Below are 225,281 nucleotides of genomic sequence, written 5' to 3'. Positions count from 1 at the left end.
GCCGAGCGCGTCCTACGGGAGCGCGGCGTGGACCAGTTGTCGCTGCGCGAGCTGGCCAAGGAGACGGGCGTCAGTCACGCCGCGCCGCGCCGGCACTTCCCGGATCGCCAGGCACTGCTGGACGCGCTCGCCGAGGCCGGATTCGCCCAGCTCGACACCGCGTTGCGTAGCGCGCTGGCGAACGCCGGCGACGACTTCCCGGCTCGTGCGCGGGCCGCCGCGACGGCCTACACCCGCTTCGCCACCGAGAACGCCGCGCTCCTGGAGCTGATGTACACCAGCAAGCACCGGCCGGGTGCGACACGGATCGTCAAGGCGGCCGAAGCGCCATTCGGGCTGTTGAACGCGCTGATCGTGCAGGGGCAGGAGCGAGGGGAGCTCCAGGCGGGCGACCCCGAGCGGATCGGGATCGTCCTGTTCGCGACCCTTCAGGGCATCGCCTCGATCATCAACGGCAATATCGTCAAACCGGAACTGCGCGACGGACTCGTGGAGGCCGCGGTCGACCAGTTCTTGCGGGGCACCCGCCCGCTTCCGTAGAACCCGCCCGCGCAGTGCCGCGGCCGGGCGTCGTCAGGGCGAGGGCCCTAGCGCGCGCTCCGCCACCGTTGTCCCGCGGGCCGCCGCCCACGCGCGCCGTTGGAGCTACTCTCCCCCGGCGCCGTTTCGGCGTGCCGGTTTCCCGTTGGGGGTCCGGGAGGCCGGGACGGAGACGTCGACGCCGTGGTTCCACCGGGTGGGGCCGGTGGCGACCTCGGCGGGCCTCCGCGTCACCACCGGCCGGCCCCCTGCGGGTAAGGAGGGCTCAAGGCGTCACGGGCCGGCAGGCGATACCGGATCTCCCGGGAGGAACGGGAGATCTTCACCGGGACACCCGTGACCGGCCGCGCCCCCGGGCGGGCGCGAGCGGGTCGTCGAGCAGCACGGGAGAGGAGTCCACGCCCCGAGCGTACGGAGAACGGTCCTGGTCACGTTGTCGTACGCCTGGCCTTCTCGACACTCCAGCCCCTGCCCAGGCCCCTTCCAGGGCGGTCGAGGGGGAGTGTTCAACGAATGATCGACATTCGGACACGCACAGGGCTTCGCGCTCAGTCACTGACATCACGGAGGGCGTTACCGGCACAACCCTGACCGGCCCCTCGGGGGCGACGGCGGTCCTCCCGATCTCGGCCCCGGTCCAGGTGAGAGGTTCCGCTGTCTGACTGTGTCCCACGCCACTGACTGACCATCTGGGCATTTTGGTCAGTTGGTTCTACTGTGGGATGGGCAGACTCCGAGGAAGGGACGCAAGACATGACGGGCACGAGTGGCAAACCGCGGGCGCTGGTAGTCGGGCTGGGTATCGCCGGGGCCGCTGCGGCGCTGCGGCTGCACCAGATCGGCTGGGAGCCGGTCGTGGTCGAACGCGCCCCAGGGCGGCGGTCGGGCGGCTACTTCGTCGGTGTGTTCGGCACCGGCGTCGCCACGGCCCGGCGCCTGGGGGTCCTGGAGCAGATCGGTGACCGCACCGCCCCTGACACCGTCGGCTACGAGGTCGACCGCGCCGGCAGACGCAGCAGGGGGATGTCGTACGACGAACTGCCCGGACACCCGCGGCTGGTACTGCGCGGCGACATCGAGAGCGCCCTGTTCGAGGCCCTGCCCCAGGACGTGCAGATCCGCTATGCCACCGTGCCCGTGCACATCCGCCAGGACACCGCGGCCGCGCACGTGACCCTGCACGACACCGCTGCGGGCACCGAGACCACCGAGGCATTCGACCTGGTCGTGGGCGCAGACGGGATGCGCTCGACCGTGCGCCGCCTGGTCTTCGGCCCTGACGCCAACCACCTGCACGCCCTGAACTACATGATCGCTGCCACACTCATGCGCGGACCGTTGGAGGGCTTCCGCGCCCAGGACGCCGTGGTGCTGGCCGAACCGGGCCGCTCCGCCTGGACCTTCGCCTTCGGCGACCACGCCCCGGGCCTGCTCTTCTCCTGGCGCACTGGCGACGTGGACGCCGAGTTCGCCCGTCCGGCCGTGGAATCGGTGCGCGCCGCCTTCGGCCCCGAGCCCCCCGGCCCGATCCTGGGCCAGTTGATGGAGGAGCTCGAGCAGGCCGACGACTTCCTCTTCGACTCCGTCCACCAGGTGCGGATGAGGCAGTGGCACCACGGCCGCGTCGTGCTGCTGGGCGATGCCGCCTGGTGCCTGACCCTGTACTCGGGCATGGGAGCCTCCACCGCCATGGCCGGGGCCGAACTGCTGGGCACCATGCTCGACCGCCACCCCGACGACCTGGGCCGGGCCCTGGACTCCTGGCACAAGCGCCTGTCGCCCTTCATCGCCTACCAGCTCAAGAGCGGTATGCAGATGCGCCAGCTCTTCACCCCCGGCGACCGGTCCCAGCAGCGTCGGCGGGCTGCGATGATGCGACTGAGGAACGCGCCGCTGATCGGCACGGTCCTGCAGAAACAGATGTCCAGGAGCGAGGACTTCCGGATGAAGGCCCTGGACATCGCCGCACCCTGACAGCTCTTCGGGCCCTGCCCGCGGTCCAGGAAGGACGATCCCCATGCCCCAGCCGGTCGAGCACGACTCACCCAAGGCCGCCCGGATCCTCAGCGCCACCCGCGAGCTGGTGTTCGACCATGGGATCCGCAAGGTCACCATCGCCGAGATCGCTCGTGCCGCCGGGGTGGGCAAGGGCACCGTGTACCTGTACTGGGCCACTAAGGAGGACCTGCTGCTGGACCTGGTAGGCCGCGAGCTGGTGGAGGGCCTGAACCAGGTCCGTCGAGCCCTGGAGGCCGATCCCGGCCTGGTGCGGCCCGGACGCCTGACAGCTCTGCTGCTGCACACCATGCTCGTCCCGCTGTTGAACCAGCGCCTGCAGGCCGGCGACGAGGACGCCCTGCGGTTGATGGCTTACCACACCGACAGCAGGGACGTCTTCGCCCGGGCCGCGCCCGAAGCCCTGTGCACAGCGGTGCTCGATGTCCTGCGCCAGCACGGTCTTGTCCGCAAGGACCGGGCCCTGAGCGACCAGGCCTACGCGCTGCACGCGCTGCTGAAAGGGTTCTTCGCGGTGCAGACCACCGCCGTTTTCACCGGACCGCCCCTCGACCGCGACCCCGGTCTGGTCCTGGCCGAGACGGTCACCACGCTGTTGGAGGGCGACTCCGAGCCCGGGGAGGCGGTGCTGGGCGCGGCCGCCGAGGAGGTCCTGGCCGTCTTCGACCGGGTGTGCGCCGACATCGTCGAGCACCTGCGGTCGCTGGCCGTGGGAGCGCCCCGGGGTTGATCACGCCCACGCCTCCTGGGTTCAGGTCTGTCTAGAGGGCCCTGTTCTCCCGAAGCTGCCACGGAGTGACGAGTAACATTGTGCAATCAGAGTGAGGCTCAGGCAGGAGTGGCGAGGCGGGGCCCGGGGACCTCCTCGGCCTGAAGGGCGGCGAAGTCGGCGTGCGCGGCCTCGATGGCTTCCGGGTACGCCACCCGCTTCTCGTGCTCGGCGAGTGCCCGGTAGATGCTGGCGAGCTGGACGAACAGCTCCACCGGCGAGTCGGTGATCTCCGTCTCCCGCACATGGCACAACGTGGCCAGCAGCGTGTACCGCACCGGACCTGCCACCGCCCGCAGGTCCGAGGGGTACTCCTTCGCCGTCCGTGCCCGCCAGGCCGCGACCAGCTTCTCCGACATGTCCCCGAACAGCTCCGGCGGCAACTCCAGCGCCCGCACCCGCTGGAGCTTGTTCACCTCCGCCAGGAGGCTGTCCAGCCCCAGCGCGCCCGGGTCTGCCTTCAGCTCAGCGAAGAAGGTGCCCCCGCCGCCCGCGCTCTCCTCGCCCGCGCCGGTGTCCTCAGCGATCAGATCGTCCAGCCGGGACCGGGTCGCCGCCGACAGCCGCCCCACGGTGGCCGCGCAGAACCGTTCCTCGAAGGTGCTGACCGCCGACCCCACCAGCCGGGCGATACGCCCCGGCGTCGGCGGCTCCAGCCGGTTCTTGCGGCAGCGGGCGACCATCGCTTCCGCCAGCCGGTCCCGGTTCAGCTCCACCCCGCACAGCTCGACCGCCGGCCAATCGGCGAGCTGGGCCTGGTCCTCCTCGCTGCACTCACGGAAGCCGAACGCGCCCCGGATCTCCATCCGGTGCCGCTTGATCGCCCGCCCTGCCCAGTCGTACGCGGCCCACTCCTCCACGGGCACCTTCACCTGCTGGGCGACGTAGGACACCGCCGGCACCGGGATCTCCCCGGCGTCCTCCGGAAACCGGGCCTCCACCTCGAAGAACTTCAGTAACAGCGCGAACCCCGACCGGTTCGTCCCCGACTTGTTCCGCAGCCGCTCCTGGTCCTCCTCCAGCAGCGTCCAGGCCTCGATCAGGTCCTCCGGCTCCCACTCCTGCCGCACTCCGGTCTCCTTCCGGTCGTCATGACCGGACCAACCTCTCCGAGCACGACCCCCCGACAGGCCCAGAAGATCCAAACCCCTGACAAGCCCACCCCTGATCCGCTACAGAGAGCTCCTTGTCACTTCGCGGCAGCTTCGGGAGAAGAGGGCCGAGACCGGTTCGACGTGGTCATCGACACCATCTCCGCCCCCCACGACCTGGCCCCACCCACGCGTGGTCGCCGTGGCCGGCACCCTCAGCCACCTCGGCCACCTGGGGCCGGGTGAACACCACCGACCTGCTCATCGGCCGCAAGAGGCTCGGCTCCGCCGGCAGTGGCGGCCGCCCGTCCACCGCCGCCATGTTGCGCTTCTGCCCCGAGCACGGCATCACCGCCGACATCGAACTGCTGCCATCGTCCCAGGTGAACACGGCCCTTGACCGCCTGGGGCGCAACGACGTCCGCTATCGCTTCGTGCTCGACATGTCCGACCTGGACTGACCGGCCCGCATTCGAAGCAGGCCGGACACCGGCGTCCCCCTCACGTCCCGCGCGGTGATCTCCGGGTCTTTCCGAAGACCACCGCGCTGGGACGCCCGGGATCTCCGTCGGACCTCACTCCCCGAGGCGGCGCAACGTCCGCATGGCCTCCCGTTCCAGGCGCGAAACGTCACGCAGGACCGTGCCGGCCTCTTCGAGGCACCGCGCGTCACCCGTTCCACCGGCCCGCGCGATCAGCGCCGCGACCTCGGTCCACAGGGACGCGGCCTCGGCGTAGAGCCCGTGGCCGGTGCGCAGGCGGCTGTCGTCGAGGAGTTCGGCGCACTCGGCGAGGAAGTCGCGGTAGAGGTTGCGGAACAGGGCGCCACCGGTGCCGCCCTCCTCCATCAGGAAGGCGACCTGCGACAGGTCCCGCCGCGGGTCGTCGGTCCGCTGGAACCACGTGGGCACCAGCCTGGCGGCCTTCTCGATGCCCCGGTAGCCGAGGTTGGCGATGGGCGGGTCGAGGAAGGCGGCGGCACAGGCCGTGATGGCGGGGACGACGTGCTCCCGGGGGCGGGGCGGTTTCCCCGCAACGGTGAGGGTGAAGGAACGATGCCGGGCGGTCATCGGGCCGCGCGCGGCCCTGGCCCGGGCGAGGCTGACCCGACTCGTGGACACCGGTTCACCCTGCCGTCCGGTGTCCACCAGGTGGGCGTCGTGGTCGTCGTAACCGCACATGGCGACGATATGGCCGCCGAAGTGCACCTTCGCCGTGAAGTACTCCAGGTGGTAGCTGTCGAGTTGCAGCCCGACGGGGCGTCCGGCGTCGATGGGGGCCGTCACGTTCTCCCAGGCCCTGCGGGGAGAGGTGGTCTCCTTGACCGCGAGCTCCAGTCCCAGCCTGGTCGCCAGGTTCCTGGTGAGCTCGAAGGGCTTGACCCGACCTCCGAGGAAGGGGAAGCCCATGTTCCTGCTGTCCCAGTAGAGGAAGGACAGACCCGAGCCGAGGCCGAAGAGCATGGGCTCGGACAGGTCGATCCCTTCGTGCCGCAACAGCACCCCCAGGGTGTTCGTCTCGCAATGGCGCGCGCCTCGGGCGACGACGCCCCTCACCCTCGTCATGTCATGTCCTCTCGGACGGGGATGACCACCCGGGTCACCTGTTCCTCGTGTAGCGTCTTCGCCGGCCCGACGACATAGGCCTCGCGCGCGGGGGCCCACGGGCGCAGACCGCGTTCGTGGATGGCGGTGAAGAGCGCGTTGTAGGCCAGGGGCAGCCGGGCGTAGGACCCGATGTGCACGGTCTCGACCACGGGTCCACCGGGAAGCACCTCGAACTCCAGACCGGGCGCCTCCCACCCCGGCGGCGTCTGCGCCGCGAGGGCGATCTCCATCGGCTCGCCCACGTCCAGCGGGTACAGCCCCCACAGTGGCTGCTCCCAGGCAACTCCCGCCCGGCCGAGGGCGGGCAGCAGCCGGCCCGCGCACTCCTCGACCCCCGCGCCGATCCCCGAGGGTGAGCAGACGGTCCGCGCCACCGCCAGCCGCCGCCGCGGTTCCCTGCCCATCTTCACCTCGTAGCCGGACAGGCCGTCCTCGGCCAACCGTTCCAGCATCTCCAGTCGGGCCTGATCCCTGCGGATCCGCTCGGCCAGCCGGTCCCGCTCGGCAAGCAGGATCCGCGCCCTGTCCCCGGGGTCGGCGGCCAGTGTCCGGGCGATCACGGCGAGGGGAAGGTCCATCTCCCGGAGCAGGGCGATGGTCAGGGCGTCGCCGGCCTGCGCGGGGGCGTAGTAGCGGTAGCCGGAGTCGACGTCCACGTGGATCGGGGCCAACAGCCCGATCTCGTCATAGTGCCGCAGCTGTTTGACGCTGAGCCGGCACAGGCGGGCGAAGCGCCCGATGGTGAGGAGTCCATCTCGCACCCCACCATGGTGGACCCTCCCACGATGGGAGAGTCCACCCGCGGTGTCGGCGGTTGCGGAGCGGCGCCGCTCTCCCGCTCCGTCGCCCTCGCTTGACGTGTTCGGACCGGGCGGCGGGCACGGTCGGCGGGCCGACCGTTCGGGGAGGTCGGTACCGCGATGCCGACGGTGCGCGGCCCGCCGGACACCGTCGTGACGGCCCGCCCCGAAAGGGGCCGCGAAATCGTTCGGAAAAATCTCGGAGAGGATGTCGATCCGGCCGTATCCCGTTCGTCGTCATGGTGCGCGACGCTTCACCGCACCCAGATCACGAAGCCGACAGGAGCCCAGAACATGAAGTACATGCTGCTGATCAACGCCGGAAGCGCGGACGCCGACGGCACGGCCGTCGGATGCACCGTCCAGGACTGGATGGACTACGACGCGTCGGTCCGCGACGCGGGGATCCTGGTGTCGGCGGAATCCCTCGCCGACCTGGTCACCGCCACCACCGTCCAGGTCGGTCCCGACGGGGAGCGAACGGTGGTGGACGGCCCCTTCGCGGAGAGCCGCGAACTCCTCGGGGGCTTCTATGTCATCGACGTCCCCGACCTGGACGCCGCGCTGGACTGGGCCGCACGCTGCCCGGGGGCGCGCGGCGGGGGAGCGGTGGTGGTGCGGCCGGTCGCCGACTTCGGCGCCTGACCGCCGTGGAGGGACGGGCGATCGACACGGGGGCGGCGATGGAGGCGCTGTTCCGCGAGGAGCGCGGGCGGCTCCTCGCCTCCCTCACCCGGGGGTTCGGCGACCTCGACCTGGCCGAGGAGGCCGCTTCCGAGGCGATCGAGGCGGCCCTGGCCCACTGGCCCGCGCACGGGGTCCCGTCCCGGCCCGGCGCCTGGTTGCTGACGACGGCCCGCCGTAAGGCCGTCGACCGGTTACGCCGGGACCAGGCGTATGCCGCCCGGCTCGCCGTCATGTACGTGGAGGCGGGCCGGGCCGCCTCCACCCCGGCCGAGGGCACCGGAGCGGAGTTCCCCGACGAGCGGCTGCAACTGTTCTTCACCTGCGCTCATCCGGCCCTGCCCGCGCCGGCGCGTGGGGCACTGACCCTGCGTTACCTGGCCGGGTTGACCACGGCCGAGGTCGCGCGGGCCTTCCTCGTCCCCACGGCGACGATGGCCCAGCGGATCGTGCGGGCGAAGCGGAAGATCCGGGAGGCCCGCATCCCCTTCCGGGTGCCCGATGCCGACGAGCTGCCCCGGCGCCTTCCCGACGTCCTCCAGGTCCTCTACTCGCTCTTCACCGAGGGGTACGCGGCCAGTTCGGGGGAGGAGCTCCAGCGGCCGGACCTGGCCGAGGAGTCCATCCGGCTCACGCGGATCCTGCGCCGCCTCCTGCCCTCCGAGCATGAGGTGGCGGGGTTGCTGGCCTTGATGCTGCTGGTCCACGCGCGTCGCGCGGCCCGCACCGGGCCGGACGGGGAACTCGTCCTGCTGGAGGCGCAGGACCGCGGGCTGTGGGACCGGGATCTCATCGAGGAGGGCCGTGTCCTGGTGACCGAGGCCCTGACCGAAGGACGCGCGGGCGTCTACGGGGTGCAGGCGGCGATCGCCGCGCTGCACGACGAGGCGGTGGACGTGGCGAGCACCGACTGGGCGCAGATCGTGGCCCTCTATGACGTGCTGCTGGCGCTGGCGCCGTCCCCGGTGGTCCGCCTCAACCGGGCCGTGGCCGTGGCGATGCGCGACGGCCCCGAGGCCGGTCTGGTCCTGTTGGACGAGCTGGCCGATGAGGAACGGTTGCGCCACCACCATCCCTACGCGGCGGCGAGGGCGGAGCTGTTGCACCGGCTCGGCCGTCTGCCCGAGGCCGCCGCGGCCTACCAGCGGGCGCTGGAACTGGTGGGCACCGAGCCCGAGCGCAGGTATCTGTGGCGCAGGTTGCGCGCCACCGGGCAGGCCAGTGGGGACGCCGCGGGCGCTCCCGAGGATTCGGGCTCCGAACAGGGAGGATGAGCGACGAGCGCGGAGATCGGGGAGGTCCGTGGAGAGCGGGTGGCCCTGTTCTCATGTGGCGAGAAGGGCCGATTCGACCCGATTGGCTCACCTGATGGTCGGGGCCCGCGAAGCGGTTCCGCCGCTGGAATCCGTCCGGTGGGACGACCGTCATGTACCCGGAGCGGGACGGCCGTACCCGGGATCGCCGGTCCTTTCCGGGGGAGGGCCGGACTTTCTTGCGGGACCGCTGTCTCCTCGCGCCCTCGACGGCCGGGACGCCGCCTCGGTGGCGTCCCGGCCGAGGGGCAGAACCGTTCCGGTTCGAGGCGCAACGCGGTGACGCCGCACTCGAACGGCCGGGCCGTGACGAGCCGGAGACGCCGGTAGGCGTCGAGACGGGGGAACACCGGCACGCCCGCGCCGAGCGCGACGAGGTTGACGAACAGGTGGAGTTCGTCGAGCAGGTCCTGGGTGATGAGGCTCGGCACGGGCGTCCCACCCCCGTAGGGGATGACGTCCCACCGGACTCGTCCTTGAGCCGCCGCACGGCCGCGGCGAGATCGCCGGCGACGACCACCCGCTCACCGGCCGCGAGGTCGACGTGCTGCGGGAGACGAGCGAGGGGTATTCGATCGCCGAGATCGCCGCCCGGTTCCACCTGGCGGAGGGGACCGTCCACAACCACCTGTCCGATGCCACGCAGAAGACGCGGACGCGGACGCGGATCCGGCACCAGCCGGCGCGGTACGCGCGGGAGCACGACCGGTTGTGGGCGGCGGTGGCGGCCCCGCGGCGATCCGGCGACCGCCGGGGCGCTGCCGCCGCGGGCGGACCTGACGGCCCCTCACCGGTCCGGCCGGGCACACCCGCGCGCGGGTGTGCCCGGCCGCGAGGGGAGCCCCTTCGGAGCCGGACCGGGCCGCCGGCCGGTCAGTGGTTGCCGGTGAGTTCCCCGGTGAGGGTGGTGTGGATGCGGGCGCTGTGCTCGTTGAGGCCCACGATCTCCACGGTCTTGCGCCGGGCCGCGTACTTGGTGGTGATCGCGTCCAGGGCGGCGACGGTGGAGGCGTCCCAGATGTGGGCGCGGGTCAGGTCGATGACGACGTGGTCGGGGTCGCCGGCGTAGTCGAAGTGGTGGACCAGGTCGTTGCTGGAGGCGAAGAACAATTCACCGGTGACGACGTAGACGACCTGGCCGCCGTCGGGGTCGACCACCGAGGACACCTCGACCAGGTGGGCGACCCGGCGGGCGAAGATCACCATCGCCGTGATGACGCCGACGATGACACCGATGGCCAGGTTGTGGGTGGCGACCACCACGGCGACGGTGACGACCATGACCACGGTCTCGCCCAGCGGCATGCGCCTGAGCGTGGCCGGCGCGACCGAGTGCCAGTCGAAGGTCGACACCGACACGATGATCATGACGGCGACCAGGGCGGCCATGGGGATCTGGGAGACCCATGGTCCGAACACGATGCACAGGACCATCAGGAACACCCCGGCCAGGAAGGTCGACAGCCGGGTGCGCGCGCCCGAGGTCTTGACGTTGATCATGGTCTGGCCGATCATCGCGCAGCCGCCCATGCCGCCGAAGAGGCCGGTGACGATGTTGGCGACGCCCTGGCCGATGGACTCGCGCGTCTTGTTGGAGAGGGTGTCGGTGATGTCGTCGACGAGCTTGGCCGTCATCAGCGACTCCATCAGCCCCACCAGCGCGAAGGCCAGCGCGTAGGGAGCGACGAGGGTGAGGGTGTCCAGGGTGAACGGCACATCGGGGATGCCGGGCACCGGTAGGGAGGAGGGCAGTTCGCCCTTGTCGCCCACGGTGGGCACCGCGAGCCCGGCACCGATGGTCAGCGCGGTCAGCGCGACGATGGACACCAGCGGGGCGGGCACCACCCGGGTCAGCCTCGGGAACAGGACCATGATGACCAGCGCCGCCACGACCAGCGGGTAGACGATCCAGGGAACGTCGCGCAGCTCGGGCACCTGGGCCATGAAGATGAGGATGGCCAGGGCGTTGACGAAGCCCACCATCACCGACCGGGGGACGAACCGCATCAGCCGGGCCACCCCCAGCGCGCCCAGCACCACCTGGAAGACGCCGCCCAGGATGACGGCGGCGACGAGATGGCCCAGGCCGTGGTTGATGGACAACGGCGCCACGACCAGCGCGATCGCGCCGGTGGCCGCCGAGATCATCGCCCTTCGCCCGCCGACGACGGAGATGACCACGGCCATGGTGAAGGAGGCGAACAGCCCCACGCTCGGGTCGACCCCGGCGATGATCGAGAAGGAGATCGCCTCGGGGATCAGGGCGAGGGCCACCACCAGGCCGGCCAGCACCTCGGTGCGCAGCGTCGCCGGGGAGGGGAGGGGCGGGAGGGAGAAACGTCGGCGTGTGGGCGCCGCGGGTGAGCTCATGGGTCCGATCTCATGCCGGGCGGCCCGCTCTTTCGGACCGCGAAACGTCGGGGACGAGGGCCGGTGGGCACCGTCCTGTGAGGTGGAGCGGCGGGCGTGGACCTCCCGGTGGTGCGGCGACGCTGCCGCGGCCCTGATCCCGGAGGGGGCGTTCAGGAGGGGAGCACCGGAGAGGCGCCGTGGCGCTTCCACGGGCCATCGACCCGCAACTCTACTCTTACGTAAGGGTAGAGTTGCGGCCGGAGTCGTGAGACGGTCGTCACGGTCGCGCTGGCGGGTCCGGCCGGGCCGCAGCGGCGGCCCCCGACGGCCGGGGGAGCCCCTCAGCCGGACGGGTGCTCGTACTTGGCGCGCTGGGCCTGCAACCGACCGCCGAACTCCTCGGCCATCGCGATCCGCTCGCGCAGCACCCGGCACCGCTCCTCGGTGGCCTGGGCGAACACGTCCAGCCGGGCCAGCAACTCGGCGTGCCGGGACTCGTCGACGTCTCCCGCCGCCAGCTCGTCGAGGGTGGCCAGCAGGTCGCGCATCTCCTCCAGGCTGAACTCCAGGGGCTTCATGCGCTTGATGAGCAGCAGCCGCTCGACATCGGAGGTGGTGTAGAGACGGAACCCGCCCTTGGAGCGGGCGGACGGTTCCACCAGTCCCACCTCGCCGTAGTAGCGGATCGTCCGCAGCGACAGCCCGGTCCGTTCGGCGACCTCGCCGATCTGCATGCGCTCCTCACCCACTGGGGCACCTCCATGACACCCATCCCCGTCACCGGGGAGGCCCCTCGGCCGGCGGCGTCCGTCCGGGGCCGTCCCGGAGGAACAGGAACAAGGGTGCCATGCCCGGCGCCCCGCCTCGCGCGGGCCGCGCTCCTCCCGTCCGAGGCCGTATCCCCGGACGAGTCCGTCCCGGTGACGACAGAGGCACCGCCGCCTTCGCGGAAGCGGTCGGGTCGAGCCGGTGACGCGTCCGACCGTGTGGCGGTCCGGGAGGATCTCCCCGAGGCCAACGTTTTCTCCCCCCGTTTCGATACCGAACACACCGATGTCTTTCACCACACCGGTTTTTCGGGACAGGAGGACTTTCATGTGTTAGGTTCGAGGAAGTTGCAGTCGTGATACCCGCTGAATTTCCATCTCTTCGGGCGATCACCGCGGTGACCGGAAAATCGTCATCCGCGGTTTTCTTTATGTTCCGAACGAGAGGCATCCATATGGCGACCGGTACGGTCAAGTGGTTCAACGGCAGCAAGGGCTTCGGCTTCATCGAGCAGGACGGCGGCGGCCCCGACGTCTTCGCCCACTACTCGAACATCCAGGCCACGGGCTATCGCGAGCTGGCCGAGGGCCAGGCCGTGCAGTTCGACGCCGTCGCGGGGGCCAAGGGGCCCCAGGCCGAGAACATCACCCTGATCTAGGGGAGCCGACGCTCCTCCAGCGGCAGGGGCCCGCCCTCTGGGCGCCGGCCCCGCCGCTTTTCTCTTTTTCTCCGCCGGATTCTGCAGCCGTCGTTCTCCGGCCGGCACCGGCGTCCACCACTCCCGGGATTTCTCGCGTCGAAACGCGGTCACCCCATCACTTTTTCGGCGTACCCGGTTCTCTCCGCGAGGTCGCACGGCCTCACGCCCGGCGAACGCCGTTGGCGAAAGGCCCCACATGAGTCATCCACACCGCACTGGCACGAGCCGTGGCCGGCCCTCCCGAGGGGACGGCCGGCAGCGCCCCCGCACCCCGGAGCGTCCCCGAGGCGGGGCGGGTCCCTCCGGTGAGTTCGCCCTCCCGGACACCGCCACCCCGGCGCTTCCGCCGGTGGACTCCTTCGAGGCGCTGGACATGCCCGCGCCGTTGAAGCGGACCCTGGCCCGCCACGGCCTGACCGTCCCGTCCGCGATCCAGGCGGCGACCCTGCCCAACTCCCTGGCCGGGCGCGACGTGCTGGGCCGCAGTCGAACCGGGTCGGGCAAGACCCTGGCCTTCGGGCTGGCCCTGCTCGCCCGGCTGGAGGGGCGCGACGCCCAGCCCCGACGGCCCTTGGCCCTGGTACTCGCCCCCACCCGGGAGCTGGCCCAGCAGGTGACCGAGTCGTTGGCTCCCTACGCGCGCTCGGTGGGGGCGCGCACGGCGACGGTCGTGGGTGGCATGCCCATCGGCCGTCAAGCGCGCGTCCTGAGCGAAGGCGTCCACCTGGTCGTGGCCACCCCGGGACGCCTGCGCGACCTGATGGAACGCGGCGACTGCGTCGTGGACCGGGTGGAGTGCGCCGTCCTGGACGAGGCCGACCAGATGACCGACATGGGATTCATGCCGCAGGTGACCGCGATCCTCCGGCAGATTCCGGCCGGCGGCCGGCGCATGCTGTTCTCGGCGACCCTCGACCGCAACGTCGACGCGTTGGTCCGCCGCTTCCTGAGCGACCCGGTGGTCCACTCGGTCGACCGGTCCGAGGGCGCGGTCTCCACCATGGAACACCATGTCGTCCACGTGACGCAGACGCACAAGAGGGACGTCGCGACCCGGATCGCGGCCCGTGACGGCCGGGTGATCATGTTCCTCGACACCAAGCGCGCCGTGGACCGCATGGCCGAGCACCTGCTGGCCAACGGTGTCCTCGCCGCGCCCCTGCACGGCGGCCGAAGCCAACCGCAGCGCACGCGCACTCTCGACCAGTTCAAGCGGGGGGACGTCACCGCGCTGATCGCCACCAACGTGGCGGCGCGCGGCATCCACGTGGACGGCCTGGACCTGGTGGTCAACATCGATCCGCCCACCGACCACAAGGACTACCTGCATCGGGGCGGGCGCACCGCCCGGGCCGGGGAGTCCGGAAGCGTGGTCACCCTCGTGCTGCCCACCCAGCGGCGCGACATGACCCGGCTGATGAGCCGGGCCCGGATCGAACCGCACACGCTGAGGGCCGATGACGAGGATCCGGAGCTGAGCAGGGTGACCGGGGCACGCGAACCCTCGGGCGTACCGGTCCGCCTGCCCGTCGCGGCCCCGCGGGCGGGGCGGCGCCGTGGCGCCGTCGCGCGTCGACCGCGCCGCTGACCGAACGCGCCGGGGGCCGAGAGCGGAACGCTCTCGGCCCCCGGCCGTCCGTCCGCCGACGCGCGGGACCTCTCCCGTCCGGGTGCCGAATACGGGATTCACCGACGGGACCTCGCCCTTTCCCCAGAGGGAGCCCTCACGAGAGGACCACGGGCACCATCACGTGCCCGGTGCGGGGCTCGGGGGACGGCAGCGTCAGCGGAAGCCGGCCGCCGGGTCCGTCCCCAGACGGATTCCGGCCACGCCGGGAACGACGCGAGAGTGTCCGTGGCGCACCCGTTGTCCGCGGGACCCGCAAGGTGGCGTCCGGCTTCCCCGAAGGCGGAACCGGTAGGCCCTTGGCGGAGGACGTCTCGCCATATTCCCAGGTCGAGGATGTCAGGCTGTGGCCATCACCGGCACTCCTCCGACCACATCGCCGTTGAGCGCGCCCTCGCCTGGAGGGGGCACCGTAGGCGGGCCGAAGATCTGCGGCCGCCCCCATGTCGTGAAGCGCCGGCGGCGATGGTCCCGGTCACGCCCGTAGCGCGTCGATCGCGGTGTCGATCGCGGCCAGAGCCGCCGTCCTGTCGAGACCGGCCCTGGAGCCGGGTGAGAGGCCTTGGACGAGGTAGAGCAGGAGCCGGGCCTGAGCCTCGGGGGTGGCGGTGTCGGTGACTTCTCCAGCGGCCTGGGCGCGGCGAAGGGCGTCGGCGACGATGTCGGTGAAGCGCCGGTAGGAGCGGGTGACGATCTCCGTCGCCTCGCTGTCATGGGGGACGAGCTCGGCGGTGGTGTTGCCGACCAGGCAACCGTGCGGGATGCCCACGTCGGAGACCAGCTCGTCCAGGCGGGCCGGGTGGGTCGGGATCTCCCGGAGGGCCGGCAGAAGGGGAAACGCCGGGCGAGCCGCTACCGCGGGCCGACTGGACCTCTTCGTCCTCGACGACGCCGACAGGGAGCTGATCGCCCCAAGCACCGCGACGCGAATCGGCCGCGCTTCGCGCTCCAGCCGCGCACCGCGGTCCCCGAGGAGGCGGTCGGCTCCCTCGCCGAGCAGCTCGGTGCCGCCGATCCGGCCCGCCCGGCCGAGTACGCCTCTTCCTGTCGTTTTCCTGGTCTGTACGGCGAACCTTTCTGGTCGGCCGCGAGGAGCTGTCAGCTGAGCTGCTCGGCCAGCGCGACGATGATCCCCTCGGGGCCGCGGACGTAGCAGAGCCGGTAGCTGTCCTCGTACTGGGCCAGCTCACCGACGAGTTCGGCGCCGTGAGTGCGCAGGCGGGCAACGACGTCCTCGATGTCGTGGACGGCGAACATGACGCGATGCATGCCCAGCGTGTTGTGGGGCGGGTTATGCGAACCGGCGCCGATCGCCGCGGGGGCGAGGTATTTCGCCAGTTCGATTCGGCCGTGTCCGTCCGGGGTCCGCAACATCGCGATGTCACAGCGGACGCCGTCGAGTCCGACGGTGCGGTCCGCCCAGAGGCCCTCGATCCGCGCTTCGCCCTCCAGTTCCATGCCGAGTTCCACGAAGAACGCGATAGCAGCCTCAAGGTCGGCGACGACAATGCCGACGTTGTCCATCCGTTGAATCGTCATGGTGGTGCTCCTTCCCCGTCGAGCGGCCTGTCGTGGCCGCTGGTGTCCCTGGGGCGGAGCCGGCGCCACGTTCTCGGCATCCGGAACGTGCCGAGTTCCAGGGACCCGCATCCGGCCGCCACCGCGCTGGGGCGCCCCCGCCTGGGACGGCGACCCGGCGGCGGGAGGGAGCGTGCTCGGCGGTGATGCGCGCCGCGGTCTCCTCGCCCAGGCGGACGTGCCTGCCCAAGGCGACAGACGGACGTGGCGCGACGTCGCCGGGGCCCGGCCGCTGCGAGGCGGGTGAGCGCGGAATGGCGCAGCCGGTGCAGCGTCCATCTGTCCGTGTGCGGGTCGTGGGCGATGCCGACCTGCTTGAACACCACTCCGCCGGGGGGAGGACGACCGGCCCCGCCCGCTCGCCGGGGCGGCGCCGGCCAGCACGCGGTCCCTCTGCCCGACGCCGGTCGGACGGAAGCACCAGACCCGGGGCGCGCCCGGACAGCAGCCGGGACGGCGGGCGGTGGCTCAGTGCACGTACTCCACCGCCCCGCCCATGGACCCGGTGCAGTAGGTCCGGCGGCAAAGCGGTCTCGTGTGCCACCGCCCATCGTGAGCCCTGTGCCACAGCGCCGGGCTGCTGAAAGGAACGGGCCCGACCCGGAGGCCGGTGCGGGCCGCGGGTGCGGCCGCCGCGCCGAACCTCCGGACCGCCCACCGGTGGGAGAGCGATCGGCCGGAGGCCCGGTCGGGCGCGGTCAGGGGGATCAGTCGACGAGCACGACGGTCTTGCCGGGCAGCCGCCCGGCGGCGGCCTCCTCGTGCACGGCGGCCAGCTCGCCCAATGGGCGGTGAGCGGCGACGTGGAGCCGGATCCTGCCGGCATCCACCTTGGCGACGAGATCGGTCAGCTGGGCTCCGTCACTGCGGACCCACAGGCTCGCGCTGCGCACCTTCCGGTCGGGGTTCTCGGGAATCGGGCCGGCCGTGCTGGCGGCGACCCCGCCGTCGGCGACGTAGTTCGTCAGCTGGGCGAGTTCCTCCGGGGAGAGGCGCACATGGTTCACCACGACCTGGAACGGACCGCCCACGGCGGCCGGGCCCGCGGCGAGGTCGAGGGGGCCGACGACCCGGTCCGCGCCGTAGCCCCGAAGGCGGTCGGCGTGCTGCGGCGCGTCCACCGCGGTCACATGCGCTCCCGCGTCGACCGCGAGCTGCACCACGAGGCTGCCCACCGCACCCCCCGCCCCGTTGACCAGGACGGTCTGACCGGGCTTCAGCTCGGCGAGTTCGAAGGCCGTCTGCCAGGCCGCCAGGCCGGTCAGCGGCAGTGCCGCGGCGTCGACCAGCTCGATCGTCTGAGGTGCCGGGGCCAGGGACTCGGCCGGGGCGAGTGCGTACTCGGCGGCCCCGCCGGCGGAGTCGAGGGGCAGCATCGCCACGACTCGGTCGCCGACGTCCAGGCCCGTCACCTCCGCGCCGAGTTCAACGACGGTGCCCGCCAGGTCGATCCCCGTCACGTACGGAAGAGTGATCGGCATCATCTCGGCCAGGGCGCCGGCGCGGATGTGGTCGTCGACCGGATTGAACGACGTGGCCGCCACCCGCACCAGCACCTGCCCGGTGCCGGGGACCGGACGGTCGACGTCCTCGTAGCGCAGGACCTCGCTGCCGCCGAACTCGTGGAAACGGATTGCCTTCATGAACTTTCCTCCAGGGTGTATTGATGTCGTCGCCGAGGGATGGGCGAACAGGCGCGAAGCTGAAGCGCGTCGAGGCGCTCAGGTCAGTTGCACCGACCGGATGGAGTTGCCCATCACCATGCGGTCGATGGCGCTCACGGCGCTGCCGGGGTCATCGGCGGCGCCGACGGTGAACAGCAGCGGGACGAAATGGTCGGCCGTCGGATGGGCGACCGCGGCGTCGGGTGCCTTGGTGCGGTAGTCGATGAGGGCATCGGCGTCGCCCCGGGAGAGGGCGTCAACGGCCCATTCGTCGAAGGCCGCGGTGGCGGCGGCGAGCTCCGGCCTGCGGAAGACGGTGAAGCTGTGCGTCATGAAGCCCGAGCCGAGGACGAGGATGCCTTCTTCGCGCAGGGGCCGCAGGCGTGTTCCGAGCCCGAGCAGAGCGCTGGGGTCCAGGCTGGGCATCGATAACTGCACGACCGGGACGTCGGCGGCGGGATACATGGCCATGAGCGGGATGAAGGCCCCGTGGTCGAGGCCGCGGTCGGCGAACTCGTGCACCGGTGTCGGGCCCAGCAGGCCCGTGAGTCGCCGAGCCAGGTCGGTGGCGTCCGGGGTCGCGTAGGGAAGGGTCTTGTAGCGGGGGTGGAAGCCGCTGAAGTCGTAGTAGAGCGGGACGCCGGCCGCGGCTCCGGATATCGCGACCGGCGCCTGTTCCCAGTGGGCCGAGACGACGACGATGGCCCGGGGTTTGGGCATCGACCGGGCCCAGTCGAAGAGGTCGCCGAGCCACTGCGGATCGTCGAGGGTGAACGGCGCGCCGTGGCTGACGAAGAGGCTGGGCAGGGGCCCGTCGGAGGGGTCCCACACCCGCTGCTCGCGCGCCTGTGGCAGGACCCGGGCAAGGAGGTCGTCGTAGGCCGCGGCTGGTGCGCGCGCCGGAAAGGGGGAATTCGGACTGCTCGTGGTGGTCGTCAAAACCAGCTCCTTCACTTGCCTCAGCAAGTATTTTTACTTGCCGAGGCAAGTGAAAGGTAGCCCATTAAGAGTTGCCTGGGCAAGTGATGCGAGTTGCCCGGGCAAGTATGATGAAGCTCATGGACACTCAACCCTGGCTCGACGACGACCAGCAGGAGCTGTGGCAGGCGCTGCTCACGGTCGTCATCGCCCTCCCAGCGGCCCTCGACCGCCAGCTGCAGCGAGAGGCAGGTATCTCCAACTTCGAGTACGGGGTCTTGGCGCGGTTGTCCATGGCCGACGAGGCCACCATGCGGCTCAGCGACCTGGCCCGGGTCTGCGACAGCACCCTGCCCCGCCTGTCGAAGGTGATGGACCGGTTCGAAGCCCGTGACTGGGTCGTCCGCCGCCCCGACCCCGGCGACGGTCGATACACCCTCGCCACCCTGACCGGCGCCGGCCGGCAGAAGCTCGCCGAGAGCGCACCGGAACACGTCGCGCAGGTGAAGCGGCTCGTGTTCGATCCGCTCAGCGCCGCTCAGCGCCGCCACCTCGGGACCGCACTCACCCGCATCGCCGCTACCGTGCGCCGGGAACTCGAAGGAGGCTGAGCGCCGTCCTCAGGCGAGTTCTTCCGTCGGCTCTGCGGCGCCAGTGATGCGGTACATGGGGAAGATACGGCCGTCTGGAGCAGGGCGAGGGGCACGGCGGGGGTGCGGGACAGCGCACCGGGGGCGGGCCGCCTGCCGGACGCACGGGGCGGCGCGCCAGGGGGAGCACCGCCCCGGCGACGGCGGTGGGCCAGGGAGCTGGAGTGCAGCACCCTCCGGACGATGACCCCGACCTCCTCCGGCGGCCTGCCGTCCGGCCTCCACTGGAACGGACCGGAAGCAGGTCTGAGCCCACTCCCTCGTCCGCGCGCCACCGCTCAAGCAGCACATCCACGTGGCGCCGGGAGATCCGCGGTTTCGCGGCGCCTCCGCCGTTCCGCCCGGACGCCGCGACAGCGGGACGACGACTACGCCGAACCGTCGGTCGGATCGGCTTCAGGCGGATGCGGCGGTCCTCGGCCTGGGCGAGGACCGCCGCCGGCCTCCCTCCCGCTAGCCCTCGGCCAGCACGGTGAAGGCGAACCCCACGCTCGTCGGACGGCGCAGCGAGACGTCGCACTTGATCCGGCGCAGCACCTCGTTCCTGCTGAGGCCGAGTCCCTGCGCGATGAGCCGCTCCGGACGCACCGGCACCGGATCCGCGAAGACGACCTTTATCCGGACCGGCCACGCCTCGTCGAGCCGCACCGACGGGGTGTCCAGCCGCCAGGCCCCCTTCCAGTCCAGGGTGAAGCGGTTGCGCCGGGCGAGCAGCGGATCCACCAGCCTGGACGCCACCAATTCCGGATCGTTGGCCCGGTAGCCGTCGAGCTCGGCCGGGTCGACGGACCTGACCGGCGCTCGCTCGTACACGGTGAGCTTGCTCGTCCGATCACAGGACACGCAGCGAACCAGCAGCCACACGTCCAGCCGTCTGCCGTTGGCGTTGACGCGGAACCTGCCCGCGCCGGTGGTGGCCGTCTCCGAGCGGCAGTCCAGGCACCGCATCGACAGCAGGGGCAGCCTGGTCCGGCGGATGACCCAGGGCAGCACAGTATGAGGTTGTGAGGACATGATCTCTCTAGACCTGACACGAAGCCGATCGAGCGCGGCCTCAAACGCTGTGGGACCGGGCGCGTATGGGCGGCCCGGCGGCGCCGACGGAAGAAAGGTCGGCTTGAAGTGAGCGAGAGAAGGTGTCAGATCCGAAGAGCAGGCGGGGTCACGCGGTTGGTCCTCTGTTCTCACTGCGACGGGGTCTTGGGCAACCTACGGGAACGCGGAGGAAGGGCTCAACCGTTTTTTGCGGCGCTGGCCCCTGTCGCCTGAACCCACACCCCGGTGCGACCGCGGCCATAGTCGTGAGCCCGGGGTAAGGGGTGGCGGACAGGTCTGAGCGGCGGGGCCGCCGGTCCCACCGGGCCTCTCGCCGAGCTTGTGCCAGGGGCGTGTGGACGCCGCCGAGACGGCCCGCGATTGCGGCGGCACGGCCGGACTCCCCGCCCTGACGGCGGGCGGGGCGTGGCGGCGATCCTCCGGCGAGGCCGGGCCGGAGAGCAGGGGGCGCGCCCCCAGCACCCTGACAGCGGCGCCGTGGCGGAACACCGCCCTCGGAAGCGCCCGATGTTCTGACATCATCCCGCGGGACCGGGGCGCGTCGCCCGGCTCCGTGCGCGCCGGCCGCCGCCGGGGGAGCGGAAGGTCCTACCTCTTCGGGGGGCCGGTCCTGGACCGGTCCTCTCCGTCGGGGAACGCGTTCCCGTCCTCCTGGGAGCGTGCCTGGCGCACCACCGTACACAGGTCACGGAGCGGGTCGCGGGTCTGCGCCTCACAGGCGAGCCGCCGCAGCGACGAGCGGAACGCCGTGGCGTTCGCGGGGTCGAGCGGGCCGAGCAGGTGCGCCTCGACGTGCCGGAGCTCCTCCCGGCACCGCCGCCACACCGCTGCGCCCTCGTCGGTGGCGACGATCAGCCGGCTACGCCGATCGGCCGGATCGGGGCGGCGGGTCACCAGGCCGCGCTCCGCGAGATCGTCGATGAGGTAGGTGAGGACGGTCCGGTCGACCCCCAGTTCCTCGGAGATGGCCCCCTGGTTGCGGGGAGGTTCGGCGACGGCGGCGGTGAGGACCTGGTAGCCGCGGGGGCCGCCCGGCAGATCGTGGAGGGCGTGCTCGGCGGCCTTGGCGTAGGCGCGGAAAAGGACGCCCAGCATCCACCCGAGGTCGTCGTCGAGTCGCCCGGGGTGGCCGCCGTCCCTGTGCCCGTCCGTCATGCCCCAATGCTAGGCCATGTCACAGATATTGGAGGCGGCAGATATTCTGTCAAACAGAACATATTGGAGCCGGCGGTTCCCACGATGAGGCCCGCCCGGACCGATCACAGGAGACGACGATGACCGCGCACACGCCCAGGAGCGACCGGCGATGACGGACTACGGCCACCCGCTGTCCTTCGGGGCCTTCATCACCCCGGCCAACGCCGACCCCGCACGGACGGTCGACCTCGCCGTCCTCTCCGAACAGGTCGGACTGGACCTGGTGAGTTTCCAGGACCACCCCTACCAGCCGGCCTTCCTCGACACCTGGACCCTGTTGAGCTACGTCGCGGCCCGCACCCAGCGTGTGCGCCTGGCCGCCAACGTCACCAACCTGCCGCTGCGGCCACCGGCGGTGCTGGCCCGCAGCGTGGCCAGCCTGGACCTGCTCAGCGGCGGCCGGGTGGAACTCGGCCTGGGCGCCGGAGGGTTCTGGGACGCGATCGAGGCCATGGGCGGACGCCGGCTCACCGGCGGGCAGGCCGTGCGTTCCCTGGAGGAGGCCATCGACGTCATCCGACAGATGTGGGACGTCCAGGCGCGCGGCGGCGTCCGCGTCGACGGCGAGTTCCACCGGGTGTGGGGCGCCAAGCGCGGCCCGGCGCCGGCCCACCGCGCCGAGATCTGGCTCGGCGCCTACAAGCCGCGCATGCTGGCCCTGACCGGGCGCGCGGCCGACGGCTGGCTGCCGTCGATGCCCTACCTGAAACCCGGCGACCTCACCGCCGGCAACACGATCGTCGACGAGGCCGCGCAGGAGGCGGGCCGGTCCCCCTCGCGGGTGCGCCGGCTGCTCAACATCACCGGCCGCTTCGACCCGGCCTCGCGCGGCCCGCTGGACGGCCCGGTCGGGCAGTGGGTCGAGGAGCTCGCCGAACTGGCCCTGGACGAGGGCGTGAGCGTGTTCATCCTCGGCAGCGATGACCCGGACGACCTGCGCCGCTTCGCCGCCGAGGTGGCCCCGGCCGTACGCGAGCTGGTGACCGCCGAACGCTCCCCCTCCGCCCCCGCGGCCGCCTCCCGGCCCAGGGCCGCGTCGGTCACCCGGACCGGCGAGGCGCGCGGCCCCTTCGCCGTCCTCCCCACGCCGGACGACGGCGTCCGCCGCAGTGACAGGCGGGTGTGGGACGAGTCGACCCGGCCCACCGGGCCGGCGCCGGACCCCGAGCGCACCTACACCGCGCGCGAGCAGGCCGCCGGACAGCACCTGGTCGACGTCCACGACGCGCTGCGCGCCGAACTCGCCCAGATCCACGACCTCATCGACCAGGTGGCCGCCGGGGCGATGGACGTCGGCACCGCGCGTTCGCACATCAACACGATGACCATGCGCCAGAACAACTGGACGCTGGGCACCTACTGCGAGTCCTACTGCCGGGTCGTCACCACCCACCACACGATCGAGGACCAGTCGATGTTCCCCCACCTGCGGCGTCGCGACCCCCGCCTCGCCCCGGTGATCGACCGGCTGGAGGAGGAGCACCGGGCCATCCACGACGTGCTCGAAGGGGTCGACCGGGCGCTGGTGGCCTTCGTGTCCAGGCCGGACGGCATGGCCGAACTCCGCGCCGCGGTGGACCTGCTCACCGACACCCTGCTGTCGCACCTGGCCTACGAGGAGCGGGAGCTCGTCGAGCCGATCGCCCGGCTCGGGATGCACTGAGCGTTGTGCCTCCCCTTTCCGTCCGATGGGTCGTCCCGCCGGGCGGAGAGGGGACGGCACCGACCGCGGGGTCCTCACCGGGGTGTTCCCCGGACCCGCGCGGAACCGGACGGGCACGGCTCAGGCCCCGTCCAGGTAGTCCTCCGCCCCTCCGTCCCGGACGGTGTCGAGGGTGACGCAGTGGAATCCCCCGCCCAGGACACGCGCGTGCCGCAGCCGGTGCGGCAGGACGTCGATCCCATGCCGTTCCAGGGCCGCGATCAGCTCGGTCTGGTCGGCGTCGACCACGGCGGCCCGCGGATCGACCATGAGCAGGTTCATCCCGACCCACGGGGTGCTCAGGGTGTGCGGCAGCGCCGTCGGCCCGGTGCGCATCGGCGGACACCAGATGACGTCCCAGCCGCGCAGCGGGGCCGGAACGGTCTCGGGGGTGACCCGTTCGGGGGTTGAGGAGGACCAGCCCGGGACGCAGCAGCGCGATCGTGCTGTCGATGTGGGTCCCCTCGTAGAGGCCCACCAGCGGGTGCAGCCGGATCTCGCCCAGCAGGCGCAACGTGGACTCCAGCCAGCGGAACCCCATCCGGTTGCCGCTGCGCGAGACCTGGTAGAAGACGTCACGCCCCAGCCGCAGACAGTTGGCCGCCTCGAAGGCCGGCTCGGCCTCGCCCAGCACGGGCCTTCCCCGCTCGTCGTACTCGTAAAGCTCGTCACGGAGCCGGGGCTTGGGCGCCGCCAGCCAGTGCGCTCCGCGCAGCAGGTAGTCCTGGAACAGGTCGCGGAGCCCGAACAGCTCGTTGTAGCGGGCCCGCATGGGGCTGGGGGTCTCGATGATGGTCGTCCCCACGACCAGGGCGAGGTCGCGGGGACAGTAGGAGCTGCGCCCGCGCGAGCGCCACCCCGGCGCGCCGTACTCGTCCGCGTGGTCGACCGCCGGTGGCCGGTGCACGGTGACCCCGAGCCCGCGCAGCGCCGCCGCCAGCTCCTCCAGGTCCTCGTTGGACTCCTCGATGACCCGTGCCGGGAACAGGCCGGTCTCGATGCGTTCCAGCTCGGCGGGGCCGAGGTCGGGATAGCAGTTGAGCCAGGCCGAGGGGTCGCGCTGGTCGGGGATGCGCGAATGGGTGGCGTCACCGACGATCACCTCGCGCAACGTGGTGAACTCGTCCCACGAGTGGACCGCGGGACGTGGGGCCGCGGCGGCGGCCGGAGGTCGTGGGGAGGAGAGGGAACCTGGGGCGGACATGCTGCTTCCCGTCGTGACGTGCCGGCTGGGATGGGGTCAGGGGGACAGGGCGGAGACGCGCTTCTCGTAGGCCCGGGCGGTTTCCAGGTCCTTGGCCACGACACAGTAGGTGACCCGGCCGCGACTGGCCGCGTAGTCGGCGGTGATCAGCACCCCCGTCCGCGAGGAGGGGTCGTAGGCGATCCCTTCCTCGGCGAGCGCCGCGAGCGCGGCGGGCAGGGAGGTCACCTCCCAGTGGGCGGCGCGTTCCAGGAAGATCCGACGTCGGCGGTGGTATTCGCCGACGACGCGGCCGATCACGTTCACGTGGATCTGGGTGGACGCGGTGACCCTGCCGTTGACCTCGCTGAAGAACAGCTCCCCGGCGGGGGTGCGGATGGCGTCGGCGCACAGGTTGCTGCGGTAGCCCATGGCCCGGAAGGCGTCGCACAGCCGGCGGGCCTGCTCGACCAGGCGCGCCTCCTCGTCCCGGGTGATCGAGACGGGCGGGATCACCTCGCCGGCGGCGACGGGCTCCATCAGGATCTCGCCGGTGCCCCGCAGTTCGCAGCCATTGTCGTCGACCTCGAACTCGGCGTAGACGGTCACCGCGTCGGTGAGGTAGCGCTCGATGACGACCCGGTGACCCCGGTGGCCGGTCAGCCACTCCCAGCGGCGGTCCAGGTAGTCGCGCAGGGACTCGTCGTCGGGCAGCGTGACGACCTCCAGGGCCCCGGCCGCCCGGACCCGGCCGTCGCGGCTGAGGATCTCGTTGCCCAGGCCACCGGCCGCCACCTGCTGTTTCACCATGACGGGGTGGCCGGAGTCCAGGAGCGTCCTGATCGCCGTCTCCGCGCGTTCGCGCCGGTCGGTGGAGACGCCGGGGGCCACGGGGACCCCCGCCGCGGCGGCGACCGCGCGGAACACCGCCTTGTTGTTGGCCAGCGCGTCGCCCTCGTGGGAGCTGAAGGCGTGGCCGGGGACTGCGGCCTCGAAACCCAGCGCCGAGGCCAGGTCGGTGACGGCCAGGTCGGTGTAGAAGCACACCACCCGCCGCGCCGGACGGTCGGCGAGCACCGAGGCGAGTTCCGCCCGGAAGGAGGGCGCGTACAGGCGGTCGGCGCTGAGTACGTCGGGGCCGAGCGAGCCGGGCGGGGGGACCAGGACGCGCAGTGTCTCCGGGTCGGTGTCGGTCACCGTGGTCACGTAGTCGAGGTAGACCGGATCGGGCCGTGAGGGCAGGACGAGGACGTCGCCGGTGCGCGCGTACCACAGCAGGCGGTGGGCACCCTGCCCGAAGGCCCGCAGGCGTTCCGGCGACACCCGGGTGAGGTCGCCGACGATCTCCTCGGGGAAGTTGGCGATGAGCAGCGTTGTCACGACGGCGCCTCCACGGTCGGGACGGGGATGGGACTCGGGGCGGGGCCGAGGGGTCAGCGTTCCCGGCGGGCCGGATCGGTGGAGGGGGCGCGTCCGGTCCGGGTCAGGGCCGCCCACGTGAGCGCCGTGACCCCCAGGCCGAGGAGCGTCAGACCGGAGACGAGCAGTACCCCTTGGGCGCCGAGGGCGATGAGCAGCGGCGTCGCGGCCATGGCCCCCAGCGGAGAGGCCATCCCGGTGAGCGCACCCCGCGCGGCGAGGACCTGCGGCAGCGAACCGGGATCCGCCGAACGCTGGAACAGGGCGGTCGTCGTCGCGGGGAACGGCCCCCAGAAGAGACCGCACAGACCGAAGCAGACCCAGGACACGATGACCGGCGGTCCCAGGCCGATCCCCGCCAGCGCGCCGCCGAAGCCGAGGATGATCACCGTGGTGGCGGGCAGCAGGGGCACCCGGCGCAGGTAGCCCGCGAGGAGGGCGCCGGCCACCGCGCCGACGCCGAAGGCGGTGTAGAACCCGGCGAGGACGGAGGCGGGGGCGCCCAGGTCCTCCACCACGTGGATCGGGATGGCCACGGTGGAGGGGCCGAAGAACAGGAAGAAACCGAAGGAGAGCAGGAGGAGACCGAGCAGGGCGGGGTCCCGGACGATCGCGCGCAGCCCCTCGCTCCTGGACGCTCCCGCCTCCACCCTGCTCGTCCGGTGGTCGGCGGGGACGGCGAACCGGTAGGTCGCGGCGAGGACCGCGAAGGACAGGGCGACCAGGCCCAGGACGTGTTCGGGGCCGCCGTGCTCGATGACCAGGGCGGCCAGGAGCGGCCCGACCACGGTGGACAGTTCCAGCATGACGTTGACGACCGCGTTGCCCGCGAGATGGTGTTCCCGTGGCAGCAGCTCGGAGAGCATCGTGTAGCGGCCGGCCTTGCCCCAGGCGCTGAACAGAGAGGAGACCCCGAGCAGGACCACGTACAGCAGGACGTCCAGCGCCCCCGCCATGTGCAGCAGGGGGATCGCCGCGAGCGCGACGGCCCGCAGGATCGCGTCCCAGCCGGCGAGCTGGGCGCCGCTGCGTCCGTTGAGGAGACGCCCGAAGACGAGCACGCCGAGCGTTCCGGGAAGGACGTAGGCGGTGACCGCCGCGGTGACCCAGACGGCCCGTTGGTCGGCGGGGGCCAGGGAGATGGCCAGCCAGCTCACCGCGACGGAGCTCATCCCGCCGCCGAGGGCGGACACGCCGATGCCGGGCAGGATCCGCCGGAGCAGGGGGTGGGTGAGGACCGGCCAGTACGGTGTTCGTTCGGCGGCTCGCGCCAGCGCCGAATTCCTGAGCATCGCGTGAACGCTTTCCGTGGAGGGGAGCCTGCGCCCTGTGTGCTTATGGGAGAGCCGGGGGCTCCCTGAAAGGCCGGCGCGGGACCGGAGGGTCGCCGTTTCCGGCCCCGCTCTCCGTCATGCGATGGGTTAGAAGGGCATCTTCATCGTGTCCACCTCCAAGAGGCCCGACCAGGGCGACGATCAACCGACGCCCCCCGAACGTTAACCTCGGATTCCCGAAAAAGACAAGGACTTTTTCGGCGATAGGCGGAAATGTCCGGGAGGTCGGCCGCGTTGTGGCAGCTCATCGCCCTGACGTGGCCGGGACCGGAGAACAGGGAGCGGCTTGTCCGGTCGAGAGAAAGGGAATTGATCGCGCTGCTCCCAGGGGGCGAAGTTCATGGCGGGGACGGGGATAAATCAGTTCCCTTTTGTTGCTGGAGTGAATTCCGGGGCGGAAGTATGGAGGTGCCGTCATTCCCTCCGTCCTTGATACCGGAATGCGGGATGTTCCCCGTCTCATCGGATCCGGCGCTTCGTGACACCGGGGGGAGGGGACGCCACGACCGGCGGCCCGGGCGGGGGCCCTCGAGGTGTCCGGTGTCCGGGCGCGCCCCGACGCGCCGATCCGACGGGCGGGGCGGGGTTCGTCGAAGAGGTCCCGGACGTGCCGCGCGTCAGCGCCCGCCCCGCACGCCGGCGTTTCGCGGGACGCCGGGCCGTCTACGCGGCGGCGTCCTTTCGGCGTGCGATCATTCCCTCATCATGACAACGGACATCGATTTCGTCGACGTGGCCCCCGCGGACGGACGTCTCACGACCGATCTCCTGCCGGTCCTCCGGCAACTACGACCGCACCTGACCGGCGACCTGCTCGTCGGGGTCTACTCCGAGGGGTACGGCCAGGAGCTACGGTTCACCGGCGCCTACCTGGACGGCGTCTGTGTCGGGGTCGCGGGCTGGCGGGTCATGGACACCACTGCCGCCCTGCGCAAGCTCTACGTCGACGATCTGGTGACCGCGGACACGGCGCGTTCGACCGGTGTGGGACACCGTCTGCTGGCCCATCTGGAGGAGCGCGCCCGCGACCTCGGCTGCCGCGTTCTCGACCTGGACTCCGGCGTCCAACGTCACCAGGCCCACCGCTTCTACCTGCGCGAACGCATGGACATCACCGCGCACCACTTCGCCAAGGACCTCTCCTGACTCTCCGCCGCCCGCTCCTCATCGGCCGGCCGGGGCCGTCCACCACCTCCCAGGGAAGACGCGCGGCGACCATTCGGTCACCCTATGCTGCTGACCGGTCGGGCGACCCCGCCCGACCGGACGGCTGCGAGGGAGCAGGCATGCGCGCGAACGTCGGCGACACCATTCACGTGCCCACTCGGGTGGCGGGAGGCCGGGACGCGGAGGGCGAGATCGTCGAGGTCTGGGGCGAGGAGGGGACGCCACCCTACGTGGTGTGGTTCGGTGACGGCCGCGAGGCCCTCCTCTACCCGGACCCCGACTGCCGGATCGAGCCGGGGGACGAGCGGGGGGAGTGACCGGTTTCCTCGCCGGGGCCGCGCCCGCCGTGGACCGGACACGCCCCCTTCGGGCACGCCCCGGCGCACGGCCTCCCCGCGCTGTGGCCCGGCCGCACGTCTCCTGACGCAAGGAGCCCAGTCGGTTCCTGACCGAGGCCGGGGGCGCGTGACCTTCCTCCCCGCAGACCCGCCGGTGCCGCCGGGCGGGACAGGACGGTACGCGCGTGGACCGGCCACCAGGCGGATGGCGCGCGGACGCGCCACCGTGTCCGCGCCCGGAGGACATCCTGCCGGCGGCCGGATATCCGGCGAAAGGGACGGACAGCCCCCTCGCGGGCTGGTCAGTGCGGCGGGCGCGGGTGCCGCGTTCACGCGCCCGCCGGGGAGGTCGCGGATCGTCCGGGACCGGGCCAGGAGGGCTCGCCTCTCGTTCGGCCGGGTTCCGCGGTAGTGGTGCCCTCCACCGAGGAGCGGTCCCGCTCCGCCGGCCGGTGACGGTCGAGGCCGTCCGACAGGCTTACGCCACCCTGGAGGCGAAGTCGAGGAGGACCCTCGTGTACTCCTCCGGCCTCTCGAAGTGCACGAGGTGTCCCGAGTCGATCTCGACGACCTCCACGCCGTCGAGGAGGGAACGTACCCGGGCCAGGTCCTCACCGTCGGTCGCCGCCATCAGCACGCCCTCCTCGTTGTAGTAGGAGCCGTGGTGCTCGTACCAGTAGTCGGCGTGGATGAGCACCGTCGGGACCGTGATGGCCGCGAGGTTCTCCTCGGTGTCGAATCCCTCGTACCAGGAGTTGTCGTACCAGGCGGCGCCGAACCTGGGGTCGTAGACGGCCAGCCCCTGGAAATAGATGTTCACGTTCGGCGGGAGAAAGAAGATCTCCAGCGGTTCGCGCGGGTGGTCCTCGATGTAACCGATCGAGTAGTCGACGATGGCCTGTTCAAGACCGCCGAAGAACGAGAAGTAGTTGCTCCGCTGGACGTAGTACCGCTGGAAGTCCGACTCCTCCTCCTGCGAGACGAAATCGTGGGTGATCCTCGCGAGATCGCCGCCCGCCGTCTTTTCGGCCCGGGGCATGATCGACGAGAAGAACGGCGGATCCTCCAGAACCAGGCCCCGGACGAGTTCCGGCCGGTTCGCGGCGATCCATGTGGCGATCAGCCCGCCGGACGAGTGCCCGGACACGACCGCGGGCTCTCCGATCGCCTCCTCCATGAACCGCGCGATCAGCGTCCCGATACGGACGTTGGTGTAATCCTCGGCGGGGATGCTCGCCGAATTCCCGTGCCCGTAGACGTCGACGGCGTACACGTGGTAGGTGGTCGCGAGGTCGGGCAGGACCCGCATGTAGTCCTGCCACTTGGCCCCCTGTCCGTGGATGAGGAGCAGGGGGACGCCGTTGTCCGGCCCTTCCGCGTAATTCGCCCAGTGCCCCTCGACCTCGATCTGTTTCTCGACGAATCCGGCTTCGGTCACCTCCTCCATCCCCTTCTCGTAGTACGTCAGGTTCTGGTTGACATATCCGACGGCGAGGAAGGAGATGACGGCGAGAAACACGGCCAGGGACCACACCGCGATTCTTCGCGCTCTCCCTCTCCTCGGGAATCCCGGCGCTTCCTGCTGTGACATCGAGATCACCGGCCCTTTTCTCCAGGCGGCCCCACCGGTCCCAATCCTTCAGCATGGGCGAGTGGGCGGCGCACGCGGTCGACCACCATTCTCCAATGGAAATCCGTCCCTGCCGGTAACGACCACCGCACCGGTACGCGGCGCTTCGGGGACGGCGGGGGAGAATCCATGGTCGGATGAAACGGAACGCCGTTTCATCACGTCCACCGAGAAACCATGCGAACGGCGCGGGGAACCGGTGGGGAGTGTTTCCCGGTTCTGCCCGGGTCCTGGGGGAAGGGGCGGGCGCCGGTCGGGTCGGCCTCTGATGAGCGGTCGGCGGCGCCCATGCGACCGGGCCGGCCCGGTAGGTGGCGGCGGTCAGTCCGCCGGTTGCGTCGTCTCGTCGGCCGACCCGTCGCCGAACACCTCCTCGACGAGCCTTCGCGTCGTCTTCTGGAACGTCTCCGCCAGGGACATCGCGGCGTCGTCCACATAGTTCAGCGAGGCGGTCAGGATCGTGCTCCCGTCGGGCGTGCCGTACATCAGCGTCGCGTAGCCCGCAACACCGCCGTTGTGGGTGATGAGGGTGCCGCCGTTCGAGCCCATCTCCTGCACGAACACCCCCAGGCCGTAGCCCATCTCCGGGATCCCCGTCGAGCGCGGCGCGCACATCTCGGCCACCAGATCGGCCGGCAGGAGCCGGCCGGCCGTCAGCGCGGAGACGAACGTGGCCAGGTCCTGGGTGGTCGAGATCATGTCCCCGCCGCTGGAGATCCAGGAGGGGTTGTGCCGGGTGACGTCCACCGTCTTCTCCTGGCCGGCGTCCTCGTACCGGTAGTAGGCGTGGGCGTGCGGTCCAGGGATCTCTGGTGAGGCGTCCGGCACCACGGTGCCCGACAGCCCGAGCGGGTCCAGGATCCGCCGTCCCATCTCCTGGGCGAGCGGGCGGCCGGTGACCTTCTCGATCAGCAGCCGGGCCAGCACGTAGTTGGTGTTGGAGTAGCTCCAGCGCGTTCCCGGTTCGAACCGCGCCGGCTTGGACAGTGCCAGCCGCACCAGTTCCTCCGGCCGGTAGGTCGCGAACCGGTTGTCCACCCACTCCCGGCCCGCCCAGGGGACCCCCGGCGTGACCGTTCCGTCCTCGTCGACCTCACCGGTCAGGTTGAACACCCCGCTGGTGTGCTGGAGCAGCATCCGCACCGTGATCCGCCCGTCCAGCCCGAACCCGGGCAGGCGCTCCGCCACCGGGGTGTCCAACCCGATCTCGCCCTCGGCCACCAGTTGCAGTATCAGGACCGCGATGAAGGTCTTGGTGCTGCTGCCGATCCGGAACCGCCCGTCCGTCGGCGGTCTGGCGGTCCCGCCCAGCTCTGCGGCCCCGGCGCTGCCGGTCCACGTGCCCCGCTCGTCGTGCACGCGCATCTGTATCCCGACGAAACCGGATTCGGCGATCTCCTGGAGGGTCTTGTGCAACCGCGGGCGTTCCTGCGTGGTCAGGGTGGCGGACATGGCCGTGTGCTCCTTTGGAACCGGTGGGGGCAATCGGTCGGGTGGGGGCCTGTGTCGCGGGTCAGATGCTGCGGGCGGTGATGTCGCCGTAGACGGTGGTCGCGTGGATGTTCAGACCGGCGTCCGCGCCCTCGGCGTTGGTGAGCGCGTTGTGGATGCGCCCGTGGCCGGTGCCCGCGTCCAGGGAGGCGGAGACCCCGCGGGCGGCGCCGACCGAGATCTGGCCGGACTCGGTGCGCAGCTCGACCGTGCCGCGCGTGGCCTCGGTGACGGTGATGTCGCCCTTTTGGGTGCTGATCCGGGCGGGGCCGCCCAGGCGTCCGACCAGGATGTCACCGTCCTGGAGGCTCAGGCGGGCGTCAGCGGTCTCGTCGAGCTTGACCGTGCCCTGAGCGCCCTCGAACGCGACGTCGCCGAGCCGCCCCACGCCCCGCAGCTCGGCGGCGGACGCCTTGGCCTCGACGCGCGAGCCGGCGGGCAGCTGGACGGTGACCTCGACGGCCCCGGAGGGGCCGAAGAGCTGGTTCTTGGGCTCGGCGGTGTGGATGTGCAGGACGCCGTCGGCGTAGGCGACGGTGGTCTGCTCGGCGGCCTTGACGTCGCGGCCCTTGGCGGCGCCGGCGGGCAGGACCTCGACCGTGGTGTCGGTCCGGTCGGCGGCGATGAACTGGATGCGTCCGGCGGGGATGTCCAGGACGGCCGAGATGGGGGCGGGGGTGTCGAACGTGTGCATCGTGGGCTCCTTCTGTGTCCCGGGCCTTTTCGGCCCGATGTTTCCGACGAGAGAAACGCTACGTTGCTTTTACATATAGCGCAACGCCTTCGTTGCGATTGAACCGTGTTTACCCAGCTAAATAGGCAACAATCGTTGCGATGAGCGGAAATCTAACGCAACAGCCTTGATGTCATTCGTTGCAATGAATGGAAAACGAACGCTATGCTGACCCCACCGCACACCACGAAGGAGACCGCGATGCCGGGAGGCAGGCTCACCCAGCAGGAACGTCAGCAGATCGCCTCGGGGCTGGCCGAAGGGCTGGCCTACGCGGAGATCGCCAGACGTCTGGACCGTCCCACCTCGACGGTCACGCGCGAGGTGATGCGCAACGGCGGCCCCACCGCCTACCGCCCCGACATCGCCCACCGCGCCACCGAACACCGCGCCCGCCGCCGCAGGCGGACCGCGCCCCGGGGCCACGAGGCGTCTTCGCAGGTCCAGGGGCGCGACGCCGAGGCGGTACGCGAGTACGAGGAGGTCCTCACCACCGTCTTCATGCAGTCGGGCCTGCCCAAGATGACGGCCCGGGTGCTGGTGTCGCTCTACACCACCGACGCGGGCAGCCTGACCGCCGGCGAACTCGTCCGGCACCTCCAGGTCAGCCCGGCGACCATCTCCAAGGCGATCGCGTTCCTCGAAAGCCAGGGCCTGGTCCGCAGGGAGCGCGCCGAAGGCCGCCGCGAGCGCTACGCCGTCGACAACGAGGTCTGGTACCAGTCGATGCTCGCCAGCGTCCGCGCCCACGCCCAGCTCGTGGAGACCGCGCGGCAGGGCGTCAACATCCTGGGCCCGGGTACCCCGGCCGCCGCACGGCTGGAGGGCATCGCCCGGTTCGTCGATTTCGTCCGTGAGAGCATGGCTCGCGCGGCCGAGCAGGCCCGCGAAATCCTCTCCACGGAACCCGGGCCGACCTCGGGTGATACCGCCGGTCCTGCCCCGGACCGTGGATAGCCGGCCGTCCCGACGGTCGCGGCCCCGGACCGACCGCCATCCGACCGGGCTCCGCCGGTCCGTGCCGCCGAGGCGTTTCCCCGGGACATCCCCGGTGGCCGGACGAGACGGCACCGGACACGCGCCCGACCGGTGTGCGCGCGCTCGGGATGCGTCACCCGGGCGACGTCCACGGTTTCAAGTTCCGTGGCGAAGTAGCCTGTTGAGGATTTTCCCCCAGTCGGGGGAACAGCCCGGGAGTAACGTACGGTGAAACCTCAAATCCGCGAAGGTGAGGAGCTGCGCCCCGTCGACCTGGCGCGGCTGGCCGGGGTCTCGTCCCAGCAGATCCGCAACTACGAGGACGCCGGCGTCCTGCCGCCCGCCCGGCGAACCCCCGGCGACCACCGCCGCTACACCTGCCGGCACCGCGACGCGCTGCTCGCCTACCGGGGACTGGTCACGGGGTACGGGCCGATCGTCGCCGGGGAGGTGATGCGGGCGGTCCACGCCGGGGACGTCGCCGGGGCGGTGGAACGGGTGGACGCCGCCCACGCCGCCCTGCACGAGCAGCGGCGCTCGCTACGGGCCGCGGGTGAGGCGCTGGAGGTGATGGCGCGGCAGGCGCTCCCCGATCCGCCCCCTCCGTCACGGCGGGACATGCGGGTGGGGGAGGTCGCCAGGCTGCTCGGGGTGCGGCCGTCGGCGCTGCGCGTCTGGGAGGAGGCCGGCCTGCTGCACCCCGAGCGTGACGCCGCCACGGGGTATCGCAGGTACGGTCCCGCCGACATCCGCGACGCGCGGATGATCGCCGTGCTGCGGCAGAGCCGCTACCTGCTGGACCAGATCAGGCCCGTGCTCGACGGTCTGCGCCGTACCGGCGACAGCGACGCCCTGCGCGCGGCGATCGCCCGGCGCCTGGACGGGATCACGCGACGGGCGGTGGCGATGTTGGAGGGGGCCGGCCTGCTGCACCGCTACCTCGCGTTGCACGGGCCTGCTCCGCACACGCGGACAGAGGTCGGGGCGGCGGAGGGCTGAATCCGGATCGCGGGGCCGGTCGGCGCGCCGCCGGAGCGCTGACGGCGGTGAGCCGGCGTCCCGGCCCGGATCCGTGGCCGGACTGCGCGACCGCCCCCATCCACGAGCGGGCCGGCCTCGCCCCGGTTCGGGACGGCTGTCCCGATGTGGCCGTCTCCGTATCGGGTGCCGTTAACGACCGTGTCACCAGCCCCAAATCGGGTGGATCTTCAGCCGTTCGGCGGTTGTGACCTGGGAGTCTCCGGCATGATGTGCGGTCATGAGTCGGCGGCCGGTGGGCATGGACGAGTTGGTCGAGCACTGGACGGTGCTCGATGACGAGCTGGAGCTGGTGGCGGGGAAGCGGGGCGGGACGCGGCTGGGCTTCGCGCTGCCGCTGAAGCACTACACGCGGCACGGGCGGTTTCCTCGGGGCCGGGCGGAGTTCCCGGACGAGGTGGTCGCCTTCGTCGCCCGGCAGATGAAGGTGCCGGCGGCCGAGTTCGATTCCTACCAGTGGACCGGTAGCACGATCGAGTACCACCGCACCCGGATACGCGAGCACTTAGGCTTCCGGGGGTGCTCGGCGCAGGACGCCGAGAAGCTGACGGCCTGACCGGTCACGAAGGTCGCACACGCGCAGCGGAGCGCCGACCGGGTGCGCGAGGAGTTGCTGAAGCACCGCCGCGAGGAGTTCATCGAGCCGCCGACGCCGGACCGGATCGCGCGCATCGCCGCCCGGCTGGCGCCGGAGGTGCTCGCCGAGCGGCTGATGCCCGCCGTCCATGCCTACGGGACGAACTCGGGAATCCGGTCGACGCCGGTTCGCCGGTGAGCATCCATCCCCACGCCGCGGGGGAGATCCGGCAGACCCGGGCGGAGGACTTCGCGATGCCCGCGCCGGTGAGGTAGCGCTCGACCGCCGCGGTGTACGACGCGCTCGGGGCGGGCAGAGGTACGCCCCGAGCGCGCGGCAACCGAAGTGCGCCCCTGTTCTTGAGACCGGTCACTGGTTCGATCGTCATGACTGTCCCGGCCCCTCCGGCTCTGCCGCAATGCGGCGTTTACTGCGGCATCATCCTGACGCACCATCAGGCAACGGAAGTCCGATAAGCCGGCCTCGAATCGGAACCGCCGCTACGCCGACCGCTGCACCGCCGACCTTCACGGCGGACGCAGACCCGATCCTCACCTGTCCCTTCGTCGCAGCTGTACGAGAACAGGGCCTACGATCGGGAGCGGCCGAGGAAGCGCAGCAACTCCTCCGTGACGAATTCAGGGTTCTCCTCGACCAGCCAGTGGCCCGCCCGGGGCACATCCACTGCCCGCACGATGTCGGTCATGTGCGGCTCCACGGTGGAGCGCACCCCCTCGAGCTGCCCCTGCGCCGTCATGATCAGGGTCGGGACCTCCACCGGAGCTGCCGCCTCGGTGTCGGCGGCGTCCTTGTCGAGACTGCGGTAGAGCTCGAAGCCGCCCTTCAGCACCTCGGGCCGGCTGTAGGTGCGCGCGTATTCGTCGATCTCCTCGTCGCTGAATGGGGACCGTTGCGCGGTGCCGCCGAACGACGATCCCTCGAAGGCGACCTGCGGGTAGAACAGTTCCAGGTAGTCGCGGACGTCGTTCCCGACGACCGCCTCGGGGACGCGGGGCTGGGAGTGGAAGGCGATGTGCCAGCTCAGTGAGCGGTACGCGGCGCCGTCCATCGCGGGTCCGGGCAGCGGCAGGTCGAGGTAGCCGAGGAGTTCGGTGTCCTCGGGGAACTGGGCGGCGTACTGGAAGGCGACCGCGGCGCCCAGGTCGTGTCCCACGACCCGGGCGTCACGCACGCCAAGCTGCTCGGCGATCAGAGTGTGGACGTATCGTGCCAGGGTGGCCTTGTCGTAGCCGGTCGGCGAGCCAGTGCTGTCGCCGAGCCCGGGGAGGTCGACGGCGTAGACGGTGTGGTGCTCGGCGAGCTCCGGCATGATCTCCCACCAGCTGTACCAGGTCTGCGGCCAGCCGTGCAGCAGTACCACCGGCGAGCCGCTGCCGCCCTTGACGTAGTGCATGCGGACGCCTTCGACGTCGGCGAACTCGTGCTGGAAGGTGCCGGTGAACTCCGAGTCGTCGTGGGTGATGGTGGTGTGCGCGGGTACTTCGGGGGCCTGTGCGGCGCAGGCGGTGGCACCGGTCGTCAGGGCGAAGGCGAGCGCGGTGGCGGCCAAGGGGCGTGTGAGGCGGGATGAGCGGCGGTCGAAGCGTCGTTTTGCGATTGTCATGTGTCCTGTGTCTCTGGTGCGGTGGTGGGGTCAGCGTCCGGTGGTGCCGTCGATCAGTTCGCGCAGGATGTCCGCGTGCCCGGCGTGGCGGCCGGTCTCCTCGATCATGTGCGCGAGGGCCCAGCGGATGCTGGGAGCGGGTTCGCCCGTCCGCGGGCGGGGCACGGGTGCGCCGAGGCCGGTGCATCCGTCCAGGACGGCGTCGGCGCGCGCGACGGTCTCCCGGTAGCGGGCGACGACGCCGGCCACGCTGTCCGCGGGCGAGGCGTCGAAGGTCGCCTGCCAGTCGGCGACCTCCTCCCCGAGGAAGGTGGCCCGCTCGACGGCGGTGAGATGGTGGAGCAGGCCGAGCAGATTCGTACCCGAAGGCGTTCTGTACGTGCGGACCTGCGGTTCGGGGGTGCCCTCGACCTTTGCGGCGATCGATTCGCGCAGGTAGCCGAGAAATCCGCGCAGGACCTCGGTCTCACTGCTTCCGGTACGGGGCGGCGGGCATCGTGTCTTCTCTCGGTGGGCCGGGCGGGTTCAGCCGGCGCGGTGGATGACCAGTACGTGGTCGGTGACCTCGGCCGTACGCCCTCCCGGACCGGTAGCGGTCCGGCGGGGTGCGGCGGCACGCTCGACCACCCACGTCCCCGCGTCCAGGGCGATGTCGGCGGCGACCTCCTGCGGGGACGGGAAGTGGGCGTCCTGCTCCCATGACCAGGGAGCGGCCGAACCGTGGTCGACGACCAGCAGCCGCCCGCCCGGGCGCAGGGCGTGCGCGGCCGCACGCAGCACGGCCGTCCGGTCCAGGTCGAAGGGGGTGTGCAGATAGTGGGCGCAGACGAGGTCGAACGCGCCGCCGGGGAAGGTCTCGCGCAGGTCGTGCCGCTCGGCCGCGATGCGCCCGGCCAGGCCGTACGAGGCGGCGAGTCCGGCAAGGCGCCTGACCGCCACGGCCGACACGTCGACGGCGGTGACCTGCCACCCCTGACGGGCGAGCCAGAGCGCGTCACCGCCATCGCCGCACCCCAGGTCCAGCGCGGTGCCGGGCGGCAGGCCCGCTACCGTCTCGGTGAGCGTCGCGTTCGGCTGCGGATCGGCGGGTGCCGGGCGGTTCGCGTACAGGTCGTTCCAGAACGCGGCCGCATCAGTGGTGCTCATCGATGACCCTCCTTGTTCTTGCCGTTGCCGGGGGACGCGGCCCACTCTTGCCCGGACCGTCGCGAATTGCACGCCGTCTTGCAGTTCCTGCAAGATGGCGTGGTGAACGGTGAACCGAAGGACGCGCTCGGCTCCGTGGGGCCCCGGCTGCGGGCGCTGCGCCGCGAACGCGGCATCACCCTGGCCGCGCTCGCGGCGGTGACCGGGGTCTCGGAGAGCACGCTGTCCCGGCTGGAGAGCGGACGACGCCGGGTGACCCTGGAGCTGCTGCTCCCGCTGGCCCGTACCTACGGCGTCCCCCTGGACGACCTCGTCGGCGCCCCGCGTACCGGTGATCCCCGTATCCACCTGAAGCCGATCCGGCGGTTCGGTATGGTGTTCGTGCCTCTGTCCCGCCGGCCGGGAGGCACCCAGGCCTTCAAGATGATCATTCCGGCGAGCCCGGAACCGCTGGTGCCGACGCCGCAGACCCACGAGGGCTCCGAATGGCTGTACGTGCTCAACGGGCGGCTGCGGCTGCTGGTCGGTGAGCGCGACCTGGTCCTGTCGTCCGGTGAGGCGGCTGAATTCGACACGGCGCTGCCCCACTGGCTGGGCAGCGCGGACGGCGGCGCGGTCGAACTCCTTGTCCTGTTCGGTCCGCAGGGGACGCGTGCGCACCTGCGCGCCGGTCCCGGCCGGGCACCGCAGAGGGATTGAACCAGGGGCCGGCGCCGCCGCGCTCCCGTGCGACAGCCGGCGGTGAGCTCGGACCTGGGTCGACCGACCGGTCGATCCAAGAAGGCGCGTGATCGGTCAAGCGGCCTGACCGAGACCGGCGGCGGTCAGGCCCTGCTCGCGCAGCGGGGTGAAGTCGACGTCGATTCTCGGGTCGTACGCGCCGGGCTGAATACCGGGTTCGTGGGTGCTGTACTCGCCGAACCGGTTGATGTGCTCGGTCAGGTACGGCGAGATGCGCGCCAGGTCTTCCGGGACGATCTCCCATCCCTCCTCCAGCAGCTGCCGCCCGACCTCCGCGGTGTCCAGGGCGTTGTGGAAGATCACCGTGTTGAACTTCATCGCCTTGCTCTCCTGCTCCAGCCGCTTCGCCGGCGGCCAGGGCGGCGCCCCGGCGGTCCCGGCACAGCGCAAGGCCCGCCGCGAGTACGAAAACCGCGTCACCGCCCTCGCGCCTGGCGCCGACCGGCGCTGATCAGCGCGTCCGTCCCCGTCCGGGGCTGGTGACACGGTCGTTGCTGGCACCCGCGTATGGGCGGTGACCTGGAACGTCACCGACGGGCCGCACCATGACCGTGTGGGGCCGCCGGATGGCCGCTGATACGGAGTGTTCGACGACGCGGATGTGCCGGCGCGCCTCAGCGGTAGTCGGCCAGGCCGTCCGCGAGCTCTTCCTCGTCGCCGTCACGGATGGCGGAGAGGGCCTGCTGCAGGGCGAATGTGCCACGGATCGCGGTGATGCGGGCGGGGAGTCCGTGGTCTGACCAGTCTCCCAGGGCGAGCAGCCGCCCCAGCAGCTCACGACCGTAGCCGGCACCGATGGCCGCGAGGTCCTCGGCCGGGTCCCCGAGCGCGACCTCGTCCCAGTCGAGTACTCCGGAAAGGCGCGGCAGGCCGTGCGTCCACTCCCACAGGACGTTCTCGGCGCCGAGATCGCCATGCACCACCGCTCGGGTGACATGGGGCAGCCCGTCGAGCGCCGCGAGTTCCCGCTCGGCCCGTAGGCGCCCGCTGTCGGACATGAGCTGGAACAGTTCCGCGCGCACGTCCTCGGCGAACCGCCGCCACCGGTCTTCCGGTGCCTGGGGGAGAACCGCTCGTACCGTCTCGTCGGTGCCGGCACGGGCCAGGCTGCACAGCAGCGTGGCGTACTGCGCCGCCACGGTGTCGAGCACCCGTTCATCGTCGAGCGCGTCGGTTTCCAGTGGTTCCCCGGGGATGCGATCGAGTACCAGGAACGGTGTCCCGTCGATGTCGTGGGCGCCGCTCTGGGACAGCGGCTCGGGTGTGCGGAAGCCGAGGTCGAGGCGGGCGAGGGTGCGCAGTGCGGCCACCCGCTCGGGCAACCGGGCGGCCGCTGCCCGGGTGCGGGGCAGGCACACGACGCGGTCTGAGCCGATGACCACGATGTGGAACTGCCCCTGACGTACGACGAGACCGTCGGTTTCGTCATCGGGCAGCAGACGGCTCAGCAGAGCGCGATGCGTCGTACGGATGCTCACGGGGGCGGCCTCTGGATCCTTCGGTGGGGCGGAGACGATGTGCGCGACGCGCTGGTGGACCGCGTCGGCGAATGGACGTCCGCTGGGCGGACGCCCTTCTCACGGTGGGCGGGCCCGTTCCCGGCGTCGAGCGGCCAGGGTATCGGGGAGGCGGGCGGCGGCGCGGACACCGGTGCGGGGCTCGGGGCCGCGGGACGGCCTGAGGAACGCCACGGCCGACCGACGTGCGCCTTGGCCGGGCCGGCCCGGGAGGGGGGCCGAGGTGAAGCGCAGCTCGCCCTCGGCCCCCCTCCACCCGTGCGCCCGGTCTTGCGGTACCAGACGGCTAAGCGGTCATGGCCCGCCTGGCCTCGGAGAGGCGTTCGGCCTGGCGCCGCCAGTCACCGCCGTCGAGTCCGAGTCCGATCGATTCGGCCCCGGCCTCGGCGTAGGCGGCGAGCCGTTCGGCGACCCGCGCCGGGCTTCCGGTGACCGGAATGTTCGCCGCCGCGTCCGGGGCCATCCCGTGCACATCGACCAGGGACCTGACAAAGGAGGCGACGGCGGCCGGATCGTCCGTGAGGAACGCGTGGCCGCCCACGGAGACACGGGGCACGGGGCGCCCCAGCTCGTCGGCGATCTCGCGTAGCCGGACGGCCTTGGCGGCCAGATCCTCCGGACTGATGAGGGAGGGCGCCCAGCCGTCTCCGTACAGTACGGCGCGGCGCATCGCGGCCTCGGAGTTACCGCCGATCAGGATGGGCGGCACCGGCGCGCCCGGCGCCAGCGTGATCTCCGCCCCCTCGACCACGACGCGCTCGCCCCTGATGAGGCCGGGCAGAACATCGAGCGCGGCGTCGGTCCTGCGGCCGCGGGCCTGGACCGGCACGCCCACGGCGCGCCAGAACGGCGCGTCGGGGAAGCCGCCGATCCCGACGCCGAGGACGACGCGGCCACCCGACAGGTGCTGGAGTGTCTGTACCTGCGTGGCGACCCAGGCCGTCGGCCGCGTCGGCAGGCTGAGCACGCCGAATTCGAGCCCGATCCGGTCGGTGGCCGCCGCGGCGGCGGCCAGGACGAGCGTGGCGTCGAACGCCGGCGTGCCGTCACCGGCGACGACGTCGGGCATCGACACGGCGTCGTAGCCCAGCTCCTCAAGGTGTCGTGCCATGGCGACATCGGGGACGCCCGCCTCGTTCGTGGGAAGCGTGGTGCTGATCCTCATGGCCACGACGCTAGAACCTCAACTTAGATTGAGGTCAATCCGGGAATCGGGGGGAACGAAGCGGGGCCGGGCGCCGAGGAGCACCCCGGTCACGGGCCTCCCGGAAGAGCCGGGGCGGGCCGCGTTCGGGAAGCCGGGGGGCATGGGGCGCCCGGCGGGCCGTCGAGCCACGCCTCCGCCCGCGTGCCCGGCGGCACGCCTTCAGGGCGTCGCCCCCATCGCCGGTACGCCCCTGCTGGGCCGCGCCGACAGCACCCACGGCCGTGCCCCGCCCACCGACGCCGACGGTTCCGCGCCTTGGAAGGACGCGCCATCGACCGGCGGGCGAGGGAGCGTCGCCGAATTCCACGGTGCTCCTCGTCCTTCGACGTCCACGCGCCTCACCGTGGTCGTTCGCGGCCCGGCCCTAGGCGGCGCAGAACTCGTTGCCCTCGGGGTCGAGCATGATCCACCAGTGCCCAGCGGGGCCGTTGTCGACCTCGCGGACGCGGGTGGCCCCCAGTGACTCCAGCCGGGCCACCAGATCGTCGAGGCCGCCGGAGCCCGCGTGCACGTCGATGTGCAGGCGGTTCTTGCCGGGCTTGTCCTCGGGCACCTCCTGGAAGAGCAGGCGCCGGCCGTGCCCGACGCCGCTGATCTCGTCATAGGGGTCGTCGGGGTGACGGACGGCGGCGTAGCCGCGGAAGATCCGACGCCCGTTGTGCTCGGCCACCGCCTCCGCGTCGATGTGGCCGGCGGCCAGCAGCCGCTCGATGAGCGCGCCAGGGTCCTCGACCTCGTACTCCAGCGCCGCGGCCCAGAAGTCCGCGAGAGCGGGAGCGTTGTGGGCGTCGATGACGAGCTTCCAGTGCAATGCCATGGAGCCACTCATACTGGTTACCTGAGTCCGGTCGCAAACCACGGCATACCGACGCTCCCGTGGCCGTCTACCGCTTCGCCCCGGGCGCCCTCTGCCTGGAATCGCCGACCACGGGCGATCCCGACGTCGTTTCCTGGCGGGGCATGCCTGTCGGGTTTCAGGGGCTTTCCCGTCCCACACGCCCCCGCGGCCGCGCGGTGGTCACCAGAGGGCCGCCCTGGTCTCATCGTCCATGTAGTCCTCGATGTCCATGTTGCTGAGGGCCAGGTTGACCACCAGGGACCCGACCTCTTCGGGAACCAGCCTGAAATTCCACCCGATGCGATCCAGCAGCGGCACGATCAGGGCACAGTGGTCGGGGCCGCGCATGGCGTCCGCGTCCGCGATCACCACGGTGTCCAGACTCGACTGGTCGGTGTGGTGGTGGACCGACGCCATCACCTGTTCCGGCGTGGCTCCCTCGAACGCCGGGTCGTCCACGATGTCGATGTAGTGGCCGAAGTCGTCGATGACGTCGTCGTGCTCCGCCGGGTGGCGTACGGCGCTCAGGAACGACGTCCAGGCGGCGTCATCGCTGAAGTCCGTGCGCACGAGCAGGCCGTCCTTGTCCGGCGTGAGCAGAGGCAGCGGCCTGGTCGGGCGCTCATAGCGCGGTGGAGAGGACCGTGTCTCCAGATAGGCGCCCACGGGGCCGGAAGGCCCCGCCTCCCACTCCTCCTCGGCGGTCTCATCGCCTTCGATCTCCCCCTCGGGGTCGGCGGGAGCCCACTGCTCGAAGTCCTCCAGGGTGAGGTGGAGGTAGGGGTGATGCAGCACCAGGTGGGTGAGGGCGGCTTGCCGGGGCGTGATCCAGAACAGGTCTCCATCGGTGCCGCGGAACGCCAGCAACGGACGCAGGCGGGGATCGGCCTCGGTCCCGCCGGTGGCGAGCAGGACCAGATCGGGAACCCATCTCCCCTCTCCGCCGAGGGCGTCACGCACCTCATCGGGGGTGGCACCCCGCCACGCGGGGTCGTCCACCACGAGCAGGCGTCGGGGGATGGGCTCCTGTGAAGCCGTGACGTGGTCCTGGCGGGCGCGGCCCGGTGTGACCAGGCCGGGCAGGTCGCCCATGCGGGAGAGCACGTCCTGCCAGGCCTCGTCGTCGTGGCCGGCGCGGACCAGCAGCATGCCGGGAACGCGCGGGCCGTCGTCGGCCGAGGGCAGGGGCAGAGCGGAACGGGACATCGGGAACACCTCGTCATCGCCGTGGAACGCAGGTCTCCCCGTTGTATCCGTGGGGACGGACAGAATTCCGCCGGCCGCGTCCGCTCCTTGGGCACGGCCGTGGCCTCGTCGCCCGGATCGCCTGGTCATCGGGTCGGGGTCGGTGGCCGTCCGGGGCGGCCACCGGCGCGGCGACGTCGCCCCCCGGGACCGTCCGCCGCTTCCACCGCCGGCAACCGCCTGTTCGCGCGGCGAAGGTCCTCGGCCGCCCCGGTCGGGAGCCGCGAGCACCGCCCGCGGGAGCCGCGTGGCCGGATCAGGCGTGGGCGCCGGTCTCGACGAGCAGGACACCCCCGATGATGGCCACGATGCCCAGACCCATCCGCCAGGTCAGCGGGTCCTTGAACAGCAGCCGGGCGAGGAGGGCCGTCAACGCCACCCCGACGGCGGCCCAGATGCCGTAGGCCACCCCCACCGGCATGCCCGTCCGCAGGGAGAGGGAGAGCAGGGTGAAGGCCAGCAGGTAGGCCGCCAGCATCGGCGCGATCCAGACCTTGGCGCGAAACCCGTCGGTCAGGCGCAGCGCCATGGTCCCGGCGACCTCGCTGAGAATGGCCCCGAACAGGTAGGCCCACCCCATCACACGGTCTCCTTCTCGGCGGTGTGGGATCCGGTCTCCACCAGCAGCACGCCTCCGATGATCAGGGCGATGCCGGCGGCCATGGGCCAGGTGAAGGGATCGTCGAACAGCAGGGTGGCCAGGAGCGCGGTCAACGCCACGCCGGCCGCCGCCCAGATGCCGTAGGCCACCCCCACGGGCATGCCACGTGCCAGGACCAGCGCCAGCAGGGTGAACGCGGCGCCGTAGCCCACGACGACCACGGCGTACCACCAGGGGGCGTCGATGGCCGCGCGCAGGGAGAGGGTGGCGGTCACCTCGGAGACGATGGCGCCCGCCAGCAACGCCCACTTCAGCACGGGGAGTCCTCCTCGGTCAGTCTCAGGAGCAGGTCGATCACGGCCTGGCGGTCCCGCTCCTCGGGGGCGAGCACGTCGGTGGTCGTGGCGACCCACAGGCCGTCGGCGGCCAGACGGGCCAGGGTGAGCCGCGCCCGTTCGTCGGCGGAGGCCTGGGGGTCGAAGGCGAACCAACGGGAGAAGACCCGTTTCCAGGGTTCGGCGAGGGCCGGGTGGTACAGGGCCTCGAAGTAGACGAAGAAGTCGGCGGGGGACAGGACGTCCGGGCGGGCGGCCACGGTGGCGTAGGCGCGGATGCGCTCGCGGGCGCCGGCCCGTTCGAACGGGACGTCCAGGACCTCCAGCAGCGCCCGCTCCCACCGCAGGGCGGCGTGCTCGACGACGGCGAGCATCAGCGCGTCGCGGGTGGGGAAGTGGTACATCACCCCGGCCTTGGTGAGTCCGGACTCGGAGGCGACGGCCTCGTAGGAGATGTCGGCGCCGCCCTCGCGGTCGACCACGCGCAGGGCGGCGTCCAGGATCGCGGTCTTGGAACTGGGGCGCACCCCCGCACTTTACCGTACGTAAGGTAAAGAAAAGAGCGATGTCCTTCACGGGTGACGCGACAGGACGCCGCTCGTCCCCGACCGGCGTCCACAGCGGATTCCGATCATCCGCGCACTCTCCGCCCCTCGGCGCCCCGGGAACGATGCGGCAGCGCGCGCCCGAGAGAGACCGTGAGCGGGTCGTCGGCGTAGTGGCCGAAGGGCGGCACGTCGGTGTAACCGCAGGAGCGGTACAGGCCGACCGCCGCCGGCTGTTTCTCGTGCGTCTCCAAGACGATCTCAGCGGCCCCCGCCCCGGCCGCGGACTCCTCCAACCAGGCCAGAAGGGAACGGGCGTATCCCTTCCCCCTGTGCTCGTCGACGACGTAGAGACGCTTGAGCTCGGCCCGCCCGTCCTCCCGCAGCCGCCAGCCGCCCATGCCCACGGGAACGCCACCGTGGTAGCCCACGGCGAAGGTCCCGCGCGGCGGGGAGAACTGTCCCGGTGATACCGGCCCCGCGTCAGGGCTCCCGTAGATCCGGATGTACTCGGCCTGGAGCCGTCCGACCAGCTCCTGGACGTCGGGGTGGTCATAGGGGCGAGGAACGATCTGCACGCCCCCAAGGTAGCGTCGGCCGTGCCGGACCCTCCGAGCCGGTCGGCCTCCGATGGACCGTGAGGTCCCCGTGCGGCCCGCGGCCGGAGCGGTGGGAGCGCCGCACCGGCCGATCAGGCGGCGAGCCGGCGAACCGCGTCGACCAACCCGTCCACCTCCGCTCGCGTGGTGGCGAAGGAGGTGACGAAACGGACGACCCCCGGCTCCCAGCGGTCGTGGTAGAAGCCGTATCCCTTACTCAAGAGCCCGTCGATGACCTGCTGGGGAAGCCGGCAGAAGAGGATGTTCGCCTCGGCCGCGCCCAGGAGCGCGACCCCGGGGACGGCCTTGAGCCCCTCTTCCAGGCGCGCGGCCATCGCGTTGGCGTTGCGCGCGTTGCGCAGCCACAGGTCATCGGTCAGGTAGGCGTCGAACTGGGCGGTGTGGAAGCGCATCTTGGAGGAGAGCTGCCCCGCGCGCTTGGCCCGGAAGGTGAGTTCGCCGGTGAGCGAGCGGTCAAAAATAACGATTGCATCGACTGTCAGGGGGCCGTTCTTGGTCCCCCCGAAGGAGAGCACGTCGACCCCGGCCCGCCAGGTCATCTCGGCGGGGGAGCAGCCGAGCGCGGCGACGGCGTTGGCGAAGCGGGCGCCGTCCATGTGGACGCGCAGCCCCGCCTCCCGGGCGCAGGAGGTGAGGGCGCGGATCTCGTCGAGCGTGTAGACGGCGCCGGTCTCGGTGGCCTGGGTGATGCTCACCGCGGAGGGTTGCACGCTGTGCACGTCACCGGCCTTGCGGCGCGCGGCCACGCGCAGCCGGTCGGGGTCGATCTTGGCGTCGTCCCCGGGCAGGGGGACGAGCTTGGCTCCGCCCGTGAAGAACTCCGGCGCACCGCACTCGTCGTTGTTGATGTGGCTGTCGTGGTGGCAGAGCACGCTGCCCCACGGCGGGGTCAGGGCCGCCAGCCCCAGGGCGTTGGCGGCCGAACCGGTGGAGACGAACAGGACATCGACCTCGCGTTCGAAGAGCTCGTCGAACCGGTCGCGGGCGCTGGCGCTGATCCGGTCCGCGCCGTAGGGCGGGGCCTGGCCGCCGGCCGCCGCGACCACGGCTTCGAGGATCTCCGGTGCGGCGCCGGCGACGTTGTCGCTGGTGAACGCGCGAGCAACGGGAGTGGTGGAGCTCATGGCGAGGAACCTGTCCTTCTGGTCGATGACGGGGAGGCGATGCCGGCGGTGACACCCCCTGTTGGGAACCGGTCCGGTGGATGGTGGAAGCGTCCCCTGCAACGGTGAGCGGGCCGGCCGGCCCAGGTCGTGGGGTCCCGGCCGGGACTGCGGTCATGTGCCCGGCGACGGCCGGCAGATGATCGCCCCGTCCGGCCGCGTGCGGGGCACCGGTCGGTTCGCCTCCGTTGAGCCGACGCGGCCGTTGCCGGCCGGAGGTCGTGGTGGTCGCCGCGACGGACACCGGACCGGGATCGCGTCGAGCGTCCCCATCGCGGGTCCGGTCCTTCCGTCCGCGATGGCGGTGTCGTCGGTCCGCCGTCGTTCGACCGATATCCCCGCCACCAGGCGGCTCCCCCGAGTGAGCCGGGATCGTGCCGGGACGGAGAAGGCGGGACGGCCTTGACGGGCGTCCGGGAGGCGCCGGCCGCGCCCGGCCCCGGATCACGTCTTCCCACCGACCCGCTCCCGTTCCCCCGGTCATGCCACCACGTTCCCGCGGGGCGTTCCCGTGCCGCTGCGCGGTCCGCCCCGCCGGCCGGGAGCACGACAGGCACACACTCGTCTATTTCGAGGCTTATTTCACCGAACAGCACATTCAGTGTATAGAACGTGGCATTTGTCGGTTTCTTTGAGGGGCTCCGCCTTCTCGGCGACGCGCCCCGGGCCGACCAGGGCGAGGATCCACTGGGGGCCGGCTCATCGGATGACGACGGCGGGCCGCCGGCCCTGTCGGGGGGCGGGCGCGTGGCCATGGATTCTCAACGCTTTGGGGAAGAGATCCGCCAGCGGGGGAGGGGCGGTGGGCCCGTCCCCATCGGCCGCGCCCGGACGATCCGACGCCCATGTCCGTGGGCTCCCCGCCCGAAGCGGCGCGCGGATCGCGAGGAGATCCCACGCGGCAGCGCCACCGGCGCGCCCCCGCCCTCCCGTCCCGGCGGGGCCGCCCCAGGCCGGCGGGGTCCGGGCCGTCCCTTCGGGGAAGAGGAGGCGGACTCGGCCGGTCAGTCGCAGAAGCAGGAGACCTCGCACCGGACGCAGCCGCCGCACCTCGGGCATCGTTCGGCCCGCCAATGCGCGTACTGGAAGGCCAGCGCGGGGGTGTCATGGGCCCGCAGCTCGGCCTGGAAGAGATGTCGGCTCGCGAAGAACAGCACCGTCCCTCCGACGGCCAGGGGGGCGCCGACTCCCACCGCGTTCGCCAGGGATCGGGCGTGGGCCTGCGCCATCTCCTCGTACCCCGCCTCACCGAGGTGGTCGCCGTTGTAGCTCGTCCGGCAGACGTCTTCGCGGCTCATCGGGACACCGCCGCACTCCACCGGCCCGAACGAGTCGAGGACCCCGAAGAGGAGGATCGACACCCCGTGGATCACCATGGTGGCCGCGACCAACCACGCCAGGGCGGTTCCCACCGCCATCAGCCCACGACCCGGTCTCCTGCGCCACCTACGTCGCATGGCTCCTCCTGCCTGCGCGCGCCCGCGCGCGGTGCGGCCATCGGGGAGGGCGGAGCCGTCACGGAGCTGCCCCGGCCGGAACGCGCGGACCGGATTCGCGCGCCCGGGCGTCGTCTCCCGCCGCGCGCCGGCCCCGCCCGTCTGTTCTCTCAAGGGCGACGTGTCCGCCGACCAGTCTGCCACCCTCCTCGGCACGTCCTCGGGGGCGAAAGGGACCTCCTTCGGTCCCCGCGACATAATCGACCAATCACGCCTTGGTTCAGGGGGTCCGCGTGTTCGACGTCGAAGGCCGTAGCAGTCAATCCGAGATCCACGTCGCGGCGGCGCCCGGGCGGGTCTGGGACGCGGTGACCGACATCGCCCTGCCCGCCGGGGTCAGTCCCGAACTGCGCGGGGTCGAATGGCTCGGCGGCGCCACCCGGCCGGAAGAGGGCGCGCGCTTTGCCGGCCACAACCACCATCCCGCCATCGGCGAGTGGCGGACCGTCTCCCAGATCGTGGAGTTCACCCCTCCGCGCGTGTTCGCCTGGGCCGTCATGGATGCCGACGGACGGTTCGGGCCTCCCGTGGCGGACGTGGCGGAACGGCTGGCCACTTGGCGGTTCGAGCTGGTCCCCGAAGGGGACGGTACCCGGCTGCGGTACTGCGTGCGGATCGGTCCGGGCCGCTCGGGCCTGGTCATGACGGTCGAACGGTTCCCCGACAAGGCCCAGGACATAGTGGCCGGGCGCCTGCGGGAACTGCGCGCCGGGATCGAGGCCACCCTGCGCGCGGTCAAGGAGCGGTGCGAACGTCCGGGCTCATAGCCCGGTCCCGATCGGAGACGGGGGCCTGCCCGCCCCGGGGAACGGGGGCTTGTCGTCTGGGCACGACAGGCCGGGTCCTCGCCGCTCGAAGTCAGGGCGTGGGCGACGGCGCGGGAGTGATGGGGGTCCACCGCTGACCGCGCCGGCCAGGCCCGCGCTCCTCCGGCCACTCCCCGCACAGGGCGCGCCCCTCCAGGCCGTCTGCATCATTCATCGGGGCGGCGGTCCGAGATGGTCTTCTCCTCGGGCCTGGAAACCGTGGAGCCGTCCTCGTCAGCTCGTACCCGGCACAGCGTTGGCCAGGAGGACCTCTGCCGCCGCCCGGGTGGGCGCGGTGTTCGAGGCACTGGAGCACACCCTCACCCATGCGAGCAGGTTGCGCCCCGACCACGTCGTCTTACGCTCTGTCCAGACCCTCACCGCCGGCGTGTGGGGGACCGACCCCGCCATCCTCGCCCTGGATCCAGGGTCCGAGGCTCCGCCGGCATGTCGTGTCCACGCCGCGCTCGACGGCCGCGCGCCCGCCGTCGACGTTCCACTCTTCCTCACCTGCCCCTCCTACCTCGGTGCCGGCGCCGCTCCGCTCCCACCTGGGCGACACCCACGACCACACGTCCGCGGCCCGCTACAGCGCCAACAGCGGCAGCGCCATCGGTGCCTCCCGCCCCGAGGCCCTGGTCCACGCCCTGGCCGAGGCGATGGAGCGCGGCGCCTACTCGCTGTTGCTGGCCACGGTCTTCCTCGGCCCTGGTGGGCGCGTGGCTCGCGTCTTACGACCCGAGTCCCTCCCCGATGACCTCGCCCGGTGGCACGATCTGGCCCAGCGCAAGGTGCGTGGTCCCGTGCACCTTCTGGAGATGACCACCGACCTGGGGGACCCGCGTTCTGCGCGTACGCCCTGTCCGGCGAGGGCGTCCCGGTGCAGGGCAAGGAGCATCGCTGTCGGCCCGCCTGGCACTGGTCGCGCCCTGAGCGAACTCGTCCAGTGCGCCGCCGTGGCCGACCACGACGGCCAGGAGGCCATCACGCCCGATCTGCGCGCGCTGCGGGCCTATCCCGTACTGCTGGCGGCGGGCCGGGCCGACTTCGGCCCGCACCTGGCCGCGGCCCGGCCGGTGGACTTCCACGACACCGCCGCGCCGGCCACCCCGGTGGCCACCTGCGCGGGCTCACGGCCGCCGTGACCGCGCGCGGCCACACCCCCTATGCCGCTGTCGTGCACACCGCCCCCACCGGTGTATGCACGGTGAGCGTGGTGGTGCCCGGCCCGCGCGCTCACGCCCTTCTGGGCGGATCGCCAGCGGTGTGGGGGTCGGGCCCTGGGAACCGGCAGGTGCCCTCAGCATCCGGACTCCGCCTGCGCGTCTTCCCGGACCAGGTGCGCGGGGGTGGGCGGCACGCACGGCCACACCGAGGAGGACATCCGCTACGCGCGGCGCCGCCACCTCACCCCCGAGGTGGCCGGCGGAACGCCAACGCCGCTTTCGCCGCCCGTGACAGCGGGCTGTGGGGTGCTTCCTCCACCGTGGTGGTCTTTGACTCCACGCACTTTCGGACCCGGGACCAGAACCTGTTCACCGAGTGGCACTCCCGCTATGGGGGCCGAGGGACTCGGCGAGGACCTCTCACATGTGCCCGGTGGGGCCGCCGACAGGCGTGCGACCGCGTCTTCTCAGCTGGTGATCAGGAAGCGGGCGGCCGCTCCCCGACTAGGGTGGGGCGCGTGAGCAGCGAGCACGGTACTCGACTCCGTCCCCGGTCCCGCCGGCCAGGCGGCGTCATGGGCCCTCTCCTTGGCGGCCTTGTGGTGGGCGGTCGCAGCCTTCTGGGCCTGGCGGGGTTGTCGAGGTGCCCGTGCACCGTGAAACGGGGCACGCCGAATCTGTCGGGGATCTGCTGGACGGTCTTCTCCCGCTCGTCGTCGTAGAGCCGCTGGACGAGCACGGCCTGGTCCGCGGTGAGCTCGGCCTGCGCCAGCCGTCTGTTCCGGCGGCGGATCCAACGCGTTCGGCGCGGGATTCCATCTCCACGCTCACGTCACTCCGCCCCGGTGGGCAGAACCCACGCCGAACCCTACGGTTCGCACGGGGCCGCCCAGCTGATCAGAGAGGCTGGCGGGGTGCCGCGAGTACGTCCCTGAGTACCTTCTCGAGCGTGACGCGGGCCAGTTTGTGTCTCAGGGTCTCCTCGATGTCCTGGTAGATGCCCCGCATTGCCGGCTGGATGCCGTGACCCACCACGCATCCCTGGTCCGGGGTGGTGCGGTGCATCGCGAACAGCGGGCCGGCTTCCACTGCCTCGTACACGTCGAGCAGGGTGATCGACCCCAGCTCGCGCGCCAGCGACCAGCCCGCGCCCGCGCCCCGCCGGGACTCCACGAGCCCGGCCCTGCGCAGCTCGCCGAGCAGCCGCCTGATCACCACGGGGTTGGTGTTCGCGCTGGCTGCGATCTTCTCGGAGGTGGCGACCTCGTGGCCCTGGCGTTGGTAGAGACCGATCCAGGCCAGCGCATGGGCGGCAATGGTCAGCCTGCTGTTGGCGCTCATGACCCCTCCTCTGGTCGCAACGCTCCATGTTACGACAGCGCAGTCGCAACAGTGAAGGTTGCGACAATCCGTTGTAACGATTATCGTTACGACAGCCGGGAGGGTCCATCAAAGACAAGCGCGGACCGTGAGCGCGTTGCGAACTCAAAGGAGAACAGGAATGGAAAGTAACGAAAAGACCATTCGCGAGGCTTACCGGCTCGCGGAAGGGAACGTTCTCGACGGTGACGGTTTCCTGGCCTTGTTCACCAAGGACGGGTCGTTCAACGACATGTCGACCTCGCAGAGTTTCCGCGGAGAGCAGATTCCTCAGGTGATCGCGGGCCTCGCCCGCTCGTTCCCCGATGTACACCGTGAGCTGCTCGAGGTACATGCGTTCGGTGATGTCGTCGCCGTCGAGTTGCGGATCCAGGGCACGCATCTCGGAGGGTTTCCGACTCCGGTCGGCGAGATCCCACCGACCGGGAACCGGATCGACGTGCCGGCGGCGGACCTCTGGTACCTCCGTGACGGAAAGATCGAAAGGTTCAACTGCTACAACTCGATGAGCGTGTGGCTTGATCAAATCGGGGTCCACCCTGACTTCAAGTCCGCAGTCGAAGCCACCGAGACAGCAGCCACGACGGCGTAACTCTGCCGGTCAGCGCCGAGTATGCGACAAGACACTCCCTTCTTCGGGCCGCATACCCGGCGTTGCTTCTCGAACAAAGTTGTTGTTCGCGCCCAACCGCCGACACGACCCGGCAGGCAGACTCATCGAGTATCGGCAGCCCTGGCCGGCAGGTGGGCGGTGTCGTCGAATGTCACGCCCACATCAGCGGCGATGCGAGGGTGACGGCTGCTTGATAGGACTCGGCGGTCTTGTCGTGGCGGGTGGCGATGCCGCGCCACTGCTTGAGGCGGTTGAAGCACCGCTCGACGACGTTACGCCGCTTGTAGACCTGCTTGTCGAAGTCCGGTGGGCGTCCGCCACGGCTGCCGCGTCGGAGCCGGTTGCGGACCTGGTCGGACCGTTCCGGGATGGTGTGCCGGATGTTGCGTCGCCGCAGCCAGGTGCGTATGGCCTTGGAGCTGTAGCCCTTGTCGCCGATGACGTGGCCGGGCCGGACCCGGGGCCGTCCTGGACCCGGCCGGGGCACCCAGAACGCCTCCATCACGGCGGTGAACTGGGTGCAGTCGTTGGTGTTCCCGCCGGTGAAGGCGAGCGGGCGGCCGGCGCCGTCGCAGGCCAGGTGGATTTTGCTGGTCAGGCCGCCTCTGGACCGGCCGAGTCCCGGGGCGCAAAGCCCCCTCTTCGTGCTCCGGCCGCGTGCTGGTGGGCCCGGACGATCGTGGAGTCGACCGACACCAGCCACTCGGTGTCCCCGGCCGCGTCGGCCCTGGCCTGGGCGGCTCGGAGCGTCCGCTCGAAGGTGCCGTCCTTGGCCCATCGGCGGAAGCGGGTGTGCAGCGTCGCCCAGGAGCCGTATCGCTCGGGCACGTCCCGCCAGGCCGTGCCGGTCCGGAACCTCCACACGATCCCGTTCAGGACCGTCCGGTCGTCCAGCCGCTGCTGCCCCGCCCGGACCGGGGCAGCAGCGGCTGCACGAAGGCCCACTCGGCATCGGACGGTTCACGGCGGCGTACCACCCGACCACGATCCCCGATCGAGGATCATTGACGACAGGCCCTGGCCCGCCTCCGATCCACGCCTCATCGACGGTGACACGTAACCGGTACCCACGCGGACACCGTCGAGCCAGGCGGTCAGCCGTTCCGCCTCCTCCTCGACGGCCCGCCGCGTCGAGACCGGGACGGGTTCGAGCAGGTCCACTCGGACGGTCCCCGCCGTGTCCTGCACCCACGAGCCGATCGCCCGGCCGTTGACCCACACCGTGGTGCCCGCGTTACCGCGACGGTCGAAGAGCTGGTCTCGGTGGGGGCCGAGGTAGAAGTCCCGCCCGCGCCAGCCCATGACGGTCGGATCCAGCACCGGCAGCAGCGCGACCCACGCGCCCGGGTCGGGCACCTCGGCGAGGTCGTCGGGGAGGAGCCACCCGGTGGCGCCGTCGTCGAGGCGGACCGCGACGGCCTCCAGCTCGCCCAGCGCCGCGCGAACGACCTTCTTGGTCGCTCCCAACCACCAGACGATGTCGTCCTCGGTTCCCGGTCCGAAGCTGTAGAGCCAGCGGCGGACGAGTTCCCGGTACCCGGCCTGGGCGCTTCGCGGCGCGGGAACGTCGTCGAGCCAGTGCCTCGTCAGGGTCCAGCGCGGCCGTGGGGCCAGGAACCGGCCCGTGCTGAGTCCGCGCACGATGTCCGCGGTGGCGCCGAGATAGGTGAGGACCCGCGGCGCCGACCACGTCTCGCCCGCCGTTCCCGCGACCTTCACGTCGATCCTCGGCACGGCCCGGCGCACGTCGGCCGCCGTCAACCCCTCCGGAACCTCGGCGAGCAGGGCGAGGACCTCGGCCCTGGCCTCCTCGAGCCAGCCCACCCCGTCCCGGGCGATCCCCGCCCTGACCAGGTCCCCGCTCATGCGGGCGCGCTCGGTCCCGGCGACGCGGGCCGACGCGCTCGGCCACACGGCCGGCAGGAGCTCGCGTTCGAACACGAAGAGGGTGCGCCGCATCGCGAGCTGTTTGACCAGGTGACGGTCCTCATAGAGCGCCCGGTCGATGTCGGCGAGGGTCGGTGAGGTCATGCGCGCCCGACAGGACAGGTAGACCGTGGCCGGCTCGGTCGCGTGCAGCGCGGTCATCGCCCGGGTGACCGCCTCGGGGGAGTCGACACGCGATCGCGGTGCCAGGGCGTGCCGAACGGCCAGCCGGGCGCGCCGTTCGTCGTCGGTCACGTGGTGCATCGGCCCATCGTTCCACACCGCGCCCCCGTATCGAAACCGGTACGTTCCGGTACCACAGGGTTCCGGTACGTCCTGGTACCGTTTCGTCGAACGGCGAGATCAGGAGGTGGCGGCCGTGCCGAGGGACGGTGACACCCGCGACTGCGCGCCCCCGGGCGGCGAGCCCGCGCGCCCCGGACGCAGGCTGGACCGCTCCCGCGACGCCGACATTCTCGACGCGACACTCGCGGTCCTCGTCGATGTCGGCTTCGCCCGGCTGACCATGGACATGGTCGCCGCCCGGGCCAAGGCGGGCAAGGCCACGCTGTACCGGCGCTGGCCCTCCAAATCGGAGCTGGTCATCGACGCGGTGGCGCACATGAAGCGCGGTCAGGTCGACCTGGGGCGACTGCCCGACACCGGCTCCCTCCGCGACGACCTGCTCGGGCTGTTCACACCACAGTCGGCCGAGGAGGACGAGCGCAGGCTCAAGGTCATGGCGGGACTGGCCTCGCTGCTCGCCCAGGACCGGGCGCTCGCCGACGCCGGCGTTGCCGCGATCGTCCAGCCGTGGGTCGAGGCCCACCGCGTTCTCATGCGGCGGGCGGCCGATCGGGGGGAGATCCCCGCCACGGCCGACATCGACACGCTCTCGCAGGTCATCCCCTCGTTGGCCGCCTACCGGGCGCTCGTCCAGCGCAAGCCGTTCGACCGGGACTTCCTCGTCTCGATGGTCGACGGTGTCGTGCTGCCGGCGCTGCGCAACGCGCCGCCCCTCGCGGCCGGCCACGCGCCCTGAGAGGCCCGCCTCCCGGCCGAGCCGCGCGTGGGCGTGGACAGCGACGGCCTTCGGCCACGGCCCACGACCTCTCCTCGCGCGCGACGTGGGGCCGGGTCGGGGATCCGTCCCCGCCCCGGCCGCACCGCGTCCGCCGAGGGATCTCCATCCGCCGGGGGAGGGGACGGGAAGACCGTCCGGGAGCGGGCGTCCGCCGGCCGGCCTCCTCGCCTCGGGAGGCACGGGAACCGGGTGGCCTGGAAGGGGTGGATCGTCACCCGGTGACGCGGCTTCCAGGTGGCGCTGGGCGATCGGCCCCCGGATCTGCCGATCCGCCTGTCGTGCCGGGAGGCCATCGGATTCCGGCGACCCGGCCGTGCGCGCCCCGCCCGAAGCGGCGTCCAGGCCGACGCTCCGCCGTCGTCACGGTGGAAACCATCTGCGGGAAAAACGGAGCGAAGCACTCCGTTTGGCACTAGGATCGCGCCATGACCGAGCGCACCCGGACAGCCCCACGTCAGGCCGAGGCCGAACGCAACGACCGGGCCCTGCTGGAGGCCGCCAGACGCGCGCTCGCGCTGGACGGCGCCCACGCCTCGGTGGCCGCGATCGCCTCCCGGGCCGGCGTGGGCATCGGCAGCCTCTACCGCAGGTACCGCACCAAGGAGGAGCTGTTCCAGCGGCTGTGCGTCCTGGCCCTGGACCACTGGATCGACGCGGCCGAGCAGGGACTGGCCCACGAGGATCCCTGGGCGGGGATCGTCCACCACGTCAGCGCCTGCGTGGACTTCGGTCCGGGAACGATGGCGCCGATCGCGGGCACCATCGAGGTCACCGAGGAGATGGCGGCCAGGGCGGACCGCTGCGACGAGGTCACGCGGGCGCTGGTCTCCCGCGCCCACGCCGCAGGGGTCCTGCGGCCCGATGTCACCGCCACCGACCTGTATCTACTAGTGGAACAGCTCGGCAGATCCCCCCTGCCCTGGCAGATCGCCGACCAGGGACGCGACGAGCTGCTCGGCGCCGCCACCGAGGCCAGGGCCCGCGTCGTCGCCATCGCCCTTGAGGGGCTGCGGGCGGGGACGGTCACCCCGTTGCCCGGGCGTCCGCCCGATGCCGGGTTGCTCCGTGACCGTTGGGAGCCGCTTCCCGCCGCCGGGTGAGCGTGGGGACGCGAAAACCGTTTCCCGCGGGGAGGCGGGGCGCGTTAGGGTGCGTCCATGGCGTCCCCTCCCCGCGATCCGCTCGCGCACCTGGGCGACTCCGAACGACGGGTCTTCCACGTGGCCACCAACTCCGAACGTGAAACCCTCGAAGCCTTCCTCGACTTCTACCGGGGCGCGATCATCCGCAAGGTCGTCGGGGTGAGCGAGGCCGACGCCCGTCGACGTCCGTTGCCCTCGGCCACGAGCCTGGCGGGCCTGCTCGCCCACCTCTGCCTGGTCGAACGGAACTGGTTCCAGCGCGTCCTCCCGAACCGGACCGCCGAGGAGGCCGGTATCGACCTGGACGGCGCGGACACGGTCTGGGAGGTGCCCGAGTCCACCACCGTCGCCGAACTGGTGGCGGAGTACGAACAGACGTGCGCGCAGTCGCGGGCCATCTCCGTCGGTTACGCCCTGGACGACACCGGGACGCACGAACTCCTCGGTCCGACCTCCCTGCGCTGGATCCTGATCCACATGATCGGAGAGACCGCGCGTCACGCGGGGCACGCCGACATCCTCCGGGAGAAGATCGACGGCGCGACGGGGATCTGAGAGGTAGCCGGGACGCCCACGCGCCCGTTCGCCTCCGCCCCCTTCCCGCCCGGTTGGAGGCGGTCCGGGCGCGCCGGGTCTCCTCTCCGAGGGGGCAGACACGCACCGGGCCGATCCGCACCACGGCCCGTCCGGAACCGGCCGATGCGGGTCCGCCCCCGAGGTGGACGCTTGAACGGGCGGATCGCCCGCCTCGGACTCCGCGCGACGTCACCTTCCGACAGGTCCGACGGTGCTCGTCGCGGCCCTCACGGACGAACGGATCCCGCCCGCTTCGCCGAGGGACGAAGACGCCGCCGCGGACGTCGCGCCCGCGCTGGGGGTGCCGTCGCCGAGCCCCCGCCGCCGGTCGCGCCGGACGCCTCCCACGATGGGGCCGCTGTCGCCCGGGCCGCGCGACCGCTCGATGACTGTTCGCGCAGGCAGGCCGAGTTGGTCGCCGAGGTGCGATCCGGATACCGTGCCGCCATGGCGACCGAAGGTCTGACGGATCTCGAACAGGAAGCGTGGCGAGGGTTCCTGGTGACCCACGACCGCCTCTGGCGCGCGCTGGCGGCGGGGCTGGCCCCGCTGAACGTGAGCATGGCCGAGTACAGCGTGTTGAGCCTGCTCCACGAGGCCGGACCGGACGGCATGCGCATGTCCACCCTCGCTCAGCGCCACCTGATGTCCAGCGGCGGATTCACCCGCCTCGCCGATCGCCTTGAGAACCGCGGGCTGATCGAACGCCGGCGGTCGGCCGTCGACGGCCGCGGCTTCGACGTGACCCTGACCGAGGACGGACGGGCGCTGATACGCCGGGCACGGCGTCAGCACCACAGTGACCTGCGCGAGCTCTTCTTCAGCCGGCTCGACGACGACCATCTCCGTGGTCTCGCCGAGGTCTGGGCCCTTCTCGACCCCGACAGCGACGCCGACACCGAGGCGGCGCGCGGGAACGGAGCGGCGGTCTCCTCCTAGCGCGCCGCTCCGTTCCCTTCGCCGGCCGCCCCGGAGCCGCCCGGGTCGGGGGAGAGGAGGATCAGGCGCCGTTGACCGGGGCCCGGTCCAGCACGTGCACGCCGATGGCCGCAAGGCGGTCGAGGTGCTCGAAGTCCTCACGCGCCTCGGCCGCACCGACCTCCAGGAAGTAGCTCTGGCTCTGACCCGGGCTCCACAGGAGGGTGACGTCCCCGACGTCATCGAGGCTCTGGAAGGTGTGGGCGACGTTGCGCGGCCCGTAGACGACCGCTCCCGGCCCGACGTCGTGGGTGGTCGCGGTCGCCAGGGACTCGCCTCCGATCCAGAAGCGGAACCTTCCGCCGTTGATGATCCAGATCTCGTCCTCCTGGGTGTGCAGGTGGAAGGGGGGTGCGTCCTCGGGCCGTATCGCCCGCTGGCGGGTCATGAAGTACCTGCCTCCCGTCATCTCCGCCCGGAGGATCACCTCAAGGTCGGTGGTGTAGTAGGCGTGGTGCTCCACCTTCTCGGGCGGTGACACGACGGGGATTCCGAAAGGGGTCTCAGCGCCGTCCTTGACGTCCACAGGGCTCACTCCTCGACCGTTCCACAAATATTTGTCTGCGCAGACAAATATTATTTCCGGGTGGGTCCTCCCGCAAGGCCCGCCCGGCCTTCGCGATCGTCGGCGCGGCGGGGAGGGAGCATGGGGGAAGACGAATCGGGGTGAGCGAGGTGGCGCCCCGCCCTCGCCTCATGTTGAGGAGACGCTCGGTCACCGCCACCGCGTCCCGCCTCGTGGAGGGGGAGCCGCGCTCCGGCCCCCCAGGCGGCACGGGGGCCGAGACCTCGGGCCACGGGCCTCCCCACGGCGCAGGCCCGGGTCTCGACCAGACGCGCCCGATCCGCCTTACCCGGCGGCGCGGCGGAACCGGTACCACTTCGGCGAGGTCCGGTTCATCGGCCACCCCAGGCCGGCGGTGTCCGCGTCCTCGACCTCGAGAAGCTCCCACCCCGGGAACGCGGCCTCGACCTCCGCCCGCGCGACGCCCTCGACGAGCCGCTGATACCGCGAGGGGCCGAAGGCGAGCAGCAGCAGGGTGGCCCCCGGCGTGGCGAGCGCCGTCACACCCCGTCCCTCCGCGGCCCGCTGCCCCGTGTCGAGGCCCTGGAAGCAGCCGATGTCGAGGAAGAGGTCGAAGGTGCCCAGCCCGGCCGGATCGAGGTCGGTCACGTCGCCCACGACGTAGGTGATCCCCGCCGGTCCTTTACGCCGGGCGGCCTCGATCGCCTCCGGCACGATGTCGACGCCCACCGCCTCCCACCCGCGCCGGGCCAGCTCGGGGGTGAACTGCCCGCGTCCGCACCCCACGTCCAACGCCCGTCCGGGGCCGTTCGGCCGCCCGGCCGCCTCACGGTCGAGCAGGACGCCGAGCTGTGCCCCGCCCGCGGCCCCGTAGCGCTCCCACGGAGTGAAACCGAGACGGTACATCCACCTGTATTTCGTCATGGCCTCAACGTAGATCCGCCTCTCGGGACCCTCCTTTCGACCCCTGCCATCCGGCACCGGAGCGGTCCTCGGCGGGTCCGGGAGGCGGCGATGCGCCGTCGAAGAGGGGACGGCGCCGGACCGAAGGGCGCCGGGGCCGGCCCCGGCGAGATGACCGATGGCGCGTGCTCGCTCGATGCTCGGTCCTTCGGGGGGAGCGGCAAGCGCATGATCTCCGGTGGAACAGCGCCGGTGTCACCACCGGTGTCGGTGCTGGTGGGGTCGGGTAGCGGCGCCAGTGACGTGAGCGGGGCGCGGCTCTGTTCGGCGCGGACGCGCTCGCCCAGGCCGACTCCGCCCATGGCCATCGTCGCGACGTGAGCGCCGGCCGATGTGCCAACGGCGGACCGAGCAGACCGAGAGGGGAAGTCCCGCGTGCTCGCTCAGGCGGCGAGTACACCGTCTCCCAGGCGATGTCGGCCCAGCCGCCTCCGCCGAGGAACAGTCCGGTGTTCGAGTCCGGCCCCTTGCGCGGGTGGGGTGGTGGTGGTCGAGGGCGGGCGCTCCCCAGGTGCCGACCGTTGGGGGTCTAGGGGGCTGTTTCGGTCCCGGGGTCGAAGGGGACGCCGGTGAGCTGTTCGTTCGCCGTCCACAGCCGCCTGGCCGCATCGATGTCGTTTGCCCCTGTGGGGAGCTTGGCGGGTTTGGGGGTGTCGGAGGTCTGGTCGCGGCCGGCCGGGCCGATGAACTGTCCGGAGCTGACGTGCCTACTGGTCGCTGCGTACAGGGAGGGCCAGGCGGCACCGTCGGCCGATCCCATGAACAGGCGCGCGGCGACCGGCGTGACGATGCGGGAGAGCATCCCGGTGCCGTGCTGCTGGAGTCCGGTCATCGCCGAACCCGGGTGGACGACGAGTGCTGCGAGGCGGCTGAGTGCGGTCCGGCGGGCGAGTTCGAGGGTGTAGACGATGTTGGCGCGCTTGGACTTCGCGTAGGCGCCCATGGCTCGGTAGCTCTTCTCGCTCATCAGGTCGTCGAGTCTGCCCATCGGCCATCGTGCGGCGATGGCGCTGACGGTGACCACGCGTGGTGTGGGGGAGCGGCGTACGGCGGGCCAGACCTGGGCGTCGAAGGCGAAGTGGCCGAGGTGGTTGGTGCCGACCGTCATCTCGAAACCGTCGCGTGTCAGCTGCCGCTCGGGCAGGTTCATCACGCCGGCGTTGTTGAACAGCAGGTCGATCGTCTCGGTCTCGGCGATTCGCGTGGCGGCGTCGCGGATGGAGGAGAGGTCGGCGAGGTCGAGTACCAGTGTGCCGGTCCGGACCCCGGATGCGACGGCGCGCACGGTCTCGGCGGCCTGATCCAGTCTGGTCTGGCCGCGTCCCGCCAGGATGACGCGGGCGCCGTGCCGGGCCAGGACGCGCGCGGTCTCCAGTCCGATCCCGCTGCTCCCGCCGGTGATCAGCGCGGTGCGGCCGCTCTGGTCGGGGATGTCGTCAGGCGTCCAGTGGTTCATCTCTGTGCCTCTCCGTCGGTTCGTTGTGTGCTGTGCGCGCGTCATCCAGCGCTCGGAAGGGTCGTGAGTCGAGCTGGAGAAGCAGTCCGAGGATGCCCTCGGCGAAGGCGCCTTCGCCGATCCCGTGGTTCTTGACGCGGTACACGGCGGTGCCCGGCTATGGGGCGTGCGGGGGCGGCGCCCACGAAGGCGCCGGCGGCGTGGGCCGCCATGACGTTCTTGTAGGCGTCGACGCCGTGGTGCTCGCCCGGGCTGCCGCAGCCTCAGATCATGTCGCCGGCCCAGAGCTCGTCGATCGTGTCGAGGTCGCCTCCGTTGACGACTTCGTCGACGAGGCGACTGACGACCGCGATGTCCGCTTCGGCGCTTGCGGCGGGGCCCATGGTGTTCTCGCTTTCAGGGGTGCTGTGGCAGCCCCCTTACGTCAGGAGAAAGCTACGTACATCGGCGCGTGAAGCGGCCCGGACGGTGACCGGCCACCTGGCCCAGGAGGTCTTCTGTGGCGCACCTTCAACATAAGAGACCGATGGTCTGATGTCAAAAGACCGGCAGTCTGTAATATGGGGGCATGACGAACTTCCAGCGGGCCCGCAGTGAGGAGCAGCGCGAGATCCGGCGCCAGGCGGTACTGGACACCACCGCGACCATGCTCGAGGAGATGCCCGCCGGCGCCGTCAGCCTCAATGAACTGAGCCGCCGGGTCGGGCTGGCGAAGTCCAACGTGCTGCGCTACTTCGAATCCCGCGAAGCGATCCTGCTGGAGCTGCTGGACCGCGCCTGGCGGCAGTGGATCGCCGACCTGCCCGCCCTCCTCGACGCCGGCATCGATCAGGCGGCGTCCGTGGAGCGGCGCACGGAGCAGTTCGCCGCCGCCGTCGCCCGCTCCCTCGCCGAGCGCCGGATTCTGTGCGACCTGCTGAGCTCTCAGGCGGGCGTGCTGGAGCACAACGTCTCCGCCGAGGTAGCCGCCCGCTACAAGCGCGCGGCCGTGGCCAACGTCGCCGCCACCGCCACGCTGGCCGGCCGCTACCTGCCCGAACTGGGCGAGGACGCCCCGCAGCTCACCGCAGCCATGATCATGGCCATCGGTGCCGTATGGACGCACGCCCACCCCTCCGAGGCGATGCTCGCCGCCTACCAGGCCGACCCGTCACTCACCGCGTTCAAGCCGGACTTCGTCACCGCCCTGCACGACATGCTGGCCACCCTCACCGCGGGAACCATCGCCCGCTCCTCCTGTTGACCCGCTCTTCGGCCTGCGCGGCGACCCCGAGATGGACCTCTGCGAGCCGCTGCCGAGGGTGTTCCTCATCGGCTCCCGCGCCGGTTACAACGGGACGGGGTTCGCCCACCGGCCCGGGCGCTACGGCGCCCTACGCGACGTGTCCCCGTCCGAGGAGCACGCCCGCATCACGTGGGACGGCGCCGCCGCCATCGGGGACGATCCCAAGACCACCGTCGACCATGCGTGGCGTCTGCGCCGGGCGTCGCACGGCCGCGGGTCACTCCACGATCCCGTTGCGGTAGGCCCAGGCGGCGATCTCCACCCGGTTGCGGGCACGGAGCTTGGTCTGGACGTTGGTCAGGTGCCGTTTGACCGTTCCCAGTGACAGGTACAACCGGTCGGCGATCTCGGCGTTGGTCAGCCCCTGGGCCACGGCGCGCACGACGTCGAGCTCCCGCGGGGTCAGACCGCGGGTGTCGGAGGCGACCCGACGGCCGCCGGAACCGGGGCCACGCGACCGGGCGAGCCGTTCGAGCAACCGGACGGTGATCGCCGGGGACACCAGCGCGTCACCGCGGGCGGCCGCGCGCACCGCCTCGACCAGCAGGGCCGGCCCCGCGGACTTCAGCACGAACCCGGACGCCCCGTTCTCCAGGGCGTCGTCGACGTACTCGTCGATGTCGAAGGTGGTGACCATGACCACGCGCAGTGGGTCGGCGACCCCCGGCCCCGACAGGCGGCGGACCACCTCCAAGCCGCTGAGCCCGGGCATCCGGATGTCGAGCAGGCTGACGTCGGGGCGTAGCTCCTGGGCGAGTCGCAGGGCCTCGCCGCCGTCCGCCGCCTCGGCCACCACCTCGATGTCGGGCTGGGCCTGCAGGATGTAGCGGAACCCCGTGCGCACCATCCGCTGGTCGTCGGCCAGCAGAACGGTGATGCTCACCCTCCGCTCCTTCCCGCCACCGGGGCGCGGCCGGTCGGCAGGACGGCGACGACACGCCATCCCGTCCCCTCGGGGGCCGGGCCCGCGTCGAGGGATCCGCCCAGGAGCGCGGCGCGTTCGGCCATGCCGACCAGCCCATACCCGCCGCTGCCCGGGCCCACGGGGCCGCCCCGGCCGTCGTCGCGCACCTCCAGGCGCGCCCTGTCGGCCGTGACGTCGAGCACGACGGTGATGAGGCCGGCCCCGTGGGCGTGACGGTCGGCGTTGGTCAGCGCCTCCTGGGCCATGCGGACCACCGCCGAGGCGACCTCGCGGGGCAGGAGCCCGGGGTCCCCGGTGATGCGCACCTCGACCCGGGCCCGCGAACCGCCGCCCGGACGGCGCAGCGAACGCAGCCCTTCGGCCGCGTCCGGCAGGTCGGCGGAGACCGGGTGGCCACCGCGTAGAGCGGTGACCAGCCGCTGCATCGCCTCCAGGGCGTCCAGTCCCGCCCGTTCGATGTCGGGCAGCGCCGCCCGGGCCAGGTGCGGGTCGTCGACGTAACGCAGGGCCTGGGCCTGCACGACGATCCCGGTGACGTGGTGGGCGACCACGTCGTGCAGGTCGCGGGCCAGCGTGTCGCGTTCCTCCTGGCGTACCCGCTCCACCTGCCATCGGCGCCGCTCGACGCGCCAGCGCAGGTAGAGGCCGGGGGCCAGTAGGAACAGCAGGACCAGGGCCGCGTCCAGGTCGGCGGGCCGGCCCGCGCGCAGCGTCTCCGACAGCAGCGGCGCGACCAGCGTCAGCGCCGCCGCGACGGCCACCACCCACGGACGGCAGCGGTAGGCGATGAGGGAGACCGCTCCCACCATCGCCAGCACCTCGGCCAGGCCGTCGGGGTGGCCCGGCGCGTCCCCCGGGGCGAGGCGGTAGGCGAGGGAGACCAGTGACGTGGTCAGCAGCGCGCAGATCCCCAGGAGCCCGGTACGCCGGGGGGAGGCGCCCGGGGGGAGTGCCCTGAGCGTCAGCAGCGCCATCACCGCGCCCGACACCACCGGCGGATAGGCCCACCATCCCCCGACGTGCGGCAGGGCGGACCGGTCCACGGCGTGGACCAGGTCGATCGCCCAGGCCGCGGCCAGGACCGCCGCGGCCCCGGCGACCGCGACGGTCGCCGGGGCCGACGGCCCCCACCGTGGCCCCGTTGCGGCGCGTGCTCTCGGTTCTCCAGGCATACCGGCAGGTTACGGGCGCCTGTGCGCGTTGCGGATCATCCGTTCGGCCCATATGCCGCGCCAGAACGAGCCGAACGGGCGACGCGCGCGCCCGAGCCCAGGCTCCACCGTGGGTCGTGCCGGTTCCACCGGCACGACCCGTCCGACCGACCCCTTGGAGAACCCTCGTGTCCCCGGTCCCCGGATCCGCCCGCCCGGCACGTGTGCTCGTGCCGCTGGCCTGTCTCGCCGCGCTCGCGACCGCCCTGGTCGTGTTCGCGGTCCTTCCCCGCACACCGCCCGCGACCGCCGCGCACAGCGGTGACGCCGCCCTCGCCGCGGACCTGCGCCGGCTGCTGCCCGACGACACCGCGGTGGGGGTCTCGGTGGCCCTCACCGAGGACGGCCGGACCCGCGAGGCGGGTCTGGGAACCCGTGACGGCGCCGCCCCGGTCGGCCCGGACACCGTGTTCGAAAGCGCCTCGGTGCAAAAGCTCCTCACCGCGACCCTGCTGGCCGACATGGTGGAATCCGGTGAGGTCGGCCTCTCCGACTCCCTCGGGGAGCTGTGGCCGACCACCGACTTCGCCGACGAGGCGGTCGCCGGCATCACCCTGGAGCAGTTGGCGACCCACACCTCCGGTCTGCCCTCCATCCCGTTGGGGAGCGACCCGGGCCTGTACGCGGCCCTGCCCGAGTACGCGCTCGGCGGTGACGCCTACGCCTGGCTCGACGACCCCGTCGCGACCGCCGCGCGGATCACCGGCGTCTCCCCCGGGGAGGAGTACGGATACTCCAACCTCGGCTACGCCCTCCTCGGCCGGTCTCTGGCGCGCGTCGCCGGGCGGGACTACGCGGACCTGCTGACCGAGCGCGTGCTGGACCCCTTGGGCATGGAGCACACCATCGTGTCCCCCTCCGGCGTCCCCGACAGCGCGGCCCTGCCCTATCGGGCCCCATCCCAGCCCGTCGCCATCTGGTCCAACCCCGGCTACGCCCCGGTGGGAACCGGGACGTGGACCACGGCCTCGGACCTGACGGCGTTCCTGGCGGCCTCGATGGGGGAGGCCACGGAGCTGACCGAGCTGACCCACGCCCCCCGCGTCGAGGTCGACGACTACCGGGCCTACGACGGTCACGTGGGGCTGGGGTGGATGCTCTGGCGGGTCGACGGCGTCGAGGTCGCCTGGCACAACGGGCTGAACAGCGGAACCAGGAGTTTCGTCGCGCACACCGGTGACGGCCGTTCGGTCGTGGTGCTCGCCAACTCCACCCGCGTCCCCGTCGAGCAGGTCGGTTTCGCCCTTCTCGGTCTGGAGGTCCCCGAGTTCGCCGAGGACGGCGCCGTCGCCCCGCTCCCGATCCTGGTGTCCCTGGTCCTCGCGGTGGGAGCGCCCGCCGCCGTGCTCCTGCGGTTGTCCTGGCGTCCCCGCGGTTCCCGGCCGGGGCGCGGATCGGACCGTTTGGGGATTGTCTCCTCCCTGCTCGTCGGCACCGCCCTGTGGTTGGCGGCCCTGCGCATCGGTGAATGGGGGGTGCTGCCCGTCGGGGTGTGCGCCGTCGGCGGAGGACTGCTCGCCGCGGCCGTGGTCGTGGCCGCGGGCCGTTGGGGGCGGGCCCCGTGGGCCCGGGGCGGGCGCGCGTGGGTGCGCGGTCTCCTCTTCGCCGTGGTGGCGGTCCCGGCCGGCGCCCTGCTGGGGGTGGAGGTCGCGGTGTTCGCGCAACTGCCCTGACCGGCGCCGTCCGCGCCGTCACGCGCGGACGGCACCCCGGCCGGTTCAGGCCGGCAGTCGGCGGACCCGCACGGTGTTGTCCGTGCGGGTGAACTGCTGTCCGTCGGGTCCGGTCTGGACGCGCTCGTGCTCCTCGCACACCAGCACCTCCCACTGCCCTTCGGCCAGTTCCAGGGAGTCGAGCACCTCCCGCGGGCCGGGCAGGTGGACCTGCTGGGCGTGACCGTCCGCCCGGGGGGCGGGGCCCGAGTGGCCCACCACCAGGAGCGTTCCACCGGGGGCGACGGCGGCGGCGGCCCGGCGCAGGATCACCTCGCGCGGCATGTCCCAGGGGGAGTGCAGGAAGCAGGAGGAGACCAGGTCGAAGGTCCCCTCGGGGAAGGTCTGTTCGAGATCGTGGCGCTGCCAGTCGATCCGGTCGGCGACGCCCGCGGACCCGGCGTGGTCGGCCGCGCGCTCCAGGGCGACGGCGGAGATGTCGGTGGCGGTGACCCGCCATCCCCGTCCGGCCAGCCAGATGGCGTCGGCCCCCTCACCGCACCCCAGGTCCAGGGCGCTGCCCGGCGCCAGGTCGGCGACCTCACGGACGAGCGCGGCGTTGGGCTTCCCACTCCACATCCGGGCGTTCTCCCCGTAGCGCCCGTCCCAGTACTCCGCTCCCGACGTGCCGTGGTGCTCATGTGACTGGTGGTGGTGCATCGGCTTTCCGTTTCTTCTGTTCGGTGGGTGGCCGGGCGAGGTGGGACGGCCACCACCACGGGTCGGGTGGTCGAACGAGACGGGTTCCGGCGCCGTACGCCTCGGTCGGGCGCTACGGAGGCCCGTGTCCCGGCTCGTATCCACATGGTGCGTCTTCCGCGCGATCCCGGCCATTTCAATTGCCGAAACGGCAAACCGCGCTGACGTCACGCCTCCCGGCGCACCGTCCCCCTAAGGGGTGAGGCCGCAACGGGCGGCGCCCCAGAGAGCGAGGAGGACACGGTGGATCCATGGTCGGTGCTGGTGGCCGGACTGATCATCGAAGTGGCCGGACTGGTGGCCCTGTGGGCGCGGCTGGAATCGCGGGAACGGACCCGCCGCCACGACAGCACGGCCAGGGTGGACGTCGCGCAGGTGGTGGCCCGCGGGGGACGGGTCACCGAGTACTACCCGGACGGCGGCCGCAAGGTCGTGATCGAGGTCCGGACCCTCGACCAGAGAAAGTGACACGCGTCACAGGAAACGGCGTCACGGATCAGCGAGACAGCGTCCCAATAGGGGTGAAGGAGCGGATCGTAAAAGAAAGGAATCGTGTGGGGGGTCGGTACAGGAACGGCACGGCGGGGCCGTGCCGTACGGAGACGCACGGGGAGTCTCCGCAACCTCTGGGGAGAGCGAGGACCTCGCGCTCCCCGCGACCGGAAGGGAACCCCCATGGCCGACGATCCGCCCAACGACATCACGACGGACCACCTTGACATGGCGGCGAGCATGGCCGGCCCACTGCACATCAGCGAGGGAGGCACCTACCAGGACGCCGAGAACGCGGTCTTCTACGCGGTGACCGGACTGTGGAGGCGCGAACGCGAGGAGCCCGGATCGATCCGGCACCACCGGGCCTGGATGTGGCAGGCGGCCCGACGCCGCCTGCGCCGCGCCCTGGAGAAGACCCGCGCCGAGCCGGCCGTCGAGCGGCTTCCCGAGCCACCCGACCACGAGGAGACCCGCCCCGAGGCCGTGCACGCCCGCGAGGAGTCCACGCGCCGAGCGCGAGAACCGGTGGCCGCGCTGCCGCCGGGCGAACGGGCCGCGGTGGCCCTGCGGCACTTCGCCGGTCTGGAAACCCACGAGATCGCCGAGGCGCTGCGGATCAGCGAGGAGGCGGTGCGTGCCCGGCTGAGCCGCGGACACCGCGGGCTCAAGAGGATTCTCAAGGAGGGAGGCGTTCGCGATGACCGGCGAGCCGTCGCAGGACGACGAACTGGAGGCCGTCTTCACCCGGGCCCGTGAGGAGCTGAAGGCACAGTGGCGGGAGCGGCTGACCCGCCGGCTCGTCTCCGAGGCCGAGCAGGGCGACCCCACGGCACGGGAGATCGTGACGGCCCTTCGACTGGAGCCGTGACGCCATCGGCGTGAGCCGGCCGCCTCCCTTCCCGGTGACAGGGGCGCGGGGGTCGACGGGAACGGCAGAAGCGGGGAGACCCGCCCTCCGCCCGCGCCCCGGCGCGGTGGGAGGGCTCAGAGGGTGGCGAAGCGGTCGAGTGCGTCGCGGATGTGGGCGTGCATCGCGCCGCCCCCCAGGTGTCCCGCCTCGTCCTCGACGATGAGGCGGACCCCCGGCCAGGCCCGCGCCAGCTCCCAGGCGGTGGTGAGCGGGCTGCCCAGGTCGAGGCGGCCGTGGACGAGGACGCCGGGGATCCCCGCCAGCCGGTGGGCCTCGCGGATCAGCTCCCCCTCCTCCAGCCAGGCGCCGTGGGAGAAGTAGTGTGCGCAGATCCGGGTCAGGGCGAGCCGCGCCCTGCCCGGCCGGCCGGTGTAGAAACCGGGCGAACCGGCCGGTTCCAGGGACAGCACGGCGTCCTCCCAGGCGCACCAGTCGGCCGCGGCCCTCTCGTGTACCCGCGGGTCGGGGTCGTTGAGGAGCCGGGAGTAGGCGGCGACCACGTCGCCGTCGCCCGCGTCGCCGAACGCCCCGGCGCGGAACCGGTCCCACTGCTCGGGGAGGAACCGACCGGCCCCGCGGTAGAGCCAGTCGATCTCGGAGCGGCGGGTCGTGGTGACGCCGGTGATGACGATCTCCGACACCCGCTCGGGGTGGCGTTGGGCGTAGGCCAGGATCAGCGTGGAACCCCAGGACCCGCCGAAGAGCAGCCACCGCTGGACGCCCAGGTGGTCGCGGAGCAGTTCCATGTCCGCGACGAGGTGGTGGGTGGTGTTGTCCCTCAGCCCCCGGGAGGCGGATTCTCCGGCGTGGGGGGTGCTCCGGCCGCAGCCGCGCTGGTCGAACAGGACGACCCGGTAGCGGGCGGGGTCGAACAGGCGGTGGGCCGTCGCCGAGCGGCCCGAGCCCGGACCACCGTGGACGACGAGGGCCGGCTTGCCCGCGGGGTCGCCGTAGGCCTCCCAGTGGACGCGATGGCCGTCACCGACGTCCAGCATGCCCGAGTCGCTGGGGAGGGCGGGAGGGTGGGGGAGTGGCATGCGGAGTTCTCCTCGGGGGGGCGGGACCGGCGCGGGAGTCCCCACGCGGCCCTGTTCGCGGCGGAGCGTCTCGAGGGCGTGGATCCGGTGACGCCCCCGGAGGGACGCTACCGGCGTCCTGCGTCGTCGGGGAGCGCATGGGCCGAACCCGCCCGTCCACGGGGCTCCGGCGTCGTCACCTCGGACGCAGCGCGACGATCGGCACACCGTGTTCGCGGTCGGCGCCGAGGCGCTCGTAGCCGGCCGCCGTCCCGTCGACCTCGTGGCCGATCGCGCGCATGAGCGCCGCGGCGGTACGGGGCCGCGCGCGGGCGTACTCGGCGAGCCGGCGTCCGGACTCCTCGGGGGAGAGGGGGACGGCCCGCCCCTCGTGGACCCGGTGACCCACCTGGAAGCGGATCCGGGGTTCGCGGGTGATGTTGCGCAGCCACTGGGAGCGCGCGCCATAACCCGAGGCGACCAGGAGCCCGCCGGTTTCGGGTTCGCGTCCCACCACCTCCAGCACGACCCGGCGAGGGCGCCCGCTCACCCTGCCGATGTGGGTCACCAGGACCAGACGGCGGCCGAGAAGCCGGCCGAGTCCCACCCGGTAGAGCAGGATCGGGGCGCGAAAGAGCGCGCGTCGCAACGGCGTGCGCGGTGGGCCGGACGGGGTCACGTCCCCGCCTCCTCCGCTAGGAGGTGTCCCGGCAGGAGTTTGACCGCCAGGACCGGGGCGAACCAGGCCAGTTCCGCGGGTGGTGGGGCCAGGGCCGCCACCGCCACCGGTACGAGGACGGCCGCGGCGAAGGCGACCGGACGGCGCAGCGCGGGCGGCGCGATGAGGACGGCCAGGGCTCCCGCCACGATCATGCCGTAGACCAGCGTGGCCGTGGCCCAGCCGACACCGGGGACGGCCCAGGCCAGGACGAACGGGTGGAGGTGGGCGGCGACGAAGGCGAGGTGGTGGCGGGCGGTGCGCCCCGGCCGATGCCAGTGGCGCTTGGCCGCCCGGGTGGCGTTGGCGACGGCGCCGCCGTAGAGATCGACGGCCAGGAGGGCGGTCACCGCGAGCGGGATCGCCGGCAGACCGGCACGGATCCCGGCGACGAGTGCGAACAGGGTCCCGGCGGCCACCGCGAAGGCGCACAGCAGGTACTCGGCCCCGGTGGCCCCGGGGCCGACGAGACGGTCGCCCCACCACCGGCCGGTTTCGGACCGGCTCGTCATCGTCCCTCCTGGGAACGCAGCCCGTCCAGGCACACCTCGATCACCGGCTCGACGAGTTCTTCCAGGGCCACCTCGGGGTCCACCAGCCACTGCAACACGCATCCCTCCACCGCGCCGACCACGACGGCCGCGTGCCCGTCCCCGACGTTCGGCCCCACGTCCCCCTGGGCCTGGGCCTGGCGGAGGAGGTCGGCGATCAGCGCGCGGTACTCGCGGTAGAGCGCGGCCATGTCGAAGGCCGGCCGCGCGGTGTCGCGTCCCGCCGCCCACAGGTCGAGGAGGACCCGGGCGAGTTCGGGGCGTTCGGCCAGGGTGGCCAGGACCGAACGGAGCAGCCCGACGAGCCGGTCCAGCGCGCGCCCCTCGCCGTCCCTCGCCTGTCCCAGTAGGCGCGCCGAATCGGCGGCGAACGCCTCGAAGGCGGCCTCCAGCAGCGCGTCCCGGCTGTCGAAGTAGAGGTAGACGGCGCCCTTGCCGATGCCCGCGGCCCGGGCCACGTCCTCGACGCGCGTGGCGGCGAATCCCTTGGCCGCGAACACGCGGACGGCCGCCGTGAGGATCTCCTCCCGGCGCGCCTCCCGATCGACTCTTCTGGGCATGACCCCTCCATTTATGACTGACTGGTCAGTCATAATACCGGACATCTTCTCGGCCGGCCAAGAAGCCTCGTTGTCCCGCGGCTCCGGCGAGCCGCGGGACAACGAGGTTCCCGGGCTACCGGGCGGCTCGGCGGGTGCCCTGGTGGCCATGCCCGTCGGACCCCGACCGCGCGCCCGCGGGGTTCTCCCAGGCGCCGGGGTCGGCCGGGGAGACGTCCCCGGCGTGAGGACGTCCGCCCAGGACGACGCTGACGCCGCAGCGGACGACCGTGGACGGCCCGCGCCGAACCGTCCACGGTCCCTGTTGTGCGTCGCCCGCGCTCACCGGCCTCTTCCCGCGATCACGCGCGCGGGGGTCACCCCTCGCGACGGCGGTCGTGCTCGCCCTGAGCGGTCAGGACCGCGGGCATGCTGGCCTCCAGATGGTCGATGAGGTCGATCAGCTTGGCGGCGGTGACGTGCCCGAGCCCGGTCAGGCTGTACTCGACCCGCGGAGGCATGACCGCGTGGACGTCGCGGCGGACGAAACCATCGCGCTCCAGGGCCTGGAGGGTCTGGGCCAGCATCTTCTCGCTCACGCCGTCCACCCGACGGCGCAGGGCGTTGAAACGGGCCGGACCCTGGTGGAGCCCGGCCATCACCAGGACCCCCCAGCGGCCGGTGAGGTGCTCCAGGACGGTGCGCGAAGGGCAGGCCCGGGCGAACACGTCGAACTCCAGGTCGCCGGCGTACCGTTCCTCCCCGGTCTCCGACGACGTGATCGGTGCGTTCATGCCATCGATACTAGTGAATCAGCCAGTGCTGCATAAAAGACCGCGTTTTCTTTTCGAAAGTTCAAACCCCCTCACGACGTGCGTGTTCCCGTCGTCTCCCGCATCGGGAAGGGGTCGATGAGCGTCGTCACCGGAGCCGCCGGACGCGCCGCCCGCCCGGGGAACACCTGCGCGAAACCCCCGTTTCGAGCATTCCCCCACTCCTACCGTCCGGGGCGGATCGATCGAGCTCCCCGCCGAGGAGCGGGACGCCCGTCGCGGCCGAGCCCCCTCGCGCGCTCACCTGGACCGTTGCGACGCCGACCGACTCGGCTTGGCCGCGCAGCCGCCCACGGCCCGCGCGTTGGGCGTTCTCCGCGCCGACTGGGCGTGCCCCTCGGCAACGCCGTCGTCCATCTCGCCAGGCGGTTCGTGAGCGGCGGTCCCGAGCCGCCCTGCCGACGGCGCTTCGCCCTTCCCATCAAGGGACGCCCGACGCGAGACCGCCGCCGTTCGTGTTGCACCCCGTCAACGGCTACCACCCGTTCCCGCCTCGCCCTGGATGTCAGTTTGATTTGACATTTCCATGGATGTCAAATCAAACTGACATCATGTCCGCGAATCGTCCGTCTTCCATATCGATGTCAGAAGATCCCGCGAAGGGCCTGTGGGCGGTGCTGGCCCTGCGGCGGCTCGCCGAACGCATGGAGGCCAATCACGTGGCCGCCGCTCGACGGGCGGGCTGGTCCTGGCAGCAGATCGGTGACGCCCTGGGCGTCACCCGCCAGTCCATTCACAACAAGTACGGGAAGTGAGGCGGCCATGGTGAGAACAAAACCGCAGTCCGGCATGGGCCAGGTGTATTTGGACGCCAACACCGAGGCCCTGCGCAGAGGCGACCGCAAGGTGAGCACCGAGCACGTGCTCCTGGCGCTGCTGACCGACCCCGGTTCGGCCACCGCCCGGGCTCTGGGAGTGAGCCTGGACGCCGCGCGCGAGGCGCTGGAGAACCTGGACCGGGATGCGCTGGCGTCGGCAGGGGTCCACGCGGCATCCGCCGGCCCGGTCTTTCCCGGCCGGGAACGCGACCGTCTCCCGCTGACCCCGGCGGCCAAGGCGGTCTTCACCGGCCTGGGCGAACAGGCGGGCCGGGAGCGGATCGGTCTCCAGCATGTGCTGCTCGGTCTGCTGTCGCGTCGGCGCCCTGACCCCGCGGCGGTCCTGCTGGACGCGCTCGGAGTGGACCGCACCGCCGTCCGCGCGCGATTGGGCCGGGGCTGAGACGCGATGGGCGCCGCGGCGGAACCCTCCTGCCAGACCGGGACGGTGACCTCCCACGACGGCACCGTCATCGGCTATCGCCGATTCGGGACGGGGCCCGGGGTCGTGCTGATGCACGGGTCGATGATGTCCTCCCACAACTTCATGCGGCTGGGCGCGGCGCTCAGCGGCGATTTCACCGTCTATCTGCCTGACCGCCGGGGCCGGGGAATGAGCGGCCCGTACGGACCGGACTTCACGCTGCGGCATGCCGCCGAGGACGTGCGGGCCCTGATGGAGCAGACCGGGGCGCGCAACGTCTTCGGCCTCAGCGCCGGCGCGATCCCGATCCTGCGGTGGGCGCTGACCTGCCCCGAAGAACACAGAATCGCCCTCTACGAGCCGCCACTGCCGGTCGGCGACCACTCTCCGGTGGCGTGGCTCGCCCGCTACGAGCGGGAGATGGCCCAAGGGCGGCCGGGGGCCGCGCTGGTGACCGTCGCCAAGGGCACCAACGACGACGCGTGGATGATCCGGATGCTGCCCCGGGCCGTCCTGGTACCGCTCATGAGCCTGGGAATGCGCGCTCAAGCCCGGCGACCCGACGGCGAGGTGCCCCTTATCGACCTCATCCCCACCATGCGTCAGGAAGCCCGTCTCGTTCTCGACGCCACCGACCTGATCTCCGCGGCCACCACCGTACGGGCCGAGGTCCTTCTGCTCGGCGGTGGCAGGAGCGCGCGGCCCTTCAAGGACGCGCTGGGCGCCCTGCACGCCGCCATCCCGTCCGCCCAGCGGGTGGAACTGCCCCGCCTGGGCCACCTGGCCGCCGACAATGGCGGCCGGCCGGAGCTCGTCGCGCAACGGTTGCGGTGCTTCTTCCATGGCTGAGGCCGGACCGGGCCGAACGGCCGAACCGGTACGGCCCCGCCGTGGTTTCCCGGAGGGCTACCTCTGGGGTGCCGGGACGTCGGCGCTGCAACACGAAGGCTCCCCCCTCGCGGACGGGGCGGGGCAGTCGATCATGTACCGCTGGGCGCACACCCCGGGGCGGGTGCCCGCCGGCCAGGACTTCGACGTCTCGGCCGACTTCTACCGCCGCTTCCGCGACGACGTCCGGCTCATGCGCCAGATCGGGCTGCGCGCCTACAACTTCTCGACGGCCTGGTCACGAATAGTCCCTGACGGCAGGGGGCGGATCAACCCGCGCGGACTCGACTTCTATGACGCGCTGGTCGACACGCTGCTGGAAGCCGAAATCGCGCCCTTGTGCAACCTGTACGTCTTCGATCATCCGGCCGAGCTGGAGGATCGGGGCGGTTGGCTCAATCGGGACATGGCCCGATGGTTCAGCGACTACGCCTCCGTCGTCTACGAGCGGCTGGGCGATCGGGTCCAGTACTGGACGACCATGTGCGAGCCGCGTTTTCTCAGCCATGTCGGCCATGTCGTCGGCTCGCACCCGCCGGAGAAGACCGATATCACCGGTGGTCTGCGCGTCCTGCACCATCTCCTGCTCGGTCAGGGCCACGCGGTCCAGGCGTTTCGGGCCGGCGGGGCCAAGGGCCGGATCGGCGGCCAGCATCTCCTCATCCCGGTCGCCGCCGCCTCGGACGACGAGCGTGACATCGCCGCGGCCGAGCGGGTCGACGCCTATCTCAACCTCAGCGCGCTCGATCCGCAATGGCGGGGCGCCTATCCTCAGGTGCTCATCGATTGGTATGGCGCCGCCTGGCCGGCTGACGGGGTAGGCGATCACGACCTGGAGACCATCGCCGCGCCAGTGGACTTCCTGGGCGTGGACTATTACCTGAGCCTGACCGTCCGACACTCCGTGTCCGATCCGACGGGGCTCTTCAACGCCGGCCTCCAGATGGCCCCGGTCGCCGGCCGAACCGACGCGGACGGGTTGCGCACCGCTCTCAACTGGGCCCGCGATCACTACCGCAATCCCCCCATCCTGCTCTTGGAGGTCGGCCAAGCAGGCCACGACACCGTGAACGGCGACGAGGTCGATGACGTCGCCCGACAGCTTCACCTTCACGACATGCTGGCCGGAACCCACCAGGCGATACAGGACGGCGTCGATGTCCGCGGAAGCTTCGTCTGGTCCCTGCTCGACGGATGGGAGTTCGGCAAGGGGCTGTCAGAGCGGTACGGACTCGTCCACGTCGACTACCGAACCCAGCGCCGGACCGTGAAGAGATCCGGGCGCTGGTATCGCCGAACGATCGCCCGCAACGGATGGGGATGACCCCGCCGCCCCTCACCCTCCCGGTCCGGCGGGGCCACGGGGCCGCCAGCGTCCGAACCCGCCCTCGCTGTCGATGACCTGGCCGGTGATCCAGCCCGCCTCGTCGGTGACCAGCCAGGCGATGAGCCGCGCCGCGTCGTCCGGCCGCCCGTAGCGTCCGAACGGGAACATCGGCGCGACCAGCTCCCACATCTCCTCCGTGAGGTAGCCGGTGTCGACCGGTCCGGGATTGACCGTGTTGAGGCGGATCCCCTGATCGGCGAGCTGGTCGGCGAGGGTGACCGTGACACCGGCGAGGGCGGCCTTGGCCGCCGCGTAGGCCACCTCGCCGGGCAGCGGTCCCAGGTGCTGACCAGAGGTCATGAAGACGATCGCGCCTCCGGGACGGCCGTCGTGCCGGGAGGCGAACGCCTGTGCCAGCAGGATGCACGAGCGGGCGTCCACGGCCCAGTGCCGGTCCAGCACGGCCGCGTCCAGGCCCCCCAACGCGGCGTCGTCGCCGCTGAGCGCGTGGTTGCAGACGAGGACGTCCAGCCGGCCGAACTCCGCCACCGCCATGTCGACGATCCGCTGCGGCGCGTCCGGATCGCTCAGGTCGGCGTGGGCGTCGGCCACGCCGGCCCCATTCGCGTCCGCGTGCGCCCGCACGCCCGCTACCACCGCGTCGAGGTCGTCGGCGCCCCATTCCTGGTCCAGGTCGTGGGGCCGGTAGTGGTGGAGGAGCACGTTCGCCCCGTAGGCCGCCAGGCGGCAGGCGATGGCGTAGCCGATGCCGGCCCGCCTGCTCACACCGGTGACCAGCGCGGTCCTGCCACGCAGCGGGTGGGGTTCGCGCCCCTTCGGAGTGCGTGGTCGTTCGCTCATCCGGCCACCCTCACAGGGGCGCCCGCCACTGGGCAACACCTTATTCTCCCTGACCGTCCCTCCCTCTCCGGGGCACCACCGCTCCGTCCCCGCGCCCCGCCGGACACCGGCCCCATGACGGCCCCGGCGCGGCCAGGAGCGCCCGGGCTATGGCGGTCCGTCCCGTGGCCGATACCGTGGCCGCGCCGGGCGTCCTCCTCAGGGACGTTCGGGGGGAACCAGACCGGTGTGGGCGGCGCAGAAGGCGAGCACGTCCTCCTGCAGGCCGAGCCAGCGGTCCAGCGAACGCGCCCCGTGACCGACATCGGGCTCGCAGCGCAGGAGCACGGGCCGCCCGGAGCCGGTGGCGTGCTGAAGGGCGGCGGTCATCTTGCGGGTGTGCAGGGAGTCCACCCGAGGGTCGTGCCGGGGGCAGGTGAGCAGTACCGCCGGATAGGGCGTCCCGGGGCGGACCCGGTGGTAGGGCGAATAGGACAGCAGGGCGGCGCACTGCTCGGGATCCTCGACGGTGCCGAACTCGGCCGTCCACAGGTGACCGAGCCCGAAGTGCTGGTAGCGGGCCATGTCGGTGACCGCGTCGGAGCACACCGCAGCCGCGAACAGGTCGGGGGCCTGGGTGATGGCCGCGGCGACCATGAACCCGCTGTGGGAGGCGCCCCTGATCGCGAGACGCCCGGGGGTGGTCCGACCGTGGTCGATCAGCCAGCGCGCGGCGGAGAGGAAGTCGGCGATGGCGTTGGGCTTGTTGACGCCGCTGCCCGCGGCGTGCCAGTCGGTTCCCTCCTCACCGCCGCCCCGCACGGCCGCGGTCGCATACGCCCCGCCGGCCCTCACCCAGGCGGTGACGGCGGGGGAGTAGGCGGGAGGGGTGGAGGCGCCGAATCCGCCGTAGGCGGTGAGCAGGGTCGGCCGCGGTCCACCCCCTCCTGGGGGACGGAGCAGGTGCATGCGGACCGGGGTCCCGTCGTGGGAGGCGTAGACGATCTGCTCGACCACGGGCCGGTGGCCGGCCGCGCCCCGGCGGACCGTTGCCGTGTCCCCGGCCACGTCGGGGGAGGCGGGGAAGCCCTCCGGGGGTTCGGGGACGCAGCGTCGCTCGGGCAGGTCGAAACGGTGGACGGCGGGCGGGGTGGTGAAGTCGGTGTAGCTGAACCAGGCGCTGGCGCCCCCTTCGGGCGGCGCGGTCAACCGGGAGACGTGCCCCGCCCCGGGCGGGGCGATGTCGGCGAGGAGGGTTCCCTCGGCCGTGTACAGCCGGAGTTCGCTCAAGCCGTGACGGTGGTGGGAGACGAGGAGGCGCGTCTGGGCCGTCGCGGGGTCGGTGAGCGTCACGCAGGCCGCCAGGACGCTGCCCGCCCTCTCCTCGACAACGGTCCGCCACGCCCGGTGGTGGGGGTCCGTGGCGGCGACGGCGCACATCCGCCCGAAAGGCGCCTCGGCGTCGGTGATGGCGTACATCCCGCCGTCGGGGGCGAACTTCAGCGCCGCGCGAGTGCCCTCGGACATGCCGTCGAAGACCGGGACCGGTTCCAACCCCTCTTCGGGGTGGTCGGGCAGGCGGACCAGCCACAGGAGGTTTCCCGAGGTGGCGCCCGGGGCTGCCGACAGCATCAGGTGACGTCCGTCGGGGCTGGTGGTGACGGAGAACTGGGGGAGGTCGGTGGCGAACAGGATCGGATCGTGGCGGGGGTCGGCGCCGATGCGGTGCAGGCGCAACCGCCGCCCGGCCCCGTCCTCGGGGGTCGACACGTAGAAGAAGCCGGTGCCGTCCGCCAGCCAGGCCACGGGGGTCGAGCGCCCCGGGGACAGGGAGGCGCCCACGGGTGTTCCCGTGGCGACGTCGAGCACCCGCAGACGTGGCCGTTCGTCGCCTTTGCGGGTCGTCTGGTAGGCCAGCAGGTCGCCCCCCGGGGAGGGGCGCCAGGCGTCAAGGGTCGTCGTTCCGTCGGCGTCGAAGTCGAGGGGGTCCAGCAGGACCCGGGACGGCCGGCCGGGATCGGCGACCATCAGGGCGGGCAGCCGGCGCCCCGGCTCGTGCCTGAGGAGGAAGCGGCGCCCGCGGCGCCACAGGGGCGGCGAGCTCACCGGCGAGAGGCTGCTCCCCACCCCCGCCGCGTCGCGAAGGAGCCTTCGCCAGGCCGCGCGATGCGGCCACGTGGGAGCGGCCTCGGCGAACAGCCGCTCCTGGTTCTCCAGCCAGGCCGCGCACTCGGGGCTGTGACCGTCCTCCAGCCATCGGTAGGGGTCGGCCACGGTGTGGCCGTGCAGGAGCTCGGTGACGGTGTCGCGGCGTGCGACGGCGGACGGCCGCGATGGGGCGTGGGTCATGGGGGGAGCTCCCTGTCGTGGAGGAGGGCTCCCGAAGGGTCCGGAAGCCCTCCCGCTCGTGCCGCGGGGTCAGTCCTGGTCGCCTTCGGACAGCTCCAGGCGCCAGGCCTCCAGCTCGATGACCTCGTCGGAGAGAAGGCCCGCGATAAGACCGGGAAGTTCGCTCATGACAAACTCCATTCATTGGGACGGAAAATTCCGGAGCTGCAAGTATGCAGAACTCAAGGAGGTCGGAGCAAGCCCGTCTGACATATTCGGCCCCTTTGAATAGGGCATACATCCCACCTCCCGAAAAGCTTCGCCAAATGCAGTGTGCGACACAAGTAGTTGCGTCATCGACATTCCGTCGCGACGAACGCCGGGAAACCGCAGAGCAATTCGTGAATTATGACAGACATCGACACCGCGAGTCCTTCTTGCCCCCTTCACCAGGGGCACGTCGAGGTCGCCCCTCACTTCCACCCACGGGCGCCCGCGCTTCTCGGCCCGCACGGCCGAAAAGGGGTCCAGAAGACGGCCCTTTTCCCGTTGACTCCCGTTCCCCGCCTCTCGGCCGACAGGGCACGCGAGAAGACCGCCGGCGCGGCCTCCGACGCGGAAACAGCATGGAACTCCGAGAAAGCGCCCGACCCGGTCGCGATTCCCTTCAAAGGGATAACCTTCCCTTTTCCCTGTCGACGACCCCGGAAGCATCGAAACGGTTCAGGACGGCGTCTTCTCGCATCACCGCGACGGCGGTGATGTGGGGCCGCGGTGTCGGCGTCGACGGGGTGGCGGCCCTGGGGAACCCTGTCCCGGCCGGCCGCCCCGCTCATCGGCGTGTGACCGGATCCGGCAGAGACCACGGGGAGGCTCCTACCTCTTTCCCGGTCCCGGCAGGCGGCACGTCCACCGCGGGGAGACCGTCTCCCGACAACGGACTTCCCCATGGCCGTCGTGTCGTCCCCTCCTTATCCCGTGGACCACGGCGCCCGTGTTCTGGGAACCTTGGGCCGGCCACGGACGAGAATCGAGGAAGCACGTGATGCCTGGAGCGTTGATGACCGCCTCGCTACTGATCGCCACACTGACCACGGGCCTCTTGGCGGGTCTGTTCCAATCCTTCGTGATGTCGGTGATGCCGGGGCTCGCCCGTTCCTCGGACCGGACCTTCGTCGAGGCGATGCGCCGGATCAACGAGGCGATCATCAACCCCTGGCTCTTCCTCGTCCTGTTCGGCTCGCCGGTGTCGTCGCTGGTCGCCGCCGTCCTGCTGTTCCGGGACGGTTCGCCGGCGGCGGTGTGGACGCTGGCCGCCCTCCTCCTGTCCGTCGCGACGTTCCTGATCACCGCAGCCGCCAACGTTCCCCTCAACAACGCGCTCGCCGCGTCGGAGTCGATGGGCGGGGACGACGCCCCGGCGCGGGCCCGCAGGTCCTTCGAGAGGGCGTGGGTGCGGTGGAATGTCGCCCGTACGATGACCTCGGTCGCCGCGTTCGCCTGCCTGGCCTGGGCGTTGATCCTCCATGGGGCGGCGTCCACGGGCGCGTGACGGGGTCTGCCGCTCCAGCGCGCCATCGTGGGGCGACGCGGGTCGCCGGGGTCCGCGGCCGGTCGTCGCGGTAGACCGTTCCCACGTGTCGCGCTCACGGGGAGCGGCGCGCACCACCGTGGACGCCCGTCCTCTCCCGCGATGGCGCGTGGCTGCGCGCGGGCCTACGGTGGGGGCATGTCGAGCAGTCCCCTCCCGGCCCGGCCCACGCGTGGCCACCTCACCCTCCCCGACGGCCGGCGCCTCTCCCATCTCGACTTCGGACCGCACGGGGGCCGCCCCCTGCTCGCGCTCCACGGTCACCTCGGCGAAGGCGCCGATTTCGCGGAGCTGGCCGCGGCCCTGGGGGCCGACGGGTGGCGGGTGATCGCACCCGATCAGCGGGGACACGGCGACTCCGACCGGGCGGAGCGCTACGACCGGGACGGGTATCTCGACGACCTCCGTGTCCTGCTCGCCCACCTGGGCCTCGACGATCGCCCTCTGCCCGTCCTGGGACACTCCCTCGGCGCGGTCAACGGCTATCACCTGGCCGCGGACCGGCCCGACATCGTGAGCGCCCTGATCAATATCGACGGGCCCGCGTATCTGCCCGTGGTGGACCCCGCTCCACTGTCCTTCCTGCTCGGTCTGCCCTACACCGCCCGCACACGCGGGGATCTCCTCGCCGCCTGCGGCCCCCTGGCCCCCCCTGCTGGAGGGGGGACTGCGGCCGCATCGCGACGGTTGGCGGCTCGGCTGCCACCCCGAGGACATGGTCGACTCGGACACCCGCCTGCTCGGCGACCACTGGCACCGATGGCTGGCCTCCGACTGCCCTGCGCTGCTCCTGCACGGCACCGCGAGCACCGTCCTGCCCACCGCCCAGGCACGCGAGATGGCCGCCCGACGCCGCGGCACCGTCCTGGTCGAACTGGAGGCCGATCACTGGGTCCACCTGCGGAGGCCGAAGGAGTCGGCGGAGGCGATCCGTCGGTTCCTGCGCGAGGGCGGGGTGGTCCGGTGAGCCGGCCCGCGCGCCGTCCGGGGGAGCGCCGGTGGCGGTTGGACGAGTAGCGGTGTCCGACGGCTTCGGAATCGTGTCGGGGGCGGGCGCGTGCCGTGTTCCTCCGCTCCCGCCCGGATGACGGGCTGGGGCGCGGCCCCGGATCCATCGGCGCGGGCCGTTTCATGCGCTTTTGCCGGGCGCATACACCGGGCCCGTCCATCCCGGCAGAGATGGACGGGCCCGGCCGTTTCCGTTGGTGTGGAAGTTCGTGTCAGCGGTCTGTCTACCAGTACCAGCCGCCCCAGCCCCAAGTGGAGGAGTACACACTGCTGTATCCGGCTCCGTAGGGACCGGCGTAGGACCAGGAGGACCCGTAGAAGGTGTCCGCCATTGCCACGGCGGGAGCGCCGAGCGCCAGCGTAGGGGCGACGACACCGGCAAACAGGATCCTGCTCAGGGTCTTCTTCATAAGCAACCGCTTCCTCTCAGCTATCCGGGCCGGCTGTGGGCCGGACCGGGCTCCAACGGATCCGGAGCTACCCCCCATGTTTCTCGCGGGGCACCCCAATACCCAACAGGGGAAAGGTGAGCGCTACACAAAAACACGCGGGAAGAAGGAGGTTGACATCCAGAAGCGCCTGGAGTACGAAAGTCCGCCGGTGGGAACGTCCTCACCAGGCCGAACGCGGCCACGACGGCCTACGGTCGCCGTCCCCTCGAGGACAGCGATCCCTCCCCAGGGCCGAGCATGTTCGGTGGCCATGAAAGCGAGAGGCTTTCACATCGCCGCAGCTGGCGCGATATAGCACAATATGGCCGGTTTTCGGCAATATTTACCTTGGTAGTTCCGTGGCCCATGGCCGAGGCCCCCACGGATCGATCCGCAACGCCGTTCACCATGAGGGCTCTTCACGGCCGGCTCGCAGTCGGGCTCCGCGGTACGGCGAGAGCGCGGATGACCTGACGTCCGCCCGGGACCGTGGCGGCCGGAATCACACGGGGCGGACCCCGGCCGTTCTCGACACGGGACACCGGCCGGGCGGCGGGTCGGGCGCAGCCGGGTCGCGCCGGAACGCAGGTCACCCCGGCCGTCTTCGCCTCGGGACCCGGGCGTTCACGGACGCGCTCGCGGTCGCCGACGCTCTCGCCGCGTCCGCGAGAGCGAGGACCGGGACTTCACGCGGGCCGCCGCGGCTCGCCATTTCCCCGAGGGGGGCGGCGGCTCACCGCATCCGCACATCCGCGACCCCCGCTTGCGCGGCAAGTATTCAGTGTTACTATGTACCAGTAGTCAGCGTCACCAAGTAGCTGAGGAGGTGTTCCGTGGGCAAGCAGATGACGGAGATGCTCAAGGGCACGCTGGAGGGCATCGTCCTCGCGATCCTGTCCGGCCGGTCCGCGTACGGCTACGAGATCACGGCGTGGCTACGCGATCAGGGCTTCTCCGACATCGCCGAGGGCACCGTCTACGCGTTGCTGGTCAGGATCGAAAAGCGCGGCCTCGTCGACGTGGAGAAGGTCCCGTCCGAGAAGGGGCCGCCGCGCAAGGTGTACTCCCTCAACGCTCAGGGACGGGAGTACCTCGAAGAGTTCTGGAGGACCTGGAGCTTCCTCGCGGAACGGATCGAACAGCTCCGCACAGGAGGCAGGTGACCATGTCCGACGTCGAAAAGAGCGGCTTCCTCTCCAAGGTGATCGGCCCCAAGCGGCGATGGCGGGAGTACAAGGCGCGCGTGAGGCGGCTTCCGTCGAACTACCGCACGGCGGTCGACGCGATCGAGCGGTACCTGATGCATTTCGTGCCGACCGACGGCGACAGCAGCGCCTCGATGTTCGAGGACCTCGCCGGCCTGTTCGAACAGGCCGTGGCGGACGGGACCCCGATCCGCAAGATCGTCGGGGAGGACCCGGTGGAGTTCGCCGAGGCGTTCGTCCAGAACTACTCGGAGGGCGGCTACGCCCCCGCCCGCGAACGCAAGCGGCTGACCGACGCCATCGCGCGCGCCGAGGAGGAACGTCCCCACTGATCGCGCGCACCCGCTCGCCACGTATCCCACGGACCTGACCCCGACACGCGGGTCCGCCGCCGAACTCGTCGGCTTCACCCCACCGGCCCGCCCCGGCCGAGGCCGACGACTTCGGCGGTCGTCATCGTCGCCGTCGAAGTGCCCCCTTCCCGCCGGCACGCGCCCGACCCTCTGACGGCACGAGATCACCGCCGCCCCGACGCCGCCTGCCGGCCCCGGTTCGCGCGGCCACCGCCGGGGCCAAGGCCGGCCGGACCAGCCTCCCCTCCTGCCCCCCTACGGCACTCGCCAAGCCACGCGTGCCACGCCGGGTCAGGGCCACAGACCGAACATCCACGCAAGGAGATCCATGATGGGCCACAACACCGGCGGTTTCTCCAGAAAAGGGCTTCGCGGACTGCGCGACGTGCTGGAACGGCACGTGGAGTCCGGGAAGATCCCCGGACTCGTCGCCCTGGTCAGCCGGGATGGTGAGACGCACGTCGAAGCGGTCGGGACGATGCGCCACGACGGTGGCGCGCCGATGCGTCGCGACACCATCTTCCGGATGGCCTCGACGTCCAAGCCGCTCGCGGTCGCGGCGACGATGATCCTGCTCGACGAGTGCAGATTGCGGCTGGACGAGCCGGTCGACGAGTGGCTGCCCGAACTCGCCGACCGGCAGGTGCTCACGCGGGCCGACGGCCCGCTGGACGACACCGTGCCGGCGCGGCGGCCGATCACCGTGCGCGACCTGCTGACCTCCACGTTCGGGCTCGGACTGGATACCACGTCGATGGGCTCCCCGATCCAGGCCGCGCTCTTCGAACGGGGGATCTACGGCCAGGAATGGCTGTTGCCCGCGGTGGAGCCGGATGAGTGGATGCGCCGCCTGGGAACGCTCCCGTTGAGCTACCAGCCCGGGGAACGGTGGCAGTACAACGTCGCCGACGACGTGCTCGGCGTGCTGGTCGCCAGGGTCACCGGCCAGTCGTTCGAGTCGTTCCTACGCGAGCGCGTCCTCGACCCGCTGGGCATGAGGGACACCGGTTTCCACGTGCCCGCCGCCAAGATCGACCGATTGCCGCCCCTCTACGCCCCCGATCCGCGGACCGGGGAGTTCATCGTGGCGGACGAGGCCACGGGGGGACACCACAGCAGACCTCCGGCGTTCCAGTCGGGCGGCGGCGGACTGGACTCGACCGTCGACGACTACCACGCCTACTTCCGGATGCTGCTGAACCGCGGGATGCACGGGACCCAGCGGATCCTGTCCCGGCCCGCCGTCGAGCTGATGACCACCAACCGCCTCACGCGCGAGCAGCTGGCCGCCCGGGACGTCTGGGCCCGCGCCGTCGTCCATCTGGCGCACGGGCAGGGTCAGCACGGCGGCTGGGGTTTCGGGATGGCGGTGCGCACCTACCGTGGCGACTTCGCGCCCATCGGCCAGTTCGGCTGGGACGGTGGAGCCGGCACCTCCACCTACGCCGATCCGGAGAACCGGCTCGTCGGGATCCTGCTCACCCAGGTCGGGATGTCCACCCCGGATTCGATGCGGGCCATCCACGACTTCTGGACCACCCTCTACCAGGCGATCGACGACTGACGACGAACCGCACCGTCTCGGTCCTGTTCACCCGGGCGACCGGGATCCCTGGCCCCGGGCATCGACGGGACCGCACCTCACCATCGTGTCGGCACCAGACCTCGGGACAGGTTCGATCGGGCAGCCGACCGGGCGGCGGCCCGGGGCTCAGGAGGTGAGTCCGGCGAAGGGGGCCGTGCGGATGCGCCACTGGCCGTCGTCCATCAGCCACAGGAGCAGGTCCTCGGCCAGCTCTTCCTCGGTCCTTCGGGGTAGGCGAGGTTGACGGTGGCGATCGGGGTCTCGCCGCTGGTGTCGGTGCCCATCTCGACCGACTCGATCTCCGCGACGTCGGCGCCGGTGAAGCCCTCGGCGTAGGTGGGGAACGCCGGCACGCACTCGGTCTCCGAGGGTTCCCGAGGACATGGTGGTGGGCGTGACCGAGGCGTGCGCCGCCTCCTCGATGATCGCGCAGCCGACCTCGCCGTCACCGTCGCGTGCCGCGGCGAGGAAGTCCTCCGCCACGGCACGCGCCTCCGCCGAGCCCTCCCCCTCGGCGGCCGTCAGGGGCGAGGAGGGCGCGGCCTCCTCGGGCGCGGGCTCGGAGGGCTCCTCCCCTGCGGTCGTGCCGTCACCGCACACGGAGAGCATCACGACGATGGGAGGCGCGCAGAGCAGGGTTCTCTTCCTCTGGGGGCCTTCATTCCGGGGGAGGGGACGTGCCGCCACCACATCTGCACCCTGCCGGCGACACCGCGCGGCGCGGCCTTCCCCGGTCCGCGCCCAGAACTCCTGGGGGTCGGGGGAAGCGGGGCCACCCCTTCCAGACGACGTGTGCCGCGGTGTGCCCGTCAACCCCGTCGAGGGGTTCCCCGGCGGCCACGCCGGACGATCCCGGTGGCACCTCGCCCACGAACACCACGAAACTCGGCGATGACACTCTGTTGACATGCCTGTTACATTCCCGTACTTTTTGAAGTCCGGAAAGCGCTTCCCGAGTTCGTGGGGCATGGCGCCGCCCTGCGGACGCCCTGGCGGGGACACCCGTGTCCCGCCCCTGTTTCCCGCCCGCACACAGCCGGGCACTCCCTTCCCTCCAAGGAGATCCCACCATGCGGGAGAACCGGAAGACGCACAGCTCACCCCATCGGTTCCGCACCGCCGCCGGTGCAGGAGCGGCCGCCGTCCTGAGCGGCGTCGCCCTCATCGCAGCCCTCCCCGGCACGGCCGGAGCCGCGCCCACCGCCCTCGCCGACACCCCCACCGGCTGGGCGAGCCAGAACGGTGGTACCACCGGCGGTGCCGGTGGTACCACCGTCCGGGTGTCCGACGCCGACGAGCTCACGGAGGCCATGTCCAGTGACGGCCCCCTGGTCATCGAGGTGGAAGGCACCATCGACCTGTCCGGGATGAACGACGTCACCTCGGACAAGACGATCATCGGAGTCGGTTCCAACGCCACCATCACCGGCGGCGGACTCGACGTCGACTCCGCGCACAACGTCATCATCCGCAACCTGCACTTCGAGGACTGGGACGACGACGCGATCAACGTCCAGGACGGCTCCACCAACGTGTGGATCGATCACAACAGCTTCACCGGCGGCGACGACGGAGCGACCGACGTCAAGCGCGAGTCGGACTACGTGACCATCTCCTGGAACCACTACTACGACCACAGCAAGACGGCCCTTCTCGGCCACTCCGACGGTCACACCGAGGACATCGGCCACCTGCGGGTGACCTACCACCACAACTACTTCGACGGCACCGACTCCCGGCACCCCCGGGTGCGCTTCGGCGACCAGGTGCACGTCTACAACAACTACTTCCGTGACAACTCCGAGTACGGCGTCGCATCGACGATGGACGCCGGGGTGATCGTCGAGGCCAACTACTTCGAGAACGTGGACAACCCGACCCACGTGGGCTACGCCGACTCCGACCCCGGACGTCTGGTCGAGCGGAACAACATCTACGACAACTCCGGTGCGCCCGAGGCCGCAGGCAGTGTGAGCCCGGTCCCCTACGGCTACACGGCCGACCCGGCCCAGAACATCCCGTCCCTGGTCAGCCAGGGCGCCGGTCCCGGCAACATCTGATGAGCGGCCCGTGGGGCGTGGTCCATCACGCCCCACGGGTAAGCGCTTACCTTCTGTCGCCCTCCCCGCCGGCCGCCCGATGGGCCCGAGCGGGGAGGGTCGCGTGCGGACCGACCAGACGGGCGCCTCCTCGGACAGTCCCCTGCCACGGACCAGAAGCGGCGGCGAGAACCGGGAAGCCGCCGGGGAGAGGGGCGAGGAGCATCGGAGTGAAACCCTGCTCATAGCCGTCTGGAGGCATGCCGGTTGAGTTCCTCACCGATGAGCAGGCGACCCACTACGGCTGCTATGCCGAGCCGCCCTCGCACGCTCGGCCGCGGCGCGGTCCCGCTAAGGATCCACCTCGGAAATATCGATCGCGGCCCGTGGCCATGGCCGGGCTGCGGCACCGGGTAGGCATCCGGTGAGAGCAGAACAAGATTGTGCTCTTCACAGCCAGACCATCTGAGCATCGTCGTAGGAGCCGATCTTGTACGGCGCGGCGCCTTCTAGCGGTCGCTCGACCGCCTCGCCAGCCGATGCTTGTTCGGGCCCCTCGCCATCCCGCCGCGTATCATCCTGTGCGAACGCTTCCCTCGGGGCTTGCTTGGTGGCCGTCGACTCTTTTCGGTCTTTCTCCCTTCAAGAACAGACAGCCGAGCTGTTTTCGCGTCCCACGCAGTGTTCTGGGCGGTCCGGTGGGCCTTCTTGGTCACCTCCTTGATCTTGGCGTGCCCAGGCGGCTCCTCACCGACCAGCCGCAGATCGGTCGCGGCGGACCGGCCGTCCCGCAGCATGTTGCCGGAGCGCTCCTCATTCCTCGGCCTTCGACCAGCGCCAGTTCAGCCCCCTGTCGGATGGGGATAGGTTGACTGTCGCCAGGCCGCCAGCCAACGCAAAAGGAGCCGCCCATGGCGACGTCGAGCAGCGCACGCATCACCCTCCTGGTCATCTACAGCGACCGCGTGGAGGAGTGCCGCACCTTCTACACCGCCTTGGGGCTGCACTTCGAGCGTGAACAGCATGGCCGGGGACCGCAGCACTACGCCGCTGTACTCGACGATGGTTCCGTGTTCGAGATCTATCCGGCCGCCGACCGGCGCACCGGTGCGGTCCGGCTCGGCTTGAGTATTGACGGAACTCTGGCTCACCCGCCCTTGGGAGCGGGACGCCACGTGCTCACAGACCCTGATGGCCGCAAGGTCGACGTCCAAGTGGCCTAAGCTACCCGTCCTGTCCCACCGCACTGGAGGACCTTATGACTACACCAGCACCCCAGGACATCAACCTCTCCATCAACACTGCCTTCGGTTCGGCCGCCGAACGGGAAGTGCACACCTTCAGCTCCGGGGCTGTGTCCATCTCCATACGCACTCATGGCCATGCCGTCATTATCGACGGCACCTCCGATGGCCAATGGGGCGTGTCCATCGATCCTGATGATGCCGCCGCCATGGCTGGACACGACACGGTCACCGACTCCTTCTCCAAGGCACTCGACATCGCCCGCAGCGCACTGCCCGCCTCTTGAGTAACCCTGAATCGACGACTGGAGAGGTCCCCGTGCCCGAGCAGGGAACCCCTGGCCCCCTCAAGCTCAGTGAACGCCTCACACTCGTCTACGAGCGCCTAGATCAGATGCCACCGCCCACCTCGGCACAAGAGTCGTTTGACCGCCTCAACGCTGTTCTGGACCAGGTTGAGGACGAACACAGTGGGGTCCCAAAGAACCCCAATCCTGGGCTGAAGTTCGACGGCCGCATGTACCCACCAAGGGAGGACTTCACCGAGCGCACCGCCGACGGTCGCATTCTGGCCGTAACAAAGGGCAACACCATCGAGGCCCATCCCGATGGGACATTGACCGTCAGCAGTCGTAAGACCGGAAAGCCGGTCTACCATCGCCAGGGCGCAGGACAGCCTCTCACCCGCGGTAGTGGACCTGAACTCAAAGTGGAGAACCCGGCGATCGCTGAGGCGTTCGAAGCTGTGCGCCGCGCCCAACAAGGGATGGTCCCGCCCGGCAAACGCCCCCGCAACCAAAGCGAAGCTCGAACGCAACGCCGTGATACACCGCAGCGCGGCAATGACCGCGGACCTGAACGCTGAACCCAGCTCACCGTTCCAGTGATGCCTCACCCTTCTGGTCAATGGCAGACCGGGAGGGTCCCGCTCATTGGGCTCCAGATGCCGACCCCCTATCCTCGCCGGAGGCGCACATCGCCTGCCGCCCTCCCGGGTCCTGTGCCCACCCGAGAGGGAGTTCGGCGTCCTCTCGCGAGATCCCCAACTTGGCCGCGGTCCACGGCCCGCCGTCCCGGCTCACCCCGGTCCGCGAGACGAACGTGACCGGGAGGTTCACCACGTCAGTGGTGTCGGGTTCGCCGTCGTAGACGTGGGCCGGTCGTTCACGCTGTCCGGCCGCGATGTCGCCATGGGCTCGTTCTCGGTGGCCTGTTCTTCTCCTCGCTTGTCGTGGACGAGGTGTTCGCCGTCGCGGAGGTGACGGTGGGCTCGGAGGCCGGGGTGCCCGTGCTGGCGCATCCGCTGAGCGTGTGGGCCGCCAGCGGCGGCACCGCCTCAGCCCACACCACTCTTACGTGCTTCGGCCGGCGCCGGCCATGCACGGTCTCTTGACCGGTGGTGTCCTTACTTGAAGACCAAAGCGGGGCGCGGCCTTGGGGTTCGTCGTGGGCCGGGCGGGAGCCGAGGTGGACCGCCTTTCCCCATGGCGGACGGCTCGGCAGCGCGGAGCGGCTTTCTGTCAGCCGGGACGGATAGAAACAGACGACCTGCCCGCCCCCCGCTGCGAGGTCCCCTCATGCGTCCCGCCCTGCCCCTGCCCCCGGTCGATGAGGGCACCCGAGTGCCCGGCATGTTACTGATCCGCACCGACCACGACGATGACGCTTGGCGCGACGTGCTCCACCGCATGGGCGAGCTGCCCGGCCTGGTCACCCCGCGCCCGGGCGACGACGCCCACGCTCCCGCCCAGGAGGAGGGAGGCATCCCCCGGCGGCTGGTGGTGGTGGACGATCCGGCCTGGCGGGGCGCCACCCCCGAGGAGGTGAACGAGGCCCTGGGCAGGGACGGAACGTGGGTCCCCGACCTGGTCCTGATGGCCACCGAGCGAACCGCGGCCACCCCGCACCTGCGCCCGTTGCGGGCGTTCCGGAGTGACGGAGACGTCTACCTGTTCCGGATCACGCCCCGGCAGGCCGCCCTGGCCTACCTGGTAATGCACCACAACCTGGACACCACCTTCGAATACTTCGAGGAGTGGTCGCCCCTCCCACCCGAATGGGAGCCCGAGGAGGGCGAGGACCTCGACGAATGGGAGGCCGGCCTGCCCGACCCCGTGGGCGCCTACCTGGAGAGGCTGGACCCCCTCCCTCGTTACACGCCGTCGACCCCGGCGCTGCCCCTGCTCACCCAGGATGATCACACCGACCTGATCGTTCGCACCGACTTCAGCGACGACGCCGCCTGGCACACACTCCTCGACACGGTGTACCGGCCAGGAGACCGCGGCCCCATCCACGATTTCGGGGACTACATCGACGTCGTGGACGACCCGGTGTTCGATGGCGCTACCCCGGAGCAGGTGATGGCGGTGCTGCGCGAATGGGGGGAGGCCGTGGTGATCGCGGACGGGGCTGCCATGCGCGACTCCGGGCATCACGTCCTGGTCGTCCCCTGGAGGCCCGCATCGGGTGCGCCTTCCGGCTGGCCCCCGACCTGGTCGGGACCATGCTGGTCAACCTGTCGATCGGCAACCAGGATGTCGAGGACTACATGGACGGCGCGACCCAGAGAGCCATCGATCCGAAGCGGACGTGGTGATCGGTCAGCCCCTGAAGGCCACCACCCCGCAGGCGAACCCGCCCTCTGGGGACGGCACTGTGCCGCCGGTGAAGTGGGCGTCGGACAGGTCGCCTCCCTCGAAGACGTCTCCGGTGAAGCCGAAATCCCCGTCACCGGGGAAGCGGCCGTAGCGGGCGCTCTCCTCGCCGGAGAGGTACTCGTGCGGCATGGTCCCGAACCGGTTGGTCAAATCCTGTCGCGGTTCTCCCCGCCCCCGCTGCCGACTGTACGGGCTCGGCACGCCGACAGTCGGAGGCGGCTGGCAGTATCGCCGCCATGAACGCCACCCGTACCACTCCACCGCGGCGGCTCGACGTGGCCGCGGTCCTCCCACAACTGGGTCCGTTGGCACGCCCGGCGATCCGGTTGCATCCCCGCCCCGGTTCTCCGTCGCCGTACGAGAGTTCGGTCGGCGGGCCCCTGCTGTGGCCCGCCGACCAGCCCTGGCCATACTGCGACAAGTGGCATGAGGGGCCGGCCGCCCCCTTGCTGCCCGTGGCCCAGTTGTACGCGCGCGACGTTGCCCTGCTGCGGTCGCTCGGCCGGGCCGACCTGCTCCAGGTGCTGTGGTGCCCCTTCGAACACCCGCCGGAGTACAAGCCTGCGACGGCGCTGTTCTGGCGAAACGCCGCCGACGTCACCGACGTTCTCGTCGCGCCGCCCGAGCCGACCGAGGTGGAGTACGACGGGTACGTGCCGAAGCCGTGTGTGCTCGCGCCGGAGCACATCACCGAGTACCCCCACTTTCTCGAGTTGGGTGAGGAGCTGCAACAGCGGTTGGCGGACTGGGGCACGTGGCAGGCGGCCGACGTCGTGGTGGACGACTCCTATGAGATCGCCCCGCAGGAGTTCTACAAGGACGAGCTGTCCGTGGCCCCCGGTTGGAAGGTCGGCGGCTGGCCCCGTGGGGCCGCACCGATCCCATCGCCCGGTTCTGCATCGCCTGCGGCGCCGCGACGAGCCCGCTGCTGACCATCGCTTCGGACGAGTGGAACGCCGGCAACAAGAGTTGGGTCCCCTACGAGGATCGCGCCGCCGCGCTCGACAGCAGCGGCGAATCGAACCCGCCCGGGGTCCAGGTCTCCAGGGGCGACCGCCTACAGCTCTACGTCTGCCCGAATTTCCCGGGCGCGGACCATCCTTTCCCTGGCGAGGGGCATCCGCACACCGACCTGATCCAGTGAGCCGTTGTCGAGTGGTCCCCGAACCCCGGGTGGGCCATGGCCCGGGTCTACCGCGCGCCGTGGTGGCCGGGTTCCATGGCGCGACCACCGTCTGATGGTTCGACGCGGCCTCCGGTAGGCACGGCCACGTGTCCGCACTGGTGGTCGTAGAGGGTCGGTACGGCCCTGGCCGCCGCGTTCCAGGTCGCCGGGCCCGGCTCGACCGGGTTCGACGAGCACCGCGATCTCCACACCCGCGCCGACCGGCCCCTCTTGAGAAGTCCGGGCATCGTCACCTTGGCGAGGGAGGGACGGCGTGGCCCGGACAGTTCGGGGACGCGCTCGTCCAGGGGGAGCGGTTCACGCCGAGCGGGTGGGCGAGGAAGGCGCGGGCGTGGCGGATCCGCTCAGGTGTCGGGGCCGGGGAGCGGCCCCGACGCGCGTCCGTGGCGCGGGAGCCATCCCCTGCACGCCGAGGTGGACGGGTTCGAGGCGGTCTCGCGCGCCTCGACTCCCCGAACAGGGAAGCGTGCCCCCTCTGGGAAACCCCGGTTCCCCACCTCCCGCCGCGGTTCCACAGGGCACAGGCCTGCGCCGGGCAGGACACGCCGGCTCGCGGAACCCGTCGGCGTCCACGCCCCGGCCGCACGGCAGAGGAGCGCGGCCCCGGATCCCCTCCGAGGCCGCGCTCCTGACGCCTAACGGCTGTCGAACTGGGAGAGGCCGCTGATCCGGTCACCGGCCCCGGCGGTACCGGTGACCGTCACCGTGGCCGCGACGGCCAGCAGCACTCCCGCGATGGTCCTGCGCATGTCCTTCCCCCGTTCTGTCGTCCGGCCCCAAGAGCCACCTTCAGGATCTCGCCTCCCTGCCTCTGGTACATCCCTCCTGAGCTGGAGAAACGCCTGGCACTTTCGATGGAGGCGAGACCGGGGACGGCCGTGGCGGGGTCCCTCACCCCTCGACGGTGATCCCCATGGCCGACGCCAGTGCGTGCAGTAACGCCGGCGCGCTCGTGTCGTCCACGACGACGCCCTTGAGGCTCACGGCGCCGGAGAGCCCCCATAGGTCACAACGGGAGAAGCGGGTTCCGGCCGCCTCGACCGCGTCGAAGCGGGCGCCCTTCAGGTCGCAGTCCTCGAAGCGGACACGGGAGAGGCGGGCCCCCTGGAAATCCACCTCGCGGAGATCGCAGTCACGGAACAGCACGCCGGTGAGGCGGGCGAACCGGAACGAGGCCAGGTCACCCCGGCACCCGTCGAACACCACCTCGCGGAACCCGCCTCCCGCCCACGACGCGCCGGTCAGACGACAGTTGCGGACCGCGGCACGGGTGAGCGCGCCGTCGTGCAGATCCGTCCCCGCCAGGTCGACGCCGCGCATCTCGACGTCGACCAACCGCGCGCCGCGCAGAACACTTCCGGACAGATCGGTCCTGTCGAAGCGGCACGCCTCGAACTCGGCCGCCCACGCCTGTCGTCCCGAGAGGTCCACCGGTCCGTACTCCAAGGACGACGCGCTGCTCTCGTTTCCCAGGCCGTCACGGGGAAGGAGGGCCTGGGCGAGCCGAGAGGGGATCCTGGGGCGCGCGGGGTGGCGGAGCGGTGCGGAACTCCGCGTCGATGGGGCCTGCATGGCGTCACCCTAACGGCGCGTCCCACCGGGAACCGGCAGGGCGCAGAAAACGGCCCCGGTGGGGGGCCTAGTCCAACCCGCCGTTGCTCTTCAGAAGCTGGCCGTTGACCCACGCTCCCTCGGGGGAACAGAGGAAGTCCACGAGGTGGGCGGTGTCCTCCGGCGTGCCCAGGCGGCCCAGCGGCGTTCCCGCGAGACAGGCGGCACGCACCTCCTCCGTCATCCACCCGGTGTCGACGGGGCCCGGGTTGACGACGTTGGCGGTGACACCGAGGTGGGCGAGCTCGTGGGCGGCGGCCAGGGTGATGCGGTCCAGGGCCGCCTTGCTCGCCCCGTAGGGGAGGTTGCCCACCGTGTGGTCGCTGGTCAAGGCGACGATCCGGCCGCTGCCGAAGGGACCGCGGAAGCGCCGTCCATACTCGCGTACCAGCAGCCAGGTGGCGCGCGCGTTGACGGCGAAGTGACGGTCGAAGCTCTCGACGGTGGTGTCGAGCAGGCCGGAGTCGACCGACTCGCAGTGGCACATCACCAGGGCGCTGACCGTGCCCAGGCGCTGCTCGGCCTCGTCGAAGATCCGTTCGGGGGTGTCCGGGTCGGACAGGTCGCCTTCGATCGCGGAGAAGGCCGCGCCGTGCGCGGCGAGCCCCGCCCCGATCGCCTCGGTCGCGCCGGCCTCGGCGCCCCAGGCCATGCGCGCGTCGTAGGGCGCCCAGTGGCTGAAGGCGATGTTCCAGCCCGAGGCGGCGAGGCGGCGGGCGATGGCCGCCCCGATGCCGACGGTGCGTCCCACGCCGGTGACCAACGCGAGAGGACGGGCGGTGGTGGACGGTGCGGCCACCGTCGATTCGTGATCAGCGGTCATGCCCGTGATCGTGCAGCGCCCGGTTGCGCGAGGCAACCGATTTTGCCGGCGCGGGGCGGGACTCCCCGCCGTGTTCCCAGAGCCGCCGCGCCGTCACCGATCCCACGGCCGTGACGGCGATCTGTCCAGGCCGATGAGACCTCGGTGGTCAAGGAGCCTTCGGCGGGATCGTTCCCGCGCGGGCGTCGACCGCCTGCGCACGGCCTGTCGGAGGGCGTGGCGAACGGCCATCGTTCCCGCGCGGGCGTCGACCGCCTCGCGGCCGGTTCCACCTGGTGAGTCCGCCGTCCCCGGACGCCGGCGAAGCGGACTCGTCGCGGCCCTAGACGCCTCCGGGCTCCTTTCCCCTTCGACGACAGGCGTCTCGCGCCGACACACCCCACCCGCTGTACGGACGGGCCGCCCGGAGGGCAGGAACGCGGCGGGGCCGGTCAAGGGCACCGCGCTGTTCGCGTCCCGCGCCGTGCTCGTCCTTATTCCCCCTGGCGCCGACGACGCCGGACCTGTTCATCGGCGGGACATTCCTTCTCCGCAACGGCAATGCTCCCAAGGCCGGTTCGGCTCTGTATTCCTGGGGGCCGGACGGCTTGGATGGTACTGCTGTGGCCCACTACGTGACCCCGGAACGGCGACGGCGATGGGAACCACAGACCAGCGAGGACGAGACGATGCCGAACAGTCCGATGCCCATGCCCGCCCCACCTCAGCTCTCCCTGCCCGAGGAGTTCCTCCTTCTCTCCCATCACCGCCACGGGGACGTCCACGACCCCCACCAGACCGCGATCGGCTGCGCGGCCGCCGAACTCGGCGAACTCGCGTTGCGCCGCAGACTGCGGGTGGCTCCCCAGAGGAAGGGCCGGCTGTTCGGCTTCGAGGTCTACTTCACGACCGGCAGGACGTTAGGCCGGATCCATCTGCTGGACCTCGCCCCCACCGGCCTTGCCTGGGCCGATGGCCTCCTGGCCGAACTGGAGCGCCTTGCGGCCTCCTCCCGGAACGGGCCGATACGCCTGCGCACATGGCTTCGGCAGCGCGGCGGCGAAGCGCTCCGCCTGCATCGGAGGGTGCTGGTCGAACGCAACCTGCTGTTCCACCATCCCGGCTTCGTCCCCGGGGAAGACGGACACCACTATCCGGACGTCGCCGTGCGCGCCATGTTGGTCAGCCGGCTCAGGGCCGCCACCGGCGAACGGATCCCCTTGGACGAGCGCACGCTGCTCCTGTTGGACCTCGTGGACGAGGCCGAGCTGAACGAGGACCTGGGCTTGTCCCTGAGCACGCGCCAACGACTCGACCGCGCCCGGGGGGTCGGGGCGGTGACGGCCCTGCCGGAGGATGTGAGGGACACCAGCACCGTGCTCTCCATGAGCATCCCCTCCAGGAAGCGGAGTGGTGCCGGTGGCGGGGACGGCGGCGATGGCGGCGGCGGTGAGTAGCCCCGGCCCGCGCGTCGCGCGGCCGGCTCCGCGCCCGCGCCGCCCGCCACGTGGGGGTCCAGGTGCTCCAGCACCCCACGGTAGGTGCCGACCAGCCGCTCGGAGACCTCGCGCCGGCGGACGCGGATGTCCTCCGGCTCGGCCTTGGCGCGCTTGAGGTTGGCCGCGACCCGCTTGCACATCTCGGCGAGGTCGTCGCGGGCGCGCATCCGCGCGGTGTGCAGCAGGCACGCCACCAGCGCCAGCCGCTTGGCATCGCCGTAGCGCGAGAGCGTGTCGACGTCCTGGGCGGCGGCCTCCCCGGCCCTGCGCTGGGACGCGCGGCTGGTCCGGGGCGACCTGCTGGGCGAGGTCGCCCGGCTCAAGGCCGAGCCGGGGGGCGACATGGACCTCGGCGGGCCGAGGCTGGCGGCGTCGTTCCTCCGGCTCGGCCTGGTCGGCGAGTTCCGGCTGTTCGTGCACCCCGTGGTGCTGGGCGGCGGCACCCCGCTCTTCCCGCCGCTGGAGCGCGGGTACGGGCTGGACCTCCGGGAGACCCGGGTGTTCGGGTCCGGTGTGGTGTACCTGGCCTACCGGCGCGCCGCCGGCTGACCGGCCGCCGCCCCGCGGGCGCTGTGCCGCGGGCCGTAGGTGAGGCGGCGCAGCGCCGACTCCGCGGGACCGCGGATCCCGGCCCGGCGCAGCACGTCGGCGAGGACGACCGTCGCCGCCCAGACGCCGACGCCCATCGCGACCGCCGCCGTCCCGTTGACGCGCACCGCGAGGTCGAGCATGTAGGGGGCGAAGAGCACGATCCAGGCGACCGACTGGAGCAGGTAGGAGGTCATCGACCGCTCCCCGCACGCGGCGAGCGCGGTCGCCACCGGGCCGCGCCGCGCGCCCATCCGGGCCGCGACGAGGGCGATGAGGGCGGCGTAGCCGAACCCGCCCGCGTAGCCGGTGAGCATGAACACCCACCCGGTGGCCGTCGCCGTCCCGGGTCCGGCGGCCCACACACCGGCCGAGACGAGCGCGTAGGGCAGGCCGCCGACGACGCCGACGGGGATGCCGACGGCGGCCGTCCGCGCGAGCAGCGCGCGGTTCCGTTCCGGCGCGGTGAGGACGTCACGGCGTGCCGCCCAGACGCCCACGAGGAACGGGAACACCGACGTGATGAGCAGCAGCGGGGCCATGGCCGGCCAGGTCATCGCCCGGGTGGCGATGTCGGTCAGGGGGTGCGCCAGGACCTGGGTGGCGCCCTCGACGTCGGCCACCAGCAGGTTGTTGACCAGCGCGTAGACGCCCGTTCCGGCGACCGCCCATACGGCGCCCCAGACGAGGAGGCGGCGGTCGCTGCGGACCAGCATCCCGGCGAACAACAGCGCGATGAGGCCGTAGACGGCGAGGATGTCGCCGAAGAACAGCAGCAGGGTGTGCAGGATGCCGAACACGAAGAGCCAGCGCCCGCGGCGGCGGATCAGCGAGCGGGTGGCCGGCCAGGTGTCGCCCCGGGCCGTCCGGCGCGCGTACACGCTGGCGAGTCCGTAGCCGAAGAGGGCGGCGAACATCGGGTAGCCGCGGCCCTCGCCGAACGCGAGGACGACGACGGTGGTCACGGTGTCGGCCACGCCCGACGGGGCGGCGCCGCCGTGGGCGAGGGTGTGCAGGATGTGGGCGTGGACGACTGCGATGACCAACAGCATGACGCCGCGGGCGAGGTCGGGGGCGAGGGATCGCTCGGCGGCGGTCACGGCGCCGGGCGGGGCCGCGACGGATGTGGGAGGCATGCGGGGGTACCTTTCCGGGGTCCGCGGGACGGCGGACGGGAATAAGAAACGCTTGCGTAGCTAAGATAGCACCATAAGAAACGGGCGCGTATCTCAAGATGGCATCATAAGAAACGGAAACGTATCCTAAGGGTGGCGGACGAGTGAGTGACGACGGCAGGGAACGGCGGCCCGGTGCGACGCGGCGGCGCGGCGAGGAGCTGGTGCGCGCCATCCACGAGGCGGCGATCGAGGAGCTGCTGGCGGTCGGCGTCGACCGGATGACGATGGAGGGCATCGCCCGCCGGGCGGCCACGGCCAAGACCTCCCTCTACCGGCGCTGGTCCTCGACGGAGGAGATCCTCATCGACGCCTTCCTCCGGGTGTTCCCGCAGGAGGAGCCCTCGCCGTCGTCCGACGACCTGCGTGGCGACTTGGTGCGGGCGCTGCGGATGATGCGCGACTGGATGACCACCGTCGGGGCGCGCGCGGTCGCCGAGGTCGTCACCGCGCGCGACCGCAACCCCGGACTCGTCGAGGCCGTGTACGCCCGGGTCTTCGGCAAGCGCGGCGGCGGGTTCACCCAGACCGTCCTGCGCCACTACGTGGCGCACGGGGCCATCGCCCCCGCGCGGCTCACCCCGGTCGTCCTCGACATCGGGGAAGCGCTGGTCGTCAAGTACCGCATGGACCACTCCGAGCTGCCCGACGACGCCTACATCGACGCCGTCGTGGACCATGCGATCCTGCCCGCGCTGGGCCCGCCGCCCGGGGGCGACTGACCCGCCGCGCCGGGCGCGCCGGCGGCAGGCCGCGCAGCAGTAGCGGCGCACCCGGCCGGGCTCGGGCGGGGGGCAGCGGGGCACCACAACCGGGGGGCTGGCAGCGCGGCGGCTCCGGCTCGGCCCCGGCGTCGTGGTCGGGGGTGGTGATGGCGTCGGCCGGGGGCCGCAGGTGGCGGGCGCGCGCAGCGCCTCGGCGATGTGCTGGAGGGTCTGAGGGGCGGACGGCAACCGTTCGGCCACGCGGTGGCGGGCGGCCTCGGTGTGGGCGTCGGTCCACACCTGCTGTTCTCCAGGTGCGCGGCCAGGTCGGGCAGGCGCGCCACGAGCTGGTCGAGGTGGGCGCGCTGCCGACCACCCGTGGCCACACCGGGACGTCCCGCGTGGGCGGGTTCACCGAGGTACTCGCACGCGGTGCTCGCCGGCCGGGCGGCGCGTTCGCGGAGGGTCAGGGTGGGGCCGGCCTCCAGGGCCGCCACCAGGCGGGCGTTCTCCGCCTTGCGCACCTGGCTGACCAGGCGGGAGAGCACGGTCAGGCCGGACAGCAGGATTCGGTGTTCGAGCAGGTAGAGCACGGCCCGGCCGAACAGGGCCCGGGGGCCTTCCTCGCCGGCCCAGACCCGGGCCGCGAGGTAGGCGCACAGGTCCTCCTCCCCGGCGGAGAACTCGCGGTAGCCGAAGGTGTCGCGGATCTGCCAGGCGTGCTCGTAGGCGGTCTGGACCCGGGTGCGGTACTCCTCCAGGCGGCCCGGGTCGACGTCGAGCTGGTCGACGACGAAGGCCACGGCGCGTTCGGGCACGCGGGTGGGATGGTCGGCCTGGAAGGCGCCGAGCATGCGCACGGTGCCCCCGCTGCACGGCCCACCCCAGCCGGGTGGCGGGGGGTGGGCTTGCGGGAGGCCAGGGCCAGCGCATCGAGGTCAGGCGGAAGCACTGTTCCAGGTCGGCCGCCGACAGCTCGTCGGGGAAGCGGCCGTAGCGGGCGATCTGGTCTTCGGAGAGGTGTTCATGCGGCATGGCCACGAACGTAGGGGCCGCGAACAGGACAAACCGGCCTCGTCACCGAACCGTCGCCCAGGTCACGGCTCTACCGCTAAATCCTGTGGCAATCCTCCTCGACCCCCATCGCGGGGGCGCGGGCCGGTCGATGGAGGCCAGGGCGGAACGGGGCCGCAGACCGCTGTGCCGGCAGACGACCGCTGCCCCTGACGCCCGCTCCGGCCGTAAGCTCACTCCCGGTCCTCCAGCAGTCCCGCGTCGTGGACCAGCAGCGCGATCTGGACGCGGTTGTTGAGCCCCAGCCTGGTCAGGACGGCGGAGACGTGCGTCTTGACCGTGGAGACGCTGAAGTGCAGTTCCGCCGCGATCTCGGCGTTGGAGCGCCCCCGGCCCACCTCGACCGCGACCGCCCGTTCACGCTCCCCGAGCAGGGACAGGCGGTCCAGGGCGCGGGAGCGGCGCCGGTCCGTGTCCGATTCGGCGACGCGGGCGATGAGGCGACGGGTCACGGCCGGGGACAGCACGGGGTTGTTGCGGGCCACTTGGCGCACGGCGGCCACGATCTCGGCCGGAGGGGTGTCCTTGAGCAGGAACCCGGCCGCGCCGGCCCGCAGCGCGCGCAGGACGTGGGCGTCGGCGTCGAAGGTGGTCAACACGATGACCTCGGGAGCGTGGGGACGGCCGCGCAGCGCCTCGGTCGCGGCCAGCCCGTCCATCCGGGGCATGCGGATGTCCATCAGCACGACAGCGGGGGAGTGCCGGTCGACCAGCGGTACCACGTCGGTGCCGTCGCCGGCCTCGGCGACGACGCGGATGTCGGGCGCGCCGCCCAGCATCATGGTCAGTCCCGCGCGCACCAGCGGGTCGTCGTCGACGATGAGCACGTCGATGGGCGTCGGAGGCGGTTCGCCGGTCATGACGGCCAGGGTAGCCGGGCGGTGATCTTCCATCCCCCCTGCGCGGTGGGGCCGTGGGACAGGTCGCCTCCGGCCAGGCGGACCCGTTCGGCCAGTCCGATCAGCCCTTGTCCCCGCCCGTCGCCGGGGTCCGGGACGGTGGCGGGCGCGGTGTTGACCACCTCGACGGTGAGACCGGTCCGCGGCGTGCCCGCCACGCCCACCTCCACCCGGCTCCCGGGGGCGTGCTTGCGGGCGTTGGTCAGCGCCTCCTGCACGATCCGGTAGGCGGTGCGGCCCAGCCGTTCGGGGACCTCCCTCGGCGGTCGCCCGCGCAGCCCGACCTCCATGCCGGCGCGCCGTGACTCCTCCACCAGCTCCTCGATGCCCTCGGCGGTGGGTTGGGGCAGGCCCCCGACCGGCGCGCGTAGCACCCCGATCACCTCGCGCAGGTCCTGCAACGCCTGGTGGGCGTTCTCCCGGATGACCCCGGCGGCGCGGGAGATGTCCTCGGCCGGGGCGTCGGGCCGGTATTCCAGGGCTCCGGCGTGCACGCTGAGCAGGGACAGGCGGTGGCCGAGCACGTCGTGGATCTCGCGGGCGATCTCGTCGCGGGCCCGGCGCTGGGCGCGTTCCGCGCGCAGCCACGCCTCGGCCTCGGCGCGTTCGGCGCGTTCGCGCAGTGACAGCACCAGCCGGCGTCGATGGTGGACGGCCAGCCCCCAGGCGAAGGCCGCGCCCTGCAGCGCGGCTCCGAAGCACAGCAGGAGGAACGGGGGTTGGCCGGGTTCGGGGCGCACCACGACGTAGACGACCGCGGCCAGCAGGCTCAACCCGAAGACGAGAAGGCTGGTGCGCGGCGGACGGTGGACGGCCACGGCGAACAGGCCGACCAGCATCACGCCGGCCACCGTCTCGGAGTAGGACGACAGCACCACCAGGATCACGGGGACCCCGACCGGGTGGCGACGTCGCAGCCACACCAGCGCGCAGCCCACCACCCCGGTGAGCTGGTCGAGGTTGAACAGCCACCCCGGCACGACCGTGGGCACGTCCTCCTGGTCCAGCCGTATCGCGGACATGACCAGCCCCCACAGCAGGGCGAAGAGGAACAGGCAGGTGTCCACCCACCACTCTCGCGGGCCGCGGCGCCTCAGCGCGGCCCCAGGCGCGGAACCGTCCATGTCCCGAAGCTATCCGCGTCCCCCGCCGGTGGAGGGCCGATGGGCGCGGGTCCGGTACCGAAGTCGGCGCGCCCGGTACTTCCGTCACGATGCGGGCGGCGGGACGGACACCATCCTCCTGTCGGGGGAGCCTGACGACCGATCCGTTCCCCCGAGGGCGTCGCCTACCGTCGCAGCATGCGCAAAGTCATCGAGGCCGCGGGGTTCGTCCTTGTTCTCATGGGGATCAGCGGGACGATCGACCACCTCGCCGTCCAGCCGTTCCTCGGCTTCCTCAACGTGTTCAACCGTCTCGTCGTCCCTCGCGTGGAGGTGCTCGCCGACCACGCGCTCTACGCCAACCTGGGCCTGGCCCTGCTGGGGGCGGTGGTGATGGTGCTGGGCGGACGGGCGGGGCGTTGAGGGGTCGGCCACCGGACACGGGCGCGCCTGTCGGCTCCCGCGGAACCGCCGGCGGTCGGCCCTTTCCAGGGACGGGTGGGACGCGGGAGGCGCCGTCCGGCGCCGGGCCCCGTGTCGGCGAGCCCGCGCGCCCCGGCCGCCGGCCACGGCCGGAATCCGGCTGTTCAGCCCGCGCGGCGTGGGCGCCGTCCGGCCAGGGCCACCACCGCGATTCCGCACACGCCGGCCACGGCGACCACCATGTGCGAGGGCAGCAGTTCCGCCAGGGCGCCCGCCGCCGCGTAGCCCAGTCCCTGGGCCACCATGGTGGTGGCCGAGAACAGGGTCAGCACGGCGCCCCGCGCCTCATCGGGGGTGGCGTCCAGGACGAGCCGGTCCAGACCGAGGGTGTAGGCGAAGCCCAGCCCGCACGGTAGAAGCAGCAGCACCGTGGCCGTGGTGCCCGGCGCGAACAGGAAGAGCGGCATCGTCGCGAACACGCCGAAGGCCATCGGCACGGCAAGACGCGCCCGGGTCCGGGCCGACAGCAGGGAGCCCGCCGTGAGCTCGCCGACGATCATCCCCACCGGTAGGGCCGCCAGCAGCATCCCCGCCTGGGCCGGACCGCCGCCGGAGGCGTCGGTGAGGGGCACCGCCAAGGCCTCCGGTGTGACCGCCAGGGCGGGCGGCAGGCATGACAGCGCGAGCAGGCGGCGCAACTCGGGGGAGCGCAGCACCCGGGCGCCGCCCGCCAGCGATTCGCGTGTGAGCGAGCGTCCCGCTCCGCTCCCGCGGGCGGGCCGGTGCCGGACGCCGGTCCACATCAGCAGCGCCGACACCGCGAGCGCCCCGCCCCCGATGAGCAGGGCCGTGGCCGGGCCGACGAGGGCCAGGAGGGCGCCCCCGAAGGCGAAGCCCGCGATCTGGGCGGTCTGGCCGGCCATGCGCAACAGGGAGCGGCCCAGGGGATAACCGTCACCGGGCAGCACGTCGGGCAGCATCGCGGCGCGGGTTCCCTGGTACAGGGGCGCGATGGTCCCGCTGAGCAGCAGCAACAGCAGCAAGATCGGGATGGGCAGACCGGGGATCGCCATGGCCGCCAACGTGGCCGATTGGACCAGCGCGGTGACGGCGAGGAGGGGGCGGGCCGGAAGGCGGTCGGTGATCGATGAGAACAGCGCCGCGCCGAACAGGTGGGGCAGGAACCCCAGGGCGAAGACGAGCGCGGACAGCAGGGGCGAGCCGGTCCGCCCGTAGACCAGCACCGACAGGGTGAGCTGCGCGGCGACCTGGCCGAGCACGGCGAGGATCTCGGCGGCGAAGACGGCCCGGAACTCGCCGACGGCGAGCACGCTCCGGTAGGAGGCGGATGGCGGGGCGGGGGTGGACGGGGGAGCGTTCATGCCGCCGAGCGTGACTGGAACGTCCCGAGTCCCACCATTGATTCACTTATGCTCGAATCGTCCGGCGCACCGGACCGTCCAGAGATGGGAGAGCAGTGGCCGGCCGCTTCCTTCCCGGCACCGAGGACCTGATGCGGATCCGTTTCGCGGTCTCCCCGTTGTGGGAGACGCTGGCCGCCGTCCACACGCTCGGCACGCCACAGCGGCGCTCCTACCATCTTCCCTGGGCCCGGGCCGTCGAGGCCCACGCCGGATCCGACCTCGCCCCGTTGCGACTGCTGCTACCCCGGCCCGGTTTCGTCCCCGACTTCCTGACCCCCGTGCCCGAAGGGCCCGTCGCCGACATCGCCGACGAGATCGCCCGGGTGCGCGCCACCCCGCCGGAGCAGGTCGACAAGGAGCTGCGCGCCTGCCTGCTGGATCCGCGGCGCGGACTGGCCGCGCGGGTCAGCGGTCCACTGCTGGCCGATCCCGCGGCGACCCGCGACCGGCTCGCCGACCTGCTGGCCGCCTGCTGGCAGCGGCTGGTCCGGCCCTGGTGGGGGCGGGTCCGGTCGCTGCTGGAAGACGACATCGTGGTGCGATCCCGGGCGCTGGCCGAAGGGGGGCTGGACCGGCTCTTCGCCGACCTGCATCCAGACGTCCGGCGCGAGGGGGAGGCGCTGCTGGTGGAGGGGCCCGAGCACACCGAGCGGATCCTCGCCGGAGAGGGGCTGGTGCTGATGCCCAGCGCCTTCCTATGGCCCGAGCTCACCCCCATCATGGCGCCGCCCTGGCAGCCGGCATTGGCCTATCCCGCGCGCGGGGTGGGACGGCTGTGGAGGGAGGAGGCCGACCCGCCGCCGGGGACGTTGGCCCGGCTCATCGGCCGCTCCCGGGCCCGGCTGCTGACGGCGCTGGATGAGCCCGCCACGACGACGGCGCTGGCCCACGCCCACGGGCTCAGCCCCGCGGCGGTGTCGGGACATCTGACCGCGTTGCGCGACGCCGGACTGCTGGAGACCCGGCGCGTGGGGCGCCGCGTGTTCTACGCGCGCACCCCCTTGGGCCAGGCCCTGCTGAACGGCGGCTCCGCCGGTGGCGATACCGGCGTTCGCCCCTGAAGGCGCCTGTCGCGGCGCCGAGGCCCCCTGGCGGCCGGGTCGGACCGCGCTCCTTGACCTCGACCTAAGTTGAGGTCTTATCGTCCTCGCGTACCGCCGGCCACCGGGGCCGGCGGTGGCGCCGCCACGGCGCCGCCGACACGGGGAAGTCCGGTGAGACCGATGAGCATGGAAGTGACCGCCTGGAACGCCATGTACGGCGCGATGCACGCCCAACAGGACCGGCGCCCCTTCTCGCGGGCCACCCTGCGGCGCATCGCCGGGTTCGCCCGGCCGCACCGCCGACTGCTGTCCTGGTTCCTCCTGCTCAGCGTCGTGACCGCGGTGCTGGCCGTCGCGACCCCGTTGCTCGCGGGGCGGGTGGTCGACGTGATCGTCAGCGGCGGGCCGGCACGCCTGGTCCTGGCCCTGGCGGCCCTCATCGCGCTGATCGCGCTCGCCGAGGCCGGCCTCACGCTGCTCACCCGCCGCCTGTCGGCCGGTCTGGGCGAAGGGCTCATCCTGGACCTGCGCATCGCGGTCTTCGACCATGTGCAGCGCATGCCCGTCGCCTTCTTCACCCGGACCCGCACCGGCGCGCTGGTCAGCCGGTTGAACAACGACGTCATCGGCGCGCAACGGGCGTTCAGCGACCTGCTGTCCGGCGTGGTCGCCAACATCGTCACCCTGGCCCTCACCCTGGTCGTCATGCTCGGGCTGTCCTGGCGGATCACCCTGCTCGCGCTGTTGCTGCTCCCCCTGTTCGTCCTGCCCGCGCGGCGGATGGGCAGGCGGCTGGCCGCCCTGGAACGCGAGGCCGCCGAGCACAACGCGCGGATGGGCACGCGGATGACCGAGCGCTTCTCGGCCCCCGGAGCCACCCTGGTCAAGCTGTTCGGCCGTCCCGAGGAGGAGTCCGCCGCCTTCGCGGAGCGCGCCCGACGGGTCCGCGACATCGGGGTGCGCACGGCGATGGCGCAGACGAAGTTCGTCACCGCGTTGACGCTGGTGTCGTCGTTGGCCCTGGCCTGCGTCTATGGGCTGGGCGGCTTCTACGCCCTGGGCGGGGGCCTGGACGCCGGGGCGGTGGTCTCCCTGGCCCTGCTGCTCACCCGGTTGTACGCGCCGCTGACCGAGCTGGCCGGGGCCCGGATGGAGGTGATGAGCGCGGTGGTGAGCTTCGAGCGGGTCTTCGAGGTCCTCGACCTCGAACCACTGGTCCGGGAGCGGCCCGACGCGCGCCCGGTCCCCGACGGTGCGGTGTCGGTGGAGTTCGACGCGGTCCGGTTCGGCTACCCCTCGGCCGACAAGGTCTCCCTCGCCTCGCTCGAGGAGGTCGCCACACTGGACGCGCGCGGCGGTGAGGAAATCCTGCACGACGTGTCGTTCCGCGTCGAACCGGGCCGGATGGTGGCGCTGGTGGGCTCCTCGGGGGCGGGGAAGTCGACGATCGCGCAACTACTGGCCCGGCTGTACGACGTCGACGCCGGCGCCGTGCGCCTCGGCGGTGTGGACGTGCGCGACGTGACGGCCGAGTCCATGCGCGCCACCGTCGGGATGGTCACCCAGGACGGCCACCTCTTCCACGACACGATCCGGGAGAACCTGCTGCTGGCCCGCCCCGGGGCGCGGGAGGAGGAGGTGTGGGAGGTGCTGCGCCGCGCCCGCCTCGACGACCTCGTCGCCTCGCTGCCCGACGGGCTGGACACCGTCGTGGGCGAACGCGGCTACCGGCTGTCCGGAGGGGAGCGCCAGCGCCTGACGATCGCCCGGCTGCTGCTGGCCCGGCCGCGCGTGGTCGTCCTCGACGAGGCCACCGCGCACCTGGACTCCACGTCGGAGGCGGCCGTCCAGGAGGCGCTGGGGGAGGCGCTGGCGGGGCGTACCGCGCTGGTGATCGCCCACCGGCTCTCGACCGTCCGATCCGCCGACCTGATCCTCGTGGTCGAGGGGGGCCGGATCGTGGAGCGCGGCACCCACGAGACCCTGCTCGCCGCGGACGGCAGGTACGCCCAGCTGCACCGGACCCAGTTCGCCCAGGAGGGGAGGGCCTCCGGTGAGGCGTCCGGCCCCGCGATTCTGCCGACAGCAGGAAACCCTTCTGCTGACGGAAGGGCCCGGGCACAATCGCCGGCATGAGAGTTCTGATCCTGGGCGGAACGGATTTCCTCGGCCCGGCCGTCGTGGAGGAGGCGCTGGCCCGCGGACACGAGGTGACGGTGTTCCACCGCGGACGCCAGGCCCCGCCGCCGGGTGTCGAGGTGCTGCGCGGCGACCGGACCGTCGAGGGCGGTCTCACCGCCCTGTCGACCGGTGGCTGGGACGTGGCCGTGGACACCTGGTCGGGGGCGCCGTCGGCGGTGCGTGACACGGCCCGCCTGCTGAGCGACCGGGTGGGGCATTACGTCTACGTCTCCAGCCGCTCGGTGCACCCCTTCCCGCCTCCGGCCGGCGCCGCCGAGGACGCCCCGGTCGTGGACTCCTCCCCCGACGCCGGCGAGGTGGACTACGCGCACGCCAAGCGGGGCGGGGAACTGGCCGTCGAGCGCTTCTTCGGGGAGCGGGCGCTATCGGCGCGCGCGGGGCTGATCCTCGGCCCACGCGAGAACGTGGGCCGGCTTCCGTGGTGGTTGTCGCGGATCGCGCGGGGCGGCCGGGTGCCCACCCCCGGCCCGCGCGACCTGGGGGTGCAGTACGTCGACGTCCGCGACCTGGCCGCCTGGCTGCTGGAGGCGGCCGGGCGCGGGCTGGGCGGCGCCTACAACCTGGTGGGACCACCCGACCACACGACGATCGGGGAACTCCTGGAGACGTGCGTCCAGGTCACCGGGGCACAGGCGCGGCTGTGCTGGCTGGAACCGCAGGACGTCCTCGACTCCGGCGTCGAGCCGTGGACCCAGCTGCCCATCTGGATGCCGCCGGGGAAGTTCCACGACGGGATGCACCGCGGCGACGTGTCCCGGGCGCTGGCCGAAGGGCTGCGCTGTCGTCCCGTCGCCGAGACCGTGGCCGACACCTGGGCGTGGCTGCGCGACCTTGACGGCCCCGTTCCGCAGCGGTCCGACCGGCCGCGGGTCGGATTGGACGCGCGGGCCGAGGAGCGGCTGCTCCGTCGCTGGGAGGAGCGCCAGAGCAGCTGAGGGACGGTGCCCGGTCGCGGGTGGGAGGCGGGGAGGGGCCGGACGCGGGTCCGGCCCCCACGCGCGGTCGACAGCGAAGCCCACCGGCCGGAAGACAGCGGGCCGAGGGCCACCACGGGACGGGGACGGTCGCCCGCACCGTTGGGGAGGCCGGATCGTTCGGCGGTGGCGGGAGAGCCCGGGGAGATCGCCCCGCTCAGCCCGACGGGGAGCGGCCACGCCGCCCGCGCGGGCCCGCTGGGACCGCCGGGTGAGCACAGGGCGCGGCGCAGGGCCGTCGTGAAACGGTCCACCGCGCCACCGGCGTGCCCGAGCGGCACCGCCTCACCGTCCGCGCCCACCGCGGCCGGTTCAAGGGCCGGCGCCCGTTTCACGTGCCGTTCTGGGGGCAACCGTGTCATGGTCCGCTCGCGTCCATCCCGGTCCCAGGCGCGTCGGACGTCACATCGGTCGGGACCGGACCGTTCCGGCAGGAGGACGGAGGATGTCCCAGCGGTTCGGCGGTGGCACGGCCGCCGCCCGGCTACCCGAACTCCGCGACGCGGGACCGGGGCTGGAGGCGGTGCTCGGGTTCTACGACGGTCTCGCCCCGGCGAGGATCGAGGACGTCATCGGGGAATGGCGCGGCGGCGACCTGCCGACGGGACATCCCCTCGACGGGGTGTTGGAGCCGCTCGGCTGGTACGGGAAGATCTTCCGTAGCCCAGACGAGGTCCATCCCCTGGTGTTTCGGGACCGTCGTGGGCGCTTCAGCGTCGACCCGTCGTGCCTTCCGTTGTCGCCGCTGCTCAGGTACGGCGACCTCCTACGGCGCCCGGAGGTGGCCGGCCTGGCGCGTCCGGTGCTGCGGCTGCGCCGGACCTCCCGTCCGCGCGCGCGTCTTCGGATGGTCGAGTACCGTGGCGTGCCCACCGCGACCATGTCCTACGACACGCAGCCGATCAACGACCACTTCCGCCTCGTCGACGAGAACACCCTGATCGGCCTCATGGACGCCCGCGGCTCCTCCGACCACCCCTTCGCGTTCTTCCTTGAGCGCGTCGCCGCCGAAGGCGCGCGCTGACGACCCGGCTTTTCCCGCTTCGTGGGGTGGACGGGACCCCCGAGTGGATAGGGCACTCCCATGACCGATCCGGATGCGTTTCCGTCCTTGGGGGACCCCGGCCTGGCCGGCAGGGTCGTCACCTGCCTGGAGGCCGCGGGCCTGCCCCGTCGGAAGGGGGAGGACCGCGCGGGGTTCTCCGCGGACGCGGCCCCCGACGGGGTCCGGTTGGAGTGGTGGCCGCGCCCCGAGCTGCTGGCGGTGGCCTCCACCGAGGAGCGGCACCGCCTTGAGTCGGAGGCCCCCTCGCCGGGGCGCCGCGTCCGTTCGGTGATGCGCGTCGCGCTCGCCCAGATCCTCTCCGGAGCCGGATTCGTCGTGGTCGAGCTCGACGACGCCGACATCGGGACACTCGGCCACGCGCTGCGTGTCCTGAGTGGTCCCGCCCGAGGGTGGCCGCCGGTGCGCTGAGGGCGGGCTCAGCGGGCGTGCAGGCGCCGGTGCAAGCGGTGGATCTCCTCGGCGAACTCGGCGACCGGTCCCTCCACGGGAATCCCGGGAGCGACCTCGGCGATGGGCAGGGGGCGGACCGGCGGGCCGGAGATCCCCATGTCGGCGAGCCAGGCCGTCAACTGCGCGGAGGAGGTGGCGTAGACGATGCGTCCCAGGCCCACCCAGGCGTGTGCGGCGGCGCACATCGGGCAGTGCTCTCCCGAGGTGTAGACGGTCGCCGCGGCGCGCTCCTCGGGGGTCATGTTCGCGGCGGCCCAGCGCGCCAGCTCGAACTCGGGGTGTCGGGTGCGGTCGCCGAGGGCGACCCGGTTGCGGTCCTCGGCCACGACGGCGCCGTCCGCCCCGACCAGCACGGACCCGAACGGCTCGTCTCCGGCCTCCAGCGCCTCGGTGGCCAGCTCCACGCAGCGGCGCAGGTGCTTCCTGTCGTTCTCGTCGACCATGTGGACCTCCTCGAATGTCCACCGAGGTATACCAGGACGCGCCGGTGACTTCTTGCCGGGTGACCGGTTCAGTTCTCCTGGGCGGGGAATCGGAAGGGAGCGACGGTCGGTCCCGGCCGGCGCTCCGCCCCCTTGGGCGCCGGCCGGGACCCGTCGCGGGTCGGACGGCACCGCCTCCACCAGGGGACATTCTTATGGGAGCGTTCCCAAAAAGTGGCGTGGGCACTACCATGACGGCGTGACATCCGGCTCCTCCAAGGTCCGCTGGGGCATCCTCGGTACCGGCGCGATCGCCGAACGCTTCCTCCATGGATTGCGGGCGGTCCCCGACGCCGAGGCCGTCGCCGTGGGATCCCGCGACCAGTCCACCGCCGACCGTTTCGCCGACCGCTGGGACATCCCCCGCAGACACGGCTCCTACCAGGCCCTGGCCGAGGACGACGACGTCGACGTCGTCTACGTCGCCACCCCGCACTCGGCCCACCACGACGCCACGGTGATGTGCCTGGAGGCGGGGCGCGGCGTACTGTGCGAGAAGCCGCTCGCCCTCGACGCGGCCCAGGCCGGCGCGATGGTCGAGACCGCCCGGCGCAACGGCCGGTTCCTCATGGAGGGGATGTGGACCCGGTTCGCCCCCGCCATGATCGAGGCCGTCCGGCTGGTCGGCTCCGGTGCGATCGGCCGGGTGCGCACCCTCACCGCCGACATCGGCTGGCGGGCCGACTACGATCCCGCCTCGCGCCTGTTCTCGCCGGCCCTGGGCGGCGGCGCGCTACTGGACCTCGGCGTCTATCCGGTCGCCCTCGCCTCCGCGTTCCTGGGGGAGCCGGCCGGGATCGACGCGCGCGCCGAGTTCGCGCCCACCGGCGTGGACTCCCAGGTCGCGATCACCCTGACCGGGAACGGGGGAGAGGTCGCGTTGCTGTTGGCCTCCATCGAGACCGACCTGCCCGCGCGGGCGGTGATCTCCGGCACCGAGGGACGCATCGAGATCGAGGAGTGGTTCAACCCCACCTCCCTCACCCTGGTCCCGCGCGGCGGCGAGCCCCGCGTGCTGTCCTTTCCTCGACGGGCCAACGGGTTCGAGTACGAGGCGGCGGCCGTCACCGAACTGGTGCGTGCCGGGGCCCAGGAGAGCCCGAGGATGCCCTGGGCCGAGAGCCTGCGCGTCGCGGACGTCTTGGACCGGATCCGCTCCCTCACCGGCTGAGCGGGTCGCCGGGCGCGTGAGTGGTCCGCGCGGGAGACGGAACCGGCGACCACGGGTTCCCCGCGCGCGGTCGAGCGCGAGGCCGGGGGCGGCCCGGGCGACGAGCGCGTCCGCCACGGCCCGGCGTCGATGACGTAGGTGAGAGGTGTCGCGGCGACCGCCCGCACCCGGTCGGGAAGCTCGTCGACGGGGGCGGACACGTCGGTGGACTGCACCATGTCCGGGTCTCGCCCGAGGGCCTGGCCCGGTGGCAAGCCGGCGTGACCCGGTGCCCCTACGCGGCGGGAGGGGGCGAGCAGCCATCACGTGATGGCTGGTAGGGACGCCGTGTCCTTGTACGGTCGAGTTCAGGCAGGGGCGACGACCTCCGCCTCGCAGGCGAAGCACATCAGCGTGTGCTCCACCACGTGGCCCTGCTCGAACCGCTGGCCCGACTCGACGGCGCACTCGTCGCACTCAGGGCACGCCCAAGGGCCGGACTCGCCCTGCTTCGCCGAACGGATGATGTGATTCCACTCATCGTCACTCATGCCGGGATCCTACTGTTCTCCGGGGCGCCGGCTGAGGCTGAGAGACCGGTTCCCATGAGCGGCGATCCTCAACCGTCGGGTCGCCCCGGGGCTACCGCTGAGAGCGGTTCTCCGTTCCGATGTCCCTCAGCCCCGAACGGGAGGGCCGACGGTCCGCGGGAACCGACCGCCGGGGAGGACTCGGGTGCGCGGACGCCGGTCACCCGATCCGCACGACGTGCTTTCCACGCACGCCACCGACCTCCAGCGCCCGGTGCGCGGCGGCGATGTCGGAGAGGGAATGGACGGTGTCCACGACGTGGCGGATGTCCCCGTTCTCCACGCGAGCGGCCAGGTCGGCGAACAGCCCCTGGTCGGGATCGCCACTGAAGAAGCGGATCCTGCGCGTGCCGTGGACCGCGGAGGCCAGCACGGCGAAGGCGCCGGAGGGGATGTTCCGGGTGTCGAAGGCGATGGCGACCATGCGTCCGCCCCGGGTCAGCAGCCCTCGGTAGTGGGACTGCTCGGTGCCGGCGGTGTCCATGACCACGTCGAAGGGGGCCAGATCGGCCGGCCGCGTCGTGCGGTAGTCGAAGGCCTCGTCGGCGCCCAGTCCGCGGACGAAGTCGAGGTTGGCGGCCCCGGCGAGCGCGGTGACGTGGGCCCCGAGCGCCCTGCCGAACTGGACGGCGACGCTGCCCACCCCGCCCGCGGCACCGCGTACCAGCAGGCGTTCCCCCGGCTTCAGCCGCGCCTTGTCGCGCAGGGCGGTGATCGCGGTCGTGCCCGCGGGCAGGGACGCGGCCTCCACGAGGGCGAGGTTGCGAGGGGCGAGAGAGAACTGTCGCGGACGGACGGCCACGTACTCGGCCGCGCTGCCGAACCGGCCGCGCGGCAGGATGCCCCAGATCCGGTCGCCCTCCCCGAACCCGCGCACCCCGGCGCCGGTCCGGACGATCTCGCCGGCGAAGTCAATTCCCACCCGCTTGGGGAAGCGGCGGCCGGCCGGCAGACGCGGCCGTCCGGAGCGGACGTGCAGCTCGACTCCGTTGACGCTGGTCGCGTGGACCCGGACCAGCACTTCGTCACGCTCGGGCGAGGGCACGGGGAGCCTGCCCTCGTAGAGAACCTCGGGCGGGCCATAGCGGTCGTACAACGCCGCGCGCATCTCGTCCATGTACCGGTCCCACCTTTCCTCCGCGCCACGTCAGGGCGACGGTCCAAGTGATAGTGGGGTCTCCACTTGTCTCCAACCTAACGGGCCAACCGGAGAGCTTCTTCCATTTCTCCTAAAGTGAGAGACATGAGCGTCCGTTCCCCTCAGAACCCACCCGACGGTCCCGCCCGCCTCGACCCGGGGGGCACGGCGAACGGACTGCGTTCCGACGCCCGGGAGAACCGCGAACGTATCCTCCGGGCCGCCCGCGAGGCCTACGCCGCACAGGGGATCGACGTGCCCCTCACGACGATCGCCCGACGGGCCGGCGTCGGGATCGCCACCCTGTACCGACGCTTCCCGACCCGTGCCGCCCTGATGGCCGAGGTGTTCGGCGAACAGCTCGCCCAGTGCACCGCGGAGCTCCACAAGGCGTTGCAGGACCCCGACCCCTGGAACGGATTCCGGTCCTTCGTCGAGAAGGTCGGCGCGATGCAGACCACCGATCGCGGCCTCACCAGCGCTCTCCTCTCCCACTTCCCCGACGCCGCAGGCCACGACCACGGGCACATCGAGGAGCTCCTCGCCCGGCTGGTGCAGCGCGCCAAGGACGCGGGGAAGCTGCGCGCGGATTTCCACCTCGGCGACATCGCCCTGGTGCTCCTGGCCAACTGCGGTGTCATCGAGGGAGCGGGAGACGACGCCCCGGCCGCCTCCCGGCGCCTGGTCGCCTACCTTCTCCAGTCCTTCCAGGCCGACCACGGCACCCCACTGCCCCGGCCCGCCCCGCTGGAGCTACGCCGGGTCTACGCTCCCTCCGCCTCCTGAGCACGCGCAACGGTCCGGCGCGACGGTTGCGCCGCGATGCTGGAACAGACCGCGACGCGGACGGCGGGGTGACCCGTCGTGGGCAGCGGGCGGTTCCCGGACGGGGCCGCCAAAGATCGCGGGGGAGGCGCTGGGAGGCGCCTCCCGTCCCGGCCCATGGGGGAACGGGAGGCGAGACCCCGCCAGCGGCTCCGGCTCTTGCGCGGTTGTGGCATGCGCTCCACGAGCGAGTGGCTCAGGTGCGATGGTTCCGGGACCGCGTGAATCGGCCTCTCACACCTCGTGCTCAGCAGCGCTCAGCCGCGTCACCAGGGGTGCGCCGATGCGCCCGGCCCCGGCTCTCCGGCCCTCATGTTCACTCCGTACGGTTCGAACGCCCCGCCGGCAGGCCACGCCGGCGAAGGCGCCGACCTGGAACCCCGGCCTCAGCCGAGCGTGGTGTCGTGCAGCACCACGCTCTCTTCGAGGGGGATCCGGCCGAGGGCGAGGTTGAACACCGGCGAGTCGGGCTTACCGGTGCCGAAAGCGATACCGAAGAGCAGTTTGAACTCGTCTGAGACACCCAGCTTCTTGCGTACCGTGTCGGCGAACAATCCGTGCACGGCCTGCGGAACCCCGTGAAAACCCCGCGCGTGCAGGGAGAGCAGGAAGTTCTGCCCGTACATGCCCACGTCACTGGCGGCGCGCACCCCGTCGCCGAGCTGTGGCACGAACAGCATCGCCACGTGCGGCGCACCGTAGAACCGCAGGTTGTCGCGTATCACCTCGTTGCGGCCCTCCTGGTCATCGCGTGCGATGCCGAGCTTGCCGTAGATCTTCGCGCCCTGGGACCGCGCGCGTTCCTGGTACACCCCATCGCCGTAGGTGTCGGTGAAGTCGGAGGAGAACCGCTGCTCGTCGTAGGCGGCGAGCAATTCGGCGCTGAGCTCGTCACGCGCGGCCCCGGAGACGACGTGGACCAGCCAGGGCTGGGTGTTGCTGTGCGAGGGCGCGCTCTGCGCGTCTTCGAGCACGCCGCGAATGACCTCGGGCGGCACGGGATCGGGCAGGAACTCCCGCACCGAGTGCCGGGACCTCATCACGTCACTGAAAGACAATGCCGTGGTCGGCGATGTGACCTCGCTTGCCCCTGTGGAATGGGCGATCCGCTGGTTCATGCCCCTCACCGTGCAACCTTCACATATATGTGAGGGTCAATGTGATGTGACCGGACTCTCCTTGGGAGCCGGATCCGACGCGCGGTCCTCCGCGCGGCCCAGCGCCTCGATGTAGCGCGAGATCGCGTCGCGGTTCCGGGTGAGGCACTCGATCCTCTCCGTCATCCGGTCGCGCTCGCGCTCCAGTAGGGCGCGCAGCTCCGAATCGGGATCCGCGACCACGATGTCCTCCGTGTGGTCGATGCAGGGCAACAAATCGCGGATGATCCGCGTCGGAAGCCCGGCATCGAGCAATCCGCGAATCTGACGTACCCGGTCCACCAGGTACTCGTCGTAGTCCCGGTAACCGTTGTCCAGCCGCCGCGGCGCGATCAGCCCCTGCTCCTCGTAGTACCGCAGCATCCGAGGCGGAACCTGAGCCCGCTTCGCCAGCTCACCGATGCGCATACCGCTCCCTATTCGCCGCCTTGGACTTCGCGGCAAGCGCCGGGACCCCGGGCCGACCGCGACGTGACCGAAGATCGTCTCAACTGTAGAGGCCGATTCACTGGTCGGTTTGCGGTGGCATGTGAGGGGTGCGGTAAAGGCGAGAACTGTTCCGGCTTGCGCTCGTAGAGGTGGTGAAGGCGTCGGCAGCCGGACGGCCAGAACACGGTCCGGCGATGTCGGCCCGGGTATCGGGGCGACTCGAGGCCCTTGCCAGCGAGGCGGCACCGGATGCCGTGGAAAGCGAGCCGGCGCCGCAGGCGAGAATGGTCGTGGCCTTTGTCGCCGTGGGGCTTACCGGGCCGTCGGCGTCGCGGACCGCCGCGGGAACGGATGGGTGGAATGCCGCGGACCAGGGGAACGAGAGCCTGGCTGTCGTGGAGACGGCGGAGATGCCGCCAAGGGCCGGCCCTGGGCGTCGTGCGCCCCGGCGGGGTGATCAGCCGCGTGGGGTCCCGCGGTGCGAACAGGCCCCGATCGGTATGGGCAGCCTGTTCCGCCACAACATCCGGCTGGCGGGCGGACCCGCCCCGGTACGCGCCCACATCGACGGCCTGTCGCCCGACATCCTGGACGGCGCCATCGAGCCGGGCAGGATCCTCGACGCCACCACCGACCTGTCCGGTGTCCCCGCCGGGTACCGGGACATGGACGAACACAGGGGCCCGAAGGTCCCGCCCTGACCGACCACCCGTGGGTGGCCGTGGCGATGGCGCGGTGGTCCTTCGACGATCACCCGCGCCTCGCGGGGCTGAGCGGGCAACCCCGGCCGCGTAGCCGATCAGGGGGCACGTGGCGGATCGCCATGGCTTCGGGAGAACCGGGTCGTGTGGCCGTCCGCCGCGCACCGGCCCACGTCCTCGCCGCGCGTCCGCGGTGTCCCGTCTAGGGACGGGAACGGCGCGCCAGCGCCGCCAGGATCTCCTCGGCGTGGGTCCACGGCAGCGCCGCCCCCGCGTGGGGAAGCAGGTGGCGGCGCGCTGTGGGGATGATCTCCGCCAGTCCCGCGCCGTGGTCGGGGGAGTGGACGGCGCTGGTGTCACGGCCGCCGTACCACAGGTCGACCGGGACGGTGATCTCCCCCGGGTCGAAGGTCCAGCGGCGGAAGGCCAGCACCAGGTCGCGCGCGTAGCCGGCTCCTCCCTGGGTGAAACCCTCGGCCAGCGCCCTGCGGTAGGGACGCTCGAACATCGGGTCGGCGTAGAGCGCGCGGTCGGTCTCGGAGGCCGTCTCCATGACGACCCGCCACATCGTGTCCGCGTTCGTCTCGGTGAACGCCTCCTCGAAACCGTCGGGGTCGGTCGCCGCGTGACGCACCAGCGCGAGCACGTCGGGGTCGAGGAGACCGGTGAAGCGCGGATGGGCGAGCTCGTCCGTTCCCGACACCACCGCCACCGCGTCGGCACCGCCGAGCGCCGCGCACGCCAAGGCGAACGGCCCTCCGTTGGAGAAGCCGACCACGCCGAACCCGGACAGTCCCAGTTGCGCGGCGAGCGCGTCGACGTCGGCCGCCCAGTCGTTCAGGGTGCGCCCCGGAGCCGGGTCCGAAGCGCCCACCCCCGGGCGGTCCACGCAGATAAGGCGGGTGTCCAGCCGGTCGAGCACGTCGGCGCCGAACCCCAGGCCGCGTCCCATGCCCGCGCCGGAGCAGAACACGACCGGTCGTCCCTGGACGGGACCCCACTGCGCCCAGCCGAGTGCCCGCCCATCCGGTGTCCGCACCACGCCGGAGTCCCGTGGCCGGGTGATCGCCTGTCGTCGCACAACCGGTCACCCTAGGACGAGTCGCGCGGCCCGGCCAGTGGTTTTCCGGTGGAGCCGCCCCGTCCTGGCCGTTGTCAGGTGCTCGTGAGGACGACGAGTCGCTGGGTCGCCCGGGTCATCGCGACATAGCGGTCGACCGCTCCCTCGATTCCCGTGCCGATCCTCTCGGGGTCGACGAGGACGACCAGGTCGAACTCGAGTCCCTTGGCCAGTTGTGGGGTCAGCGACCGGACGCGGGGCGTCGCCGGCAGCGCGGGACCGCCGATGACGCAGGCGACGCCGTCCGCGTGCTCGACAAGCCAGGCGTCGAGGATCGCCTCCAGCTCCGAGACGGACCCGTGGACCACGGGAACACCGCTGGCGCGGATGGAGGTCGGCACGTTGGCGTCTGGCAGCGCGGCCCGGATGACGGGCTCGGCCTCCGCCATGACCTCCTCCGGTGTCCGGTAGTTGATGCTCAGTGAGGCCAGGGCGACCTGGTCGAATCCGACCCGTTCGAGCCGGTCCCGCCACGACTCGGTGAACCCGTGCCTGGCCTGGGCGCGGTCCCCGACGATGGTGAAGCTCCGGGAGGGGCAGCGGAGCAGCAGCATCTGCCACTCCGCGTCGGTCAGTTCCTGGGCCTCGTCCACGACGATGTGCGCGAACGGGCCGGCGAGCGGGTCCGCCTCGGTTCCGGGCAGCGCGGCGTCGTCGATCAGGCTGTCCTGCAGGTCGCGCCCGCGCAGCATCGTCACCGCGCCCTCGCCGTCGTCGTCGGCCTCCAGGATGTCGTGGATGACGTGGGACATGCGCTCGCGTTCCACGGCGACGGCGGCCCTGCGCCGGCGCCTGCGCCGCGCCGCCTCGGGGTCGCCGAGCCGCCGCCGCGCCGCGTCCAGGAGCGGCAGGTCGCAGACCGTCCAGGCGTGGGCGTCCTCGCGCTGGAGCTTGCGAATATCGTCGATGGCGAGCCAGGGGGCGCACTTGCGCAGGTAGGCGGGGACCGTCCACAGGTCGGCGACGATGTCGGTCGCCTCAAGCAGCGGCCACGCCCGGCTCAGGGCCCTGACCAGTTCCGCGTTGCGCAGCAGCGACCTGCGGAGCAGGTCGGGGGGAACGTCGTCGTCGTTGCGGTCCACCAGGATCGTGACCAGTTCCTCCAGAAGCTGCTCTCGGGCCTCGTTGTGCGGGGTCCCGGGTTCCAGCGCGTCGAACGCCTCGGTCCAGTCGTCGGCGCTCACCTGGATGTCGGCCCAGTCGGTCGTGACCGTCATCCCCCGGGTGGGAGGCTGTTCGTAGAACTTGACGGCCTCGTCGACCGCCTTCACCAGGTCCGCGGACGATTTCAGGCGGGCCACCTCCGCATCGGTCTCGGTCCTTGCCGTGGCCCCCTCGGGAACGAGGTCCCGCAGGGTGCAGATCCGCACGCCCTCCTCGCCGAGGCTGGGCAGGACGTCGGAGACGTAGGCGAGGTAGGGCTGGTGCGGGCCGACGAACAGCACGCCGCCCCGACGGTGCCCGAGGCGGGGGTCGGAGTAGAGGAGATGGGCGGTGCGGTGCAGGGCGACGACGGTCTTCCCCGTCCCCGGGCCGCCGTCGACGACGAGGGCGCCACGGGATCCCGCGCGGATGATGGCGTCCTGGTCGGCCTGGATGGTGCCGAGCACGTCTCGCATCCGGGCCGACCGGTTGGCGCCCAGGCTGGCGATGAAGGCGGACTGGTCGTCGAGCGCGGCGTGCCCCTCGACCCCGCCCGCGGTGAACACCTCGTCCCAGTAGTCGCTGATCCGACCCCGGGTCCAGCGGTACCTGCGCCGGCTCACCAGGCCCAGCGGGTTGGCGTGGGTCGCCGCGAAGAACGGCTCGGCCGCGGGGGAGCGCCAGTCGATCAGCAGCCGACGCCCCTCGTCGTCGGTGAGGCCGAGCCGGCCGATGTACACGGGCTCGGGGTCGTCCGCGCTGACGATGCGTCCGAGGCACAGGTCCAGACCGAAGCGGCGCAGGGTACGCAGGCGGGCGGACAGCCGGTGGACCTCCATGTCCCGGTCCATCGCCGCCCGGCCCAGCCCGCCGGGCGCCCTGCGCGCGGCGTCGAGGCGGACGGTCAGGTCGGCGATCGTCTGCTCAAGGGTTCTCTCGATGGTCGCGAAGTGCCGCTCGTCGTCGGCGATCAACTTCGGGTCGGCCTTGGGGGAGAGGTGTTCGGGGAGGTCGAACGCGCTGGTCACCAGGTGTTTCACGTCGTCTCCCGTGTCGTGGGTTCCGGTCACGGACGACGATTCTGCGGCATGACCCGGGTCTTGCCGCAAGCCCGGGGGTGCGCTATACGTTAAGAGTGGAGGGGAGTGACCGTCCCCCTCCGCTCCGGTCGTCCGTGGTCGTGGATGGTCTTTGATCTTCGCCTGGTGGCAACGCGCCCCGTAGGGCGGCACCGACCCGCGGCCCCTCTTCCTTCCCCGTTTCGAACGCGCTCGCCTCCTGGTGGAGGCACGTGTGACGCCTCTTCGGATGTGCGCGGTGGACGCCGCCCCGCCGTGGCGGCCCCGTCCCTCCGGGCGCTTCGATGTGAGCGTGGGCGATCCGCCGGGGCCACCGGGATGTCGCTCCCACGCCGGGGCCGTGGACGCTGACGGGCTCGGGCACCGCCTTCACACCGGACTCGATCACCGGATGGACGGTCCGACGGCGCGGGTCCGGCCCGCTCGCGGCCTCGTCGAGCGCCGATGCGGAGGACGATCGGGCGGGCGGCACAGGTCCCCGGCGCTCTCCTCGACCCGCCGCGGGCGGGAACGCCCCCGGTTCCACAGGGCGGCACCCCGCGGCGTGGAGAGACGCGCGTCGCGTGGACACCGGGAGGGGACACGAACCGTACGTCGGGGACGGAGCGGGACCCGCCCTGCCACAGGGGCGGCGCGCGTCCGTCGTCGGTGCGCCCCCGCGCTCGCAGTCGACACACCGTCCCTCCCGCACGTCAGGAGTGGGAGGTCGGAGGTCGAGGGCGGCGTCTCGGGCGGGTTCGGTCGCTCGCCCCCGGGCCGGCCGTGCGATCACTCGCGAAATCCAGAGGATCGCCGAGATCACTGCGAGTAGATTACGCGGAGTCCGTCCCCTGGCTCCCGCGCAAGGCGGGGCCGCAGGGGGCGGACCGACGGACGTGAGGGATCGAGAGGGAGGAGAGCCGGGGATGATTCGCAGGCTTCAGGCGGTCGCGTTGGACTGCTCGGACCCCAGGCGGCTCGCGGAGTTCTACGCGGAACTGCTTGGCGGGCAGGTCGTGGCGGACCCGGAGGATCCGGCCTGGGTCGAGGTGCACGGCTTCGAGGGAACGCCGCTGGCCTTCCAACGGGTGCGGGACTACCGTCCACCGGAGTGGCCGGGGCAGCAGACGCCCCAGCAGGTGCACCTGGACTTCGAGGTGGACGACATCGAGGCGGCCGAGAAGCGGGTACTGGAGCTCGGCGCGACCGTGCTGGAGCGCGCCGACCAGGTGCGTCCGGGGGCCAACTGGCGGGTCTACGCGGATCCGGCGGGCCATCCCTTCTGCCTCTGCCTCCACTGAGACGGCCGCGCCGCCGAAACGGCGTCGGAGGTCGCCGGCCGGGCGCGGCCCGGCGCCACGACGGCGGGAGCGGTAGGGGCCAAGGGGGCCGGCGACCGCGCCGCGCGGCGGCAGACGGATCGCGGGGACGCGGGACGGCCCACGCGGCCGTTCCGGTCACCGTCGGCCGGCCCCGGCCGGGGCGCCGTCGAGCGCCGCGCCCGGAGAGGGAGCCCGCGCCTTTCCCCGGGGCCGGCCCCGAGCGCTCCTGGCGGGGCGGTTCGAAGAGCGCGGAGCCGGCGGCCAGGGCCGTCCGCCGGTCATCCGCCCTCTCGCCGAGGCGCCGGGACATAATCCCTCGCCCCGCGGCCCGGGGGCTGGCACACTTCCGGGATGAGCTCATCCCGAATCTCCCTGGTGAACCGGCAACTCGACATCGCCTGGGCACTGCTGGAGCACCACGCGCAGGATCTCGACGACGCGATGTGCCTGTGGGAGCCGGCACCCGTGTCCTGGAACGTGCGGCCGGACGGCCAGGGGCGCTGGGTCGCCGACTGGCAGGTCCCCGAACCGCAGCCCGTCCCCGCCGTCACGATCGGCTGGGTGACCTGGCACGTCGACTACTGGTGGACGACCACCCTCGAGCACTGCTTCGGCTCCGGGGCGCCCGCGCGCGAGGAGATCGTCTGGCCCGGCAGCGCCGAGGCGGCGATCGCGCGGCTGGCCGAACTGAAGCGGTCCTGGCAGGCCGGACTCGCGCGGCTCGACGACGCCGATCTGGACTCCACCTCGCGCACGGCGGGCCTCCCCTGGGGGGAGGGGCTTCCGCTCGTCGACGTGGCGGGCTGGGTCGGCGTCGAACTGACCAAGAACGTCGCCGAGATCGGTCTGCTGCGCCATCTGTACACCTGGAACGCCGCACGCTGACCCCGACCGCCGGAAAACCGGTGTTGTCGGCGGGCTCCGCCCCCTACCCTCGGCCGCATGCGTGATCTCCTCCGACTGCCGAAGGCCCACCTCCACGTCCACCTGGAGAGCACCATCCGCCCCGGCACGTTGCGCGAGATCGCCGCGGCCAACGGCGTCCCCCTGCCGCGCCTCCACGCCCCGGCCGGCGCGGGTCCCCTGTTCACCGGCTTCCGCGCCTTCGCCGACCACGGCTCCCTGGTGCGGTCATGCCTGCGCCGGCCCGAGGACTTCCACCGGGTCGCCGTCGAGTTCTGCGCGGACGAGGCCGCGCAGGGCACCCGCTACGTGGAGGTGACGTTCACCGCGGCCTCCCACGGGGAGCGGTTGGGACGGCTCGAAATGCCGCTGGAAGCCGTCCTGGACGGGCTCGCCGAGGGCGCGGCGGCCCATGGGCTGGAGTACGGGGTCATCCTCGACCACTCACGGCGGCGCTCCGTGGAACGGGCCTGGCGCACGATGAGGCTGGCGGCCCGTTACGCCTCCCACGGGGTGGTCGCCATCGGGATGGCGGGGGAGGAGCCCTACCCCCTCGCTCCCTTCACGCCCGTCATCGACGCGGCCCACGACGCGGGGATACGGCTCGTCCACCACGCAGGTGAGGCCTGCGGGCCGGCGAGCATCCGCGAGGCGGTCGAGGTGGGACGGACCCGGCGGATCGGCCATGGCATCCGGATCCTGGACGACGACGAGCTGGTCGCCGAGGTGCGGGAGCGCGGCATCCCGCTGGAGGTGTGCCCGTCCTCCAACGTCGCCCTCGGCTTCGCCAACTCCCTCGCGGCCCATCCGTTGCCGCGGTTGCGCGCCGCGGGACTGGCCCTGACCCTCAACACCGACGTCCCCTCGGCCACCGGCAGCGGTCTGGCCGGGGAGTACGCGCGGGTGCGTGACGCTTTCGGCTACGACGACGCCGTCCTGGCCGAATTCGCGCGGACCTCGATCGACGCCTCCTTCGCCCCGGTGGACGTCAAGGTGCGCCTGCGCCACGAGGTGGACGCCTGGCTGGCCCCGGCGGAGGGGAGACCGTCGCACACGGGGAGGTGATCGTTTCCCCGCTCCACTCCTCTGATCTGGGGATCTCCGGTGGCCCACGATCCAGCCCGGCCGATGGGAGACCGCGCGCCGCCGGCAGGGCACGTCCGATGTGGTGGGCTGAGAAGAGGGCCTCTCCCTCTCCACCGTGTCCAGGACGGTGGCCCGGGCTTCTGCGGGGAGGGCGGCGCCGCCCTCCCCGTGCCCGGTGCCACGGACGAGGCCGTGCGCTTCTTACGGTCGCCTCCACGCAAGCCACCTCGACGCATTCGGGCGACGCGCCGCCGTAAGACGACTTGTGCGACTTGTCCGGGAGGGGACACTGGATGAAGCCCCGTCTTCCCGATCACTTGCAGTGTCCGATCGGACGGCAGTGCTACTGCCTGGAGTTCCCGGTACAGGGCTGATCGTTCCATCTGCGGACGATACGGGCGGGCCAGGTCGATGTTGGCCCTGGCCCTGCCGTCGCTTGACCGGATCGGGGGTAGGGCCGCCGCCGACGTGCTCCACATCAGTGAGAGGACAGGGCGCTCATGGGCATCGTGTCGAGGGGATTCCAGGGCCGCCGTGGCGGCGACAGCGAACGCCTCCCGCCGGGGCAGTACCTCACCGACGGTTTCCCCGTCCTGACCGCGGGCCCCACCCCGCGCGTGGACACCGACGAGTGGACGTTCACGATCACCACCGAGACCGGCGAGTCGCGGACCTGGTCATGGCGGGAGTTCCAGAACCTGCCCCAGGAGCATCCGCACACCGACATCCACTGTGTGACCCGCTGGTCGAAGTTCGACACCGACTGGACGGGGGTGTCGCTGGACACGCTCCTGGCCGACGTCGACACCTCCGCCGACTACGCACTGGCCTACTGCTACGGCGGCTACAGCACCAACCTGCCGCTCCAGGACCTCCAGGAGGGTCAGGCGTGGGTCGTGCACGAGTTCGAGGGGGAACCGTTGCCCGCCGAGCACGGCGGCCCGGCCCGGCTGTTCGTCCCCCACCTGTACTTCTGGAAGTCGGCCAAATGGGTCCGCGGCATCCGGCTGCTCGACCACGACGAACCCGGCTTCTGGGAACAGGCCGGCTACCACGACTACGGCGACCCCTGGCGCGAGCAGCGCTATCGGGGGGACTGAGGGATGGCCGGCCGCTGGAGGGCGGCCACGGTCGCCGCGCACCGTCCCGAGACCCCCACGGCGCGCACCCTGGTCCTGCGGGTTCCCGACTGGCCCGGGCACCTGGCGGGCCAGCACGTCGACGTCCGGCTCACCGCCGAGGACGGCTACACCGCCCAGCGCAGTTACTCGCTGGCCGCGCCCGCCGTCGGCGACCTCATCGAGGTGACCGTGCAGCGCGTCCCCGACGGGGAGGTATCGCCCTACCTCGTCGAGGTGGCCGACGTCGGCGACCAGATCGAGATCCGCGGCCCTCTCGGCGGCTGGTTCGTCTGGAGGCCCGACGACCCGGCCCCGGTGGTGCTGGTGGCCGGCGGCGCGGGGATCGTGCCGCTGATGTCGATGGTGCGGACCCGGCGGATGGCGCGCGCCAAGGCGCTGTTCCGGTTGCTGTACTCGCTGCGTTCGCCGGCGGAGCGCTACTACTCCACGGAGCTGGGCTCCCACCAGGCGGGTGACGGAGGTCTGGACGTCTTCCTCGCCTACACGCGGGAAGCACCCGAGGGGGTGACACGCCCGCCACAGCGCCTGGCCCTGTCGGAGATCAACACCCACGGCCTACCGCCGGACTCCGCGCCGACCTGCTTCGTCTGCGGCCCCACCGGGTTCGTGGAGAGCGCTGCCAACGCGCTGGTCGCACTGGGACACGACCCGCGCAGGATCAAGACCGAACGCTTCGGGCCCAGTGGAGGACGACCATGACGACACCCTCTGTCTCCGAGCCCAGCCACCTCGACGGCAACGCGCTGGCCGGCCCACTGTCGGAGGTGTTCCGGGTGGATCTGACCGGTGCGACACGCCGCTGCGCGGTGTGCGGGATCACCGGGGCCTTCGCCGAGCTTCGGGTCTACGCCGAATGTCCGGGGCTGGTGGTGCGCTGTCCCGGATGTGACACGGTGGTGTTGCGCCTGGTCCACGAGGGCGGCGTCCTCTGGATCGACCTGGGCGGAACCGGCTGCCTGCGGCTGCGGGTGAAGTGACGCCGGTCTTCGAGCCCTCCGCGGTGACGGGGTGACGCCGGGGCGCGCGAGGCCCGGTCGCGCCCGGGCGCAGACCGACGGGCGTCCGCGGCCCCTCCCACCGGCCGGTCCGGTTCCGCGTGCGAGACGGCGCCGCCTTTGGGATGTGAGCCGGGCCTGAAGCCGTTCGGGGCCGGGGAGGATGTCGCCCTTCCGGCCGGGAAGAACCGGGAATCCGCTCTTCCGTCGATCCGGTTGGAAACCCCTGGTCCCACGCCCCGTTGTGGCTCCCGCGGGCTCAGCCCGGCGACACCGCCGCCCGCCGAGGTCACCGTCCGCACGCTTTCCTCCGCCCCGTGGGGCGGAGGAAAGCGCCGGGCGTCGACCACCTCCGGCGGAGCATAGGTCCGGGGGCAGCCCTCTCCGCGTTCCCGTATCGGTGGTGGGCGCACAGCGGGCCGAAATCCCGCCAGCGCCGCCGAAATCCCCTTGCGCCACGCCCCAGATGTCCTGAAACACTCCCGGAACACCGATGGGAACCCGTGGCCGGCCACGGGCGTTGGAGCCGCGTACGCCACGGGCAGGACGATGGGGGAGAAGTCGATGACGGAGACGTCCGGTTCCCGACCGCGGGAACTCACGGGGTGCGCGGTCGTGTTCGAACCGGCCGACCCGCCACGGACGGGACACCTGGCCTGGTGGTGTGTCGACGGCTCGAAGCCGCCGGCGCATCTGGGCCAACCGGGAACGCTGACGATCGCCGTCCGGGACGGCACGGCGGTGCGGCCCAGGATCCTGCCGGTGGCGCGCACCCCGGTGGGCGCGGCCCTGGCCGACCTGGTCCGGATCCGGCGCGACGGGGGCGCCCATCCCGCCGCGTCCTTCTGGGGCGCGGTCGCGATCGAGGCACTGACCTCGGTGGCACGTGGGCGGCTGCTGCCAGGTGTCTCCCCCGAGGGGTTCGACGCCTGGCGGATCGGTCCGTTGGACGCCGGGACCGTCGACCGGATCCACGCCCTGGCCGCCGCCATGCCGGCCGAGGCCAGAGCTGTCCCGCTGCCCGGCACGGACCCTCTCGAACTTCCCGCTCCCGAAGACCTGATCCGGGCCTTCATGGACGCGGTGGCCGACACGATGCCGCGTACCCCCGCGGCGGTCGCGGCGAGCGGTGGCGCTCCGTTCGCCGCGACCGCGCCCCAACAGGTCCCCGAGCTGCGGGCGTGGGCCCATGAGGTGTCCGCCGGGATCGACTCCGGCGTACGGGTGTCGTTGCGGGTCGAGGTCGCCGACGGGGACTTCGAGGACGGCGTGTTCAGGGCCGTCCTGCAAGTCCACAGCGTGGCCGACCCGGCCCTGGTCGTCGACGCGGCCGACCTGTGGGAGGGGGCGAGGAGCGGATTCGACGACCGTGCCCGCTTCGACGCCGTCCTCGCGGTGCGACGGGCCGCCCGGGTGTGGGAACCGCTGGGGCGGCTCCTGGACGTGGCCGTCCCCGACGCGATCACCCTCACCGACGGCGAGGTCGAGGAGCTGCTGGACGGGGCCGCCGCGCCGCTGGCGACCGCGGGCGTGGACGTCCACTGGCCCAAGGGGCTCGTCCACGAGATGACCGCCGGCGCCGTCGTGGGCGCCGGCGACCCACCACCCTTCGGCGGCCCGGCGTTCCTCGGCGGCGACCAGTCGTTCTCCCTCGACTGGCGGATCGCCCTGGCCGGCGCTCCGTTGAGCGAGAAGGAGATGGACCTGCTCGCGGAGGCCCACCGGCCCGTGGTGCGGCTGCGCGGCCAGTGGACGCTCGTACCGCCCGCCCTGGCTCGCAAGGCCCGCGACCGGCCGATGAAACCCCTGCCGGCGTTCGACGCGCTGACCGCGGCGCTCACCGGGAGCACCGAGATCGACGGGGAACGGGTCACGGTCCTCGCCGACGGGTGGCTGAAGACGCTTCGGGACCGCATCGCCGACCCCTCCACCGGCCACGAACAGGTGCGAACCCCCGCCGGTCTGACCGCGACCCTGCGCGACTACCAGCTGCGCGGCCTGGGCTGGCTCCACCGCATGACCTCACTGGGGTTGGGGGGATGTCTCGCCGACGACATGGGACTGGGCAAGACGATCACGCTCATCGCGCTGCACCTGCACCGGCAGGCCGACCCCGCGACCACCGGACCGACCCTCGTCGTCTGCCCCGCCTCGCTGCTCGGCAACTGGGAGCGCGAGATCACCCGCTTCGCCCCCGGCACCCCCGTGCGCCGTTTCCACGGCGCCGGACGCGCGCTCGACGGTGTCACCGACGGATTCGTGCTCACCACCTACGGCACGATGCGGTTGGACGCCGGACGGCTCGCCGAGGTGGGATGGCGCCTCGTCGTCGCCGACGAGGCCCAGCACGTGAAGAACCCCCGGTCGGGAACCGCCAGAGCACTGCGGACCATCCCCGCGCCCGCGCGTGTCGCCCTCACCGGTACCCCCATCGAGAACAACCTGACCGAGTTGTGGGCGATCCTCGACTGGACGACGCCCGGACTGCTCGGCACGCTCACCGCGTTCCGCCGGCGCTGGGCCGAGACGGTCGAGGGCGGGCGCGACCCCGAGGCCGCCGAACGGCTGTCACGGCTGCTCCGCCCCTTCCTGCTGCGTCGCAGGAAGACCGACCCCGGCATCGCCCCCGAACTGCCCGCCAAGATCGAGTCCACCCACCCGACCGCGCTCACCCGGGAACAGGCCGCGCTGTACGAGGCGCTGGTCCGCGAGGTCATGGAGCAGATCGCGGCGAGCGACGGGATGGCCCGGCGCGGACTGGTCATGAGGCTGCTGACCGGCCTCAAGCAGATCTGCAACCACCCCGCGCACTACCTCAAGGAGGAGCGTCCGTGGCTTCCGGGACGGTCGGGCAAGCTCGACCTGCTCGACGAGCTGGTCACCACCATCACCGCCGAGGACGGTGCCGTGCTCGTGTTCACCCAGTACGTGGCCATGGCCCGGCTCATCGAGGGCCGTCTGACCGAACGCGGCGTCCCCAGTCTGCTGCTGCACGGCGGCACGCCGATCCGACGGCGTGAGGAGATGGTGCGCGCCTTCCAGGAGGGGAGCGTCCCGGTGTTCCTGCTGTCGTTGAAAGCCGCCGGGACCGGGCTCAACCTCACCCGCGCCGACCATGTCGTCCACTACGACCGCTGGTGGAACCCCGCTGTCGAGGAACAGGCCACCGACCGCGCCCACCGCATCGGCCAGACCCGGTCGGTGCAGGTCCACCGCCTGGTCACCGAGGGAACGATCGAGGACCGCATCGACGCGATGCTGCGCGCCAAGCGGGAGCTCGCCGACGCGGTTCTCACCTCCGGTGAGGCGGCGCTGACCGAACTGTCCGACACCGAGCTGGCGGAACTCGTCGAGTTGAGGAGCGAGCGATGACCACGGGACACGACGACCGCGTCCGCGGCTTTCCCGCGTTCTCGCCACAGAAGGGGCGAGGACGCGGACGCTCCTGGTGGGCGCGGGCCTGGACCACGGCGATGGAGGAGAACTCGCTCGACCGCGAGCCGTTGGCCAAGGGGCGCGCCCACGCCCGTACCGGACACGTCGGCACGATCACCGTCAGCCCCGGCCGGATCGCCGCGCCGGTCTACGGTCCCGGGCACGCCTCGCTCCACCACACCGCCGTGTTCGTCGAGGAGCTGTCCGACGCCGAGTGGGCGCGCCTGCTCGACCAGGTGGCCGCCGAATCGGGGCACATCGCGGCACTGCTCGAAGGCGAGATGCCGCACGCCCTGGTGGACGCGGCCGAGGAGGCCGGCGTGCGGCTGCTTCCGGGCATCGGCGATCTGGAACCCGAATGCGACTGCGACGACTGGGAACTTCCCTGCATGCACGCCGCGGCCCTGTGCTACCAGGCCGCCTGGCTGCTGGACGACGACCCGTTCGTGCTGCTGCTGATGCGCGGCCGGGGCAGGAGCGAGCTGTTGGACGAGCTGCGGCACCACGCGGCTCCGGGGAGGAGCGCGGCCCGCGGCCGGGAGGCCACGGCGGCGCGGGGGACCTCCGCCGAGGAGGCCTACGCCCGCGTTCTCGGCCCGCTGCCCGAGGAGACACCGCCCCCCGGCACGCTCGACGCCCTGCCCGCCCTGACCCCCCTTCCCGGAGGTGAACCCGACGCGCTGGATCTCCTCGTCGCCGACGCCGCGGCCCGGGCGCGCGACCTCCTCGTCACCGGCGCGCCGCCGCCACGGCTCGACCTGTGGCGCGACACCGTGCGGCTGGCCGCGGCCTACCACGGGAGGGCCCGGGAACGGTTGGGTCGGGCGAGCGGCCGCGGCGAGGAACTGGAGCGCGCCGCACGGGCGTGGGAGTACGGTGGCCCGCAAGGACTGGAGGTCCTGGAGTCCCCTTGGGACCCGCCGGAGCACGTGTCGGCCCGGATGGGAGACGCGCTGTCCATGACCTGGGAGGGCGAGCGGGCGCCGCGGGCGGACGTCCGGCACAATCACTGGACGCTGGTCGAACACGGGATCCAGGTCCGCTACGGACGTGACGGGCGCTGGTACCCCTACCACGAGCGGGACGGGCTCTGGTGGCCCGCGGGGCCGCCGTCGCACGACCCCGCGGAGGCGCTCGCCGGACTGCTCGACGGGTGAGCGCCCGAAGGCGGGGGTGGTGGGGGCACCACCCCCGGTCCTCATCCCCGGGGTAGTGCCCTTCCACGTGCCGTTCCGTAACTTCGACTCCATGACAGACCTGCTGCGCCGCCTCGGCACCGACACTCGTTGCGTCTTGTTGGGCTTTCCCCTTTCCCTCGTCTCCTTCGTGCTGTCGGTGACCGGGTTGGCGCTGGGTGTGGGAACCGCCGTCACCGTCGTCGGCGTGCCCATCCTGGCCTTGACCCTGCTCATGGCGCGTGGGTTCGCCACCGCGGAGCGCAGCCTCATGACCGACATACTCGGCCGCCGCTTCCCACCGCCGCGCTACCGCCGTGCCGCGCCCGGGGCGGGGACCTGGCGCGTGATGACCGCCCCGCTGGCCTGCGCCCAGAGCTGGATGGACCTGCTGCACGCCGTCACGCGCCTTCCCCTCGCCGTGCTCACGTTCTCGGTCGTGGTGTCCTGGTGGGCGGTGACCCTGCACGGGCTGGCCTTCCCCTTCTACCGCTGGAGCCTGGTGGGGATCCCCGGTTACCAGGACCTCAGCGAACTGATCGGCCTGGGGAGCGGGGCCACGACCTCGCTGCTGTTCCACCTGGCGCTCAGCGCGGCGTTCGCGCTGACCCTGCCCTTCGTGACGCGCGCCTGCGCGCTGCTCAACGCGGGCCTGGGGATGGCCCTGCTCTCCCCGCAGCCGGTGGCCGACGTCGCGGGGCCCCGCGCCACCGTCTGAGCCGGACGCCCGCTCTACAGGTCGGCGGGCACCGGCACGCCCCGGGTGGGAGGCCGGACCCACCCGCGCGTCGGACAGGGCGGCGGGACGGCTCGCGGAGGCGGTCCCGCGACCCCACGGGGAGCACGGGGGAGAAGGCGGCCGCGACTCGGAGGCGACGACCGGGAACGCGACGGCACCGGCGGCCCCTCCCGGAGCGGGAAGGCCCGACGAGGCGTGGACCGCGCAAGATCCACTCCTGTCCAGCGCTTCTTCCACATCCGGTCACCGCTTCTTCACCCTCTGGACTCATACGGGGATCGTGGTCAGCGTCCATGCCGACGTGCTCGCGCCGAGCGCGTCGAAACGCCGGTCACGCCGTACCCCTTCGACGTGGCCGCCCCGACTCGTCGTCTCGAAGGGCGCCCCGGGACACGGCCGTTCCCCGACGGGCCGGCCACGCATCGACCGGTGTCGTCTGCCATGACCGATCCGACCCCTGCCGTCATCGGCGGACGAGCCGCCGAGTAGCCGGTTGTACCGCCCGTGCCCCCGATCGCCGAGCACGCGCCGGGCCAAGGCCGTCCCCGCTCCCGTCCCTGTTTTCGGTGGGCGCGTGGACGCCCACGTGAGTTCCACAAACGGGTGTCATCGTCATCTGGCAAAAGGGGTGGTGATGTTCGATGCGACCGTTCCCTAAAGAAAGCGGCATCTCAGCCTCGTGGCGGAAACGGTTCACGGAATCGGGCTACCTGGTCCTTCCCGAAAGCCTTCTACGGCGGCTCGAACCCGAGGTGGACCACTGGGTGGACGAGGGACTGCGCGCGGTCGATCGCCGCCTGCGTCGATCCCGGCCTCCACGGCCCGCCCCCGCCCCTGGAACTGGAGCTGCCTGCCCACGGTGAACTGCTCACCTTTCCGCCCCTGATGGGACTGCTCTCCCAGCTGGTGGCATCCTCCTTCGTCTTCCACCACACGCACAGCGACCGGCACGGTCCGCACACGGGCGGAAAACCCTGGCACCACGACTACGAGCCCGGCGCCGACAAGATGTTGGTCCTGGAGTGCGCGGTCCGCCGCGCGCTGCCGCGGTGGCGTTCGCCGGCCGGCCTGCCCAACGCCTGGGATCCGGTGCGCTGGAGGCACCTCGACGTGCAGGCCCAGGGCCGGGGTGGCGCCCCTTCCCTGCCGTCCTTCCCCATCTCCCGCGCTCCGGGGAGCGCGGCCGGCCACACCGGGAGGAGAGGAGTGGGGGAGCGGCGCGACGCCCCGCGCGGTCCGAGGACGGTACGGGCGGGGTGGCCGCCCTCCCACCGCCGGAACCGGCTCTCCCTTCCCGACGCGGCCGGAAAGGCCCGGTCGTGTGCCAGGGATCTCTCCCGGCGCCGGACCAGCGCGTCCCCCTCACCGAGCCGCTCACCCGCGATCGGCGGTGGCGTGCCGCCGGCCGGGCGGTCGGTCACGCCGGCGTCGACACCGCTCGCCGAGACCGGTATGGCCGGCGGCCACCGTCGGCCGTCAAGGAAACGGCACGACACAGCCCTCTCCCACGGCTCGTGGTCGGCGCCGGTGATGTTCGGACCGAGTTGCCCTTTATACCCTCCCGGGGTATACGCTGGTATACCTGCCCGGGGTATCGAAGACGCATTCGCGGCCGGAGACGGCCTCCCGAACCCCCGGCGACCATCGCGGACCCACCGAACGGCGACGAGAGGGAGAAGACGTGACAGCGAGACGGCGTGGCGGCGTGGTACCGCTGCTAGTGATCGCGACCGCGCAGTTGATGCTGGTGCTCGACGACTCGATCGTGAACATCGCGCTGCCGAGCATCCAACAGGAGCTCGGCGTGGACGCGGTACACCTGCCCTGGGTCGTCAACGCCTATATCCTCGCGTTCGGGGCGTTGCTGCTACTCGGCGGACGGATCGGCGACCTGTGGGGACGCCGCCGCACGCTGCGGCTAGGCATCGCGATCTTCGTGATCGCCTCCCTGGTCGGCGGTCTCGGACAGAACGCCGCCATGCTCATCACCGCGCGCCGCACAGGGGCTCGGAGCGGCGCTCACCGCACCCAACGCCCTGGCGTTGATCGCCACGACGTTCTCCGACCGCAAGACGCGCGACACCGCGCTGTCGCTCTACGGTGCGATGTCCGGCCTGGGCATCGTCGTGGGCCTGCTCCTGGGGGGAGTGCTCACCGACGTCCTGGACTGGCGATGGGTGTTCTTCGTCAACGTCCCCATCGGCCTGCTCGTGCTGTGGGGCAGCCGCACTCTGGTCACCGCCGACCGCGGCCGGGGCCGACTCGACACCCTGGGAGCGACGTTGGGCACCGGCGGCATGGTCGCGCTCGTGTACGCGATCACCAGGTTCGGCGAGGACGGGCTCACCGACCCGGCCGCGTTGCTCCTGCTGGGCGGGGCCGTCGCGCTGCTCCTCGTGTTCGTCACCTTCCAGGCCCGCAGCTCCAGTCCCCTGGTACCGCTGGCCCTGTTCGGCGACCGCAACCGGGCCGGCGCCTATGCGACCATGCTGCTGCTGGCCGTCGGCCCCATGGGCTCCTTCTACGTCATCACCCTCTACCTGCAGCAGGTTCAGCACTTCAGTCCACTGCAGACGGGTACGGCGTGGCTGCCGTTCGCCGCGGGTCTCGTCCTGGGCGCCGGGACCGCTCCCAGGCTCCTGCTGCGCCTCGCGCCGCGGTTCGTCGCCACGCTGGGAGCGCTGCTCAGCGCCGCGGCGGCGTTCTGGTTCTCCACGATCACCGTGGACACGGGCTACTGGACACACCTGGCCCCGGCGATGTTCGTCCTGGGGCTGGGTTTCGGCCTGGGTATCCTCGCGCTCACCCAGGCCGCGGTCTACCGTGTCGATCCGGACAAGGCCGGGATCGCATCGGCCCTGCTCAACTCCGCCCAGCAGATCGGTGTCGCGCTCGGCCTGGCCATCCTGGCGGGGATCGCCGCCAGTGTCACCGCCCAGCCCGGGAACACGGTCCTGGCCGCCGGCGAAGCCCTGACCTCCGGGTACGGCACCGCTCTGGCGGTGGCCGCAGGACTCCTCGTCGCCGCGGCGACACTCGCCCTGACCACGCTCGACGCCCGCCCGAACACGAGCCAGGACGTGTCCGGCCCGGCCGGCGCGGAGACCGAACCGGTGAGCTGACCGGCTCACACCGGGGTTCCGGCGCGGTGGAGACGCCCGGGGGCGGTGGGGCGGCGGTCCCCCTCCGGGCTTCCCGCAACGTGGCCGGGCCGCGTTGCGGGGAGCCCGCGGGTGATATCTCTGGGAGAACGGCCGTGGGGCCGGCACGCTCCGCCGTGGAAGAGCACCCCGGGACCGTCCCCTCCGACGCGGGCGTTACCCTGTGGGGGTATGAGTCTCCCGGCAGTGCGTTCCCGTCTTCACCCGGCCATCGCCCGGGTGAACGTCGCGCTGCTGTTGATGGCGGTGCTCGGCCTCGGGCTGATGCACACGCTCGGCCACCTCGGCGAGGGCGGTCATCACGGTTCCGCGGGGAGCGCGACGATCTCCCACGCGGCGCCCCAGGACACCGAGCCGGCCTCTCTCGGTCCACAGCTCCCCGACCTCGACCCGAGTTCGACCTGCCTGACCGACCGCGGCCCCTCCACGACGTCGCCGGGGCCGGCCCTCGCCGCCCTCACACCCGCGCCCGATGGCCACCTGCCACCTCCGGCGCGGCTCCTGTGCCTTCGGGACGCGGAGGACCTGACACCCGCCTCGCCTCCTTCGCTGGCCCAACTCCAGGTGCTGCGGATCTAGATTCCCTCGGCCGTGACCGCGTCGCGTTCTGGACGCGGATCACCGGCATGGCATGACCGTCGGCCGCGCCCCGCCCGGGGCCGCGGCGATGTCACCGACCTTTTCGAGGGAATGGACGACCATGTTCGAGTACAAGCGTGTCCTGATGCTGCCGTCCGCGCTGGTCGCGGCGCTGTCGCTCGCCTCGTGCGGAGGCGCCGACCAGGGTGCGCCCCCGCCGGCCCCCGAGGCGTCGCAGCAGACCGTCGCCGAATTCAACGACGCCGATGTCATGTTCGCGCGGATGATGATCCCCCACCACGAGCAGGCCGTGGAGATGTCCCGGCTCGCGGAGGAGCGCGCGGGCGGGGAGGTCCGGGAACTGGCCGCGCAGATCGAGGCCGCCCAGGGACCCGAGATCGAGCACATGAACCGGCTCCTGGAGTCCTGGGGGGAGGACCCGACGGCGCAGCCCGGCCACATGGACCACGGCGGCATGGACGGGATGCTGTCAAAGGAGCAGATGGCCGATCTCGAACAGGCGTCCGGTGACGACTTCGACACATTGTTCCTGCGGTTGATGATCGAGCATCACGAGGGCGCGGTCGACATGGCCGAGGAGCAGCTGGCGGAGGGGGTCGACCCCGAGGCGACACGGCTCGCCCAGGAGATCGTGGACACCCAGGAAGGCGAGATCGCCCAGATGAGCCGGATGCTCGGCGAAGACAACGGCCGGGACGGCGGTCCGGCCACCGGCGATGAGGCGTCCCACGGGGATCACTGACCGGGCCCGACGGGCCGCCGCGGTGGCGGCCCGTCCCACCGGTACGACGCAGACACAGGGCGAAGGAACAGTGAGAACCATGCGGAACGGAAAGACGCGCGGGCCGGTCGGACTCGCGGGAGCGGCCCTCCTGCTGCTCCTGTCGGCGGCGTGCGGCCCCGGCGGGGCCACGGAGCCCGGCCTCGGGAAGACCGAAGCGACGGGAATCCCCCTTCCCCCGGAGGCGACACACGTCCACGGCGTGGGCGTGGACCCCGGAAGCGGCGAGATCCTCGTCGCCACCCACGCGGGTCTCTACGTCCTCCCGGCACCGGGCCGAGACGGCGAGGCAGGTCCCGTCGAACCGGCCCATGTCGGCCCGGTCATCGACCTGATGGGGTTCGCGGCGCTCGGCCCCGGGCGTTTCGTCGCCAGCGGGCATCCGGGGCCGGGAACCGACATGCCCGACCCGGTCGGGTTGATCGAGACCCGCGACGGCGGCGCCACCTGGCGCGCGTTGTCCCTGGCCGGGGAGTCCGACTTCCACGCCCTGGACGCCGCGGGGGAGCGGGTGATCGGCTTCGACGGCGGGCTGCGCGCCTCCGAGGACGGGAGGCGGTGGGATGACCTGGACTCGACCGTCCACCCCCTGGCCCTGACCATGAGCGACGACGGGCGCACGGTTGTCGCCACGACGCAAAGCGGGGTCATGCGCTCCACCGACGGCGGGGCCTCCTTCACCCCGGTGGCGGACGCGCCTCTCCTTCTGCTGGTCGACCAGGTGGCGGGGACCGAGACCGTCTACGGCGTGACACCGGAGGGGAAGGTCCACCGCAGCGACGACGGTGGGGCCTCGTGGACGCCGACCGGCGCGATCAGTGGGGAGCCCGCGGCGCTGCACGCTGACGCGGACCAGCTCGTCGTGGTGGCCGACCACCACGTCAGCCGTTCCACCGACGGCGGCGGCTCCTTCGCGGGCTGGTGACCTTGGGCGGGGTGTCCGCCTCGCGCGACCGGACACCCCGCCGCCCGTCCGCCTCGCGTCCGGATCCGCGGTGGAGCCGTCCACGAGGGGTCTGCGCGCCGGTGGTCCCGCAGCGGACGCGCGCGGGCCACCGGCGCCTCGCCCCTCCTGGGGCGGCGATCCCAGTGCTACCGTTTTCGCGTGTTCCTCCCCCGCGCGTAGACCGCCGAGCCGACCGCGACCGTCATCGAGTCGCGGCATTCCGGCGTCCACGCACGTGAGCGGCGCGTCGATCCGCGCCGCCCTCATTCCCGCGGAACCTTCATGTCTTCGCGTTCGCGCGTTCCCTCATACCTGTCTGTTCTCCGCATTCCTGGCGCGTTCCGGGCATTCGGCGCGGTCTTGCCGGGCCGGCTGGCCTACGGGGTCATGTCGTTGCCCCTTCTCCTCTCCATCAGCGACACCACCGGCTCCTACACCACCGCCGGAGTCGCTATGGCGCTGTTCGGCATGACGCTCTGTGGGCTCGCGCCCGCGCGGGCCGCCCTGATCGACCGGCACGGCCCACTCCGGGCGCTGCCCCCGATGGCCGTCGGCTGCGCGCCGAGCCTGCTCATGGCCGCCTTCACCGAGCAACAGGGCAGGCCCGAAGCGGCGGCCTGGATCGATGCGGCGGAGGCGGTCGGCAGCGTCGTGGGCGGCCTGGCGCCATCTCATGGCGGGCCTCGCTGCGGGCACGGCTGTGCGTGCTCGCCCTGCTGCTCGGAGCGGCGATGGCCGCGGCCGGACTGGCGCCCAGTGTGCCGATCCCGGCCGTACTGTCCTTCATCGCGGGGCTCTTCATCTCGCCGACGATGACCAGCGCCTCTCCTCTGGCGGACGAGACGGCGCCGCCGGGACGGCGCGTCCAGGCGGGTGTCTGGGTGAACACCGCGGTCAACGCCGGCAACTCCGGGGGAGGCGCGGTGGCGGGAGCCCTGACGGATCGGCTCCCCCTGCCCACCTGCTTCGCGTTGACGGCCGTGCCCGCCGTGGTCGCCGCGGTGGTGGCCCTCGCCCGTTCATCGGGAAGGCGGGGAGGTGCGGTCCGGGCGGGGGCGTCCTCGGTGTGAGCGGACGTCTGAGGCGGCGGCGATCGGGGCGCGGCTTCCCCTGAAACGACCTGGGAAAACGGACGTCGGGGTCCCATGCCACCGATTGGCCGATCTTGGACAGAGTGCGACATTACCCCTACTCTTCGTGATCGACGCTGATAGCTTCACGTCGTCGTGATCGGTCGGCCGCCCCCGCGGCCGACCCTCCGACCGGGCTCGCCGTCCCCTCAGCCGCCCCCGTGAGGCCGGGGCGGCGCGCCCGCCCCCGCGGCCGGTACTTACGCCATCAACCACGCCGAGCCGTACATACCAACGACCTCGACCGGACGCTCCACGGAGCGCGCAAACCGGTGCCGGGCACCGTGGAGGGAGACAGAGCATGACAGGTGGAACGGGGACGGAGGTCCCACGGGCGCGGTCCGCCCCGGAGGCGTGCGACCTCCCACGGCCCGAAGGCACCCGATGGTGGCGGTTCGCCGCCCTGTTGTACGGCGAGGGCGGCCCCTTCGGCGTCACCTGCCTGTTCCTGCGCCACCACGGTCCCGCCACCGACACGGGCGTTCCCCAAAGCGCCCACGCCCTCGTCTGGGCCCGCGCCGACGCGGCAACGCGGACCCGCGTCGGGGAATCATGGATGGACCCGGCCGCGGTGGAGCTCATCCGACGTACCGTCGCGGGTGACCGGCACATGGACCCGCGGGTACGCGACGCCTTCGGCGAGGCGCTGGCACAGGGAAGGCCGCTGGGCCCCGACCGCCCCCTCCCCGGACCGGTCCGGGCCGGCGCGACAGGACTGGACCTGGATTTCGGCGGTGTCGGCGTGCTGCGCGAGGAGGATGACGGCTCCCACCTCGTCGAGGCGGGAACCGAGGGGAGCGGTCTCTCCCTGCGGTTCGCCGTCGGCGATCTCGGGTCGGCCTCACCGGAACAGCGGGAGGGCGGGCCGGTCCCGCGCCTGGAGGTCACCGGGGTTCTGCGCCAGGACGGCGCTCACACGGCCGTGCGCGGACAGGGCTGGTACGAGCACTTCCACAGCCGCTCCTGGCACCAGGACCCCGCCACCGACCAGGCCCTGCGCGCCGGGCGCACACGGGTCCGATTGCACCTGGACAACGGCTGGGAGGTCCACGCTTGCGCCGCCGGCGGGAGCGACGGCCGGGCCGGCCGCGCCCTCCTGCGCACCCCCCAGGGGGAGGTGACCGAGGCGCCCATGACCCTGCGCGGATCCTCTCCCTGGACCTCACTGGCCACCCTCAACACCTACGCCACGGTCTATGAGCTGACGGTGCCGCACACCGGCCTGGACCTGCGCGCGCGGGTGTGGTTCCCGAAGCAGGAGAACCGGTCCTCGCTCGTCCTGCCGGGCACGCTGGAGGCGTGGGCCGACGTCGAGGGCGCCTTCGGCGGAGAGCCGGTACGGGGGTGGGGCACCGTCGACGTCCTCCCCCTCGGCCGGTTCGACGACTTCGAGGAGCACATCACCCGGATCCGCGACACCACGAGCCAGGAGATCCGCCGGCTGTTCCCCGACGAACCGCGGCGCCGCGAACTCGTCACCGTCGCGGGCCTGGAGGAGCGCCCCGACGTCCTGGACGAGCTGGTGGTCCAGACGCTGCACGAATCACTGGTGCGGCCGATACGACACATCACCGACGGCCTGGGCAAGAGCATGCGCTCCTACGTCACCGCCGCGACCATCGAACTGTTCGGCGTCGACAGCGAGCCGTACCGCTCCCTTCTGGGAGCCGTCGAGATCCTGCACTCGGGCAACCTCACCGTGGACGACGTCGAGGACCGCTCGCCCATGCGGCGCGGGCGCCCGGCCGTCCACACGGTCTTCGGCGAGGCGACGGCCATCAACGCGGGGACCGCCGCCTACTTCGTGCTGGACGGGGTCCTGCGCCGCGTCCTGCCCGACGATGACCGGCTACGGCGGCGGATCTATGAGGTCTACCTCGGCGTGATGCGGGCCGCCCACGCGGGTCAGGCGCTCGACATCGCCGGCCACCGGGAGGCGATGGACGCGGCGGTGGCCGGCGGGGACGCCGAGGCGGTGCTGCGCCGCGTCCGCGTCACCCACCGGCTCAAGACGGCCGTCCCTGTCCGGGGCCTCGCCGAGATCGGCGGGATCGTCGCCCGCGCGGAGGAACGTCAGCTCGCGGCGTTGCGCGACTACTTCGAGGCGGTTGGAATGGCCTACCAGGTCAGCGACGACGTCATGGACCTGCGCGGGCTGTCCGCGCGCGACGAAACCGGCGAGACCGTGGCGACCAAGCACGTCGCCGAGGACCTGCGGGCGGGCAAGGTCACCATGCCCCTGGGGCACGCCGTCGCCCTCCTGCCGGGACCGCTCATGCGGGAGGTGTGGGCGACCGTACGCGGTGGTGGGGTCGACGCCGCGACCGCCGCCGAGATCGTGACCCTGCTGGAGGGGCACGGCGTCATCGACGCCTGCCTCGACGAGGCCGAGCGGATGGTCGACCAGGCGTGGGGGCCTTTCCACGACCTGCTGCCCGGCAACCACCTGGCCGTGATGATCCGCGCCCTGGGCCGCTACGCGGTCCGACGCGAACGCGAGTGAACCCCTCCCCATCCCCTTCGGAAAGGCTCTGCGGTGTCCCTCTCCGGCCCCACCCTCGAAGTCCACGACGTCCACAAGTCCTACGGGAACCGCCCCGTGCTGCGGGGAGCCGCCCTCTCCCTTCCCCCGGGCCGCCTGGCCGGGGTGGTCGGCGAGAACGGTTCCGGCAAGACCACGCTGCTGCGGATCCTCGCCGGGCAGCTCGCCCCCGACCGGGGCCGGGTCGGCTACCCGGGCGGCCTGGGGTACTGCCCCCAGCACCCGATCCTCAACCCCGCCTTCACCGTCGACCAGCACCTGCGCTTCTTCCAGGTCGCCTACGACCTGCCCACACTCGACCGCGCGCGCGAGCTGACCGAGATCCTGGGGTTCACCGGCTACGGAGGACACCGTGTCTCCGCGCTCAGCGGGGGCACCCGGCAGAAGCTCAACCTCACCCTCGCCCTGATGCACGATCCGCCCCTGCTCCTGCTGGACGAGCCCTACCAGGGGTTCGACTGGGAGACCTACGAGCGGTTCTGGGAGCTGGCCGCCAGCCTGCGCGACCGGGGATGTTCGGTTCTCGTGGTCTCCCACATCGCCTTCGACACCACCCGCTTCGACGTCCTGTGGCGCCTGGTGGAGGGCCGGCTGGCCCGTGTCGAGGTGCCCGTGGACGCCGGCGGCGCGGTACGGGCGGAGGGCCGTTGACCATGCGACGTGCCTGGACCCGCTACTCCACGGCGACCCTCTACGCGCTCACCGAGCACCTGCGCAACCGGTTGGCGCTCGTTCTCGTCGTGTTCTTCGTGCCCGTCTGGATCACCCTGGTCTACCTGGTGATCACCGACGTCGATGTGCGCTTCTACCTTCGGGCCTCGGAACAGCAGATCACGGTGGACGGCAACGACGTCAGCAAGATCTCCGGCGCCGTCAACGCCGTCACCCTGATCGTCGGGTTCATGATGTTCATCGTCACCTTCCGTTCCACCGGGTTCGACCAGCGTCTGGCCATGGCCGGCTATCCACGCCTGCACCTGCTCCTGGCCAAGCTCACCGCGCTGCTCGTCGCCTCGGCCCTGGTCTGCGCCTACGCGGTGGCCGTCATCTGCGTCTACTGGGTGCCCGAGCAGCCGGTGCTGCTGTGGACCGCGCTGCTCGGGGCGGCGCTGGCGTTCGGGGGGCTCGGGGTGGCCCTGGCCGCGGTCCTGCGCGGCGAACTGGAGGGGATGTTCGCCATCATCATGCTCAGCATCATCGACATGGGGTTGCAGAACCCGGTGTCCAATCCGGCCTCTGACAGCGACATCGTCCGCTATCTGCCGACCTACGGGGCCATGCAGTCCGGGGTGACCGCCGGCTTCCTCGACACCACCCCGGTGCTCCACCTGTTCCTGGGACCGTTGTGGTTCCTCTGCGCGGTCGTGGTGGCGGGCACCGCGTTCCGGTTGCGCACCCGCGACCGGCGGATCGGCCTGCCGTCGCCCGGCTTCGGCGGTCGGCGGGGAACACCCCGGGGCTCGCCGGCCGGGACGTGATCCTGCCGAAGGTGCGCCTCCCCAACCGGTTCAGTCACGTCGTACGGCGGTGATCCGCAGCCTCCGGTAGTCGGCCCACCAGCCGCCGTCCCGGTGCAGGATGGGGCGTAGCCGTTGCTCGACCTCGGCGAGGAGGGCGGCGGGGTCGGCGACGTCCGTCAGCAGGTGGGAGCCGAACATCCGCACCCAGTTGGCGATCGCGTCGCTCCCCTGGAGGCGGGTGGGACGGTCGAACAGCCGGGCCTCGGTGACCTCGAAGCCGGCCTGTTCCAGGACCGTCGCGTACTCGGCGACGCCGGGGTAGTACCACGGTTGCGCGGGTTCGGGCAGCCCGCGGGCGCGACGGGCCGCCTGGACCCCGGCGAGCAGGGTGGCGACGTTTCCGGTCCCGCCGAGTTCGGCGACGAGCCGGCCGCCGGGACGCAGTGCCGCGGCCAGTGACGCGGCGGCGCGGTCGGCCTCCGGTATCCAGTGCAGCACCGCGTTGCTGAGCACCGCGTCGAACTCCTCGCGCATCCCCAGGTCGCGCAGGTCGGCGAGGCGGACGTCGATGCCGGGAAAACGCGCGCGGGCCCGGGCGACCATCTCGGGGGCGGCGTCCACTCCCACGGCGATGGCGCCCGCGTCGCGTAGGGCGGCGACGTGGTCGCCGGTGCCGCAGCCGGCGTCGAGGATCCGTTCGCCGGGTCGTGGGGCCAGCAGGCGGAGCAGTTCGGCCCCGTAGCCGGCGACGAAGGAGTGACGGTCGTCGTAGAGCGCGGCGTCCCAGTGCTGAGTGGCCATGGACCGACCCTAACCGACCGTCTCGTTCAATGAAATGGACGTCTTGCATTGCGAGACATGGGCCGTTCCGGTCCACGCCGACGGGGAGAAGGGGGCCGGGGGTGTCGCCCGATCGGGCGACACCCCCGGATCCGTCCGTCAGGACTGTTCGGCCGTCGCCGGCTCGGACTCGTCCGCCGGCTCCGTTCGCGATCCGACGGTGGTCGCCAACGGCTTCTCCTTGATGAAGCACAGGATGACCGCGCTGAGCACCATCAGTGGCGCGATGTAGAGGAAGACCGGAGTGAGCGCCTCGTTGTAGGAGCTCACGATGAACTCCTTCACGGGGGCGTCCATCGCGTTCACCGCGGCGGGGGTGAGCGAGTTCTGGTCGACCGCGCCGTGCGCGCCACCGACCGAAACCGCCTCCCCGTGCCCGCCGAGGAGGGAGGTCAGCCTGCTGGTGAAGAGCGCGCCCACCACCGCGGACCCCAGGGAGGCGCCGATCTCGCGGAAGAAGTTGTTGGCGGCGGTGGCGGTACCGACCTCGGAGGCGGGGAAGGCGTTCTGCACCACCAGGACCAGGATCTGCATCCCCATGCCGATGCCGGCGCCCACGACCGCCAGGTACAGGCAGATGACCGGCAGCGAGGTGTCGACGGTCATCGTCGACATCAGCAGCAGACCGCCGGTCACGACGAGCATGCCGACGATCGGCAGCCACTTGTACCGGCCGGTGGCGCTCACCAGGAAGCCGGAACCCGTGGAGGTGATGAGGACCGCGGCCATCATGGGCAGCATGAGGAAACCGGCGTTGGTCGCGTCCAGGCCCGACACCATCTGGAGGTAGGTCGGCAGGTAGCCGACCGCGCCGAACATGGCCAGCGCGATGAACAGGCCCGCGATGGTGGAGAGGTTGAAGTTGCGGTCGGCGAACAGGTGCAGCGGGATGATGGGCTCCGCCGCGCGGCGCTCGACCAGGACGAAGGCCGCGCCGGCGACGACGAAGGCCACCCCCAGGCCGATGATGACCGGGGAGTCCCACTCGTACTCCGTGCCTCCCCAGGAGGTGAAGAGGACGACCGAGGTCACCGCGATCGCCATGGTCACCAGGCCGGCGACGTCGAGGCGGGGACGCTCCTCGGGGGCGGGGGAGGGGCGCAGGAAGACCACGGCCGCCAAAACCGCGAGCGCGCCCAGGGGGATGTTGATCCAAAAGGCCCAGCGCCAGCCGATGCCCTCGGTGAACCAGCCTCCCAGGATCGGGCCGAGGACAGAGGAGACCGCGAACACCGATCCCATGACCCCCATGTAGCGGCCGCGCTCCCTGGCCGGGATGATGTCGGCGATGATCGCCTGGGACAGGATCATCAGTCCGCCGCCCCCCAGCCCCTGCACCGCGCGCCCGGCGATCAGGCCGGTCATGCCCGAGGCCGCCCCGCCGATGACCGAACCGGCGAGGAACAGCAGGAGGGAGAGGATGAAGAGGTTCTTGCGGCCGACGAGGTCACCGAGCTTGCCGTAGACCGGCATCGTGATCGTGGCCGCGAGGATGTAGGCGGTGGTGACCCACAGCATGTGGTTGACCCCGCCGAGCTCGCCGACGATGGTCGGCAGGGCCGTGCTCAGGATGGTCTGGTCCAGCGACCCTAGAAGCATGGCGACCATGAGGGCCGCGAAAACGGCGTAGATCGTACGCCGATCGGCCGGCTCCGCCGCCGGTCCGTCCTTGTGCACTGTCGTCGGAGCGCTCACGTTTCCTTCTCGCCGAGGTGGGGCGCCCGGTTCGCGGATCGCGTCGGGCGGATGGGGTGGACTGCGCGGCCCGCCGATGAGCATGTCCTCCACGCCCGATGTGGACGTCACGGGACCGAGGGCCCGTGGTGGGAGGGGGGAGATGGGCGGCGCGCGGCGGGGGATGGGTGCCGGGGTGCGGCGGGGGGCGGACCGGGAATCCGGAGACGCCCCTCCAGGCAACGACCCTAGCAGAAGCGGAGGATTCACCTCCACTTACGTTTAGACTGCTCGTATGAGCTCCGCTACACCGTCGTCGCCGGACTGCCGTCCGCTGCGCAGGGACGCCGAGGAGAACCGGCTGCGCATCCTGCGCTCCGCCCGCGAGGTGTTCGCCGAACGGGGGGTGGAGGTGAGTCTGGACGACATCGCGCGGCACGCCGGGGTCGGCGTCGGCACCGTCTACCGGCGCTTCTCGGGCAAGCGGGAGCTGATCGAGACGCTGTTGCGGGAACAGGTCGAGGACCTCGCGGCGGTGGAGGCGCGCTCGCTGGCCTGCGAGGACCCCTGGGAGGGGTTCGTCCACTACGTCATGGGCATCAGCGAGCTCTTCGTCCGTGACCGCGGCCTGCGCGAGGTCACGTTGATGGGCACCTTCGGCGATATCACGGCGTCCGCCCGTGACCGCTTCCTTCCCACCATCAGCCGCATGATGGAACGGGCCCAGGAGAGCGGCCGGATGCGCCCCGACGTCACCCCGACCGACCTGCCGGTCATCGGGCTGATGCTCGGCACCGCCGGAGAGTACGCCCACGCGCTCCGGCCCGACCTGTGGCGGCGCTACCTCCTGATCATCCTCGACGGCCTGCGTTCCCCCGTCCCCAGTCCGCTGCCCGAGCCGTTGAGCGGGCAGGAGGTGGACCGGCTCATCCACGCCGCCCGGCACCGCAAGGGCTGACCGCGCGCCCTCGCCGGTCCGCCCGCTGATGACCGGACAGGCGGACGACCCGGGAGGGGCCCCTCCAGGAAGGGCGGCGCGCCGCGTCCGGGCTCCGTCCGACCCGTTTCCCACGACGGTCCCGCGCGTTCTCCCGGTCACCGTTTCCGCGATCGCCGCGGAAGAGGGGGAAAACGTCCCGAAACAAGGGGACACCGCTCCTCCGTCCGACACCGCGCCCGAGGAGGAACCACGCGGCGGCGATCCCTTCTCCGGGATTTCGTCACAGTTCCGCCCGGCTCCGCCCACCCCGCCCGGTGCGGTGCGCACGGTCCACCACTTCCGCCTGATGGGGCGATGACCCCGATTCCGACCTGCCATCTCCTCATCTGCGTCTTTTTCCGTGACCGAATGATTACGTTGGGCTATCGTTGCTGTTCGTGAACAACGAAACCGACGTGCTGCGCGTGGGGCACGCCGTGCTGCTGCGCGAACTCCGTCCCACCGACCTCACCCCCCTCGTCCACATCTGGAGCGACCCCGATGTGATGCGCAACGTCTACGAGCAGGCGTGGACGCCGCAGGAGTGCGCCGACATGCTCGCCAGGGCCAGGCGCGAGGCGGCCGAACGTCCGCGCAGGGTCTACCGGATGGGGATCGTGCGCCGGCAGGACGACACCCTGGTCGGGACCATCACCGTCGAGCTGGAACGCTACTCCGGCGCCTACGTGCGCGCCGCCGCCATCGCGCCCTCGGCCCGCAGGCAGCGCCTGGGCCTGGAGGCGTTCCACCTGGTCTCGTGCCTGGTCTTCGAGGATCTCGGGTTGCACCGGCTCTGGTGCGCCTGTCTCACCGACAACCTCCCCGCCCAAAAAGGCGTGCTGCGTTACGGGGCGCGTCGCGAGGGCACGATCCGCGAGTTCGTGAACCTGGACGGAACCTGGCGCGACGCCGAGATCTTCGGCCTGCTCGACCACGAGTGGCGCACCCGCCAGGACGAGGACGCGGGCCTCCTCGCCACCCCGGCCTAGGACACCGGCGACCTCGGACACGGGACGGCGGCTCAGGGGACCAGGCGGACGACGCCGCCCGCCTCCAGCGCCGTCCACACGGCCCCGTCAGGCCCCACGGCGATCCCGTGGGGTTCCGAGGCGGGCCGTGGCAGCGCGTACCGGGTGATCTCGCCGTCGGGAGCGACGTGGCCGATCCGGCCCGCCCCCCACTCGCTGAACCAGCACCCCCCGTCGGAGGCGGCGGTGATGGCGTGCGGTCGGGCCGCGCGATCGGGCAGCGGGAACTCGCGGATGCGACCGTCGGGGTCGATCCGTCCCACCTGCCCGGCCGCGATCTCGACGAACCACACGGCTCCGTCACCACCGCGGGTGATGCCCACGGGACCGGCGTCGGCGGTCGGCAACGGGTGCACCGTCACCGCTCCGTCGAGGCTGATGCGTCCCAGGGCGTTCGCCTGGTGCAGCGTGAACCACATCGCCCCGTCGGGCCCCTCGGTGATCGCCGAGGGGAAGGCCCCTTCGACGGGAAGCGGGAAGTCGACCGTCTCCCCCGCGGGGGTGATCCGGCCGATCCGGTCGACGTTGGGTTCGGTGAACCACATGGCCCCGTCGGGACCGGCCGCGATCCCGTAGGGGCCGCTGTCGGGCGTGGGCGTCTCGAAGGGAAGCGCCGACCCGTCGGTCGCGATCCGGCCGATCCGGTGGTCGCGGAACCGGGTGAACCACAGCGCCCCGTCGGGACCGGGGGTGATGACCGTCGGCCCGCAGCCGGGCGCGTCGAGGGAGTGGACGTCGATCCGGCCGTCCAGGGAGAGCCGCGCGATCTCCCCGGAGTTGACCAGGGTGAGCCACATGGCCCCGTCGGGGCCGGCCGTGATCCCGTAGGGTCCGGCCTCCGGGCCCGCGACCGCGAATTCGTGGAGGGAGGACGGGGGAGTGGTGGGCATGTCGGTCCTTCGCGTCGGCTGGTGGGGATCAAGGGTCCGATCTCGCGGATCGGGGGAGGGGCGTGGGGGGCGGTCGGCCGCGGGCGTCCACCCGTCTCCTCCCGTCTCCGCGCACGTACCGTTTCTCAGTCCCCTCCCGGATACCCGCGTCGTCCTGCGCGGTGGGCGGCGTGGACGACGTCGAGGACGATCGCGGCGAGCTCGGCCGGACGGGTCATGGGCACGTTGTGCCCCGAGTCGATCTCCACCAGCCGGCGTCCGGGGGCGGCGTCGACCACGGCCCGCACCTCCAAGCGCCGCTCGGCGTAGACCCCGGCGTCGGCGAGCACGATCGTCAGCGGCACCCGGATCCGCTCGTAGACGTCGACGCTGGGAAGGACGGGATCGTCCGGCGCGATGTCGCTGACGACGGCGATCTCCTCGGTCGAGGGCCTGCGCCGCCAGTTGCCGTCGTGACGGGTGAAGGAGCGCCGCGCGACCTCGCGGACCAGGTCCGGGCGCGCGCCGGCGTCCAAGGGGTCCTCCGGGGCCGCGCGGACCCTCCGCTCGACCTCGGCGCGCATTTCCTCGTCGTCGGTCACCAGGCCGTAGCCGAAGGTCGCGCGCAGCCGTCGCGCGGATTCGGGGGTGCGCCACACGGCGTGGGCGGCCGCCGATGTCACGCGGTCGTCCAGCACCACTCCGTCGACCACGCACAGCGCGGCGGGCTCGACCAGTCCGCTCGCGGTCACCGCCGTCACGGCGTAGCCGCCCGTGGAGTGGCCGACGAGGACGGGCCGCTCCCATCCCAGCCGCGCGACGACGGCGGCGATATCCCGCCAGTACTGGTCGGGGGCGGTGGAGGCGGCCGTGCTGTGGCCGTGTCCGCGCAGGTCGAAGGCGACCGGATGGCAGTGCGCCACCAGGTGCGCCGCGGCGTCCAGCCAGGCCGCGGCGTTGTGCCCGCTGCCGTGGACGAGCAGGACCGGCGGCCCGTCGCCGCCGAAGTCCACTCCCGCCAGGACGCCGCCTTCGACGGCGACCTCGAACTCCCGTGTGCTCACTGGTGACACTGTGGCCCATGGGTCTTGTGAGCACAACGGATTTTCGACGCCGCGGCCCGCTGCGGCGCCGGCGCCGGCCGGCGGGAGCGCTCAGACCCGGCCGTGGAGCATGGCCATCAACCGGTTCAGGACCGCGCCGCCGCTGACCCGCAGGCCGTCGTGCTCGTACTCGTTGGTGACCCAGGCGCGCAGGCCGTTGACGGTGCGGGCGGTCTCCAGGGACAGGTCACGGTCGACGTACATGTCGTCGTGGTAGACGGCGGCGGCGACCGGCACCTCGTTGGCGCGCAACCGGGCCGGGTCGTAGAGCCGCGGCCAGGTCTCACGGGCGGCGATGAGCTCGGCGGCCTCGCGCAGGGGGCGCAGGACGGGGTCGGCCTCGAACATCCACGGGTAGATCATCTCCCCGGTGAACAGCACCGGCTCGCCCTGCGCCAGGGCCGTGTCGGCGTCGAAGCGCGGGAACTCCGCCCGGATCCGCTGCGCCGACCAGGCCGTGGCACCGTGGCCCTGCGCGTAGCACGGCTCGTGCAGGACCGCGTACAGGGGCCTCGCGGCGAACGACAGGTGGGCCTCGGCCTGGGCGAGGAAGCCGTCCGAGGGACGGGGCGTGCCGTCGGCCGAGGCGTCCTCGATCAGGTAGTGCAGCGCGTGGCTGCCCGAGCCGCTGCCCAGCATCCGCCCCAGGGCCTGGAGCGCCTCCACCGTGAACCGCGCGCCGCTCGGCAGCCGGACGTCGTGGTCGCGCAGGTGGGCCGCCAGCTCCCGGACACGTTCGACGTCGTGGGGGTAGCGGCGGTAGTGCGCGTCGTTCTTCTCCTCGACGCGGCGGTAGGTGGCGCGGTAGACGTCGTCGGGGGTGGCGGACAGTCCCGGAAGCCCGCCGGTGATGAACACTTCACGCAGTCCCTCGGGGGCGAAGGACAGGTAGGTCACCGCGCAGAACCCGCCGAAGCTCTGCCCCAGCACGCTCCACGGGACGTCGCCGATCAGCTCCCGGCGCACGAGCTCGGCGTCGAGCACGATCGAGTCCGCGCGAAAGTGCGCCAGGTAGGCCGCCTGGTCCCGGGGGTCGGCGAAGCGGGCGAGCGTGGCGCGGTTGGCCGGTGTGGAGCGGCCGGTTCCCCGCTGGTCCAACAGCAGGACCCGGTAGTCGCGCAGGGCCCGGTCCAGCCAGTCCTGGCGGCCGATGGGGCGGGGCGAGCCGATCCCCGGACCGCCCTGGAGGTAGAGCAGCCACGGCAGGTCGTCCTCGGCCCGCTCCGCCGCGACGACCTCCCGGGCGTAGAGCTCGATCCGCTCGCCGTCGGGTGCCCCGTGGTCGAGGGGGACGGAGAAGACGTGGTCGGTCAGGACGGTGCCGGGCTGGTGGTAGGTGCTCATGCGGCGACCGTACCGGGCCGGGAGGGGCGCCGCCGCGGCGGCGCCCCCAAGGTCAGCCGCGCGCGATCCGTTCCATCAAGCCGGCGACCAGCGCGACCTGGTGGGGGGTGCCGTCGATCCGGACGTGCTCGTCACGTGAGTGCGGTCCGGCGCCGACGGCGCCCAGCCCGTCCAGGACGGGCAGGCCCAGCGCCGACAGGAAGTTGGCGTCGCTGGCGCCGCCCACCGCGACCGCGTCCAGGGAGGAGCCCAGCCCCTCGGCGACCTCCCGGGCGAGTCCCAGCAGCTCCCGTGAGGCGGGGCCGGGGTTCATCGGAGGGCGGTTCCAGCCGCCGGTGATCTCGACCTTGACCCTGGGATCGGCGGCGACCAGCGCGGCCAGGCCCGCGTCGACGCGCGGCATCTCGGCGGGGTCTTGGACCCGCACGTCGACCTCGCAGGTGGCGCGGCCGGCGACGACGTTGCGGCCGGTCCCCCCGGCGATGACGCCGACGTTGACGGTGGTGCCGCGCTCGGGCGCGGCCAGGGCGGTGATCTCGGGAACGAGCAGGGCCAGCGCGTGGATGGCGCTCGCCCCCGCCTCGGGGTCGAGCCCGGCGTGGGCCTCGACCCCGTGCACGGTGACGTCGAACAGGCCCATGCCCTTGCGCCGGTCCTTGGCGGCGCCGTCCCGGCTCGGCTCCAGCACGAGCGTCGCCGCGGCGCCGGTGCCGGCGCGCTCGATGTGGGGGCGTGAGGCGGGGCTGCCGATCTCCTCGTCGCCGGTGAGCAGCAGGCGCACGGTGGGCCGGGGCAGGTCGAGTTCACGCAGGGCGCGCAGTGCCCACACCCCCTGGACGATGCCGGCCTTCATGTCGAAGCAGCCGGGGCCGCTGAACCGCTCGCCGTCGACGGTGACCGGCCACCAGGCGAGGGTGCCACGCGGCCACACCGTGTCGTAGTGGCACAGCAGCACGACCTCGCGCGCCGTGGTGCCGGGGTAGGCGACGTCGAGGACGTCGCCGAAGGCCCCACCATCGTGGCGGACGCGCGTGGCGGGCGCGCCGAGGCGTTCCCCCAGCCATGTCTCGATGCCGTCGAGCCCCAGGTCCAGCAGTTCCTTGTCGTTGCTGGGGGTCTCCAGCTCCACCAGGCGACGCAGGTCGGCCAGGACGTCGGGCAGGTCGCGACGGGCCAGGTCGGCGAGGGCGTTGAGGGGGGACGGCTCAGGGGCGTTCACGTGACACCTTCTCGGAATCGTCGGGAGCCGGCCCGGGACCGGGCCGGCGTCGGGGTCAGCGCACCGGCACACCGGGGCCGAGCGGGATGCCCAGCGCCCACCAGGCGATGAAGAACAGCGACCAGCCGATGAGCAGGGTGATGGAGAGCGGCAGGGTGAGGGACATGAGCGTGCCGATGCCGGCGTCCTTGCGGTAGCGCTGGAGCAGGCCGAGCGCCATCACGAAGTAGGGGCTCATCGGGCTGATGACGTTGGTGGTGGAGTCGGCGATCCGGAAGAGCGCCTGGGTGGTCTCCGGCGGCACCTCCAGCAGCATGAACATGGGCACGAAGATCGGGGCGATGAGCGTCCACTGCGCCGATCCGCTCGTGATGAGCAGGTTCATGATGGCGACCACGACGAGGAAGCCGACGAACAGGGCGATCGGGTGGACCCCGGCGGCGTCCAACAGGTCGGCGCCGCGGATCGCGATGATCTCGCCGATCCCGGTCCACTTGAAGTAGGCGAGGAACTGCGAGGCGGCGAAGAAGAGGACGATGACGGGGGCCAGATCGCGCACGCCGGCAGCCATCGCCGGGGGGACGTCGCGGGCCGCGCGGATCGTCCCGACCGCCCGGCCGTAGACGACGCCGGCCAGCAGGAACAGGATGCCCAGGACGTAGGCGACGCCGGTGATGACGGGGGAGTCGAGGATGCCGCCCTCGGGGCCGCGCAGCGGGGAACCGGAGGGGGCCAGCGCCAGCGCGATCACGGCGATGGCCGCGAGGACGACCAGGCCGGCGTTGCGCAGGCCGCGCCGCTCGTCGGCGCTCAGCTCCATCGCGCCGAGCTCGTTCTCGGCGTCCTCCCCGTCGGCGACCATGCCCGCGGTGCGCCGGGTGAGCACGAACTCGGTGACGATGGTGATCAGCGCGGCCAGGAAGACCGCGGAGGCCGCGGAGAAGAAGTAGTTGGACAGCGGGGTGACCACGTAGCCGGGGTCGATGAACTGGGCCGCGCTGGTGGTGAGGCCGGCGAGGATCGCGTCGGTGGGCGTGATCAGCAGCGAGGCGTCGTAGCCGGCGGAGATCGACGCGAAGGCGACGACCAGGCCGAGGATCGGGCTGCGGCCGACGGCCTTGAAGACGAGCGCCCCCAGGGGGATCAGCACGACGTAGGCGGCGTCGGAGGCGACGCTGCCGGTGATGCCGGCCAGCGCGAGGACGAAGGTGAGCCAACGCGCCGGAACCCGGGTGACGCTGCCGCGCAGCATGGCGTTGAGCAGGCCGCTGCGCTCGGCGACGGAGACGCCCAGCATGACCGCGATGATCAGCGCGAGGGGCGGGAAGGTGGCGAAGTTGTCGATGGCGTCGCCGACGATGACCTGCACGCCCTCGGCGGACAGCAGGCTGCGGGCCTCGATGCGCTCGCCGTCGGCGGGGGAGATCGCGAATGCGCCGAGCGCCTGGAGGAGCACGCTGAGCGCGATGACGATCCCGGCCATGATCGTGAACAGCCAGAACGGGTGGGGCAGTTTGTTGCCCGCCCGTTCCACCGCCTGGAGGACTCCTAGAAGGACCCTCATCGACCGCTTGGGACGCATGGTTTCGGACGTGGTCACCGTCGCTCCTCGCTCGGCTGCCTGCTTCGAGCGGATCGCCTCCCTGCCCGCTCCCGATTCGTACATCTCAGACGTCGTGGGCGGATATGTCAATAGCTAAGATTGAAATGGGCGAATCATTCACGAAGTTACGGTTGGATGACGGCTACCATCAGGGCGTGACGGTACAGACGAATCTGGACGATCTCGACCTCGATCTCATCGCCGCCCTCCAACAGGCGCCCCGGGCCCCCGTCAACGTCCTGGCCGAGGCGCTGGGCAGTTCGCCCAGCACGGTCGGACGGCGGTTGCAGCGTCTGCACGACGACCGGCTGGTGCGCGTCATCGGACAGGTCGACTGGCCCCTGTTCTCCGGGGCCCACCCCCGTCACGTCTGGATCACCACCGTCCCCGGCCGACTCCAGGAGGTCGCCCACGCCCTCGCCGAACGCCCCGAGACGCAGTTCGTGGCGATGACCGCCGGCCACGCCGACATCTACTGCGTCGTCCTGCCGGCGGGCCGTGACCATGTGCGCGACCTGCTCACCCACGAGATCCCGTCGGTCCCGGGCGTCGTCTCCACCCAGTCGGACCTGGTGTTGCGCCCGGTGATCCGGGCCGACGCCTGGCGGCTGGACCGGCTGCCCCCCGACCGGCTCGCCGCGCTCGGCTCCCACCGTGACGACGGGGAGGAGGGGAGCGGATGGGCGGTGCCGACCCCCCAGGAGATGGCGGCGGTACGGCTGCTGCACCACAACGCCAGGGCCGGCTCCAGCGAGGTGGCCCGGGAACTCGGGGTGAGCCAGTCCACGGCCTACCGGCTCATCCAGTCGCTGCTGGAACGCCGGATCGTGCGCCCCCGGGTCGAGGTGGAACCCGCCCTGCTGGGCATGGGCCTGGAGGCGGTCGTGTCGTTGGGGGTGACGCCGGGCGCGATCGCCGACGTCGCCGGGCTCCTGGGCGCCCACCCCTCGGCCCGCTACGTCTCGGTCGTGGCGGGCGGGGCCTCGATCATCCACCACGGCGTGTTCCGCGACGAGGCCGCGCTCGCCGACTTCCTCTCCGTCGACCTCGCCCGCGGCTCCGGCGTCACCGACCTGCGGGTGTCGGTGGTGCTCGACGTGTTGCGCCGCTACTGGATACGGCGTGACGGGGTGTTCCTGGGCGACCCCCGGCTGCCGCTGCCCTATGGGAACGAGGAGGACGCCACCGGCTGACGCTGACCAGCGGAGCGCCCCGGGGCCGCGAGACGGGGACCGGCGCGTCACCGCGGGGGAGGGAGCGGAAGGAATCGGAAGAGCCGGGCGAACCCCATCCGGCCGGACGGCGGTCTCCCGGTGAATCCTCGGTGACATCGGCCGCGCGCGAGCGGTCGCGACGGCGCGGGGCACCAGCATGGGGATCCCGAGCGGCCTGGCCCCTCCGCCGCCCCGACCCGCCTGGACTGGTTCCCGTGACGACCCCCACCGCCTCCGTGTCGGCCGTCCCCGCCACCGCGGCCACCGGTGTTCACCGCTTCCGCCCCGAGGTACAGGGACTACGCGCCCTCGCCGTCCTGCTCGTGGTCGTGTACCACCTCGACGCCGACCTGATGCCGGGCGGTTACGTCGGCGTGGACGTGTTCTTCGTGATATCCGGCTTCCTCATCACCACGTTGCTGGTACGCGAGGCCGAGCGTGACGGCCGGATCTCCCTGGCCGGCTTCTACGCGCGGCGCATCCGCCGGATCCTGCCCGCGGCCACGCTGGTGCTGGTCGCGACCGGGGTGGCCGCGGTCCTCCTGTTGCCCGCCACCCGGCTGGAGGACACCGCCCGCCAGCTCATCGCGAGCGCGCTGTACGTCGAGAACCTGTACCTGGCCGGGCAGGCCGTGGACTACCTGGCGGCCGAGACCGTTCCCTCGCCCGTCCAGCACTTCTGGTCGCTGGCCGTGGAGGAGCAGTTCTACCTGGTGTGGCCGCTGCTGTTCCTCGCCTGGGCGGGGTGGGGCCGGCGGACACGTCGCGCCGGCCGCCTGCTCGTGGCCGCGGTGGCCGTGATCGTGGTGGCGTCGTTCGGTTGCTCCCTGTGGCTGACGGCCACCGACACGGCACGGGCCTACTTCCTGCCGCACACGCGGATGTGGGAGCTGGCCGCGGGCGGGCTGCTGGCGCTGCTCCTGTCGCGCGCGGAGGTGCCCGAGCGGGCGCGCGGCGCGCTCGGCGTGCTGGGACTCGCCGCGATCCTGGGCGCGGCGCTGGGGTACGACGACGCGACCTCCTTCCCCGGCCACGCCGCGGCGCTGCCCGTGCTGGGCGCCTGCGCGATCATCGCCGCCGGGCACGACGGTTCGCGCCGTTCCGTCGGGGCGCTGCTGGCGAGCGCGCCGGCGCGTCTCGTCGGCGACCTCTCCTACGCGCTGTACCTGTGGCACTGGCCGATCATCGTGATCGCGGTCGGCTGGAGTGGACGCTCGCTCACCCCCGTGTCGGCCGCCGCGGTGCTGGCGTTGTCGTTCGCCCTGGCGTGGGCGACCAAGGTCGCGGTGGAGGATCCGATACGCACCGGGGGCGCGCTGCGCCGGCTGCGTCCGGGCCTGGCGTTCGCCGTGGCGGGTGCCCTGACGGTGGGCGCGATCGGCGGCGGGCAGCTCGCCCACGCCCAGCGGTTGCGCGCGGTGGAGTTCGACCCGTCCGTGCACACGGGGCCCCGCGCGCTGGAGGCGGGGGACACGCCGCAGCGGATCACCGAGCCGATCTTCCCCGCGCCGTTGGCGGCGACGGACGACCTGCCCGACCTCTACGCCGACGACTGCCAGACCTCGGCCGTCGAGAGCGTGCCACGCCACTGCGTCTACGGCCCGGAGGGGGCGGCGACCGAGGTGGCCCTGGTCGGCGACTCCCACGCCGCGCACTGGCTGCCGACCGTGCAGGAGCTGGCCGGAGAGCGCGGCTGGCGGGTTCACGTGTTCACGAAGGCGTCGTGCGTGTTCACCGCGACGCTCATCGAGGATCCTCAGGGGCGCCCGTACCACCAGTGCCGGGAATGGGGCGAGGCGGTGGTGTCCGAGCTGTCCGGGCGGATCCGGCCGGACATGGTGTTCACCTCCTCCAACACCATCGCCGAGGCGCACGGCGCGGGTTCGAGGGGGGAGGGACGGGATCTGATCGCCGAGGGGATGGCCCGATTGTGGACCGAACTGGAGGCGGGCGGGGCCGAGGTCGTCGCGATCCGGGACACCCCGCAGTCACGCCCCGGGATCGCCGAATGCGTCGAACGGGGCGCCGGCGTGCTCACCGCGTGCACCCGGACCCGGGAGGACGCGCTGGACCCCGACCCCCAGTTCGCCGCGGCCGAGCTGGTGGGCGGCCAGGCCCGGGTGGTGGATCTGAGCGACCTCTTCTGCACGTCGGAGCAGTGTCCTCCGGTGGTGGGCAACGTGCTGGTCTACCGCGACGGCCACCACATCACCGCGACCTACGCCCGGCTGCTCGCGCCCTACTTCGCCGAGCTGCTGGACGAGGACCGGATCCGGGGGTGACGATGGGGGACACCGCGGCCCGGAAGAACGACGTCCGGGCCGCTTTTACATAACCGGAGTAAACAGGTTCAAGCGCGGACTGCTTCCATTTCGGCCGCCTGAAAACGGGGGATATCTGGTTGCCCAATTCCCCTTTCCGGCATTCCCGGTTCCGTTTCCCCGCCGGCCCCACGGCCCCTCCGAGTTCCGGCCGGCCCTGCCGGAACACCGCGGTACCACCACCGAGACCCCCGGACAACGCCGGAAGACCTCGGCCGGCCAGATCGCGGAGGAACAACGGCCGCACGGCCCCGCCGGGCCGAAGTGATCGAGGACATCGACGTCTTCGGCCACGGCTTTCCGGAATCGCCGCCACCGGGACGGCCGGGCGGGAGCAGTCGTCCGCCCGGAAACGGGCTCGAAGGTCGCCGTCTCCCTGAGCGTCACCGGAATCCGGACACGCGATGGGGACCGGTCCCCGGCAGCGGCGATGAAGGACCGTTCCGTCTCAAGCGTGACGGCCACCCCCGATTCCCATGGCGGATTCATCCGGCTCCGGACCCGATTGCAGTTTCCACGCGCTTTCGGACGACCATTCCGCCACGGAGATGATCATGATGCGCGGCCCCCGGACTCCGATATCCCGAGTGACGTCGACCGCTGCGACGGGACGACGGACCATGCCGCCCCCGCGCCCCGCGGAAGGAGATCCCGGCGCTAGCCTTGACCTCGTGTTCTCCTCGGCTCCCGCGACCCTGCCCGCGCCCCTGCGCCGCCGCTACCGGCGGCACGAATGGCGGCGGGTGCGGACCGGGGCCTCCGGTGCCGGGGTGTGGCGCCTGTCCGGGCGGACCTCGCTGTATGTGAAACTGGCCGGCCGCGACGAGCTGACCGCCGAGGCCGACCGCTGCGCCTGGTTGGGACGGGCAGGGATCGGCGCGCCCGAGGTCGTCGACCTGGACGACGACGGGGAGCGGGCGTGGCTGGTGACGACCGAGGTCCCCGGCCGCCCCCTGAGCGGGGAATGGCCCGCCCACCACAGGGCCCCCATCGTCGCCGCCCTCGCCCGGTTCACCCGCCACCTGCACGACCTGCCCGTCGCCGACTGCCCCTTCGACCGCCGGTTGTCCGTCACCCTTCCACTGGCCCGGCAACGGGTCGAGGCCGGGCTGGTCGACGCGGCGGACTTCGACGCCGAACGTCGCGGTCGCACCGCCGGGGAGCTGTTGCCCCTGCTGGAGGAGGGCGCCCCCGAAGGGGAGGACGCCGTGATCTGCCACGGCGACCTGACCCTCGACAACGTCCTCGTCGATCCGGTCACGCTCGACTGGAGCGGTGTCGTGGACGTGGGCCGGCTGGGCGTGGCCGACCGTCACCAAGACCTCGCCCTGGCCTGCCGGGAGCTGGCCGCGGACGCCGACGGCCGGTTCGGCCCGCCCTTCGTCCGGGCCTTCCTGGAACACTACGGTTCCCACCTGGTCGATCCCGACCGGCTCGACTACTACCGGCTGCTCGACGAGTTCTTCTGAGCCGGTCCCCCGGTCCCGGGATGCCCGCTCCTGGAACCCGACGGGGAGCTAGAGGGCGGGTTCGATGTGCTTCATCGTGAAGTGCGACGTGATGCTCCGAATCCGCGGGATGGTCATGACGTGCCGGCTCGGGAAGGTCTCGTCAGCGGCCAGGTCGGCCACCGCCACACGGGCGAAGTAGTCGGGGCCGCCGGAGAGGCGACGCGGTTCGACGACCTCCGGCGCTCGGCCGAGGGCCTGTTCGAAGGTCTCGACGCTCCGCGCGTCCTGGGCCTCCAGGGTCAGGTCGATCAGCACCGCGAAGGAACCGCGGACGCCCCTCGGCCCCCAGTCGTCACCGGCCCGCCCGCTGCCCCTGGGGGGAGGCTGAGGGCCGTTCTGCCGGCGGCGGTGGCAGCGCCCCCGGGGCAGGGGGATCCGCCGCCATCACCATGGCCGCGCTCGCCTGCCCTCCCGCGGCCGGCCCGGGCGGCGCTGTACAGCGCGGCGCCCGACACGGTGGGGCGGATTCCGCGACCGGCCGGCACCGGCGATCCGCGCGGTGACCCGGCGTCGGTCCGGATGGGCGGGCCGCGGGCCCCATCCACGTTCCCGCGCTCCAAGCGGCCGGCCCGCCTCCGCGCGGTGCGGGCCGTCACCGGTCCCCGGCCGCAGCGGCCCTGCCGGGACGGCCCCATACGGTCCCGGCGAGCCCTGACAGAGGGGACGCTGCGCGGCGCGGCGAGGTCCCCGCGGCCCTCGACGTCCTGCCGGACAGGCTCGCCCCTGGGACCGGTCGGGGAAGCCGGGGGAGGGGAACGGTGACGGCGCCGTTCCCCCTGCGGGGTCAGTTCCCCTTCCTCAGCTCCGGCAACACCTCGGCGGCGTAGAAGTCGAAGAACTCGTCCTGGCGGTGGCCCACCTGGGAGACGTAGACCTCGTCGACGCCGGCCTCCAGGTACTCCCGGATCGCGCCGAGGTGCACGTCGGGGTCGGGACCGCACGGCATCATCGAGCCGACGCGCTCCGGGGTGATCAGCTCGGCGAGCTGCTCGAAGTGGCGGGGGAGCGGCAGCAGCTGGGCCGCCTCCCCCGGCAGCGCGTCGTTGGGCCACCTCTCGCAGGCGTAGCGGGCCGCCTCACCGGCGTCGCGCCCCCAGCTGACCTTCAGCCCGGCCTGGACGGGCTTGCCCTCGCCGCCGCTCTCGCGGAAGGTCTGGATGGTCGAGGTCTCGGGCCCCATCATGACCAGACCGTCCCCGATGCGTCCGGCCAGTTCCGCGGCCTTGCGCCCGAACGCCGAGACGTACACCTCGGGGGTGCGTTCGGGCAGCGTGTACAGCCGCGCGGTGTCCACCGTGTAGTGGGGGCCGTTGTGGGTGACGAGCTTGTTGGTCCACAGCTTGCGCATCACCTCGACGGCCTCCTCCAGCATCTCCCGCCGTTCGGCCGCCGGCGGCCAGCGGTCGCCGAGGATGTGCTCGTTGAGGGCCTCCCCGGTGCCCACGCCCAGCGTGAACCCGCCGCGCGCCAGCGCCGCCGAGGTCGCCGTTGCCTGCGCGACGATCGCCGGATGGGTGCGCACCATCGGGCAGGTCACCGCGGTGGTGATCGGCAGGGAGGTGGCCTCGCCGATCGCGCCGATCACCGACCAGACGAACGGGCTCTCCCCCTGCACGTCCAACCAGGGGTGGTAGTGGTCGGAGATCCACAGCGCCTCGAAGCCGGCCTCCTCGGCCCGGCGCGCCTGGCGGACGAGCTCGCGGGGACCGTGCTCCTCGCAGGACAGGAAGTAACCGATACGCGCCACGAAGCAGCACTCTCCTCCGGTGTCGGAACGCGGTACGCCCCTCCGCCTAACCTCCGTGGCGCGGGTCTAACCTCGGGTCCTAGGGGCGTCGTCCGGTGAGCGCGAGCAGCCGGGTCTGGGCGTCGGCGTCCGCCGGCGTCTCCACCGGCGGGTCGAACAGGGCGCCCCCGGAGAAGTCCTGGTCACGCGCCCACTCCAGGACGGCGCCGGTCAGGTCGGGGGCGAGTTGGGTGTCCGCGCCGATCGCGCGGGCGAGGTCCCAGGCGTGCACGGTCAGGTCGAACGTCATCTGCCACAGGTACACCGAGGCGGGGGTGTCTCCGAACGACAGGTGCACGACGCTCTGCGTCGCTCCCGGTTGCAGCCACGCGGTGCGGGCCTCCCGAGCGGCGATCTCCCAGGTGGCGATGGGTTCTTCTCCCAGGCGGTCCCCGTCGAAACGCCCGTCCGCGTCCTCGATCGTGCCGCCGGCGAGCAGGTGCGGGACCCACAGCTGCTCGCTCACCAGGTGGTTGACGAGGTCGTGGACGTCCCAGTCGGAGCAGGGTGTGGGCAGCGCCCACTGGTCGAGCCGGACCTCGCGCACCCGACGGTCGAACTCACCCATCGCCTGGCCGTGAAGGTCGAGAAGGTCGGACATCGAAGCCCCTTCCGTCGTGATCGTCGGCATGACTGCCCATCCCTACCCGATGCGACGCGCTCGCAACACGGCCGGCGATCCGAATCGGCGGAAGTGTAAAGACCGGATTTCCCGGAAGGAAACCGATGTCACGGCGAGGCCGCACCACGGCCCTCACCCACGGTGACGATCATTGGAAAGGCCAGCACAACGACACGGGCCCGATCCGGGCGGCACGGATCCGGGGGGCGGGTCCGGCTAGGAGTGATTCGTGTCAACAGCAGACCCGGAGCGGGCGCGGGCGAGCGGGGAGATGAACATCGTCCACGTGGCGATGATCGCCGGCGCCGCCGCCATGGGCGGCTTCCTCTTCGGCTATGACAGCTCGGTGATCAACGGCGCCGTCGCCGCGATCGAGGAGCACTTCCAGGTCGGCGCGACCGAGACCGGATTCACGGTCGCCGCCGCGCTGCTCGGCTCCGCGGTCGGTGCCGCCATCGCCGGCGGGCTGGCCGACCGGTTCGGCCGTATCCGCGTGATGCAGGTCGCCGCGGTCCTGTTCGGGATCAGCGCCATCGGTTCGGCACTGCCGTTCGCCATCTGGGACCTCGCCCTCTGGCGGGTCGTCGGCGGTATCGCCATCGGCATCGCCTCGGTCATCGCGCCCACCTACATCGCGGAGGTCTCACCTCCCGCCTACCGGGGACGGCTGGCCTCGCTGCAACAGCTCGCGATCGTCCTGGGCATCGCGGTCTCCCAGCTCGTCAACTACGCGCTGGCCTCCGTGGCCGGGGGGAGCGCGCTGGATCAGCTCGGCCCGTTGCAGGCGTGGCAGTGGATGCTCGGCGCCGCGCTGGTGCCGGCCGTCATCTACTTCCTGCTGACCCTGTCGATCCCGGAGTCACCGCGCTACCTGGTGCGCGTGGGCAAGACCGAGCGCGCCCGCCGGGTCCTGAACGAGGTCGAGGGCGGAGACGTCGACGAGCGTATCCGCGAGATCAGGCGGGCGCTCGGCTCCGAGGTCAAGCCGAAGCTGAGCGACCTGCGCGGGGGCCGCTTCGGACTGCTGCCGATCGTGTGGATCGGCATGGCGCTGTCGGCGTTCCAGCAGCTCGTCGGCATCAACGTGATCTTCTACTACTCGGCGTCGCTGTGGCAGTCGGTGGGCATCCAGGAGAGCGACTCGCTGCTGTTGTCGCTGTTCACCTCGATCGTCAACATCATCGGCACCTTCATCGCGATCGGCCTGGTGGACCGCATCGGCCGCAAGCCGCTGCTGCTGACCGGCTCCATCGGCATGGCCGTGTCGCTGGCGGTGACCGCGTTCGCCTTCAGCCACGCCGAGGTCGTCGGCGAGCAGGCGAACCTCCCGTTCATGTGGGGCGCGGTCGCGCTCACCTCGGCCAGCGCCTTCGTGCTGTTCTTCGCCCTGTCGTGGGGTGTGGTGACATGGGTGCTGCTGGGGGAGATGTTCCCGCTGCGCATCCGCGCCGCCGCCATGGCGGTCGCGACGGCCACACAGTGGATCGCCAACTGGCTGGTCACCATCACGTTCCCGGCTCTGCGCGACTGGAACCTGACCGGCACCTACCTGATCTACACGGCGTTCGCGGTGCTGTCGCTGCTCTTCGTGTGGCGCTTCATCAGCGAGACGAAGGGGCGCACCCTGGAGTCGATGGGGACATAGCCGGCTCAGGCGCCCTTTTCCGCCTCCCGGTCGGGTTGTCCAGCCCCCGACCGGGGGGCGAATGGGGGGCACGCGCCCCCTCTATGGCCGGTCGGAACCACGACCGCGCGCGGCGGCCTCCACCGCTTGGATGAGGCGGGGAAGATGACGGCCGGCCTCGTTGTAGCGGCTCGCCTGATAAGCCGCGTAGGCGCGGTCGACCTCGGCGCGCAACCGGGAGATGTCTACGGCAAGGCCCTCCCCGGCGCCCTCGATGATGGTCTCCAGGCTGGTGCAACGCATCATGGCGCGCTCGATCTCGCGGGCGGCCGCGTACTTCATATCGGCCTCCTCGGGGCTGTCGCCCCCGGTCAGGTCGGTGATGCTCACCCGTGGGACTTCGGCCAGCCGGGTGAGGACGGCATGGGAGTCCACGTCGCGCTTACCTCGCTCGACCTGGGACAGCCATGACTCCGAGCGGCCGAGGTGGCCGGCGAGAACGGATTGGGAGTAGCCGCGGCGCTTGCGGCTGCGACGGATGATCTGGCCCCGCGTGGTGGCGTCCACGACGGCCTCCTCCTCAACAGTGGGGGACGACGGAGCGCAAAGCGGTGGCGATCTCCCCCCAAGAGGGCATGCGCCGTTCGTAGGGGGCGTCGGGATCGTGCAACAAGGTGACGGCCGGCATCGACTCCAGTGTCTCCAGGCTCCGCCGGAAGGCCGGGTGGCTCGCAAGCTGGGGTTTGCAATGCGGCACCACGACCGTGGGCACCCCGTAGCCGACCATCTCGCACAGCAGGCCGATCGCGAAGCAGTCCGCGATGCCCTGGGCGAACTTGTTGGTGGAGTTGAAGGTGAGCGGGCAGGCCAGCACCGCGTCCGCGGGCGGCAGGGGCGCGCCGGTACCCGGCATCCGGTACTCCACCCGGACCCGCTCGCCGGTCAGCTCGGCAAGCCGCCCCAGGTCGTGGAATCGGGCGCCGTTGGGAGTGGACGACGCGGCGACCCGCCAGCCATCGTCTTGGAGCAACTCCACCAGCTCCGGGACACCCTCGGGAGCGGGGGCGCCGGAGAGGACGAGGTAGAGCGTCGGGGGGTCGCCATGGGGTCAGTGTAGGAGGCGGACCTCTACCGGCACGGGCACAACAGGTTCTGCGCCGTCGCCAGGACAGGCCGTGCACCCGCCGTCGTGCATGCACGGCCCCGGCGGATTCCGCCGCTTCCTTACACCGTGCCGTCCGTCGACCAACAGCAGCAGCCCGCGCAGGTGCCCGTAGGACGCCACTTGGCGACCGGTCGTCCCCACGCGCGTGGGGGAGCAGCATGTTGGCGTCCCCACGCCGGGTTTGTGCGGGGCCGGACGGGGTTTCCACGGTGGGGTGAGCGACCTGTCGACCTCGTGATAGGCCGGGCACCGACTCGCGCCCGTCCTTTGGAGCGACGCGGTGGATCCGGCCGGGGGTCGTGCCCGCCCTGGCGGCAGGCAGGCACCCGCGTGCCGGGAAGGCACGGCCGAAATGAGAACGGTTGGAATGCCAGCGGCTCCGCGTCGGCGTGGTGACGTCGGGGGACGCTCCTTCAGGCGACGAGGGAGGCCTTCCCGCGCCTCCGGACGCCGGCCGTGAGCCGGCGCGCCAGCTCCTCCAGCGCGGCCGGGGTGAACACGACCCCTTCGGCGAGAAGCCGGGCCTGGGAGTAGACGACCGTATCGCCCGCGGCCTCGTGCCTGCGGACGATACGCACCCGCCCCTCGGGGCGCACCGTGATGATGGCGTCAGTGGGGGCGTGCATCAGCGCGAGAATGTGCCGGGGCAGGATGTCGCACACGGGACGGACCTTCTCGTCGGGAGGTTCGGGACCGTTCCGCCCGCCGTTTCGAAGCGGCCGGGGCGGAGGCTCATGCCCTACCCCGGACCAGGGGTTTATTCCGCCTGGTCCGGTGAGGACGGTGGGGGTGGAATACCAGCCGCGGACATCGGGCCGCGAGCGCCCCGGTCTCGGACGGCGCTATGACATCCCTCAGCCGAAACGTCGCTTCTCGAGCGGAATGACCGATTCCCTATCCAGGGTCGGATATGACAGAGAAGCGATACCGGAGCGCACCTGTTCCCCGAACCGTGTTCACCTGGCCGATACCGGCCCCAGGGACATGCGCGGACGTCACCTGACGTTCTTTTCAATCATCAGAAAAGGCCCCATGGCCGCGGCGGGACCCTCGGCAGGTATCACCAGAGGACAACTGTTGCCATAATAGTTACAACTGTAACTTTTCAACTGTCTGCTGTATTGTTCCGACGCGATCACCGGGAAAGGGGAGCGATTCGGTGAGCGCACTTGAGGAATTCCACGGCCCGCGGCGGGAGTACGGCGCCAGCCTCCGGGACCGCGCCGGCCGTGTTCCATCGGACGACGCGAAATCCCACCCGCCGGACCGCCGACGGAGGCCGTCACCGGCAGGGGCGGGCGTGTCACGGATGACGCTCCACCTTCTTCCAGCTGAGGGGATCCCCCTCCGTTCCCTGCCGGCGGCGCGCAGCGCGCGGACGCGGTGGCCCGCCGTCTCCCAAGAGGACACGGCCGCGTTTTCTGTACGCGGCCCCGGGACCGTCGTGGGTTTCCGGCCGGTCCCTCGGGGAACACGGACGGCGGCCCCTGAATCAGGGACTTCGGCCTCCTCCTTCGGGAACCGATGGATCGTGTCGCCCGCCTCCCGTGGTGAGGACATCGCCTCGACGTTTCAACGGATCGTTCCCGCGCCGTGCGGCACCCCGATCGAGCGTTTGCGCGAGCGCGCCGGGATGCACCTGGCCGGCGCCGGTTCCCGTTTCCACAGCCATGACGAATACGGAACTCTTGCCGGCTGTGACGGTATTCGCAGTCGGACGATGGAGCCGGTTACCGAGATCTTCGGACTGGCGTGACCGAAAACGCCCGGCCGTGCATACGACAGGCGGTGAAAACGGCAGATGAAAGCGATGTGATGTTCCCCCCGGAACCAAGGAACGCGACAAGAGGATGTCCACTGCGCTCCACCGAGGCAGAGCCGCTGCCCCGGCCGGATCCACAACACATACCAGGCCGGAATTCCCCCTGGGAGCGGTTACGCCGTCTCCACGGCCCCCTCGCCCCCGTCGAGATCGCCCCCGGTGTCCGTGTCTGGCTCACCCTCACCTACGAGGCCACCGCGCAGGCCCTGCGCAGTCCCACGCTGTCCAACGACCCCCGGCACTGGGAGGAGTTCCACTCCGGACGGGTGGGCGAAGCCGGTCTGCTTCCGCTCACGGCACCGCGCGACAACGCCCTGACCTCGGACGGGGAGACCCACCGGCGGCGCCGCGCGCCCCTCGTGGACGGACTCGTCAAGCTCACCGCGCGGGGGATGGGCCAGGAGATCACCGCCATCACCGACCGCCTCATCGACTCCTTCATCGAACGCGGTCACGCCGACCTGATCGGCGAGTTCGCCACGCGCCTGCCGGCCCTCGTGCTCAGTCGCGCCTATGGGCTCTCGGACGGGAACGGGCTGCGTCTGGCCGGACTCGCCTCCCGGTTCTGGGACTGCGACCCCGCCACGGCGGCCCCGGCCGCCGCCGAACTGGAGGCGTTCTTCGCGGAACTGACCGCCCGCGCCCGACGCTGGCCCGGCGAGGACCTGGCGAGCTGGATGATCACCCATCCCTCGCGGCTCAGCGAGACCGAGATCCGGCACGGCCTGATGTCCTACATCGCCGCCGGAAACGATCTCACGGCCCATCTCATCGCCAACACCCTGGTCGAGCTGCTGGCGGACCCCGCTCCCGAGCGGGGTCCGGTCCTCTCGCACGTCGACGTCGGAAGGGCGGTCCGGCGCGCGTGCCGGGTGCGCCCCCCGTTGCGGGTGTGGCCGGCGCGCTACGCCATCCAGGACACCGACATCGCCGGGGTTCGCATAGGCGCGGGCGAGGGGGTGGCCATCGGTTTCGAACCCGCCCACGAGGACCCGGCCCTCGCCCACCACGTCGAGGACGCCGAACACGCCCTCCTGACCTGGGGGGCGGGAACGCACACCTGCCCGGCCCGCTCCCTCGCGTGGGAGATCACCGAGCAGGGCGTCACCGCCGTGCTGCGCCGCCTGCGAGAACCCCGCCTGGCCCTGCGGGTGGAGGAACTGCGGCCCCGGCCGGGGCCCCTCCTCAACGCCTTCGACGCGCTGCCCGTGCGCTTCGTCCCCGGCCGTCCCGCCTCCGCCACTCGGGCTCTGGGCCCCGGCCGGCCCGCACGGCCGAGGCCACGCCGTAGGGGAAAGGGGAGGGCCTGGCTGACACGCTGGTGGTGCCACTGAGGGCGGACGAGGGGCGCTGCGCGTGGCCGTGGACCTCGACGCCGCGGGCGGGCCGCGTCCCCTCCCGTTCCGGCGGGCGGTGAACGCGCGAGGTCCATGGCGCCCACCGACGCGGACCCTGGCCGGGGCGGGCCAGCGAGAGCGTGCCGGGCTCCCGCCGAGGCGGGCGGCCGTGGCGTCCACGGGGACGCGGATTCTCGGGGAAACCCGCTCGAACGGTCCCCGGCCTGCCCTAGGGTCCTCGTGTGCTGACCCGTGTGACAGGCGTCCTCGTCGAGGACGACCGCCTTCTGCTGGTGGAGCAGGAGGGCGGTGGAGCCCGCCGGTGGCACCTGCCCGGCGGGAAGGTCGAGGAGGGGGAGTCCCTCGCCGACTCCATGACGCGCGAGATGCGCGAGGAGACCGGACTCCGGGTGGAGGTCGTCAGGCTGCTGTACCTGTGCGACCACCTCGTGCCGGCCGAGGGCCTGCACGTCCTCCACATCACCTTCGAGGTGCGCCGGCTGGGCGGGCGCCTCGGCGACATCGCGCCCGGCGCCGACTTCCGGCCGATCCTCGGCGTGGAGTTCGTGCCGTTCCATGAACTGGGTGAACGCGGGTTCGGTGAGCGGTTCGTCGAGCTCGTGGCGGAAGGGTTCCCCGGCGCCGGGCGCTACGCGGGTCCCAAGTCCGCTCTCGGACTGTGAGCCCGCGCTCCCCGGCCGCTCCCACCCCGCGCCGGTGCCCGGCACGCCGGCGGCCCCGGGACCGCCTCTCCCGTCGGAGGTCATCGCCTCGCGTGGGCCGCCCGCGTGCGGGCGGCCCACGCCGCAGAGGCGGGGAGTGTCAGGAGGGCGGGTGGAGCAGGTCCAACCCCAGTGGGGTGAGGACGTGACGGACCATGGCCCCGTGTCGTTCGCTGGCCACCAGGCCGGCGTCGCGCAGCAACGAGGTGTGCTCGCTGGCCGAGGACAGCGAGATGTCCAGACTGCGCGCGAGTTCGCCGGTGGTGTGCTCGCTGGTGAGCGCGCGCAGGACCGCGGCGCGGGTGCGTCCGAGCAGCCGGGCCAGCGTGTCCCCCGCCGGCCGTTGCCTCTCGGAGGCCCTGGCCAGGAAGGACAGCGGCTCATGGCGCACCGGGTAGAGCAGCACCGGTGGCAGGGCGGGGTCCAGGAAGGTCACCGGGTTGGTCGCGCAGAAGAACGCCGGGATCAGGAGCAGGCCACGGCCTCCCAGGTGCATGTCCTGGTCGACACCGTAGTCGAGCTCGATCGTGCTCATCCGGCTCGGCGGCGTCCTCGCCGCGCGCGTGATCGGCGCCACCGCCCCGCCGGGGGCGGCGGCCTCTCGCGCGCCGTGCTGGGCCTTGTGAGAGATGTAGTCCCAGTAGGGGCGCAGGGCGACCTCGAAGTAGCAGGTCACCGCACGCGACAGCAGGCGCATGGCGCCCGCCTCCTTGCGGACGAGGCCGCTGGTCCAGGCCGGACGTGGACCGCCCGCGAACCTCAGGTCGAGGTCACGGGCGATCTGTCGGCGTGGGGTGGCGAGGAGCGCTTCGAGGCCGTCGGACAGGTCCGGTCCCGCGACGGGGCTGAGGAAGTCAGGGGCATAGCCCTGGGCCGGCACGAGGTCGAGCAGCGCGCGACCGGCGGGGGGCAGCCGGGTGAGGACACGCCGTCGCCATGGTCCGAAGACCAGTTCGTCGGACGCCTCGGCCAGCATGTACAGGCTGAGCAGGATCTCCCACATGGGATCGGGTCGGGGGAGGACCCGCACCTTCTCCCAGTCGGTGGAAGAGAAATGGATGCGCAACATCGGGATCCGTTCCGCTGTTTCTCGAACGGCGCGAGTACAGGACAGGTCGGGAGGCCGTGCCGGCGCGGAAATATCCTCCGTCGGCCGAGTCGGCCTCCCCGACACCGCCCAGAGTAGGGAACCCCCGCAGGGCGCCCCGCCGGCGGTTCCACGCGGTTGCGGCCCCGAGCATTCCCGCCGCGGGTGGCCGGTCTCGGGGCGCACCACACCGACCTGGTGGTTTCGGCGGACACCGAAAGGTAGCGCGCGGGTCTGTACCGGGCCGGTGGGGGCGGCTAGCGTTGGCGACGCGATCGACGGGGGATCCACACGAAACGGTCGAGGAAGACAGGGTGGAGACCGGCGCCGCGACGCTTGTCACGGGGGTGATGTCGGCGGGCGGGGCGACGACGGCGGACGCCCGCGGCGGGACGGGACAACGGAGCAGGAGGCGTCGACGGCGAGATCCTCGTCGGCGTGATCGCCCGATGTCGCGCCCGGTGCCTCCAGCGGCCGCCACCACGCGGGTCGGGCCGCGGCGCCGTGGACGGTGCGGCACCACGGCCCGATCTCGCGCCGGACCGGCCCTCAGCGTGGAGGGACGTCCGAAACCCCCATATGGCCTACGCCGCTTTCCCGCAGCCATCCGGGAACAGCCCGGTCCGGCGACGCAGCGTCCCGGCGCGTAGGCCCCGCCTGCCCCCGTCGGGGAGGGTTGAGCCCCCTTCCCCTCCCCGACGAGGATGCAACACCCCACGTGAAGCCGGTCCGACACGAGCGCGCTAAGGGCACCTCGCGGGGACGGCCCCTCTTTTCCCGAGGGGCCGTCGCCGTGCCGATCCCCTCGGCTACGTGGCGGCGGAGCCTCCACGCAGGGCGGTGTCGAGGTCGTGGTGGATGGGAACGAGCAGGTCCAGGCCGACCAGCGAGAGGACGCGACGGACCTGCGCATCAGGGACGGCCAGCACCAGGGCCGGCCCCTCCGGGCCCGCCTGGCCGAGCGCGGCCATGATCGCGGCGATGCCGGAGGAGTCACAGAAGACCGTGCGGGACATGTCCACGACGACACAGGCCGGGCCCGCGGCGACCGCGTCGCTCAGGGCTTCGGCGAAGTCGTCGGCGACGGTCATGTCGATCTCGACCGGGGCGGGGACCACGAGGGGGGCGTCGCGTGCGCAGGGGGCGTGCATGGCAGCGGAGACCTTCCATCTCCAGGAGACACATGACGGCGAGAGCGCCGAAACGTGGTGGACCATCGTCGCATCCCGACCCGAGCAGGGGCAACGTGACTGGACGATCCGGGGACCGACCGGACGCGTCCCGGCTGTGGCCTCTGGTTCCGGCCGTCCGGGGCGGACGAGAACGGCCGGAGCCTCCGCGGACGGACGGACCGGTTCGGCCGGCCCGGCGGGATCGGGTGCGGGAGGACGGCCACCCCGGCATCGCCGCCCGGGGCCGACCTCGTTGCGTTTTCCCAGGGCCTGCGCACCGATACCACGCCGTTGCCGGGCGGGCTCGCTTCGGCCGGGCGCGGCGGATCCTCTCCGTCCTGTCCCGGGCGGGTGACATCGCGACGCTCACGGTGACCGGGCTCGTCCCTCTCGACGGTGTGGCCGTGCGCGGCCCGCGCACCGGCACGCCCCGATCCAGGGCTGATGACAGGCGTCCCCGCGGCGGGGCCTCGGGGCAGGGGCGAGAACCGGGCACGACGCCGCCGGGCCGTCGCCCGGGTCGCGGCCGTACCACCATCCCGCGCCGGCCCTTTCCAGCATCGGACACGCCTCGCACGCGGGAAGACCGCGTGGCTCGGACTGCGCCTCAGGGTGAGGTGGGCCGGTGCCGGAGGTGGACATGACGAGAAGACCGGGATGTGGGTACACCACCCGGTATGAGCGATCCCCTCTTCCTCACGTCCAGCCACAGCGCGAACGTCGACAACCGCGTCGAGGCCGCCTTCCCCGGCTCCGGTCGCTCCACCCGTCCGGAGGCCCCGGCAAAGTCCCGCCATAGCGCGCCGGTCCGCGACTCCGAGGGTTTCGGGCGCGGCCGTCCCGCCGTCGTCCCCGCCGAGTGGGCCGTCTTCCTGCGCGACGTCCGCGGCGAACTCCTGTGACACCGGACCGGTCCGGCGGCGCGGTCGCGGCCTCCAACAGGACGGCCGGCGCGCTTCGCCGGGCCGGCGTGGTGCCCGTCCAACGGTGAGAACTCCGGCGGATCGCCGTCCCGTCCTCGGGACGGCGCATCGGCGTGGGCGGCGCACACCAGGACACGGGGTTCCAGCACCGGAGGTGGCACCGAGCCCCCAGGCGATGCCTGGCACCGCCGCCGGCCCCGAGGACGGCGCACAGATCCGGACGTGCCCCTCCCGGCCGAGGGGAGGGGCACGTCCAGGGACAGAGCGGGCCGCAGGACGACGGCGGCCCTCGTCCTCGTCGTCAGTCGGTGCCGGACTCCATCGCCGCCTGGTCGAGCAGTTCGTCGCCACCGGGCGCCTCGCCCCGGGAGGCGATCGCCTCGGCGCCGCCCTCCTGCATCGCGCCGATCAGGCCGGTCGAGGCCGCCTGCGCCGCGCCGACGGACGTCGACTGCCGGCCGCCGACCATGCCGATCCCGGCGTAGTGCTCCAGCTTGGCCCGGGAGTCGGCGATGTCGAGGTTGCGCATGGTCAGCTGGCCGATGCGGTCGACCGGGCCGAAGGCGGAGTCCTGGGTCCGCTCCATGGAGAGCTTGTCCGGGTGGTAGCTGAGAGCCGGGCCGGAGGTGTCCAGGATGGAGTAGTCCTCGCCACGCCGCAGCCGCAGGGTCACCTCGCCGGTGACGGCCATCCCGACCCAGCGCTGGAGCGACTCGCGCAGCATCAGCGCCTGCGGGTCCAGCCAGCGCCCCTCGTACATGAGCCTGCCCAGCCGCCGGCCCTCGTTGTGGTAGGTGGCGATGGTGTCCTCGTTGTGGATCGCGTTGACCAGACGCTCGTAGGCCGCGTGCAGCAGCGCCATGCCCGGCGCCTCGTAGATGCCGCGGCTCTTGGCCTCGATGATCCGGTTCTCGATCTGGTCGGACATGCCGAGGCCGTGCCGGCCGCCGATCGCGTTGGCCTCCAGCACCAGTTCGACGGCGGAGCCGAACTCCTTGCCGTTGATGGTGACCGGACGCCCCTGTTCGAAGCCGATCGTGACGTCCTCGGCGTGGATCTCGACGTCGGGGTCCCAGAAGCGGACGCCCATGATCGGCTCGACGATCTCGATGCCGGTGTCGAGGTGCTCCAGGGACTTGGCCTCGTGGGTGGCGCCCCAGATGTTGGCGTCGGTGGAGTAGGCCTTCTCCACGCTGTCCCGGTAGGGCAGGCCGCGGGCCAGCAACCACTCCGACATCTCCTTGCGCCCGCCGAGCTCGCCGACGAACTCGGCGTCCAGCCACGGCTTGTAGATCCGCAGGGAGGGGTTGGCGAGCAGACCGTAACGGTAGAACCGCTCGATGTCGTTGCCCTTGAAGGTGGAGCCGTCGCCCCAGATCTGCACGTCGTCCTCGAGCATCGCGCGCACCAGCATGGTGCCCGTGACGGCTCGGCCGAGCGGGGTGGTGTTGAAGTAGGAACGGCCGCCGGATCGGATGTGGAACGCCCCGCAGGCCAGGGCCGCGAGTCCCTCCTCCACGAGGGCCGCCCGGCAGTCGACCAACCGGGCGACCTCGGCGCCGTACTGCGCGGCGCGGCCGGGCACCGAGGCGATGTCGGGTTCGTCGTACTGGCCGATGTCGGCGGTGTAGGTGCAGGGAACGGCGCCCTTTTCGCGCATCCACGCGACCGCTACGGAGGTGTCGAGGCCGCCGGAGAAGGCGATCCCGACGCGCTCGCCGACAGGCAGGGAGGAGAGGACCTTGGACATGAGTAAAAGTATGCACGTTAACGCATGAGCATGCAATCCCGTTGTGGATGTGACGCGCCACCAGCGACGAGGGCCTCCCCCTTCCCCACCCGTTGCCGACCGGCGGGCCCCGCCGTGGTGCGCGCCTGCGAGACGATCCCGCCCCGCCGACCGGCCGGAGCGTTGCGCGCCCCGGGATCGGCGGGCCGCGTTCGTCCACCGTCCCGGGACGTGACGAAGGGGCCCCTCGCTTCAAAAGGCGGCGCGAAGAGGCGGGAAGGCCGGGCGCGGAGGACGGGGGCGCGCGGCGTGGCCCTCGACGAACTCCCGAAGCGACGGCCGCGGCGCCGCGCGGGAACGGCGGCGTGGACGGACCGCGAAAGGCCCGGTCCCCTGCGCCGAGAGGGAGACACGGGAAAACGTGTTGCCGTCCGAGACGAACGAGGGTTCGATGAACGCCACCGCTTCGGTGGATGGACCCGAGGCCGTGACGAAGGTGGTGGATGCGCGCTGTGAGGATGCACGCGGACGAGGCCGATATCGACGAAACCCTCGTGCACCGGCTGGTCGCCGAGCAGTTCCCCGACTGGTCGGGCCTATCGGTCGAACCGGTGGAGTCCAGCGGGACCGACAACGCCATGTACCGGCTGGGGGAGGAGATGGTCGTACGGCTGCCGCGCATCCCCGGAGCCGTGAACGGTGTCGCGCACGAACTGCGCTGGCTTCCCCGGCTGGCCGCGCACCTCCCCGTCCCCGTTCCCCGGCCACTGAGGGAGGGACGTCCCACCCCGGCCTACCCCTGGCCCTGGTCGGTCTATCAGTGGCTGGAGGGGACCAACCCGCGGGTGGACTCCCTCGCCGATCCGGACGGACTGGCCGAGGACCTGGCGGAGTTCGTCGCGGCACTGCGCGCGGTCGACCCCATCGGTGGCCCGGCCGCGGAGCGCGGCGTGCCCCTGGCCGAACGGGACGCGCCCACGCGCGCGGCGCTCGCGCAGCTGGAAGGGGAGATCGACGTCGCGGCGGCGACCGCGGTGTGGGAGGAGGCCCTGCGCGTCCCCGAACGGCGAGGGCCGGCCGTGTGGATGCACGCGGATCTGTCCCCGGGCAACCTGCTGACCGTGGACGGCAGGCTCGGCGCCGTCATCGACTTCGCCGCCGCGGGCACGGGCGACCCCACGGTGGACCTGATCGTCGCCTGGAACCTGCTGCCGGCCTCAGCCCGCGGCGTCTTCCGGGAGAGGCTGGACGTCGACGAGGCCACCTGGATCAGGGGCCGCGGTTGGGCGCTGTCGATCGCGCTCATCCAGCTCCCCTACTACCGGCACACCAATCCGGTGCTGGCGGCCAACGCCCGCCACGTGATCGGCGAGGTCCTCGCCGACCCATCCTGACCTCCGCCGGCATCGTCGCCGGCCGACTCGCCGTACCGTCCGCTGTGGCCGACCGAGGCGAGGGGCAGGGCGCCCTGTCCGCCCCGACATCGCGTGACGACTGCCATCGACGGCGCCGATCCGGGAAGCCACCGTAGGTCCCAGCGGCGTTGCCACGACGGTCGGGGGAGGGAGGGCGGGTGGCGGCGCCCGGAGGGAACCGCCAGCGGAGGGACAGCCGGGCCACAGCAGTCTGAGGCTCCCGCCGCTGACAGCCGCCCTCGGCCGCCTCTGGCGGATCCACGCACCGAGATCGTCGACACCCACCGTTCCGGCTCGTCGGGACGCGGGCGCGGTCACCGTGCCACGGGACCGACGGCCACGCGAGCGGGGCGGGCGACAACCGCCCCGCCCCACGGTTTCGACCGGCGTGAGAGCGCGTCGCGAGAACCGGTCGGGACGCGCGCGGTGTTCCCACGCGCGTCCCTGCACCGCCACCAGGTCCTTCTCCTCAGGTATCGAGGCTGTGCGCCCGCGATGGACCGTGGAGGTCCCGGACAGCGCCGATGGGCTCAGGGAACCACTACCTGCCGGTCCCGCCGAAGCCGGCGACCAGATGTGTCAGCACTCGTAGATGTTGGGGTAGGAGAGGTAGTTGCGGCGCGTAGGTGTAGTGTCCCGCGCCGGTGCGGTACCAGCGGTTGCCGTGGCTGTTCCAGACGAAGCAGTCCACGTAGATGCACCCCCCAGGCTGGATCGTTCTCACCCGGTGGGCGTCCGCGTACGGCGTGGTACGCACGGGAGCGGCCCGGTAGGCCGTGATCTTCACACTCTGGACCTGGATCCCGTCCGACGCGGCGTTGCGGGCGGGCCGCTTCGTCGCGCCGTTCTCCTTCCACCGGATGACGTGGATCAAGCCGTCGTTCACGTGGCTGATGCACCGCGGCAACTGGGGTCGCAAGCCCGGCCAGGAACGGGTGCTCGCGGTCCGGATGACCCGGGACGGCTGGGAGGAGGCCCTGTCCCGAGCCGTGCTCACCACCGCGGACCCGTCGGCCGTGGCCCAGGCGCCCGTGCACGTCCAGTGGGATCCGGAGCGCTCGCCGCGCGGGGCGGCCCTCAACCACTACAGCATCCAGGTCGGCATCGGCCGCCACCTGATCCGCGCCTTCGCCGATGACTGGACCGTCGGCCTCACCGATCTCACCCCGCAGGTGCGCAGGGCCGCCTCCTCCATTCGGACGGGCCACGCCGCGAGGTTCCGGCGGCTGCTGCCCCCGGAGCGCGTCTACCCGCTGCCCCCGGATCTGGCGGGCCGCCTTCTCCCCGGCGGGTGACCGCCGGCCTCCCCGGGGGCGGCACGCCACGGCACCGACCGTGCTCTCGCGGCGCTGCCGGACGCCATCGGGAAGGGCGCGTAGTGGGAGGGAGACGCGCGGCGACGTGACGCCCCGGTCCGGACCATCGACATCCCGGCGCGGGCCTCCTCCCCGACCGGGGACGGGCCGGCGGCCCTCACCCGGTGTGGCCGCCCGCCGTCCGGCCGAGCGGCACGGCGGACAGGGAGCCCAGCAACCGCAGCGCCTGCTGGTCGGGACTACCGGGTTCGGCCCGGTACACGACCAACTGGAGTCCGTCCTGTCCGCGCACGTCGAACGTGTGCGAGGAGAGGGTCAGCTCGCCCACGGCGCCGTGCCTGAACGTCTTGGCCTCGTGGGTCTTGCCGCGCACCTCGTGTTCCTCCCACAGCTCCCGGAACCGGGGATTGCCGCGATCCGCCTCCTCGACGAGGGCCAGCACCCGCCGGTCGTGCGGATCGTGGCCCAACGCCAGGCGCAGGTTGGCCACGCAGGCCCGCGCGGCCCGGTGCCAGTCGGCGAAGAAGACCTCTCCCACAGGGTCCAGGAAGGTCATCCGCAGCAGGTTGTCGGTCTCGGTGAAGTCGGCGTAGAGCGCGTCTCCCAGCGCGTTGGCCGCCAGCAGGTCCAACCGCCGGTCCATGAGCAGCGCGGGGGTGTCCGGCCAGGCGTCGAGCAGCGCGCGCAGGTGGGGGTCGACGTGGGGCCGGGCGGGCGCGGCCAGGTGCTCGGGCGAGACCCGGGCCAGCCGGAACAGGTGGTCGCGGGCGTCGGGTTCCAGACGCAGGGCGCGGGCGACGGCGTCCAGGACCGAGGCTGAGGGGTGGCGCTCCCTGCCCTGTTCCAGCCGGGTGTAGTAGTCGACGCTCACCCCGGCCAGGATCGCGACCTCCTCGCGACGCAATCCGGCCACCCGGCGCGTGCCGCTGGAGGCCAGTCCGACGTCGTCCGGGGCGAGGCGGGCGCGCCTGGCAACGAGGAAGGCTCCGAGTTCGGTGCGGGACATGCCGTCAGCCTAGGCGGCGGGGCCGGGCCTTCCCAGGGTGTGTCGCACCCTGGGACGCCCCGGCCTGGCTGTCCGCCCGCCCGGCGCCCAGGGTGGGAGGCGTCCCTGACACCTCTCTCTCCCTGCGGAAGTGGGCCATGAGCATCCGATTCGACGAGGACCTGTTGACGACCATCGCCGCTGAGCCGCACCGCCCGTTGCTGTTCGTCGGCGCCACCATACACACGCTCGACCCGATGATCGGCGACCTGTCCGACGCCGACCTGCTCCTGGGCGGGAAGGTGATCGTCGGCGTCGGCACCGGCCTGCACACCGCCGCCGAAGACGACGGTGCGATCGTCGTGGACTGCGCGGGACTGACCATCGTCCCGGGCATCGTGGAGGACGACGCCGTCGCCGGACTGCGCCGACGCCCCTCCGAAAGAGTGGGCACGCTGGCGCCCGGCAACCCGGCGACCTTCGCCGTGATCTCCGGAGGCCACGCCACGACCCCGGCCCTGCAACGGGTGGTCTGGCGTCCCGAGCAGGCCGCCGCCATCGTCGTCGACGGCGAGATCACCCTCCTCAACGGGCGCCGTCTCGTCGAACCCCGGGAGGAGCGGTTCGCGCGGCGGACGCCCGTGGACAGCCCCCACCTCGGCATGTGGATCGACGAGACGGGGTTCATCCACCAGGAGCTGACCGCCGACGGCCGCTACGACGAGACCCGGGGCGGACGCCCGCACGCCTACCAGGGGTCGTTCTGGATCGAGGGGGACCGGATCGTCTACCACGACGACCTGGGATTCTGGGCCTACGGCGATTTCGTGGACGGCGTGCTCCACCACGCCGGCTACGTCTTCCACCGACGCTGAGCGCCCCGGCCGCCATGGGCCGCGAAACACCGGACCGGTCACCGGCGGCGCCGATCCGATGGGCGCGGCCGGTGAGCGCGGAGCCGGAGCGAGTGGGGGAGCGGAGCCATCAGGTCGCGCTCCTTCTCTCCTCCCCGCGCCCGCTACTCCGGTCGAGCGTGTCACCACGGAGGACGGCGTCATCGACGGGAGGATCGGTGGGGACCGATCGATCTCTCCCGCGCCGACGGCACGGGACGCGCTGACGGAAGGCGGTGGGCGTGAACCTCCAGGTCCTCCCGCCGACGATCACCATGATGGCGGGGCCGCAGATCATCTCCGCGATCATCCTGGTCACGGGCTGCCGGGCGGTGCGGGCGTCCCTGGCCTTCCTGGCCGGCGTCGCCGTCGCCGTCACCACGGGGGTCGCCGTGGCGCGTGGGCTCTTCACGGTGCTCGGCGACGCCATGGCGCTGGGCCCGCCCTCCGACTCGGGTTCGTCGGGCGTCCTCATCCAGGCCGGACTGGTCGTCCTCCTGCTGGCCGTCGCGGTGAAGGCGTTCGTGCGGCGGGAGACCGCAGAACCGCCCCGTTGGCTCGGCGGGCTGCTGGCGGGGGTGGGGCGGGCGTTCGCCACCGGCCTGTTGGTGGTCCTGGTGATGCCCTCGGACGTCATCGTCATGCTGACGGTGGGGGTGAACCTGGCGCACAACGGCGCGGGGCCGGTGGCCGCGTTGCCGTTCGTCGCCGCCACGGTTCTCGTCGCGGCCCTGCCGCTGCTCGCGGTCGTCGTCCTGCACCGCCGCGCGCGGCGCGTCATGCCCGCGGTCCGCGACCGGCTGAACTCCCACAGCCGGGTGGTCACCGTGGTCACGAGCCTCGGTGCTGCTCGTCACCGCCTGAGCCCGCACCACGGCACGTCCCTCCCCGGGGCGCCGCGGCGGCTTGGCCGCCGCATCCGCTCATCAAGGCGGGAACGGCATTGCCCCGACCGTCCCGGAGGGCCGCCGGACGGGCTCACGAGATGGGGACGACCCGACTGGACGCCGTAGGCGCCGCGCCTCGGGCGTTCCCCGCCGTCACGTCACCCGCGTGCCGCGCCCTTCGGCCAGACCACGTCCACCGGGATGCCGCGCACTCTGGCCGCGTGGACCGCGTCGGCGGTGCCGTCCCGGCCGCCGGACATGGCACCGTCCCAGACCGCGACCAGGCGGTCCACACCGCGTAGCACCGCCTCGTTCGCCTGCCGGTAGGCCTCGGCCCCCGCGTTACGGTGCGGCATGTACCTGACCAGGGTGGAGCGGATCAGCAGCGCGTCGAACCGTTCCAGGTCCTCCGGCTCGACCTTGGCCTCCCGGTGGTCGGCGGAGGGCAGCACGACCTCCAGGGCTCCTCCCAGTTCCAGCACCGCCTCGGCGAAGAGCTGGTCGGCGCCCCGCGCCAGACAGGAGACGCCCACCAGCTCCCCGTCGGCGTACGGCCTGAGCACGGCCACCAGCTCACCGCGCACGAGGGGAACGGAGGCGGCCGTCAGGTTGGAGTGTCCGGTGATCCCGATGCGCGTCACGCCAGCTCCTTCGGCTCTGGGGGGTGGGTCAGCAGCGTAGTGGAACTCCAACTCGGGTCCGGCCGGGCCGAAGCGGGACCATGTTCGGGGCGGGATCCGGCGCGCCGGTCTCGGAGTGGGCGACGATGGGCCGTGTTCCCGCCTACGCCGGAGCGAGTCGCCCCGCTCCGGCCGCGGGCCGCCCGGTGGCCTGGAAGGACGTGCGGCCGACATCGGATGTCCGTGAAGAGCACCCCCTTCGCGCCTTCGCCGGAAACGCCGGGGGAGAGAACGGGCGCGCTCGCTCGGGCATTTGACGCGCGCCGGCAAGGGGAGGCCGCCCTTCCCCCTGAGGGCTTTCCCCGACCGCCGCGCGATGGGGATCGTCCTCTCTCCAGTGTCGTCCCCGGATCACTGGTCCGGCCTTGTCGCCGTGGCCCGGCGTCGCGCGGGGGAGGCGTCGTCGAACCATCGATTCCGGGAGGCGATCCCTGCGAGGGGAGCCTGGGGCGGCCACTCGTTCGTGGGGCCGGCCCCCTCCGGCACGACACCGGAAACGCGCCCATGGGGCGTGTCCCCAGCGGGGCCCGCGGGACGTGTCCCCGTGCACGGAGCCGTTCGACGTCTTGAACCGTGCTCCGCCCGTTCGAGGTCTGGCGGTTCCGGAAGAACCGCCTCGGGCCGGTCCACGCGAGTTCGTCGTCATCCCCGGGCGCGGCTTCGCGGCCGAACCCGTGACCGGGCTCCCTCGACCGGGGGCGGCGGAGCCGTCCACCGGCGTCCCCTGGCCACCGCCGGCACCGTCCGGCGAAAGCCGCGACGGGCGCCCGGTGACGACATGGCCGGGTGACGGGAGAACCCTCGGTGCGACGACGAAGGGGCGACCCGTGGGGAGGCCTCAGAAGGGCGGACCGGGACCGCCCTGTTCACGAGCAGCGCCGAAGCCGGCGGTCGTCCGGTGGTGCCGTTCGCCGGCGGCGTCCATGACGGTCTCCTGAAACCTGCTGGTTACAGGAGTTCGCCTCACCCCGAAGAGGACGATTCCCGAGCGGTTGCCTCTGGCGGAATTGGCACTAATACGGCATCCTCCTATCTTCCACACAATAAAGGATCGAATGGGACCCTATTCACTTTTCAGGTGGAAGCAGGCGGGGCGACGCGCCTTCCAGATCTGCCACGATGGTCCCGACCCGAGGCCGGAGACCGGCCTCACAGGAGGGAAGCGATGGTTACCGCATCTGGACGACGGCGGTGGTCGGCAGACCCATTGGCCGATCACGCCGTGCTGGTCGCGCCGGCAACGGGTGAAGGGGAATTGTGGGCGGCCGAGGTGTTGCTGCCGGAGCCGTGGTGGTGTGTGCGAGAGTTCATGCTGGCTGCTCGGACGCCGGCTCATCTGCTGGAACTCGCCTCTCGTGTGGAGATCCCCGTCTCCGGGGCGCGGACCGTGGCTCAACAGCTGATCAGCGCAGGCCTCATGCAGGAGGTGGACGATGGTCATGGGCGCGCCGCCCCGACGGTGAAGGTGGTGGTCGCCGCGGCGACGGTGGCGGCCGAGCGGTCTTTCATCGGGGCCGTCTGCGCGTCACCGAGGCGTACCGTGGACCAGTTCTTCATCGCGCCCCGGGAATCAATGACCATTGAAAGATTTTTCGGCCCTTCCATATACCCCGTGGAGGGATCGACTGTTTTCCTGGCCGGTACACCGCGGTTGTGGGATTACCGTCCTTTGTGGGATGACGCCGCCCGGAACTCCATAGGTGCGGTGATCATCATCGATCCCATGTACAGGGACGCCGCCGAGATCGCTCTACAGGCTTGTCACCAGCACGAACTCCCCTACGTGGTGGTGGTCCCGCTCGAAACGGGCATGTCCGCGGACAGCCCTTCCGTCCAGCGCGAGATACGTCGTGCACGACAGATCACACCGAACACGCCCGTTCTGGTGTGTGAGACTCATGATCATGATTCCGTGGCCAGGGTGCTGAGCACCCTAACCGGTCACGCCCGGACGACCACCGATTCCTGAGGAGACCCAACTTTGTCGCGCAAAATCCTGATCATCGGCGCCGGACAAAGCGGCCTCAAGCTGGGGCACAGGCTGCTGGACGACGACTATGACGTCACGCTGATGACCGGGCAGACCTCGATCGAGATCCGCCAGCGCAACGCGCCGATCACCCAGTTCACCTGGCCCAGTGTGCTGGAGCTGGAGAAGAAGGCGGGGCTGCACCAGTGGCCCACCGCCCCTCGGTACGAGGGGGTCTCGATGAGCCTGCGCACCCCCGGACAGCCCGTCATCGAGTTCACCGGCCGCTTCGGTGAAGGCCTTCACGGAGTAGCGGTGGACGCGCGTGTGAAGATGGCCGACTGGCTGGAGTACTTCGAAGACCGCGGCGGCCGCGTGGTCATCCACGGCGCCACCGTGTCCGATCTGGACTACTTCTCCCGCATGTACGATCTCGTCGTCGTCGCGGTGGGCAGTGGCGAGCTGGGCGCCCTGTTCGACCCGGACGACAGCCGCCACGGCGGCGCTCACAACCGCGTTCTGGCGCAGGCCATCCTGCACGACGTCGAGGTCCGCGAAGGCGGCGACCAGATCGTGGAGGCCGTCAGCGGTCCCTTCGGGGAGATCTACTTCATCCCCGTCCTGACGCCCGAAGGCCCCGCCACCTCGGTGCTGATGACGGCGATGCCCGGGGCCGGTCTCGACTGCTCGGGCGATGTCGCCAACCGCACCGCCGAGGCGAAGCTGGCCGCGATGCTGGGCCGGATGAAGGAGCACGCGCCCGACGCCTACGAATGGTGCCGCTCGGCGTCGCTCGTGGACGACCGGTCCGTGCGGATCGAACCCATCCGCCCCGTGGTCCGCCGGCCGGTCGGGGAGCTGCCCAGCGGCGGGCTCGTGCTGGGGATGGCCGACGTGGTCGTGACCTCGGACCCGGTGTCCGGACAGAGCGCCGCCAACTCCACGGTCTGCGCCGATGTCTACTATGAGGCCATCCGCAGGCAGGGGGCCGAACCCTTCGGGTCGGACGAGATGGAGAAGGCCTTCACGACGTTCTGGGAGCAGCGGGGCCGGTTCGCGTCGGTCTTCTCCGACATGGTGAACGGCTTCTGGACGGGGCAGATCCCGGAGCACTTCGGGGAACTGCTGCCCGCGGTCATGACGGTGCCGGAGGTCGCCGACCGGTGGATCGGCGGATTCGACGATCCGGCCGACTACGAGCGGTGGATGTTCGACCCCGACGCGGCCCGGGCGTTCATCTCCGAGGCCCGGGAACGCGCCGGTTCCGGTTCCTGACCTTTTCCCGGCGGGCCTGTGCCCGCCCGCCCCACCATCCCTTTTCCCCCACCAAGGACGCAAGCGAGGTCCGATGTCTCCCGAGACGCCAGAACCGACTGAAACCACGATGTCCCAGCCCAACCCCGGGTTGTACAGTCCCAGGATCGTCGCCCGTTACGACTTCCTGGTCATCTACCGGAACCATCCATTCGTCTGGCGGGTCTCCAACCGGGTGCTGCGCCGGTTGTACGCCGGCAACATCGGGGAGCGGCATCTCGACGTCGGCCCTGGCAGCGGCTACTTCCTGCACACTCTGCCCTCTGACACCCCGCTGCGTGAGCTGAGCCTGCTCGACATCAACGACGAACCGCTGCGGTTCACCCGGGCACGGGTCCAAGACCGCTTCGAGGTCCGCACCTACCCTGGGGTCGACGCGCTGGGTCCATGGCCGCTCGCGGACGACTCGCTGGACTCGGTGGGCACGAGCATGATGCTGCACACGCTTCCCCGGCCCAACATGCGCAGCAAGGCCAACGTGTTCGACGAAGCGGCGCGCGTGCTGCGTCCGGGAGGCCGGTTCTTCGGCGCTACCGTCCTCGGTAGCGGGGAGGGCGTCCGGCACGGCTTCTTCGCCCGTCGGGCGCTGGGGATCTACCACAGCGCCGACAATTGCTTCCGCTCCACAGGAGACACCTCCGAGGACCTGAAGGCCATGTTGGAGGAGCGCTTCGACGACGTCCGCTACACCGTCCAGAACTCCGCGGCCATCTGGCAGGCGACGGCACGTTGAGCGGCCTCGCTGAACGGTGAAGGGCCCCTGCTCGTTCGATCGGTTCACGAGCAGGGGCCCTTCACCGTCTGCGGGGGACGTCCGGCCGGCGTGTCAGCCTCGGCCGTCCTCCATCCGCCCCTCAAGGTGACCATCGATCCGTTCGGCCAGTTCGGCGATGGTCGGGTCGGTGTAGATGACCGCGACGGGCAGTGAGGCGAGCCCGGGGTGCACCTCGCGCAGGCGGTCGCGGACCTGGATCAGCGCGACCGAGGAGATGCCGAGGAAACCGATCTCCTCGTCGAGTGGGATCTCGGCGGGGTCACGGCGCAGGATGTCCCCCGCGATCTCGCGCAGGAGGTCCATGAGGACCTGTCGCCGTTCCCGGGGACCTTCGGCCTGTGCGAGCAGGGCCGCATGATCCCTTGACGTCTCACTCCATACACCGGTGGCCTGTCCACGGTCCCAGGCCACCGGGGGCAGGGGAACCGGAGGCAGGTCCTCGGTGACGGTCCCGGCCGGTGTGTGACCGTACAGGGAGAGTTCGGCCGCCGCGACAAGGGTCTGTTCCACCTCATCGCCATCGGCACGGCCTGCCGAGACGACATCGCCGGTCAGGGCGTGAGCGGTGAGGGTCTGGGCGAGGGGCACGCCCAGCACCGTGCGAGGAGAGATCTCCAGCAGCGTCGTGGGGCGTTTGCCCATAGCCGTGACGACGGCCTCCCGAAGGCGGACGGTGGAGCGCATCTGGCGGGCCCAGTAGTCGGCGTCCAGGTTCGTTCCCGATTCCGCCTGCGCGGTCAGAGTGGAGTAGAAGGGGATCTCGGTTTCCGTGGGGGAGAAACCTTCAAGGGCGTCCCTCATCCGCGGCATCATCGGCTCCAGGAACGGGCCGTGTGCGGGGACTCCGTCGGCGACGGGGCGCGCCCACACTCCCTCCCTCTCCAGACGTGCATGGAGCTCTGCCAGTGCCTCCTCGGGACCGGAGACGACAGTGGACCGAGGGCCGTTGTCCACGGCCAGCGCCAGCACGTCTCCCTGGCCGGAGATGACCTCCCGGACCTGTTCGGGGCTCAGCTCGGTGGCGAGCAGCCCTCCTTGGCCGGCGGTGCGCGCGACCAGCTCGGACCGGACTCTCAGCAGCCGCGTGGCGTCGGACAGGGACAGCGCCCCGGCGACGTGCGCGGCGGCGACCTCTCCGACGCTGTGCCCGATGACCGCGTCGGGACGAAGCCCCCATGAAAGCCATGTACGGGCGAGGGCGACCTGGACCGTGAAGATGGCGTGCTGGATCGTGGCGAAGCCGTCGAGCGCCTCTCCCGGCTTCCAGGAAGGGTGCCCGAGTTCGTCGCTCAAGGCCCGCCTGACGTCTTCGACGGCTTCGGCGAAGACCGGGATCTCATGGCTGAGCCGCCGGCCCATGCCGGACCAGTGCGAACCGTGTCCGGAAAACACCCAGACCAGCCGGGACGGGCGCGCGCCAATGGTATGAGGGCCGCGCAACGCGGGATGCGACCGGCCCGCCGCCAGAGCCTCCAGCGCCTCCGCGGCCTCCTCCGGAGCGCCGGCGAGGATCACGGCGCGGTGCCGGGTGCGCGGAGTGGTCAGAGCCGGTCCGTGGTCGCGGCGGTGAAGGGCCGTCGAGGCGACCTGGTCGAGGCGGCCGGCCTTCGCGACGACAGGCGCCCATGCCTCGGCCGTCGCCCGCAGGCTCGACGGGGAGTGCGCGCAGATGGGAAAGAGCACCCGGCCGGATGGGAGGCGCGATGAGGAGTGCTCCGTCACCGGGGCCGGCTCGGCCCGGGCACTGTCGTCCGCGCTCTCCAGGAGGGTGTGCGCGTTGGATCCTCCGAACCCGAAGGCGCTCGCCCCGGCGATACGCGGCCGTCCCTGAGCGCGCTTGGGCCAGGGCAGCACCTGCGTGGGCACCCGAAGCGGCAGCCGGGCGAGGTTCGGACGGATCCGGTCGTGGTTGATCGTCGGGGGGATCGTGGCATGGTGCAGGGCGAGCGCGGCCGTGATGACGCCGATGACGCCGGCCCCGGCTTCGAGGTGACCGACGTTGGACTTGACCGAGCCGACGAGCAGGGGGTCATCGGGAGCGCGTCCTGCGCCCAGGACCTCCGACAGCGCCTTGGCCTCGACCCGGTCGCCTGCCGCGGTGGCCGTGCCATGGGCCTGGACGTAATCGACGTCGCGGGGGTCGACCCCGGCGCGAGCACACGCGGTGCGCAGCATGTCGGCCTGCGCTTCGGGGTTGGGCGCGAAGAGGCCCAGAGAGCGGCCGTCGGAGTTGGCCGTGGTGGAAAGCACCGTCGCGTAGACGCGGTGCCTGCTCGCCCGGGCGTCCTCGCGGCGTTTGAGGACGAGCACGCCGGCACCTTCGGCCCGGACGTAACCGTCACCGCCGGCGTCGAAGGGGCGGACTCGCTCGCTGGAGGCCATGACGCCCCCCTCGACGAAGGTCGCGGTCATGCCCGCGGATTTGAGCAGGCCGACTCCGGCGACGATGGCGGTGTCGACGTCATGGTCGGCGATGTCCCGGCAGGCGAGGTGGATCGCGGACATGGACGAGGAGCAGGCCGTGTCAATGCTCATGGAGGGGCCGCGCAGGTCCAGGACGTAGGAGACGCGGTTGGCCAGGATCGCCATGGCGGTGCCTGCCATGGTCTGCATCGTGACGCGGTCACGCTCACCGAAACGGGTGATGGCATGGTCGAAGCTGCTCGCGCCCACGTAGACACCGGTTCGGGTCCCGGCGAGGGACCCGGGGGCGATGCCCGCATCCGCCAGGGCCTCGATTACGGTTTCGAGCAGAAAGCGCTGCTGCGGATCCATCTCCGCGGCCTCGGTGGCGGTGAGGCCGAAGAAGTCGTGGTCGAAGGCCTCGATGTCGATCACACCCGCAGGCCACTTCCTGGCCGGGCGCTGCTCGACGGAGAGCTGGCCGAGCAGATCGTCCCAGCGCTGGTCGGAGTATTCGGTGATGGCGTCCCGGCCTTCGAGGAGCGCCTGCCAGAGGGCTTGAGGCCCGCAGATCCCTCCTGGGAGGCGAACGCCGATGCCGACGATGGCTGGGGCATGGCTGCGGTCGGGGCGGGCACCGGAGACGGGGGGCATCAGGATGCCTTTCAACTTCGAGGAAATATGCGCATTCACCCTTAAAGCGGACACATTCTCTCTACCCGAGGAGGCGGGCGGCGACTCGGGAAGCAGGGGGCCGGAACGGAGATCCCGAAGCTCCGGCCACGCCCGAATCGCAGGCGATATCCCGGCCCGGGTCACCGTTTCCGCTGTTCAAAGGGCTCGAGTCGCGCCGATCCACGACAAGGGGCCGGATCGGCGCGGACTCCTAGAGTGATACACCAGCCGCGGACGGTAATGGAGGGACGAGGAAGAAAACGGGGTGAGATGTCCTTAGAGGGGCATCCGAAACTCTTCCCTGCAACAAAAGTAGCGTTATACTCCACATCCGTCCAAAAAATTTGCATGGATATATACGAAAACGTCACTTCAGTCGTATCCGACGACGAGGTTCCGCCCCATGCCCATGACACGAGTCCCCCTGTACGAGCACTCAGATCTGGCCGCTTTATGGCGGCGGCTGCACGAGGATTACCCCAACGGCCTCGCCCCCATCTGGCTGGAGCCCGGCGTGCCCGCCTGGCTCATGCTGTCCTGGCACATGAACGTCGAGGTCCTCCGGTCGCCGCTGTACAGACGCGACCCACGCTACTGGCGTGACCTGCAGGACGGCACGATCCCCCCATCCTCCCCACTGCAGGCCCTGTACCAGCCCAGAGCGAACGCGCTCTCCGTCGACGGCGAGGAACACCGCCGCTATCGCATGGCCTTGGTCGAAGCCCTGAAACGGCTTTCCGAGACCCAGGTCCCCCTCCGGATCACCCGGATCGCCAATGAACTGATCGACGGTTTCGCCGGAGACGGCAAGGTCGACGTCATCACCCAGTACGCGGTCTGGCTGCCGTTGCTGACCTTCTGTTCCCTGTTCGGCCTGGAACGGGATGTCGGCCGCGAGGTCTGCGATTCGATGGCGCGTCTGTGGGACGGCGGAGAGGACGCGGCTTCCGCATACGCCCAGGTTCAGAAGATCCTGCTGGACCTGGCCCGCAACCGGCGCCGTGATCCGGCCAACGACATCGCCTCCCACCTCGTCCGCAGCGGCCTGTCCGACAACGAGGTGCGCGACAATCTCGCCCTCGTCATCGCCGCCGGGCACGACCCGACGGCCCACCTCATCGGCAACGCGGTCCGGATGCTGCTGACCAGTCCGGAGGTGCGCCAGCAGATGTCGCCGGCGCATCAGATCTCCGAGACCATCACCACCGCGCTGTGGCTCGATCCCCCGGTCCCGACCGTGCCGGGCCGGTACCCGGTCGAGGACGTGGAGCTAGGGGGCTTCCGGGTCCGCGCCGGCGACTGCCTCGTACTCGGTTTCGGCCCGGTCCACGCAGCGCTGCTCGACCGTGCAGGCAGCATCGACCAGCTCGCGGGCAACCGCGCTCACCTCATCTGGGGGGCGGGTCCCCACGCCTGCCCCGACAGCGGGCGCATCCTCGCCCTCACCCTGGCCGAGACCGGCGTCCGCGAACTCATGCGCCGCCTCCCGGACCTGCGCCTGGCGGTCCCGCCCGAATCGCTCACATGGCGGGCGTCCCAATCCGTGCGCGGCCTGTCCTCACTACCCGCCCTGTTCACTCCCGGCCACGACCACACCCGACCTGGAGACCCGGTATGGAACCCCTCATCAAGCTGGACACCCCCGACCTCGACACCCCCACGGTCCGGGAACGGCTCCGGGCGGCTGGCCCGGTGGCTCGGCTTCTTCTTCCCGGGGGCGTGAGCGTCCGGGCCGTCACCCACTACGCCGAGCTGCGCGCCGTCCTCGCAGACCCCGGCACGTTCGCCCGTGGATGGCGCAACTGGCGCGCCCTGGTCGAAGGCGAGGTCGACCGGGCACATCCGATCGTCGGCCTCATCGCCGGCGTCGACAGCATGCTCGCCTCCAACGGAGCCGACCACCGCCGCGCGCGCTCCGTGCTCCAGGCCGCCTTCACCCGCGGACGTGTCGAAGGTCTCCGTCCCCGAGTCCAGGAGATCGTCACCGAGCTCCTCGAGCAGATCGCCGCTGCCGGCGACCGCGTCGACATCAAAGCCGGGTTCGCCTGGCCTCTCCCGGTCCGGGTCCTCTGCGATCTCCTCGGCCTGGACGAACACCAGGCCCCGCTCATGAGCGATATCGCCACCCGCGTGTTCTCCGGGGACCCGACCGTGGACCAGGACGCCCGCGCACTCCTCGCCAAGATCGTCGCCGCCAAGCGCACCGAACCGGGCGACGATCTGACCAGCGCGCTGATCACCGCGTGCGACGAGCGCAAGATCAGCGAGACGGAGCTCATCGACAATCTCTACCTGCTGGTCATCGCAGGAGCGGAGACCACCATGGGGACGCTGACCAATGGCATCCGCGCCCTGCTGAACCACCCGGACCAGCTCGGGCTCCTGCGCACCGGCCGCGCCTCTTGGAGGACGGCCATCGAGGAGATCCTTCGCTGGGACACCAGCGTCGCCCTGTTGCCGGCGGTCTTCCCCACACGGGACGTCGAGATCGGCGGTACGTGGATCCCCGCGGGGGAGCCGATCCTCCTCGCCTACTCCGCCGCCAACCGCGACCCTGCCGCCTGGGAGGACCCTGATCGTTTCGACATCACCCGGGCCGGGCGCAGCCACATCGCGTTCGGCTACGGCGTGCACATGTGCCTGGGCGCCCCTTTGGCCCGGCTGGAACTCGGTGAGGCGCTTCCCGCGCTCTTCCACCGCTTTCCCGGCCTGCGTCTGGATGCGGCCGAACAGGATCTGCGGCCTGCCCCGACCAGCCCCATCATGAACCATCCGCTCACGCTCCCCGTCCGCCTCGGAGGTTCCTGACCGGCCCCGCCCGCATCGACGGCGATGCGGGCGGTGGTCCTGTTCGTTCCCCGGTGCTCCCCCCGCGGCCGGGAACAGCGGCCGGGCTCGGAGCTCCATGGGGAAGGACCCCGGCCCTCTTCGCCGGAAGAGGACGCGGCGGCCGCCTGTCCCCGTCCTCAGGAGGCCCGGCCGCTCTCCCTGGGAGGATCTTCGGCGGAACGGCGGTCTGCGCGCAGCCCGAACCGCGCGATCGCCGTCTGCATGAGTTCTCCGGCGACGTCTTCTATGCTTCCCACAAGACCGGTCTTGTAGGAGGCGTAGAAATTGTAGGCGCCCCCGACGAGGAGCCTCTTTATGGCCGCCTCCACCTCCGCGGGAGGCTGCCTGCCGAGTTCGGGATTGTCTTCGATGAAGACGTAATAGAGGATGGGGGCCCAGGCCGAGAGGATATTGATCCAGTCCTTGGCGAAATCGCGGTCAGCCGCCGCGAGATCGCATGCGGTCATCCATACGGCTCCGTGCTCCCGCCACATCTGCAAGACCGCTCGTATACCGCGGTCGAGGAAGGCCACAGCGGGCTCCCCGGGCCTCGGCTCCGTCACCAGGAACAGCACGCTGCTGTGCTCCAGGACGAGTTCTCGGCCCATGTCGCGCATGGTGGGAAAGTGGCGGTACACCGTGGTCCGGGCGAAGCCCGCCCTCTTGCTGACCATGTCGATGCTGACATCAGCGAACAGGAACCCCTCGTTGAGCAGATCTTCCAGGCACTTCAGCAGCCTCTGATGATTCTGCTCCCAGGCAGAGGAGACCCCTCGGCGTTCCACACGGGACCTGAGCTCGTCCAGCATGAGGTCAGCCTAGCCCGGCGATCATGCGGGCGCCGCCTCAGTTCGGGCATTCCCCCTGGGGGCGGCCAGTGTGATGATGCCGCTCCGGCGGAGGCGGGCCGGTACGGCCGGGCCGGCCGGAACCGCCTTGCCCGTCTCGCAGGCGCAGAGGGCCGCTCCTGTCCGGCCGTGATCCGGTGAAGTGCCGGATGTATCCCGATCGGCCGCCGCCACCGCGCGCGGTGTCCGGCCCCCTGGCCGGAGAGGGCTGCCGATGACGTCGATGGACTGCACGGTCTGCCCGCGGTCCGGCAGGCCGGCCTCCGCCCGGATGCGGCACGCGCGTCCTTCCCGAGGCCGGCGAGAACTCCCGAGCGCGTGAGCGCACCGGCGTCTCCGGGGCACCGTTCACGATGGTGCGCTGAAGCGGCACCGGAAGACGGCCTGCTCCGCCTCGACCGGTGAGGTTCCCGGCGAAGCCGCCGCCCGGGCCTGGACGCCGGCCCCGATCCCGGCCGGAGGCCCGGCCGCACCGGCTGTTGGCATCGCGAGCAGATCCGCGCCCGCCCGAAGGCGGCCGGCGATCCGTGAGGCCGAACGGTCCACGACCAGCCGCCCGATCCGGTCGACGTCACACCGGACCGTCCGGTGTGAGGCGTTGCCGGAGCCGCCGGGACCCACCGCGCTGGACGAGCCGGCCGGCCGCATCCGTTCCGGGACCGGCTCGGAGATCCTTCCCAGGTCACCGGCCGTATGGGCGAGGAGGCCGGACACGCCTGAAGGTCCTGATCGCGGTGGCCGAGGACGGGGCCCGATGTCCTGTTCCGCCGGCTCGAGGAGCCCAACGAGCGGGCGTCCCGGCCACGGTCCGAGGTCCAGCCGATCGCAGGGCCGGGATCGATCGGTGTCGCCCATGGCCGGTCGGAGGGCGGCAACAACCGGCCGAGGTCGCCGGCACGTTCCCGCGCCATGAGGGCATCGAGCGCCTGGTGCCGGCGGCGTGCCTGGCGTACACCGTCCGGCGGATCGGGACCGTCCTGTTCACGAGCGGCGCCGAAGCCGGCGGTCGCGGCCTGCCGCTCGTGGACGGTGGGAACGTCTCCCACGTTCGGGCGGGAGGGGGTCCCGTCTTCGCGTGGGGATCAGGCCGGCACCGGGCTCGGCTCCGAAGGAGCCGGAGCGGGTGGGGTCCGGCGGGATGTCGGCCGACGGGTGCGCGTCGGCGTGGAGGTGAGGAGGCCGGGGCCTCAGGCGACCAGTTCCAGCTCGGCCAGCCGCGCGGCGCGGCTGGTGAGCCGGTCGGTGAGGGCTTCCAACGCCGACGGAACGGGCACGATGCCCTCGGCGATGAAGCGGGTCCGGGAGTACACGACGGCCTCACCGGCCGTGATGTCGGCTCGCCGGGTCACGCGCACCCACCCGTCGGGGCGGACGGCGATGACGGCGTCCGCGGGTGCGTGCATGAGCACGAGAACGTGCCAAGGAAGGATTTCGGGCACAGGCGCCTCTCAGGGGGGATTTCGTCATTGTGGATGATCTATTGTGCCCTGCCTCACTGACGATGGACAGCCGTGGGAGACGGCGAAACAGGCAGAAACAGGCAGGAGAGGGCGGCCGGCGCCCCTCCGCGCGCGCACCGCTCGGCAACGGACCCTACCGCGTCGCCTCCACGCCGAAGCGACCGGGGCGCCGTCACCTTGGAAGGGGCGGGCTCAGGACAGCACGACCGGACCGTTGAGGGTGTCCAGGGTGACGGAGATCCCCGTCTCGCCGACCACCGGCCGCACCGCGAGGTCCAGGGCGGCGAGCAGCGGCGCGACCTCGGCGGGGTCGGGGGCGCGCAGTTCCACACCGGCCAGTCCGACCCGCGGCAGTCCGAGGGTGACGGGATGCGGGGTGGTGCCCCAGTCGATGAGGAACGGCACGAGCCCCGAGGGGTGGGCGGCCTCAGGAGAGGTCAGGCGCCACTCCAGCAGCCTCCCGTCGGGGGTGGTGCGGCTCATGGGCAGGACCGGCCCGGGGGCGTAGCCGTGTTCCTCCGCCCGCCGCACGGCCGCGTCGATGTCGGTGGTGCGTACGGCCCAGGTGACGACGGCGGGAGCCGTGAGCCGGTCGACCCGGAAGGGCCGGGCGTGTTCGGGGTCGGGCTGGCGCGGATCGGGGCCGACGATCTCCAGGTAGGCGCCGTCGTCCAGGGCCACCAGGTGGTTACGGGTGCCCCAGCCCGGGTGGGCCCCGCCCTCGGCCGGGACGACGCCGGTGGCGCGGGTGAACTGCGCGACCGTCGCGGGCAGGTCAGGGGTGGCGTAGACGAGGTGGTCGAGCACGGGCGCCGCGGTGGAGTGCATGGGCCTTCCTTTCCAAGACGTCCATTGTGCCGGGGAGTCCGGTACCGGTGCCCTCGGACCCGCGAGGGGCCTTTCACGGCGTGATGATGTCTCAGGCTCACCTCTTGTCCCATATCGGCCAAGCCACATCTTGTCGCGACGAAAGGGTCTAATGTTCCACGGCGTTCTCATGTTCAGGAGCATCACGTGGCATCTCCCTCCCCGTTCCCTCCTCCGCCCGCCCCGCCCTTCCCACCGCCGCGGCGGCGCAGTGGGCCGGCGATCGCCTCGGTCATCGTCGGCGCGGCGAACGTCCTGTGCCTGTTCGCGCTGATCGTCCCGCCCTTCGTGGGGCTGATCCTCGGCTTCCTGGGGCTCGCCCAGGTCCGGCGGGGCGAGCGTTCCGGCGGCGGGCTGGCCTGGACCGGGATCGGCCTCAACGGGTTCTTCGCGCTGCTCGCGGCCCTGTCCGTGCTGGCCTTGGTCGCCTCCTCGCCCGAGGCGGAGGAGGAGCGGGCCGCGCGGGAACCGGCGTCGGCGTCCAGCCCGTCGCCGACCCCCTCCGCCTCACCGAGCGACCCCGCGCCCTCGCGGCCGGCCGAGGACGGCGCACAGCCACGGCCCGCCCCCGAGGAAGAGGAGCGCGACCGCGAACCCGCGCCGGCCGAGGAGCCGGCGGAGCCGGTGACAGTGGAGACCACGCGGGCGCCCGAACCGCCGCCCGCCCGGGAAACGGAGCCGGAGCCCGCGGCGGTGTACTACGAGAACTGCGCGGCGGCCCGTGCCGCGGGCGCCGCCCCCGTCCACGCGGGCGAGCCGGGCTACGCCCCCCACCTGGACCGGGACGGCGACGGTGTCGGCTGTGACGCCTGATCCCCGTGGGGCCGTCGGAGCCGGGGAGCTGCCTGGCGGTCGGGGGCGGTCGTCCCGGACCCCTCTGCCCCCTCCTGTGGTGCCGCCATGGATCTGACCCTCGTCGAGGCGTGGGAGCTGTGGTGGTCGGGGCGTCAGCTCACCGACCACTCCCTGCACGGGATATCCGTGATCTGGTTGGGCCGGATCGGAAAGCTGCTGTCGTTCGTGGCGGGCTGCACCATCATCTTGGACCTGATCGGGCCGGAACGCCTCGTCGCCTGGGGAGAGCGGATGCGCGACCAGGACGAGGACAACAGCGCCGTCCTGGGCATGACCGTCTCATCGGCGGGTTTCGCCCTGCTCGCCGCGGCGTTGGTGCGTCCCATCTCCCAGTCCCTGGAGGGGCTGCCCGAGGGTGTCCGGGTCGCGGTGTGGGTGGGGTTCCTGCTCGTCCTGATCGTGCTGGCATCGGGGTTCGTGCTGTTCATCGGGCCGGTGATCGCCGGGCTGGGGCGCCTGTTGTCCACCCGGCAGGCGGAGCAGGTCATGCGAGCGGTCGCCGTCCCGTTGTTCTTCCTCGGCTTCGCGTTGGACTATCTCGCCTCGTGACCGGGGCGCCGCGGGAGTCGTGCGGACGGGCCCTCCGCCGGCTCAGCCTGTGCCGGCGATGTCGGGATCCTCGCGCGGGAGACCTTTCAACCGGTGGAATCCCGCGGTCGCGGCCACCAGCAGCGTCCCGTCCCACAGCCTGGCGGCGTCCTCGCCCCGGGGGACGCGGGAGAGGATCGGACCGAAGAACACGGTGCGCTCTCCCTCGGGCGAGGTCGCGGCGGTGATCGGGGTGCCCGAGCGCCCTCCCAGCAGCGTGACGCCCTCCTCGTGGGAGGCGCGCAGCGCCGGGTCGTAGGCGGTGCCCACGCCGACCGGCGAGCTCCCGGGGCAGTCCGGCCGTGTCCAGGGCCCGGTGCAGATCGCCGAGCCAGTCGTCGCCGGTGTTCTCAGGCGCCCACATCGCCGTGTAGAGGCGCCCCAGCGCTCGTGTCCGTATTCGGTCCGCACGGCGGCGCAGATGCGCGCGGGAACCCACAGGTAGCCCTCGGGGTCGCCCTCGGGATCGTCGTCGCGCCCCTCGTTGAGAACCGACAGGCTCATCACCCGCCAGACGATCTTCACCGGCCGTACCCGGGTGACCTCCACGAGCCAGCGGGAGGTGATCCAGGTGTAGGGGCAGGAGGGGTCGAACCAGAAGTCCGCCGGCCACGTCGGCATCCGTCCTCCTCTGCGCGCGCCGAAACGGCGCGCCTTGTGCCGCGGAGTATGGCATGAGACGGCCTTCACGGAGGAAGCCGTTGTTCGAGGAGTTTTGGTGCGCCATAACCTGGAACTTCCCCTCTGGCCGGAAACGAGAGGTGCATGCGCGTCCTGCTCGTGGACAACCACGACTCCTACACCTTCAACCTGTTCCACCTGATCGCCGAGGTCGTCGGCGCGCCTCCGGTCGTGGTGTCCAACGACGATCCCCGCTGGCCGGATCTCGCGCTCGATTCCTTCGACGCGGCGGTGATCTCGCCGGGGCCGGGGCATCCCCGCAACGCCCGTGACGTCGGCCGGATCCCCCGCCTGCTGGCCGACCCGTCCCTTCCGCTGCTGGGGGTGTGCCTGGGACACCAGGCCATCGCGCACGCCGCGGGCGCCGAGGTGACGGCGGCCCCCACGCCGCGCCACGGCCATCGCAGCCGGGTGCGCCACGACGGCACGGACCTGTTCGCCGGCCTGCCCCAGGACTTCACCGTTGTGCGCTACCACTCCCTGTGCGTGTCCGAACCTCCGCCGCCGGTCCTGGCGGTGACGGCCCGGGCCGAGGACGGGGTCGTCATGGGCCTGCGCCACCGATCGCTCCCACGGTGGGGGGTGCAGTTCCATCCGGAGTCGGTGGACGGCGAGTACGGCCGCGCGCTGGTCGCCAACTTCCGGGACCTCGCGTCGGCGGCCCGGCGGGATGGCCGTGGAACCGGCCGGGCTCGGGTGACCGAAACCCGGGACGACGCCGCAGAGACCCACCTGTCCGAAACCCGTTCTCCTCTCCTCACCCCTCTCTCCACCCCTCTTGACCTGCGGAAATCACCGACACGTCGGTCCGAAACCAGGGCAGCCGCCGCGCGTCCGCAACCCGTGGCACACCGCCTTCTGGCCGCGGTGGACCCCGAGGCGGTTTTCGGCCACCTCTACGCCGAACGGGAACACGCCTTCTGGCTCGACAGTGGTCTGCTCGGAGAGACCGCGCGTTTCTCCTTCCTCGGCGACGCGAGCGGCCCCGAGGGCGAGGTGCTGACCTACCGGGTGGACGAGGGCGTGGTGCGCGTGCGCGCGGGCGACGGCGCCGAACACGAAGAGGAGGGGACGATCTTCGACGCGCTGCGCCGGCGCGTCGCCCGCCGCCCTCAGCCGGTGCCGGGGCTCCCCTTCGACTTCGCCGGCGGCTACGTCGGCTATTTCGGTTACGAGCTGAAGGCCCACTGCGGTGGGGTCCTCGCCCATCGCTCGGCGGTGCCCGACGCGGTGTGGCTGCGCTGCGACCGCCTCGTCGTCGTGGACCACGTGGAGGGCCGTACCCACCTGGTCGCGCGCGGGCCGGGCGCCACCGCCTGGATCGAGCGCACCGCCGCCGCGATCGCGGCCCTGCCGTCCGTTCCCGCGGCGCCCGCCCCCGACGCGCCCCTCGATCCCCAGGCGCTGCTGGAACGCGACCGCGAGGGATACCTGGTCGATGTCAAGGAGTGCCAGGCCCGGCTCGCGGCGGGGGAGAGCTACGAGATCTGCCTGACCAACCGGTTGCGGCTGCCCGCACCCGACGGGGACCTGGACTTTTATCGGAGGTTGCGCCGGCACAGCCCCGCCCCCTACGCGGCGCTGCTGCGCCTGGGCGAGGTGAGCGTGTACAGCGCCTCGCCGGAGCGCTTCCTGCGTATCGGCCCCGACGGCGTCGCCGACAGCCGTCCCATCAAGGGGACGGCGCCACGTCACGACGACCCGGCGACGGACGCGCGGACACGCGACGCCCTGCGCACCGACCCGAAGACCCGCGCCGAGAACCTGATGATCGTGGACCTGCTCCGCAACGACCTGGGGCGGGTGTGCGAGGTGGGCAGCGTCGAGGTCCCGGAGTTCATGTACACCCGCTCCTTCGCGACCGTGCACCAGTTGATCTCCACGATCCGGGGCCGGTTGCGCGACGACGTTCACCCCGTCGACGCGGTGCGCGCCTGCTTCCCCGCCGGGTCGATGACGGGGGCGCCGAAGGAGCGCACGATGGAGATCATCGACGCGCTGGAGTCCTCGGCGCGCGGCGTGTACTCGGGTGCGCTGGGCTACCTGTCCCACAACGGCACCGCCGACCTGTCCGTCGTCATCCGCTCCGCGGTGCGCCGGGGAGGGGAGTTGGAGATCGGCGCGGGGGGCGCGATCGTACTGGACTCCGATCCGGCGCAGGAGTACGCCGAGATGCTGCTCAAGGCCGCGGTCCCGTTGCGTGGAGTTCCCGGCGGGGCGGACGCCGGGCGCGCGCCGGCCTGAGCCCGGCGCTCCCTGTGGCGGGTCAGGCCCTGGGGGCGCCCTCCAAGGGGGAGAGGACCTTGGCCAGCAGGGCGCCGAGGTGGCGGCGTTCCTCGGGGGAGAGCGATTCCAGCAGCTCCGCCTCGGCGCGCAGGCGCTGGGGGAGGAGGCGGTCCACCAGCGCGCGTCCCGCGTCGGTGAGGTGGACGTCGACCTCGCGACGGTCGCGGGTGGAGGTGGTGCGGGTGACCAGGCCCTCGCCCTCCAGGCGGGCCAGGCGCTTGGTGGTGGCCGCGCCAGAGGAGAGCGTCTCGCGGGTGAGCTGGCTGGGGCGCAGCCCCTGGCCGGTCCGGCGCAACGCGCTGAGGACCTCGAACTCCGGTCGGGAGAGTCCGGCCTCGGCGAGGGGGCCGTCGATGATCTGGGAGATGAGCGCGGTCAACCGGATGACCCGGCCGACCACCTCCATGCCGGAGTAGTCGAGGTCGGGGCGCCGCTCACGCCACTGCGCCGAGAAGCGTGCCACGGTGTCGCTCATCACGATTCCTTCACTCGTAAATCACTTTAAAATAGTTTATCTATGAATGACTTACCGTCGAAGCGTCCCGGCCCCCTGACCCGCCTGCTGCGTTCCCTGAGCCCCCGCGACGCGCTACGGCTGCGCGTGGTCTTCGGCGGCGTCGTCGTCCCGTCGTTACGCATCGGGCTGTGCGTGGCGATCCCGCTCGCGGTGACGTTCGCGCTGGGCCGTCTCGACCTCGCCCCCTATGCGCCCCTCGGTTCATTCACCGCACTGTACTGCCGCGACACCCCCTACGGCCGGCGGGCACGTGTCCTGGCGACGGTCGGCGCCGGCCTGACCCTGTGCGTGCTGGTCGGGGCGCTGACCTCGCTGCTCACCGCCAACGGGATCGTCAAGATCGCCGTCATCGCCCTGGTGGCCGCGCTCGCCAAGTTCGCCGCCGACACCCTCTCCTTCGGTCCGCCCGCCGGGCTGATGTTCGTGTTCGCCGCGGGGGCGGCGGCCTACGCGCCGCAGACCTGGGCGGCCCTTCCGCTGGTGGTCGGCACCACCGCGGCCTCGGCCCTGCTGTGCTGGTGCGTGTCGATGGCGGGGCGGCTGCTGCACCGGACCGCGCCCCAGCGCCTGGCCACCGCCCGCGCGCTCGTCGCCGTCGCGTCCCTTCTCACCGCCTCGGACACGGCCCGGCCCGCCGCCCGCCACCAGGCGCACCTGGCGGTACAGCGTTCCTGGCTGGTCCTGGGGGACGGCTCGGTCGCGGCGGGATCGGAGACGGTCCGCAGGCTGGAGGCGCTCACCGCGCGGGCCGAGACGCTGCTGCACGTCCCCGCGGAGCGGCTGCCGAAGGACACGGCCGCCGAGCTGCGTGACCTCGCCTGGCGTACCCGGCTGCGCCGCGTCCCCGAGGTCACCAGCACCGACACCGAGCGCGCCGAACTGCGCTCCCGCGCCCAACAGGTGGCCACGGGACCGGCCGCGGGCGGCCCCGCGCACCGGCTCTCCCAGTTCCTGCCCGGCGCCACCCGGGTGGGCGCGGCCTCCCTGGTCGCCGGCCTCGCCGGCATCGCCCTGGGCTTCGACCACGCCTACTGGGCGCTGGTCTCGGCCAGCGCCGTGCTCCAGACCGTGAACGTCACCACGACCTGGCACCGCACGATCCAGCGGGTCGCCGGCACCCTGCTCGGCGCCGGGCTCGCCGTGGTGATCTTCGGCTTCGACCCCGGCCCGGCGGCCCTGCTCGCGGTGATCGTGCTCTGCCAGCTCGGGGCGGAGCTGCTCATCCTCACCAACTACGCGTTCGCGATCCTCTTCGCCACCCCGCTCACCCTCGCCATCACCCAGCTCGCCCACCCCGCCGACGGCGCGGTGACCGAGCGCGTCCTGGCGACGGTGGTCGGCGCGCTGATCGGGGTGGTCGTCAGCATCGTCCTGGTGGATCCGGGCGCCACCCGACGGCTGCGCGCCGCGCTGGTGGAGTGCCGGGCCGCGGAGGCGCGGGCCCGCGCGGCCCTGGAACGGACGCCCCGGGAGGCCGGTCCGGCCCTGGACCGGCTGGCGCGCGCGGTCATCGCGCTGCGCGAGGCGCACGCGGTCGCCGGCGGAGAGCCGTGGACCACGGGCTTCTCCGCCGAGGAGGTCACCGCCGCCGAGCACGCCGCCTACGAACTGCTGGCCGTGCCCGCGCGGGTCCCCTCGGGGTTCCCCGCGCGCTGATCCCGGCCGCCCTCCGGTGCCGCGGCGGCGGGCGGGTCAGGCCGAACGGCGGGCGTGCTCGCGCGCGTAGCGCCGTTTGAACTCCGCCTTCAGCCGGGCGGCCCGGACCGGATCGCGGCGGCGGCGTTCGTCATGGTCACCGGCGGGAACCGCGCGCGCGGCGTAGTAGTCGTATCCGTCGTCGCCGGGTCTGAGCACGTCGGTGCCGCAGGCGAACACCGGCCCGGCGGCGTCGGAGTGGCTGACCGGAACGCGGATCGTCCCGTCGGGATAGCGGATCGCGACGACCGGTGTCACTGCATCACCCCGTAGTGGTCCTGGAAGTAGCTGGTCACATCGTAGGCGAGCCGGGTGTCCCCGGCCAGTAGGTCGGTGAGGACCTCGAAGCCGTCGCCGGCGGTCAGCGCGAACGCCTCGGCCCACCACTCGTGGCGGATGTGCCAGTAGGGCTCGCACAGCCGGGCGACGCACGCCCGGTGCAGGTCGCGCCATTCGCGCGTCTCCGACATCATCCGGTCGGCGATGTCGAGCACGTGCCCCACCTCGTGCAGGACAAGGGAGATGGACTCGTGCGGCAGGCTGCCCAACGCGACCACACCGTAGCGGTAGATCCCGGCCAGGCGCTCGAAAGGCCGCGAGTGGGGCCCCTCGGGGTAGGTGAGCCGTCCCCGCAGCACGCCCATGCCGTCCAGTTCGACGATCGACCCCTCGCCGACGTAGATCGCCTCGACCTCGTCGATCACCCGGTCGGCGATGTGGAAGGGCAGGTTGGCCAGCGCGTTGATGTTGTCGAGGACGGTCTGCGAGGGGATCGTCCCCTCCGGCCACTGACGGTGCAGCACCCGCTCCATACGGCCCAGGTGACGACGTCCGTCGTTGGGGATGGGGATGACCCCGGGCGGATGCGGACCACACTCGACGCGCGTGTTCGCCCGGGGGACGCGGGGGGCGACAGCGGGCGCCGGGGAGGGCGAGCGGCGGATGGCTTGAGTCACAAACAGCAGATTTTCCCACTCCCGCCGTCCAGATGGCGTACCTCCCCCGAACCTGAGGCGGAAGAGGTCCCCGGGCACGCCTCCCCGCGCCTTCGAAGTGGCGGACTTCACGACGTGAGGGGCGGCCCCGACGGGGCGGGAATCCCCGCTCGGTGTTCCTCCGACGGATCCTGGCCGGAAAGACGACGGAATCCGCTTCGGTCGGCGTGGTGGCGTACGGTATCGCTCATGGGGACAGCATCCGACCGGCCTTCCACCTCGGTCGAGGACTATGTGAAGGCCATCTATGACCTTCAGGAGCGCGGTTCGGGACCGGTGACCATCTCGCGCGTGGCCGAACGGCTGACCGTGTCCAACTCCTCCGTCTCGGGCATGCTGCGCAAGCTCGGCGACCTCGGCCTGGTCGACCACCAGCGCTACGGTGACGTCCGGCTCACCCCCACCGGCGACAAGCTCGCGCTGGCGGTGCTGCGCCGCCACCGGCTGATCGAGCTGTACCTCGTCGAGGCGCTCGGCTACTCCTGGGACGAGGTCCACGACGAGGCCGAGATCCTGGAGCACGTCGTCTCCGACCAGTTCGTGGACCGCGTCGCCGACCGTCTCGGCGATCCGACGGTGGACCCGCACGGGGATCCCATCCCCACCCGCGACGGTCAGGTCGTCGAGCGCGAGGTCCGACTGTTGTCCCAGGCCCAAAGCGGCACCTCCGGCGTGATCGTCCGGGTCAACGACTCCGACCCCGAGCTGCTGCGCTTCCTCGCCGAGCAGGGCATCGGCATCGGGTTGCGCATCGAGGTGGTCGAACGTCAGCCCTTCGGGGGGCCGTTGATCGTCCGTCTGGGCCAGCCGGGGGACACCCGTGACCAGTCGCTGGGGCTGGGCGCGGCCGAGGCGCTGTGGATCACCCCCTTCTCCTGAGCGCGCGGCCCGCCCCCTCCCGCGGTAAGCGAGTATCCCCCTAGAAGGTGCAAAAACGGTCAGAAACGTTTGTTGGGGACCCATGTGGTAATTAGTTAGGCGTGCCGAACATCAGAGATTGGCCGGCCTTCACCCGCGTCGCGGCCGCCACCTCCCTCGCCTCCGCGCTCCTCTCCTGCGCCGCGTGCTCCGGCGCCTCCTCCGACAGCGCCGACGACGGCGAGCTCAAGGTCCTCACCACTTTCACCGTCCTGGCCGACATGGCCCGCAACGTCGCGGGGGAAGGGGTCACGGTCGAGTCGATCACCCGCCCCGGCGCCGAGATCCACGAGTACGAACCCACCCCCGACGACCTCGTACGCGGCCAGGGGGCCGACCTCATCCTGGACAACGGCCTCGGCCTGGAACGATGGTTCGAGCAGTTCACCGACCAGGTGGACGCCCCCTCCGCCACGCTCAGCGACGGCGTCGAGACCATCCCCATCTCATCCGGCTCCTACCGGGGGCAGGCCAATCCACACGCCTGGATGTCACCCGCCAACGCCCTGATCTACGTCGACAACATCGCCACGGCGCTCGGCGAGATCGACCCGGCCAACGCCGAGACCTACACGGCCAACGCCGAGACCTACAAGGCCGAGATCGGCGAGATCGACACCTTCCTCACCGAGGAGCTCTCCGCCCTGCCGCACCACCGGCGCGCCCTGGTGACCTGCGAGGGCGCGTTCTCCTACCTCGCCCGCGACGCCGGTCTCCAAGAGCGCTACCTCTGGCCGGTCAACGCCGACTCCGAGGGGACCCCGCAGCAGATCGCCGCGGTCGTCTCCTTCGTCAGGGACAACGAGGTCCCCGCGGTCTTCTGCGAGAGCACGGTCAACGACGGCGCGCAGCGCCAGGTCGCCCGCGAGACCGGCGCGGAATTCGGGGGCTCCCTCTACGTCGACTCGCTGTCGGACGCCGACGGGCCGGTACCGACCTACCTCGACCTGCTGCGCCACGACGCCGAGACGATCGTGGCCGGCCTGACCGCCTCGGAGAGCACGGAGGAGACCGCATGAGCCAGGAAGGGGCCGAGCTCGACCGGGAGCCCGCGGTACGGGTGGAGGGCGTCGGCGTCGGCTACGGCGACGTGCTCGCCCTGGACGGTGTAGACCTCGCCATCGCGCAGGGACGTGTCTGCGGTCTGGTCGGCGCCAACGGGTCGGGCAAGTCCACCCTGTTCAAAACGGTGACCGGGATGATCACGCCGGCCCGCGGGCGGGTCCTGGTGCACGGGTTGACGCCGACCGCCGCCCGCAAGCGCGGCCTGATCGGCTACGTCCCTCAGTCCGAACAGGTCGACTGGGCCTTCCCCGTGCGCGTGGCCGACGTGGTGATGATGGGCCGCTACGGCCACATGGGCATCACCCGCCGGCCCCGCGCCGCCGACCGGGCGGCGGTCGCCGACGCGCTGGAACGCACCCACCTGTCCGACCTCGCCGACCGCCAGATCGGCGCCCTGTCGGGTGGGCAGCGCAAACGCGCCTTCGTCGCCCGCGGCATCGCCCAGGGGGCGCGGGTCTTCCTGCTCGACGAACCGTTCGCCGGCGTGGACAAGCGCTCGGAGGCCACCATCGTGGAGGTGCTGCGCGCCATGCGCGACGCGGGGCACACTCTGGTGGTGTCCACCCACGACCTGGCCGGGGTCCCGGAGCTGTGCGACGAGGTGGCGCTGCTGCAACGCCGCGTGGTCGCCCACGGGTCCCCCGAGGAGGTGCTGACCCCGCAACGGCTGCTGGAGACGTTCGGCATCGAGGGCCGCCCGGTGCGGGAGGTCGCGTGATGGAGGCGTTGCTGGACTGGTTCACCGTCCCCTTCCAGTTCGAGTTCATGCGGCGGGCCCTGCTGGTCGCCGTGGTGGCCGGCGGGGTGTGCGCGGTGCTGTCGTGCTGGCTGACCCTGATCGGCTGGTCCCTGCTCGGTGACGCCGTGTCCCACGCGGTGCTGCCCGGGGTGGTGCTGTCCTACCTGTTCGGTCTCCCCTTCGCGGCGGGGGCGCTGGTGTTCGGGGCGGGCTCGGTGGCGCTGATCGGCGTCGTCAACCGGACCTCGCGGGTCAAGGAGGACGCGGTGATCGGAATCGTGTTCACCGCGATGTTCGGGGCCGGGGTGGTGCTCATCTCGAAGATCCCCAGCGAGACCGACCTGATGCACATCCTCTTCGGCAACGTGCTCGGGGTCTCCGACGCCGAGATCGCCCAGATCCTGGTCATGGCGCTGGTGACGCTGGTCGTCGTGGCGGTCAAGCACCGCGACCTGACGCTGTTCGCGTTCGATCGGGTGCACGCCCACGCCATCGGGCTCAGCCCGCGCCGCTTGGAGGCGCTGTTGCTGGGGCTGCTGTCGGTGACGGTCGTCATCGCGTTGCAGGCCGTGGGCGTGATCCTGGTGGTCGCCATGGTCATCATCCCCGGCGCGACCGCCTATCTGCTCACCGACCGCTTCGAACGGATGCTGGCGATCTCGGTCGCGGTGTCGGTGGCCGCGTCGGTGCTGGGCACCTACGCCAGCTTCCATTTCAACGTCGCCACCGGCGGCGCGATCGTCGTGACCCAGGCCGCCGCGTTCGGCCTGGCCTACCTGTTCGCGCCGCGGCACGGGGTGCTGGGGCGCCGGCTGCGCACGCGCGCCGTGGTGGCGCGCGGTGAGGCGCCCCGGGCCAGCGCGCCCTCCTGAGCACCACCCGCGAAGCGCCACCCCGCCGGAAAGGCGTGTGGCCCGGTCCGCCGATGGACCGGGCCACGCTGGTGAGGGCGGGAGATGTCCCGCCAACGCGGCAGCGGACCGGTCGATCGCCGGGTGACGCGCTGTCCGGACGGCGGACGGGACCGTTGTCTCCCGTATGACCTCGCCTACGGCGAGTCGCCTTCCTCGGACCCGGGCCGCGGCTCGCCGCCTGGCACCTTGCCCCCACCGCAGGCCGTTCCCCGCGATCGGCGCAGGAGGCATCCCGGCCCCACCGGGCGGGTCCCTTGTCCGCGGGGCCGCTCCTGCGTCACAGTTACCGGCATGGAGACACGACCCGGCCCGCGCAGGCGCGTCACCATCGTGCGGACGGAGCCGTTCACGACCCGGCGGCTGCGGATGGAGCCGTTGCGGGTCGAGGACGCCGAGGAAATGGCGGGCGCGCTCGCCGATCCCGCTCTGTACGAGCACATCGGTGGGCGACCGCCGAGCCCCGTGGAGCTGCGACAGCGTTACGAACGGTTGGTGGCCGGTTCCGCGGAGCCGGGGATCTCCTGGTGCAACTGGGTGGTCCGCGACGGTACCGGCACGGCCGTGGGGACCGTGCAGGCCACCATCGGGCCGGTGCCCGGCGGGCTCGGCGCGGTCATCGCCTGGATGGTGGGCGTCCCCTGGCAGGGACGCGGGTTCGCCTCCGAAGCCGCGCGGGGCCTGATCGCCTGGCTGCACGCGCGCGGGGTCCGTCCCGTCACCGCGCACATCCACCCCGACAACCTGGCTTCGGAGGCGGTGGCCCGCAACTGCGGACTGCGCCGCACCGACCGCCACGCCGACGGCGAACTGGTGTGGACCGAGGCCACCTGAGCCCACGGCGGCGCTTTGCCGCGGTCCTGGAGAAGCCGCCGCCCCGTTCGGCGTGCCCCACACCGGCACATGGTGCGCCGGACCGCTTCGATGCCCTTTCGTTCCCGCCCCGACGGTGGACCCCACAGCGAACCCGTCGATGTGACACAGATCACTGGGAAAGTTGGTCGGGGTGGCGGCCCCCGCCGTGAGGGCGGCGGGGAGGTCCGCCCCCCGACGGGGCTGACCTGGCCCTTCCACGACCGTCCTCACCGCGGACCGCCCCTCCGTGTGAGAGCGCTGTTTCACGGGTGTTACGAGAGGTCACATCACGGCAACCAGCAGTCTCTAGTCTTCTCGACGGAACCCCTCCCGTTGAGCAGGAAGGCTCGAACGTGGCCCCCGAAACCGTGACGGACCCACCCCGCTCGGGCGGACGCTGGATCACCCACTGGGACCCCGAGGACGAAGGGTTCTGGCAGGCCGGCGGGCGCCGCGTGGCCAACCGCAACCTGTGGGTGTCGATCTTCGCCGAGCACCTGGGCTTCTCCGTGTGGAGCCTGTGGTCGGTGCTCGTCCTGTTCATGACGCCGGAGAACGGGTTCGCCTACTCCGCCGAGCAGAAGTTCCTGCTGGTCTCCCTCGTGACCCTCGTCGGCGCGGTGCTGCGCGTGCCCTACACGCTGGCGGTGGCGAGGTTCGGCGGACGCAACTGGACGCTGGTGTCGGTGGCGGCGCTGCTCCTGCCGACGGTCCTGGCGGTGGTGCTGATCCAGCGTCCCGAGACCCCCTTCGCGGTGTTCGCGCTGTTGGCCGCGACCGCCGGCCTGGGCGGCGGCAACTTCGCCTCCTCCATGGCCAACATCAACTTCTTCTTCCCCGAGCGCCACAAGGGATGGGCGCTGGGGCTCAACGCCGGCGGCGGCAACATCGGCGTTCCCGCCATCCAGCTCGTGGGACTGGCCGTGATCGGCCTGTTCACCGTCGCCAACGGCGCCTACGTCCCCCTGCTCTACCTCCCCTTGATCCTGCTGGCCTGCTGGATGTCCTGGCGTTTCATGGACAACCTGGCCGGGGCGCGCTCCGATGTCTCGGCTCAGATCGCGGTGTGCCGCAACCGTCACGCCTGGATCATGTCCTTCCTCTACATCGGTACGTTCGGCTCCTTCATCGGCTACGGGTTCGCCTTCGGCCTGGTCTTGCAGAACCAGTTCGACCGCACCCCGCTGGAGGCCGCCGCGATCACCTTCCTGGGCCCGTTGCTGGGGTCGTTGTCACGCCCGGTGGGAGGCCGGCTGGCCGACCGCTTCGGGGGAGGGCGCATCACCCTGTGGACGTTCGTCGCGATGGCGCTGGGCACCGGCCTGATCATCATGGCCTCGGTGCAGCAGTCCCTGCCGTTGTTCCTCCTGGGCTTCATCCCGCTGTTCCTGCTCACCGGGATCGGCAACGGGTCGACCTACAAGATGATCCCGTCGATCTTCGCCGCGCGCGCCGAGGACCGTATCGCCGAGGGTGAGGAGCGCGAGACCGCCATGGCCGAGGCCAAGCGGCTGTCAGGGGCGCTGCTGGGGATCGCCGGCGCGGTCGGGGCGTTGGGCGGGGTCGCGATCAACCTGGTGTTCCGCGAGGCGTTCGCCTCGGCCGGCAGCGCCACCCCGGCCTTCGTCGCCTTCCTCGGGTTCTACCTCGTCTGCATCCTCGTCACCTCCCTGGTCTACCTGCGCCGCCCGGCGCGCACGACCGAGCGGGCCGCCTCGTGACCGCCACCCACTGCCCCTACTGCGCCCTCCAGTGCGCCATGCGGGTGGAGCCCACGCCCGACGGCGGATACGCGACCCGCCCCGCGCCCTTCCCCACGAACCGGGGCGGGCTGTGCCGCAAGGGGTGGAGCGCCGGCGAGCTGTTGAGCGCCCCCGACCGCCTCACCTCGCCGTTGCTGCGGCCGCGCAAGGACGCGGAGCTGCGGCCGGTGGACTGGGGGACCGCGCTGGACCACGTGGCCTCCCGCCTGCGCGGGCTGCGCAGGAGCCACGGCGCCGACGCGGTGGCGGTGTTCGGCGGGGGCGGCCTGACCAACGAGAAGAGCTACCTGCTCGGAAAGTTCGCCCGGACCGCGCTGGGCACCTCGCAGATCGACTACAACGGCCGGTTCTGCATGTCCTCCGCCGCCGCCGCGGGGATGCGCGCCTTCGGCCTGGACCGGGGACTGCCGTTCCCGGTCACCGACCTCGCCGGGGCCGAGACGATCCTGCTGGCCGGCGCGAACGTCGCCGAGACGATGCCGCCCCTGATGGGCCACCTCAGCGGCGCCCGGCTCGTCGTCGTCGATCCGCGTCGCAGCGCCACCGCCGAACACGCGCTCGCCAACGGCGGCCTCCACCTGGCGCCACGGCCGGGCACCGATCTCGCGCTGGCGCTGGGCCTGTTGCACGCCGCCCGCGAGCAGGGGCTGCTCGACCACGACTACATCGCCGAACGCACCACCGGCTTCGCCGAGACGTGGGCGCACGCGGCGGCCTGGTGGCCCGAACAGGCCGAGCGCGCCACCGGTGTGCCCGCGGCCGACATCCGCGCCGCGGCCCGGCTGCTGGGCGCCGCCTCCGGCGCCTACATCTTGTCCGGGCGCGGCACCGAGCAGCACGCCAAGGGCACCGACACCGTCTCGGCCTGGATCAACCTGGCGCTCGCGCTGGGCCTGCCCGGCCGGCGCGGATCCGGGTACGGCTGTCTCACCGGACAGGGCAACGGCCAGGGCGGGCGCGAGCACGGGCAGAAGGCCGACCAGCTGCCCGGCTACCGCCGGATCGACGATCCGGTGGCGCGCGAGCACGTCGCGGGCGTGTGGGGCGTGGCCGCCGCGGACCTGCCGGGCCCGGGACGCAGCGCCTTTGAGCTGCTGGACGCGCTGGGCGGCGCCGACGGACCGCGCGCGTTGCTGCTGTTCGGATCCAACCCGGTGGTATCGGCCCCCGACGCCGGCCGTGTCCGAAACCGGCTCTCCGGCCTGGAACTGCTGGTCGTGGCCGACTTCGTGTTGTCCGAAACCGCGGCGATGGCCGATGTGGTCTTTCCGGTCACCCAGTGGGCCGAGGAGAGCGGCACGATGACGAACCTGGAGGGGCGGGTCCTGCGCCGGCGCCGGGCCGTTCCCCCTCCCCCGGGGGTGCGCAGCGACCTTGAGGTACTGCACGGCCTGGCGGTGCGCCTGGGCCGCCCGGCCGAGGCGTTTCCCACGGACCCCGACGCGGTGCTCGCCGAACTACGCGCCGCCTCCGCGGGGGGCGCGGCCGACTACTCCGGCGTCACGCCCGAGCGGCTGGAGGCCGGAGAGGCCCTGCACTGGCCCTGCCCCGAGGACGGTTCGACCGCGCCACGGTTGTTCCTGGACTCCTTCGCCCACCCCGACGGCCGGGCCCGCTTCGTCGCGGTCGCCCACCGCGATCCGGCCGAGACCACCGACACCGACTACCCCCTCGTCGCCACGACCGGACGGCTGCTCGCCCACTACCAGTCGGGGGCTCAGACGCGCCGCGTCGGCGAACTGGCCGCGGCCGAACCCGAGTCCTACGTCGAGGTGCACCCCGACACCGCCGCGCGCAGCGGCCTGGCCGAGGGGGACTGGGCGCGTGTCAGGTCCCGGCGCGGTAGCGCGGTCGCCCGCGTGCGCTGCCGTCCCGACGCCCGTCTCGACACCGTCTTCCTGCCCTTTCACTTCGCCGGTGACCAGCGCGCCAACCTGGTGACCAACCCGGCGTTGGACCCGACGAGCAGGATGCCGGAGTTCAAGGTGTGCGCGGTCCGGCTGGAGCCGGAGGCGCCGTTCCAGGAGGAGGTCAGCCGATGAACCGGCAACCGCGCCACATCGTCGTCGTCGGACACGGGATGGTAGGGGCCCGATTCGTGGAGGAGGTGGCGCGCCGCGATCCCGACGGCGAACGAGTCCGGCTGACCGTCGTGGGGGCCGAGCCCGGGGTCCCCTACAACCGGATCCTGCTCCCCGACCTGCTCAACGGCAGGCTGGAGGAGGCGGACCTGGCCCTCGCCTCGGTCGCCTCCACGGCGGTGGAGGCGCGGTCCGGCGTGTCGGCCACCGCGCTCGACACCGCCGGCCGCAGCGTCCGTCTCGACGACGGTTCCACGCTGGGCTACGACGAGCTGGTGCTGGCCACCGGCGCCCAGGCCGCCTTCCCACCGGTGTCGGGTCTGACCCGGGACGACGGGACACCGGCCGCGGGGGTGACCGCGCTGCGCGACCTGGCCGACTGCCGCCGGTTGATGGAGCTGACCGGTCCCGGGTCGCCCGTCGTCGTCCTGGGCGGAGGTGTGCTCGGGCTGGAGGCCGCCCGCGCCCTGACCGAGCGGGGGGTTCGGGTCTCGCTGGTGGAGTCCTCCCCGTGGTTGATGCGCCGCCAACTGGATCGGGCGGCGGCGCGGATCCTCGGCGCGCGGTTCACCGCGTTGGGGGTGAGCGTGCACTCCTGGCGCGTCGCCGCGCGGTGGATCCCGGGAACCGGGCTGGAGCTGGACGACGGGCGGGTGCTGCCCGGCGACGCGCTGGTCGTCACCGCCGGGGTGCGGCCGCGCACGGGCCTGGCCGAAGCCGCGGGGATCGCCGTGGACCACGGCGTCGTCGTCGACGACCTGCTGACCACCAGCGATCCGCGCGTCCACGCCATCGGGGACTGCGCCCGCCACCCCTCGGGCGGCGGGGGACTGGTCCAGCCCGGCTGGGAGCAGGCCGCGGTCCTGGCCGACCTGCTCACCGGGACCGCGCCCGAGGCCCGCTACCGGGGGACGCGCCCGGTCACCCGGCTCAAGGCCGAGGGGATCGAGCTGGCCTGCCTGGGGGAGGCCACCGCGGAGGAGAACGACACCACCCACACCGTCACGATCTGCGACGCCCACGCGGGCCGCTACGCCAAGCTCGTCGTGCGCGACGAGCGGGTGGCCGGCGCGATCCTGCTCGGCTTCCCCGACGCCGCGGCGACGATCATCCAGCTCTACGACCAGGGCGCCCCGGTGCCCGCCGACCGGATTTCACTGCTGCTGGGCCGCACCGCGCCCGAACCGGGCCCCGACGGCGCCGGCCCGGCCCTGGTGTGCCGGTGCAACGGGGTCGACCGTGACCGGTTGGAAGGGGCCTGGCTCGACGGCGCGCGCACCCGCGAGGCCGTCGCCGAGCGGACCCGCGCCACCACCGGCTGCGGGGGCTGTACCCGTGACGTCGACGCGCTGTTGGCGGCCTGGAACCAGGGCAGTCCCGCGGCGGTGTAGCGGGGGCCGGGCGCGCTCACCCCGCCCTGTCCGTGACCGGGTGGGGGACCACGATCAGCTCGTCGGGGCCGTTGACCATGAAGGAGGCGACCCGGGCCGGCGATCGGCCGGGGTCGGCGAGCGCGACGGCGGGCAGGCGGCCGAAGAGCGTCCGAAGGGCGATGTCGGTCTCCAACCGGGCGAGGTGGGCGCCCAGGCAGAAGTGCGTCCCGTGGCCGAAGGCCAGGTGCCGCTTGTCGGCGCGGGTGGGGTCGAACTCGTCGGGGGCGGTGGGGTGCACGGCCGGGTCGCGTCCCGCCGCGGCGAAGGCGAGGAGGATCGGGTCGCCCCCGCGGATGAGGACGCCCTCGCCCAGGTCGATGTCCTCCACCGCGTAGCGCAGCGGCAGGTGCATCACCGGTCCCTCGTGGCGCAGGGTCTCCTCGATGACGTCGTTCCAGCCGATGACGCCCCCGCGCACCAGGTCCACGTGGCGGGGGTGGGCCAGCAGGGCGTGGACGGCGCTGGTGATGAGGTTGACCGCGGTCTCGAACCCGGCGCCGAGCATGAGGAAGAGGGTGTCGATCACCTCCTGCTCCGGCAGGGGACCGGCGTCCCCGTGCGGCGCGAGGAGGTCGCCGACGAGGTCGGGGCCCGGGTGGCGACGCTTGTGGCGCAGCAGCTCGATGAGTCCGGCCTGGAGCTCGGCGTGGTTGGCCCGGGCGCGCTCGGGGGAGGCGGCGGTGTCGAGGATGGCGTCGACGCCGCCGGCGATGCGTTCGCGCATCGCCTCGGGAACGCCGAACAGGTCGCAGATGACGGTGACGGTGAGCGGGCGGGACAGCGCCTGGCGCAGATCGGTCCGCTCGCCCGGCGCGAGCCGGGCCATCCCGTCGACCAGGGCCTCGGCCGTGGCCTGGACGCGTGGGCGCATCGCCTCGACCCTTCGCGGCGAGAAGGAGACGGAGACGCGGCGACGCCGCTCGTGGTGCTGTGAGCCGTAGGCGTTGACGAAGCTGCGTTGCAGGGCGACCGTCCTCAGCGCCCAGCCCTCGGGCACATGAGCCCGCCCGGGCCAGTGCCGGTAGGGGTCGCGGGAGACCCGGGGGTCGGCGGTGAGCGCCCTGATGACGTCGTACCGGGTGACCGACCAGGCGATGACCCCTCCGGGCAGCTCCACCCGTACGGCCGGGCCCCGCGCGCGGAGCCCGGCGGCCTCCTCGTGCGGCGCGGTGGCGGTGGGGTCGAGTACGGGACAGCGGGAGAGGGGGACGGCGTCCATCGGAGCCTCCGGAGGGCGTGTTCTCGTGTGCCGTGGAACGCGCGCGTGGCCGGCCGCGCCTCGCCGGGAGGGACGGCCGTGCCGACGGCACGCTTCCCCGTTTCTACGTCGGGCACAGGTCCGGGGCAATGGCGCGCGGTCGGGAAGCGGGGACGGGCGGGGAGGCCGCTGGTGGACCGGTTGGGACGGATCCCGAACCCCGGTTGCGGGCGAAGCGGAGAAACGAGGAGGAACAGGAAGCCGCGCCCCTGACGGTTACATTCCCGTCAGGACCGGCGTTCGTCGCCCTGGCCCGGCCGCTCCCGCGCCCCGTCGAGAACGGCGTAGTCGCCCAGGGCGGGACGCAGCAGACCGAATATCCGCTCTGCCGCGTTGGTGAGCTCGGCGGCGATCCGGTCGGCTCCGCGGCCTTGCAGGGTGAGCCGGACGGTCTCCTCGAACAGCACCCGATGGGCCGCCGCCAGCAAGGCCGCCGCGGCGCGCGGGGTGACGTCGCCGGCGGTGCCCGTCGTGGCGGCCAGGGCCTCGGCCAGGGCGTTCTCCCGGATGTCGTGGAAGTCGCGCAGCCGCGCCATGAGGGTGGGGCTGTCGACGACCATGCGGGTGAACTCGGGGCCGGCGAAACCGATGACCGGGTCGCGGCGGGCGACGGCGGCGAGGAAGGACCGGTGCAGCGCGTCCAGCGCGGACTCGCCGGGAGCGCGTTCGGCGACGGCGCGGGCGAGCCCCGAGGTGAACTGCTCGCCCAGGTCGAGGGCCAGATCCTCCTTGCGCGGGAAGTAGTTGGTGACCGTCATCTTGGCGACCTGGGCCGCGGCGGCGATCTCGGCGATCGTCACGTTCTCGAAGCCCCGTTCGACGAACATGCGGGTGGCGGTATCGGAGATGGCCTGCCGGGTCTGCCTCTTCTTCTGTTCGCGCAGGCCGGCCGTTGCGCCGGGCCGGGAACCGCCGCGCCCCCCATCGCGTTTTCCTGGGTCGGACATAAAAATATGTTGACACGAAATATGTACCGAGGCTAGGTTTCGCCGGCCGAGAGCGAGGCGGACGCCTTCGCGACCGGAGACGAGAGGGAGGACCGACCATGCAAGAACGACCCCCGTCGGAGTTCGACGCCGGCGCCGAATTCGACCGTCAGGTGGACACGCTCATCGCCAAGGGATACCCCGAGGCCGCGGGGCTCGACACGGAGGCGTTCACCGCCCTGCTCGCCCCCCTGCGCGCCACCGCCGTCGCCCACGGCGCGTCCCTGCGCCCGCCCGCCCCGGGACGCGCGCCGTTCGTCGTGGTCCTCACCCGCGCCCTCGCGCCCATCGAGTGGGCGATGTCGCGCACCACGCTGGCCCGCGGCTCCAAGGCCGGCTTCGTCGACCGCCTCTACGAACCCGGTGCCATCGAACGGTTCGTCCCCACCGACGCGACGCGGCCACCGGACGAGCGCGCCTACCTGCTGTTCGACGTGGAGCGCGGCGAGGAGTTCTGCGGCGCCGTTCCCGAGGACGCCATGGCCACCATCGCCCAGCGGGGCCGCAGCACGCTGACCATCGAAGAGGGCATCGCCCTGGTCACCCACCATCCCGACGCCCTGGAGAAGAACCGCTGCTTCTCCCTGGCCGGATCCCGGTGCGGCGACCGTCGGGTACCCGCGATCTGGATCAGTCAACGGGCGCCCAAGCTGGGCTGGTGCTGGGCGGGCAACCCGCACACCTGGCTCGGCATGGCATCGGCCGCGCGGCGCGCCGCGGCCTGAGGCGCTCTTCCGCGCCCCGGCCGGGGAGCCGGGGCGCGGCGGAACCCCCTCAGCGGGCGGATGTCCTTCCGCCGGGGGCGGGGCGACCGGCATGATGACGGCCCTGGGGCCGCCCTTCGCGCCGAAGGTCCCGTCAGCGGCGACACCAGGGCACCCGAAGCAGGAACCTCCCGCCCAGCAGCGCGGAGGCGGCGTCTCAGGCGTGTCGGGCCACGGGCCGGGAGCGTGCAGGTGGCCGTCACGATGAAGCCGATACCGAACAGGGAGGTCCAGACGGTGGCCTTCGCCGCCGCCCGCCGGATCGCGGCGCCGGCCCGCGTCACGGCCCCCGCGCCATGGCGCTCACACCGGCGACGGGCGGGATGTTGAGGCCCGTCCGAGGGGGCAGCGCCCCCACCGGTGCGCAGCCGGCATCGATCGGGACGGCCGCCCCGCCCCACGGCCGGCCCCGGAAAGAGCGGGCTCAGCCGCCCACGCCCCTGCCCGCCTCGACGGAGGAGACGAGGTCGATCGTGTGGCGGGCGACGACCTCGGGACGGGCGCGCGGCATCCAATGGCCTCCGGGGACGCGCACGACACGGGAGTTCGGCGCCCACCGCCGCACGGCGCCCTGCATCGCGGCGGTGACGAAGACGTCGTGCGCCGGGGCGAGCACCTGGACCAGGACGGGGGTACGCCGTTCCTGCGGGGCGCGCAGGCGCTCGCGCACGTTCGCGCGGTACAACCCCAGCCCATTGAGCAGGTCGCGCAGCGCCCGCCCGTGCGAGGGGGCCTCGTGCTCGCCGACCCGCTCCAGCAGGGACAGGACCGGGCCGCCGATCCCGGTCAGCCAGGCGAGTTCGGGCAACGGCCTCAGGTGGAAAAAGACGATGTAGCCGGACAGGAGCCGCTGCACGGCCAGCTCCCATCGGGCGTGGAGCCCCCCGCGCGCTTGCGCGCGCATCCAGTGGGCGACATGGTCCAGGCAGGGCCCCGACACCGAGGTGAACGAGGCGAACCGGTGGTGGGCGTGCTCCTCGGTCACGGCGTGCCAGGACTGGATCGATCCCCAATCGTGCGCCAGGACGTGGACGGGCCGGTCGGGGCTCACCGTGTCGGCGACTCGGAGCAGGTCCTCGGCGAGGCGGTCCAGGTGGTATCCGTTGCGCTCGCGTGGGGCCGGGGAGCGGCCCGCTCCCCGGACGTCGTAGGCGACGACGTGGTAGCGGTCGCGCAGGAGCCCGGCCACGCCGTCCCACAGCGTGGAGTCGTCGGGGTATCCGTGGACGCAGACGACCGTGGGAGCCTGCGGGTCCCCCTGACAGCGGACGTGGAGCGGCAGGCCGTCACCGGCGACGACACGACACGTGCGCGCCTCGCTCATCCTCTCCTCTTCCCTTCCTGTTCCCGGGGTGAGACCACGGGCCGGACACGGCTTTAGGAGGCGTCGCCTCCCCCGCTCCCGTCGGAGCCGCCGTGGTCGGCACCGAAGACGGGAACGCCGTCGCCGGCGTTCCGGCTCCGGCCGCGCAGGCCCCCGATGAGAACCACGAGGAAGCCCACGAGGAGCACCACGATGACGGCCGTGACCGCGATGTCGAACATGACGCCCCTTTCAGGCGGAGATGACGCCTCACACCCTGCCATAGCAGAGGGGACGGGAGGTGACCACGATGTGGCGGGATCCGGCCATCCTCGTCTTCCGGCCGCGCCCCACCGGATCGCGGCAACGGCGGAGTCCGCCCCCGCGTGCCGCGGCCCCATGAGCGCGCCGTGACGGCGACGTCCTCCTCGGGCGGTGTCCCGTCGCCCGCCTGCCGGGGAAGGGGAGAGGCGGGCCCGGGTGAAGCGCCTGACCCTGCGGCCCCCTCGCCCGGGTTTCTTCGCGCCCCGCCCTCGCCGCGGCGTCTCGGCGCGCTTGGCCGGGGCGCCGGCCGAGCGCGCCGGGAGGCGGCGGGACGCCCCTGGCGCCCCGCCGCCTCCCGGCCGGTCACGGGGCGGTGTCCGCTGTGCCGCCCGGCCGTGTCCGCTACCCGAACTGCCCGATCTGGTAGTCGCCGGCGGGCTGCCGGACGATGACGTTCAGGCGGTTGAAGGCGTTGATGAGGGCGATGAGCGCCACCAGGGCGGCGAGCTGGTCCTCGTCGTAGTGCGCGGCGGCATCAGCCCACGCCTCGTCCGTGACGCCACCGGCGGCGTCGGCGATGCGGGTGCCCTGCTCCACCAGCTCCAGGGCGGCGCGTTCGGCGTCGGTGAAGACCTCGGCCTCCCGCCAGGCCGCGACCAGGTTGAGACGTAGCGAGGTCTCCCCGGCGTGCGCGGCCTCCTTGGTGTGCATGTCGGTGCAGAATCCGCAGCCGTTGATCTGGCTGGCGCGGATCTTCACCAGTTCCTGCGTCGAGGCCGGCAGGGTCGACTCCGAGAGCACCCTGTTCGCCGAGGAGAGGTACTTCGTGATCTTGGCCGAGTTCGGGTTGTCGAAGAGGTTCAAGCGAGCTTTCATGGTGGGCTCCTCTGCCCTTGCCGGTGATGACATACCGATGACGACGTAGCCCGGTGAGATGTGACAGGGGTGAAAGTGACGCGCGTCTCACCGCCCTTCTCCCCGAATCCGCCCGGACGGATTCGGGGGAATCGATGACCGAGGAGGACTCGGCGGCGCCGGGCGGGAGTGCGTACAGTGGGGGAGCAACGCAGCGTGAGGAGGCCGCACATGAGCGCATCCGAACACCGCATCAGCGACGCCGAGCTGGCCCAGGCCGTGGACGCCTCCTACGGCCGGCTGGTCCGCGGCGCCTCCGCGCCCGCCGGGTCGGTCACGATCCACGCCACCGACCCCGAGGAGTGGCGGCGACAGTGGTCGGCCCTGTTCGACGACGGAGAGGACGAGGGTGATACGGCCGGTCACGTTCGAGCCTCTGGCCCAGAGGCAGATCCGGGCGCTGGCGCCCCCTGACCGGGCCGCGCTGTCGGAGGTGCTCTTGGACCTGGCCGGGGCCGCCGATCCGATGACGGTCGTCGACCCCTACCTGCCCGGCGGTATCGGCCCGCTGCCCTTCCACGGTGTGGTGCTCACCGACTCGGCCGAGGCGGTGGTGACCCTCTACCTCGACCACGTGCGGGTGGTCGCCGTACGCCCCCGCCACTGCCCCCTCCCGTGAGCGCGCCGGGGCGAAGCGGAGGGGCGTTGGGCGGGCTCCCCGAGACGACCTGCCGCCCGCGCACCGCGCGGTCGGGCCGGGGACGCGGCCGGCCGCGCGGGCGGCTCAGCGGGGCGACGTCCCCGATCCGGAATCGCCCCCGCTGAGCCGCCTGCGCGCGCCGCGTCCGACCGGGCGCGGTTCCCGCCCCTCCTCGATACAGCGCAGCGTCTCCATCCCGGCCATGGCCCCGGCCCGGTGGAAGGAGCGCGTGTGGGAGTCGTACTCGTGCCAGGCGGCGTCGCGCAACACCACCCGGGCCGCGTAGGGGGGCCGGCCGGCCCCGACCCGCTCCCACGCCTCGAACACGCCCGCTCCGAACGCCTCGGCGAACTCGGCGGGGAGCGGGCCGCCCCTGGACCGTCGCCCCTCCGGCAGGTCCACGACGAACTGGTACTCGCTGTCGGCCCCGGCCGCCAAGGGGAGCATGTCGGCCCAGGCCAGGGCGACCTCCGCGGGGCAGGCCGTCTGAATGACATGGCGGACGTGCACGCCGTGGACGGCCCGGGGCAACGGCGGGGGCGGTGCCACCCGACGGCGTCCCACCGGACGCGGTGGCCGCTCCTCGCGTAGCGCCCGCACCGCCTCCTCCACGGCGAGCCGGGCCGCGATGTCGGTGAGGGTGCCGAGGAAGGCGCGGTCGGCCCCCTCCTCCTCCCACGCGCAGTGCCGCAGCACGGCGTGGACGGGGCAGGGCAGGACCTCGTTCCACCAGATGTCGTACATCTCCTGTTTCAGGGCCGTGGCCAGCCTGTCCGCGAGCGGGTGCCCGCCTGCGGAGTCCGCGCCCATCCGAAGGTGCAGCCGCTCGTCCTCGCCCGAGGGCAGGGGATCGAAGTCGATGACGAACTCGATCCGAGCCCACCCCGCCGGGGAACGCCGCTCGTGGTCGACGTGCACACCTCGTAGCGGGCGGGCCGCGGCGAGACCGTTCTCGAAGGCCATCTGTCTCTCTCCCTCCGGGGGCGGCGCGGCACCATGTGCCACACGGGACGACCACGACGGTAGTGCCCGACTCCGACACGGCCCACCCGTTTTCTCCCTCCGGGCCCACCCGGTTATCCCGTTGCCCCTCGCCGGTCGGATGCGCCAGGCTGCGGCCATGATCGACACGGGACTTTCGGGAAGCGTCGTCTTGGTGACCGGAGCCGCCGGAGGGATCGGCGCGGCCATCGCGCGGGCCTTCGCCGCCCAAGGGGCCAAGGTCGCCGTCCACCACCTGGCCACGCCCCCGCGCCCCCCGCGCGGGGTTCGCTGGGAGCACGTCTTCCCCGAGGCGGAGGACGCCCACGCGCTGGCCGCCGAACTGGGCGGGATCGCGGTCGCGGCCGACCTGTCCGAGGCCGACGCGCCCCGCCGGCTGTTCGAGGCGGTCGGGGAGCGGCTGGGGCCGGTGCGGGTGCTGGTGAACAACGCCGCCCACTGCGAGAGCCCCGACACCGTGGACGCGCTCACCGCGGACGGTCTGGAGCGCCACTACCGGGTCAACGCCATCGCCCCCGCGCTGCTCACCGCCGAGCTCGCCCGACGCGCCCCCGAGGAGGGGGCGTGCGTGGTCAACGTGTCCACCGACGCCGCCCGGGCCTTCCCCGGCCAGATCGGCTACGGCACCTCCAAGGCGGCCCTGGAGGCGTTCACCCGCGCCGCGGCACTGGACCTGGCCTCCTCGGGGATCAGGGTCAACGCGGTCGCCCCCGGCCCGGTCCAGACCGGTTGGATCGGACCGGAGGCGATCGAGGAGGTCCGCGCGATCGTCCCCCTGGGACGTGTCGGCGAACCCGACGACATCGCCGACGCCGTGGTCTTCCTCGCCTCACGTCAGGCCCGCTGGGTCACCGGCCAGGTGCTCCAGGTCGCCGGCGGCCACGCCCTGTGACGCCCTGGATGCTGCGGCCGGCGGCGGATCACACCCGGGCCGGGGCCACCGCCTCCCGGTAGCGGGCCACGACGGCGGCGGCCACGCCACTGTCGGGGCACAGCGGCCCGGCGACCAGGTCGGCTCCGGCACCGGCCAGGCGCTGATGGAACAGGCCGGGGGCGAGGAGCCAGGAGGCGATCGCCACACGCCGGTGCCCCTCGGCCCGCAGGGCCGCGACGGTCTGCGCGACGGTCGGCGTCCCGGTGGCGATGTAGCCGGTGCGCACGGGGCTCCCCAGCGTCTCGGCCAGCCGCCCGGCCGCGTCGGCCACCTCGGCCAGCGCGCCGGGGTCGGACGATCCCGCGGCGGCCAGCACCACCGCGTCGGGGGCGCGCCATCCGGCCTCGCGCAGCCGCCGCGCGGCCGCGGCCACCAGCCGCGGGTCACCGCCCAGCGCGCCGGTGATCCGCGCGTCGAAGCGTCCGACCCGGGCGAGTTGGCCGGGGATGTCGACCCGCACGTGGTAGCCGGCGGCCAGGAAGGCGGGGACGACGACGATCGGCCCGCTGATCGTCGCGGCGACGTCGCCCACGTCCGGATCCCGCACGTCGGCGAAGGCCAGCCGCACCGGGACGCCGGCGCGTTCCCGGACACCTCGGGCCAGGGCCCTGGTGACGTCGAGGCCGTCCGGATCACGGGTACCGTGCACGGCGAGCAGCAGGGTGGGGCGCACAAGGCCCTCCTCACGTTCCTGGCCGGTCCGGGCCCCGCGGCGCGAACCGGTGACGGGGGCGGTCAGCACGCGCCCGGGTCCAGCGCCAGCCGGTAACCGCGCTTGACCACGGTCTGGATGATGCGGGGATCGCCCAGGGCCGAACGCAACCGGGCCACCGCGGTCTCCACCGCGTGCGCGTCGGCGTCGCCGCCCAGCGAGGCGAGCAGGTCGGCGCGGTCGCGGACCTCGCCGGGACGGCGGGCCAGTTCGCGCAGCACCCGCATCGGCGCGGGCGAGACCGGCCGTAGCTCCTCGTCGACCAACACCGCGTGTCCGCGCAAGCGCACCAGGTGGCCGGCCACGGGCAGGGACGGGGAGGCGTCGGGGAGCTCGTCCGCGAGCCGTTTGACCAGCGCGCCGATACGGGCCCGCGCCGGCCACACGGTGGGGATCCCCCGGATCATCAGCGGGCGCGCGGTGACCGGGCCGACGCACATGGCCAGCACCTCACCCCGCAACGCGCCGACCAGCCGCTCCTCGGTGCCGTTGGCCCGGGACCGTTGCAGTAGCCCCGCAGCGGCCGGGGCGCTGGTGAACGTCACGGCGTCGACCTGGCCGGTGAGGACGGCGTCGATGAGCCGGTCCAACGGCGCGACGTCGTCGGGCGTGGTCCAACGGTAGACGGGCACCTCGACGACGTCCGCGCCGGCCAGACGCAGCGTGGCGCAGAAGTCGGGCAGAGGCTCGCCGTGGAGCTGCACCGCGATGCGCAGGCCCGCCACACCGGTGGCGAGCAGGTGGTCCAGCACCTCGGCGGAGGACTCCGAGGGGGGCGACCACTCCTCGGTGAGGCCGGCCGCGCGGATCGCCCCCTTGGCCTTGGGACCGCGTGCCAGCAGCCGCGAGCCGCGCATCCCCGCCAGCAGCGGTTCGGCCAGTCCCCACGTCTCGCACGCCTCCACCCAGCCGCGAAAGCCGATACCGGTGGTCGCCACGACGACGTCGGGGGGCCGGTGGGCGAGTTCGCGCGAGACGTCCATCAGCCGCCGGTCGTCGCTGAGCGGGACGATGCGCAGGGCCGGCGCGCACACCACCTCGGCGCCCTTGCGTCGCAGCAGCGCGCTCAACTCCTCGGCGCGACGCGCGGCGGTCACCGCCACGGTGTACCCCGACAGCGGTTCGACGCCGGCGGTCCCCGCCTCGGGCACGGGGGCCGCCGGCGTGGAGGCCGGGGCGCGGCTCATGCCGTCCCGCCGCTGGGCCGGACGGTGACCTCGACGACCCCGTCGCGCTCGCGGACGGTGTGGACGGCCTGGCGCACCGATGGATCATCCAGGCACACCCCGGTGCGCAGCGAGAACACCTGCTTGAGCATGGGCGAGGCCACGGTCGGCTCTCCATCGCGGTCGCCGACGATCCCGCGCGCCATCACCGCGGCGTGGCTGAAGGGGTCGATGTTGTCGATGGCGTACAGCGCGCCGTCGAACGTGCGGAACAGCGCGACCTGGCCGCCGTCGGGCAGGAGGATGGCCACGCCGCGTTCGGGGGTGAGCCGGTCGGCGGGACAGGCGGGGATCCAGGTGAGACCGGAGTCCAGGGCCAAAACGGTCATCTGTCACACCTCCGCGTGCGGGCGCCGGACGGGCATGCCCAGCGTGACGGGTCCTGCGGGAACGGGCTGCTCCCGCTCGGTTTCGAACGCGATCGTCGGGTCGGGGACGTCGGGGGCGTTGGCGAAGGAGACGAACCGGGCCAGCTTGTCGGGGTCGTCGAGGACCCCGCGCCATTCGTCGGCGTATCCGGTGACGTGGCGCGCCATGGCGGCCTCCAGGTCCGCGGCGATGCCCAGCGCGTCGTCGACGACGACGGCGCGCAGGTGGTCCAGTCCTCCGTCCATGGCCTCGATCCAGGCCGCGGTGCGCTGCAACCGGTCGGCGGTGCGCACGTAGAACATCAGGAACCGGTCGATGTAGCGGATGAGGGTGTCGTGGTCGACGTCGGAGACGAGCAGGTCGGCGTGGCGGGGCCGGAAGCCGCCGTTGCCGCCGACGTAGAGGTTCCACCCCTTCTCGGTCGCGATGACGCCGATGTCCTTGCCGCGCGCCTCGGCGCATTCGCGCGCGCACCCCGACACCCCGGCCTTGATCTTGTGCGGGGCGCGCAGCCCCCGGTAGCGCAGCTCCAGCTCGATCGCCAGCCCGACGGAGTCCTGCACCCCGTAGCGGCACCACGTGGAGCCGACACACGACTTCACCGTGCGCAGGGACTTGCCGTAGGCGTGCCCCGACTCGAATCCGGCGTCGACCAGGCGCCGCCAGATCGCCGGGAGCTGTTCGACCCGGGCCCCGAGCAGGTCGATGCGCTGACCGCCGGTGATCTTGGTGTAGAGCCCGAAGTCGCGGGCGACCTCCCCGATGACGATGAGCTTGTCGGGGGTGATCTCCCCGCCGGGGATGCGCGGCACCACCGAGTAGGTGCCGTTGCGCTGGATGTTGGCGAGGAAGTGGTCGTTGGTGTCCTGGAGGGCCGCCTGCTCGCCGTCGAGGATGTGGCCGCCGTTGAGGGAGGCCAGGATCGAGGCGACCGCCGGTTTGCAGACGTCGCAGCCCCGGCCGCGGCCATAGCGGGCGATCAGCTCGGAGAAGGTGACGACACCGGTCGCGGTGACGATCTCGACCAACTCGGCGCGGGACTGCTCGAAGTGCTCGCACAGGGCCCGCGACTGTTCCACCCCGGCCTCGGCCAGCAGCGTCTTGAGCATGGGGACGCAGCTGCCGCAGCTGGTGCCGGCCCCGGTGCAGCCCTTCAGCGCGGCCACGTCGCAGGCCCCGTCGTGGATGGCGGTGACCAGGGCGCCCTTGGTGACGGCGTTGCAGGAGCAGACCTGGGCGTCGTCGGGGAGCGCGCCCACCCCGATCCCCCCGCCCTCGCGCCCCGGGGCGATGAGGTCGAGCGGGTCACCGGGCAGTTCGCGTCCCACGAGGGGGCGCAACCCCGCGTAGGCGGTGGCGTCGCCGACGAGGACGCCGCCCAGCAGCGTGCGGGCGTCGTCGGAGACCACGAGCTTGGCGTAACGGCGGCCGGGCGCGTCGTTGAGCACGACCTCCAGCGCGCCCGGCGTCCGGCCGTGGGCGTCGCCGAAGCTCGCGACGTCGACGCCCAGCAGCTTGAGCTTGGTGGAGGTGTCGGCGCCGGTGAACGCGGCGGTGCCGCCGAGCAGGCGGTCGGCGACGACCTCGGCCATCGCGTTGCCGGGAGCGATCAGACCGTAGACGGTCCCACCGGCCTGGGCGCACTCGCCGACCGCGTAGATCGCCTCGTCGAGGGTGCGGCACGCCTCGTCGACGACGACGCCGCCGCGCGGGCCGACCTCCAGGCCGGCGGCGCGGGCCAGCTCGTCGCGCGGCCGGATCCCCACGGCGAACACCACGATGTCGGCGACGAGTTCACGCTCGCCCAACCTGACCCGGGCGACCCGGCCGTCGGCGCCGGCCTCGACCGCCTCGACCCCGACACCGGTGTGCACGGTGACCCCCGTCTCGGCGATCAGGCCACCCAGCAGGGCGCCGCCTCCTTCGTCGATCTGGGCGGGCATCAACCAGGGGGCCAGCTCGACGACGTGGGCCCGCACGCCGAGCAGGCGCAGCGCGTTGGCCGCCTCCAGCCCCAGCAGGCCGCCGCCGATGACGACACCGGTACGGGCGTCTCGCGCGGAGGCGGTGATCGCGTCGAGGTCGTCCAGGGTCCGGTAGACGTGGCAACCGGGCAGGTCGTGGCCGGGGACCGGTGGTACGAACGCCGAGGAGCCCGTGGCCAGGACGAGCGCGTCGTAGCCGACCACGGCGCCGGTGCGGGTGGTGACGGTCCGTCCGGCCCGGTCGATGGCCGTGGCGGGTTCGCCGAGCCTCAGGTCCACACCTCCCCGGCGGACCAGGTCGGGCAGGCGCAGGTCCTCCTCGCAGGCGCCGTCGAAGTACGACGACAGGGCCACCCGGTCGTAGGCGGGACGGGACTCCTCGGCCAGCACGGTGATGTGCCAGGTGCCGTCGGTGTCCCGGTCGCGCACCGCCTCGACGAGACGGTGGCCGACCATGCCGTTTCCGATGACGACGAGTTGTCTCATAGCCGGATGGTTCTCCTAGCGGTGCTCGACTCGGGGGCCGCGACGCCGCGTCCCGAACAGGTTTCGGTGGGTCCAGGGAAGCGGGTCGGTGTTTCACCGCCGTCAGCCTTCCGTGACGGCCACGTTTCGTTGTCCTGTCACCGCAGTTGAGGGGGGTGTGATCCGGCGGGGCCGGAGACAACGGTGGTCCCGCGCCGGCGACGGGGGTCCCGCCTCGGGGGTGGAGCCGTGCGCGACCGGCACGCCCCGGCCGCGCCGCCCGGCCGGCCTCGACGTCTTCGCACCGGCCGCCTCCATCGCTACGATCCCGGCATGTCACATGATCGGCCGGTGGCCGACGAACCCGAGATCGTGGTTTCCGGGCGCGGCTTCACCGCGCGTTTCGACGGGGAGCGGTTGCGGCTCGTCCGGGGGCGGAACACGTGGACCGTGCCGGTGCGCGCGATGCGTCTCGTCACCGTGGACGCGGACACGACGGTGCGGATCGGACTGAGCGGGGACGGCCGCGCCGCCCGGCACGGTCTCGGCGCCGAGATCGTGCTCTCGTGCCGCAGCGCCAACGCGGCCGCCGCCTTCGCCGGCAGCCTCCAGCGGGCCCTGCGCGCGCGGGGGACCGTCGCCGACGGGCACGCGCCGGTGGAGGTGGAGACCCGGGAGCGCGCCACGGATCCGCGGCACCGCCGCCGAGCGCGCGTCGCCGGCGCGGTGGCCGTCTACGTCGCCCTGCTCGTGGCCCTGGGCGCCTTCAGCGGCGATCCGGGCACAGCGTGGCTGGTCCTGGGGCCGATCTCCTGGACGGGGCCGGCGGGCGTGGGCCTGGTGTGGTTCTGCTGGGTCTGGCTGGTCCGCGACCTTGTGGTGCTGCGCCGCCGCGGTGTCACCGTCGCCGGCCACTGTGACCGGGTGACCAGGGCTTTTGGCGGCAACGTGCTGTACACCCCCGTGCTGAGCTATCGGACGGTCGAGGGCCGCTCCCTGAGCCAGGTGCGGTCGCGTGGTTTCGCCTCCGCGTCCATGTGGCTGGAGGGCTCTGGTCCGGTCGACGTCACCTACGATCCGCTCGACCCGGCCCGGGCCTCCATCCCGCTGTCCCGGACCCATCTCGGCTGGACGGTCTTCATGGTGGTCCTCGGCGTGGTCCTGATCCTGGTGTGGGTCATCGGCGTCACCTTCGTCCTCCTGGCGTGAGGGGAGACGGGCGGTGACACGGAAGGTCCGAGGCGGGGCGGCCCTTCCACGCCCCTAGGGAGCGAACCTCGAAACGTCCCGGTGGCCGGGCGTCGCGGTGCGCTCGGCCTCGGCCCGGCCGCACCCCCGACGGGGGTCCCCCTGGGGGAGCGGCCGCGAGCGCGCGGCCTGCGTACATCCTTCCTCGACCCCCCGGGCAGAATAGGACACATGGGGGGCGATCAGACGGGCGGCGGCCCGCTTCCGCCGGTGGACGCGCACCTACTGTCGGTGTTGTTCACCGAGCTGGGGGCCGGGGTCTACGTCGTCGACGCCGCGGGGAGGATCATCGCCTGCAATCCGTGGGCGGAACGTCACCTGGGCTACCCCCCTGGCGCGCTGCTGGGAAAGGACGCCCACCGCCTCCTCAACCCCCCTCCCGGGGGTGACCACGGGCTGCCGGAACAGCGGCCGATCCTGGAGGAGCTCGCCGACGGCCACGGCGTCAGCGGCGACCGCGCCGTGCTGTTGCGCTCCGACGGCACCGCGTCGCCCGTGTGGTGGACGGCCACGCCGCTGCCCTCGGGCGAGGGAGCCGTGGTGCTCTTCCACGACGACGCCGCACGGCGGGACTGGGAGGAGCAACGCGCGCACCGCTACGCCCACAGCGAGGCGCTGCGGGAGCGGGCCGAGTCCAACCTGGCCGAGACCAGCTGGCTCGGCGAGCTGACCGTGGCCTTGAGCAGCACCCTGGACGCCGAGGAGGGGCTGCGCAGGCTGGTCCGGTTGCTGGTCCCCCGGATCGCCGACGCCGCGCTGGTCGACCTCGCTGCGAGCGCGGGCCAGCTGCACCGCGTGGCCTGGGCCCACCGCGCCCCGGACCGGGTGCCCGCCAGCGCCTTGGAGGACGATCTGCCGCGGCACGGGCCGGTCTCCAAGGCCGTCGTGGCGCAGGTGCTGGCCGGAGGACCCACCCGCCATCTGACCGCCCCCTTCGTCCCCCCACCGGACGCCGACGCGCTGGAGCGGGCCACCGCCGCGATGCTGACCGGGCTGGGCGCGGACCAGGCACTGGTCGTCCCGCTGAGGACGCGCCTGGCGACGCTCGGGACGCTGACGTTGACCCGCGCCCCCGGGGAGCGCCCCTTCGACGAGGCCGACCTCTCCCTGGCCGAGGAGATCGCCCGCCGCGCCACGCTCGGCCTGGACAACGCCCGCCTGCACGCGGGGCAGGCCGACATCGCCGCCACCCTGCAACGCGCGCTGCTCACCGACCTGCCCGCCCATCCGGGTCTGGAGCTGAGCGCGCACTACCGGCCCGCCAGCCACGCCGCCGAGGTCGGCGGCGACTGGTATGACGCCTTCCCCCTGCCCGGCGGCGACCTGGCCCTGATCATCGGGGACGTCACGGGACACGACATCCAGGCGGCCTCGCGCATGAGCGAACTGCGCAGCATGTTGCGGGCCCTGGCCGTCGACCGCCCCCACGACGATCCCGGCACCATCCTGAGACGCTTGGACCGCGCCCAGGACCATCTTGCGCTGGCGGACTCGGCCACCGCCGTCTTCGCCCGGTTGCGGCCCGCCGCCGAGGGGGCCTGGCGGCTGTCGTGGTCGGTGGCCGGGCATCCACCGCCCCTGCTGGTCTCCGGCAACGGCCGTGCCCGCCACCTCTCCGGCGGGCACGCCCCGCTCCTCGGCGCGCTGCCCGAGGCTCCTCGGCCCACCGCCGAGATGGTGCTGGCGCCCGGCTCGACCCTCCTGCTCTACACCGACGGGCTGGTGGAGTCGCGCGTCCAGGACCTCGACACCGGGATGACCCGCCTGCGCGGGTACGCCGCCCTCCACCACGAGTGGCCGTTGGACGAGTTGTGCGCCGGACTGGCCGGTGAGCTCGGCGACCCGCGCGACGACATCACCCTCATCGCCGCGCGCATCCCGACCTCCTGAGGAGGTGCGCGGCCGGGTGGCCGGTGTGGGGCGAGCCCGGTCCCGTCGGGCGGGCCTGGTCAGGGGCGGCCGAGTCGATGCCCTTGCCCGGGGTCTCCCCGCGCAGCCGTTCGACCTCCTCCAGCGCCCAGCTCAGCCTGCCCTCGATCTCGGCCCGGCGTTCGGCCTCGCTCCGGCACAGCGCCTCTGTGGTCGCGTCCGCGGCGACCTCCTCCATCGCGGACACGATGCACGGGCCCGTTCAGAATCATCTCGTTCGAGGACCAACTGCCGTTGGCCTACGCCGAGCATGCTTCGGGAGGGCTTGATCATCGACTAGCGCGACGAGGTCAGACGCGTGAGCGTTGTCTTCGGAGAACAGATGTCATGGGCCCTCACACCCATCACGTCCCTGGAATTGGTGAAGCAAGTGAGAGGTGAGATCGCATGACCGCCGAGTGGCACTCGTCTTCCCACAGCAGCGGTAACAACGAGTGCGTGGGGGTCCGCGAGACCCCCGATGTGGTCAGCGTCCGCGATACCCAGAACCGCCGACTGGGTCACATCGACTTCCCAGCCGGAGCTTGGAAGGACTCCCTCACCGCGAGAAGCTGAACCAAGAGGAGTTCTAGCCTCCCTGCCAGTGACCGCCGGTTGGACGGACTGTCACTGCATGGGCGATGGCGTACGTCTTGTGTCTCCGATTGTCCATCCATTGGGCGGGTGGAGACATGCGGCGAAGGCCTACGTAGCGGGAGTCCACGGCCACGGACGTGGTCCGAGCTCGCCCTGAAGGCATCGCAGCCGCAGGAGCGCTTCGTCGTGCATGGCCCGGTTGCCGGGAGCGTGCTGGGCGAAATACAGGCACATCCGCAGTTCGCGGACGTCCCGCAGAAGAGGAAAGCCGGACCACCCGGTGACGTCGTAGCCATAGACCTCCACGAAGCCGTCGTATTCGGCCGGGGCGACCCACCCGAACGACGTCGTTTTGATCGCGGTGGACACCAGATCCCACTCGGGCGGCCCCACCGAGCAGCGTTCCAGGTCCATCAGCAGGCTCGTGCCGTCGGCGAAGCGGGCGACGTTGCCGACCCAGGCGTCTCCGTGCACGAGCCGCTCGTCAAGACCGGCGGGCAACTCTTCCCAGCCCGTTCGCAACTCGGCCAGGCGGCCGGCCAGCCAGCCGCGGTCGGTGGGCGCGAGGCTGGTGGCCGCGGCTATGCGCTCCTCCAACCGGACGAAGGGGTCCAGGCGGCCCACTCCGGACTCGGGAGGCGGCAGGGGGAGGCGGTGCAGGGCACGGACGAGGTGGGCGACGTCGCGAACCGTGCCAGGGGTGTGTGGGGGCAGTCGCCGCCAGAAGGTCACGGCGCGCTCGCCGACCACTACGGGCTGGGCGATGTCCAGGGCCCGCACGGCCGGCACCCCGTGCTCGGCGAGGTAGCGGGCGATGGTGATCTCGCGGGCCGCGGCCTGCTGCTGCCCCGGGCGGGCGATGCGGGCGACGACTTCTCCGGGCAGGCGCACGATGGCGTTCTCGCCGATGCGCACCGCAACGGCCCGGTCGGCATCGGCCCCCAGGCCGGCCCGGGGTAAGGCCGCGGCGAGCACCGCGCGGTGTGCGGCGGGAAGTTCGGGGGCGGTCACGAGTTACCTACCAGGGTGGTGATGCGGCCGGTGAGGTCGTCGGTGACGGGGCCGGGGCGCCGCATGGTGATGGCTCGCAGTTCTCTGAGGTCGTCCTCGGCGCGCCTGGAGCGAACGCGTCCGGCGTCGTCCAAGGCGCGCATGGCCGTCTTGACTGCGAGTTCGGGTTCGCTTCGCATCTGGAGCGAGGCGAGCTTGATCCCCGAGATCGCCCGGGAGCGGGCGTAGGCATCACCGTGGCCCTCGACTGCGCGTTCCAGGCGCGCGAGCGCTTCGCCGGGCGGATACAGTCCGCTGACGGCGAGGTCCCACAGCGCGTGTCCGGTGTCACCATGGTGCTGGGCGGTGTCGTAGTAGCCCATCCAGTCGGGTTCGCGGCCGGTCCGGGGCGCGGCGAAGGCGCGGTCGGCGGCATCGACCGCCGCCAGGGTCAGGTCACGCTCGCCGAGTTTGGCGTAGGCGCGGGCGCGCGCGGTGTGGAGCATGGCCTGCTCTGGAGGGGAGAGCCGGTCGGCGCGGACCAGGCCGAGTTCGGCGTCGGTCAGGCCGTCGTCGGGGCGATTACGCCAGATCGCTTGGCGAGCCCGGTTGGACAGCACCTTGGCGCGCAGGTGCCAGTCGCCGACCTCCTCGGCGGTGCGCAGGGCCCAGGTGAACCTCTGGTGGGCCTCGTCGTGCAGGTAGGCGTCGAAGGCGAGGAACCCGCTGACATTGGCGAGTTGGGCCACAGCGGAGAACGCGTCTTCACGCAGGCCGGCGGGAACGCGGGTGTGCAGTAGGGCGAAGGCCCAGGACAGGTGAGCGGTAACGGCGGCGCGTGCGACGGCGCCTCCGTAGGTGTGGTCCCAGCCGGCGAGTACGCGGGCGACGTCGCGGATGTGGGCGATGTCGGAGGCATGGAGTTCGGCGGGCGGCGGGGATTCGGCGACGGCGATGAGGTGAGCGGTGGCCAGTCCGGTTCCGGCAGCGTGGAGGAAGTCGCGGCGGTGCACACCGTCCAGCATGGCGTCACACTCGTCATAGCCGCCACGGCGGGGGGTGCGGCGATAGGCGTCGAGGAGCGGCCAGGCACGGGCGAGTACGCCGCCGGTGGCGAGGACGGTGTCGAGGTGAACGGCGAGTTCCCGCGAGCAACCACGGTCACCCTTTTCGATCTTGGCAATGGTGTCGGGATGCGTATGGACGTGCCCGGAAAGGTCTTTGTGTGAGAGTTTCCGCAGTTCGCGCCAATGGCGTAATTCCGCGCCGAACCAATGGGCCGGGCTTTTCTCGGGTGTGAGAGGCCGCGGGGGGCGGGGCAACACACTCACCTCCAGAACGGGTTTCAGACATTACGAGTTGTCTGCATCACTCTCTCGATTTCTCCGGGGGTGCGCCACCACATTGGGAGAGGCGCACGCACCGCATCGAGGTGGCGCGCCGTCGAAGAACCGAACGAGCCCCGACGACAGGGAGTTGACTGATGGCCAGCACGATCGTTCCCAGCGCCTTCGCACCGGCGGAGCCGGACAGTGACGACTTCGACCTGAACGTGCGGCGGTTCTTCGAGCGCTACGGCGTGGGCACGATGGTCCCGCTACGCGAGGTCGTCGCCGACAGCGGCGTCGGTTACCCCGGCGC

The 225,281-nt window shown here is 72.0% G+C and carries 213 protein-coding genes and 7 pseudogenes (2 of these 220 cut by a window edge); 115 read left to right on the top strand and 105 right to left on the bottom strand.

What is annotated here, in order from left to right:
• From ACYVHU_RS12040 to ACYVHU_RS12030, 3 genes are all read left to right on the top strand, one after another.
• Positions 1–540 carry the 3' portion of a TetR/AcrR family transcriptional regulator gene (locus ACYVHU_RS12040; protein WP_078761149.1) on the top strand. Its footprint begins 66 nt before the window's first position, so the window shows 540 of its 606 coding nt (coding positions 67–606); its start codon lies beyond the left edge, outside the window; its stop codon occupies positions 538–540.
• Positions 541–1,293: 753 nt separating this feature from the next.
• Entirely contained in the window at positions 1,294–2,514 is a 1,221-nt protein-coding gene (locus ACYVHU_RS12035) for an FAD-dependent monooxygenase (protein ID WP_078761150.1), read from the top strand.
• A gap of 43 nt (positions 2,515–2,557) precedes the next feature.
• On the top strand, positions 2,558–3,286 hold the full coding sequence (locus ACYVHU_RS12030; protein WP_078761151.1) for a TetR/AcrR family transcriptional regulator: 729 nt from the start codon (positions 2,558–2,560) through the stop codon (positions 3,284–3,286).
• Between the two features lie 98 nt (positions 3,287–3,384).
• Here ACYVHU_RS12030 and ACYVHU_RS12025 read toward each other — a convergent pair whose 3' ends face one another.
• Positions 3,385–4,395, bottom strand: a complete 1,011-nt coding sequence (locus ACYVHU_RS12025; RefSeq protein ID WP_498948392.1) for a DUF4158 domain-containing protein — start codon at positions 4,393–4,395, stop codon at positions 3,385–3,387.
• A 263-nt stretch (positions 4,396–4,658) separates the two neighbouring features.
• Here ACYVHU_RS12025 and ACYVHU_RS12020 point away from each other — a divergent pair, with 263 nt between their 5' ends.
• Positions 4,659–4,877 carry a hypothetical protein gene (locus ACYVHU_RS12020; RefSeq protein WP_235000872.1) on the top strand — a complete coding sequence of 73 codons (219 nt, stop codon included), beginning with the start codon at positions 4,659–4,661 and terminating at the stop codon, positions 4,875–4,877.
• Positions 4,878–4,991: 114 nt separating this feature from the next.
• On the opposite strand, the gene ACYVHU_RS12015 is transcribed toward ACYVHU_RS12020, so the two are convergent.
• Together ACYVHU_RS12015 and ACYVHU_RS12010 are read right to left on the bottom strand one after the other, a co-directional pair.
• Positions 4,992–5,981 (bottom strand): BtrH N-terminal domain-containing protein, encoded by a 990-nt coding sequence (locus tag ACYVHU_RS12015; RefSeq protein ID WP_078761152.1) that lies wholly within the window; start codon positions 5,979–5,981, stop codon positions 4,992–4,994.
• Entirely contained in the window at positions 5,978–6,784 is an 807-nt protein-coding gene (locus ACYVHU_RS12010) for a MerR family transcriptional regulator (protein WP_078761153.1), read from the bottom strand. Before ACYVHU_RS12010 ends, ACYVHU_RS12015 begins: the two co-directional genes overlap by 4 nt.
• A gap of 333 nt (positions 6,785–7,117) precedes the next feature.
• Between ACYVHU_RS12010 and ACYVHU_RS12005 the strand changes: the two genes are divergently transcribed.
• From ACYVHU_RS12005 to ACYVHU_RS11995, 3 genes and pseudogenes are all read left to right on the top strand, one after another.
• A complete protein-coding gene (locus ACYVHU_RS12005; protein ID WP_078761154.1) occupies positions 7,118–7,468 on the top strand; it encodes a YciI family protein in 351 nt (116 codons plus the stop codon).
• A 5-nt stretch (positions 7,469–7,473) separates the two neighbouring features.
• Positions 7,474–8,781, top strand: a complete 1,308-nt coding sequence (locus ACYVHU_RS12000) for an RNA polymerase sigma factor (RefSeq protein WP_327308171.1) — start codon at positions 7,474–7,476, stop codon at positions 8,779–8,781.
• 541 nt (positions 8,782–9,322) lie between these two features.
• Positions 9,323–9,472: pseudogene (locus tag ACYVHU_RS11995) on the top strand (helix-turn-helix domain-containing protein); the annotation flags it as partial.
• A gap of 221 nt (positions 9,473–9,693) precedes the next feature.
• On the opposite strand, the gene ACYVHU_RS11990 reads toward ACYVHU_RS11995, so the two are convergent.
• Both ACYVHU_RS11990 and ACYVHU_RS11985 read right to left on the bottom strand, forming a co-directional pair.
• Positions 9,694–11,190 carry a SulP family inorganic anion transporter gene (locus ACYVHU_RS11990; RefSeq protein WP_078761155.1) on the bottom strand — a complete coding sequence of 499 codons (1,497 nt, stop codon included), beginning with the start codon at positions 11,188–11,190 and terminating at the stop codon, positions 9,694–9,696.
• Positions 11,191–11,513: 323 nt separating this feature from the next.
• Positions 11,514–11,906: a MerR family transcriptional regulator gene (locus tag ACYVHU_RS11985; protein WP_078761367.1), complete on the bottom strand. Its 393-nt coding sequence runs from the start codon at positions 11,904–11,906 to the stop codon at positions 11,514–11,516.
• A gap of 488 nt (positions 11,907–12,394) precedes the next feature.
• Between ACYVHU_RS11985 and ACYVHU_RS11980 the strand changes: the two genes are divergently transcribed.
• Together ACYVHU_RS11980 and ACYVHU_RS11975 are read left to right on the top strand one after the other, a co-directional pair.
• Positions 12,395–12,598, top strand: coding sequence for a cold-shock protein (locus ACYVHU_RS11980; RefSeq protein ID WP_078761156.1), 204 nt, complete (start codon positions 12,395–12,397; stop codon positions 12,596–12,598).
• A 238-nt stretch (positions 12,599–12,836) separates the two neighbouring features.
• Entirely contained in the window at positions 12,837–14,228 is a 1,392-nt protein-coding gene (locus tag ACYVHU_RS11975) for a DEAD/DEAH box helicase (RefSeq protein ID WP_078761157.1), read from the top strand.
• Positions 14,229–14,742: 514 nt separating this feature from the next.
• Here the strand turns inward: ACYVHU_RS11975 and ACYVHU_RS11970 are convergent.
• The 4 genes from ACYVHU_RS11970 to ACYVHU_RS11955 all read right to left on the bottom strand — a co-directional run bounded on the left by ACYVHU_RS11970 (position 14,743) and on the right by ACYVHU_RS11955 (position 18,448).
• Positions 14,743–15,036, bottom strand: coding sequence for a TetR family transcriptional regulator C-terminal domain-containing protein (locus tag ACYVHU_RS11970; protein WP_432940586.1), 294 nt, complete (start codon positions 15,034–15,036; stop codon positions 14,743–14,745).
• A gap of 329 nt (positions 15,037–15,365) precedes the next feature.
• Entirely contained in the window at positions 15,366–15,791 is a 426-nt protein-coding gene (locus tag ACYVHU_RS11965; protein ID WP_200813597.1) for a VOC family protein, read from the bottom strand.
• A 761-nt stretch (positions 15,792–16,552) separates the two neighbouring features.
• Positions 16,553–17,488 (bottom strand): NADP-dependent oxidoreductase, encoded by a 936-nt coding sequence (locus ACYVHU_RS11960; protein ID WP_078761160.1) that lies wholly within the window; start codon positions 17,486–17,488, stop codon positions 16,553–16,555.
• A gap of 78 nt (positions 17,489–17,566) precedes the next feature.
• On the bottom strand, positions 17,567–18,448 hold the full coding sequence (locus ACYVHU_RS11955) for a DODA-type extradiol aromatic ring-opening family dioxygenase (RefSeq protein WP_078761161.1): 882 nt from the start codon (positions 18,446–18,448) through the stop codon (positions 17,567–17,569).
• 119 nt (positions 18,449–18,567) lie between these two features.
• Between ACYVHU_RS11955 and ACYVHU_RS11950 the strand changes: the two genes are divergently transcribed.
• On the top strand, positions 18,568–19,038 hold the full coding sequence (locus tag ACYVHU_RS11950) for a MarR family winged helix-turn-helix transcriptional regulator (protein WP_078761162.1): 471 nt from the start codon (positions 18,568–18,570) through the stop codon (positions 19,036–19,038).
• A gap of 492 nt (positions 19,039–19,530) precedes the next feature.
• Here the strand turns inward: ACYVHU_RS11950 and ACYVHU_RS11945 are convergent, their stop codons facing one another.
• Together ACYVHU_RS11945 and ACYVHU_RS11940 are read right to left on the bottom strand one after the other, a co-directional pair.
• Positions 19,531–20,070 carry a DUF1062 domain-containing protein gene (locus ACYVHU_RS11945; RefSeq protein WP_498948386.1) on the bottom strand — a complete coding sequence of 180 codons (540 nt, stop codon included), beginning with the start codon at positions 20,068–20,070 and terminating at the stop codon, positions 19,531–19,533.
• 651 nt (positions 20,071–20,721) lie between these two features.
• Entirely contained in the window at positions 20,722–21,288 is a 567-nt protein-coding gene (locus ACYVHU_RS11940) for a MarR family winged helix-turn-helix transcriptional regulator (RefSeq protein WP_498948385.1), read from the bottom strand.
• Between the two features lie 151 nt (positions 21,289–21,439).
• Here ACYVHU_RS11940 and ACYVHU_RS11935 point away from each other — a divergent pair, with 151 nt between their 5' ends.
• Positions 21,440–22,993 carry an LLM class flavin-dependent oxidoreductase gene (locus ACYVHU_RS11935; protein WP_498948384.1) on the top strand — a complete coding sequence of 518 codons (1,554 nt, stop codon included), beginning with the start codon at positions 21,440–21,442 and terminating at the stop codon, positions 22,991–22,993.
• Here ACYVHU_RS11935 and ACYVHU_RS11930 read toward each other — a convergent pair.
• Genes ACYVHU_RS11930 through ACYVHU_RS11920 form a run of 3 tightly spaced genes read right to left on the bottom strand, consistent with a single transcriptional unit; the run spans position 22,914 to position 26,926 of the window.
• Complete coding sequence (locus ACYVHU_RS11930; protein WP_498948383.1) at positions 22,914–24,236, bottom strand: hypothetical protein; 1,323 nt, start codon at positions 24,234–24,236, stop codon at positions 22,914–22,916. The two genes, ACYVHU_RS11935 and ACYVHU_RS11930, sit on opposite strands and share 80 nt — an antisense overlap.
• A 36-nt stretch (positions 24,237–24,272) precedes the next feature.
• Positions 24,273–25,595 carry a preATP grasp domain-containing protein gene (locus ACYVHU_RS11925; RefSeq protein WP_498948382.1) on the bottom strand — a complete coding sequence of 441 codons (1,323 nt, stop codon included), beginning with the start codon at positions 25,593–25,595 and terminating at the stop codon, positions 24,273–24,275.
• A gap of 53 nt (positions 25,596–25,648) precedes the next feature.
• Entirely contained in the window at positions 25,649–26,926 is a 1,278-nt protein-coding gene (locus ACYVHU_RS11920) for an MFS transporter (RefSeq protein ID WP_078761169.1), read from the bottom strand.
• Positions 26,927–27,673: 747 nt separating this feature from the next.
• Between ACYVHU_RS11920 and ACYVHU_RS11915 the strand changes: the two genes are divergently transcribed.
• Together ACYVHU_RS11915 and ACYVHU_RS11910 are read left to right on the top strand one after the other, a co-directional pair.
• A complete protein-coding gene (locus ACYVHU_RS11915; RefSeq protein WP_498948380.1) occupies positions 27,674–28,114 on the top strand; it encodes a GNAT family N-acetyltransferase in 441 nt (146 codons plus the stop codon).
• A gap of 140 nt (positions 28,115–28,254) precedes the next feature.
• Positions 28,255–28,452: a DUF1918 domain-containing protein gene (locus ACYVHU_RS11910; protein WP_078761170.1), complete on the top strand. Its 198-nt coding sequence runs from the start codon at positions 28,255–28,257 to the stop codon at positions 28,450–28,452.
• Between the two features lie 499 nt (positions 28,453–28,951).
• On the opposite strand, the gene ACYVHU_RS11905 is transcribed toward ACYVHU_RS11910, so the two are convergent.
• The 3 genes from ACYVHU_RS11905 to ACYVHU_RS11895 form a co-directional block, all read right to left on the bottom strand.
• A complete protein-coding gene (locus tag ACYVHU_RS11905; protein WP_432940569.1) occupies positions 28,952–29,992 on the bottom strand; it encodes an alpha/beta fold hydrolase in 1,041 nt (346 codons plus the stop codon).
• Positions 29,993–30,424: 432 nt separating this feature from the next.
• Positions 30,425–31,555 carry a serine hydrolase domain-containing protein gene (locus tag ACYVHU_RS11900; protein ID WP_432940566.1) on the bottom strand — a complete coding sequence of 377 codons (1,131 nt, stop codon included), beginning with the start codon at positions 31,553–31,555 and terminating at the stop codon, positions 30,425–30,427.
• A 61-nt stretch (positions 31,556–31,616) separates the two neighbouring features.
• Complete coding sequence (locus tag ACYVHU_RS11895; RefSeq protein WP_078761173.1) at positions 31,617–32,288, bottom strand: DUF4097 family beta strand repeat-containing protein; 672 nt, start codon at positions 32,286–32,288, stop codon at positions 31,617–31,619.
• Positions 32,289–32,528: 240 nt separating this feature from the next.
• Here ACYVHU_RS11895 and ACYVHU_RS11890 point away from each other — a divergent pair, with 240 nt between their 5' ends.
• The 4 genes from ACYVHU_RS11890 to ACYVHU_RS11875 all read left to right on the top strand — a co-directional run bounded on the left by ACYVHU_RS11890 (position 32,529) and on the right by ACYVHU_RS11875 (position 35,118).
• On the top strand, positions 32,529–33,284 hold the full coding sequence (locus ACYVHU_RS11890) for a helix-turn-helix domain-containing protein (protein WP_432941755.1): 756 nt from the start codon (positions 32,529–32,531) through the stop codon (positions 33,282–33,284).
• Positions 33,285–33,533: 249 nt separating this feature from the next.
• On the top strand, positions 33,534–34,304 hold the full coding sequence (locus tag ACYVHU_RS11885; protein WP_432940563.1) for a MerR family transcriptional regulator: 771 nt from the start codon (positions 33,534–33,536) through the stop codon (positions 34,302–34,304).
• 259 nt (positions 34,305–34,563) lie between these two features.
• Positions 34,564–34,899 (top strand): DUF4158 domain-containing protein, encoded by a 336-nt coding sequence (locus ACYVHU_RS11880; RefSeq protein ID WP_078761174.1) that lies wholly within the window; start codon positions 34,564–34,566, stop codon positions 34,897–34,899.
• Positions 34,900–34,941: 42 nt separating this feature from the next.
• On the top strand, positions 34,942–35,118 hold the full coding sequence (locus ACYVHU_RS11875; RefSeq protein ID WP_159457237.1) for a hypothetical protein: 177 nt from the start codon (positions 34,942–34,944) through the stop codon (positions 35,116–35,118).
• 391 nt (positions 35,119–35,509) lie between these two features.
• On the opposite strand, the gene ACYVHU_RS11870 is transcribed toward ACYVHU_RS11875, so the two are convergent.
• From ACYVHU_RS11870 to ACYVHU_RS11860, 3 genes are all read right to left on the bottom strand, one after another.
• On the bottom strand, positions 35,510–36,544 hold the full coding sequence (locus ACYVHU_RS11870) for an alpha/beta fold hydrolase (RefSeq protein ID WP_078761175.1): 1,035 nt from the start codon (positions 36,542–36,544) through the stop codon (positions 35,510–35,512).
• 30 nt (positions 36,545–36,574) lie between these two features.
• The gene (locus tag ACYVHU_RS11865) at positions 36,575–36,967 is read right to left on the bottom strand and encodes a DinB family protein (protein ID WP_498948583.1); all 393 of its coding nucleotides are present in this window, start codon (positions 36,965–36,967) and stop codon (positions 36,575–36,577) included.
• Positions 36,968–37,069: 102 nt separating this feature from the next.
• Complete coding sequence (locus ACYVHU_RS11860; RefSeq protein ID WP_078761177.1) at positions 37,070–37,690, bottom strand: class I SAM-dependent methyltransferase; 621 nt, start codon at positions 37,688–37,690, stop codon at positions 37,070–37,072.
• A gap of 102 nt (positions 37,691–37,792) precedes the next feature.
• On the opposite strand from ACYVHU_RS11860, the gene ACYVHU_RS11855 reads away from it, so the two are divergent.
• Positions 37,793–38,389: a helix-turn-helix domain-containing protein gene (locus ACYVHU_RS11855; RefSeq protein ID WP_078761371.1), complete on the top strand. Its 597-nt coding sequence runs from the start codon at positions 37,793–37,795 to the stop codon at positions 38,387–38,389.
• Positions 38,390–38,485: 96 nt separating this feature from the next.
• Here ACYVHU_RS11855 and ACYVHU_RS11850 read toward each other — a convergent pair whose 3' ends face one another.
• On the bottom strand, positions 38,486–38,749 hold the full coding sequence (locus tag ACYVHU_RS11850) for a Tn3 family transposase (protein WP_498948375.1): 264 nt from the start codon (positions 38,747–38,749) through the stop codon (positions 38,486–38,488).
• Between ACYVHU_RS11850 and ACYVHU_RS11845 the strand changes: the two genes are divergently transcribed.
• Positions 38,739–38,882 carry a hypothetical protein gene (locus tag ACYVHU_RS11845; RefSeq protein ID WP_432940556.1) on the top strand — a complete coding sequence of 48 codons (144 nt, stop codon included), beginning with the start codon at positions 38,739–38,741 and terminating at the stop codon, positions 38,880–38,882. The genes ACYVHU_RS11850 and ACYVHU_RS11845 overlap by 11 nt on opposite strands.
• Before the next feature lie 163 nt (positions 38,883–39,045).
• On the opposite strand, the gene vph is transcribed toward ACYVHU_RS11845, so the two are convergent.
• From vph to ACYVHU_RS11795, 10 genes are all read right to left on the bottom strand, one after another.
• Positions 39,046–39,909, bottom strand: a complete 864-nt coding sequence (gene vph / locus ACYVHU_RS11840; protein ID WP_078761179.1) for a viomycin phosphotransferase — start codon at positions 39,907–39,909, stop codon at positions 39,046–39,048.
• A 325-nt stretch (positions 39,910–40,234) separates the two neighbouring features.
• The gene (locus ACYVHU_RS11835) at positions 40,235–41,113 is read right to left on the bottom strand and encodes an LLM class flavin-dependent oxidoreductase (protein ID WP_078761372.1); all 879 of its coding nucleotides are present in this window, start codon (positions 41,111–41,113) and stop codon (positions 40,235–40,237) included.
• Between the two features lie 406 nt (positions 41,114–41,519).
• Positions 41,520–41,972 carry a VOC family protein gene (locus ACYVHU_RS11830; protein WP_498948373.1) on the bottom strand — a complete coding sequence of 151 codons (453 nt, stop codon included), beginning with the start codon at positions 41,970–41,972 and terminating at the stop codon, positions 41,520–41,522.
• A gap of 201 nt (positions 41,973–42,173) precedes the next feature.
• Complete coding sequence (locus ACYVHU_RS11825) at positions 42,174–43,199, bottom strand: DUF6924 domain-containing protein (protein WP_432940548.1); 1,026 nt, start codon at positions 43,197–43,199, stop codon at positions 42,174–42,176.
• 295 nt (positions 43,200–43,494) lie between these two features.
• Entirely contained in the window at positions 43,495–43,818 is a 324-nt protein-coding gene (locus tag ACYVHU_RS11820; RefSeq protein WP_078761182.1) for a DMT family transporter, read from the bottom strand.
• Entirely contained in the window at positions 43,818–44,156 is a 339-nt protein-coding gene (locus ACYVHU_RS11815) for a DMT family transporter (RefSeq protein WP_078761183.1), read from the bottom strand. The genes ACYVHU_RS11820 and ACYVHU_RS11815 overlap by 1 nt, the downstream gene beginning before the upstream one ends.
• Positions 44,150–44,701, bottom strand: a complete 552-nt coding sequence (locus ACYVHU_RS11810) for a TetR/AcrR family transcriptional regulator (protein WP_432940544.1) — start codon at positions 44,699–44,701, stop codon at positions 44,150–44,152. Before ACYVHU_RS11810 ends, ACYVHU_RS11815 begins: the two co-directional genes overlap by 7 nt.
• A gap of 104 nt (positions 44,702–44,805) precedes the next feature.
• Positions 44,806–45,297 carry a GNAT family N-acetyltransferase gene (locus ACYVHU_RS11805; protein WP_498948370.1) on the bottom strand — a complete coding sequence of 164 codons (492 nt, stop codon included), beginning with the start codon at positions 45,295–45,297 and terminating at the stop codon, positions 44,806–44,808.
• A gap of 113 nt (positions 45,298–45,410) precedes the next feature.
• Positions 45,411–46,463, bottom strand: coding sequence for a threonine aldolase family protein (locus ACYVHU_RS11800; protein ID WP_498948369.1), 1,053 nt, complete (start codon positions 46,461–46,463; stop codon positions 45,411–45,413).
• Positions 46,464–47,506: 1,043 nt separating this feature from the next.
• Positions 47,507–47,959, bottom strand: coding sequence for a hypothetical protein (locus ACYVHU_RS11795; protein WP_498948367.1), 453 nt, complete (start codon positions 47,957–47,959; stop codon positions 47,507–47,509).
• A gap of 272 nt (positions 47,960–48,231) precedes the next feature.
• Between ACYVHU_RS11795 and ACYVHU_RS11790 the strand changes: the two genes are divergently transcribed.
• Together ACYVHU_RS11790 and ACYVHU_RS11785 are read left to right on the top strand one after the other, a co-directional pair.
• Positions 48,232–48,765, top strand: a complete 534-nt coding sequence (locus ACYVHU_RS11790; protein ID WP_432940537.1) for an SRPBCC family protein — start codon at positions 48,232–48,234, stop codon at positions 48,763–48,765.
• Positions 48,766–49,331: 566 nt separating this feature from the next.
• Positions 49,332–49,949, top strand: coding sequence for a YcaO-like family protein (locus ACYVHU_RS11785; protein WP_159457239.1), 618 nt, complete (start codon positions 49,332–49,334; stop codon positions 49,947–49,949).
• Between the two features lie 918 nt (positions 49,950–50,867).
• Here ACYVHU_RS11785 and ACYVHU_RS11780 read toward each other — a convergent pair.
• Positions 50,868–51,311, bottom strand: coding sequence for an Rrf2 family transcriptional regulator (locus ACYVHU_RS11780; RefSeq protein WP_078761190.1), 444 nt, complete (start codon positions 51,309–51,311; stop codon positions 50,868–50,870).
• Between the two features lie 160 nt (positions 51,312–51,471).
• Between ACYVHU_RS11780 and ACYVHU_RS11775 the strand changes: the two genes are divergently transcribed.
• Complete coding sequence (locus ACYVHU_RS11775) at positions 51,472–51,942, top strand: nuclear transport factor 2 family protein (RefSeq protein WP_078761191.1); 471 nt, start codon at positions 51,472–51,474, stop codon at positions 51,940–51,942.
• Positions 51,943–52,114: 172 nt separating this feature from the next.
• On the opposite strand, the pseudogene ACYVHU_RS11770 reads toward ACYVHU_RS11775, so the two are convergent.
• Together ACYVHU_RS11770 and ACYVHU_RS11765 are read right to left on the bottom strand one after the other, a co-directional pair.
• Positions 52,115–52,940, bottom strand: a pseudogene (locus tag ACYVHU_RS11770) (IS5 family transposase).
• On the bottom strand, positions 52,924–54,153 hold the full coding sequence (locus tag ACYVHU_RS11765; RefSeq protein WP_078761192.1) for a winged helix DNA-binding domain-containing protein: 1,230 nt from the start codon (positions 54,151–54,153) through the stop codon (positions 52,924–52,926). Before ACYVHU_RS11765 ends, ACYVHU_RS11770 begins: the two are co-directional and overlap by 17 nt.
• A 115-nt stretch (positions 54,154–54,268) precedes the next feature.
• On the opposite strand from ACYVHU_RS11765, the gene ACYVHU_RS11760 reads away from it, so the two are divergent.
• From ACYVHU_RS11760 to ACYVHU_RS11745, 4 genes are all read left to right on the top strand, one after another.
• Positions 54,269–54,931: a TetR/AcrR family transcriptional regulator gene (locus ACYVHU_RS11760; RefSeq protein WP_078761373.1), complete on the top strand. Its 663-nt coding sequence runs from the start codon at positions 54,269–54,271 to the stop codon at positions 54,929–54,931.
• A gap of 467 nt (positions 54,932–55,398) precedes the next feature.
• The gene (locus ACYVHU_RS11755; protein WP_078761193.1) at positions 55,399–56,073 is read left to right on the top strand and encodes a TetR/AcrR family transcriptional regulator; all 675 of its coding nucleotides are present in this window, start codon (positions 55,399–55,401) and stop codon (positions 56,071–56,073) included.
• 57 nt (positions 56,074–56,130) lie between these two features.
• Entirely contained in the window at positions 56,131–56,670 is a 540-nt protein-coding gene (locus ACYVHU_RS11750) for a DinB family protein (protein ID WP_498948364.1), read from the top strand.
• A gap of 468 nt (positions 56,671–57,138) precedes the next feature.
• A complete protein-coding gene (locus ACYVHU_RS11745) occupies positions 57,139–57,630 on the top strand; it encodes a MarR family winged helix-turn-helix transcriptional regulator (protein ID WP_159457240.1) in 492 nt (163 codons plus the stop codon).
• 61 nt (positions 57,631–57,691) lie between these two features.
• Here ACYVHU_RS11745 and ACYVHU_RS11740 read toward each other — a convergent pair whose 3' ends face one another.
• From ACYVHU_RS11740 to ACYVHU_RS11730, 3 genes are all read right to left on the bottom strand, one after another.
• Entirely contained in the window at positions 57,692–58,195 is a 504-nt protein-coding gene (locus ACYVHU_RS11740) for a cupin domain-containing protein (RefSeq protein ID WP_078761195.1), read from the bottom strand.
• A 324-nt stretch (positions 58,196–58,519) separates the two neighbouring features.
• Entirely contained in the window at positions 58,520–59,119 is a 600-nt protein-coding gene (locus ACYVHU_RS11735) for a class I SAM-dependent methyltransferase (protein ID WP_235000875.1), read from the bottom strand.
• Between the two features lie 568 nt (positions 59,120–59,687).
• On the bottom strand, positions 59,688–60,614 hold the full coding sequence (locus tag ACYVHU_RS11730; RefSeq protein WP_078761197.1) for an oxidoreductase: 927 nt from the start codon (positions 60,612–60,614) through the stop codon (positions 59,688–59,690).
• Positions 60,615–61,182: 568 nt separating this feature from the next.
• Between ACYVHU_RS11730 and ACYVHU_RS11725 the strand changes: the two genes are divergently transcribed.
• Complete coding sequence (locus ACYVHU_RS11725; RefSeq protein ID WP_078761198.1) at positions 61,183–61,857, top strand: TetR/AcrR family transcriptional regulator; 675 nt, start codon at positions 61,183–61,185, stop codon at positions 61,855–61,857.
• Positions 61,858–62,116: 259 nt separating this feature from the next.
• Here the strand turns inward: ACYVHU_RS11725 and ACYVHU_RS11720 are convergent, their stop codons facing one another.
• Positions 62,117–62,782: a response regulator gene (locus ACYVHU_RS11720; protein ID WP_078761199.1), complete on the bottom strand. Its 666-nt coding sequence runs from the start codon at positions 62,780–62,782 to the stop codon at positions 62,117–62,119.
• Positions 62,779–63,996: a sensor histidine kinase gene (locus ACYVHU_RS11715; protein WP_432940516.1), complete on the bottom strand. Its 1,218-nt coding sequence runs from the start codon at positions 63,994–63,996 to the stop codon at positions 62,779–62,781. The genes ACYVHU_RS11720 and ACYVHU_RS11715 overlap by 4 nt, the downstream gene beginning before the upstream one ends.
• Before the next feature lie 167 nt (positions 63,997–64,163).
• Between ACYVHU_RS11715 and ACYVHU_RS11710 the strand changes: the two genes are divergently transcribed.
• Complete coding sequence (locus ACYVHU_RS11710) at positions 64,164–65,708, top strand: serine hydrolase domain-containing protein (RefSeq protein ID WP_498948361.1); 1,545 nt, start codon at positions 64,164–64,166, stop codon at positions 65,706–65,708.
• 45 nt (positions 65,709–65,753) lie between these two features.
• Here ACYVHU_RS11710 and ACYVHU_RS11705 read toward each other — a convergent pair whose 3' ends face one another.
• On the bottom strand, positions 65,754–66,407 hold the full coding sequence (locus ACYVHU_RS11705) for a class I SAM-dependent methyltransferase (protein ID WP_498948359.1): 654 nt from the start codon (positions 66,405–66,407) through the stop codon (positions 65,754–65,756).
• 282 nt (positions 66,408–66,689) lie between these two features.
• Here ACYVHU_RS11705 and ACYVHU_RS11700 point away from each other — a divergent pair, with 282 nt between their 5' ends.
• From ACYVHU_RS11700 to ACYVHU_RS11690, 3 genes are all read left to right on the top strand, one after another.
• Positions 66,690–66,914, top strand: coding sequence for a hypothetical protein (locus tag ACYVHU_RS11700; RefSeq protein WP_078761202.1), 225 nt, complete (start codon positions 66,690–66,692; stop codon positions 66,912–66,914).
• A gap of 207 nt (positions 66,915–67,121) precedes the next feature.
• Positions 67,122–67,697: an RNA polymerase sigma factor gene (locus ACYVHU_RS11695; RefSeq protein ID WP_498948358.1), complete on the top strand. Its 576-nt coding sequence runs from the start codon at positions 67,122–67,124 to the stop codon at positions 67,695–67,697.
• A complete protein-coding gene (locus ACYVHU_RS11690; protein WP_498948357.1) occupies positions 67,639–67,809 on the top strand; it encodes a hypothetical protein in 171 nt (56 codons plus the stop codon). Before ACYVHU_RS11695 ends, ACYVHU_RS11690 begins: the two co-directional genes overlap by 59 nt.
• 116 nt (positions 67,810–67,925) lie before the next feature.
• Here ACYVHU_RS11690 and pip read toward each other — a convergent pair whose 3' ends face one another.
• The 5 genes from pip to ACYVHU_RS11665 form a co-directional block, all read right to left on the bottom strand.
• Positions 67,926–68,888, bottom strand: coding sequence for an alpha/beta hydrolase family protein (gene pip, locus ACYVHU_RS11685; protein ID WP_498948355.1), 963 nt, complete (start codon positions 68,886–68,888; stop codon positions 67,926–67,928).
• Between the two features lie 175 nt (positions 68,889–69,063).
• Complete coding sequence (locus ACYVHU_RS11680) at positions 69,064–69,546, bottom strand: nitroreductase family deazaflavin-dependent oxidoreductase (RefSeq protein ID WP_078761205.1); 483 nt, start codon at positions 69,544–69,546, stop codon at positions 69,064–69,066.
• Entirely contained in the window at positions 69,543–70,097 is a 555-nt protein-coding gene (locus tag ACYVHU_RS11675; RefSeq protein WP_078761206.1) for a hypothetical protein, read from the bottom strand. The genes ACYVHU_RS11680 and ACYVHU_RS11675 overlap by 4 nt, the downstream gene beginning before the upstream one ends.
• Positions 70,094–70,696, bottom strand: a complete 603-nt coding sequence (locus ACYVHU_RS11670) for a TetR family transcriptional regulator (RefSeq protein WP_078761207.1) — start codon at positions 70,694–70,696, stop codon at positions 70,094–70,096. Before ACYVHU_RS11670 ends, ACYVHU_RS11675 begins: the two co-directional genes overlap by 4 nt.
• Before the next feature lie 356 nt (positions 70,697–71,052).
• Entirely contained in the window at positions 71,053–71,469 is a 417-nt protein-coding gene (locus ACYVHU_RS11665; RefSeq protein ID WP_078761208.1) for a winged helix-turn-helix transcriptional regulator, read from the bottom strand.
• Between the two features lie 620 nt (positions 71,470–72,089).
• Between ACYVHU_RS11665 and ACYVHU_RS11660 the strand changes: the two genes are divergently transcribed.
• From ACYVHU_RS11660 to ACYVHU_RS11645, 4 genes are read left to right on the top strand one after another with little or no spacing between them, the layout of a single operon-like run.
• Positions 72,090–72,263 (top strand): hypothetical protein, encoded by a 174-nt coding sequence (locus tag ACYVHU_RS11660; RefSeq protein WP_394330044.1) that lies wholly within the window; start codon positions 72,090–72,092, stop codon positions 72,261–72,263.
• Positions 72,264–72,270: 7 nt separating this feature from the next.
• A complete protein-coding gene (locus ACYVHU_RS11655; RefSeq protein WP_235000876.1) occupies positions 72,271–72,729 on the top strand; it encodes a Clp protease N-terminal domain-containing protein in 459 nt (152 codons plus the stop codon).
• Between the two features lie 6 nt (positions 72,730–72,735).
• On the top strand, positions 72,736–73,599 hold the full coding sequence (locus ACYVHU_RS11650; protein WP_498948353.1) for an alpha/beta fold hydrolase: 864 nt from the start codon (positions 72,736–72,738) through the stop codon (positions 73,597–73,599).
• Positions 73,592–74,962 (top strand): glycoside hydrolase family 1 protein, encoded by a 1,371-nt coding sequence (locus ACYVHU_RS11645; RefSeq protein ID WP_159457243.1) that lies wholly within the window; start codon positions 73,592–73,594, stop codon positions 74,960–74,962. The genes ACYVHU_RS11650 and ACYVHU_RS11645 overlap by 8 nt, the downstream gene beginning before the upstream one ends.
• A 12-nt stretch (positions 74,963–74,974) precedes the next feature.
• On the opposite strand, the gene ACYVHU_RS11640 is transcribed toward ACYVHU_RS11645, so the two are convergent.
• Complete coding sequence (locus tag ACYVHU_RS11640) at positions 74,975–75,826, bottom strand: SDR family oxidoreductase (RefSeq protein ID WP_498948351.1); 852 nt, start codon at positions 75,824–75,826, stop codon at positions 74,975–74,977.
• 198 nt (positions 75,827–76,024) lie between these two features.
• Complete coding sequence (locus ACYVHU_RS11635) at positions 76,025–78,154, bottom strand: prolyl oligopeptidase family protein (protein ID WP_498948350.1); 2,130 nt, start codon at positions 78,152–78,154, stop codon at positions 76,025–76,027.
• Positions 78,155–79,178: 1,024 nt separating this feature from the next.
• On the opposite strand from ACYVHU_RS11635, the gene ACYVHU_RS11630 reads away from it, so the two are divergent.
• From ACYVHU_RS11630 to ACYVHU_RS11620, 3 genes and pseudogenes are all read left to right on the top strand, one after another.
• Positions 79,179–79,685, top strand: a complete 507-nt coding sequence (locus tag ACYVHU_RS11630; protein WP_200813582.1) for an anthrone oxygenase family protein — start codon at positions 79,179–79,181, stop codon at positions 79,683–79,685.
• A gap of 141 nt (positions 79,686–79,826) precedes the next feature.
• Positions 79,827–80,429 (top strand): annotated as a pseudogene (locus ACYVHU_RS11625) (alpha/beta fold hydrolase); the annotation flags it as partial.
• A gap of 10 nt (positions 80,430–80,439) precedes the next feature.
• Positions 80,440–80,691 carry an alpha/beta fold hydrolase gene (locus ACYVHU_RS11620; RefSeq protein WP_498948590.1) on the top strand — a complete coding sequence of 84 codons (252 nt, stop codon included), beginning with the start codon at positions 80,440–80,442 and terminating at the stop codon, positions 80,689–80,691.
• A gap of 265 nt (positions 80,692–80,956) precedes the next feature.
• Here the strand turns inward: ACYVHU_RS11620 and ACYVHU_RS11615 are convergent, their stop codons facing one another.
• The gene (locus tag ACYVHU_RS11615) at positions 80,957–81,142 is read right to left on the bottom strand and encodes a hypothetical protein (protein WP_078761215.1); all 186 of its coding nucleotides are present in this window, start codon (positions 81,140–81,142) and stop codon (positions 80,957–80,959) included.
• 854 nt (positions 81,143–81,996) lie between these two features.
• Here ACYVHU_RS11615 and ACYVHU_RS11610 point away from each other — a divergent pair.
• The 3 genes from ACYVHU_RS11610 to ACYVHU_RS11600 all read left to right on the top strand — a co-directional run bounded on the left by ACYVHU_RS11610 (position 81,997) and on the right by ACYVHU_RS11600 (position 84,285).
• Positions 81,997–82,326 carry a PadR family transcriptional regulator gene (locus tag ACYVHU_RS11610; RefSeq protein WP_078761216.1) on the top strand — a complete coding sequence of 110 codons (330 nt, stop codon included), beginning with the start codon at positions 81,997–81,999 and terminating at the stop codon, positions 82,324–82,326.
• Between the two features lie 2 nt (positions 82,327–82,328).
• Entirely contained in the window at positions 82,329–82,700 is a 372-nt protein-coding gene (locus tag ACYVHU_RS11605) for a DUF1048 domain-containing protein (RefSeq protein WP_078761217.1), read from the top strand.
• A gap of 349 nt (positions 82,701–83,049) precedes the next feature.
• Positions 83,050–84,285, top strand: coding sequence for a serine hydrolase domain-containing protein (locus tag ACYVHU_RS11600; RefSeq protein WP_078761218.1), 1,236 nt, complete (start codon positions 83,050–83,052; stop codon positions 84,283–84,285).
• A 203-nt stretch (positions 84,286–84,488) separates the two neighbouring features.
• Here the strand turns inward: ACYVHU_RS11600 and ACYVHU_RS11595 are convergent, their stop codons facing one another.
• The gene (locus ACYVHU_RS11595; protein ID WP_235000878.1) at positions 84,489–84,659 is read right to left on the bottom strand and encodes a hypothetical protein; all 171 of its coding nucleotides are present in this window, start codon (positions 84,657–84,659) and stop codon (positions 84,489–84,491) included.
• A 717-nt stretch (positions 84,660–85,376) separates the two neighbouring features.
• On the opposite strand from ACYVHU_RS11595, the gene ACYVHU_RS11590 reads away from it, so the two are divergent.
• From ACYVHU_RS11590 to ACYVHU_RS11565, 6 genes are all read left to right on the top strand, one after another.
• The gene (locus tag ACYVHU_RS11590; protein WP_078761219.1) at positions 85,377–86,366 is read left to right on the top strand and encodes a pectate lyase family protein; all 990 of its coding nucleotides are present in this window, start codon (positions 85,377–85,379) and stop codon (positions 86,364–86,366) included.
• An 890-nt stretch (positions 86,367–87,256) separates the two neighbouring features.
• On the top strand, positions 87,257–87,568 hold the full coding sequence (locus ACYVHU_RS11585) for a VOC family protein (RefSeq protein WP_078761220.1): 312 nt from the start codon (positions 87,257–87,259) through the stop codon (positions 87,566–87,568).
• A 35-nt stretch (positions 87,569–87,603) separates the two neighbouring features.
• Positions 87,604–87,876, top strand: a complete 273-nt coding sequence (locus tag ACYVHU_RS11580; protein WP_078761221.1) for a hypothetical protein — start codon at positions 87,604–87,606, stop codon at positions 87,874–87,876.
• Positions 87,877–87,908: 32 nt separating this feature from the next.
• Positions 87,909–88,454, top strand: coding sequence for a hypothetical protein (locus ACYVHU_RS11575; RefSeq protein ID WP_078761222.1), 546 nt, complete (start codon positions 87,909–87,911; stop codon positions 88,452–88,454).
• Positions 88,455–89,166: 712 nt separating this feature from the next.
• Positions 89,167–90,489 (top strand): DUF6924 domain-containing protein, encoded by a 1,323-nt coding sequence (locus ACYVHU_RS11570; protein ID WP_498948346.1) that lies wholly within the window; start codon positions 89,167–89,169, stop codon positions 90,487–90,489.
• Positions 90,486–91,181, top strand: coding sequence for a YwqG family protein (locus tag ACYVHU_RS11565; protein ID WP_235000880.1), 696 nt, complete (start codon positions 90,486–90,488; stop codon positions 91,179–91,181). The genes ACYVHU_RS11570 and ACYVHU_RS11565 overlap by 4 nt, the downstream gene beginning before the upstream one ends.
• Before the next feature lie 1,145 nt (positions 91,182–92,326).
• Here the strand turns inward: ACYVHU_RS11565 and ACYVHU_RS11560 are convergent.
• Positions 92,327–93,007 (bottom strand): pentapeptide repeat-containing protein, encoded by a 681-nt coding sequence (locus ACYVHU_RS11560; RefSeq protein ID WP_432940465.1) that lies wholly within the window; start codon positions 93,005–93,007, stop codon positions 92,327–92,329.
• A gap of 67 nt (positions 93,008–93,074) precedes the next feature.
• Entirely contained in the window at positions 93,075–93,869 is a 795-nt protein-coding gene (locus tag ACYVHU_RS11555; RefSeq protein WP_498948344.1) for an SDR family oxidoreductase, read from the bottom strand.
• Positions 93,870–94,537: 668 nt separating this feature from the next.
• Here ACYVHU_RS11555 and ACYVHU_RS11550 point away from each other — a divergent pair.
• Positions 94,538–95,305, top strand: coding sequence for a GOLPH3/VPS74 family protein (locus ACYVHU_RS11550; RefSeq protein WP_235000881.1), 768 nt, complete (start codon positions 94,538–94,540; stop codon positions 95,303–95,305).
• 8 nt (positions 95,306–95,313) lie between these two features.
• Here the strand turns inward: ACYVHU_RS11550 and ACYVHU_RS11545 are convergent.
• Positions 95,314–95,610: pseudogene (locus ACYVHU_RS11545) on the bottom strand (hypothetical protein); the annotation flags it as partial.
• On the opposite strand from ACYVHU_RS11545, the gene ACYVHU_RS11540 reads away from it, so the two are divergent.
• Positions 95,579–95,896, top strand: a complete 318-nt coding sequence (locus tag ACYVHU_RS11540; RefSeq protein ID WP_078761226.1) for a dihydrofolate reductase family protein — start codon at positions 95,579–95,581, stop codon at positions 95,894–95,896. The pseudogene ACYVHU_RS11545 and the gene ACYVHU_RS11540 overlap by 32 nt on opposite strands.
• Here ACYVHU_RS11540 and ACYVHU_RS11535 read toward each other — a convergent pair.
• On the bottom strand, positions 95,875–97,071 hold the full coding sequence (locus ACYVHU_RS11535) for a DUF418 domain-containing protein (RefSeq protein ID WP_078761227.1): 1,197 nt from the start codon (positions 97,069–97,071) through the stop codon (positions 95,875–95,877). The genes ACYVHU_RS11540 and ACYVHU_RS11535 overlap by 22 nt on opposite strands.
• 143 nt (positions 97,072–97,214) lie before the next feature.
• Here ACYVHU_RS11535 and ACYVHU_RS11530 point away from each other — a divergent pair, with 143 nt between their 5' ends.
• Entirely contained in the window at positions 97,215–97,832 is a 618-nt protein-coding gene (locus ACYVHU_RS11530) for a TetR/AcrR family transcriptional regulator (protein WP_078761228.1), read from the top strand.
• On the opposite strand, the gene ACYVHU_RS11525 is transcribed toward ACYVHU_RS11530, so the two are convergent.
• From ACYVHU_RS11525 to ACYVHU_RS11515, 3 genes are all read right to left on the bottom strand, one after another.
• Positions 97,766–98,668, bottom strand: coding sequence for a DUF4158 domain-containing protein (locus ACYVHU_RS11525; RefSeq protein WP_498948582.1), 903 nt, complete (start codon positions 98,666–98,668; stop codon positions 97,766–97,768). The genes ACYVHU_RS11530 and ACYVHU_RS11525 overlap by 67 nt on opposite strands.
• 393 nt (positions 98,669–99,061) lie before the next feature.
• Positions 99,062–99,748, bottom strand: a complete 687-nt coding sequence (locus ACYVHU_RS11520; protein WP_078761230.1) for a response regulator transcription factor — start codon at positions 99,746–99,748, stop codon at positions 99,062–99,064.
• Positions 99,745–100,911, bottom strand: coding sequence for a sensor histidine kinase (locus ACYVHU_RS11515; protein ID WP_498948342.1), 1,167 nt, complete (start codon positions 100,909–100,911; stop codon positions 99,745–99,747). The genes ACYVHU_RS11520 and ACYVHU_RS11515 overlap by 4 nt, the downstream gene beginning before the upstream one ends.
• 177 nt (positions 100,912–101,088) lie before the next feature.
• Between ACYVHU_RS11515 and ACYVHU_RS11510 the strand changes: the two genes are divergently transcribed.
• Positions 101,089–101,313: a hypothetical protein gene (locus tag ACYVHU_RS11510; RefSeq protein ID WP_078761232.1), complete on the top strand. Its 225-nt coding sequence runs from the start codon at positions 101,089–101,091 to the stop codon at positions 101,311–101,313.
• A gap of 164 nt (positions 101,314–101,477) precedes the next feature.
• Here the strand turns inward: ACYVHU_RS11510 and ACYVHU_RS11505 are convergent, their stop codons facing one another.
• Positions 101,478–102,695, bottom strand: coding sequence for an MFS transporter (locus ACYVHU_RS11505; protein ID WP_432940457.1), 1,218 nt, complete (start codon positions 102,693–102,695; stop codon positions 101,478–101,480).
• A 95-nt stretch (positions 102,696–102,790) separates the two neighbouring features.
• Here ACYVHU_RS11505 and ACYVHU_RS11500 point away from each other — a divergent pair, with 95 nt between their 5' ends.
• The 5 genes from ACYVHU_RS11500 (at position 102,791) to ACYVHU_RS11480 (ending at position 108,430) form a co-directional block, all read left to right on the top strand.
• A complete protein-coding gene (locus tag ACYVHU_RS11500) occupies positions 102,791–103,798 on the top strand; it encodes an ArsR/SmtB family transcription factor (protein ID WP_498948341.1) in 1,008 nt (335 codons plus the stop codon).
• Between the two features lie 162 nt (positions 103,799–103,960).
• Complete coding sequence (locus ACYVHU_RS11495) at positions 103,961–105,916, top strand: ABC transporter ATP-binding protein (RefSeq protein ID WP_498948340.1); 1,956 nt, start codon at positions 103,961–103,963, stop codon at positions 105,914–105,916.
• Positions 105,913–106,917: an NAD-dependent epimerase/dehydratase family protein gene (locus ACYVHU_RS11490; RefSeq protein ID WP_078761235.1), complete on the top strand. Its 1,005-nt coding sequence runs from the start codon at positions 105,913–105,915 to the stop codon at positions 106,915–106,917. Before ACYVHU_RS11495 ends, ACYVHU_RS11490 begins: the two co-directional genes overlap by 4 nt.
• A gap of 484 nt (positions 106,918–107,401) precedes the next feature.
• Positions 107,402–107,980: a DUF4334 domain-containing protein gene (locus ACYVHU_RS11485; protein WP_498948338.1), complete on the top strand. Its 579-nt coding sequence runs from the start codon at positions 107,402–107,404 to the stop codon at positions 107,978–107,980.
• A 60-nt stretch (positions 107,981–108,040) separates the two neighbouring features.
• Entirely contained in the window at positions 108,041–108,430 is a 390-nt protein-coding gene (locus ACYVHU_RS11480) for a hypothetical protein (RefSeq protein WP_078761237.1), read from the top strand.
• Positions 108,431–108,438: 8 nt separating this feature from the next.
• Here the strand turns inward: ACYVHU_RS11480 and ACYVHU_RS11475 are convergent, their stop codons facing one another.
• Positions 108,439–108,915, bottom strand: coding sequence for a nucleoside deaminase (locus tag ACYVHU_RS11475; RefSeq protein WP_432940447.1), 477 nt, complete (start codon positions 108,913–108,915; stop codon positions 108,439–108,441).
• A 238-nt stretch (positions 108,916–109,153) separates the two neighbouring features.
• On the opposite strand from ACYVHU_RS11475, the gene ACYVHU_RS11470 reads away from it, so the two are divergent.
• Positions 109,154–110,125, top strand: coding sequence for a Gfo/Idh/MocA family protein (locus ACYVHU_RS11470; RefSeq protein WP_235000883.1), 972 nt, complete (start codon positions 109,154–109,156; stop codon positions 110,123–110,125).
• Between the two features lie 347 nt (positions 110,126–110,472).
• Here ACYVHU_RS11470 and ACYVHU_RS11465 read toward each other — a convergent pair whose 3' ends face one another.
• The gene (locus ACYVHU_RS11465; RefSeq protein WP_078761239.1) at positions 110,473–110,655 is read right to left on the bottom strand and encodes a hypothetical protein; all 183 of its coding nucleotides are present in this window, start codon (positions 110,653–110,655) and stop codon (positions 110,473–110,475) included.
• 199 nt (positions 110,656–110,854) lie between these two features.
• Positions 110,855–111,802 (bottom strand): NAD(P)-dependent alcohol dehydrogenase, encoded by a 948-nt coding sequence (locus tag ACYVHU_RS11460; RefSeq protein ID WP_498948580.1) that lies wholly within the window; start codon positions 111,800–111,802, stop codon positions 110,855–110,857.
• Between the two features lie 135 nt (positions 111,803–111,937).
• Here ACYVHU_RS11460 and ACYVHU_RS11455 point away from each other — a divergent pair, with 135 nt between their 5' ends.
• Positions 111,938–112,618 (top strand): TetR/AcrR family transcriptional regulator, encoded by a 681-nt coding sequence (locus tag ACYVHU_RS11455; RefSeq protein WP_498948336.1) that lies wholly within the window; start codon positions 111,938–111,940, stop codon positions 112,616–112,618.
• Positions 112,619–113,043: 425 nt separating this feature from the next.
• Here the strand turns inward: ACYVHU_RS11455 and ACYVHU_RS11450 are convergent, their stop codons facing one another.
• The 3 genes and pseudogenes from ACYVHU_RS11450 to ACYVHU_RS11440 form a co-directional block, all read right to left on the bottom strand.
• Positions 113,044–113,697, bottom strand: coding sequence for a nitroreductase (locus ACYVHU_RS11450; protein WP_235000884.1), 654 nt, complete (start codon positions 113,695–113,697; stop codon positions 113,044–113,046).
• A gap of 114 nt (positions 113,698–113,811) precedes the next feature.
• Positions 113,812–114,222, bottom strand: coding sequence for a MerR family transcriptional regulator (locus ACYVHU_RS11445; RefSeq protein ID WP_078761242.1), 411 nt, complete (start codon positions 114,220–114,222; stop codon positions 113,812–113,814).
• 99 nt (positions 114,223–114,321) lie between these two features.
• Positions 114,322–114,644 (bottom strand): annotated as a pseudogene (locus tag ACYVHU_RS11440) (transposase family protein); the annotation flags it as partial.
• Between the two features lie 99 nt (positions 114,645–114,743).
• Between ACYVHU_RS11440 and ACYVHU_RS11435 the strand changes: the two are divergent.
• Positions 114,744–114,944 carry a hypothetical protein gene (locus ACYVHU_RS11435; protein WP_498948334.1) on the top strand — a complete coding sequence of 67 codons (201 nt, stop codon included), beginning with the start codon at positions 114,744–114,746 and terminating at the stop codon, positions 114,942–114,944.
• 202 nt (positions 114,945–115,146) lie between these two features.
• On the opposite strand, the gene ACYVHU_RS11430 is transcribed toward ACYVHU_RS11435, so the two are convergent.
• On the bottom strand, positions 115,147–116,025 hold the full coding sequence (locus ACYVHU_RS11430) for an alpha/beta fold hydrolase (RefSeq protein WP_498948332.1): 879 nt from the start codon (positions 116,023–116,025) through the stop codon (positions 115,147–115,149).
• 74 nt (positions 116,026–116,099) lie between these two features.
• Positions 116,100–118,247, bottom strand: coding sequence for an RNA polymerase recycling motor ATPase HelR (gene helR / locus ACYVHU_RS11425; protein ID WP_498948578.1), 2,148 nt, complete (start codon positions 118,245–118,247; stop codon positions 116,100–116,102).
• A gap of 944 nt (positions 118,248–119,191) precedes the next feature.
• Between helR and ACYVHU_RS11420 the strand changes: the two genes are divergently transcribed.
• The 17 genes and pseudogenes from ACYVHU_RS11420 to ACYVHU_RS11340 all read left to right on the top strand — a co-directional run bounded on the left by ACYVHU_RS11420 (position 119,192) and on the right by ACYVHU_RS11340 (position 139,700).
• On the top strand, positions 119,192–119,566 hold the full coding sequence (locus ACYVHU_RS11420; protein WP_498948330.1) for a VOC family protein: 375 nt from the start codon (positions 119,192–119,194) through the stop codon (positions 119,564–119,566).
• Positions 119,567–119,938: 372 nt separating this feature from the next.
• Positions 119,939–120,472, top strand: coding sequence for a DinB family protein (locus tag ACYVHU_RS11415; RefSeq protein WP_498948329.1), 534 nt, complete (start codon positions 119,939–119,941; stop codon positions 120,470–120,472).
• A gap of 57 nt (positions 120,473–120,529) precedes the next feature.
• Positions 120,530–121,555, top strand: coding sequence for an adenosine deaminase family protein (gene add / locus ACYVHU_RS11410; RefSeq protein ID WP_498948327.1), 1,026 nt, complete (start codon positions 120,530–120,532; stop codon positions 121,553–121,555).
• Positions 121,556–122,076: 521 nt separating this feature from the next.
• A complete protein-coding gene (locus ACYVHU_RS11405; protein WP_498948326.1) occupies positions 122,077–122,676 on the top strand; it encodes a sulfite oxidase-like oxidoreductase in 600 nt (199 codons plus the stop codon).
• A gap of 3 nt (positions 122,677–122,679) precedes the next feature.
• Complete coding sequence (locus ACYVHU_RS11400; RefSeq protein WP_200813583.1) at positions 122,680–123,417, top strand: ferredoxin reductase; 738 nt, start codon at positions 122,680–122,682, stop codon at positions 123,415–123,417.
• Positions 123,414–123,695, top strand: coding sequence for a DUF6510 family protein (locus ACYVHU_RS11395; protein WP_498948324.1), 282 nt, complete (start codon positions 123,414–123,416; stop codon positions 123,693–123,695). The genes ACYVHU_RS11400 and ACYVHU_RS11395 overlap by 4 nt, the downstream gene beginning before the upstream one ends.
• Before the next feature lie 582 nt (positions 123,696–124,277).
• Entirely contained in the window at positions 124,278–127,085 is a 2,808-nt protein-coding gene (locus ACYVHU_RS11390) for a DEAD/DEAH box helicase (RefSeq protein WP_498948322.1), read from the top strand.
• Positions 127,082–128,305 carry a hypothetical protein gene (locus ACYVHU_RS11385; protein ID WP_078761252.1) on the top strand — a complete coding sequence of 408 codons (1,224 nt, stop codon included), beginning with the start codon at positions 127,082–127,084 and terminating at the stop codon, positions 128,303–128,305. Before ACYVHU_RS11390 ends, ACYVHU_RS11385 begins: the two co-directional genes overlap by 4 nt.
• 91 nt (positions 128,306–128,396) lie before the next feature.
• Positions 128,397–129,041 (top strand): sensor domain-containing protein, encoded by a 645-nt coding sequence (locus ACYVHU_RS11380; protein WP_144390050.1) that lies wholly within the window; start codon positions 128,397–128,399, stop codon positions 129,039–129,041.
• A 1,762-nt stretch (positions 129,042–130,803) separates the two neighbouring features.
• Positions 130,804–132,184, top strand: a pseudogene (locus ACYVHU_RS11375) (MFS transporter).
• A gap of 210 nt (positions 132,185–132,394) precedes the next feature.
• Positions 132,395–132,802, top strand: a complete 408-nt coding sequence (locus ACYVHU_RS11370) for a hypothetical protein (RefSeq protein ID WP_144390051.1) — start codon at positions 132,395–132,397, stop codon at positions 132,800–132,802.
• Positions 132,803–132,923: 121 nt separating this feature from the next.
• Positions 132,924–133,565 carry a DUF305 domain-containing protein gene (locus ACYVHU_RS11365; RefSeq protein WP_498948319.1) on the top strand — a complete coding sequence of 214 codons (642 nt, stop codon included), beginning with the start codon at positions 132,924–132,926 and terminating at the stop codon, positions 133,563–133,565.
• A 79-nt stretch (positions 133,566–133,644) separates the two neighbouring features.
• Positions 133,645–134,529, top strand: a complete 885-nt coding sequence (locus ACYVHU_RS11360; protein WP_498948317.1) for a WD40/YVTN/BNR-like repeat-containing protein — start codon at positions 133,645–133,647, stop codon at positions 134,527–134,529.
• 725 nt (positions 134,530–135,254) lie between these two features.
• Positions 135,255–135,620 (top strand): MFS transporter, encoded by a 366-nt coding sequence (locus ACYVHU_RS11355; protein WP_498948315.1) that lies wholly within the window; start codon positions 135,255–135,257, stop codon positions 135,618–135,620.
• Positions 135,621–135,981: 361 nt separating this feature from the next.
• Positions 135,982–138,183, top strand: a complete 2,202-nt coding sequence (locus tag ACYVHU_RS11350; protein WP_498948313.1) for a polyprenyl synthetase family protein — start codon at positions 135,982–135,984, stop codon at positions 138,181–138,183.
• 33 nt (positions 138,184–138,216) lie between these two features.
• Positions 138,217–138,873, top strand: a complete 657-nt coding sequence (locus ACYVHU_RS11345) for an ABC transporter ATP-binding protein (protein ID WP_498948312.1) — start codon at positions 138,217–138,219, stop codon at positions 138,871–138,873.
• Between the two features lie 2 nt (positions 138,874–138,875).
• On the top strand, positions 138,876–139,700 hold the full coding sequence (locus tag ACYVHU_RS11340; RefSeq protein ID WP_498948576.1) for an ABC transporter permease: 825 nt from the start codon (positions 138,876–138,878) through the stop codon (positions 139,698–139,700).
• A gap of 30 nt (positions 139,701–139,730) precedes the next feature.
• On the opposite strand, the gene ACYVHU_RS11335 is transcribed toward ACYVHU_RS11340, so the two are convergent.
• Both ACYVHU_RS11335 and ACYVHU_RS11330 read right to left on the bottom strand, forming a co-directional pair.
• Positions 139,731–140,483: a class I SAM-dependent methyltransferase gene (locus tag ACYVHU_RS11335; RefSeq protein ID WP_432940404.1), complete on the bottom strand. Its 753-nt coding sequence runs from the start codon at positions 140,481–140,483 to the stop codon at positions 139,731–139,733.
• A gap of 138 nt (positions 140,484–140,621) precedes the next feature.
• Positions 140,622–142,217: an MDR family MFS transporter gene (locus tag ACYVHU_RS11330; protein WP_235000888.1), complete on the bottom strand. Its 1,596-nt coding sequence runs from the start codon at positions 142,215–142,217 to the stop codon at positions 140,622–140,624.
• A 274-nt stretch (positions 142,218–142,491) separates the two neighbouring features.
• Here ACYVHU_RS11330 and ACYVHU_RS11325 point away from each other — a divergent pair, with 274 nt between their 5' ends.
• Together ACYVHU_RS11325 and ACYVHU_RS11320 are read left to right on the top strand one after the other, a co-directional pair.
• Positions 142,492–143,154, top strand: a complete 663-nt coding sequence (locus ACYVHU_RS11325) for a TetR/AcrR family transcriptional regulator (protein ID WP_078761261.1) — start codon at positions 142,492–142,494, stop codon at positions 143,152–143,154.
• 419 nt (positions 143,155–143,573) lie between these two features.
• On the top strand, positions 143,574–144,164 hold the full coding sequence (locus tag ACYVHU_RS11320; protein WP_159457244.1) for a GNAT family N-acetyltransferase: 591 nt from the start codon (positions 143,574–143,576) through the stop codon (positions 144,162–144,164).
• A 32-nt stretch (positions 144,165–144,196) separates the two neighbouring features.
• On the opposite strand, the gene ACYVHU_RS11315 is transcribed toward ACYVHU_RS11320, so the two are convergent.
• From ACYVHU_RS11315 to ACYVHU_RS11295, 5 genes are all read right to left on the bottom strand, one after another.
• The gene (locus ACYVHU_RS11315) at positions 144,197–145,093 is read right to left on the bottom strand and encodes a Vgb family protein (protein ID WP_498948308.1); all 897 of its coding nucleotides are present in this window, start codon (positions 145,091–145,093) and stop codon (positions 144,197–144,199) included.
• Between the two features lie 125 nt (positions 145,094–145,218).
• Positions 145,219–146,136: an alpha/beta fold hydrolase gene (locus ACYVHU_RS11310; protein ID WP_498948307.1), complete on the bottom strand. Its 918-nt coding sequence runs from the start codon at positions 146,134–146,136 to the stop codon at positions 145,219–145,221.
• A gap of 90 nt (positions 146,137–146,226) precedes the next feature.
• Entirely contained in the window at positions 146,227–147,519 is a 1,293-nt protein-coding gene (locus tag ACYVHU_RS11305; protein WP_498948305.1) for an alpha/beta hydrolase family protein, read from the bottom strand.
• 52 nt (positions 147,520–147,571) lie between these two features.
• Complete coding sequence (locus tag ACYVHU_RS11300) at positions 147,572–148,738, bottom strand: M20 family metallopeptidase (RefSeq protein ID WP_498948304.1); 1,167 nt, start codon at positions 148,736–148,738, stop codon at positions 147,572–147,574.
• A gap of 55 nt (positions 148,739–148,793) precedes the next feature.
• Positions 148,794–150,302, bottom strand: a complete 1,509-nt coding sequence (locus ACYVHU_RS11295; RefSeq protein ID WP_498948575.1) for an AbgT family transporter — start codon at positions 150,300–150,302, stop codon at positions 148,794–148,796.
• Between the two features lie 212 nt (positions 150,303–150,514).
• Between ACYVHU_RS11295 and ACYVHU_RS11290 the strand changes: the two genes are divergently transcribed.
• The 3 genes from ACYVHU_RS11290 to ACYVHU_RS11280 all read left to right on the top strand — a co-directional run bounded on the left by ACYVHU_RS11290 (position 150,515) and on the right by ACYVHU_RS11280 (position 155,345).
• Positions 150,515–151,534 carry an Lrp/AsnC family transcriptional regulator gene (locus ACYVHU_RS11290; protein ID WP_498948574.1) on the top strand — a complete coding sequence of 340 codons (1,020 nt, stop codon included), beginning with the start codon at positions 150,515–150,517 and terminating at the stop codon, positions 151,532–151,534.
• A 236-nt stretch (positions 151,535–151,770) separates the two neighbouring features.
• The gene (locus tag ACYVHU_RS11285; protein WP_498948303.1) at positions 151,771–153,837 is read left to right on the top strand and encodes an acyltransferase family protein; all 2,067 of its coding nucleotides are present in this window, start codon (positions 151,771–151,773) and stop codon (positions 153,835–153,837) included.
• Between the two features lie 734 nt (positions 153,838–154,571).
• Positions 154,572–155,345: an APH(3') family aminoglycoside O-phosphotransferase gene (locus ACYVHU_RS11280; RefSeq protein WP_498948571.1), complete on the top strand. Its 774-nt coding sequence runs from the start codon at positions 154,572–154,574 to the stop codon at positions 155,343–155,345.
• A 48-nt stretch (positions 155,346–155,393) separates the two neighbouring features.
• Here the strand turns inward: ACYVHU_RS11280 and ACYVHU_RS11275 are convergent, their stop codons facing one another.
• From ACYVHU_RS11275 to ACYVHU_RS11265, 3 genes are all read right to left on the bottom strand, one after another.
• Positions 155,394–155,642, bottom strand: coding sequence for an Lrp/AsnC ligand binding domain-containing protein (locus ACYVHU_RS11275; RefSeq protein WP_200813585.1), 249 nt, complete (start codon positions 155,640–155,642; stop codon positions 155,394–155,396).
• A gap of 529 nt (positions 155,643–156,171) precedes the next feature.
• Positions 156,172–157,134, bottom strand: a complete 963-nt coding sequence (locus tag ACYVHU_RS11270) for an LLM class oxidoreductase (RefSeq protein WP_498948302.1) — start codon at positions 157,132–157,134, stop codon at positions 156,172–156,174.
• 79 nt (positions 157,135–157,213) lie between these two features.
• A complete protein-coding gene (locus tag ACYVHU_RS11265) occupies positions 157,214–157,774 on the bottom strand; it encodes a TIGR03086 family metal-binding protein (RefSeq protein ID WP_432941739.1) in 561 nt (186 codons plus the stop codon).
• Positions 157,775–158,066: 292 nt separating this feature from the next.
• Between ACYVHU_RS11265 and ACYVHU_RS11260 the strand changes: the two genes are divergently transcribed.
• Positions 158,067–159,440 (top strand): sugar porter family MFS transporter, encoded by a 1,374-nt coding sequence (locus ACYVHU_RS11260; RefSeq protein WP_432941736.1) that lies wholly within the window; start codon positions 158,067–158,069, stop codon positions 159,438–159,440.
• An 81-nt stretch (positions 159,441–159,521) separates the two neighbouring features.
• On the opposite strand, the gene ACYVHU_RS11255 is transcribed toward ACYVHU_RS11260, so the two are convergent.
• From ACYVHU_RS11255 to ACYVHU_RS11245, 3 genes and pseudogenes are all read right to left on the bottom strand, one after another.
• On the bottom strand, positions 159,522–159,986 hold the full coding sequence (locus ACYVHU_RS11255) for a helix-turn-helix domain-containing protein (protein WP_498948300.1): 465 nt from the start codon (positions 159,984–159,986) through the stop codon (positions 159,522–159,524).
• A gap of 13 nt (positions 159,987–159,999) precedes the next feature.
• Positions 160,000–160,512: pseudogene (locus ACYVHU_RS11250) on the bottom strand (flavoprotein); the annotation flags it as partial.
• 485 nt (positions 160,513–160,997) lie between these two features.
• Entirely contained in the window at positions 160,998–161,246 is a 249-nt protein-coding gene (locus tag ACYVHU_RS11245; RefSeq protein ID WP_078761278.1) for a hypothetical protein, read from the bottom strand.
• An 869-nt stretch (positions 161,247–162,115) separates the two neighbouring features.
• On the opposite strand from ACYVHU_RS11245, the gene ACYVHU_RS11240 reads away from it, so the two are divergent.
• From ACYVHU_RS11240 to ACYVHU_RS11230, 3 genes are all read left to right on the top strand, one after another.
• Entirely contained in the window at positions 162,116–162,340 is a 225-nt protein-coding gene (locus ACYVHU_RS11240) for a hypothetical protein (protein ID WP_498948298.1), read from the top strand.
• A 56-nt stretch (positions 162,341–162,396) separates the two neighbouring features.
• A complete protein-coding gene (locus ACYVHU_RS11235) occupies positions 162,397–163,740 on the top strand; it encodes a cytochrome P450 family protein (RefSeq protein ID WP_498948296.1) in 1,344 nt (447 codons plus the stop codon).
• Between the two features lie 245 nt (positions 163,741–163,985).
• Complete coding sequence (locus ACYVHU_RS11230) at positions 163,986–164,426, top strand: NUDIX domain-containing protein (protein ID WP_235000890.1); 441 nt, start codon at positions 163,986–163,988, stop codon at positions 164,424–164,426.
• Between the two features lie 139 nt (positions 164,427–164,565).
• Here ACYVHU_RS11230 and ACYVHU_RS11225 read toward each other — a convergent pair whose 3' ends face one another.
• Positions 164,566–165,534 (bottom strand): ArsR/SmtB family transcription factor, encoded by a 969-nt coding sequence (locus tag ACYVHU_RS11225; protein WP_498948294.1) that lies wholly within the window; start codon positions 165,532–165,534, stop codon positions 164,566–164,568.
• Between the two features lie 827 nt (positions 165,535–166,361).
• The gene (locus ACYVHU_RS11220) at positions 166,362–166,703 is read right to left on the bottom strand and encodes an STAS domain-containing protein (protein ID WP_498948292.1); all 342 of its coding nucleotides are present in this window, start codon (positions 166,701–166,703) and stop codon (positions 166,362–166,364) included.
• Positions 166,704–167,401: 698 nt separating this feature from the next.
• Between ACYVHU_RS11220 and ACYVHU_RS11215 the strand changes: the two genes are divergently transcribed.
• A complete protein-coding gene (locus ACYVHU_RS11215) occupies positions 167,402–167,626 on the top strand; it encodes a DUF397 domain-containing protein (RefSeq protein ID WP_078761282.1) in 225 nt (74 codons plus the stop codon).
• Between the two features lie 322 nt (positions 167,627–167,948).
• Here ACYVHU_RS11215 and argG read toward each other — a convergent pair whose 3' ends face one another.
• Complete coding sequence (gene argG, locus ACYVHU_RS11210; protein ID WP_078761283.1) at positions 167,949–169,397, bottom strand: argininosuccinate synthase; 1,449 nt, start codon at positions 169,395–169,397, stop codon at positions 167,949–167,951.
• 482 nt (positions 169,398–169,879) lie between these two features.
• On the opposite strand from argG, the gene ACYVHU_RS11205 reads away from it, so the two are divergent.
• The gene (locus ACYVHU_RS11205; RefSeq protein WP_078761284.1) at positions 169,880–170,770 is read left to right on the top strand and encodes an aminoglycoside phosphotransferase family protein; all 891 of its coding nucleotides are present in this window, start codon (positions 169,880–169,882) and stop codon (positions 170,768–170,770) included.
• A gap of 562 nt (positions 170,771–171,332) precedes the next feature.
• Here ACYVHU_RS11205 and ACYVHU_RS11200 read toward each other — a convergent pair.
• Entirely contained in the window at positions 171,333–171,515 is a 183-nt protein-coding gene (locus ACYVHU_RS11200) for a hypothetical protein (protein ID WP_144390052.1), read from the bottom strand.
• A 52-nt stretch (positions 171,516–171,567) separates the two neighbouring features.
• Between ACYVHU_RS11200 and ACYVHU_RS11195 the strand changes: the two genes are divergently transcribed.
• Positions 171,568–172,086: a DUF4291 domain-containing protein gene (locus tag ACYVHU_RS11195; protein WP_078761285.1), complete on the top strand. Its 519-nt coding sequence runs from the start codon at positions 171,568–171,570 to the stop codon at positions 172,084–172,086.
• 178 nt (positions 172,087–172,264) lie between these two features.
• Here ACYVHU_RS11195 and ACYVHU_RS11190 read toward each other — a convergent pair whose 3' ends face one another.
• Positions 172,265–173,113: a helix-turn-helix domain-containing protein gene (locus ACYVHU_RS11190; protein ID WP_078761286.1), complete on the bottom strand. Its 849-nt coding sequence runs from the start codon at positions 173,111–173,113 to the stop codon at positions 172,265–172,267.
• A 137-nt stretch (positions 173,114–173,250) separates the two neighbouring features.
• On the opposite strand from ACYVHU_RS11190, the gene ACYVHU_RS11185 reads away from it, so the two are divergent.
• Entirely contained in the window at positions 173,251–173,967 is a 717-nt protein-coding gene (locus ACYVHU_RS11185; protein WP_078761287.1) for an Atu4866 domain-containing protein, read from the top strand.
• Positions 173,968–174,227: 260 nt separating this feature from the next.
• The gene (locus ACYVHU_RS11180) at positions 174,228–174,998 is read left to right on the top strand and encodes a GAP family protein (protein WP_498948290.1); all 771 of its coding nucleotides are present in this window, start codon (positions 174,228–174,230) and stop codon (positions 174,996–174,998) included.
• 32 nt (positions 174,999–175,030) lie between these two features.
• On the opposite strand, the gene ACYVHU_RS11175 is transcribed toward ACYVHU_RS11180, so the two are convergent.
• A complete protein-coding gene (locus ACYVHU_RS11175) occupies positions 175,031–175,513 on the bottom strand; it encodes a hypothetical protein (RefSeq protein WP_498948288.1) in 483 nt (160 codons plus the stop codon).
• 1,261 nt (positions 175,514–176,774) lie between these two features.
• On the opposite strand from ACYVHU_RS11175, the gene ACYVHU_RS11170 reads away from it, so the two are divergent.
• From ACYVHU_RS11170 to ACYVHU_RS11160, 3 genes are all read left to right on the top strand, one after another.
• Complete coding sequence (locus ACYVHU_RS11170; RefSeq protein WP_498948287.1) at positions 176,775–177,521, top strand: hypothetical protein; 747 nt, start codon at positions 176,775–176,777, stop codon at positions 177,519–177,521.
• Between the two features lie 12 nt (positions 177,522–177,533).
• Positions 177,534–178,796: a styrene monooxygenase/indole monooxygenase family protein gene (locus ACYVHU_RS11165; RefSeq protein WP_498948285.1), complete on the top strand. Its 1,263-nt coding sequence runs from the start codon at positions 177,534–177,536 to the stop codon at positions 178,794–178,796.
• A 109-nt stretch (positions 178,797–178,905) separates the two neighbouring features.
• Positions 178,906–179,568, top strand: a complete 663-nt coding sequence (locus ACYVHU_RS11160; RefSeq protein ID WP_498948284.1) for a class I SAM-dependent methyltransferase — start codon at positions 178,906–178,908, stop codon at positions 179,566–179,568.
• A 93-nt stretch (positions 179,569–179,661) separates the two neighbouring features.
• On the opposite strand, the gene ACYVHU_RS11155 is transcribed toward ACYVHU_RS11160, so the two are convergent.
• Positions 179,662–182,667 carry a type I polyketide synthase gene (locus ACYVHU_RS11155; protein WP_498948283.1) on the bottom strand — a complete coding sequence of 1,002 codons (3,006 nt, stop codon included), beginning with the start codon at positions 182,665–182,667 and terminating at the stop codon, positions 179,662–179,664.
• 424 nt (positions 182,668–183,091) lie between these two features.
• Here ACYVHU_RS11155 and ACYVHU_RS11150 point away from each other — a divergent pair, with 424 nt between their 5' ends.
• Together ACYVHU_RS11150 and ACYVHU_RS11145 are read left to right on the top strand one after the other, a co-directional pair.
• Entirely contained in the window at positions 183,092–184,411 is a 1,320-nt protein-coding gene (locus ACYVHU_RS11150; RefSeq protein WP_498948281.1) for a cytochrome P450 family protein, read from the top strand.
• A complete protein-coding gene (locus tag ACYVHU_RS11145; RefSeq protein WP_498948280.1) occupies positions 184,408–185,496 on the top strand; it encodes a cytochrome P450 family protein in 1,089 nt (362 codons plus the stop codon). The genes ACYVHU_RS11150 and ACYVHU_RS11145 overlap by 4 nt, the downstream gene beginning before the upstream one ends.
• 158 nt (positions 185,497–185,654) lie before the next feature.
• Here ACYVHU_RS11145 and ACYVHU_RS11140 read toward each other — a convergent pair whose 3' ends face one another.
• The 3 genes from ACYVHU_RS11140 to ACYVHU_RS11130 form a co-directional block, all read right to left on the bottom strand.
• The gene (locus ACYVHU_RS11140) at positions 185,655–186,326 is read right to left on the bottom strand and encodes a TetR/AcrR family transcriptional regulator (protein ID WP_498948279.1); all 672 of its coding nucleotides are present in this window, start codon (positions 186,324–186,326) and stop codon (positions 185,655–185,657) included.
• 1,226 nt (positions 186,327–187,552) lie between these two features.
• Entirely contained in the window at positions 187,553–187,768 is a 216-nt protein-coding gene (locus ACYVHU_RS11135; RefSeq protein WP_078761288.1) for a hypothetical protein, read from the bottom strand.
• Positions 187,769–188,017: 249 nt separating this feature from the next.
• A complete protein-coding gene (locus ACYVHU_RS11130) occupies positions 188,018–188,653 on the bottom strand; it encodes a VOC family protein (protein WP_078761289.1) in 636 nt (211 codons plus the stop codon).
• A 186-nt stretch (positions 188,654–188,839) separates the two neighbouring features.
• Between ACYVHU_RS11130 and ACYVHU_RS11125 the strand changes: the two genes are divergently transcribed.
• Together ACYVHU_RS11125 and ACYVHU_RS11120 are read left to right on the top strand one after the other, a co-directional pair.
• Positions 188,840–189,505: an excalibur calcium-binding domain-containing protein gene (locus ACYVHU_RS11125; protein ID WP_498948278.1), complete on the top strand. Its 666-nt coding sequence runs from the start codon at positions 188,840–188,842 to the stop codon at positions 189,503–189,505.
• An 87-nt stretch (positions 189,506–189,592) separates the two neighbouring features.
• Complete coding sequence (locus ACYVHU_RS11120) at positions 189,593–190,096, top strand: hypothetical protein (RefSeq protein ID WP_498948277.1); 504 nt, start codon at positions 189,593–189,595, stop codon at positions 190,094–190,096.
• Positions 190,097–190,138: 42 nt separating this feature from the next.
• Here the strand turns inward: ACYVHU_RS11120 and ACYVHU_RS11115 are convergent, their stop codons facing one another.
• On the bottom strand, positions 190,139–190,756 hold the full coding sequence (locus ACYVHU_RS11115) for a DsbA family protein (RefSeq protein ID WP_327308224.1): 618 nt from the start codon (positions 190,754–190,756) through the stop codon (positions 190,139–190,141).
• A gap of 144 nt (positions 190,757–190,900) precedes the next feature.
• On the opposite strand from ACYVHU_RS11115, the gene pabB reads away from it, so the two are divergent.
• Complete coding sequence (pabB, locus tag ACYVHU_RS11110; protein ID WP_078761292.1) at positions 190,901–193,060, top strand: aminodeoxychorismate synthase component I; 2,160 nt, start codon at positions 190,901–190,903, stop codon at positions 193,058–193,060.
• 22 nt (positions 193,061–193,082) lie between these two features.
• Here pabB and ACYVHU_RS11105 read toward each other — a convergent pair whose 3' ends face one another.
• Positions 193,083–193,577 carry a MarR family winged helix-turn-helix transcriptional regulator gene (locus tag ACYVHU_RS11105; RefSeq protein WP_078761293.1) on the bottom strand — a complete coding sequence of 165 codons (495 nt, stop codon included), beginning with the start codon at positions 193,575–193,577 and terminating at the stop codon, positions 193,083–193,085.
• 42 nt (positions 193,578–193,619) lie between these two features.
• On the opposite strand from ACYVHU_RS11105, the gene ACYVHU_RS11100 reads away from it, so the two are divergent.
• The gene (locus ACYVHU_RS11100) at positions 193,620–195,275 is read left to right on the top strand and encodes an FUSC family protein (protein WP_498948275.1); all 1,656 of its coding nucleotides are present in this window, start codon (positions 193,620–193,622) and stop codon (positions 195,273–195,275) included.
• Between the two features lie 36 nt (positions 195,276–195,311).
• Here ACYVHU_RS11100 and ACYVHU_RS11095 read toward each other — a convergent pair whose 3' ends face one another.
• Together ACYVHU_RS11095 and ACYVHU_RS11090 are read right to left on the bottom strand one after the other, a co-directional pair.
• On the bottom strand, positions 195,312–195,572 hold the full coding sequence (locus ACYVHU_RS11095; RefSeq protein WP_498948274.1) for a hypothetical protein: 261 nt from the start codon (positions 195,570–195,572) through the stop codon (positions 195,312–195,314).
• On the bottom strand, positions 195,569–196,270 hold the full coding sequence (locus ACYVHU_RS11090; RefSeq protein WP_144390053.1) for a hypothetical protein: 702 nt from the start codon (positions 196,268–196,270) through the stop codon (positions 195,569–195,571). The genes ACYVHU_RS11095 and ACYVHU_RS11090 overlap by 4 nt, the downstream gene beginning before the upstream one ends.
• A gap of 228 nt (positions 196,271–196,498) precedes the next feature.
• Here ACYVHU_RS11090 and ACYVHU_RS11085 point away from each other — a divergent pair, with 228 nt between their 5' ends.
• The 8 genes from ACYVHU_RS11085 to ACYVHU_RS11050 all read left to right on the top strand — a co-directional run bounded on the left by ACYVHU_RS11085 (position 196,499) and on the right by ACYVHU_RS11050 (position 206,032).
• Complete coding sequence (locus tag ACYVHU_RS11085; protein ID WP_078761297.1) at positions 196,499–197,188, top strand: metal-dependent transcriptional regulator; 690 nt, start codon at positions 196,499–196,501, stop codon at positions 197,186–197,188.
• A 101-nt stretch (positions 197,189–197,289) separates the two neighbouring features.
• A complete protein-coding gene (locus ACYVHU_RS11080; RefSeq protein ID WP_078761298.1) occupies positions 197,290–198,246 on the top strand; it encodes a metal ABC transporter substrate-binding protein in 957 nt (318 codons plus the stop codon).
• A complete protein-coding gene (locus tag ACYVHU_RS11075) occupies positions 198,243–199,010 on the top strand; it encodes a metal ABC transporter ATP-binding protein (protein WP_078761299.1) in 768 nt (255 codons plus the stop codon). The genes ACYVHU_RS11080 and ACYVHU_RS11075 overlap by 4 nt, the downstream gene beginning before the upstream one ends.
• Entirely contained in the window at positions 199,010–199,903 is an 894-nt protein-coding gene (locus ACYVHU_RS11070; protein ID WP_498948272.1) for a metal ABC transporter permease, read from the top strand. Before ACYVHU_RS11075 ends, ACYVHU_RS11070 begins: the two co-directional genes overlap by 1 nt.
• 333 nt (positions 199,904–200,236) lie before the next feature.
• Positions 200,237–200,776: a GNAT family N-acetyltransferase gene (locus tag ACYVHU_RS11065; protein ID WP_078761301.1), complete on the top strand. Its 540-nt coding sequence runs from the start codon at positions 200,237–200,239 to the stop codon at positions 200,774–200,776.
• 374 nt (positions 200,777–201,150) lie between these two features.
• On the top strand, positions 201,151–202,518 hold the full coding sequence (locus ACYVHU_RS11060; RefSeq protein WP_078761302.1) for an MFS transporter: 1,368 nt from the start codon (positions 201,151–201,153) through the stop codon (positions 202,516–202,518).
• On the top strand, positions 202,515–204,602 hold the full coding sequence (locus ACYVHU_RS11055; RefSeq protein ID WP_498948270.1) for a molybdopterin oxidoreductase family protein: 2,088 nt from the start codon (positions 202,515–202,517) through the stop codon (positions 204,600–204,602). Before ACYVHU_RS11060 ends, ACYVHU_RS11055 begins: the two co-directional genes overlap by 4 nt.
• On the top strand, positions 204,599–206,032 hold the full coding sequence (locus ACYVHU_RS11050; RefSeq protein WP_498948269.1) for an FAD-dependent oxidoreductase: 1,434 nt from the start codon (positions 204,599–204,601) through the stop codon (positions 206,030–206,032). Before ACYVHU_RS11055 ends, ACYVHU_RS11050 begins: the two co-directional genes overlap by 4 nt.
• Positions 206,033–206,048: 16 nt before the next feature.
• Here ACYVHU_RS11050 and ACYVHU_RS11045 read toward each other — a convergent pair whose 3' ends face one another.
• Both ACYVHU_RS11045 and ACYVHU_RS11040 read right to left on the bottom strand, forming a co-directional pair.
• Entirely contained in the window at positions 206,049–207,293 is a 1,245-nt protein-coding gene (locus tag ACYVHU_RS11045; protein WP_498948267.1) for a cytochrome P450 family protein, read from the bottom strand.
• Positions 207,294–207,559: 266 nt separating this feature from the next.
• Positions 207,560–208,279 (bottom strand): TetR/AcrR family transcriptional regulator, encoded by a 720-nt coding sequence (locus tag ACYVHU_RS11040; protein WP_078761306.1) that lies wholly within the window; start codon positions 208,277–208,279, stop codon positions 207,560–207,562.
• A gap of 98 nt (positions 208,280–208,377) precedes the next feature.
• Here ACYVHU_RS11040 and ACYVHU_RS11035 point away from each other — a divergent pair, with 98 nt between their 5' ends.
• Complete coding sequence (locus tag ACYVHU_RS11035; RefSeq protein ID WP_078761307.1) at positions 208,378–209,043, top strand: DUF5701 family protein; 666 nt, start codon at positions 208,378–208,380, stop codon at positions 209,041–209,043.
• Between the two features lie 463 nt (positions 209,044–209,506).
• Here the strand turns inward: ACYVHU_RS11035 and ACYVHU_RS11030 are convergent, their stop codons facing one another.
• The 3 genes from ACYVHU_RS11030 to ACYVHU_RS11020 all read right to left on the bottom strand — a co-directional run bounded on the left by ACYVHU_RS11030 (position 209,507) and on the right by ACYVHU_RS11020 (position 211,525).
• Positions 209,507–210,406 carry an alpha/beta fold hydrolase gene (locus ACYVHU_RS11030; protein WP_078761308.1) on the bottom strand — a complete coding sequence of 300 codons (900 nt, stop codon included), beginning with the start codon at positions 210,404–210,406 and terminating at the stop codon, positions 209,507–209,509.
• Positions 210,407–210,459: 53 nt separating this feature from the next.
• Complete coding sequence (locus tag ACYVHU_RS11025; RefSeq protein WP_159457247.1) at positions 210,460–210,627, bottom strand: hypothetical protein; 168 nt, start codon at positions 210,625–210,627, stop codon at positions 210,460–210,462.
• 424 nt (positions 210,628–211,051) lie between these two features.
• Positions 211,052–211,525 (bottom strand): carboxymuconolactone decarboxylase family protein, encoded by a 474-nt coding sequence (locus ACYVHU_RS11020; RefSeq protein WP_078761309.1) that lies wholly within the window; start codon positions 211,523–211,525, stop codon positions 211,052–211,054.
• A gap of 210 nt (positions 211,526–211,735) precedes the next feature.
• Here ACYVHU_RS11020 and ACYVHU_RS11015 point away from each other — a divergent pair, with 210 nt between their 5' ends.
• Positions 211,736–211,978 carry a hypothetical protein gene (locus tag ACYVHU_RS11015; RefSeq protein ID WP_078761310.1) on the top strand — a complete coding sequence of 81 codons (243 nt, stop codon included), beginning with the start codon at positions 211,736–211,738 and terminating at the stop codon, positions 211,976–211,978.
• A complete protein-coding gene (locus ACYVHU_RS11010; protein WP_144390054.1) occupies positions 211,914–212,183 on the top strand; it encodes a hypothetical protein in 270 nt (89 codons plus the stop codon). The genes ACYVHU_RS11015 and ACYVHU_RS11010 overlap by 65 nt, the downstream gene beginning before the upstream one ends.
• A gap of 105 nt (positions 212,184–212,288) precedes the next feature.
• Here ACYVHU_RS11010 and ACYVHU_RS11005 read toward each other — a convergent pair whose 3' ends face one another.
• The gene (locus tag ACYVHU_RS11005) at positions 212,289–213,167 is read right to left on the bottom strand and encodes a hypothetical protein (protein ID WP_498948265.1); all 879 of its coding nucleotides are present in this window, start codon (positions 213,165–213,167) and stop codon (positions 212,289–212,291) included.
• Positions 213,168–213,324: 157 nt separating this feature from the next.
• On the opposite strand from ACYVHU_RS11005, the gene ACYVHU_RS11000 reads away from it, so the two are divergent.
• The gene (locus ACYVHU_RS11000; RefSeq protein WP_498948264.1) at positions 213,325–214,098 is read left to right on the top strand and encodes an SDR family NAD(P)-dependent oxidoreductase; all 774 of its coding nucleotides are present in this window, start codon (positions 213,325–213,327) and stop codon (positions 214,096–214,098) included.
• A 28-nt stretch (positions 214,099–214,126) separates the two neighbouring features.
• Here the strand turns inward: ACYVHU_RS11000 and ACYVHU_RS10995 are convergent, their stop codons facing one another.
• The 4 genes from ACYVHU_RS10995 to nirB form a co-directional block, all read right to left on the bottom strand.
• Entirely contained in the window at positions 214,127–214,813 is a 687-nt protein-coding gene (locus ACYVHU_RS10995; RefSeq protein ID WP_235000892.1) for a sirohydrochlorin chelatase, read from the bottom strand.
• Between the two features lie 62 nt (positions 214,814–214,875).
• Positions 214,876–216,039 carry a uroporphyrinogen-III synthase gene (locus ACYVHU_RS10990; RefSeq protein WP_078761312.1) on the bottom strand — a complete coding sequence of 388 codons (1,164 nt, stop codon included), beginning with the start codon at positions 216,037–216,039 and terminating at the stop codon, positions 214,876–214,878.
• Positions 216,036–216,407 carry a nitrite reductase small subunit NirD gene (gene nirD, locus ACYVHU_RS10985; RefSeq protein WP_078761313.1) on the bottom strand — a complete coding sequence of 124 codons (372 nt, stop codon included), beginning with the start codon at positions 216,405–216,407 and terminating at the stop codon, positions 216,036–216,038. Before nirD ends, ACYVHU_RS10990 begins: the two co-directional genes overlap by 4 nt.
• A gap of 3 nt (positions 216,408–216,410) precedes the next feature.
• Positions 216,411–218,918, bottom strand: a complete 2,508-nt coding sequence (gene nirB, locus ACYVHU_RS10980) for a nitrite reductase large subunit NirB family protein (protein ID WP_498948263.1) — start codon at positions 218,916–218,918, stop codon at positions 216,411–216,413.
• A gap of 312 nt (positions 218,919–219,230) precedes the next feature.
• Between nirB and ACYVHU_RS10975 the strand changes: the two genes are divergently transcribed.
• Positions 219,231–220,106 carry a hypothetical protein gene (locus ACYVHU_RS10975; RefSeq protein ID WP_498948262.1) on the top strand — a complete coding sequence of 292 codons (876 nt, stop codon included), beginning with the start codon at positions 219,231–219,233 and terminating at the stop codon, positions 220,104–220,106.
• 210 nt (positions 220,107–220,316) lie between these two features.
• Positions 220,317–222,035, top strand: a complete 1,719-nt coding sequence (locus tag ACYVHU_RS10970; RefSeq protein WP_498948261.1) for a PP2C family protein-serine/threonine phosphatase — start codon at positions 220,317–220,319, stop codon at positions 222,033–222,035.
• Here the strand turns inward: ACYVHU_RS10970 and ACYVHU_RS10965 are convergent.
• On the bottom strand, positions 222,007–222,252 hold the full coding sequence (locus ACYVHU_RS10965; protein ID WP_498948260.1) for a hypothetical protein: 246 nt from the start codon (positions 222,250–222,252) through the stop codon (positions 222,007–222,009). The genes ACYVHU_RS10970 and ACYVHU_RS10965 overlap by 29 nt on opposite strands.
• A gap of 209 nt (positions 222,253–222,461) precedes the next feature.
• Between ACYVHU_RS10965 and ACYVHU_RS10960 the strand changes: the two genes are divergently transcribed.
• On the top strand, positions 222,462–222,629 hold the full coding sequence (locus ACYVHU_RS10960) for a DUF397 domain-containing protein (RefSeq protein WP_498948259.1): 168 nt from the start codon (positions 222,462–222,464) through the stop codon (positions 222,627–222,629).
• Between the two features lie 129 nt (positions 222,630–222,758).
• On the opposite strand, the gene ACYVHU_RS10955 is transcribed toward ACYVHU_RS10960, so the two are convergent.
• Together ACYVHU_RS10955 and ACYVHU_RS10950 are read right to left on the bottom strand one after the other, a co-directional pair.
• The gene (locus ACYVHU_RS10955) at positions 222,759–223,661 is read right to left on the bottom strand and encodes a phosphotransferase enzyme family protein (protein WP_498948258.1); all 903 of its coding nucleotides are present in this window, start codon (positions 223,659–223,661) and stop codon (positions 222,759–222,761) included.
• Positions 223,658–224,965 carry an NsdA family TPR-like regulatory protein gene (locus ACYVHU_RS10950; protein ID WP_498948257.1) on the bottom strand — a complete coding sequence of 436 codons (1,308 nt, stop codon included), beginning with the start codon at positions 224,963–224,965 and terminating at the stop codon, positions 223,658–223,660. Before ACYVHU_RS10950 ends, ACYVHU_RS10955 begins: the two co-directional genes overlap by 4 nt.
• 158 nt (positions 224,966–225,123) lie before the next feature.
• Here ACYVHU_RS10950 and ACYVHU_RS10945 point away from each other — a divergent pair, with 158 nt between their 5' ends.
• On the top strand, positions 225,124–225,281 hold the start of the coding sequence (locus tag ACYVHU_RS10945) for a lantibiotic dehydratase (RefSeq protein WP_498948256.1). The gene runs 718 nt beyond the window's last position; the window shows 158 of its 876 coding nt (coding positions 1–158); it begins with the start codon at positions 225,124–225,126; its stop codon lies beyond the right edge, outside the window.

Source organism: Marinactinospora endophytica (assembly GCF_054780875.1).
Note: the sequence above shows the minus strand (reverse complement) of the source record. Positions and strands in the feature narration are given on the sequence as shown.

Coding starts and splice junctions, on each gene's coding strand:
- ACYVHU_RS11450 (WP_235000884.1), bottom strand. CDS start 113,697: ATGAGGTCCCGGCACTCGGTGCGGGAGTTCCTGCCCGATCCCGTGCCG.
- ACYVHU_RS11520 (WP_078761230.1), bottom strand. CDS start 99,748: ATGACCGGCGAACCGCCTCCGACGCCCATCGACGTGCTCATCGTCGAC.
- pabB (WP_078761292.1), top strand. CDS start 190,901: ATGCGCGTCCTGCTCGTGGACAACCACGACTCCTACACCTTCAACCTG.
- ACYVHU_RS11605 (WP_078761217.1), top strand. CDS start 82,329: ATGTCCGACGTCGAAAAGAGCGGCTTCCTCTCCAAGGTGATCGGCCCC.
- ACYVHU_RS11730 (WP_078761197.1), bottom strand. CDS start 60,614: ATGAACCACTGGACGCCTGACGACATCCCCGACCAGAGCGGCCGCACC.
- ACYVHU_RS11695 (WP_498948358.1), top strand. CDS start 67,122: ATGGCCGACGATCCGCCCAACGACATCACGACGGACCACCTTGACATG.
- ACYVHU_RS11585 (WP_078761220.1), top strand. CDS start 87,257: ATGGCGACGTCGAGCAGCGCACGCATCACCCTCCTGGTCATCTACAGC.
- ACYVHU_RS11120 (WP_498948277.1), top strand. CDS start 189,593: ATGGATCTGACCCTCGTCGAGGCGTGGGAGCTGTGGTGGTCGGGGCGT.
- ACYVHU_RS11295 (WP_498948575.1), bottom strand. CDS start 150,302: ATGAGGGTCCTTCTAGGAGTCCTCCAGGCGGTGGAACGGGCGGGCAAC.
- ACYVHU_RS11390 (WP_498948322.1), top strand. CDS start 124,278: ATGACGGAGACGTCCGGTTCCCGACCGCGGGAACTCACGGGGTGCGCG.
- ACYVHU_RS11015 (WP_078761310.1), top strand. CDS start 211,736: ATGAGCGCATCCGAACACCGCATCAGCGACGCCGAGCTGGCCCAGGCC.
- ACYVHU_RS11040 (WP_078761306.1), bottom strand. CDS start 208,279: ATGTCCGACCCAGGAAAACGCGATGGGGGGCGCGGCGGTTCCCGGCCC.
- ACYVHU_RS11035 (WP_078761307.1), top strand. CDS start 208,378: ATGCAAGAACGACCCCCGTCGGAGTTCGACGCCGGCGCCGAATTCGAC.
- ACYVHU_RS11510 (WP_078761232.1), top strand. CDS start 101,089: ATGCGCAAAGTCATCGAGGCCGCGGGGTTCGTCCTTGTTCTCATGGGG.
- ACYVHU_RS11455 (WP_498948336.1), top strand. CDS start 111,938: ATGAGCGTCCGTTCCCCTCAGAACCCACCCGACGGTCCCGCCCGCCTC.
- ACYVHU_RS11185 (WP_078761287.1), top strand. CDS start 173,251: ATGAGCATCCGATTCGACGAGGACCTGTTGACGACCATCGCCGCTGAG.
- ACYVHU_RS11135 (WP_078761288.1), bottom strand. CDS start 187,768: ATGCACGCACCCGCGGACGCCGTCATCGCCGTCCGCCCCGACGGGTGG.
- ACYVHU_RS11385 (WP_078761252.1), top strand. CDS start 127,082: ATGACCACGGGACACGACGACCGCGTCCGCGGCTTTCCCGCGTTCTCG.
- ACYVHU_RS11655 (WP_235000876.1), top strand. CDS start 72,271: ATGGTGAGAACAAAACCGCAGTCCGGCATGGGCCAGGTGTATTTGGAC.
- ACYVHU_RS11400 (WP_200813583.1), top strand. CDS start 122,680: ATGGCCGGCCGCTGGAGGGCGGCCACGGTCGCCGCGCACCGTCCCGAG.
- ACYVHU_RS12030 (WP_078761151.1), top strand. CDS start 2,558: ATGCCCCAGCCGGTCGAGCACGACTCACCCAAGGCCGCCCGGATCCTC.
- ACYVHU_RS10965 (WP_498948260.1), bottom strand. CDS start 222,252: ATGGAGGAGGTCGCCGCGGACGCGACCACAGAGGCGCTGTGCCGGAGC.
- ACYVHU_RS11715 (WP_432940516.1), bottom strand. CDS start 63,996: ATGCCTGGAGAACCGAGAGCACGCGCCGCAACGGGGCCACGGTGGGGG.
- add (WP_498948327.1), top strand. CDS start 120,530: ATGCGTGATCTCCTCCGACTGCCGAAGGCCCACCTCCACGTCCACCTG.
- ACYVHU_RS11360 (WP_498948317.1), top strand. CDS start 133,645: ATGCGGAACGGAAAGACGCGCGGGCCGGTCGGACTCGCGGGAGCGGCC.
- ACYVHU_RS10990 (WP_078761312.1), bottom strand. CDS start 216,039: ATGAGCCGCGCCCCGGCCTCCACGCCGGCGGCCCCCGTGCCCGAGGCG.
- ACYVHU_RS11895 (WP_078761173.1), bottom strand. CDS start 32,288: ATGCACACGTTCGACACCCCCGCCCCCATCTCGGCCGTCCTGGACATC.
- ACYVHU_RS11005 (WP_498948265.1), bottom strand. CDS start 213,167: ATGGCCTTCGAGAACGGTCTCGCCGCGGCCCGCCCGCTACGAGGTGTG.
- ACYVHU_RS11870 (WP_078761175.1), bottom strand. CDS start 36,544: ATGACAATCGCAAAACGACGCTTCGACCGCCGCTCATCCCGCCTCACA.
- ACYVHU_RS11980 (WP_078761156.1), top strand. CDS start 12,395: ATGGCGACCGGTACGGTCAAGTGGTTCAACGGCAGCAAGGGCTTCGGC.
- ACYVHU_RS11565 (WP_235000880.1), top strand. CDS start 90,486: ATGAACGCCACCCGTACCACTCCACCGCGGCGGCTCGACGTGGCCGCG.
- ACYVHU_RS11650 (WP_498948353.1), top strand. CDS start 72,736: ATGGGCGCCGCGGCGGAACCCTCCTGCCAGACCGGGACGGTGACCTCC.
- ACYVHU_RS11265 (WP_432941739.1), bottom strand. CDS start 157,774: ATGTCCGACCTTCTCGACCTTCACGGCCAGGCGATGGGTGAGTTCGAC.
- ACYVHU_RS11475 (WP_432940447.1), bottom strand. CDS start 108,915: ATGGTCGACGAGAACGACAGGAAGCACCTGCGCCGCTGCGTGGAGCTG.
- ACYVHU_RS11830 (WP_498948373.1), bottom strand. CDS start 41,972: ATGGCATTGCACTGGAAGCTCGTCATCGACGCCCACAACGCTCCCGCT.
- ACYVHU_RS11580 (WP_078761221.1), top strand. CDS start 87,604: ATGACTACACCAGCACCCCAGGACATCAACCTCTCCATCAACACTGCC.
- ACYVHU_RS11160 (WP_498948284.1), top strand. CDS start 178,906: ATGTCCCAGCCCAACCCCGGGTTGTACAGTCCCAGGATCGTCGCCCGT.
- ACYVHU_RS11435 (WP_498948334.1), top strand. CDS start 114,744: ATGGGCAGCCTGTTCCGCCACAACATCCGGCTGGCGGGCGGACCCGCC.
- ACYVHU_RS11325 (WP_078761261.1), top strand. CDS start 142,492: ATGAGCTCCGCTACACCGTCGTCGCCGGACTGCCGTCCGCTGCGCAGG.
- ACYVHU_RS11190 (WP_078761286.1), bottom strand. CDS start 173,113: ATGTCCCGCACCGAACTCGGAGCCTTCCTCGTTGCCAGGCGCGCCCGC.
- ACYVHU_RS11940 (WP_498948385.1), bottom strand. CDS start 21,288: ATGACGGACGGGCACAGGGACGGCGGCCACCCCGGGCGACTCGACGAC.
- ACYVHU_RS11835 (WP_078761372.1), bottom strand. CDS start 41,113: ATGAGGATCAGCACCACGCTTCCCACGAACGAGGCGGGCGTCCCCGAT.
- ACYVHU_RS11860 (WP_078761177.1), bottom strand. CDS start 37,690: ATGAGCACCACTGATGCGGCCGCGTTCTGGAACGACCTGTACGCGAAC.
- ACYVHU_RS11340 (WP_498948576.1), top strand. CDS start 138,876: ATGCGACGTGCCTGGACCCGCTACTCCACGGCGACCCTCTACGCGCTC.
- ACYVHU_RS11030 (WP_078761308.1), bottom strand. CDS start 210,406: ATGAGCGAGGCGCGCACGTGTCGTGTCGTCGCCGGTGACGGCCTGCCG.
- ACYVHU_RS11765 (WP_078761192.1), bottom strand. CDS start 54,153: ATGCACCACGTGACCGACGACGAACGGCGCGCCCGGCTGGCCGTTCGG.
- ACYVHU_RS11535 (WP_078761227.1), bottom strand. CDS start 97,071: ATGCCTCCCACATCCGTCGCGGCCCCGCCCGGCGCCGTGACCGCCGCC.
- ACYVHU_RS11020 (WP_078761309.1), bottom strand. CDS start 211,525: ATGAAAGCTCGCTTGAACCTCTTCGACAACCCGAACTCGGCCAAGATC.
- ACYVHU_RS11420 (WP_498948330.1), top strand. CDS start 119,192: ATGATTCGCAGGCTTCAGGCGGTCGCGTTGGACTGCTCGGACCCCAGG.
- ACYVHU_RS11085 (WP_078761297.1), top strand. CDS start 196,499: ATGGGGACAGCATCCGACCGGCCTTCCACCTCGGTCGAGGACTATGTG.
- ACYVHU_RS11915 (WP_498948380.1), top strand. CDS start 27,674: ATGACAACGGACATCGATTTCGTCGACGTGGCCCCCGCGGACGGACGT.
- ACYVHU_RS10975 (WP_498948262.1), top strand. CDS start 219,231: ATGTCACATGATCGGCCGGTGGCCGACGAACCCGAGATCGTGGTTTCC.
- ACYVHU_RS11515 (WP_498948342.1), bottom strand. CDS start 100,911: ATGGACGGTTCCGCGCCTGGGGCCGCGCTGAGGCGCCGCGGCCCGCGA.
- ACYVHU_RS11750 (WP_498948364.1), top strand. CDS start 56,131: ATGGCGTCCCCTCCCCGCGATCCGCTCGCGCACCTGGGCGACTCCGAA.
- ACYVHU_RS11975 (WP_078761157.1), top strand. CDS start 12,837: ATGAGTCATCCACACCGCACTGGCACGAGCCGTGGCCGGCCCTCCCGA.
- ACYVHU_RS11660 (WP_394330044.1), top strand. CDS start 72,090: ATGTCAGAAGATCCCGCGAAGGGCCTGTGGGCGGTGCTGGCCCTGCGG.
- ACYVHU_RS11900 (WP_432940566.1), bottom strand. CDS start 31,555: ATGTCCGCCACCCTGACCACGCAGGAACGCCCGCGGTTGCACAAGACC.
- ACYVHU_RS11890 (WP_432941755.1), top strand. CDS start 32,529: ATGCCGGGAGGCAGGCTCACCCAGCAGGAACGTCAGCAGATCGCCTCG.
- ACYVHU_RS11105 (WP_078761293.1), bottom strand. CDS start 193,577: ATGAGCGACACCGTGGCACGCTTCTCGGCGCAGTGGCGTGAGCGGCGC.
- ACYVHU_RS11150 (WP_498948281.1), top strand. CDS start 183,092: ATGCCCATGACACGAGTCCCCCTGTACGAGCACTCAGATCTGGCCGCT.
- ACYVHU_RS11100 (WP_498948275.1), top strand. CDS start 193,620: ATGAATGACTTACCGTCGAAGCGTCCCGGCCCCCTGACCCGCCTGCTG.
- ACYVHU_RS11550 (WP_235000881.1), top strand. CDS start 94,538: ATGCCGAACAGTCCGATGCCCATGCCCGCCCCACCTCAGCTCTCCCTG.
- ACYVHU_RS11045 (WP_498948267.1), bottom strand. CDS start 207,293: ATGGACGCCGTCCCCCTCTCCCGCTGTCCCGTACTCGACCCCACCGCC.
- ACYVHU_RS11675 (WP_078761206.1), bottom strand. CDS start 70,097: ATGACGAGCCGGTCCGAAACCGGCCGGTGGTGGGGCGACCGTCTCGTC.
- ACYVHU_RS11935 (WP_498948384.1), top strand. CDS start 21,440: ATGACGGACTACGGCCACCCGCTGTCCTTCGGGGCCTTCATCACCCCG.
- ACYVHU_RS11635 (WP_498948350.1), bottom strand. CDS start 78,154: ATGACCCACGCCCCATCGCGGCCGTCCGCCGTCGCACGCCGCGACACC.
- ACYVHU_RS11350 (WP_498948313.1), top strand. CDS start 135,982: ATGACAGGTGGAACGGGGACGGAGGTCCCACGGGCGCGGTCCGCCCCG.
- ACYVHU_RS11525 (WP_498948582.1), bottom strand. CDS start 98,668: ATGCTCGGCGCCTTCCAGGCCGACCATCCCACCCGCGTGCCCGAACGC.
- ACYVHU_RS11965 (WP_200813597.1), bottom strand. CDS start 15,791: ATGGACAACGTCGGCATTGTCGTCGCCGACCTTGAGGCTGCTATCGCG.
- ACYVHU_RS11370 (WP_144390051.1), top strand. CDS start 132,395: ATGAGTCTCCCGGCAGTGCGTTCCCGTCTTCACCCGGCCATCGCCCGG.
- ACYVHU_RS11070 (WP_498948272.1), top strand. CDS start 199,010: ATGGAGGCGTTGCTGGACTGGTTCACCGTCCCCTTCCAGTTCGAGTTC.
- ACYVHU_RS11800 (WP_498948369.1), bottom strand. CDS start 46,463: ATGAGCTCCACCACTCCCGTTGCTCGCGCGTTCACCAGCGACAACGTC.
- ACYVHU_RS11050 (WP_498948269.1), top strand. CDS start 204,599: ATGAACCGGCAACCGCGCCACATCGTCGTCGTCGGACACGGGATGGTA.
- ACYVHU_RS11920 (WP_078761169.1), bottom strand. CDS start 26,926: ATGCTCAGGAATTCGGCGCTGGCGCGAGCCGCCGAACGAACACCGTAC.
- ACYVHU_RS11690 (WP_498948357.1), top strand. CDS start 67,639: ATGACCGGCGAGCCGTCGCAGGACGACGAACTGGAGGCCGTCTTCACC.
- ACYVHU_RS11555 (WP_498948344.1), bottom strand. CDS start 93,869: ATGACCGCTGATCACGAATCGACGGTGGCCGCACCGTCCACCACCGCC.
- ACYVHU_RS11465 (WP_078761239.1), bottom strand. CDS start 110,655: ATGAGTGACGATGAGTGGAATCACATCATCCGTTCGGCGAAGCAGGGC.
- ACYVHU_RS11140 (WP_498948279.1), bottom strand. CDS start 186,326: ATGCTGGACGAGCTCAGGTCCCGTGTGGAACGCCGAGGGGTCTCCTCT.
- ACYVHU_RS11365 (WP_498948319.1), top strand. CDS start 132,924: ATGTTCGAGTACAAGCGTGTCCTGATGCTGCCGTCCGCGCTGGTCGCG.
- ACYVHU_RS11025 (WP_159457247.1), bottom strand. CDS start 210,627: ATGTTCGACATCGCGGTCACGGCCGTCATCGTGGTGCTCCTCGTGGGC.
- ACYVHU_RS11460 (WP_498948580.1), bottom strand. CDS start 111,802: ATGCGCGCGGCGTTGTACGACCGCTATGGCCCGCCCGAGGTTCTCTAC.
- ACYVHU_RS11735 (WP_235000875.1), bottom strand. CDS start 59,119: ATGACGAAATACAGGTGGATGTACCGTCTCGGTTTCACTCCGTGGGAG.
- ACYVHU_RS12015 (WP_078761152.1), bottom strand. CDS start 5,981: ATGACGAGGGTGAGGGGCGTCGTCGCCCGAGGCGCGCGCCATTGCGAG.
- ACYVHU_RS11880 (WP_078761174.1), top strand. CDS start 34,564: ATGAGTCGGCGGCCGGTGGGCATGGACGAGTTGGTCGAGCACTGGACG.
- ACYVHU_RS11415 (WP_498948329.1), top strand. CDS start 119,939: ATGAGCTCATCCCGAATCTCCCTGGTGAACCGGCAACTCGACATCGCC.
- ACYVHU_RS11775 (WP_078761191.1), top strand. CDS start 51,472: ATGGAAAGTAACGAAAAGACCATTCGCGAGGCTTACCGGCTCGCGGAA.
- ACYVHU_RS11305 (WP_498948305.1), bottom strand. CDS start 147,519: ATGAGCACCTACCACCAGCCCGGCACCGTCCTGACCGACCACGTCTTC.
- ACYVHU_RS11590 (WP_078761219.1), top strand. CDS start 85,377: ATGCGGGAGAACCGGAAGACGCACAGCTCACCCCATCGGTTCCGCACC.
- ACYVHU_RS11705 (WP_498948359.1), bottom strand. CDS start 66,407: ATGCACCACCACCAGTCACATGAGCACCACGGCACGTCGGGAGCGGAG.
- nirB (WP_498948263.1), bottom strand. CDS start 218,918: ATGAGACAACTCGTCGTCATCGGAAACGGCATGGTCGGCCACCGTCTC.
- ACYVHU_RS11985 (WP_078761367.1), bottom strand. CDS start 11,906: ATGCAGATCGGCGAGGTCGCCGAACGGACCGGGCTGTCGCTGCGGACG.
- ACYVHU_RS11505 (WP_432940457.1), bottom strand. CDS start 102,695: ATGAACGCTCCCCCGTCCACCCCCGCCCCGCCATCCGCCTCCTACCGG.
- ACYVHU_RS11335 (WP_432940404.1), bottom strand. CDS start 140,483: ATGGCCACTCAGCACTGGGACGCCGCGCTCTACGACGACCGTCACTCC.
- ACYVHU_RS11745 (WP_159457240.1), top strand. CDS start 57,139: ATGGCGACCGAAGGTCTGACGGATCTCGAACAGGAAGCGTGGCGAGGG.
- ACYVHU_RS11315 (WP_498948308.1), bottom strand. CDS start 145,093: ATGCCCACCACTCCCCCGTCCTCCCTCCACGAATTCGCGGTCGCGGGC.
- ACYVHU_RS11795 (WP_498948367.1), bottom strand. CDS start 47,959: ATGCGACGTAGGTGGCGCAGGAGACCGGGTCGTGGGCTGATGGCGGTG.
- ACYVHU_RS11130 (WP_078761289.1), bottom strand. CDS start 188,653: ATGCACTCCACCGCGGCGCCCGTGCTCGACCACCTCGTCTACGCCACC.
- ACYVHU_RS11850 (WP_498948375.1), bottom strand. CDS start 38,749: ATGAAGTTCAACACGGTGATCTTCCACAACGCCCTGGACACCGCGGAG.
- ACYVHU_RS11260 (WP_432941736.1), top strand. CDS start 158,067: ATGAACATCGTCCACGTGGCGATGATCGCCGGCGCCGCCGCCATGGGC.
- pip (WP_498948355.1), bottom strand. CDS start 68,888: ATGCCACTCCCCCACCCTCCCGCCCTCCCCAGCGACTCGGGCATGCTG.
- ACYVHU_RS11950 (WP_078761162.1), top strand. CDS start 18,568: ATGGACACTCAACCCTGGCTCGACGACGACCAGCAGGAGCTGTGGCAG.
- ACYVHU_RS11630 (WP_200813582.1), top strand. CDS start 79,179: ATGCCTGGAGCGTTGATGACCGCCTCGCTACTGATCGCCACACTGACC.
- ACYVHU_RS11000 (WP_498948264.1), top strand. CDS start 213,325: ATGATCGACACGGGACTTTCGGGAAGCGTCGTCTTGGTGACCGGAGCC.
- ACYVHU_RS11480 (WP_078761237.1), top strand. CDS start 108,041: ATGACCGATCCGGATGCGTTTCCGTCCTTGGGGGACCCCGGCCTGGCC.
- ACYVHU_RS11445 (WP_078761242.1), bottom strand. CDS start 114,222: ATGCGCATCGGTGAGCTGGCGAAGCGGGCTCAGGTTCCGCCTCGGATG.
- ACYVHU_RS11215 (WP_078761282.1), top strand. CDS start 167,402: ATGAGCGATCCCCTCTTCCTCACGTCCAGCCACAGCGCGAACGTCGAC.
- ACYVHU_RS11065 (WP_078761301.1), top strand. CDS start 200,237: ATGGAGACACGACCCGGCCCGCGCAGGCGCGTCACCATCGTGCGGACG.
- ACYVHU_RS11725 (WP_078761198.1), top strand. CDS start 61,183: ATGACGAACTTCCAGCGGGCCCGCAGTGAGGAGCAGCGCGAGATCCGG.
- ACYVHU_RS11620 (WP_498948590.1), top strand. CDS start 80,440: ATGGTCGACTCGGACACCCGCCTGCTCGGCGACCACTGGCACCGATGG.
- ACYVHU_RS10970 (WP_498948261.1), top strand. CDS start 220,317: ATGGGGGGCGATCAGACGGGCGGCGGCCCGCTTCCGCCGGTGGACGCG.
- ACYVHU_RS11115 (WP_327308224.1), bottom strand. CDS start 190,756: ATGCCGACGTGGCCGGCGGACTTCTGGTTCGACCCCTCCTGCCCCTAC.
- ACYVHU_RS10960 (WP_498948259.1), top strand. CDS start 222,462: ATGACCGCCGAGTGGCACTCGTCTTCCCACAGCAGCGGTAACAACGAG.
- ACYVHU_RS11960 (WP_078761160.1), bottom strand. CDS start 17,488: ATGAAGGCAATCCGTTTCCACGAGTTCGGCGGCAGCGAGGTCCTGCGC.
- ACYVHU_RS11220 (WP_498948292.1), bottom strand. CDS start 166,703: ATGCACGCCCCCTGCGCACGCGACGCCCCCCTCGTGGTCCCCGCCCCG.
- ACYVHU_RS11075 (WP_078761299.1), top strand. CDS start 198,243: ATGAGCCAGGAAGGGGCCGAGCTCGACCGGGAGCCCGCGGTACGGGTG.
- ACYVHU_RS11560 (WP_432940465.1), bottom strand. CDS start 93,007: ATGCAGGCCCCATCGACGCGGAGTTCCGCACCGCTCCGCCACCCCGCG.
- ACYVHU_RS11495 (WP_498948340.1), top strand. CDS start 103,961: ATGAGCATGGAAGTGACCGCCTGGAACGCCATGTACGGCGCGATGCAC.
- ACYVHU_RS11485 (WP_498948338.1), top strand. CDS start 107,402: ATGTCCCAGCGGTTCGGCGGTGGCACGGCCGCCGCCCGGCTACCCGAA.
- ACYVHU_RS11645 (WP_159457243.1), top strand. CDS start 73,592: ATGGCTGAGGCCGGACCGGGCCGAACGGCCGAACCGGTACGGCCCCGC.
- ACYVHU_RS11225 (WP_498948294.1), bottom strand. CDS start 165,534: ATGTTGCGCATCCATTTCTCTTCCACCGACTGGGAGAAGGTGCGGGTC.
- ACYVHU_RS12035 (WP_078761150.1), top strand. CDS start 1,294: ATGACGGGCACGAGTGGCAAACCGCGGGCGCTGGTAGTCGGGCTGGGT.
- ACYVHU_RS11155 (WP_498948283.1), bottom strand. CDS start 182,667: ATGCCCCCCGTCTCCGGTGCCCGCCCCGACCGCAGCCATGCCCCAGCC.
- ACYVHU_RS11780 (WP_078761190.1), bottom strand. CDS start 51,311: ATGAGCGCCAACAGCAGGCTGACCATTGCCGCCCATGCGCTGGCCTGG.
- ACYVHU_RS11665 (WP_078761208.1), bottom strand. CDS start 71,469: ATGAACGCACCGATCACGTCGTCGGAGACCGGGGAGGAACGGTACGCC.
- ACYVHU_RS11820 (WP_078761182.1), bottom strand. CDS start 43,818: ATGGGGTGGGCCTACCTGTTCGGGGCCATTCTCAGCGAGGTCGCCGGG.
- ACYVHU_RS11990 (WP_078761155.1), bottom strand. CDS start 11,190: ATGAGCTCACCCGCGGCGCCCACACGCCGACGTTTCTCCCTCCCGCCC.
- ACYVHU_RS11570 (WP_498948346.1), top strand. CDS start 89,167: ATGCGTCCCGCCCTGCCCCTGCCCCCGGTCGATGAGGGCACCCGAGTG.
- ACYVHU_RS11910 (WP_078761170.1), top strand. CDS start 28,255: ATGCGCGCGAACGTCGGCGACACCATTCACGTGCCCACTCGGGTGGCG.
- nirD (WP_078761313.1), bottom strand. CDS start 216,407: ATGACCGTTTTGGCCCTGGACTCCGGTCTCACCTGGATCCCCGCCTGT.
- ACYVHU_RS11205 (WP_078761284.1), top strand. CDS start 169,880: ATGCGCGCTGTGAGGATGCACGCGGACGAGGCCGATATCGACGAAACC.
- ACYVHU_RS11670 (WP_078761207.1), bottom strand. CDS start 70,696: ATGCCCAGAAGAGTCGATCGGGAGGCGCGCCGGGAGGAGATCCTCACG.
- ACYVHU_RS11490 (WP_078761235.1), top strand. CDS start 105,913: ATGAGAGTTCTGATCCTGGGCGGAACGGATTTCCTCGGCCCGGCCGTC.
- ACYVHU_RS11600 (WP_078761218.1), top strand. CDS start 83,050: ATGATGGGCCACAACACCGGCGGTTTCTCCAGAAAAGGGCTTCGCGGA.
- ACYVHU_RS11380 (WP_144390050.1), top strand. CDS start 128,397: ATGACAGACCTGCTGCGCCGCCTCGGCACCGACACTCGTTGCGTCTTG.
- ACYVHU_RS11405 (WP_498948326.1), top strand. CDS start 122,077: ATGGGCATCGTGTCGAGGGGATTCCAGGGCCGCCGTGGCGGCGACAGC.
- ACYVHU_RS11395 (WP_498948324.1), top strand. CDS start 123,414: ATGACGACACCCTCTGTCTCCGAGCCCAGCCACCTCGACGGCAACGCG.
- ACYVHU_RS11615 (WP_078761215.1), bottom strand. CDS start 81,142: ATGAAGAAGACCCTGAGCAGGATCCTGTTTGCCGGTGTCGTCGCCCCT.
- ACYVHU_RS11755 (WP_078761193.1), top strand. CDS start 55,399: ATGACCGAGCGCACCCGGACAGCCCCACGTCAGGCCGAGGCCGAACGC.
- ACYVHU_RS11930 (WP_498948383.1), bottom strand. CDS start 24,236: ATGTCCGCCCCAGGTTCCCTCTCCTCCCCACGACCTCCGGCCGCCGCC.
- ACYVHU_RS11825 (WP_432940548.1), bottom strand. CDS start 43,199: ATGTCCCGTTCCGCTCTGCCCCTGCCCTCGGCCGACGACGGCCCGCGC.
- ACYVHU_RS11640 (WP_498948351.1), bottom strand. CDS start 75,826: ATGAGCGAACGACCACGCACTCCGAAGGGGCGCGAACCCCACCCGCTG.
- ACYVHU_RS12005 (WP_078761154.1), top strand. CDS start 7,118: ATGAAGTACATGCTGCTGATCAACGCCGGAAGCGCGGACGCCGACGGC.
- argG (WP_078761283.1), bottom strand. CDS start 169,397: ATGTCCAAGGTCCTCTCCTCCCTGCCTGTCGGCGAGCGCGTCGGGATC.